Origin of the sequence: Burkholderia perseverans (genome assembly GCF_022870505.1) — a bacterium.
GTDB classification, from domain to species: Bacteria; Pseudomonadota; Gammaproteobacteria; order Burkholderiales; family Burkholderiaceae; genus Burkholderia; species Burkholderia plantarii.
The window spans coordinates 1,797,927-2,028,612 of record NZ_CP045093.1 but is presented as its reverse complement, the minus strand read 5'-3'; the positions used below and the strand labels follow the sequence as shown (position 1 = coordinate 2,028,612).

Sequence of the window (230,686 nt, the reverse complement as noted above, 5' to 3'; positions counted from 1 at the left end):
CTGGATGAACGGCAGCGCCAGACCCAGCCCGAGCGTGGCGACCGGGTTCTGCAGCACACGCTCGAGGCTGTCGCTCGAGATACCGAGGGAACCGGTCAGGGCGAAGGTGGGATAAAAACTGGTGCGGGCGATCTCGACGTTGGCGAGCGACTCTCGCAGCCGGATCTCTCCGGCATGCAGATCCGGCCTCCGGCCCAGCAGATCGGCAGGCAAGCCTGCCTGCACGTCGGGCAGCGGCCGGTCCGGCAGGCTTTTCGGTTCCGCAACTGCGCTTTGCGGTGGTCGGTCGAACAGGATCGCGAGCGCATTGCGGCTCTCGGTGCGCTGCTGGATCAGGCGGGTTTGCGCGGCACGCTGCGCCGACAGCGCCTGTGCAGACTGCGTGACGTCCAGCGCCGACACGGCACCGGCCGTGTAACGCGACCGGACCAGGGCCAGGGTCTGCTCGGCATAGCGAATATTGGCGTCGCCGAGTGCGATCTGCTGGTTCAGGTAGCCGGTCTGCCAGTAGAGCGAGGCGGTCGTGCCGATCAGCGTCAGCTCGGCCGACTGGCGATCGGCTTCGGTGGCTTGCGCCTCCCAGCGGGCCGCGCTGCGTTGAGCGGCGAGCTTGCCCCACAGATCCAGCTCGTAGGCGAGCGTGCCGTTCAGGTTGCCGCTTCGGTTCATCTGATGCGTATCGAGCATGCGCGAGACCTTGCTGCCGGCATCGAGCCCGAGCGCGGGTGTCAGATTGGTGGCGGCCAGCCCGGCCTGAAGCCGCGCGCGATAAACGCGTATTGCGGCGGCGGCGAGATCGTTGCTGGTGCGCAGCGCATCCTCGATCAAGCCGTCGAGCACGGGATCGCCGAAGCTGTGCCACCAGCGCGCCGGTGGCGCCGCGCTCGAGGGCGCAACGGGGGCGCTCCATTTCATCGGCAGGCTCACCAGCGGCAAGGCAGGTCCATCCGTGCTCGCGCAGGCGGACAGCACGACCGCCACGCAGACCAGCGCGAGGATGCCGCGCGAGGCTCGGTCAATCGTGCTCATCGGCATGTGCGAACTCTCAATCGCGCGCCAGCGCATCGATCGGATCGAGGCGTGAGGCGTTACGCGCCGGCATGAAGCCGAATACGATGCCGATCAGTGTCGAGCACAGGAAGGCCGAGACGATCGAGCCGGGCGAGAAGATCATTTTCCATTGAGTGACGCAGAGGGCGAACAGGAAACTCGTGCCGAACGACAACGCGATGCCGATCGCGCCACCCGTCAAGCAGACCAGCACGGCCTCCACCAGGAACTGCTGCATGATGTCGGCTTGGCGCGCGCCTACCGCCATGCGGATGCCAATCTCGCGGGTTCGCTCGGTGACCGACACCAGCATGATGTTCATTACACCGATTCCCCCGACGACCAGCGAGATCACGGCGATCAGCGAAAGCAGCAAGGTCAGTGATTCGCCCGTTTTCGCGGCGGTCTTCACTACACTGTCCATGTTGTAGGTAAAGAAATCCTTGCGGCCGTGCCGATGCTTCATCAGTTTGATGAGGCTCTGTTCGGCCAGCTTGCTCGGCTGACCGTGGCGAACCCGCACCGTGATGCTGTCCACGTAGCGCTGCCCGAACAGCCGGCCGCTCGCGGTCGTATAGGGTACCCATACGTTCAGGCTCTTGAGGTCGCCGAACGCGCTTTTCTTGTCGGCCACCACACCGATCACGACGCACGGCAGGTTGCCGATCAGGACCACTTCGCCAAGTGGATTCGCCTTGGCGCCGAACAGCTTGCGTCGCGTGTTCTGGTCGATCACGGCAACCTGGGCCTGGCGCCGGACCTCATCGGCGCCGAAGCGGGTGCCCTGTGCCATCTTCATGCCACGAACCTGAAAGAAGCTGCCGCCTACGCCGCTGATCATGGCGTCGACGTCGACGTCGCGGCGGCGTAGCAGCAGGCTGCGCGAGGTTTCCGGTGTCGCACTGTCGACGTAGAACTGTTCGCCGAGCGCGGCCACGTCGGCCGGCACCAGAGTCTGGATCGATTCGGCACGGCTGTCGCCCCAGTCGCTGCCGGGGTAGATATTGATCGTATTCGTGCCGATCGAGCTGATCTCGTCGAGCATGTAGTGCTTTGCGCCCTCGCCGATCGCGATGACAGACACCACCGAGGTGATGCCGATGATGATGCCGAGCATGGTCAGCAGCGTGCGCAGTCGGTGCGAGACGAGCGAGATCCAGGCCATCTTGAAGGCTTCCGCGAAGCGCCCGAAGCCGGCCGACAGACTCCGCGCGCGACGTGTACCCACGCCGCCGTTGTCAGTGGCTTGCGGCGCGACGTTCCGGTCTGGCTCGCGCGGGTTGAGGCGGTCGCTGACGATTTCGCCTTCGCTGATCTCGATGATGCGTCGCGCGTGCGCGGCCACCTGTTCGTCGTGCGTCACGATGATGACGGTATGGCCCAGCGCATTCAGCTCGCACAGCACGGCGATCACGTCCTGGCCGCTGCGCCTGTCGAGGGCACCGGTCGGCTCGTCGGCCAGGATCACCTCGCCGCCGTTGATCAGCGCGCGGGCGATGCTCACGCGCTGCCGTTGGCCGCCCGACAGCTGACTCGGTCGGTGCCCGGCATGATCGGCCAGCCCCAGGCGCGCAAGCAGTTGCGTGGCGCGCGCTCGCCGTTCGGCACGGACGTTGCCGGCGTAGACGGCCGGCATCTCCACATTGCCGGCGGCCGTCAGATGCGGCAGCAGGTGATAGCGCTGGAAGATGAAGCCGAAGTGCTCTCGGCGAAGCTGGGCAAGCTCGTCGCGGTCCAACTCAGCGGTCTCGCGTCCGCCGATACGGTAACTGCCTTCGCTGGGATGGTCGAGGCAGCCGAGGATGTTCATCAGTGTCGATTTCCCCGATCCGGAGGCGCCGATAATGGCGACGATCTCGCCAGCCTCGACGGCGAGATCGACGTCTCTCAGGGCCACCATGTCCTGGTCGCCGGCCGGAAAGCGGCGCGTGACCCCGGTCAGTTGCAGCAGGGGTTCCCGCATCGTCAGTTTCCTGCGACGGATGCGCAGACCGGCGTCTCGGCCGCGTCGGCGGCTTCGTTGATGATCACACGCTCGCCCTCCTTCAGGCCGTCGAGCACCTCGACCGAGACGTTGTTGTTGATCCCGGTGCGTACGCGGCGCATGTCGATTCGCGGGTGGCCCAGTTTATCGTTCGCGAGCACCCGAACCTGATAGCTGCCATTCCTGTACCTGGTGCCGAGCGCGGCCACCGGAATGGTCAGCGCATGGGCCGCAACGCCGAGCAGCACGTTGACTTGGGCCGTCATTGCGGTGCGCAGGCGATGACCGGGATTGGGCACTTCGAACAAGGCGTTGTAGAACACCGCCGCGTTTGCCTTCGACGCGCCGCCTAGGCTGTTCTGCGAGTAGAGGAAGTCCTGTGGTGCGGGCTCGATCGCGCGCAGCTTGCCGTAACGGCGCGCATCGGGTTCGCCGAGGATCGTGAAATAGGCGGTCTGGCCGGGAAAGACGTGAATTACATCTGCTTCGGATATCTGGGCTTTCACCATCATCGTGTCGAGATCGGCAAGCCTGAGGATCACCGGTGCCTGCTGTTGCGCAATCACGGTCTGCCCTTCCTGTGTGACGATCGCGACCACCTCGCCGTCCATCGGCGCGACGATACGCGTGTAGCCGAGATTGGCGCGAGCGGTCTCGATCTGGATCCGCGCGGTCTCAATCTGCGCCTGGAAGGAGGCAACGCTCGCGCGCTGCACGGCAAGATCGGCCTGTGCTCTCTCATAGTCCTGCCGCGAGGTGGCGTCGTCGCGCATCATCTGCTGCTGGCGCTGGAAGGCAAGTTCTGCCTGCCGCAGCTGGGCTGCCGCCGAACGCTGCTGCGCGGTCAAGTTCCGTTCGTTGGCCTGCGCCTCGCGCAGGGCGTTCCCGGAGATCACGGGATCGATCCGGGCGAGCCACTGCCCCTTTTTTACGGTATCGCCGAGCTTGACCTTGAGCGACTTCAATTGCCCTGACACCTGAGCGCCGACATCGACCTGCCGGAAGGCCTGCAGGGTGCCGCTGGCCAATACTGAGTTCTCGAGATTCGCACGGCCGACCCGAGCGGTGAGATATAGCGGGCTCTTGTCGCTGGAGAAAAAATGAAGGTAGAGCGCGACAAGAACGACCAACGCGACAGCACCGCCTCCCGTGCCGATCCGGAGGGTTCGGTTCTTCTTCATGGCAAATCAGGAAAACTCGCCAATATCAAGAACCGAATCTGCGCGATCGATGATGGCTTTTCGATGAGTGACGATGATCAGCAAGACCGATCGGGATTCGAGGAAGTCGATGATTCTGTCTTCGAGACATGCGTCGATGGAGGAGGTCGGCTCGTCGAGTACCAAGATTTTCTTGCCCCTCGCAAGTGCTCTGGCAATGACGATGCGCTGGCGTTCTCCTCCGGACAACTCACTTCCCATTATGCCGAGATCCGTGTCGAGCGTAATTATAGAATGACCGGTCTGGCCGAGGATGTTGGAAAGATCGAGTTGCTCAACTAGATTCTCCAGTTCTACCTCGGATACGTTGGAGGAAGCTCCGTAGCAGATGTTTTCACGAAGCGTGCCAGAGAATATAAATGGATGTTGTGGAACAAAGGCAAGCTCATCGAAGATACCGGTGGCGCCGAATTTCGCAACGGGCTCTCCTTGGAATTTGATGCTGCCTGATTCGAACCCGCGCATTCCGAGCATCATGGTAAGCAATGTGGTTTTTCCGATGCCGGAATGTCCTGAAATTACATGCGTTCCGCTGGATGGCACGATCCACGAAATTTTTTTACCGTACACTCCCGGCAGCGCAAGGTTTTCGATTTCGAAGGCTGGTTGCTGATTGGAAATTCGGGGTCCTTGAAAGAAAATTTCCTTGTCGGGCTCGGGAGGCATATCGAGATAGTGCAATCCACGCTCAAGTGAAATGAAATCCTTTTTCAAGTTGATAAGGGAGCTTGTCAGCATGCTGAAGGGCGAGGTTATCTGCATGATATAACCAATGACAACAAGAAAACTACTTGATGAAATTGAGCCGCCACGGATCTCGATTGCGACATATGTAGAGCAAATCGTCAAAACCATGCCAACGGCCAATGCCTGAATGCTCATCAGGGTTGCGGCTTTGATATTGGTTGAGGTGATGACTGTGACGTTTTCTTTTGCGTGTGCGAGGCCAAGCTGGGTTTCGTGATCGTAGGTGCGGTTAATTTTTATATTGAATAATGCATCGAGTCGCTCCGAAAGGTGTGCGAATAATTTATTTTCGGATGCGTAAATGGATTTGTGAATCACTCCGCTTTTTTCGGCAATAATATACGAAACAATAAATAATATTGAAATCATGATTATGAAAATTATCGCAAATTTTGCACTAATTAATTTTGCGACGACCAGGAATGCAATAAAAAGCTCGAACAAGATGGGTAGTATTGTCCAGAAAATGGACATGCTGATCCCACTAAAGCTATCTCGAACTCGTCGGATGTCCTGGATGATCGTGCTCTTGCTCAAACGCTGCTGATCCGCGAGAGGCAGGCGAATGACGTGCTGGAGCATGGCCAGATATATCGCGGCATCAGACCGAGTAAGTGCGGCGGCTGATGCCGCGCCCTTCAACCAGGAAAAAACTTGCGATATGGTCCAGACGATACCAAAGCCAAGTACCAGCAGCATTGCCCGATACGAGGTATCCAGTTGGTGGGTGAGTGCATCGTTCGCGCGAGCCAGCAAATAAGGCACGGCAGCATTGATTGCACCGAGTAAAAAGAAGAGTGCTGTGGTGATCGCGAACCGATATGTGAATCCACGATAAGAGGCTACAACGATGGCGAAGCCACGAAGATAAGGCCGGACCCATGCCTGGCGCAAGTGATTCATGCTAGATGCTCACAATAGGTGAAATTCTCTGGAACATGTCCGCTCGATCGCCAATTACCACGCCGTTAATGTCGATCCATGCATGAGAGAGAAAATTGTAATTTTGGACGCCGATATGGAAAGTTGGGTGGTAGCCTTTCCTGATTAATATTTTGAATAACGCGCATGAAAATTCGAGGCACTCGAAGCGAAATGGAAGAAAATGGGAGGCTCGCGTCAACGAATAGGCCAGTTGTTGAGGGTAAATCAAATCATCGCGTCGGGGAGGCGTTCGTTTCTTCGAGGTGCGCATCTGTGCGAGTATCCGGGGAAGCCCCAAAGAGGCAAGTCGTAGTTTGAGGCTGATTGCAACCGCCAATGCCTCAACGACATATCTGAATCTTACTGCTGTAATAAGGTGTTCCCGGCGATCCCATCGATAGTCGCCGATGCCGTACCCGGACATGGAGATAGTGCTGATATATTGTCGGGTGTCAGCAGAAATTAAAATCGATTCTTGAACCAAATGTTCGACAATCCCGGCCCGATCTTTCATGTCTTCAAATGACGACAATACTTCACGAGTGGTGTCCTCGGGAAGAACGAGAAATGTGTCATTTTTTTCATCAAATATTATCAATGAGTCATGCAGCAGGATATGTTGAATATTATCGTTAAATTTGAAAGGCATATTATGTAAATTGCAAGAGTGTTTTTTCAAATGATATGAGGCGAAGCAGGGCGGCTGAAATTCCATTGACGCCGGTTGCTGCATGATTCATGTGGCGTGCAACGGCATCTCTGTTGATGTATTCGAGTTTCGAAAGATACCCATTTTCAATCGTTGACTGAATTTCGGTCAGGTTTTTCAAAATGGACCTTTGATGAGCTGCAGTAATGTCGCCCTTTTCTGATCTGAATTGAATATCCGGGAAGCGAGCCTGAATCGAGGAGCGAAACGGAATTCGGCGTCTGGTGCCGTCGAAAAATTCATGATTCGGCCATGAACGTGCCGCATCAATCATTTTTCTTGATGTGAATGGAAAGTATATGTTTGATATTGGTAGATGGTTCGATTGGAAGCTATTTTGATAAATTGCTGACAAAATCCATCTCTCATGGATATCGTCAGATGGGGTGTTTCTCTTTTTTGATGTATTGGCTAGATTTTTAAGTTCGGTGGAAAATAACGACGAATCTTGAGGATGTAATGTTTTGCGTCTTGAGAGGATTCCTGAAAATACAAGCATCGGTGTTCCGATGTTTGTTAGTTTTGCTAAATGGTCGAGCTTGCGGAGCGCCGTGCGTGGACCATATTTCTTTAGAATTTGACGTAAAATTTCAGAAGGTGGGGGATCGAGAAAAAGATGATCACCCCCGTGACCGTCGAAAACGCCAACTGTGGAGCATTCGGTTTCTGCCAACATATCCAGAATGGTTCGCTCATAAAAATTATCGAACGCTGTTGCGGTGGATGGTAGTGGCCGAATGAAAGATGACGGAGTAAGAGAAACTAATTCGTCTGGAGCGATGGTTGAGACAACATGTCGAACTCCCAGGGCGTTGGTGATTGATTTCGCATGCTCGACATCATGAGGTGAGCTACTATTGGTTGCATGCCACGTGACGGCAACTATATTTTTAGGATCGCGAAATTCCATAAGGCCATACAGGATTGCACTTGAATCCGTTCCTCCAGAAAAATTAACCATTACAAGCTCGTGGCCATGACTATAATCTTGCAGGGTTTTCAAGAACGAATCCGCGATATCAATCCGGGTATTGCTTTCTCTCAGGCAGGGATATTCGAACTCAGGTTCGTTATTGGCATTATTCCTGATGCGGGAAATTTTTATGGTTCCTCCTGGTGGAAGCGAAAAAAGTCCTTTCCATATCGTGCGGAATGAATAATTTTCATCACCCATGAGGGAGGCCGCGACGGAATCGAGGTCGATTGTCCGGGGGCTCAAGCCATATATTTTTCTCAGATCGGTGGATAGATGCACCGATGCTGCATCTTCCGAAAGAAATATTGTGCTTTTATTGAAGGGATCGCTGGTAATGGATATGATCTGTGGATTCCCGGAAATGCAAGCTGCAATTTTCAGGGTTTCGTTGGAAAGTGATTTGATATTTACGTTGATGTTGATTTTTTGCAGATGTTTTCTCTCAATTAATCTGAATGATTCATTGGTGTCTATGATTTTGTAGTTGCCGATCATTTTTTTGCGTGCGATGTTTTTCCCGCACCCGTAGCCCAAGGTGCGGGGGATTATTGTGCAATCACCACCTCAACAGATATTGTCTGCCATTTGGTGAGTGGTCGTTTTCAAAATGGCACGAACGTGCCAAATGGAATGGGCCCCATATCGGCAAAGCTCCGGTAAACCGTATACCGACCTTCGATGTTGGGGCCGCCGCCTTGGCCTCTCGTGACCTTTGAGGCGCGAAGGAACACAATTCTTTCGAAGCATTTCAAATTGGACATGGTCATTTTTATCTCGGAAAGGTTATCGGATGAATGACTGAATGAAGATGCAAATCAGAATCATTCGTAGTTATCCTAACTTCGATGAAATTTTCAGTCAACAGCTCATCTCCAGTCGCTTAATGACGTTCGCCGAGGTTGAAGAGGGCGTGCATGTGCCAAGGCGTGAGGGCTGCGTAGTCGTAGTCGGTTGCTGCTCGCCGCAGTCGCTGATGAAATCGGGGCGTCAGCTGCGACAGTTTGCATCGAATCAAATCATCTACTGCGACAGTTTGCGTCGATTTGTGCGTGGTTATTTGATACGACTGATTCCAATGCCTAAATCGAACTCGGCGTCAGATGTAGTTACCCGGCAATCCAGTTTGAACGGTGCGTCTTGATGTGCTTACCGTTGATTACCGAGGCTGCTGCTCCGAGCGCCCTCACTCGTTGCTCGTCGGCGGCAAAGAGGATTCAGCTGGCCATTTTCTGCATGGGGCGGATCGCGCTGGGGATTGTGAGTCGCGCAGATTGCCCCGAGGTCGGCCGCTCGCCGATGCGTGTGCAGGCCAGATCGAGCGGCGCGATCGCCTGCGTTGAGCCCCGTGAGGCGGTGCCTGTTCGATCGTCGAGTGCCTGGTGTTCCGCATCTTTTCAGCGGCGATGTTGCCGTCGGGCTGCACGACGGTCCTGTCATCGGCGACGGTTTTGTTGCGTGCCTTGAGGATTGCGGCCAGCGCCGTCCGGCCGACGGCGCACTCGATTGCGGTCTGGATCTGGTCGTGCGGGTAAAGGGCGAGTTCGCGTTCACCCAGGCGGGCGGCAGCAAATCGCAGCGCGTCTTGCTGGGCAATTGGCGCCGATGTCAACCGGGACGGTGACGGCCGAGCAAGATCGACCAACCTCGGCATTTGTGAGGTTGCCGTGGACAAGGCGATTCCCTTGAGGCGTCTCGTTGCACGAGAGTCGGCACCACGCTGGAACGTTAGATACCAGTTGGCTGAACGAGATGTGATCTGGGTCGCAAGCGTGGCGCCGCGGCATCTTGACTGAATATGGCAGCAGTCAGCGTGGGTTCGGAGCCGACGCGCCGGATCAATCGTGTGATGCCGCACGCGGCGCCAGACGACGGCCGAACCGGGGGCTCGCCCATTGACGGCGCGTACGGCGCGCTGGGCTGGTTACGCTGTCAGCCAACACAATGCGAACGCATCGGGCAGATCTTCGATTGAGGCAATACGGTTGGCCGGCTTCGCCGGGCGATGTATCGCGATCGTGAGCGAGTCGAGCAATTGTTCCTGACGACACGGACGGCCTATAACCTCACTCGCATGCGTATGCTCGCCGCCAAAGTGATGTAGAGATGCAGATCGCCAAGGCGATGATCCAAGTTCCGCCTGCATTCCGAATGTTCGGCATCAAATCGACATGAACCCAGCTGGAGCGGCGGCCTTTGGGGAAGGCATGCCAACGCATCGGCGAGCTATATTTCACCAGCCCGCCCCTCACGCCACCACCTATCCCGGCGGCGTCACCGCGCTCACACCGTGGCGCCGACGCGGAAGAACGCCACCGCCTCGGTCAGATGCCGCCCCTGGCCTTCGAGCGACTTCGACGCCGCCGCCGCTTCCTCGACCAGCGCCGCGTTCTGCTGCGTGACGGAGTCCATCTGCGTGATGGCGAGGTTGACCTGCTCGATGCCACGGCTCTGCTCGTGCGACGCCGAGGCGATCTCGCCCATGATGTCGGTCACGCGCGCCACCGCCTGGGTCACCTCGGACATGGTCGCGCCGGCCGTGGTCGCGAGCGACGAGCCTTCCGCGATCTTGCGCACCGATTCGCCGATCAGCTCCTTGATCTCCTTGGCCGCGCTCGACGAGCGCTGCGCGAGCGAACGCACCTCGCTGGCCACCACCGCGAAGCCGCGTCCCTGCTCGCCGGCGCGCGCCGCTTCCACCGCCGCGTTCAGCGCCAGGATGTTGGTCTGGAACGCGATGCCCTCGATGATGCCGGTGATGTCGGCGATGCGCGTGGAACTGGCGCTGATGTCGCCCATCGTGCTGACCACCTGGCCGACCACCTGGCTGCCCTTCACGGCCACCGCCGAGGCGTTGGTCGAGAGCATGCTGGCCTGCTGCGAGTTCTCGGCGTTCTGGCGCACGGTGGACGTCAGCTGCTCCATGCTCGATGCGGTTTCCTGCAGCGAGGCGGCCTGCTGCTCGGTGCGCGCGGACAGGTCGACGTTGCCCGAGGCGATCTGGCTCGAACCGGTCGCGATGCCGTCGGCGGCCGAGCGCACCTGGCCGATCAGGTCGACGAGGCTGGCCTGCATCTGCGCCATCGAGGCCAGCACGCTGCCCTCGGGCGCCTGTTCGCCGCCCGCCACGCGGCTCAGGTCGCCGTCGGCCACGCGGCGCGCCACGGCGTTCAGGTCGTCCGGCTCGGCGCCGAGCGAGCGCATCAGGCCGCGCGTGATCAGCAGCCCCGCGATCACCGCCATTGCGATCGCCGCGAGGCAGGTCGACACCAGCAGGTTGCGCTGCAGCGCGTAGTGTTCCTCGGCCTCGCGCAGCATGCCGTCGGCGCGCTCGCGCGCGGACGCCTGATAGGTGTCGGTGGCCTTGACCAGCGCGGCCAGCAGCGGCCGGCACTCGTCGTTGATCTTGGTGATCGCGTCGTCGCGCTTGCCGGCCACGGCGAGATCGACGATCCCCTGGGCGACCGGAGTATAGGCGGTCTCGATCCGGTTGATCTCGGCCACCAGCGCGCGTGCCTTCTCGCTGGTGTCCGAGCCGTTCGCGATCATCGTATTGAGTTTCGAGAGGCTCGACTCGACGTCCTGCTGGGCCTGCGCCTCCACCTGCTTTTCCAGCTCGAAATCGGCGGGGCGCACGGCGAGTGCCATATTGCGCGCCGCGATGGCGCGCCGGTCCACGGCGTTGCGCACCTGCTGCGCCGTCAGCGCGCGCGCGTTGACGCCGGATACGAAACGCACGAAGCGATCGTTGGCGCTGCCAAGCATCGCCAGCGAGATCCCCGATACGATCGCGACCACGGCCGCCAGCACGGCGAACGCGCCGTAGAGTTTTGCCTTGACCGACATCTTCTTATTACTCATACCAATAGATTCCGGATAGCTTGTCCGAGACGTGAAGGAAATTCTCTCAATGCCGACGCGCTCGGTTTGTCGGTCGTGGCGATGAAGGCCATCTGATAAGCAATAACGGCGCGCGGCGATGCAGGTTTAGCCGCGCAAAGGTTTGCGTTTCGATTTGTCTTTATTTAACAATGTTACGGTTGCGCACGGGGCGCGTTGTCATCTTCGTGTGGACAGGAACGACCGTGAAAAAGCCGTGTGACGGCGGCGAATGCGGCTGGGGCGAGGCCGATTCGGCCAGTTTTGTCGAATGCGCCGCGCGGGATCGCCGGCCGCGCGGCGCGCGTCTCGTGCAGATGGCGTCCGCGCGCGCGTGGCCGCCGCCGTGTCAGGTGGCGCAACACGGTGAAATGCCGTGCAATGCCGTGCAATACGCCGTAACGTTGCGCGCCTGACGGACCTAACGCGCCTTCGTGCGGCGCGCTTTCTTCGGGGCGCCGGCCGTGGCGCGCGGCGCATCCTTCTGCGTCGAGGCCGCGTCGCCATGCAGGTCCTCGAGCCACGACAGCGCGTCGGCATAGGCGAGGAACTGCCGCAGATAGTCGGGCGACAGCTCGCGCATCAGCAGCAACGCGCGATGCACGAGGCTGCTCGAATTGAGCGGCCCGGCGTTCCTCGGCACGCGGTCGAGCGACTGCTGCACCTGCTGGTCGGCGCTCAGCTTCGACCAGACTTCACGGAAATAATCGAGCAGTTCGGCGGGCGGCGCGCGGCGTGCGGCGCGCGCGACGTCGTCATGCAGGGCCGCGAATGCATCACGCGGCGGCCGCGCTTCGGCGGGTGCGGCGGCCATGGGTTCGTGCGATGCCTCGCGTTCGACGATTGCCGCGTAGGCGGCGAGCAGGGCGTCGAGCCGCGCGTCCAGCACGCGCCGCGTCGCGCCCGCATGCGTGCTGGCGCGCCGTGCCAGCGCGTCGAGCGCGGCGAAACGCACGGGCGCGAGCCGGTCGGCGCCGTCCGCGCGCCACCCGGCGAGCCGGGCCTCGATCGCGGCGGAGCCGAGCGGCGCCGCGTCGGGCGCCGAGGCCTCGTCGTGTCCGGGCGGGAACGCGTCACTCATGCGTGTTGCCCGTCGCGGCGGTGGGCTGCGAAGCGGCCGAAGCAGGCGCGGCGGCCGCCACCGAACTCGTCGGGCGCGGCACCGCGGCGATCTCCACGCGGCGGTTCCGCGCGCGGCCCGCCTCGTCGGCGTTCGAGCTGACCGGCTGCTCGGAGCCGAACGCCGCCGCGAACACCGAGGCGGCGGGCACGCCGGCGTCGATGAACGCGCGCGTGACCGTCAGCGCGCGCTCGGCCGAGAGTTCCCAGTTGTCGGCGAAACGATGGTTGCCGGCGTGGACCTGCTGGTCGTCGGCGAAACCGCTGACCATCAGGATCTGGTCGCGATCGCGCAGATAGGCGCTCAGCGGCCCGGCGAGGCTGCGCAGCAGCTCGCTGCCCTGGGGCTGCAACTGGTCGGAATTCACGGCGAACAGCACGTTGCCGCTGATGCCGATGCGGCCGTCCACCAGCGTCACGCGGCCGGCCGCGAGCGGGCCGGCCAGCGCCTGTTCGAGCGTCTTGCGCCGCTGCGTTTCGAGCTGCCGCTGCTTCACCTCGTCGGCGAGCCGCGACGAGGCTTCGAGCTGCATCCCGATCACGCCGACCAGGATCAGCACGAACGCGCCGAGCAGTGCCGCCATCAGGTCGCCGAACGCGGCCCAGACGGGCGCGGTCGGCTCCACGCCGCCTTCGATCTCGTCGTTCATGCCGCGTTCGTCCCGCCGATGCGCTGCAGGTTGTCGACGATCTGCTTCTGCGAGAGCAGGCTCAGGTCGATCACGTCCTTGGCCTGCGCGACGTAGTAAGCGAGCTGCTCGTCACTGCGCGTGAGCGACTGGTCGAGCGCCGCTTCGATGCGCTGCAGCTGCGCCATCAACTGCTCGTTGGTCGCGCCGAACTGCTGCACGGCCTGGCCGAACGCGTCGGCCAGGCTGGCCATCTCGACCGCGCTGCCGGTGACTTGCGCGGCCACGCCGTCGAGCGCCTGCGCGCCGGCCGCGACCTGCTCGTCGAAGCGCGTGCCCACGCGCTCCATCAGGCCGGCAGAGGTCTGCACCAGCGCGTCGATCGCGTCGCGCTGCTCGGTGCTGGCATGGCTGACGGCGTCGAGCAGCGTGGCGACGGTCGAGAGCAGGCGCGAGCGTTCCTCGAGCATCGCGGTGTCCTGCACCATGCTCTCGGAGAGCTTGCGGCGCAGCTCGCCGACGATCTCCGCGGCGGCGCGCGGCGCGTCGGCGGCCGCGTCGGCCAGGCGTGCGATCTCGGCGATCGTGCCGTTCGCGTGCGTTTCGGTGTGGGCGGCGATGTCGGCGGCGGTTTTCGCGAGCGTGTCGCAGATGGTTTGCTGGCGGTCGGCCGCTTCGGTCGAAGCCGCCTTCCAAGCCGAGGCGTTGGCCTCGGCTGCGCGTGCGATTTCGGCGATGGTGCCGCTGGCGTGCGCTTCGGTTTGCGTGGCGATCTCGTCGGCCGTTTTCGCGAGCGCATCGCAGATGGCTTGCTGACGCTCGGTGGCTTCGGTCGATGCGGCTTTCCAAGCCGATGCATTGGCTTCCGCCGCACGCGCGATCTCGGCGATGGTGCCGCTCGCCTGCGCTTCGGTTTGCGTGGCGATCTCGCCGGCCGTTTTCGCGAGCGCATCGCAGATAGCTTGCTGACGCTCGGTGGCTTCGGTCGATGCGGCTTTCCATGCCGATGCGTTGGCTTCCGCCGCGCGCGCGATTTCGGCGATGGTGCCGCTTGCGTGTACTTCGGTATGCGCGGCGATCTCGCCGGCGGTCTTCGCGAGCGCATCGCAGATGGCTTGCTGACGCTCGGTGGCTTCGGTCGATGCCGCCTTCCAAGCCGACGCATTGGCCTCAGCCGCGCGCGCGATCTCGGCGATCGTGCCGCTCGCCTGCGCTTCGGTATGCGCGGCGATCTCGCCGGCGGTCTTCGCGAGCGCATCGCACACGGCTTCCTGACGCTCGGCCGCCTGCGTACTCGCCGCGAGCCACGCGGCCGACGCCGTGTCGGCCGCCCGCGTGATTTCGGCGAGGGTGCGCGCGGCCTGCGTCTCGGCCTGCGCCGCGATGCCGTGCGTGGTCCGTTCGAGCGCCTCGCCGAGCGCCTGCTGCCGCTCGGCGGCCTGCGCGCTCGCGGTCTGCCACGCGGCGGACGTGGTGGCGGCGGCGCGCGCGATTTCGGCGAGCGTGCGGCTGGTCTGCGTCTCGGCCTGCGCGACGAGGGTGCCGGCGGTCCGTTCGAGCGTCGCGCAGACGGCCTGCTGCTGCTGCGCCGCCTGCGCGTTGAGCGTATGCCATTCGCCGCGCAGCGCCGCGCCGAGCGCCGCGAGTTCGGCCGTCCAGGCCTTGAGGCGCGTGTCGTCACGCTCGGCGAGCCGCGCCTGCCAGTCGGCCTGCGCCGTGCCCAGCTCGTGCAGCAGCCCGGCCGCCTGCCGCTCGAAGGTGTCGGCCGCGGCCGCGAGTGCCTGCCGCTGGTCGCCGGCCAGCTTCTCGCCGGTCTGCTCCTGGCGCGCCAGCGCGGCCTGCCACGCCTGCGAGATGCCGTCCGCGGCCGTCGCCTGCTGCGTGCCGACCTCGCGCAGCAGGGCCGTCGAGCGCGCCTCGAAGCTGCGGTTGAAGCCATCCAGCGCGCCGCGCAGGTCGTGCGCGAGCGTGTCGCCCCAGCGGCGCTGCGCGTCGAGCGCCTCGGTCCAGATCCCGGCCACGCGCGTGGCGTTGGCCTCGAAGCCGGTGGTGAGGCCGTCGAGCTGGCGCTCCACGGCCTGCGTCAGCGAGCCGTGCAGGGCGGCGCTTTCGCGCGCGAGGCCGGCCATGGCAGCCTCCACCACCGGCGCGATCGCCGCGCCGGCGGCGCGCGCGCTGTGCTCGGCGCTGGCCGTCAGGGCCTCGCCGAGCGTGGCGGCCAGACGCGTGTAGCTGGCCTCGGCATTGGCGAGGAACGCTTGCTGGCCGGCCATCTGATGTTCGCCGAGCGTCGTGCTCTGGCGCTCGATGCCGGCGATCAGGGTTTCCAGGCGCGCGACCAGCGTGGGCAGCGCCTCGGCCTGCCGCTGCATCATCAGGAAGCCGGCCTCGCGCTGCTGCGCCTGCGTGAACGGGCGCAGCGTGGTGGCCAGCTGCGCGTCCAGGCGCTGGGCGACTTCGAGCCGCTCGCGGCGGCACAGCGCCGAGAGCAGCCCGAGCATCGCGGAACTCGCGACGCCGGCGATCGAGGTGCCGAACGCGAAGCCGAGCCCGCGGATCGGCGCATAGAGCGCGACGCGGATCGCGTCGAGGCCGGTGGCGCCGTCGAGCGCCGCGCTGGTGCCGCGCAGCGTCGCCACCATGCCGAGCAGCGTGCCGAGCATGCCGAGCAGCACCAGCAGGCCGACCAGATACGGCGTCAGCGCGGGGCCGGGCAGCGCGGCGCGCTCGCCGTCGAGGCGCGCACGCACGGCGCCGCGCAGGCTCGGGTGCAGCGTGTCGAGCCAGGCCCCGGACGAGGCCGGCGCGGCGGGCAGGGAAAGCGCGCGCGCGAGGTTCGCGGTGGCCTGCCGGTAGCGGTGCAGCTCGAACGCGCCGCCCGCGTAGCAGGCCGCGATCAGGGCCGTGACGGCCAGCGCCAGCGGATTGGTGGCGAGGTAGCCGGCGCCGATCCAGCACACCACGGCGAGGCCGGCGAGGAATACAACGAAATCGATACGAAGTCTGGACATAAGGTTTGCGTTAGCGGGTGTGCAGGGCCGCGAGCAGCCCCTCCACCGGTTGGAACCGAACCTCCAGTTCGGCGAGCAGGACGCTCTGCAGATCCTTGCGGAAGGTGTCGAGCCAGGCGAGCGGCGCGGGCGCGCCGGCCGACGCGGCCGGGCCGCCGGGGGCCGCATTGTCGGCACCGGACTGTCCGGCTGCCGGTGCCGGCTCGACCTGATCCGCTTGATCGCCTTTACCGCTTTGATCGCTTTGATCGGCTTGTTCAGTCTGGGCGGCCAGCGCCTCGCGGCGCAGGCGCTCGAAGCGCGCCGCGAGCCGGCCCGGCACGGCGCCGAACAGGCTGCGCTCGCGCGCGGCGAGCGAGCGCTCCATCGCCGCGTCGAGCACGGCGAGCCGCGCCATTGCCGGCGAACTCGCGGCGAGCCGGCCGCGCAGGAACGTGCGCAGGTCGCCGATATCGCTGTCCATCAGCTGTTGCAACGCGAGGTAGCTCTGGCGATAGACCGCGAAATCGGCGTCCGTGGCGGGGGTGTCCGGCGCCGGCCGGTGTTGCGCGCGCCGGGCGCCGAAGCCGGCCGCCGCGCCGCGCCGTACTGCCTGGGCGGGCGCCAGCACGGGGTCGCCGGCGATCGCCGCCGACAGCGTGGCGCGCAGCTTCCGGCAGCGCTGCGCCGCTTCGTCGTCGCGCGCGCGTGCGCCGCCGGCCGGGGCGGGCGCCGGCGCGCCGAGCACCGACGACAGCGCGACCGCGTCGGTCCAGCTCAGCCATTGGCTGAGCCGGTCGGCCAGCGGCTGCTGGGCGGCCTGGGCCGGGAGCGGCAGCCCGGTGTCGCCGAGACTGGCCAGCAGACGGACGAGGGCGGGCGCACCGGAAAGCGTGCGCGGCGGGAAAGGCGGCATGCGGCAGGAAACGAAAAAAGGCAGCAGTTTACACGTCGGCGCGCGTGAGCTTGCGGTTTTGCTGCATCGCATGCTGTCGCGAGGCGCCGGCGGCGCCTGCCGCGGGCGGCCCGGCATGGCTTCGCGGCCGTTGCCGGGCCGCCGGAAGGCTGCCGGGCCGGCGCCGCTTGCTGCTAGACTCGGCGGACAGAACCAGAAGATCGGGAGCACGATGAGACTTCGGCCGGTGGGGACCTTCGCGGGCGTCTGGGGCGTGACGCTGGTGGCGATCGGATTCAATTTCCGCTGGGCGCACGCGCGCGGTTTCTCGATCCTGCACGGCTGGCCGGTTTCGCTCTGGAAGATCGTGACGGTCTCGCTGGCCTGCTGCCTCGTGCTGCTCGCGCTGTCCGGCATCGCCCGCTACGCGCGCGTCGCCGCCCGGCTGCGCTGCGCCGAGCTGGCCGCGGCGGTGTTCTGCCTGCTCACCATCGTGGTCTGGGCGCAGACCGTGTCGATCACCGAATACATCGGCATCGGGCTCGGCCTGCCGTCGAACGCGGCCCTGCTGGTGCGGCTCGACCACGCGCTCGGCTTCGACTGGCCGCGCGCGTACCGCTGGGTCGGCGCGCATCCGCGGCTGGAGACGGTGCTGCGCTGGGCCTACTTCAGCGCCTATTTCCAGCTGTTGGCGATTCCGTTCGTGCTCGCCGTCGCGCGCCGCGTCGAGGCGATCGCCGAATTCCTGGTGGTGCTGGTCGCCGCGTCGATCCTGCTGATGCTGATCTCGATCCCGTTCCCGGCCGAGAGCGCGTTCCTCTACTACGGCGTGACCGATCCCGGCACCTCGTCCACCGTGAGCCATTACGCGCCGCTGCGGCTCGGCGGGCTGCGGGCCGTCGATCCGTTCGCCGTGCAGGGGCTCGTCTCGATGCCGTCGTTCCACACCATGCTGGCGATGTTCTTCGCCTGGGCGGTGCGCCAGGTGCGCGGCGTGTTCCCGTTCGCGCTGGCGCTGAACGCGCTGATGATCGTGGCGACGCTGACCGTGGGCGGCCACTATCTGGTGGACCTGATTGCCGGGCTGGCCTGCGGCGCGGCGGTGATCGTCGGCGTGAGCTGGCTGCGGCGGCCCGCGCCGCGCCGGGTCACCAGGTCTTTTTCATGAACAGGCGCGCGAAGCCGGGCGGGTAGCCGGGCAACTCGGCGAAGCAGGTGTCGCCGAGCCGCTCGTAGAACGGCCGCGCCTGGAATTCGAAAGTGTCGAGCCACGCGGCATGGCAGCCGCGCGCGAGCGCTTCCTGTTCGGCCAACTGCATCAGGCGCGTGCCCACCCCCATGCCGCGCGCGGCTTCCGGCACCACCAGCAGTTGCGTGAACAACCAGCCGCAGCCGCGCGTGCCCCACCGGCCGCCGACCACGTCCGCGGCGGCGTCGCGCAGCATCACGACGAGCAGCCGGTTTCCGCTCGGACCGGCGCGGCCGTCGTTGTAAGCGACGAGCGGCGCGGCGATCTGCTTGCGGATGTGCTCGTCGGCGGTGTCGGTCAGCGTGAAGGTGTAGGTCATCGGAAGCACGGCGCGAACGGACGGAGGAGGGCGCGGCGGCGTGGCCGCGCCTGCCTGCCGCCGGCCGGTGACGGCAGGCGGACTATCATCTATAACCAATCGCGGCGCCGCCGGCAATGGTGGCAATGGCAATGACCCCGCCGCGAACTTCGTTTTCCCGTCGTTCCCGATCTGCTCGTGGGGCGAGCCTATCGGGTCCGATATATGATGCGCGGATCGCAACCTTCCGCGCATCGACAGGGACGCATATGAACCGCAAGGACAAGGCTGCCCAGGCCGACCCGGCCACCCCGAGGCTCGGCGATTTCCTCTGCTTCGCCGTCTATTCGGCGAATCTGGCGTTCGGCAAGGCCTACAAGCCGTTGCTCGACGAACTGGGCCTGACCTATACGCAATACATCACGCTGGTGGCGGTGTCGGAGGAAGAGGCGCCCACCGTCGGCCGTCTCGGCGAGAAGCTGTTCCTCGAATCGAACACGCTCACGCCGATCCTGAAGAAGCTCGAGGCGCTCGGCTATCTGCAGCGGCAGCGCGCGGCGCACGACGAGCGCCAGGTGCTGATCACCTTGACGAAAAAGGGCTGGCGGCTGCGCGAGGAACTCGCGCAGGTGAGCCTCGCCGAGGCCTGCGGCCTGACGCCGGACCAGGTCGAGCAGACCCGGCAGGCGGTGGTCGCGCTGCGCGACAACCTGGTCCGGTCGGTGCGCGCGGGCGGCCGGGAATCGTAGGTTCAATTGTAGGTTCGTGTATCGGGCGGCTGGTCCGATACCTGCCGTTTCAAGAATGGCCCCGGCGGAAACACCGGAGATACGTGGCGGCGTTCAAATCACTCCATGGCAGACGAATCACGCAACACCGGTCTGCCAGCCACCTTTTTCCCCTGAACGTCGGAGTCCATCATGAAAACGCTGTCCACCGCTGTTGCCGCACTCGTCCTCGTCTCGTCCGCTTCGGTCTTCGCGAAGCCGGCGCCCGCCCCGCAACCCGCCGTGCAACCGGCCCAGGGCCAGCGTGTCGCGTCGGCCGATGCGCCGGGGCTCACGCGCCAGCAGGTTCGCGACGAACTGGTTGCCGCGCAGAAGAGCGGCGAACTCGACCGGCTGAACGATCTGTATCGCGGCAGTTGAGCTGGTGAAAGCCGTCGGGCCGGAGAGAGCGTGAATCCGCGATTTCGACGGCGATTATCGGCCTGATTCATCGCCCGAAAACGTTTTACCGGAACATGGCGCCATTCCCGATTATCACGGGTTGGCGCCATTTCTCATTGGGGCGTCCGGATTTCCGTTGCAGGACATTGTGGCCGAAACGTTAAAGTTTCCGGGCAGGCTACCGTAAGAGCAATAGAAGGCGTTCGCCATCCGCTATCATGCGGCCGCTGGCGTCCTGACCAGAACCGCGCCGGGGGCGACAGGCGGCATACCTGTCACGGAATGACACCAAGACCAATCAAGCATGAAATCAAGAATCGCGCTTTGCCTGCTGGGCATCACGCTGTCCACCTGGGTATATGCCGGCGAATCGCCGTCGGGCATTATGTCGATCATCAGCGATATTCCGACGATGTGTTTCGTTTGCGCCAATATCGGCCTCACGATTTATTTCGGCTATATCCGCTTCGATCGTTTTGCCGTGGTTCACGGTCCGGAAGTGCTGACCACGGTCGGCATTCTCGGCTGCTTTCTCAGCATTGCCCTGGCGCTTCTGCATTTCGACGCCACCGATGTGTCCGACAGCGTGCCGCATCTGCTGGAAGGGGTGAAGACGGCGTTCTGGGCGTCGGTGAGCGGCGTGGCCGGCTCGCTGGTGCTGCGCTACCGGCACTACACGCGCAAGACGCCGATTCCGCAGGCTGAAGGGGCGCCAAAATCGGCCACGCTCGACGACGTGGTGGCGGCCACCCAGGCGCTGCAGCGCAGCCTGTCGGGCAGCGAGGAAGGCAGCCTGCTGTCGCAGCTCAAGCTGATGCGTCAGGAGCAGGGCGACGAGTTGCGCGCGCTGCGCGGCTCGTTCGACACGTTCGCCCAACGCATGTCGCAGGACGGCTCGAAGGCGCTGATCGAGGCGCTGAAGGAAGTGATCCGCGATTTCAACGCGAAGATCAGCGAGCAGTTCGGCGAGAATTTCCGGCACCTGAACGCGGCCGTCGAGAAGCTGGTGGTCTGGCAGCAGCAGTACAAGGACGAGCTGGACAAGCTCCAGGCGCTGCAGAAGACCTCCGCCGACGATCTGCGTGACGCCGCGGCGGGCCTCGGCGTGTTCATCGACAAGGCGGCCGGCTTCGCGGGCACCGCCGCCGCGCTCGAAAACACGCTGCGCGCGCTGGCGCAGCAGCATCAGCAGATCGACGCCTCGCAGCGCTCGATGGCCGAGGTGCTGCTGCAGATGAAGGATGTCACGCCGCAGTTCTCGCGCAAGGTCGACGAGATGACCGACTCGATGAAGCAGGGCGTGGCGAAGGTGCAGGCCGACGTGTCCGAGGTGGTGAGGAACCTCGGCACGCAGATGCAGGCGTCGTCGTCGGACATGAAGCAGCTGCTCACCGAGACGCTGCGCAAGTCGCAGACCGACGTGAACGAGAGCCTGACGCGCTCGATGGAAGCCGTGCGGCAGAGCGTGGTGGCGCTCGACACGGGGCTGCAGGAGGAACTGAACAAGAGCCTCGAATCGCTCGGCAGGCAATTGGCGTCGCTGTCGGAGAAGTTCGTGGCCGACTACACGCCGCTCACGGACCGCCTGCGCGAAGTCGTGCGCATCGCCGGCACGGCCTGAGGTGAGGCATGGATTCCGAACAGGGCAACCAGTCGTACTGGATTCCGATGGCCGACCTGATGACCGGCCTGATGCTGGTCTTCATGCTGCTGACGGCCGCGTTCATGCTGCGCGTCGAGAAGACCACCACGCTCGTCGTCAAGGAATACGAGGCCACCAGGAAGGACCTGCAACTGGCCTTGCAGAAGGAGTTCGCGAAGGATCTCAAGCAGTGGAACGCGCAGATCCTCGGCGACATGACGATCCGCTTCAACGATCCCACCGTGCTGTTCGCGACCGGCTCGGCCGAGCTGCGCCCTCGTTTCAAGGACGTGCTGAGCCAGTTCTTCCCGCGCTACGTGGCGCTGCTGACGTCCGGGCAATACCGTGACGCGGTGAAGGAAATCCGCATCGAGGGCCACACGAGCGCCGCCTGGACCGGCACGACCGACGAGAAGACCGCCTACTTCCGCAACATGGAACTCTCGCAGGCGCGCACGCGCAGCACGCTCGAATATCTGCTGTCGCTGCAGGCCGTGCAGCCGAAGGACAAATGGCTGATCCAGCACGTGACCGCCAACGGCTTGTCGTCGTCGCACCCGATCTCGTTGGACGCGCATTCGGCCGCCGCGCAGCTGGCCAACCAGCGTGTCGAGTTCCGGATCGTCACGAACGCGAGCGACAAGATGGACCTGATCGCCGAGGGGCTGCGCGGCAAATGAGCATCAAGCTACCGGATTTCCTGGCGTGGCCGTCGCTGAACCGGCTGCGCGACCGCATGGGCGCGCCGCTCGTCGAGCGGTTCGGGGTGCAGCAGGCGAGTACGGAGATCGAAGCGCTGTTGAGGGAGCGACTGAAAAGCTCGGGCGTGGACGTAACGCTGGACCAGATCGAGGTGCTCGACGATGGCACGCTCGCCTACGGTAATCACCGGATCCTGCTCTACATTCGCGACGTCTCGACCAACCACACGCCGCGATACCACATTGCCGACTGCCGGACGCTTCAGGCTGCACGGGAGAATCAGCGTTTCGAACGGTATGTCGGCGCCAATCCGGATTCCGATTCGTTTCTCGTGAATTACACGAAAAGCGGCGCCGGGCCTCGGCACGAACGATTGAACGTATGCAAGAACTGCCTGGAACGGATCGATTGGGACGATTACCGTGGGGCCGCGTATGGCAGGCGCGATGCGATTTTCCGGCAGTTCACGCTTGCTGATTTCTTCACGCGGTACCCGCGCGATCTATTCTCGCGCCGGCCGAAGCATTCCGCGGAAACCGCGCCATCCAATGTCTATCCGCCCGATTGGCAAGAGATATCGAAGCGGGTCCGGCACGAGCGCGGCTACCGCTGCCAGAAGTGCAGCACGGTATTGGCAAATGCCGATTCCCATTTCCTGCATGTCCATCATCGCAACGGACTGAAGTACGACAACGCTCCACGCAATCTCGAGGCACTGTGCATCGGTTGTCACTCGGACAAACCCAAGCACGAGCATCTGAAACTTACCGACGACTATCGGGCGTTTCAGGCGCGCTATCGCGAGTCACCCTGAGGCTCGGCCCGGCATGAACGCGCGCCGGCGCGCGCCGCCGGCCCTGACCGCGCGCGCCGGAGCTCCCCTCAACGCACCGTCAGCGTGACGTCGATGTTGCCGCGCGTGGCCTTCGAATACGGGCAGGTCTGATGCGCCGCCTCGACGAGCGCCTGCGCGACGTCGTGATCGAGCCCCGGCAGGCTGACGTTCAGGCGCGCGGCGATGAAATATTGGCCGTCGGTCGTGCCGAGATCGATCTCGGCGTCGAGCGCGGCGTCCGCCGGCATCGTGACGCCGAGCCGGTGCGCCGCGAGCTGCATCGCCCCAATGAAGCAGGCCGACCAGCCGGCCGCGAGCAGTTGCTCCGGATTGGTGCCGGCGCCCGGGCTGCCCGGCGCGGACAGCCTGACGTCGAGCCGGCCGTCCGGGCTCACGGCCGCGCCGTCGCGGCCGCCGGTGGTGTGGGTCTTGCCGGTGTACAGAACGTTCTCGATCGTGCTCATTGCGTGCTCCTGGTGACATACGAAAGGTTCGGGATGCGTGACCGGCGCATGGCCGTCGCGTGCCGGCGGGTTCGCCCGTCGCCCGCACGGGATGCGAGGCCATCGCGCGTCCGCCGATGGCTGCCGTCCGGCGCGGCGCTCCACGGCTCCGGAGCGCGCCTCGTTCGGCATGACGGGATTGGAACAGCGGCGTTTGTATGGTTTGTTTCGGGCCGGCCGCGATTTGCATGGCCATGTATCGCTCGCGTGGTGCGATACAGAGCGATACAGAGCAGTCCAGCCATGCGGCGGCGGGGCCGTCCCGCCGCGTCCGTGCCTCGGCCGGGGCGTTCGCGGTCAGGCGGGGGTCCGCCGCCGGCCTGCGCTAGAATGACGCTTCATTACGATCTCATCGAGTGATGTCGTTCGACCCGGGAGCCGGCCCGACAGCCCGCGCGCGTCGCGGCCGGGCGCTCGGCGCCGCCGGTCCCGTCAGCCGCATCCGGTTCGCCCGATCCACCACCTTCCACGATGTCCACGAGCAAGGCACGACTCACCGACGCCATCCTCGCGCTGGCCTTTGTTGGCGATCTGAGCATGGGCCGCTCGACCGATCATTCCCGCCGCACCGCCTGTCTGGCCGGGTGGCTGGCTGCCGCGGCCGGCGCCGACGAGGCCGGCTGCAACCACGCGCGCGCGGCGGCGATGCTGCGCTGGTCCGGCTGCACCGCGAACGCGGGCGGCTTCGCCGAGCTGCTCGGCGACGACGTCGCGGCGCGCGAGGCGATGCTGGCGCAACGGCTGCCGCCGCTCGCGCCGCAGGCGCAGCCGCTGCTCCTGCCGCTCGCGCAGATCCACTGCGAGATTTCCGGCGACATCGCGGTCACGCTCGGCATGCCGGCCGAGGTGGTGGCGGCGCTGCGCGGGATCTTCGAGCGCTACGACGGCAACGGCGTGCCGCAGCGGCTCGCCGCCGACGCGATTCCGCAGGCGGTCTATCTCGTGAATCTGGCGAGCGACCTGGAGATCCTGGCCGGCGCGCACGGCCGCGAGCCCGCTCGCGACTACCTGCGCGCGCAGGCCGGCACGAAATACCCGGCCGCGCTGGCCGAGCTGACGCTCGCGCATGCCGACGCCTGGCTCGACGCACTCGACGAGGGCGACCCCGACACGTCCGGCTGGCACTTTGCCGACCATCAGGCCACGGCCCACGTCGAACTGAGCCTGCTGGCCGACGTCACCGAACTGAAGCTGCCCTGGCTGGCCGGTTACGCACGGCGCGTGGCGGGCCTCGCGTCGCGCACCGGCGAGCGGCTCGGGCTCGACGCCGATACCTGCGCGCAGCTCGAGGCGGCCGCGCTGCTGCACGGCATCGGCCGCGCGGCGCTGCCGAACCGGCTGTGGGAGACGCCCGGCCGGCTGTCGAGCGACCAGTGGGAGCAGATCCGGCTGGTGCCGTACTGGACCGCGCGTGCCGCCCAGCAGATCGCCGGCCTGCGCGAGGCGGCCGAACTGGCCTCGCATGCCTACGAGCGGCTCGATGGCAGCGGTTATTTCCGCGCCATGTCGGGCGCCGCGCTCGACCTGCCGCGGCGCGTGCTGGCCACCGCCGTCGCGTTCCAGGCGCTGCTGGAGGCGCGGCCGTGGCGGCCGGCCCACGCGCTCGACGCGGCGGCCGCGCTGCTGCATGGCGAGGCGGCCGCCGGGCGCTTCGATGCCGAGGTGGTGGCGGCCGTGGTCGCGACGGCGGGCGGCACGGTGCCGGCGCCGCGGCGCGGCCCGACGCTGCTTTCGCCGCGCGAGGTCGAGGTGCTGCGCCAGATCAGCGCCGGACTCAGCAACAAGGAGGCCGCGCGCATGCTCGACCTGAGCCCGAGCACGGTGCGCACGCACATCGAGAGCATCTTCCGCAAGCTCGAATGCTCGACGCGCGCGGCGGCCACGCTGAAGGCGCTGACCACCGGTCTGCTGTAGGCGGGAGAAGCCGCGCGACGCGGCGCGCGGCCGGAAGGGAAGCGGGACGGCGCAAGGCCGTCCGCGAACGATGGATGGAGCGACCGGCGAGCGGAGCGCGCGGCGCCGGCTCCTGCACCGGATGCCGCGCCGTGAACGGCGGCCCGCCACCGACACTCCAGCACCGCGAAGCCGACGCACCACGAAGCCGACGCACCACGAAGCCGACGCGCCGCGAAGCCGTCGAAGCAAGCCACCGTGCCGGTCCGGCACCCGCATGCAGCGGGCCGGACCGGCATCGGTCCAGACGTCAGGCCGCGGCGCGGCCCGCCTGCGAGCGGCTCGCCGGCGTCAGCGCCGAGACGATGAAGGTCGTCACGATGTTGATCACGAGCGCGATCAGGCCGATGTAGAACGTGTACGACGCGGCGCCGAAGTGCAGCGTGTACACCGGCTTGAGCCCGGTCGAGGTCGCGAGGCCGGTGCCCACCACGATCCCGATGAACCAGCCGACCAGCAGGCCCGTCGAGCTGAGGCGGCGCGTGTACATCGACAGCACCACGGCCGGCAGGATCTGCAGGATCCACACCCCGCCCAGCAGCTGCAGGTCGATCGCGTACTGCGTGGGCAGCACGACGATGAACACCAGCGCGCCGAACTTCACCACCAGCGAGACGATCTTCGCCGTCGAGGCCTCGCCCGCCGACGACTGGTTCGGCGCCACCAGCGGACGCCACAGGTTGCGCGTGAACAGGTTCGCGGCACCGATCGACATGATGGCGGCCGGCACCAGCGCGCTGATCGCGATCGCGGCGGCGGCGAAGCCGACGAACCACGACGGGAACAGCGTGCGGAACAGCGTCGGCACGACGTCGCTCGGCGAGCTCACGTGGACCCCGGCGGCGATCGCCATGTAGCCGAGCAGCGCGATCAGGCCGAGCAGCAGCGTGTAGATCGGCAGGAAGATCGCGTTCTTGCGCACCGTGTTGGCCGACGCCGACGAGAGCACCGCCGTCATGGTGTGCGGATACATGAAGCCGGCCAGCGCCGAGCCGAGCGCCAGCGTCGCGTAGGCCGTGAACTGGGTCGGCTTGAGCAGCAGGCCGGTCGGGCCGCCCTTGGCCGTGAAGTAGGTATCGGCCGCCTGGAACACGTGCGCGTAGCCGCCGAGCTTCACCGGAATCAGGCACACGGCCGCGATCACCACGATGTAGATCATGATGTCCTTCACGAACGCGATCATCGCCGGCGCGCGCAGGCCGCTCGTATAGGTGTAGAGCGCGAGGATCAGGAACGCGATCACGAGCGGCAGCTCGCCCGTCACGCCGAGCCCCTTGATCACCACCTGCATGCCCACCAGCTGCAGCGCGATGTAGGGCATCGTCGCGACGATGCCGGTGACCGCCACCGCGGCCGGCAGCCACTTGCCGCCGAACTCGCCATGCACGTAATCGGCCGCCGTGATGTGGCCTTTCGCGTGCGCGATCTTCCAGAGCCGCGGCATCACCAGGTACACGAACGGATAGACGATGATCGTGTAGGGCAGCGCGAAGAAGCCGTAGCCGCCCACCGCGTACACCAGCGCCGGCACCGCGATCACGGTATAGGCCGTGTAGAAGTCGCCGCCCACCAGGAACCACGAGATCACGACGCCGAACTGGCGCCCGCCGAGCCCCCACTCATGCAGCTGCGTGAGGTCGCCGCGCTTCCAGCGCGCCGCGAAGAAGCCGATCACCGTGACCAGCGCGAAGAAGGCCACGAAGATGGTCAGTGCCACCGGATCGATTGCGATGGTGCCGTTCATTTCTCCCCCCGATAGACGAGATAGAGCAGCACCGAGGTGATCGGCACCCACAGCAGCTGGTACCAGTAGAACATCGGCAGGCCGCCGAAGCTCGGCTCGCCGTGGTTGTAGAACGGCAGCCAGAGCAGTGCCACGTAGGGCACCAGCAGCGCGATCCAGATCCAGAGCGGCTTCTTCTTGCGTGGTTCGTTGTCCGGGCTGTCAGCCATGGGTCTCTCCTCCAGGTGGTTGCAAGTACATGTAGACGTCGTTTTTGGTTCCGGCCGTGCCCGTGCGGGCGCCCCCGGGCCGAAGCGCATCGATTGTGAGGCATTCCGTCACACATTGCAGCCGTTCGACGTCGCCGTTGCGTGAGTCAAACGTCGGCGATTCGTAAGAAATAGCGCTTCGCACGCGATGCGCGAGGCCTGGTTTTCGTATCGCCATGTCGCGAAACGGCGCCGATTTGATTCGCTCTGTGTCGTGCCGGCGAGCGGACACACTGCGATACAAAGCGTGCGGCGGGCTCCGCTATAAATGCGTCCGGACGCCTGATGCGCCGTGCGGGACACGGCGGCGGGGCGGTCGATCAAGGGGGCGCGCCGGGATCCGGCGCGGCTCGATCCGGATACGCGAAAACCAGGAGAACGGACCATGTCGGACCAAGTCAATCTGCGGCGCCGCCGCATTCTCGGCACCACGCTCGCCGGCTTCAGCCTCGTCGATCCGGGCTTCATCCGCCTGGCCGGCGCGCAGGAGCCCGAAACCGCCGCGCCGCGCGCCGGTGCAGCCGCGTTCACGTCGATCCAGCAGATCGACGCCGGCGCGCTGAACGTCGGCTATGTGGACCTCGGCCCGAAGACGGCGCCCGTCGTGATGCTGCTGCACGGCTGGCCCTACGACATCCAGGCCTATGCCGAGGTCGCGCCGCGGCTCGTCGCGGCCGGCTATCGCGTGATCGTGCCGTACCTGCGCGGCTACGGCGCCACGCGGTTCCGCTCCGACGACACGCCGCGCAACGGGCAGCAGGCCGTGGTGGCCTACGACATCGTCGCGCTGATGGACGCGCTGAAGATCGACCGCGCGATCCTCGGCGGCTACGACTGGGGCGCGCGCACCGCCAACATCATCGCCGCGCTGTGGCCCGAGCGCGTGGTCGCGCTGGTGTCGGTGAGCGGCTACCTGATCGGCAGCCAGGCCGGCAACCGGCAGCCGCTGCCGCCGCAGGCCGAATTCCAGTGGTGGTATCAGTTCTACTTCGCGACCGAGCGCGGCGCGCTCGGCTATGCGGCGAACCGCGACGCGTTCAACAAGCTGATCTGGCAGCTCGCCTCGCCGAAGTGGCGCTTCGACGACGCCACCTACGCACGCACCGCCGCCTCGTTCGGCAACCCCGACCACGTTGCCGTGGTGATCGACAACTATCGCTGGCGGCTCGGCCTCTCGCGCGGCGAGGCGAAGTACGACGCGACCGAGCAGCGCCTCGCCGCCGCGCCGGCGATCTCGGTGCCGACCATCACGCTGGAGGGCGACGCCAACGGCGCGCCGCATCCGGAGCCGGCCGCCTACGCGAAGAAGTTCACGGGCAAGTACCGACATCGCACGCTCGCTGGCGGGATCGGCCACAACCTGCCGCAGGAAGCGCCGGAGGCGTTCGCCGACGCGATCCTGCAGGTCGTGACGCTCTGATGCGCGGGGTGGATGCGATGCCGATCGTTTCTCTTTCCCGTTTTCCCGCGCGCCGGCTGGCGTCGATGTCGATGCGCCTGCGCGGCATGCGGTGGCCGACGCAGGCGGTGAGGGCGGCCCGGCCGGGCCGTCGGCTCGCGGCGGGTGCCTGCCTGCTGGCCGCGCTCGGCGCCGCGCCGGCGTTTGCCGGAGACGCTGCATCCACGGCGTCCGCGCCGCCGCCGGCCGCCTCGCCGATCTACGGCGTGACGATCCCGCCCGGCTATCGCAAGTGGGAGATGATCGCGCCGGCCGAGGAGCCCGCGCCGCTCGACGAATTGCGCGTCGTGCTCGGCAATCCGGTCGCGGTGGCCGCGCTCGAGAAGTCGACGCTGCCGTTCCCCGACGGCACGATCCTCGTCAAGCTCGCGTACCGGCGCCAGCCGTCCGCGGAGTCGCCCACGGCCGTGGTGGCGGGGCGCGCGACCACCGTGCAGGTGATGGTGAAGGACGCGAAGCGCTACGCCGCGACGGGCGGCTGGGGCTTCGGCCGCTTCGTGAACGGCGTGCCCGTGGACGCCGCGCAGCACGAGACCTGCTTCGCCTGCCATCAGGCGCTGGTCAGGAATCACGACTACGTGTTCACGCGCCTCGTGCCTTGACTTGAGCAGGCGTGGCTTTCGATTGCCTTCCGTTCAACGGGGTCGGATGTAACAACGCTGTCGCTTCGGTAACGAACGGCATCGGCCGTGGCCGCGCGCGGCGCCTCCGCGCACAATGAACCGGTTCGCGCCGGGCCGTTCCGGCCGGCGCGCGGTGATTCGAACAAGGAGCTCGATGATGAAACGCCTGTTGATTGCTGTCTCGTGTGTCGGCCTGCTGGCCGCGGCCAATGTCGCGAACGCGGCCGGCTGTTTGAAGGGCGCCGCCGTGGGCGGCGTGGCGGGCCATGTGGCCGGCCATCATGCCGTGCTGGGCGCGGCGGCCGGCTGCGCGATCGGCCACCATCACGCGGCCAAGAAGGCCAAGGAAGCGCGCGCCGCGAGCGAAGCGGGCGGCGCGCCGCGTTCGTGACCCTCACGCGGCGCTTTCTCGAGGACGAATCGTTCCGGCTCTATCGCCGGTGGGTGTGAGCGACGCGCGCCCGATGCACGGCGCGCGTGCGTCGTGCATCGGGGGCGTCGAATCCGGCGGAAGGATCGGGCGAGGCGGGCGCGACGGCCCGCCGTGCTTCAGCCGGCGAGCGGCGTGACCTGGATCGTGTGGGTGCCCGAGGCCACGCTCAGCTGCGTGCGCTTGAGCACCGGGTCGGCCGGCGCGCTGCCGTCGGCATTGAGCGGCTTGACCTTGGTATAGACCACCGAGAACGTATCGGCCGTGACGGTGGCCGATGCATAGCCCTGCGCATCGTGATCGGCGAACGTCAGGTCGGGGTTGAATGCCTGCAGCGTGGCGTCGAAGCTCGCCCCGTTGGTGACGCCGAGCAGCGGCAGCAGCGCCTGATACGGCGTGCCCGCGGTCTGCTGCACGATGTAGCTGTAGAACGACGAGCTGCTGATGCCCGCGGTGACGAAGTCGACCAGCACCGGCGTGCCGGTGGCCGGGTCCGGCACGTCGCGCACCACGCCGGCCTGGAACGCGTGCAGGTCGCCCGTGATGGCCACCACGTTCGACACGTTGGCCGTCTTCAGGAAGCCGAGCACGTCGGCCTTGTGGGTCGGGTAGCCGTCCCACGAATCGCAGTTCATCACGTAGTTGAACGCGGCCGAGCTCGGCACGCCCGGCACCGAGGTCAGGTCGATCCAGAGGCGGTTCAGCATCACCTCGTTGCCCCACACCTTCCAGGTCGCCTTGGAGCTGCTCATCTTCTCCTTGAACCAGAGCGTCTGGGTCGGGCCGAGAATCGACGGCGCGCGGCCGAGCGCGGCGGTGTCGAGCCCCTCGGCGGCCGTCAGCGCGTTCTGCGTCACGAAATAGCGCACGCCCACCGAGCTGGTGCTGCTCGCGTCGGGCAGGTTCAGCGCGCCCGCGGCCGGGCCGCCGATCTGCTCGCTCATCACGTGCTGGTCGCGGAACAGGCGCTCGTCGGTCATCACCAGGTCCATCAGGCCGCCGTAGCTGAAGCTGCGGAAGATGCTGATGTTGTCGTAGCCGCTGTTGCCCGGGTTGAACTGCACGTCGCTCCAGTCGATCGGCATGTATTCGGCCCAGGCCTGGCTCGCGCTGCGGCGGCGCGCGGTCTGCTGCGCGTTCGCGTCGGTGTAGGTCTGGTGATCCTGCCAGCAGTCGTCGGAGAACTCGTGATCGTCCCAGATCGGAATCATCGCGAAGCGCTGATGCACGGCCAGCAGGCGCGGGTCGGCGCGATAGGTGCGGTACAGCGTGCGGTAGTCGTTGAGGCTGTTCGCGTAGGTGCCCGCGCCGCCCGGCAGCGCGCCGCCGTCGGGCAGCTTGATCTGCGTGTGGGCCGGCTCGGCCGTGCCGGTCTGGAACGCCGCGCCCACCGTCTCGTAGATGTAGTCGCCGAGATGGACCACGAAGTCGAGATCGGTTTCGGCCGCGATCAGCGTGAGCGCCTGCCAGTGGTTGACTGTCCAGTCCTGGCAGGTGAACCAGGCGAAGCGGATCTTCGAGTTGGCGGCGCCGGCCGCCGGGGCCGTCTTCGCGGTGCCGGCCACGCTGTTGTCGGCGCCGGCCACGAAGCGGTAGTAGTAGGTGGACGCCGGGTTCAGGCCGGTTACCTTCGCGCGCACCGTGTAGTCGTAGTCGGCCAGCGCCTGCAGCGAGACGTTCGCCACGATCGCGGAGAAGTCCGCGGCGCTCGACACCTGCAGCTGCACCGACACCGGCGCGGCGGCGCCCGATGCCGCGATCGCGCGGGTCCAGAACACGATGCTGTCGCCGCGCGGGTCGCCGCTCGCGACGCCTTGCGGGAACTGGTAGGTGCCGGCGGCCGGCAGCGTGCCGGCGGCGGAGGCGGGCGGCGTGCCATTGTCGTCGTCGGAGCAGGCGGCGAGCGTGCCGGTGGCGGCGGCGATCGTGAAGAACGCGGAGGAACGGAGAAAGTGGCGGCGGTCCATTTGTTGATTTCCTGTTGTTGTCTGCTCCGCGACAGTAAAGGGTCAGTTTGACGGCAGAGTGACTGTCGGCATCGCCCGGCGGCGAAGGCCGTCGCATCGGCCGGGCAGGCGGCTTGACAGGGTTTTTCGGCGATGAGTCAGCCGCCGCGCCGGCGCTCGGCCGGCACGCCGAGCAGCTGCGGCAGCCGCGTGCCGAGGAAGTCGATGAAGGTGCGCAGCCGCGCCGACAGCTGGTTGCGTTCGAGGTAGACCGCGTAGATGTCGGCGTTCGGCAGCGTCCAGTCGGCCAGCAGCGGCACCAGCGTGCCGTCGCGCAGCCGCGCGTCCACCTCCCAGCGCGATCGGATCGCGATGCCGTGGCCGTCGAGCGCCCACTTCAGCACGGCCGCGCCGTCGTTGCTGCTGAGCGGCCCGCGCACCTTGACGGTCTCCTCCTGGCTGCCGCGCGTGAAATGCCAGCTGCCGTAGGCCGAATCGTTCTCGCGCAGGATCAGGCAGGCGTGCTGCGCGAGTTCGCGCGGCGTGCGCGGCGTGCCGTGCCGCGCGAGGTAGGCGGGCGCCGCGCACACCACGCGGCGGTTGCGCACGATGCGCCGCGCGTTGATGCGCGCCTCGGGCACGTCGCCGAACCGGATGCCGACGTCGAACGCCTGCTCCTGCAGGCTCAGCGGCCGGTCGGTCAGCTGCAGCTGGATTTCCATCGACGGATGCTTCGCGACGAACTCCGAGATCGCCGTGGCCACCCAGGTGCGGCCGAAGCCGAACGAGGCGTTCACGCGCAGCAGCCCGGCCGGCTCGGCGCGGCTGCGGCTCACCAGCTGTTCCAGCTCGGCCAGTTCCGAGAGGATGCGCGAGCCGTTGTTGAGGTAGAGCTCGCCCTCGGTCGTCACGCTGATCTGCCGCGTGGTGCGGTTCAGCAGCCGCACGCCGAGCCGCTGCTCGATCTGCTTGAGCCGCTTGCTGACCGACGGCGGCGTCACGCCCAGCTCGCGCGCGGCCGCCGTGAGGCTGCCCTGGCGCACCACCAGCTCGAACAGCGCGAGATCGGAGATCGCGTCCATTGTTTCTCTCAAGTTAATACCGGTTTGCTTTCGCCGATACCATGGCGTTCAAGGCAGCAATTAGACTACAAAAAACACGGAGGAAACATGTTCGACGACTTCGCCCCGGTCAGCGTGGAGACCGACGACGGCATCACGATCCGCGCGCTGCGCGGCGGCAGCGGACCGGCGTTGTTGCTGCTGCACGGCCATCCGCAGACGCGCGCGATCTGGCATCGCGTGGCGCCCGTGCTGGCGCGCGAGTTCACGGTGGTGGCCGCCGACCTGCGCGGCTACGGCGACAGCGACAAGCCCGCCGGGCTGCCCGATCACGCGAACTACGCGAAGCGCCGGATGGCGCGGGACCAGGTCGAGCTGATGCGCGCGCTCGGTTTCGAACGCTTCGACGTGCTGGCGCACGATCGCGGCGCGCGCGTGGCGGTGCGCATGGCACTCGACCACCGGGAAGCGGTGCGCCGGCTCGTCACGCTCGACATTGCACCGACGCTGGCGATGTACGAGCAGACCTCGTTCGCGTTCGCGCGCGCCTACTGGCACTGGTTCTTCCTGGTGCGCCCGGCGCCGTTCCCCGAGACGCTGATCGCGGCCGATCCCGATCTCTACCTGAAGCAGACGATCGGCGCGCGCAGCGCGGGCCTCAAGCCGTTCACGCCCGAGGCCTACGCCGAGTACCTGCGCTGCCTGTCGGATCCGGCCACCGCGCACGGCATCTGCGAGGACTACCGCGCCTCGATCACGATCGACCTCGACCACGACCGCGCCGATCTCGCGGCCGGCGTGCGGATCGCCTGCCCGATGCTGGCGCTGTGGGGCGGCGACGGCGTGATCGGCCAATGCTTCGACCCGCTCGCCGAATGGCGCCGCTGGGCCGGCACCGTGACGGGCCGCGCGCTGCCGTGCGGCCACTACATTCCCGAGGAGGCGCCCGAGGCGCTGCTCGACGCCGCGCTGCCGTTCCTGCGCGGCTGAACCCGGCGCGGCCGCCTTTTCCCCTGATTTCCCACCATCACACGACAACGAGGTACCGGGATGGCAATCCGGACGCTGTACCAGAAGCTCGTCGATTCGCACACGGTCGCGCCTCTCGACGCCGACAACGTGCTGCTCTACGTCGACCTGCATCTGATGAACGAATACACGAGCCCGCAGGCGTTCGCCGGGCTCGACGCGAAGGGCCGCGCGGTGCGTCGGCCGAAGCAGCAGGTGGCGGTGGTCAGCCACATCATTCCGACCCATGCCGAGCGCCCGCGCGTGATCGCGGACGCGGCCTCGGCCACCCAGGCCAGCAACCTCGCGCGCAACTGCGAGCGCGCCGGCATCCGGCTGTTCGGCACCCAGGATCCCGACCAGGGCATCGAGCACGTGGTGGCGCCCGAGCACGGCTTCGTGCGGCCCGGCATGGTGATCCTGTGCGGCGACAGCCATACCACCACCTACGGCGCGCTGGGCGCGCTCGGCTTCGGCATCGGCACCTCCGAGGTCGAGCACGTGCTGGCCACGCAGACGCTGGTCTACCGGCTCGCGAAGACCATGCGGATCGTGGTGGACGGCGCGCTGCCCTACGGCACCTCGGCCAAGGATCTGGTGATCTGGCTGGTGGCCAGGCTCGGCGCGCAGGGCGCGCGCGGCTACGCGGTGGAATACGCGGGCAGCACCTTCGATGCGCTGAGCGCCGAGGCGCGCATGACGGTCTGCAACATGACGGTGGAGGCCGGCGCGCGCGCCGCGCTGATCGCGCCCGACGCGACCACGCTCGACTACGTGCGTGCCCACGTCGATCTCGACGATGCGCAGTGGCGGGCCGCCTGCGCCGACTGGGCCGAGCTGCACAGCGACGCCGGCGCCGCGTTCGATGCCGAGCACCGCTTCGCGGCGAGCGAGGTCGCGCCGTTCGTGACCTGGGGCACCAGCCCCGACCAGGCGATCGCGATCGACGCGACAGTGCCGGCCGCCGAGGACGAAGCGAGCCCGGCCGCGAGCGAATCGACACGCCGCGCGCTCGACTACATCGGCCTCGCGCCGCGCGCGCCGATCGCCGGCACGCCGATCGACCGCGTGTTCATCGGCTCCTGCACCAACGGCCGCATCGAGGACCTGCGCACCGTGGCCGCGATCGTGCGCGGTCGGCGCGTGGCGCCCGGCATCCGCGCGATGGTGGTGCCGGGCTCGGGGCGCGTGCGCCGCCAGGCGGAAGCCGAGGGCATCGCGCGCGTGCTGGTCGAGGCCGGCTTCGAATGGCGCGAACCCGGCTGCTCGATGTGCCTCGCGATGAACGACGACGTGCTCGCCGACGGCGAACGCTGCGCCTCCACCACCAACCGCAATTTCGAAGGGCGCCAGGGCCGCGGCGGCCGCACCCACCTGATGAGCCCCGCGATGGCCGCCGCCGCCGCGCTGACCGGCCGCCTGACCGACGTCCGAACCCTGGAGCTGACATGAGCCTGCTGACCGCCATCGAGGGCCGCGCGCTGCCGCTGCCGATCGACAACCTCGACACCGACCAGATCATGCCGAAGCAGTTCCTGCGCGGCATCGACAAGGCCGGGCTCGCGCCGGGGCTGCTCCATGACCTGCGTTTCGATGCCGGCGGCGCGCCGCGCGCGGACTCGGTGCTGAACGACGCGCGCCACGCCGGCGCGCGGGTGCTGATCGGCGGCGCGAACTTCGGCTGCGGCTCGAGCCGCGAGCACGCCGTGTGGGGGCTGCTGCAATACGGCTTCGCCGCCGTGATCGCGCCGAGCTTCGCCGAGATCTTCTATTCGAACGCGATGAACAACCGGCTGCTGCTGGTCACGCTCGCGCGCGACGAGGTGGACGCGCTCGCGGCCGAGGCCGTCGCGAATCCGGACGGTGTGCTGCACATCGACATCGAGCGGCGGCAAGTGGCGTCGCCGGCCGGGCGCCGCTTCGACTTCGCGCTCGGTGCGCGCCACCAGCGGATGGTGATCGAGGGCGTCGACACGATCGACCTGACGCTCGCGATGGCCGACCGGATCGACGCGTTCGAGCAGCGCCACCGAGCCTTGCGGCCGTGGGCGCAGCTCGACGCGATGCGCGCGACGGGCTGAGCCGCGCGCCGCCGGCGCCGCGTTTGATGCGTTCGATGCGAAGGCGGTGCCCGGCTGAATGTTCCGATTCCACGTCACTCGACCTCCCGGTCACAGGGAGGCGGGACGACTCACGCCTATTTTCTGGAGGAGACATGGCGACTCGCACGACTTCCGTGCCGCTCTGGCGGCATCTTTATCTGCAGGTGCTGGTGGCGATCGCGCTCGGCGTCGCGCTCGGGCACTTTGCGCCCAACGCGGCCGTCGCGCTGAAGCCGCTCGGCGACCTGTTCGTCCGGCTGATCCGGATGGTGATCGCGCCCGTGGTGTTCTGCGCGGTGGTGGCCGGCATCGCCAGCATGCGCGACATGAAGGCCGTGGGCCGCGCCGGCGGCAAGGCGCTGCTTTATTTCGAGCTGGTGTCGAGCGTCGCGCTCGGCTTCGGCCTGCTGATGGGACACCTGCTGCACCCCGGCGCCGGCTTCAACGTGTCGGTCGCCTCGCTCGACGCGTCGGCCGTGTCGGGCTACGTCTCGCGCGCCGCGCACGGCGAGGGCGTGGCCGGCTTCCTGATGCACGTGATTCCCGAGACGTTCGTCGGCGCGTTCACGCACGACGAGATCCTGCCCGTGCTGCTGATCGCGATGCTGTGCGGCTCGGCGCTATCGGTGCTCGGCGAGCGCGTGCGGCCGGTGGTGGAGGTGGTGGAGGGCGTGGCCGCGATGATGTTCCGGATCGTCGGCTTCATCACGCGCGTGGCGCCGCTCGGCGCGTTCGGCGCGATCGCGTTCACCGTCGGCAAGTTCGGCGTGGGCTCGCTGCTGCCGATGTTCAAGCTGGTGGCCTGCTTCTACCTCAGCGCCGCGCTGTTCGTGTTCGTCGTGCTCGGCGCGGTGGCGCGGCTCGCCGGCTTCAGCATCGTGCGCTTCCTCGTGTTCATCCGCGAGGAGCTGCTGATCGTGCTCGGCACCTCGACCTCGGAAAGCGCGCTGCCGCAGCTGATGCACAAGCTCGAGCGGCTCGGCTGCCGGCGCGGCGTGGTAGGGCTCGTGGTGCCCACCGGCTATTCGTTCAACCTCGACGGCACGAGCCTCTACATGACGCTCGCCGTGCTGTTCCTCGCGCAGGCCACCAACACGCCGCTCACGCTCACCCAGCAGCTGACGCTGCTGGCCGTCACGATGCTGACCTCGAAAGGCTCGGCGGCCGTGGTCGGCGCCGGCTTCGTGACGCTCGCGGCGAGCCTGTCGGTGGTGCCGACCGTGCCGGTGGCCGCGATGGTGCTGGTGCTCGGCATCGACCGCTTCATGTCCGAATGCCGCTCGATCACGAACCTGATCGGCAACGGCGTGGCCACCATCGTCGTGTGCGCGTGGGAGGGCGCGCTCGATCGCGAGCGGATGCGGGCCGCGCTGCATGGCGAGTTGGGTGAGCAGGACGGCGAGGCGGAGGAGAACGGCGAGGCGGATCGGCGCGCCGGCCTCGCGCCGCGCCGGACGGTCGACGCGAGGGAACGCATCGGCGGCCTGCCCGGCGAGGTCGCGCGCGACAGCCGCTGATGTGCGGGCAGGCGCGGGCGGTGACGGCTGGCCACCAGCAAGTGATGAACGGCGCTCGTGCCGTGCTCCGAAGTGGCTCCGGGATTTCCTGAAGTGACCGACTTGTGAGTTGCCGTTGACGCGCGAGCATGAGCAAGCGCTGGCCGTGCCGCGCGCGAGATTCATTCGCACGCTGCTCGCGCCGCGTTTGGACCCGATCGCGAGCCTTCCGAAGCCGAATCGCGCCTAAGCCGCCGTCAGCGCCCGCGCGCGAGCAACCGCTCGCCGGCGTTGCGCGGCAGCAGCAGGCTGTCGACCACGGCCAGCGCCGCGATCAGCGCGATCAGGCCGAACGCGAGATGGAAATCGGCGCTGCCCGGGTTGCCCTGCGGCGAGCCGTGGATGATGCCGGCCACCGACAGCGCGAGCGCGCCGATCGCGATGCCCATCCCCGCGTTCATTTGCTGCAGCACCGAGAACAGCGTCGTGGCGTGGCTCATCTGCGGCTGCGGCACGTCGGCGAAGCCGATCGTGTTCAGCGCCGTGAACTGCATCGAGCGCGTCATGCCGGTGGCGAACAGCAGCGCGCAGACCAGCCAGTGCGGCGTGTCGGCCGTCAGCGTCATGCAGGCCGCGAAACCGAGCGCCACCAGCACGCCGTTGCCGACCAGCACGCGGCGAAAGCCGAACGCATGCATGATGCGCGTGGTGGCCGGCTTCATCGCCAGATTGCCGGCGAACAGCCACAGCAGCAGCGTGCCGGCCTCCACCGCGTCGTAGCCGAACGCGAGCTGGAACATCAGCGGCAGCAGGAACGGCGCCGTGCCGATCGCGGTGCGAAACAGCGAGCCGCCCACGGCCGTGACGCGGAACGTGTCGATCGCGAGCGGCTCGAGGCCGAACAGCGGATGCTCGGCGCGCGCCAGATAGCGCGCCGAGACCAGCAGCAGCAGCACGCCGGCCGCGAGCATCGCGAACGCGATCGCGCGCGCCACGTCGGCGCGGCTCGCCGCTTCGAGACCCGCCATGAACAGGCCGAAGCCGAGCCCGGTGAGGATGAAGCCCGGCACGTCGAACGGCGCGCGCTTCGCCTCGCCGTTGCGCACCAGCGCCAGCGCCGCGGCCAGCGCGATCGCGCCGAGCGGCAGGTTCAGCAGGAAGATCCAGTGCCAGCTCCAGTGCGTGCTGATCCAGCCGCCCACGGGCGGGCCGAGGATCGGCGAGACCAGCGCGGGCCAGGTGAGGATCGCGATCGCGCGCACGATCTGCTCCTTCGGCGTGTTGCGCAACACCACCAGCCGGCCGACCGGCACCATCATCGCGCCGCCCAGGCCCTGCAGCGTGCGCGCCGCCGTGAACGCGGCCAGGCTGCCGCTCGCCGCGCACAGCAGCGACGACAGCGTGAACACCACGATCGCCGTCGCGAACACGCGGCGCGCGCCGAACCGGTCGGCCATCCAGCCGCTGATCGGAATGAACACCGTGAGCGCGACCAGATAGGCCGACACGCCGATCGACAGATGCGCGGCCGCCGTGCCGAAGTCACGCGCCATGGCCGGCAGCGCCGTCGCGATCACGGTGGCGTCGAGGTTCTCCATGAAGAACACGGCGGCGACGAGCAGCGCGGTGGCGGTACGGCGGTCGAGGGTGAGGCGCATGTCGGCGTGATGAAGTGGAGAAATCGAGCGGCAATGCGGCGGACGAGGTGCGGCCCGCGATGCCGGCGCGATGTGGAGCGGCAAGTATAACGGCAGCGTGAATCAGGCGTGGCGGGGTGTCGCGGGGACGCGGAGTGTCGGTCGAAAGGTGCGTGAGGCCGCGTGGTTCGGATTGGCGATCGGGTACCGCTTGATCGATAAGGAAATCGTGCTGAATCAGGGGTTTTATTGAATTGCGGAAGCCGGTGGCGCCGTCGATGGCGCTCCCTCCGACAAGCTCGTTCCCGCTTGACAGACGCCGGGTCGCATTGACCCGAAAAATTCGCTCGTGCTATTAACGCGTCGCTGGCGGCAGGCCATCGTCAGTGATGTGAAAACTATTTCTAAAAACCATTTTCTCGGTGATATCGAGAAAAACCGCAGATCGATTCTATGAAAAAATCCACTCGCGCTTTCCAGTTCGTTTCCACCATATTCGCCATTGCGGTGCTTTCGGCGTGCGGCGGCGGCGACGATGCCGGTACGCCGGCTGCGGCATCGGCTGCTTCCACACCCGCGGTACCCGCGCCGGCATCGTCCACGCCGGCGGCTTCGACGCCGCCCGCCGCGCAGGCAGCATGCCGGCCCAGCGGCAACTTCACCTACTCGGGATCTGCCTCGCAGATCGCGGCGAACGACGGCCAACTCGCCGTGGTGGTCGTGCCGAGCCTGCCGCAAGCCTATTCGAAAGGCCGCAACATGACGGCGCCGAACGCGCCCGCATCGAGCCAGGTGCAGCAGCCGAGCGGCGCGTTCACGACGCTCGCCTCGTCGGCTGCGGCATCGGACTGCCTCGGGATGGACCACGGGGTGGTGTCGGAGATCCAGAGCGTCGGCACCGACGTGGCGATCGGCCGATGGAATCAGGCAATGGACACGGACGAAAATACCTACACCATGATGCAGGGCGTCCACTACGCGGTCGGTACGCCGCTGGCTCTGTCCGCGAAAAGCGGCACGCTCGCCTGCACGCAGCTGATCGCCGATACGGTGGCGAACGGCGCCGGCGGCGTCGCCGGCACGCTCGCCGCCAGCTCGGCCACGCTCGATCTTGGCGCGGGCACGCTCGACAACCTGAACCTGTCGATCAACCTCATGGACACGCCCTACACGTTCACGAGTACGCAGACGCCGTTGAACGGCGCTGCGACGAGCGGGAAACTGACGGTCCAGTCGGTGGTGGTAGGCCATGACGCGACGCAGCCGTTGATCGCCGTCGGCTATTCGGCCACGCTATCGAACACGCTGGAAATCGGCGGCGTCGTGGTGCTGTCGTGCAAGTGATCGAGCGCGACTGAGTTTGAATGGCCGGTGCAAGGTACTCCTTGACGGGCAGGACGCAACCGGCCGATAAGAACGACGCATCCCCGACGCAAAACCGGCGGCCTAATCGGTCGCCGGTTTCATGTCAAGCACCCACTACCGCGCCGCGGTCGCAGATCCCACGGATAATTCCGATAATTCGAATTGCAAACTAAAATTGCAGCCGGCATTCTCCCATTTATTCGATCCCGTGTTGTAGGCAACGCACCCGGTGCGCGTCGATCAGACGCGCGTGTAATTGCGATTGATTAGCAGGCCATCAAACAACCATCAATTAGCGAGCCAGGCTCCCCGGCATTTCTGTAATTTTTTGAGTTGATGAGTCAACCACAGGCGCAGGCCGCGCCGATGAAAAATGAACAGAAATGCATATCGCCGGGTTTATTCCCGGCTCAGGGGCATGGTGATGGCCGTTGCGGAAACGGCCACCGCCCGGGGGAAATCCGCGAGCGGCGAGACGCGCGCGGGCTGTCGCGCATCGCTGCATCTCGTGCTGGCCGTCGCAGCCGCGATCCCCGGCGGCGTCTACGCACAGATCAGCGGCGCCGGACCGCATGCACCGCAGGTGGTCCGGACACCGAACGGCCTGCCGCAGGTGAATATCAACCGACCCGGCGGCGCCGGCGTGTCGATCAACACCTATAACCGCTTCGACGTGCAGCGCGCCGGCGCGATCCTGAACAACTCGGCCACGATGGTCGAGACGCGTCAGGCCGGCTGGATCAACGGCAATCCGAACTTCGGGCCGAACGATGCGGCGCGCATCATCGTCAATCAGGTCAACAGTCCGAATCCCTCGCAACTGCGCGGCATGCTGGAAATCGCCGGCCCCAGGGCGGAGCTCGTGCTGGCGAATCCGTCCGGCATCTATCTCGACGGCGCTGGCTTCATCAATACCAGCCGTGCGACGCTGACCACCGGCGCGCCGTTCTATGGGCCGGACGGCTCGCTGGCCGGCTATCAGGTCGATCGCGGGCTCGTCACGGTGGCGGGCGCGGGCCTCAACGCCGCGACCGACACCGATCAGGTCGACCTCATCGCTCGCGCGGTCAAGGTCAACGCGGCGCTGTATGCCCGGCGGCTCGACGTGGTGGCGGGCGCGAACCGCGTCGAGCATGACACGCTCGCGGCGACGCCGACCAGGAGCAGCGGCGAGACGCCGGCGGTCGCGATCGACGTGGCGCAGCTGGGCGGCATGTATGCCGACCGGATGTTCCTGGTCGGTAATTCAGCCGGCGTCGGGGTGGCCAATGCCGGCACGATCGAGGCGCGGGCGGGCGATCTGCATCTGCAGTCCGACGGGCGGCTGGTGTTGACCGGCCGGACCAACGCGAGCGGCAGCATGATGCTGGCGGCCGCCGGCGGCGTTCAGAACGACGGCACCACCTATGCCAGACAGTCGGTGACGCTCGATACCGACGCGGATCTGAGCAACGACGGCAAGCTGGCCGCCTGGCAGGACGTGACGGTGAAGGCCGGCAGCGTGGCCTCGGCGGGCTCGCTTGGCGCGGGCCTGGACGATGCCGGTGCGGTGGTCAATGGCGGCGTGCTGAAGGTCACGGCGCAGGGCCGGCTGAATTCGACAGGCGTGGTCACGGCGGGCGGCGATGCGACCTTCAGCGGCGCCGATGCGAAGTTCGCCGGTCATACCGTGGCCGACGGTGCGCTGTCGCTCGCCGCGACGCGCGGCGACCTCGACCTGTCCGACGGCACCACCAGCGCGGGACGCACGCTGTCCGTGAACGCGGCGGGCACCGTGCGCAACGATCACGGCAGCCTGTCGAGCGGCGGTGCCGCGACGCTGGCCGGCGGCGCGCTTTCGAACCATGGCGGCAAGGTGTCGTCGCAGGGCGCGCTATCGCTGGAAACGACTGGCCGCCTCGACAATGACGACGGCGAACTGGCGTCGAAGCGGACCGTCGAGCTGCACGGCGCGGCGCTTACGAACCGGCGCGGCCTGGTGGAGGGGGCAGCCGGCACCACCGTCGCCGGCGCCTCGCTCGACAACACGGCGGGCCGGATCGCCTCGCTCAGCGGCGACGGCATGAAGGTGGCGATCGACGGCCGGCTCGTCAATGCCCCGGGGACGACCGCGGGCGGCGCGCCCGGCGGCGTGATCACCGGCAACGGCGACGTGAGCGTGCAGGGCGGCGAGTTCATCAATCGCGGCGCCGTGACCGCCGCAGGCGACCTCGATGTCACCGGCGGCTCGGCCGACAACGACGGCGGCAGCCTGAGGGCCGTGCGCAAGCTCACGCTCGATTCGGGTACCCACCTGAGCAACGCCGGCGGCTCGATCATCGGCCAGACGGCGCAGCTGAGCGGCGCGACGCTCGACAACAGCGGCGGCACGGTGCAGGCCGACCAGGTGGCGCTGGATACCGAACGGCTCGTCAACCACGGCGGCACGATCACGCAGACCGGCAGCGGTGCGACGCACATCGACGTGACCGGAAAGATCGACAACACCGACGGCGGCAAGCTGGAGACCAATAGCGCCGACTTGAAGCTCGGTGCACCTGAACTCGACAATTCCGGCGGCACCATCAAGCACGGCGGCGCCGGCACGCTGACGCTCGGCGCTCCCGACGGCACCGTCCGAAACGTCGGCGGCGAGGTGACGAGCGAGGGCCGCGTGCTTGCGCAGGCGGGCGACTTCGACAACTCGCGCGGCTTCGTGAGCGGCAAGAGCGGCTTGCAGGCCATGATCGGCGGCACGCTCGAGAATACCGCCGGCAAGCTGCTCTCGAACGGCGCGCTCGACATCGGCGCGGCAACGCTCACGAACGACGCCGATGGCCTGATCGATACGCTGGCCGGCAGCACGCTCCACGTCGACACGCTGCACAACAGCGGCCAGATCACCGCCGGACAGGCGGCCGAGATCCACGCGAGCTCGCTCGGCAACGACGGCGGCACGATCCAGGCCGCGCAACTCGATCTGAGCGCCGACGACTTGTCGAACCACGGTGGCATGATCACGCAGACCGGCACGGCGGCGATGCGCGTGGACGTGAGCGGCACGCTCGACAATTCGCGGCATGGGGAAATCCAGACGCGCGCGACTAACCTGAAGCTCGCCCCGGCGCAACTCGTCAATGACGGCGGCACACTGAAGCATCTGGGCGCCGGTACGCTCACGCTCGGCGACGGCACCGGCAAAATCAACAACGTGGACGGCGCGATCCTCAGCAACGGTGCGGTGGACGTGCGGGCGAGCGGCTTCGACAACACTGGAGGGGACGTGAGCGGCCATGGCGGGCTGACCGCCGCGATCGGCGGCCAGCTCGACAACAGCCAAGGCCAGTTGATGTCCGGTGCCGCGCTCGGCCTGACCAGCGTGTCGCTGAAGAACGATGGAGGCGTACTCGGCGCCAGCACGCGCATGACGCTGCGCAGCGACTCGTTGAGCAACCATGGCGGCACGATTTCAGCGCCGGATCTGGCGGCCACCGTCAAGGCACTGCTGGACAACGATGCGGGCAATCTCGAAGCCAACCAGCTCGTGCTCACGGCGCGGAACCTGAGCAACCGCGGCGGCACGATCTCGCAATGGCACGATGCGCCGATTTCGATCGACGTGAGCGGCCGGTTCGACAACTCGACCGGCGGCCGGCTTCAGACCAACAGCACCGATTTCACGCTGACCCCGGCTGAACTCGACAACGCCGGCGGCACCATCACGCACGGCGGCGCCGGCACGTTGACACTCACCCCGGGCGAGGGCGGCAGCACGCTGGACAACGCGTCGGGCACGATCGTGACGGCCGGACGCGCCGTGGTCCACGCCGGCGGCTGGAACAACGCGAGCGGTATCCTCTCGGCCGCGCGTGACATCGACGCCAAGCTTGCCGGCGACGTCGACAACACGAACGGTCTGCTGCGCTCGAACACCGGCTTGTCGTTCGTGAGTGAAGGCGCTTTGCTGAACCGCGGCGGCCGCCTCCAGGCCGGGCAAGTCGGCGGCGCGGACAGCACGCTTGACGTGCGGGCTGCATCGATCGACAACGCGAACGGCGCGATCGTCGGCCTTGGCACCGGCAAGACGAGCGTCCACGGCGGCAGCCGAATCGCCAACAGCCATGCCGGCGGCGTGGCCGACACCGGCGTCATTACCGGCAACGGCGACGTGACGGTGGAGGCCGCCGCGATCGACAACACCGAGGGTGGCCAGATCAGCGGTGCCGCGCTGCATGTGCGCGGCGACACGCTCGACAACCGCGGCGGCCATATCAGCAATATCACGACCGCGCATGGCGACACGGATGTGACCGTCGCCGGCGCGATCACCAACACCAATGGCCAGATCGGCTCGACGCACGACCTGACGCTCTCGGCCGCCGCGCTGCAAGGCGGTGGTCAGTACGGCGCGCAGCATGACGCGATGCTGCATCTGAGCGGCGACTACACGACCAGCGCCGATACCCACTTCGACGTCGGCCACGATCTCGGCTTCACGCTGCCCGGTACGTTCACGAATCGCTCCACGCTGCAGTCCGTGCATGACCTCGGTATCGAGGCCGGCAATGTCGTCAACGCGGGCGCTATCACGGCCGGTGGGCTGCTGCACACGAAGTCGTCCAACCTGACCAACAGCGGCGCGCTGGTGGGCGCGAGCGTCTCGCTCGAGGCCACCGACACGGTGTCGAACCTCGGTCCGACGGCGCTGATCGGCGGGTCCGAGCGCAACGGCGCGCTGGAGATCCTCGCGAAACATATCGAGAATCGCGACGACACCACCAGCGGCGACACGATGGCGCAAACGGCGATCTTCGGCATGGGCAAGGTCGTGCTGGCCGGTGGCAAGGATACGAGCGGCCATTACACGAATGCCGTCTTGATCAACAACGCGTCGGCGCTGATCCAGTCCGGCGGCGATATGGAATTGCACGCCGACCAGATCACGAATACGCGGCGGGTGATGCGGACGTCGACCACGCCGACTTCGGTCGATCCGGCCGTACTCGAGCGCTTGGGGATCAGCATGAGCGGCTGCGCCGCCAACTATGAGGTGGCGTGTCATGGCCAGAACGCCCCTCGAACCCTACTCACTCGCGATCCTAACAATCCTGATTACGACCCCGCTGTCGTCATCGCCAAGTTGAAAACCCACCCCGGCGGCATGTTCACCATTCCACCGAACGATGGGCAATGGAACAGCTACTACCAATACACGACGTATACCGGCACGGCAGTCGCCAATACGGTAACGGCGATGAGTCCCGCTGGGCAGATCGTGTCGGGCAGCGGAATCGACGTATCGTCGGTCAGCAAGCTGCAGAACCACTGGAGCCATATTGCGGCAGTTGGCGAGATCGCCATGCCGAAGCACTACGACAGTGATGGCTGGGCCGCTTCCGGTCAGTCGGCCCCCGTCGTGACCGTGACCTACTCCGGCCAATATCACTACAACAACTATGACGACACCGAGCATAACTGGCAGTTGCCGTTTGGAAATGCACCGTTTGTCGGCAAGAGGCCCGGAGGCTATGCGCAGGCCGCACCCGCCGATGTCAAAACGTACCGGCTGCCGGGCTACGAGGCGACGCTCGATGCGCGAGGCGAGCTTACCGGCACCGGCGTCGATATCCACAACACGGCCGCCAATGCAGCGCTGCCGTCACTCGGCCTGCTTCCCGGTCAGGCCGTGCCGGGCTTGACGAGCGGCCCCGTGTCGGGTTCGACGATCGGTAGCCGCACCGCTGAGGGAGCGGGGGCGATTTCCGGTGTGGTCGGCATGACCGGCGCGCAGTCTGTCACGGTGCGGGGCAAGTCGTTCGAGCCGGTTCCGTCGGCCATTGCCAGCGCGACGGCAGTGGACGTGCTCACTCACCTCTCCATCCCGCAGGGCGGCCTGTACCGGCCCACCACGGTGCCGGGCGCGAGCTACGTGATCGAAACGAATCCGGCGTTCACGAGCCGGCAGCGGTTTCTGTCGAGCGACTATTTCTTCGACCAGATCGGCGTGGATCTGACTCACATTCCCAAGCGCCTCGGCGACGGGTTCTACGAGCAGCAACTGGTTCGCAACGAGATCACCTCGCTGACCGGCAAGGCCGTGCTCGGGCCCTACACCGATATGCAGCAGATGTATCAAGGAATGATGCAGGCTGGCGCGAATCTGTCGAAGTCGCTCGATTTGCCGGTTGGCGCGAGCCTGTCGGCCGATCAGGTGTCGGAGCTGACCGGCAACGTCGTGATGATGGAAACGCGCGTGGTGGACGGGCAGTCGGTGCTGGTGCCGGTCGTGTATCTGGCCAAGGGGAGCCAGGCGAACTGGGATGGGCCGCTGATTCATGCGGGCAGCGTCGATCTGAAGGACACCAAGGCGTTCGAGAACAGCGGCACGATCCAGGCCGACGAGACGCTGGCGATTCAGGGCAGGCAGATCGACAACGCGTTCGGCGCGCTGCGAAGCGGTGGCCTGATGTCGCTGGAAACCGAGAACGATATCGACCTGAGCTCGGCGAACGTGAAGGCTGGCAGTCTGGCACTGGACGCCGGCAAGAACCTGATCCTCGATACCGCGACCCGGACCGAGCGGCGCGTGAGCCGCGATGGCGCGACGAGCGTGGTGACCACGCTCGGGCCAACCGCCAGCCTGGACGTGGCGGGCGACGCGGCGATCGTCACCGGAGGAGATTTCCAGCAGAACGCGGGCAATCTGAACGTGGGCGGCACGCTCGGCATGCAGGTGGGCGGCGATTGGGACCTGGGCGCGGTGCGTACCGGCGAACACAAGATCGTGCAGCGTGCCAACGGTGTATCCGATACCGACGTCAACGCGATGACGGGCAGCACGGTGTCGGTGGGCGGGGTTGCCGACATCGCGGTGGGCGGCGATCTGACGGCGCATGGAGCGCGGCTGGCGCTCGACCAGGGCGGCACCGTTGCCGCGAAGGGCAACCTGTCGCTCGATGTGGCCAGCGCGACCACGGAGGTCCAGAGCAACGGCTCAGGCGACGAAGGCAGGCGCAGCTACGCGTCGGACCAGCATACGGTCGATCAGACCTTGACGGGTACCTCGCTGGAGAGTGGCAACATCGTCAATCTCGTGTCGGGCAAGCAACTGGCGGTACGCGGCAGCACGATCCATCTCGACAAGGGCAATGCGAACCTGACCGCCGTTGATGGCGTGATGATCGATGCGGCGAGCAAGCGGCGCGAGGTGCATGGGCACGAAACGCATAGCCACGGCATGGTGGTGAGCAGCTCAAACGTGGCAAGCGGGATCGACGAGACGGCGACTTACAACCAGGGCAGCACGATTTCGGCCGACGGAGTGAGGATCACCAGCGGGCGCGACATCCATGTGGGCGGCAGCGACATCGTGGGCACCGACGGTGTCGCGATGAAGGCCGCGCGGCACATCGATATCACCACGTCGCAGGATACCGTGCAGTCGTCCACGTACTACGACAAGCGCGAGGCCGGGCTGCTTTCCAACGGCGGCCTGTCGTTTTCGATCGGCTCACGCTCGATGTCGGACCGGCAGCAGGCGGAGTCGGTCACGAATCACGGCAGTGCGATCGGCGCCTTGAACGGCAACCTGACCATCGAGGCCGGCGACACGGTGCATGCGACGGGCGCGATCCTGCACGCCGGGCGCGACACGCTGGTGACGGGCAGGAAGGTCACGCTCGATGCCGCGCAGGACACCGGGAATCAGGCTTCGCAGCAGCAATACCGGCAGTCGGGCATGACACTCGGGTTGACCAATCCGGTGGTGTCGATGGTGCAGACCGCCACGCAGATGGTGAACGCTGCGCAGAGCGTGGGTGGCGATCCTCGGCTTGTCGCGCTCGCGGCGGCAACCACGGGTCTGGCCGCAAAGAACACCTACGACGCACTGAAGTCGGTGGGCGGCGACCCGATGAAGGCGGCGACGAGCGTGGGGATCAACATCTCCGTGGGTGCGAGCAAGAGCGACAGCCAGATGCGGGGGCAGTCGAGCACGGCGCTCGTCACCGGCGTGTCGGCCGGGCGGAACCTGGTGATCAAGGCAACCGGCGCGGGCGAGGACAGCAATATCGACGCGATCGGCAGCACGATATCGGCGGGCAACGACACGACCTTGCACGCCGACGGGAAAGTGAATCTGCAGGCGGCCCAAGACACCAGCAGCCTCCATTCGAATGACAGCGGGGCGAGCGCGGGGCTGGGCGTAACGATCGGGGTGGGCTCGCAGAGCGGCATCGCGTTCACGGCCAGTGCATCGGGCAACCGCGGGCATGCCACGGGAGATTCCACGACCTGGACGAACACGCAGGTCGTGGCGGGCCATAAGTTCACGCTCGAATCGGGCGGCGATACCAATTTGAACGGCGCCGTGGTGTCGGGCCAGCAGGTGGTGGGGAAGATAGGCGGCAAGCTGAATATCGAGAGCTTGCAGGATCTGGATCATTACGATTCGAAGGAGCAGGGCGCGGGGTTCGGGGTGAGCATCTGCGTGCCGCCGATTTGTGGTGGCAACTCGAGCGTGACGGCGAGCCTCGAACAGATGAAGATGCGCAGCAACTATGCTGCAGTGGGCGAGCAATCGGGCATCCGGGCTGGCGATGGCGGCTTCCAGATCGACGTGAAGGGTGCGACGCATCTGAAAGGCGGGGTGATCGCAAGCAGCGACAAGGCTGTGCGGGACGGCGTGAACCGTCTGACGACAGCGGCGCTGACGCACGAAGACATCCAGAATCACGCGGCGTATGACGCATCGAAAGTGGCGCTGAGCGGCGGGTACAGCTTCGGCGGCGGTTCGCCTAGCAAGAACGACAACAAGGACAAGGGTGGGCAACCCAGCCGGACGAGCGGTATCGGGCGAGACCAGAAAGGCCGTGTCGATAACGTGAACCCGGTGCCGACCACGAGTGTGCCGAGCGAAGGTGGATTCGTGGCGGCGCCGCCAGTGATGCTGAGCGCGTCGGGCAATGCGGACACGACGACGAGAAGCGCGATCAGCGGCGGTGCCATCCAGATCACCGACGAGGCTGCGCAGCAGCAGTTGACGGGCCAGACGGGGACGGAGGCGGCGGCGAGTATCAGCCGCGATACGTCGGATACGGGTGGAGCGCTGGCGCCGATCTTCGACAAGGACAAGATCCAGGCCGGGTTCGATATTGCGGGGCAGTTCATCAATCAGGTTGGGACGTTTGTCGCAAACAAGACGAGCGAGATCGATGCGCTTCGCGAGAAAGCGGGCGATCCGCAGGCGAAGGATGCAGACGGTAATCCGCTGACGGAGGTGCAGCGTCAGCAGATGCTCGCGCAGGCCAACGATATCGAGCAGACGTGGGGGCCGGGAAAGCCGGGTCGTCAGATCGTGACGGCGTTGACGGCGGCGGCTGGCGGGAATGTGACGGGAGGCGCGGGCCAGTTTGCGGCGAATGCGACGATCGGGTATGTGCAGGGTCTTGCCGCGAACAAGGTCAAGGCGCTGGCGGCTTCGCTTGGACGTGGGACGCCGGAAGCGGAGTCGGCGCGGGCGGCGCTGCATGCGATCGCCGGATGCGCCGGGGCGGCGGCGGGTAGCCAGAGCTGTGGTGCGGGGGCGATGGGGGCGGCGGCGAGTTCGCTGATCGGCTCGGTGCTGGGATCGACGCAGGGGTTGACGGAGCAGGCGCGGCAGGCGCGGGTCGATCTGGTGAGCAGTGTGGTGGCGGGGATCGCGGCGTCGGGTGGGCTGGATGCGGCGGCGGCCGGGAATGCGGCGAAGATCGAAGGGGAGAATAATCAAGTAGCGCCGCTGCCGTTGCCGGGTGTGGGGATGGCGGGTGGGGCGTCACAGGATCTGCCGCCGGGGATCCCGGGGTATAAGGGGGAAGAGCGGCGCAAAGGCGATGGAGTAATCGCGGATCCGGCGACGGAGCTGGATCCGGGGGCGAAGGCGGGGGCGTTGGTGACGCCGTTGCCTGGACCGAGGGCGGTTGAGGCGTTGATAACGGCTTCGCCTCCGAGCAAAATCAAGCAGTTGGTGGAGTCCGTCGTCAACGCGATAGTTGGAGGCGGAGACAAATTTGAAACGCTTGCTGGTAAAAGTATCAGAGAACTCTCCGATGCAGCGAAACTTCCTGACGCATCTGATAAGTCGGGCGAGCTGAGTGCTGCTGGGCGTGCATTGCAAAAACACGGTGGGCGAGAGAGTAGCGCTTTTCCATCAGTCAAGGGAAACCCAGCAGCAATCAATGAGCAGGGGCAAAAGATCGTTGATGGAATTTTAAATGATCCAGGGCGTTCCATAGTGCAGCGAGAAACAGGGCGTTTTGGGAATGTGATTGACGTCATCGCATCTGATGGTCGTGGAGTTCGCTATAGTTACGATGGTAAATTTATTACTTTTTTGGAGCCAAAGGGAAAATGAGAAAACTGGAAGCAATGGTTACGAGTCCTCCGGACAGGCAAAATATTGTTTTCGAGATATGGTTTGATGATCGGGAGGTGGCTGAAATATCGAAAGAGCCGGGGCGAGGTTACGAAATAGAAATATATGCGAGAGCAGAGAATGGGGTTTGGTCTTTTGATTTGGATGAGTTTAAAAGTATATTGGAGCGTGGAGTTAAGGAGCTTTCCGATAATTTATGATTTTGTTTCGTTAATTGTAGTTAAGTTTGATGTGTGATGTGTGATGTGTGTGAGGGGCTTGAAATATATGGTGAGTGAGTGAGGGGTGATTATTCAATCATTATTGAGGCCAGAGCGAGCCGGGTTTGCTTTCGTGAGGTGGGTTGTCGTTCTTGATAGGCTCGTCAGTGATGCTGGATGCGTCGGGCAATGCCGACACGACGACGAGAAGCGCGATCAGCGGCGGCGCGATCCAGATTACTGACGAGGCTGCGCAGCAGCAGTTGACGGGCCAGACGGGTGCCGAGGCGGTGGCGAGTATCAGCCGCGATACGTCGGATACGAGTGGCTCGCTGGCGCCGATCTTCGACAAGGACAAGATCCAGGCCGGGTTCGATATTACGAGTCAGTTTGTAAGTCAGGTGGGGATCTTCGTTGGCAATCGCTTCAAAGAAGCGGACGCGGCCCAGGCCGCGGCCAAGAATCTGAATTTGACGCCCGAGCAGCGTCAGCAGGCACAGCAGAAGGCCGATCAATTGGCGAACGAATGGGGACCTGGAGGCACATATCGTCAAGTGCTGTCGGCGTTTACGGCGGCAGCCGGAGGCAATGTGACCGGCGGTGCTGGTCAATATGCCCAGGCCGGGCTAGTGAACTATCTGCAACAACAAGGCACGTCGTATATCGGCAAGCTGGTTGAAAACGGCACGGTGACGGAGGGCAGTCCGGTACATGCGGCGCTGCACGCGATTGTCGGATGTGCCGGTGCGGCAGCCAGCAGCCAGAGCTGTGGCGCGGGAGCGATGGGCGGAGCGGCGTCGAGCTTGCTGGCGCATCTGTTTGCGCCGCCAGGCCCGGACATGACGGAGAGAGAGAAAGAAGCCAAGCAAAATCTGATCTCGTCGATTGTGGCGGGCGTGGCGTCGGAGTCGGGTGTGGGCGGTGCCTCTGGTGCAGCTACGGCGACGACCAGTGCGACGGCGGCCGCACAGAATAATTGGTTGGCGACCGAGCAGCGTGTTCAGATGCATAAAGATTTGGTTGCCTGTAACGGCAATCTCGGATGCCAGTTGCAGACCAACGCCAAGTGGTTTGCTATCAGTGGGAAGCAGGATCTGCTCTCAGCAGACGGGGTATGGAAGGGGCTGAACGAGGCTGCGATGGTTGATACGGTCGGGCTCGTGCGTTTCGCAGCCGACCCCGTCGCTGGATTGAAAGGACTTCACGCGCTGATCGAGGATCCTCAGGTGCGTGCCGCACTCGGTGACGAGATTGTCGCGTCGTTGCAGACGCGAATAGCCAGCGTGAATCAGGCACTGACGGTCGGCGGTGACGCGAATGCGGAGCAACTCGGCCGCGATTTGGGCAATCTCGTATGGCAGACGGCCAGCGTTGTCATGGCGGCCAAGGGGGCGGTTGAAGCGAGTACGACGCTGGGTCGGGTGGGGCTGGACGTGACTGCCGGCGTGCTTGAGAACTTCGCACGTCGGGTACCGCCACTTGTGACTGGCGCGGCAGCAGACATTGCCGGCACCTATCGCTTCACGGCAGATCAGTTGCCTGCATTAACAAATATTTGGCGAAATGATGGGCAACTCGGGGAGCAGTTGTCATCTCAACTGATGAAGGAAGCGACCGGGCAGAATTTTGTACCGATCCAGAACGCATCCGGACATGGCATCGATTTGGTCTATATCGATAAGCAGACCAAGACTATTTACCATGTCGAGGTGAAAACTGTGACTGGTGATCGCATACCTATCACTCCCACTGACAATCTTACGGATCGCTTTAACAATTGGATTGCACAGGCTGCAAATGGAAAAATTGGTCCGCAAAATATTTCTATCGCATCTGCCGAACTCGCCCAGGAAATTCAGGTATATATGAATCCGAGCAGCGGCTATACGGTAAGTCACAATGTCATGCAAGTACGGATTCCTCGGCCGGGATCGGCAGGACCCGTTACTGCGGGTCTGTTACCGTGGCCTCCATCGCCATGAGGAAATTATGAAGCGTCTTGGAATTTACAATAGATGGGATTCTGAATCTAAGCTCTTGGCAAATGTAGAAAAAGATTGGGATCGTTATTTCAAAGAGGTTTGGTCCCCTAGGCGCAGAGCAATGGAAGCATACGCCGAGGGACGTGACCCATACCCGGTCCTGCCCGGCCTTGAATGTACGCCCGAATTTGTAGCCGCAAACGTTAGTCAATCGCTTACGTGCGCCGGCTATGAGTATGCCAAAGTGGAGAGAATTTTATTCTCTCATGCTGCCGATGCGACATGGGAACCCCTTTTAGGAAAATCTTGGTGCTATTACTACTGGCGGACGCGTATCAGTCACTATCATGAAATTGGTGCAGTTCGTAAAAATCGATCTATTTCATTCAATCAAGCAGTTGCGTCGCTTGTGGCGTGCCTGTGTGCCGGTTGGATAAAAGAAGCACGGATTTTAACTGAGGAAATAAAGATTCTCCATGAGCATCAGAGATTGTTTGGATTTTGTCAGCAACCACTTTACCGGTGGATGTTTCAGATGTGTTTGGATGATCTGGAGTTGTCATTGGATGAGGATTCTGATGATGAGATAAATTGTCGGATAAGCGAGCCAGTTCTGGATGAATTGCTTAAGCATTGGTGTGACCGTGATCTCTCGCCGATGCGGGATTATTTAATCTGGCTGTGCGATTATTACACACATCGGACTCGTAGAAGTGATTGGCATGAGTTTCAGGATGATCTGCTTCTAACACGATTTCCCGCGCTGATTCTTGCATGGCAGCGCCTTCGTGAAATCCGAGGGCTAGAGAATCCATTCATCGATCATCCACTGATGCAACCAGTTTATGCGCGTCTCCGGCCAGCGATGCCGTTCTATACAGATCCTGTGTTGGAGGCCACGCTCGCGCGGCTTCGGAGGGAGGGAACTCCGGATCTTGGGACTGTGCCTCAACTGTCTCCAACAGCCAATTCGGAGAAGCATGGCTTGATCGCCCGGTTGTTTGGACGAACCTGAATTCCAGGTAACAAAACGACAAGGATAAGAGCGGACAGAGTAGCCGGGCGAGCGGTATCGGGCGAGACCAGAAAGGCCGTGTCGATAACGTGAACCCGGTGCCGACCACGAGTGTGCCGAGCGAAGGTGGATTCGTGGCGGCGCCGCCAGTGATGCTGAGCGCGTCGGGCAATGCGGACACGACGACGAGAAGCGCGATCAGCGGCGGTGCCATCCAGATCACCGACGAGGCTGCGCAGCAGCAGTTGACGGGCCAGACGGGGACGGAGGCGGCGGCGAGTATCAGCCGCGATACGTCGGATACGGGTGGAGCGCTGGCGCCGATCTTCGACAAGGACAAGATCCAGGCCGGGTTCGATATTGCGGGGCAGTTCATCAATCAGGTTGGGACGTTTGCCGCAAACAAGACGAGCGAGATCGATGCGCTTCGCGAGAAAGCGGGCGATCCGCAGGCGAAGGATGCAGACGGTAATCCGCTGACGGAGGTGCAGCGTCAGCAGATGCTGGCGCAGGCCAACGATATCGAGCAGACGTGGGGGCCGGGAAAGCCGGGTCGTCAGATCGTGACGGCGTTGACGGCGGCGGCTGGCGGGAATGTGACGGGAGGCGCGGGCCAGTTTGCGGCGAATGCGACGATCGGGTATGTGCAGGGTCTTGCCGCGAACAAGGTCAAGGCGCTGGCGGATTCGCTTGGACGTGGGACGCCGGAAGCGGAGTCGGCGCGGGCGGCGCTGCATGCGATCGCCGGATGTGCCGGAGCGGCTGCGGGTAGCCAGAGCTGTGGCGCGGGAGCGATGGGGGCGGCGGCGAGTTCGCTGATCGGCTCGGTGTTGGGATCGACGCAGGGGTTGACGGAGCAGGAACGGCAGGCGCGGGTCGATCTGGTGAGCAGTGTGGTAGCGGGGATCGCGTCGTTGGGTGGTCTGGATGCGGCGGCGGCCGGGAATGCGGCGAAGATCGAAGGGGAGAATAATCAGGTCGTGCCACTGCCGTTGCCGGGTATGGGGATGGCGGGCGGGGCGTCAGAGGATCTGCCGCCGGGGATCCCGGGGTATAAGGGGGAAGAGCGGCGCAAGGGCGATGGGGTGATCGCGGATCCGGCGACGGAGCTGGATTCTACAATTAAGCCGAGTGGATCGTTGGTTTATCCGAAGCCGGATGCCAAGAAGATCCAGGAATTGGTCACAGAGCTTATTCCGGATCAGGTCAAGGATCTAGTCGATTACATTACTACAGCGAATGACGAAGATAAAGTAAAAGGGGATGTACCTCCTAATTTGTCTCCGGCAGGCGCAAGACGTCGAGGTGCTTTTAATGCAGCAAAGCGAGCTGTTGGAGTTCCGGTTGGCCAGCAACCAAGTGTGGTTCGCCCTAATATAGAAAAAAGAGGGAACCTGCAACCAGGTCTTCAGTATGAATTTAATGTCCGAGACTCAAAGGGAAGGATTAAAACTGTAGTTATCCGAGATGATGCCGCAGGCCATTATTATGGCGAGAGTGATCCGCAAAATCGTGGCCCTCATTTTAATGATCATCTGGGGAATCATTATGATTATTGATATAAGATCAAAGTTTGAAAAAGACATATTTCATGAAAATGATTTAATTTTTATGAATAAAAGTAAACCCCTGGAAGGGTTTTTTCTGTCTGCCGCAGAATGGACTTTGCCACGAGACGAGGGGCGAAATTTTTTAAAAATTCTGATGCATGTTTTTAATCTGATTCGGTCTCGCTTGGTTGGGTATGATCTTTGGTTGTTTGTCGGAGATGAGGCGTGGCAAGAGGATAATCGAATAGTGAGATATAGGAAGTGTTTTGACGCATTGAGATTGGAGGGGGTGGATTTTACGCCGATAACTGAGAAATTTGAGTTTTCTATTGAATGTGACAAGAGAGTAAAATTTTTTGGTGTTGTGAAATTGAATAACTCTCTGATATCTATCGTGCCTATGACGATGTCTCCTCGATCATGTACCTATATTGTGGCGACCAAGAAAGGTTGTGAATTTAAGTCCGCTATTTTATCAGGGTGGACTGGGCAATGGGATGGGGATGGCGCTCTTATTGCTTCGCTTGCGAAACAGGATGGATTTTTGTTGCGTAGGGTTGGCTATTTCGATGATCCTGATGTAGGGCTTGTGGCGGTGGGAAATGCATCCACGATTAATCGTCTTTTTTAATTTTTATTAAACTACCGCCGATAATGTGGTGGCAGACAAGAGCTAGTTCCTGATCGGCACGGTGCTGGAGTCAAGGAAAGAACCGATGGAGCAGGAATTGTAGGCATGCGTCGTTTTGACAACTGGAAATGTGGCGGTGCTTGCGGCATCAGGTGGTCTGAATGCGGCGACGGCTGGGAATGCGGCGAAGATCGAAGGGGAGAATAATCAGGTAGCGCCGCTGCCGTTGCCGGGTATGGGGATGGCGGGTGGGGCGTCACAGGATCTGCCGCCGGGGATCCCGGGGTATAAGGGGGAAGAGCGGCGCAAGGGCGATGGAGTGATCGCGGATCCGGCGACGGAGCTGGATCCGGGGGCGAAGGCGGGGGCGTTGGTGACGCCATTGCCTGGACCGAGGGCGGTTGAGGCGTTGATAACGGCTTCGCCGCCGAGCAAAATCAAGCAGCTGGTGGAAGCTGTTTTGAACGCGGTTGGGGGAGCCGGCGGCGGCAGTTCATTCTGGTCTTCTACAAAGAAGAAAACTTCAGTTGAGAATGCATACGAACACTCAATCAAACATGGGAGTGAGTTTCCTGAGAATGCGAATGCCGCGCAATATGTTCGAAGTGCTCAAGATTTTGTGAATAATCCGCCGCCGGGGACGCTGATTAAAAATAGGCCGAATGGAGACGTGCTTTATTACGATCCTTCAACAAATACTTTTGCTTCGAAAAATAAAGATGGTGCTCCCAAGACAATGTTTAAGCCGTCGGCAGGAATTGATTATTGGAGTCGGCAATGATTAAAGAGAAAACGGACATCTTTCATTGTCCATGTTGCGGTGATTTTATATTTGATCATTGCGGGGAATACGAGATTTGTGATATTTGTGGATGGGAAGATGATCCTGTTCAGTATAATGATCCTGATTTTTCAGGAGGTGCCAATCGATACAGCTTGAAGGAGGCCCGTGCTATTTGGCAGCGAAAAATTAAGAGGGGTGATGGCGATTTTTAAAGTGTAGGGATTTGCGGTGATTTTATGATGTTGCGCTAATTTGTGTGATGTGAATGGCGTGGATTGGAAACTTTCTTGCCAGAAGCTGATTTATATGCCTTGGTTACTGTTGAGGTTTGTGACGTTAGCTAATTTTCTGTCACAGATGGCGCGATGGATGGTTTGTGGTAAACGAAAATAATAGATATGTGATCGTGATTAATCTATATTAAGTATTTTATGTTTAACGGTTTACGATTGATTATCTAATCTATAATTAAATGATAATTGAAATATTTTGGTTTTCCCTGGTGGTGATGTTGAAGGTGGGGTGCGTGGAGCATTAAATTCATTGAATATCGAATGATTATCGCTGATAGATGAAAGTGCAACATCTGGATCGAGGTCTCGGAGGGTAGGGAGCAATTGTCTTCGTATTAGAACAAGCGCGAATCCGGCTTGCATTTACAAGGTCAAGGCGCTGGCGGCTTCGCTCGGACGTGGGACGCCGGAAGCGGAGTCGGCGCTGGCGGCGCTGCATGCGATAGCCGGATGTGCCGGGGCGGCTGCGGGTAGCCAGAGCTGTGGTGCGGGGGCGATGGGGGCGGCGGCGAGTTCGCTGATCGGCTCGGTGCTGGGATCGACGCAGGGGGTGACGGAGCAGGAACGGCAGGCGCGGGTCGATCTGGTGAGCAGCGTGGTGGCGGGGATCGCGTCGTTGGGTGGGCTGGATGCGGCGGCGGCCGGGAATGCGGCGAAGATCGAAGGGGAGAATAATCAGGTCGCGCCACTGCCGTTGCCGGGCATGGGGATGGTGGTTGGCGCGTCACAGGAGCGCAACCGACGAGCGTGGCGAGACGACGAGTGATCGCGGACGCGAAGCATTTGGAAGGCGGTCTGTCCGCCGACGCACAACACCGGCAGGTGTTGATTGCGTCACGGCATTAATCGTCCCCCTTTTGTTGTGACGTGTGACGACATTGCGCAGTGAATAGATTGTCAACACACTTTATCATGCCGACTAATCAGCCTGCCGATTGACGGTTCGGGATGTGAGGTTGGTCATGCTCATGAATATCTAACTGATCGATATCAATGATGAGCTTGGGTGGAGAAGTGCGCGGCATACCTATTTGCCGTAATGGCGCCGTCCCGGTTGATCGTCTTGCTTGAATATTTCCGTGGGTCGATTTTTAAAGAGATGTTTTCGGTTCCGTTTTAATAATCCGGGACGGTGGAAGTGCAAAATTCCGTCCATACAATGACCAACTGGCCGCAGTAGTCGTACCGAACTTCCCGGACGCAGTGTCGAGCCGGGTACAACAGCCCAGCGGCGTATTCATCACGCTTGCGTCATTGGGCGCTGCGCGGTGGCCTGTCATCCGCAGGTTCATGGACTCGCCGGCCACGTCCGCGATCACCGCGGCGTGAAGCCGGAAGCGAGTCGGCCCGGCAGCAACACACCGCATCAATCCATAGGCCAAGTCCGGCTCAAATCACAACTACGACTACCATGCACCGAGGAAACCAATCCGCCGCCGCGCTGCTTTTGTTGACCAGCGCGGCGGTCGCCGCACCAAATTTACCGGTTGCACCAATCGAGCCAGTCACACCCGCCACCGCCGTCACACCGGCTCCGCCTGCACTGCGTTCCTTCATCCCCGGCAACGAGCAACAATCCCGCCAACAAGAAGAAGCGCGCGAACGCGAACGCGCGATCTCCGCACCAGTCGTAAGATCACGCGCGACACCGCAAGTCGAATTTCCGGCATTGCCGACTGAATCTCCCTGCTTCCGTATCGATCGATTCGTACTCGAAGTGCCGCCGTCGCTGTCTGCCAGCGTCAAGGCGTTGGGCGCCTCCGCGCTGCCGCTGGACCGTTTTGCCTTCGCGCGTGAATGGCTCGAACATTACAAGGGCGCATGTGCCGGCCAGCGCGGCGTCGATATGCTGGTCAAGTCGCTCTCGCAGCGCATTCTGAGCCGTGGCTACATCACATCGCGCGTGCTGCTGCCCGAGCAGGATCTCTCGTCCGGCACGTTGAAGCTCGCGCTGATCCCGGGCCTGATCCGTCACATCCGCATGACCGACGCCAGCCTGCGCGGCACCTGGAAAACGGCCTTTCCCGCGCGCGACGGCGACCTGCTGAACCTGCGCGATCTCGAACAGGGCCTGGAGCAAATGAAGCGCGTGGCGAGCCAGGACGTTTCGATGCGAATCGTCCCGGGCGATGCCCCGGGCGAGAGCGATGTCCTGCTCGACGTGAAGCGCGGCAAGCCGTGGACGGTAGTGGCGTCGGTCGACAACTCGGGCACGCGCGCAACGGGCCGTCTGCAAGGCAATCTTTCGCTCGGCATCGACAACCCGCTCGGCCTGAACGACCTCTTCAACATCGGCGTGAGCCAGGATCTGGAGTTCGGCGATGCGCGCCTGGGCTCGCACGGCTGGAACGGCTTCTATTCGGTACCGTGGGGCGACTGGACGGCGACGCTGTCCGCCTACACCAACACCTACTACCAGCAGATCGCCGGCATCAACCAGACCTTCGTCGCGAGCGGCAACTCGAAGACGATCGATCTCAAGCTGGCCCGCGTGCTGGCGCGCGGTGCGAACGACGTGATGGGCGCGCAACTGCGGCTGTCGCGCCGCTTCGGCGAGAGCTTCATCGAGAGCATCGAGATCCCGCAGCAGCGCCGCAACAATACCTTCGTCGAATTCGGCCTGACGGATCGTCATTACTTCGGCGCCGCGCAATTCGACGGCGCGCTCGCCTATCGGCAAGGTGTAGGCTGGTTCGGCGCGCGTGGCGACGCGCTGGCCGACGGCGGCGGCCCGACCTATCGCTACCGGATGGCGGTGCTCGATGCGAACCTGTCGGTGCCGTTCACGATTGCCCGGCAGCCGTTTCGCTACGTCACGACGGTCCACGGCCAGTACACGGGCAACACGCTCTATTACCTCGACGACCTGACGATCGGCAGCCGCTATACGGTGCGCGGCTTTGACGGCGAGACGATGCTGGCGGCCGCGCGCGGCTTTTACTGGCGCAACGAATGGCAGATGTCCATCGGCCGGACCGGGCAGTCCGTTTATGCCGGCCTCGATTACGGGCACGTCTGGGGGGCGCAGCCGATCGAACTCGCCGGCACGCAGCTGGCGGGCGCGGTGGTCGGGGTGCGCGGCAGCATCGCGACGCGCCTGGGTGCGTATAGCTACGATCTGTTCGCCGGTACGCCGGTCTACAAACCAGCGAATTTTCCGACCGTGCGCGTGACGCTCGGTTTCCAGCTGATGGCGCAGTACTGAGTTACGAGAAACGGCACGAGAACCGCTACGCTCGTCCCCCAACGCAAAACCGGCGGCCTGATCGGCCGCCGGTTTCATATCCAGCACGCACTACCACGCCGCTTACTGCCCCGACGACGCCCCGCCGGCCGCGCGCTTTTCGGCGTTCTGCAGATCCTGCGGATAGTTCGGATCGTTCGCCGACGGCTTGTAGCCGTTGTCTTCCAGCTTCTTCAGCTCGGCGCTGTTCTTCGCGCGGGCGGCCTTGCGTTCGGCCTTGTGCTGCGCGCGGGCCTGCTTGCGTTTCTCGGCCTTGGTCGCCGCGCTGGCCGGGGCGGCCGCCGCGGCGCCTGGATCGGAGGCGGGCGTCTGGGCCAGGGCGACGCCGGACAGGCCGAGCGTCAGGGACAACGTGAGGGCGGCAAGAGACAGCTTGCGGATGGTACGCATGTCGACTTTCTCCTGAAGATTGCTGTTTTGGTGGAGCGCACAACGATCGTGCGCATCCGCGGGCACGCCGGCCGACGGATTCATGCAATGTAACAGGTCGATGACAATGGCGCAGGATCCGCGTCATGCGAGGCACGATCGCGCCAGGCGATGGAGCACACGGCCGGGCAGGCGCGCGTCGCGCTGCTAACGATATGCGATATCGATGGTTCGGCCGCCGCTCGCGCGACGCTATAGTCGCCGGGTTGTCCGTTCCGGAGTCCTGTTCATGTCGTGGTTCGTTTCCCGGCGGCGCATCGTCATGCGTGCCGCCGTTCGCAGTGTCATCGCGTTCGGCCTGGGCGTGGCCGTCGCATCTTTCGCGCCCGCGGCGGCGGCGCGCGACACGGTATCGATCGGCTATCAGCGCTCCTCGGCGCTGTTCATCCTGCTCAAGCGCAACGGCGAACTCGAGCACCGGCTCGGCGCGCTCGGCTACGACGTGCGCTGGCACGAGTTCTCCAGCGGACTGCTGGAGGCGATGAACACCAGCAGCGTCGACCTGAACGCCGACGTGGCCGACGCGTTCGCGCTGTTCACGCAGGCGGCCAACGCGCCGCTGACCTACTACGCCGAGGAAACCTCGGCGCCGTCCGCGCAGGCGATCATCGTGCCGTCGAACTCGCCGATCCGCAGCGTGGCCGACCTGCGCGGCAAGCGCGTGGCGGTGTCGAAGGGCTCGGGCTGCCATTACCTGCTGCTGGCCGCGTTGAAGCGCGCCGGCATCGCACCGGGCGAGGTCGACATCCGCTATCTGGAAGCGTCCGACGCGCTGGCCGCGTTTCGCGGCGGCAACGTCGACGCGTGGGTGATCTGGGATCCGTTCCTGGCCTCGGAGCAGCGCGACGACCACGTGCGCGTGCTGGCCGACGGGCGCGACGGGCTGGCCCAGTACAACCGCTTCTACACGGCGACCACGGCGTTCGTGACCCGCCATCCCGACGTGCTGCCGGTCGTGTTCGACCTGCTGAACCAGACCGGCAAGTGGGTCAAGGCGCACCCGGACGAGGCCGCGAAGATCCTGAGCCCCGTCTGGGGCAATTTGCCGGAAGCCACCGTGGCGCTCGCCAACAGCCGGCGCAGCTACGAGATCGTGCCGGTGCGGCGCGACCAGCTCGCCGAGCAGCAGCGCATCGCCGATACGTACCGCGCGGCGGGCATGATCCCGGCTCACGTCACCGCGACCGAGATCCGGATCTGGACGCCGCCGGCCGGCGCTGCGGGTACGGCAGCGGCGGGACACTGAGGCCGGCAAACCCGGGCCGCCGCGGCGCCAGCCGGCTCAAAACGGCTTGGTGGGCAGGTACTTGCCGTCCAGCGTGATTACCGCGCGCGAGCCGCCCTCGGGATCGTCCACCTTCTTCACGTCGAGCTTGAAGTTGATCGCGCTGATGATGCCGTCGCCGAACTGTTCGTGGATCAGCGCCTTCAGCGTCGAGCCGTACACCTGCACGATCTCGTAGAAGCGATAGATGGTCGGGTCGGTCGGCACGCCGCCGGGGATGCTGCCGCGCACGGGGATCGTCTGCAGCAGGCGCACGGCGTCCTCGTCGAGGTCGAGCCTGCCGGCCACCAGCCGGGCCGCCTCGGCCGGCAGCGGATGCTGGCCGAGCAGCGCGGCGGTGACGAACGCGACGCTCAGGCCGGTGCCTTCGTTGAGCTGTTCGAACGTCAGGTTCTTGCGGATCTTCGCGTCGATGATCGTGTCGGTCAGGGCTTGGCGGGCAGTCTGGCTGTGTTGCGATTGCGTCATGGTGAGGCTCCTTGGGGAAAGGGCGGGGAAAGCGAAGCAGGGCGGCTCAGGCCGCGAGGTCGAGTCGGGCCGGCGTGGCGCGCGCGTGCGGATGGTCGGCGAGCGGGACGAAGCGGTAGCTGGTGCCGTCGAGCGTGTCGATCGAGCCGGTCTCGATGTCGTACACCCAGCCGTGCAGCGCAAGGCGCCCCTGCTCGAGCGCGAGCCGCACGGACGGGTGGGTCTTGATGTTGGCCAGCTGGGCGATCACGTTCTCGCGCACCATCGAGTCGATCCGGGCGGCCTGGTCGCGATGCTCGCGCGCTTCGTTCACCACGCGCGCGGAATCGGCGTAGCGCAGCCAGTTGCGCACGGCGGGCATGTGGTCGAGGCACTGGCAGGTGGCGATCGCCGTCATCGCGCCGCAATCCGAATGGCCGCAGATCACCACGTCGGTCACACCGAGCGCGGCCACCGCGTATTCGACGGTGGCCGTCACGCCGCCCGGCTCGGGGCCGTAGCACGGCACGATGTTGCCGGCGTTGCGGATCACGAACAGGTCGCCCGGTTCGCGCTGCGTGACGAGTTCCGGCACCAGCCGGCTGTCCGAGCACGAAATGAACAGCGTGCGCGGCTGCTGGCGGGTGGCCAGGCGCCTGAACAGCTCGGTGCGCTGCGGGAATACGTCCTTCTGGAACCTCAGGAAACCGTCGATGACCTCTTGCATGATGCGCTCCGTCCTCCTTGGGGTCGACAACCGATGCGCAGAGAATGCGCCGGCGCGCCTATAGCGTCCAAGACCGGTTTATTATCGGAGCCATAGGCATCACCAATAGTTCAAGGACGCTCGATGCTGCTCCGGCATATTCGTTATTTCCTGGCGGTTGCCGAACACGGCAACTTCACGCGCGCGGCCGAGGCGCTGCACGTCTCGCAGCCGACGCTGTCGCAGCAGGTCCGGCAACTGGAGGACTCGCTCGGCGTGCCGCTGCTCGACCGCTCGGGCCGCGCGATCCGGCTGACCGACGCCGGCGTCGCGTATGCGCACTACGCGCGGCGCGCGCTGCAGGACCTGGAGGCGGGCCGGCGCGCGATCCACGACGTCAGCGAACTGAGCCGCGGCTCGCTGCGGATCGGCATGACGCCGACCTTCGCCACCTACCTGATCGGACCGCTGCTGGACCGCTATCACCGCCGCTATCCGAACATCGCGCTGAGCGTGCTGGAGATGCCGCAGGAGCGCATGGAGCCGCTGCTGAACGAGGATGCGCTCGACGTGGGGATCGCGTTCAGCGAAACCGGCTCACCGGACTTCGAGGTGCGCGCGCTGTTCGTCGAGGCGCTGGCGGTGGTGGTGGGCAAGTCGCATCCGTATGCGGGCCGGCGCGCGGCGCTGACGCTGCGCGAGTTCGCCGACGAGGCGCTGGTGCTGTTGAACGGCGAGTTCGCCACGCGTCACTACCTGGACCGCTATTGCCGGCGGAACGGCGTGGCGCCGCGCATCGCGATGGAGGTCAATTCGATCAGCGCGGCCGTGGAGGTGGTGCGGCGCGGGGCGCTGGCCACGCTGCTGCCGGCCGCGATCGCGCGCGAGAACGCCGAGTTGCGGCTGGTGGGCCTGAAGCCCGCGTTGCCGCGCCGGACCGTGGCGCTGCTGATGCGCCGCGATGCCTACCGCAGCGCGGCGCTGGAGGCGTTCGTGGCGATGGCGGAGGAAGAGGGCGCGCGCCGGCGCCGGCCCGAGCGGCGGGCGGCCGGCGCACAGCAGGGGCGTTCCACTGGCGCGCCGGTGGCACGGCAGAAGCGCCTCAGAGCGTCATGAGCATCTCGTGCCACGCCATGCCGCCGTGCCCGGAGATGGACGGCCTCACGTAGCGATAGCCGAGGCGCTCGTACAGCGCGACGTGCCGCTCCTTGCACATCAGGTGGATGGTGGACTTGCCGAGCGCCCGCATGTCCGCCACGAAGCGCGCCATCATGGCCGGCGCGTAGCCCTTGCCCTGATGCGCCGGGTCGATCACCACCGACATGATCACCACGTTCGGCGCGTCGGCGTCGTGGCCGACCAGTTCCTTGAACGCCTCGTCGGACATCACCACCTGATGGGCGCAGCCGCCGTTGATGAAGCCGATGGCCTCGCCGTCCAGTTCCATCACGAGAAATCCTTGCGGGTAGCGGGCGATCCGCGTCGCGATCTTCTCGCGCGTGGCGGCTTCGTCGCCTTCGTAGGCGGAGATTTCGATCGCGAAGCAACGATCGACGTCGGCGGGAACGGCTTGACGAAACGCGGGCATGGGCATCGGCGAAAGACGGCGCGGGAGGGAAAGAACAACAGCATAAAAGCGTTGCAGAATGCATGCACTGCAATCTTTTCATCAAGTCCCGAACTCCATGCATGACGTTCTCCGGCGCATCGACCTGAACCTGCTGCTGATGTCCGACGCGCTGTTCCGGCATCGCGCGGTGGCCGCGGCGGCCGACGAGCGCGCCGAGCAACTGGCGCCGCGATGCGCCTGATGCCCGCTGACATCAATGCCGGATGGCCTCGCCGGGCCATCGTCATCCCGCCGTTTCCACGAGCCCGCGCGCCAGCGCCGCCCGATACGGTTCGTCGAGCTTCACCGCCTCCTGGTAGAGCGTGCGCGTGGCCCAGCAGGTGTCGGCCGGCTCGGCGGCAGCCGGCGTGCGGATCGCGTTCAGGAAGCGCTGCCGGTCCTGCTGCGGCACCTGCTGCACGATCCGCTCGAGCGCGGCCGTGACGGTCGCGTGACTGGCGGCAATCACGGGGGCCTTGTCGAGCACGGCCCGGGCGGCCGCGAACGAGAAATCGAACCACTCGGCCGCGTCCTTCCGGTTCAGCCGGCCGATCGCGTCGTTGAGGATGCGCTGCTTGTCGGCCGCGTCGACGGTGGGCCGCGAGGTGGTCCGGCAGTCGGCGTCGGGCATCGACGCCACCACCTTCGACATCAGCACGAGGCGCTGTTCGAGCTGCGCGTCGGACAGTCTCGGCAAGCCGTCCTGGGTGAGCCCGAAGCCCTTGTCGTAGGCGTTCGCGGCCTGCGTGCCGTTGGCGATCGCCTTGAACTTCGGATCGGCGTCGAGCTTTTCCATGAACGCGTCGAACGCATCGTGCGCGGGCACGTTCTCGGGAAACGGGTTGTCGTCTTGCTCGTCGTCCTCGCTGGCCGCGGTGGCCGCCGTGGTGGTGACGGCGGTCGAGCCGTCCGGCTCGCCGCGCAGGTGTTGCACCACGCGCACCGCGATCACGCCGAGCAGCGCCGCGAGGAGATAGACGAGGAAGCGATTCTTGCGTGACGTCATCGATCCACCGTCGTGTCGGAAGGGAGGGGCGCGACGCGGCCGGCTGGCCGCATGGCGCGCCAGACACGACCTGCGGCGGGCCTGGCCGTCCGTAATATATCGGTGCCGCCGAGGCATGGCAACGATGCCGCGAAGCGTCGCCGGGCGAGGCGCCGCGGGGCTCGTCGTCAGTGTGTGAAGACCTGTTGCGTGGGCGCGTGCCGGATGCGTCAGCCGCGTGCCGCCACGGATGTCAGCCGCCCGCCACGGCGCGCCGGATGCCGCCCGCCGGGCTCGTCTCGCGCCGCTCGCGCGGCGCGTCGTCGGCCGGCAGCGGCAGCTTGACCGAACTGTTCCAGCCGCTCGCCCGCACCTCGCGAATCTCGCGCGCGGCCACCGCGGCCACGCACTGGCGGCCCGGCATCGGCAGGTCGATCACGCGCCAGATGCCGGCGTCGTGCGTATGCACGTGGTGCGCATGCGGGTCCGGGCCGGCTTCGACCTGAACCACGGCGGACACGTCGCCGCCGGCCTGCGGGTCGGGCGTGGCGAGCGCGTCGCCCGACGGCGCGCGCGCGGCGCTCGCCACGCTCGTGAGCCGAACGCGCTGCTGCGCGTCGTGGTCCACGGCGTCGCCGACCGAGAACGCGGTGGCAAGCCCGATCGGCTGCGCGCTCACGCCGATCAGGATCCAGATGCCGGCGTAGGCGATCGCGACGTCGAGCGCCCCGTCCGCCCGCGGCTCGGCCAGCGTGATGCGGCCGTTTTCGTGATCGACGAGTTCGAGCGCTTCGGGGCGGGTGCCCACGATGCCGCCGAGAATGCCGCGCAGCACCGCGCGTCCCACCGCGAAGCGCTTGCCGATGGCGGGCTGCGGAAAGCACTTGGCGCGCTTGCGCTCGTAGCGCGACAGCCGCGCGAACGCGTCCTCCTTCGACAGCAGTTGCCACTCGGGCCGCAGCAGCCACAGCCGCAGTTCGCCGTCACGCAGCGGCTGCGCGCAATAGGGCGGCTGCTCGGCGAGCGCGTGCGCGCTGAACGTCACGTCGGGTGCGAGGCGGATCGAGCGTTCGGGCAGGGAGTCGGGGAGCGGCGGCGCTGCTCGCGGGCGGGGCAGGGCGCCGTGGCCGGCGCGGGCACCGGCCCTCATGCGATCGGCTCCGGCGGGCGGCGGCCAGGCGCGACGCCGGGGGCGGACGATCGCACGGCGGCATGCGTTCGGATCTCGGCATGCATGATCGATCGGGTTCTCTCATTGTGATTTGACGTGCCGCTATATTCCGATAGTTCTCGAACTAATGCAAATGGTTCTCATTTGCGAAATATCAGCGGCGGAAGGTCGACGTGCCACGCGCCGGACTTCATCATGGCGGAGCGTGCATGGCGTCATTCACGCATGGTGATCGCGGCCGGTGAAAGCAGGATGAAAGCGATTTCCCCGCGTCCGCCTCTGCCTGCCCGTCGCGCACACGGAAACCGGCCCGCCGCGTTGTGAAGTGACTTGACAACACAGGGCGCGCCCGTCAGAGTACGCACCAAATGCCAATGATTCTCATTTGCGGGGCGGCAAGCTGTGCGCCGGGCCTGCATCGACGCCGAGTCGATGCGATGACCGGTTCGCTTCGCACGACGTACAGGGCCACGTCACACCATTGTGTGTAAATGAGATTCGTTTATTCAACTTTCACTGGCCGGCAAGCCGGTCGAACGGAGCAATCGATGAGCTGGGGCGACGAAAACACGACGTATCTGGTGGTGGTCAATCACGAGGAACAGTATTCGATCTGGCCGGAGTTCCGCGAGCTTCCGCCGGGCTGGACGGCCGCCGGCAAGTCGGGCACGAAAGAGGCCTGTCTCGAGTGGATCAAGGAAGTCTGGACCGACATGCGTCCGCTGAGCCTGCGCAAGGCCATGGCGGAGCAGGAAGCCAAGCGCTCGGCGAACTGATCGATGTCGGCGAGCGATCGCGCACCGGCGGCGCTGCCGCCCGTGCAACTGTTCTGTTTCGCGCATGCGGGCGGCGCGGCTTCGCTGTACCGGCGCTGGCAGCAGGCGCTGCCGCGCGGCGTGGCCGTGATCGCGCTCGATCTGCCGGGGCACGGCCTGCGCCGCGCGCTGCCGCCTCATACCGACTGGCCGTCGCTGATCGAGACGCTCTGCGCCGACTGGCGCGCGCGGCGCGACCCGTCGCTGCCGTTCGCCGTGTTCGGCCACAGCATGGGCTCGCTGGTCGCCCATGAGCTGCTCCATGCGCTGCGCGCGCGCGGCGAGGCGGCGCCGGTCTGGTTCGGCGCGTCGGCATCGGTCGCGCCGTCGCGGCGCGCGAGCGAGACGCACTGGCTCGGCTGCACGCACCAGCAGCTGGTCGACAAGCTGCGCTCGCTCGGCGGCACGCCCGAGGCGCTGCTGAACGACCACGACTTCATCGAGCTGCTGATGCCCACGTTCCGCGCGGATTTCCATCTGTGCGGCACCTATCCGTCGGTATTTCCCGACGAACCGCGGCGCACGCCGCTCGATTGCCCGCTGACGGTGTTCACCGGCAGCGACGACCCGGCCACCGCGCACACGGAGAAGCTCGCGCCGTGGCGTGACACCACCCGTGGCGAATGCGCATTCCACGCGTTTGCCGGTGGCCACTTCTATCTCGACACCGAACCCGAACCGGTACTCGCGCGCGTGGCCTCGTCGCTGGCGCACGCGCTCGCCGGCCCGGCACCGGCCGCGTTGCCGACGGAGGCAGGATGGATGCATTGACGACGGCGCACCCGGCGGTGGCGCTCGATATCCGCGAACTCGAACAGAACGGCACGCGCGTGGTGGTGGTGAGCCCGGCGGCGGGCGAGGCCCCCGCGCCGGCGCTCGACGCCGCGCTGGCCGACACACTCACCGCGCTGGTCGCGCGCGAGAAGACGCGCCACGGCGGCGTGCTGCTGCGCGGCTTCGCGCCGGCGGGCCCGGCCGGCTTCGAGCGCTTCACGGCGCGCTTTGGCGAGCCGATCCGCGATTACGAATTCGGTTCGACGCCGCGCAGCCGCGTCGACAACGGCGTGTTCTCGTCGACCGACTATCCGGCGAACCAGTGGATCGACCAGCACAACGAGCAGTCGTACACGCTGAAGTGGCCGGGCTCGATCGGCTTCTACTGCGAGATCGCGGCCGACGAGGGCGGCGCCACGCCGGTGGCCGACAGCCGGCTCGTGCATGCGCGCCTCGATCCGGCGCTGCGCCGGCGTTTCGCCGAGCACGGCGTGATGTACGTGCGCAATTACGGCAACGGCCTCGATCTGCCCTGGGAGCAGGTGTTCGGCACCGAGGATCGCGCCGAGGTCGAGCGCTACTGCGCGGCGAACCGGATCGCCTGGGAATGGCTCGACGACGGCGAGGCGCTGCGCACGCGCCAGGTCTGCCAGGCGGAGCTGCGCCATCCGCAGACGGGCGAGACGGTCTGGTTCAACCAGGCCCACCTGTTCCATGTCACCAACCTGCCGGAAGGCGTGCGCGAGGCGATGCTCGAAGTCGTCGAGCCGGACCGCCTGCCGCGCAACACGTATTTCGGCGACGGCACGCCGATCGACGACGCGATGCTCGACGAGATCCGCGCGGTCTATCGCGACACGATGCTGTCGTTCCCGTGGCAGGCGGCCGACCTGCTGCTGCTCGACAACCTGCTGATGTCGCACGGCCGCGCGCCGTTCGCGGGCAAGCGCCGCGTGCTGGTGGCGATGACGCGCTGACGCCGTGACGCAAGCCGGCGCCGTGCCCCGCCCGGGCGCGGCGCACCTCGGCCCGGCCGCCGGCACGACTGCCGGGCGGCCGCTTGCCGTTCCGAAAACGAACCTCGAAGAGTGAACCTGTGAGCGAAGTGTCGAACGATCTGCTGTCGATTTCGACGGCCTATGTCGCCCTCCCGCCGGAGAAGCGCGCCGTGTTTCGCGGCCGTCTGCGCGAGCGCGGCATCGACGCCGCGCGCCTGCCGATCGTGCCGTTCCCCGGCGCCGAGCGGCGTTTCCCGCTCTCGCATGCGCAGGAGCGGCTGTGGTTCCTGTGGCGCCTCGATCCCGCCAGCGCCGCCTACAACGTGACGGGCGCGGTGCGCCTGCGCGGCCGGCTCGATGCGCCGGCGCTGCGCGCCGCGCTCGATCGCGTGGTCGATGCGCACGAAAGCCTGCGGCAGCGCTTCGACGAAGTCGACGGCGTGCCGTACCAGAGCGCCGGGCCGCGCGATTACGGCTGGCAGACGCTGGCGCTCGACGCAGCAGGTGCCGACGATGGCGCGCTCGACGCGCTGCTCGCCGAACGCTCGGCCGCGCCGTTCGACCTGGAACACGGGCCGCTGCTGCGCGTCGCGCTGATCGCGCTCGCGCCCGACGATCACGTGCTGCACGTCGCGCTGCATCACATTGTGTCGGACGGGATGTCGGTCGGCGTGCTCGTCAACGAACTCGGCGCCGCCTATGCGGCCTGTCTCGGCGAGGATGGCGAGGCACCGGCAACCGGCGCGCAGGCCGCGTCGGCATCGACATCGGCATCGGCCCAAGCCGGTGTGCAGTACGGCGACTACGCGCAATGGCAGCGCGAATGGCTCGACGACGGCGCGCTGGCGCGCCAGCTCGACTACTGGCGCAACCGGCTCGGCACCGATCATCCGGTGCTGGAACTGCCGAGGACGCGCACCCGCACCGGCATGCGCAGCGGCGCGGGCGGGCGCGTGGTGCGCGTGCTGCCGCCGGCGCTGCACGCCGCGCTGCTGCGCGTGTCGAACGCCGCCGACGCCACGCCGTTCATGACGCTGCTGGCCGCCTACGACCTGCTGCTCGCGCGCTACAGCGGCCAGCGCGACATTCGCGTCGGCGTGCCGGCGGCCGGCCGCGACCGGCCCGAGGTCGCGCGCACCATCGGCTTCTTCGTCAACACGCTGGTGATCCGCAGCGAACTGGACGCCGTGCCGAGCTTCGCGGCGCTGCTCGCGCAGGTGCGCGAGCGCGTGCTCGAGGCCCACGCGCATGCGGACCTGCCGTTCACGAAGCTGGTCGATGCCCTGCAGCCGCAGCGCAGCTTCGGCAACACGCCGCTGTTCCAGGCGATGTTCAACTATCTCGGCAACGACGACGACACGATCCGGCTGCCGGGGCTCGACGTCTCGAATCACGAGATCGACATGCAGACGGCGCGCTTCGATCTCGTGCTCGACGCGCGCGAGCGCGCGAACGGTTTCGAGGTGGCGTTCACCTACGCCGAGGACCTGTTCGACGCGGCCACCATGGGCGCGATGCTCGATCACTTCGTGGCGCTGCTCGAGGCGGCGCTGAGCGCGCCGCAGCGCCCGCTGGCCGCGCTCGCGGCCGCCGAGCCGGCGCCAGCGCCGGTGCCCGTCAAGCCGTACCGCTCGGTGCCGTCGCGCTTCGCGGCCAGCGCCGCGCGCCACGCGACCTCGCTCGCTGCGCATTGCGAAGGGCAGCGCGCCACCTACGCGCAGCTCGATCGCCACGCCGAACGCGTGGCGCGGGCGCTCGCCGCCGCCGGCGTGGGCCACGACGCGCGCGTCGGGATCTGCATGACGCGCTCGCTCGGCATGGTGGCCGCGCTGCTCGGCACGCTGCGTTCGCCGGGCGCGTTCGTACCGCTCGATCCGGCCTATCCGGCCGAACGGCTCGCGATGATGATGGACGACGCCGGCGTCAAGGTCGTGCTGACCGACGCGGCCGCAAGGCGGCAGTGCGGCGAGCTGTTCGCCGGGCTCACCGCGATCGACGTCGACGCGCTGGAAGGCGAGGGCGAGGGCGCTGACGAGGCGAGCGCCATCGCTGTCGCCACGTTCGTACACGAGCCGCATCCGGACCAGCTGGCCTACGTGATCTACACGTCGGGCTCGACGGGCCGCCCGAAGGGCGTCGCGATCTCGCACGGCGCGTTCGCCGCGCACCTGGACGACTTCATCACCGCGCACGGCATCGGCGCCAACGACACGCAGCTGCAATCGTCGACCATCAACTTCGACGTGGCGCTGCACGAGATGCTGCCGGCGCTGCTGCAGGGCGGCCGGATCGAGATGCGCGGCGCCGAGCCGTGGGACATCGACACCACCAGCCGCCACCTGATCGACGCACGCGTGACGTTCTCGCGGCTGCCGACCGCCTACTGGCAGCAATGGCTGCGCACGCCGCCGCCGCCGGAAGCGCTGGCCGCGCTGCGGCAGATCACGGTGGGCGGCGAGGGGCTGCCCGGCGACGCGCTCGCGCAATGGCAGCGCGGCCCGCTCGGCCGGATCGGCCTCGCGAACCTGTACGGGCCGACCGAGACCACGGTGGCCTGCATGTACCGCGCGACCACGCCCGAGGATGCCGCGCAGTCGATCGTCTCGATCGGCGTGCCTTACGCGTCGCGCACCGCTCGCGTGCTCGACCGCGACGGCAACGAGGCGCCGGTCGGCGCGCTCGGCGAACTCTGCATCGGCGGCCACACGCTCGCGCGCGGCTACCTGGACCGCGCCGCGCAGACGGCCGAGCGCTTCGTGCCCGATCCGCTCGGCGCGCCGGGCTCGCGCCTTTATCGCACCGGCGACCTGTGCCGGCGCCGCGCCGACGGCGCGATCGACTTCCTCGGCCGTCTCGACCAGCAGATCAAGCTGCGCGGTTTTCGCATCGAGCCGGGCGAGATCGAGGCCGCGCTGCGGCGCCAGCCCGGCGTGGCCGAGGCGGTGGTGGTGCTCGCCACCGAGCGCGGCGTGGCGCGGCTGGTCGGCTACGTGGTGGGCGCCGCCGGCACGACGCTCGACGGCGCCGAGCTGCAGCGCTCGCTCGCGCAGCAGCTGCCGGCCCACATGGTGCCGGCCGCGCTCGCGGTGCTCGACCGCATGCCGCTGATGCAGAACGGCAAGGTCGATCGCGCGGCGCTGCCGGCCGTCGAGGTCGCCGCGGCCGACGGCCCGCGCGCCGAGCCGCGCAACGACGCCGAACGCGCGCTGCTGGCCTGGTGGGGCGCGGCGCTGAACCGCGACGATCTCGGCATCGACGACGACTTCTTCTCGTCGGGCGGCGATTCGATCCTGAGCCTGCAACTGATCGCGAAGGCGCGCGCGCAAGGCTGGCTGCTGACGCCGCGCCAGGTGTTCGAGCAGCCCACCGTGGCGCGGCTCGCGGCCGTGATGCGCCCGCTGGAGACGGCCGAGGCCGCCGCCGAGCTGCACGAGCCGCTGCCGCTCACGCCGATCCAGGCGTGGTTCCATTCACGCTATCCGGAAGGCCAGCCGCACTGGAACCAGTCGGTGCTGCTGCGCGTGCGCGGCCGGCTCGACGGCGCCGCGTTCGAACGCGCGCTCGGCGCCGTGATCGCGCGCCACGATGCGTTGCGGCTGCGCTTCGAGCGCGATCCGGCCGACGGCGCGTGGCGGCAGCGCGTGCTGGCCGAGGCGCCGGCGGTTGCCGTGGCCTCGATCGATCTGCGCGAGGCCGGCGAGCGCTGGCCGGCCGCGCTCGAGGACGCCGCCGAACGCGCCCAGCGCGCGCTCGATCCGGCCGCGGGCCGGCTGGTCCACGCCGTGGCGTGGCGCACGCCCGATCTGGCTGACGGCTCGCCCGACGGCCGGCTGCTGCTGGTGATCCATCACCTCGCCGTGGACGGCGTGTCGTGGCGGATCCTGCTCGCCGATCTCGCGGCCGCCTACGCGGCGGCCACCGAGGCGCGTGCGATCGCGCTCGACGCGGCGCTGCCGTGGAGCGTCTGGGCCGCCGCGCAACGCGATGCGGCTACGCCTGCCCGGCTCGCGGCGGCCTTGCCCGCGTGGCAGGCCGCGCTGGCCGGCGCGGTGGTGCCGCTCGACGCGCCGGCCGGCAGCGCCGCGACCAGCGACGTGGTGGACTGGAAGCTCGAACGCGAGCCCACCGACGCGCTGCGCCGCGCCGCGCCGCGTGCCTACCGGCTCGGCATCGATGAACTGCTGCTGGCCGCGCTCGCGCGCGCGGCGGCCGCGACGTTCGGCGGCGACGGCGCGCTGATCGCGCTCGAAGGCCATGGCCGTGATATCCACGATCGCCACGATCTCGATCCGAGCCGCACGGTCGGCTGGTTCACCACGCGCTATCCGGCCTGGCTGCCGGCGCCGGCCGACGACGCGGCCGCGCTGATCGACGCCAAGGCGCGGCTGCGCGCGCTGCCCGACGGCGGCGCCTCGTGGGGCTGGCTGCAAGCCTACGGCGACGCGGCCGCGCACGCGGCGCTGGCCGCGCTGCCCGCGCCGCGCATCAGCTTCAACTATCTCGGCCAGTTCGACGGCAGCCTCGCCGACGACGGCCCGTTCGGCTTCGCGACCGAGAAGTCGGGCGCGCAGCAGCCGGCCGACGAGGCGCTTGTCTATGCGGTCGACGTCAACGGCATGATCGTCGACGGGCGGCTGTCGTTCGCGTGGCGCTTCGATCCGGCGCTGGTCTCGCCCGAACGCCAGCACGCGCTGGTCGCCGCGTTCGGCCGCGAGGTCGCGCGCTTCGTCGCGCATTGCGAGCAGGCCGCGCCGCGCGCGACCGCCGCCGATTTCCCGCGCGCCGCGCTCGGCGAGGCCGATTTCGACGCGCTCGGCCTGGCCGCGGTCGCGCTCGACGATCTCTATCCGGCGACGCCGCTGCAACAGGGCCTGCTGTTCCACAGCCTGCTCGAACGCGGCGCCTACCTGAACCGCAAGCGGCTGACGCTGCGCGGCGAGGTGGACGTCGACGCGATGCGCCGCGCCTGGCAGACCGTGATCGCGCGTCATCCGGTGCTGCGCACGCGCTTCGTGCGCGCGCACGGCGGCACCATGCTGCAGGCCGTGCATGCCACGGTGCCGCTGCCGTTCGAGGTCCATGACTGGCGCGAGCGCGACGATTACGAGGCGGCGTTCGCGAGCTGGTTCGAGGCGGCGGCGCCGAAGCGCATCGACCTCGACGCGGCCTCGCTGATGCACGTCTCGCTGTTCCGCCGTCCCGACGGCGCGCACGATCTGGCCTGGTTCAACCATCATGCGCTGTCCGACGGCTGGAGCCAGTCGCAGCTGCTCGGCGAGCTGACGCGCGCCTACGTGGCCGCGCGCGCCGGCGGCGAGGCCGCGCTCGATCCGGTCGTGCCGTTCTCGCGCTATACCGACTGGCTCGCCGCGCAGCCCGATACCGGCGACTGGTGGCGCGCGCAGCTCGCACGCGTCGACCAGCCGGCGCTGCTGCTCGACGCGGCGCCGTCGCCGGCCGCATCCGCCGCGCAGGCCGAACGCGGCGGCGACACGTTCCGCCACCGCGCCGCGCTGCTCGGCACCGCGCTGTCGGCCGCGCTGGCCGACACGGCGCGGCGCCGCGGCGTCACGCTCAACACGTTGATTCAAGCCGCCTGGGCGCTCGTGCTCGCGCGCCACGGCGACCGCCGCCAGGCCGCGTTCGGCGTGACCGTGTCGGGTCGGCCGTCCGATCTGGCCGGCGCCGGCGCGATCCAGGGCGTGTTCATCAACAGCCTGCCGCTGTGGGTCGACGTGCCGGCCGACGCGCCGCTGCAGGACTGGCTGCTGGCTTTGCAGCACCGCAACGTCGAGTTGCGGCAGGTGGAGCACACGCCGCTGACCTCGATCCAGCAATCGGCCGGCGCGCAGGTCGGCACGCTGTTCGATTCGCTGCTGGTGTTCGAGAACTACCCGATCGATCCGGCGCTGAAGGACGGCTCGCTCGGCCTGACCGTCGAGGCGTCGGTGTCGTTCGAGCGCACGCACTATCCGCTCACGCTCGGCGTGTTGCCCGGCGAGCGGATCGGCCTGGAATGGAGCTGGGATGCATCGCGTCTGGACGAGGCGACGCTCGACGCACTGGCCGCCGCCTACGAGGCGATGCTCGCGCAGCTCGCGCGGCCTGATGCGACCACGCTGGCCGCGCTGCGCGAAAGCGGGCCGGCGGGCATGGTGGGCACGGCCGTGGCCGAGCCGCATCGGTATCGCCCGGTGACGGCGCGCTTCGAGGCCGCCGTGCGCGAGCATGGCGACGCGCTCGCGCTGCGCTGCGGCGACGCCTCGCTCGGCTACGCCGCGCTCGATCGCGCCGCGAACCGCATCGCGCGGCGCCTCGCCGACGCGGGCGTGCGCGCCGGCGCGCCGGTGGGCGTCTGCCTCGAACGCTCGCCGGCCCTGGTCGCCGCGCTGTTCGGCGTGCTGAAGGCGGGCGGCGCCTACGTGCCGCTCGATCCCGCCTATCCGCGCGAACGCCTGCGCGACATGTGCGGCGACGCCGGCATCGCGATCGTGCTGACCGATGCGGCGACGGCGGCTGAACATGCCGACTGGATCGCCACCGACGGCCGCGTCGCGTTGGACGCCGCCGAAGCGATCGAAGCGACGGAGGACGTCGCTGCTTCCGCCGAGGCCGCTCACGGCGTGCCTGCCGAGCCGCATCCCGAGCAACTCGCCTACCTGATCTACACGTCGGGCTCGACCGGCCGACCGAAGGGCGTCGCGCTCACGCACGGCGCGCTGAGCCGCCACCTCGACGACTTCATCGCCGACCACGGCCTGCGGGCCGACGATCACGTGCTGCAGTTCTCGACCGTCAACTTCGACGCGTCGGTCGAGCAGATCTTCGCGCCGCTCACGCTCGGCGCCTCGCTCGAAATGCGCGGCACCACGCTGTGGAGCGCCGACGAGTTCGACCGCGTGCTGGCCGAGCGCGCCGTGACGTTCGCCTATCTGCCCACCGGCTATTGGAAACAATGGGCGCGCCAGGCTCGCCCGCGGCCCGGCCTCGCGCTGCGGCGCATGCTGATCGGCGGCGAGGCGCTGCCGGGCACGGCGGTCGCGCAGTGGTTCGACTCGCCGCTGCGCGAGGTGCCGCTGTTCAACACCTACGGGCCGACCGAGATCGCCGTGACCTCGTCGGTGCAGCGCGTCGAGCCCGCCCAGGCGGCCTGCCTCGCCGCGCCGATCGGGCGGCCCTCGGCCTCGCGCGTCTACCGGATCCTCGATCGCGACGGCCTGCCGGTACCGGCGCACGGCGTCGGCGAACTCTGCATCGGCGGGACCACGCTCGCGCGCGCTTACGCGGGCCGGCCGGACCTGAGCGCCGAGCGCTTCGTGCCCGATCCGTTCGGCGCGCCGGGCGCGCGGCTCTATCGCACCGGCGACCGCTGCCGCTGGCTGCCGGACGGCAGCGTGGCCTACCTCGGGCGTCTCGACGAGCAGGTCAAGGTGCGCGGCTTCCGGATCGAACCCGGCGAGATCGAGGCCGCGCTGCTGGCACGGCCGGAGGTGGCCGAGGCGGTGGTGGTCGCACAGGGCGACGGCGACGCGCGGCGCGTGGTGGCCTACGTGGTCGGCAAGATCGGCGCGGCCGGCGCGACGCCCGACGCCGCCGCGCTGCGCGCCGCGCTGGCCGAACGCCTGCCGGCCTACATGGTGCCGGCCGCGATCGGCGTGCTCGACGCGCTGCCGACGCTGCCGAACGGCAAGCTCGACCGCCGCGCGCTGCCGGCGCTCGACGCCGGGAGCGCGACCGGTTACGTGGCGCCGGCCACGCCGCTCGAGACGACCGTCGCCGGGATCTGGCAGGCCGTGCTCGGCATCGAGCGGATCGGCGCGCGCGACGATTTCTTCGCGCTCGGCGGCCATTCGCTGCTGGCGCTGCAAGTGGCCGCGCGCCTGCAACGCGCGCTCGGCCGCGAGGTGCCGCTGCGCGCGCTGTTCGATCATCCGGAACTGGCCGCGCTGGCCGCCTGGCTCGAAGCCGGCGCCGCGCCCGGCGCGCGCGTGCTGCCGCCGGTGCGCGCCAGCGGCCGCCGCGAGGCGCCGCCGACGCACGGCCAGACGCGCCTCTGGTTCCTCTGGCGCCTCGCGCCCGACAACCCGGCCTATCACCTGTCGCTGGCGGTGCGCATCGACGGCGCGCTCGACGCGCCCCGGCTGCATGCGGCGCTCGACGCCGTGGTGGCGCGCCACCAGATGCTGCATTCGGGCTTCGACGAACGCGACGGCGCGCCGTGGCTGGTGGTCGACGAGACCTTGCGCGCCGGCTGGGACGAGGCCGCGTTCGCCTCGCCCGACGACGCGGCCTGCCTCGCCTGGCTGCGCGAGGGCGGCGCCCGGCCGTTCGACCTGCTGCGCGGCCCGCTGCTGCGCGCGCGGCTCGCGCGGGTCGGCGCGGACGCGCATCTGTTCCAGCTCACGCTGCATCACATCGCCACCGACGGCTGGTCGATGAACCTGCTGATCGACGAACTGGCCGCCGCCTACGAGGCGGCGCTGGCCGGCGACGCGCGGGCCTATGCGCCGGCGCTGCCGGTCCAGTACGTCGATTACGCGCTCTGGCAGCACGCGTCGCTCGACGCCGCCGCGCTCGACGCGCAGCTCGACTACTGGCGCGACACGCTCGGCGACGAGCAGCCCGTGCTCGAACTGCCCACCGACCGGCCGCGGCCGGCGGTGCGCGACGGCCAGGGCGCGCAGGTCGGCATGGAGCTGGACCGCGCGCTGGCCGACGCGCTGCAGACCTACGCGCGCCACCACGACGCGACGCTGTTCATGACGCTGCTGGCCGCGTTCCATGCGCTGCTGCATCGCTACGGCGGCCAGCGCGACGTGCGGATCGGCATTCCGCTCGGCGGGCGCGAGCGCATCGAGATCGAGCCGCTGATCGGCTTCTTCGTCAATACCGCCGTGATCCGCGCGGAGCTGTCCGGCGCGCTGCCGTTCGACGCGCTGCTCGCGCAGGTCCGGCAGCGCGTGCTCGACGCGCAGGCGAACCAGGACGTGCCGTTCGCGCGCCTGGTCGACGTGCTGCAGCCGGTGCGCGTGGCGAGCCACACGCCGCTGTTCCAGGCGATGTTCAACTACGACGTGCGGCAGGGCGCGAGCGAACGGCGGATCGGCGAGGCGCTGCGGCTGAGCCCGTTCGGCGCCGCACGCACGGCCGCGCAGTTCGACCTGACGCTCGGCGTGTCGGTGGGCGAGCGGATCGGGCTGTCGTTCGGCTATGCGACCGACCTGTTCGATCGCGACACGGTGGTGCGCCTGCTCGACGACTATCGCGCGCTGCTCGCGCAGATCGTTGGCGGCGCAGCGGCCGGTGCTTGGGTTGGCACGGGCGAAGCGACAGCCGCGCGCCCGGCGCCGCGCCTGCGCGACTTCAGGCTCGAGGCACGCGCGGTGGCGAGCCGCGGCGCGTTCGGCAGCCAGCCGTTCGTCGCCACCCACGAGCGGATCGCGGCGCAGGCGCGCCGCACGCCCGACGCGATCGCGGTGCGCTGCGACGGCGTCGTACACAGCTATCGCGAACTCGACGCGCGCGCCACGCGCGTGGCGCGGCAGCTGCTGGCGAGCGGGATCGGCGCCGAGGCGCGGGTGGGCGTCTGCACCGCGCGCTCCGGCGCGATGCTGGTGGCCGTGCTGGCGGCGCTGAAGGCGGGCGCCGCCTACGTGCCGCTCGATCCGGCCTATCCGGACGCGCATCTGGGCGGCATGATCGAGGATGCCGGGCTGGTCTGCACGCTGGCCGACGCGGCCGGGCGCGAGCGCCTCGGCACGCTCGGTGCATTCGGCGCGCTTGGCGACACGCACCGCCTCATCGATCTTGACGCCGCCGATCCTGCCGATGCTGCAGGCGACGCCGATCTGCCCGCCGTCGATGCGGCCCAGCTCGCCTACGTGATCTACACCTCGGGCTCGACCGGGCGGCCGAAGGGCGTCGGCGTCACGCACGGCGCGCTCGCGCGCTTCCTCGACAGCCTGCGCGCGCGGCTCGCGCCGACCCCCGACGACGTCTGGCTTGCCGTCACCACGCTGTCGTTCGACATCGCCGCGCTGGAGCTGTACCTGCCGCTCGCGGCCGGCGCGACGATCGAACTGGCCACGCGCGAGACGGTGGTGGACGGCACGAAGCTGGCCGCGCTGGCCGAGTCGTCCGGCGCGACGCTGATGCAGGCCACGCCGATGGGCTGGCGCGTGCTGCTGGACGGCGGCTGGCAGGGCCGGCGCGGGCGCTTCACGGCGCTGTGCGGCGGCGAGGCGCTGCCGCCCGACCTGGCCGACGCGCTGCAGGCGCGCGGCGTCGCGCTCTGGAACCTGTACGGTCCGACCGAGACGACGATCTGGTCGAGCGCCGCGCGGCTCGACGCCGGCGCGCGCATCACGCTCGGCGCGCCGCTCGAACACACCACGCTGCAGGTGCTGGACGAAAGCGGCCAGCCGGTGCCCGACAACGGCATCGGCGAGCTCTGCATCGGCGGCGCGAACCTCGCGCGCGGCTATCTGGGCCGCGCCGGCCAGACCGCCGAGCGCTTCATTCCCGACCCGCACGGCGCGCCGGGCGCACGGCTCTATCGCACCGGCGACCTGTGCCGCGTGCGCCGCGACGGCCGGCTCGAATACCTGGGCCGCGCGGACCAGCAGGTCAAGCTGCGCGGCTTCCGGATCGAACTCGGCGCGACCGAGGCGGCGCTACGCGCGCTCGACGGCGTGCACGACGCGGCCTGCCGGATCGTCGGCGAGGGCAGCGCGCGGCGGCTGGTGGCCTACGTGACGGGCGAGGCCGATCCGGCCGGCCTGCGCGCGCGGCTCGCCGAGCAGTTGCCGATGCAGCAGGTGCCCGCGCAGGTGGTGCGGTTGGACGCGCTGCCGCTGACTTCGAACGGCAAGCTGAACCGCAACGCGCTGCCCGAGGTCGCCGCGCATGACGACGAGCACTACGTCGCGCCGCAAACGCCGACCGAGGTCCACGTCTGCGAGACCTGGGCCGAAGTGCTCGGCATCGCGCGGGCCGGTATCGACGACGACTTCTTCGTGCTCGGCGGCCATTCGCTGGCCGCGGTGCGGGTGGCCGCGCGGCTTGGCGAACGGCTCGGCCGCAAGGTCGAACTGGCGCTGCTGTTCTCGCATCCGCGCGCGGCCGATCTGGCCGCGCGGCTCGACGGCGAGGCTGCCGGGCCCGGCGCGGGCGGCGGGGAGGGTGGCGGTTCGCTCGACGCGATGCAGGGCCTGCTGGACTCGCTGTAATCCGCGCCCGTGCGGGCGCCGCGCGGGAGACCGCCGGCGCCCGGCCCGCGCCGCGCGCGCGGGGGCGACGCAACGACAGACTGGAAACGAACAACGTGACGGACAACACACCTACCGCGCGCCCCGACGCGCTGCGGCTCGCGACGCAATATGCGGCGCTGCCCGAGGAAAAGCGCGCGCTGTTTCGCGCCCGCGCGCGCAGCCAGGGCATCGACACCTCGGCGCTGCCGGCCGTGCCGCTCGCGCCGCGCCCGGCGCGCTTCCCGCTGCTGCCGGCGCAGGAGCGGCTGTGGTTCCTCTGGTGCCTCGATCCGAACCATGCCGGCTATCACCTCGCGCAAACGCTGCGCCTGACCGGCCCGTTCGACGCCGCGGCGCTGCGGCGCGCGTTCGGCGCGCTGCTGGCGCGCCATGAATCGCTGCGGCTGCGCTTCGAGGCCGGCGACGGCGTGCCGATGCAGATCCCGGTGCCGGTTTCGCTGTTGGCCGAGGCCGATTTCACCACCCGTCAAGTCGGTGCCGATCCCGCCGCGCTCACGGCGGCGCTGCACGCGTTCGCCTGCGCGCCGTTCGATCTGACCGGCGGGCTGCCGGTCCGCGTCGGCGTGTTCGAGGTGGCGCCCGGCGAGCGCGTGCTGCAGATCGTGGTCCATCACATCGTCGCCGACGCGTGGTCGATGGAGCTGCTGTTGCGCGATCTGCTCGCGTTCTATCGCGGCGACACGCCAGCGCCGCTGCCGCTGCAGTTCGCCGACGTCGCGATGTGGCGCCGCGAATGGCTGGCCGCCGACGAACTCGACGCGCAGCTGGCGCACTGGCGCGCGACGCTCGACGGCGCGCCCGGCGCGATCACGCTGCCGCGCGATCTGCCGCCGCGCCAGCAGCGCTCGCACGACGGCGGCACGGTGCGCCGCACGCTCGACGCGCCGCTCGCCGGGCAACTGCGCGCGATCGCGCGCGAACACGGCACCACGCCGTTCACGCTGCTGCTGGCCGCCTATGGCGTGCTGCTCGGCCGCTACGCGGCGCAGCGCACGGTGGTGATCGGCGTGCCGTCGGCCGGGCGCGAGCGCCGCGAGACCGAGGCGCTGGTCGGCTTCTTCGTCAACACGCTGATCGTGCGCGCCGATCTCGACGGCGCGCAGCGTTTCGACGCGCTGCTGCGCGCGCTGCATGCGCGTGTGCTCGACGCGCAGGCGCATCGCGACGCGCCGCTCGCGCGGCTCGTCGATGCGCTCGCGGTGGAGCGCGATCTCGACAGCTCGCCGCTGTTCCAGGTGATGTTCGATCTGGCCGTCGACCAGCCGCGCGGGCCGATGACGCTGCCCGACGGGCTGCTGGCCGAGCCGGTCGGCGACACGGCCGTGACCGCGCGCTTCGATTTCGCGTTGAACGGGCGCGACCGCGGCGCGGGCGGCGGCGTCGAACTCGCGTTGACCTATGCGTGCGACCGCTTTGTCGAGGCCAGCGTGGCGCGTTTCCTCGACGACTACACGGCGCTGCTCGCGCAGATCGCGGCCGACCCGACGCGGCGCGTGGCCGATCTGGCCGCGCCTCGCCCGCGTGACGCGCATGACGCGGCGCGCGTCGAGATCGCGCGCGCGCCGTTCCAGCCCGCGCACCGGCGCATCGCCGAGCGCGCGGCGCGCTGCCCGACCCGCGTCGCGCTGCGCTGCGAGGGCGCCGAACTCGGCTATGCCCAACTCGACGGCTGGGCCGCGCGAATCGGCGCGGCGCTGCGCGACGACGGCCTCGTGCCCGGCGAGCGCGTCGGCCTGCTGCTGAACCGCTCGCTCGCGCTGCCGGCCGCGCTGCTCGGCGTCTGGCACGCGGGCGGCGCGTTCGTGCCGCTCGATCCCGAGTATCCGGAAGCGCGGCTGCGCGCGATGATCGCCGACGCCGGCGTGACGCGCGTGCTCGTCGACGACGGCACGCGCGCGCTGTGGCCCGAACTGCTCGCGCCGCTGCGCGCGATCGATGCCTGGTGGCTGCGCGGCGAGGCCGACGCGGGCTGGCCCGGCGACGCCGAAGATCCGGCCTCGCCGACCCGGCTGCATCCCGAGGCGCTGGCCTACGTGATCTACACCTCGGGCTCGACCGGCACGCCGAAGGGCGTGGCGATCTCGCACGGCGCGCTCGCGCTGCATCTCGACGATTTCCTGCACGACCATCGCATCGCCGAGACCGACGTCGTGCTGCAATCGTCCACCATCAATTTCGACGTGGCGCTGCACGAGCTGCTGCCCGCGCTGATCGCGGGCGGCCGCGTGGTGATGCGGGGCCCGCGCGCCTGGGAACTCGACACGCTGAACCGCACGCTGAGCGACGAACGCGTGACGTTCGCGCGGATTCCCACCGCGCTGTGGCAGCAGTGGCGCATTGCGCTGCCGGCGCCCGAGGCGCTGGTGCTGCGGCAGATCACGGTGGGCGGCGAGGGGCTGCCCGGCGACGCGCTCGCGAAGTGGCTCGAGGGGTCGCTCGCGCACGTCGCGATCGACAACCTCTACGGGCCGACCGAAACCACCGTGGCCGCGCTGCATCACCCGGTGGGGCCGGCCGACGCGGCCAGCGCGATCGTCGCGATCGGCCGCTGCTACCCGTCGCGGCATGCCTACGTGGCCGACCTCGACGGCAACCGCGCGCCCGACGGCGCGCTCGGCGAACTCTGCATCGGCGGCGCGACGCTGGCCCATGGCTATCTCGGCCGCCCCGAGCTGACCGCCGAGCGCTTCGTGCCCGATCCGACCGGCGCGCCCGGTTCGCGCGTCTATCGCAGCGGCGACCTGTGCCGCGCGCGCGCGGACGGCACCATCGACTTTCTCGGCCGGCTCGACCAGCAGATCAAGCTGCGCGGCCATCGCATCGAACTCGGCGAGATCGAGGCGGCGCTACGGCGCGCGGCCGGCGTGCGCGAAGGCGTGGTGGAACTGCGCGGCGAGGGCGAACGCAAGCGGCTGGTGGCCTACTTCACCGGTGCGGCCACGCCCGAGGCGGTGCGCGAGACGCTCGCGGCCAGCTTGCCGGCCTCGCACGTGCCTTCCGTCTGCGTCGCGCTGGCGGCGCTGCCCACGCTGCCGAACGGCAAGCTCGACCGCCGCGCGCTGCCCGAGCCCGACGACACCGTCGAGACCGGCGCGGTGCCGCCCGACGGCCCGCTCGAAACCACGCTGCTGGCGATCTGGCAGACCGTGCTGGGGCGCGCCGATTTCGGCGTGACCGATGCGTTCTTCGCGCTCGGCGGCGATTCGATCTCGAGCCTGCGCGTGATCGCGCAGGCGCGCGCGGCCGGCTGGATCGTCAGCGCGCGGCAGGTATTCGAGCATCCGAACGTGCGCGCGCTCGCGCGCGTCGCGCAGCGCGCCGACGCGGAGGGCGAGGGCGCGGCGGCCGATGCAAGCAATCTGGCCGACGGCCCGCTCGATGCGCCGCTCGTGCCGATGCAGCAGTGGTTCTTCGAACAGTTCCCCGATGCACCGTCGCGCTGGAACCAGTCGGTGCTGCTGACGAGCGCCGAGCCGCTTGACGTCGCCGCGCTGCGCGAGGCGTTCGCGGCGCTGCTGGCCACGCACGACGCGCTGCGCGCACGCTTCGCCCGCGATCCGGCTAGTGAGGTCTGGACACAGACGATCGTGCCGCCGTCGGCCGCGCTGGTCGACGCCGCGTTCAAATCGATCGACCTGCATGAAGCCTTGGCCGATGGCGGCGACTGGCGCGCCGCGCTGGCGCATCATGCCGACCGGCTGCACGGCGGCCTCGATCTCGCCGCCGGGCCGCTGATCCGCGCGGCGGCCGTGGCCACGCCCGACGGCGCGCGACTGCTGATCGTGGCGCATCACATCGTGATGGACGGCGTGTCGTGGCGGATCCTGCTCGACGATCTGCTGAGCGCCTACGACGCCGCGCGCGCCGCGCCGGCCGCGTCGGTCGATGCACGGCCCGCGCTGCCGCGCCCGGCGACGGGTTGGGCCGACTGGTCGCGCCGGCTCGCGGCCTACGCGACGCAGCCGGAGCTGCTGAGCGAGCTGGCCTGGTGGCAGGCGCGCCTCGGCACCGCGCACGAGGCGGCACCGCGCGCCGAGGGCGGCCAGCGGCATCGCGCCTGGGCGCTCGACGCCGCCGCCACGCAGCGTCTGACCGATGCCGGCTGGCGCATCGACGACGTGCTGCTCGCGGCGCTCGCGCATGCCTGCGCGCAGGTGCTGCCCGAGGTGCCGGTGATCGTCGAACTCGAAGGCCATGGCCGCGGCGAGCGCGTACCCGGCGTCGACCTGAGCCGCACGGTGGGCTGGTTCACGACGCAATACCCGCTGCGCGTCGAGGCGCGCGAGACACCGGATGCGACGCGGCGCGCGATCGCCGCGGCACGCGCCGAACTGCCGGCCGACGGGTTGCACTACAACCTGCTGCGCTACGCGGGCCTGGCCTCGTCGCGCGCGGCGCTGGCCGCGCTGCCGGCCACCACGGTCGGCTTCAACTACCTGGGCCGCTTCGACGAGCGGCTCGGCGCGGGCCGCTTCGGCTTCGCCGCCGAGGACAGCGGCGACGGCACGCTCGGCCGCGCCGCGAACGGGCCGCGCCACTGGCTCGATCTGAACGGCCTGATCGCCGACGGCCGCCTCAAGGTGGACTGGAGCGCGGCCGACCGTTCCGTGGACGAGGCGCGGCTCGACCGCCTGATTGCCGCGTTCGACGCGCAGGTGCGCTCGCTCGCCGACGCGGCGGCGCGTGCCGCATCCGTGGACGAAGCGGCACCGGCCGTCGCGCCGAGCGGGTTCGGCGCGCTGCCGGCCGGCGCCGTGACGGCTGCCGTGCCGGGCACCGGGTCGAACACGAACGCGGCGGTCGACGCCGCGTTCGCGGTCTGGCGCGAGCGCTTCTACACCGAGGCGCGGCTCGCGCCGTCGCCCGATCCGCTGCGCCAGCCGCTCAACGCGGCGCGCGCGCCCGTCACGCTGTTCTGCTGCTATCCCGGCTTCGGCCTGACCGGCGAATACCGGTTTCTCGCGGCGGCGCTGCAGGGCGTCGCCTCGGTGGTCGCGCTGCGCGCGCCCGGCTTCGCGCTCCCCGCCTCGACGCCGGCCGACTGGCCCGTCTCGTTCGACGCGCTCGCCGACGCCTGCACGCGCAGCGTGCTCGACGCGCAACCGAGCGGCCCGTACCGGCTGCTCGGCTGGTCGTTCGGCGGCCGGATCGCGTTCACGGTGGCGGCGCGGCTGCGCGCGCTCGGCCACGCGGTCGATTTCGTCGGGCTGCTCGACACGGCGGTCCGCACCGCCGACGCGCATGGCCCCGGGCACGACGGGGCGCAGGACGCCGATGCCGGCACGGCCGGCGCGCTCGACGCGCTGCCGGGCTGGCTCGACGCGCAGCCGGACGGCGCGCTGCTGCGGCCGCTGTTCGCGCGCGCGGCCGAGATCGACGCGCTGCATTACCGGCTGCGGCTCGAACACGCGCTGCCGCGCATCGACGTGCCGGTCACGTTCTGGCATGCCTCGCGAGATATCGTCGCGGGCCGGGAGCGCGACTGGCGGCCCCACACGAGCGCGGGTGTGACGGTGGTGGAGGCCGACGCGACGCATAGCGGGATCGTGCTGCATCCGGCCGTCCACGACGATCTCGCGCGCCGGCTGCGCGCGCTCGCCGGTCCCGGATCCGTGCCGGCACCCGATACGCGCCGTAACAGGGACGAGGCCGCCGCGACGGCGCAAATCGTTCGCGACGACGCGCAGCGCGGTTGAACTGTCGGATAATGCCAACCCGGCGGGTCGTGCCCGCCGCTCCCGCAAGACGATGCTGATGACGATGGAACTGAAGCCGTGACCACACCCGCCGGCGCTACGCCGCTCTACCGCCTGTCTGGCGTCGATTTCGCGATCGGCGACAAAACCCTGCTGCAGGACATTTCGCTCGACGTGCCGGCCGGGCAGGTCGTCGGCCTGATCGGCCACAACGGCTCCGGCAAGACCTCGCTGATGCGCCTGCTGGCGCGCCTGCACGCGCCCACGCGCGGCACCATCGCGTTCGACGGCGCGCCGCTCGAAAGCTGGCCGCATCGCCGCTTCGCGCAGCAGGTCGCGCACCTGCCGCAATACACGCCGCAGACTGACGGGCTGCTGGTGCGCGAGCTGGTGGCGCTCGGCCGCTACCCGTGGCACGGCGCGCTCGGCCGCTTCACGCGCGACGATCACGCGCACGTGGACGACGCGATGGCCTCCACCGACGTCGCGCACTACGCCGAGCGGCCGGTGGACAGCCTGTCGGGCGGCGAGCGCCAGCGCGTCTGGCTGGCGATGCTGATCGCGCAGAACAGCCGCTGCGTGCTGCTCGACGAGCCCACCTCGGCGCTCGACATCGGCCACCAGCTCGAGGTGCTGCAACTGATCCGCAAGCTGTGCGACGCGCGCGGCATGACGGCGGTGGTGGTGCTGCACGACGTGAACATGGCGACGCGCTTCTGCACGCAGCTGGTCTCGCTGCGCGGCGGGCGCGTGCTGATGCAGGCCGGCCCCGAGGAGATCATGCGCGAGGACAGCCTCGAGGCGATCTACGGCGTGCCGATGGGCGTGATGACCGATCCGGTCGGCGGCCACCGCATCGGTTATCCGCGATGAGCCGGCCGCTTTCCGTCCGGCGCGCGCGTCCCGCGCGGCGCCTCGATGCGCATCGCCGCCGCTGGCTCGCGCAGGGCGGCGCGCTCGGCCTGCTCGGCGCGCTGGCCTGGTCCGCGCCGCTGCGCGCGGCAACGCCGGCTGCTGCCGCATCGGCCGGTGCCGCGCCGGCGGCGGCGCCCGCCGCCATCCCCACGCGCGTCGTCTCGATGAACTGGGAACTGACCGAGACACTGCTCGCGCTCGGCGTGGTGCCGATCGGCGTCTCGCTGCCCGACTGGTATCGCAGCTCGATCGTCGAGCCGCCGCTGCCGCCGGGCGTGGCCGACATCGGCCTGCTGTACCAGCCGAACTTCGAGGTGCTGCTGGCGCTGAAGCCGGACCTGCTGGTGATCACGCCGGGCCACATGCCGGCGCTGCGCACGCTGCAGCGCATCGCGCCCACCATCACGCTGAGCCAGTACATGACGAGCGCGCAGCCGTACCACGACCTGTGCGGCGAGACGGTGACGCTCGGCGCGCGGCTCGGGCGCACCGGGCGCGCGGACCAGCTGGTGGCCGAGGCGGCCCGCACCACCGAGGCGGTGCGCGCGCGGCTCGCGACCCGGCCGGCGCTGCTGCGCCATCCGCTGATCGTGGCCGACCTGGTCGACGACCGCCATCTGCGCGTCTACGGCCGCGGCAGCCTGTTCGACGAAATGCTCGCGAAGCTCGGCGTGGCCAACGCGGCGCATCCGCGCGACGGCGGCGCGGCGTGGCCGACCCAGGCGGGCTACACGCTGGTGCCGCTGCAGCGGCTCGCCGAGGTGCCCGAGGCGAGCGTGCTGCTGGTTGGCCCGGTGAAGCCAGCCGCGAGCCGCGGGCTCGACGGCAATGCGATCTGGCAGGCGCTGCCGGCGGTGCGCGAACGGCGCATCGCGAAGCTGCCCGTGATCGCGCCTTATGGAGGATTGGTATCGATGCAACGATTCGCCGAGGCGATCGAGGCGGCGCTGACGACGATCGAGGCGGGAGGAGGCGGTGTTGCGTAATCCCATGACCTTGCCGCGTCAGGCCGCGCCGCGCGATTTCCGCTGGTGGCTGGTGGGCACGCTGCTCGCCGTCTCGCTGCTGCTCGCGGTGGTCGGCATCCGCACCGAACTCGACGGCGCGCCGTTCTGGCAGGCGCTGTTTTCGCCCGATCCGCGCGACCTGCACCAGATCCTGGTGCGCGACAGCATGCTGCCGCGCATCGCGATGACGCTGCTCTGCGGCGGCGCGCTCGCGCTGGCCGGCACGCTCGCGCAGCAGGTGCTGCGCAATCCGCTCGCCGAGCCGATGACGCTCGGCGTATTCCCCGGCGCCTACCTCGCGCTGATCCTCGCCGATCTGTGGGCGCCGTCATGGCTCGTGCTGGGCCGTCCCGCGATCGCGCTGGCGGGCGGCACCATCGCGATGCTGATCGTGTTCGCGCTGTCCGCGCGGCAGAAGATGGCGCCGCTCGCGGTGGTGCTGTCGGGCATGATCGTCAACCTCTACTGCGGGGCGATCTGCCTCGCGCTGTCGATGGCGCATTTCGAGCTGCTGCGCGGCCTGATGATCTGGGGCGGCGGCGCGCTCGACCAGACCGGCTGGCACGAGAGCCGGCTGCTCGCGCTGGCGGTGCTCGGCTGTGCGATCGTCACCGTGCTGCTGCGGCGTCCGCTCGGTGTGTTCGACGCCGGCGACGCGACGGTGCGCAGCCTCGGCGTGGGCCTGCATCGCACGCGCGCCGTGGCGCTGCTGATCTCGGTGGTGCTGACCGCGGCGGTGGTCTCCACGGTCGGCGTGATCGGCTTCGTCGGGCTGGCCGCGCCCACGCTCGCGCGGCTCGCCGGCGCGCGCCGCCTCGGCCAGCGCCTGATCTGGGCGCCGTGTCTCGGCGCCGCGCTGCTGTGGCTGACCGACGAGCTGGTGCGGGTGGCGTCGTCGGCCGAACTGTTCTCGGCGCACCTGATCCCGACCGGCACCGTCACCTCGCTGGTCGGCGTGCCGCTGCTGCTGCTGTTGCTGCCGCAACTGCGCGCGCAGCCCGACCTGCACGCGGCCGGCATCGCCGCCGCGCCGCCCGCGCGGCTCTCGCGCCGGCTGCCGGTCGCGCTCATTGCGCTGGTGCTGGTGATCGGGCTCAGCTTCGGCGTCACGCGCACGCTCGACGGCTGGCGCATCGGCGATCTCGAGCAGATCCGCGCGATCCTGTTCTGGCGCGCGCCGCACACCATCGCGGCGGCCGCGGCCGGCGTGCTGCTCGCGATCGGCGGTACGCTGATCCAGCGCATCACCGCCAACCCGATGGCGAGCCCGGACCTGCTCGGCGTCAGCTCGGGCGGCATGCTCGGCATCGTGGTGGTGCTGTTCGCCGGCGTGCTGCCGAGCCCGGGCGTGCTGTTCGCGAGCTGCCTCGGCGGCGTGATCGTCACGCTCGCGCTGCTGATGTGGCTCGGCTCGCGCGCCGCGTTCGCGCCGGAGCGGCTGCTGCTGATCGGCGTGGCGATCAGCGCGCTGCTGCAGGCGATCGTCAGCGCGATGATGTCGAGCGGCGATTCGCGCGTCGGGCTGGTGCTGAACTTCATCGTCGGCTCGACCTACTATGTGCAGGCGCCGATCGCCTACGGCGCCACCGTGATCGCGCTGCTCGGCCTGGTCTGCGCGCCGCTGCTGAGCCGCTGGGTCGAGGCGCTCGGGCTCGGCGCCGGCGTGGCGGGGGGCCTCGGCGTGCCGGTGGGGCGGGCTCGCGTGACGATCCTGCTGCTCGCCTCGGTGCTGACGGCCGCCTCGACGATGCTGGTCGGGCCGCTGTCGTTCGTCGGTCTGATCGCGCCGCACATCGCGCGCTTCTCCGGCGCGCGCCGGCCCGCCTCGCAGATCCTCGTCGCGGCCGTGATCGGCGCCTTGCTGATGGCGTTCGCCGAGTGGCTCGGCCGCCAGCTGGTGTTCCCGGAGGAGGTCGCCTCGGGGCTCGTCGCCACGCTGATCGGCGGCCCGTACCTGATCGCGCTGATGCTGCGCAAGACGGTGACGTCCACCTGAGCGGCCGCCGCCGCGCCATCGCCGCGTTTCTGCGCGGCGGCGGCGCGGAATCATTCCGGGTTATTGCCGGCTTTTATCCCGCCTTTTGTCCGGTTTTTCGCCGGATCCTATGCCCGCCATCTAGTTAGGACACTTGAGCAAGCGACCCGCGCGCGCGGCCGCCGCCTCGTTCGGACAGCCGAACGAAACCGTCGCGTAAGCCTTGCGCAGGGCGTTTTTACGTCCGGATCGACGCGATACCGGCGGTCTCTCGCGCCGTTCGACCGACGGCTCGCGCCATCGATTCCGGCTGCCCGATAGGCACGTTCGATAACGCCACAAGACACCGCTTTCCGTCTCGTAAATAAATTGCAAATGAGAATCGTTATCGGTAATATTCCCACTCGCGGTTTGGCCAAGGGGGTGTGTCAAGACCGGCCAAATGCGATCGCCGTACCTCAAAAATGTCGATGACGGACAGGTGCGAGGCACGGCGGCGATTCTTACAAGCGACCGCCGGAACGTGTTGATCCGGCTGCGGCGGGCGGAAGACCACATATGGAGCGCAACGAACAAAATGGGAATCTCGATGGACTTGTGGCGACGCGGTAAGCGCGTTTCGTATCGTTCGGCAGGCATGATCCGGCTCACGCCGATCGCCGTGGCGCTGTGCGCGACCTGGGCGGGTGCCGCCCACGCGCAGCAGGCCGCCGCCGCGCAGGGTGCGTCGGCCACCGCGCTACCGACCGTGAACGTCACCTCCGAGGCCGACGCGACCACGGAAGACAGCGGTTCGTACACCACGCGCAACGCCACCATCGGTGGCCGCACGCCGGTGGCGATCAAGGAGATTCCCGCTTCGGTGTCGGTGCTCACGCGCGAGCGCATGAACGACCAGAACATGACGACGATCCAGGACGCGCTGCGCTTCATGACCGGCGTCAGCGCGATCGAGTACGGCGACGGCACCGCGTATTTCCATTCGCGCGGCACCCAGCTCGGCATCGAGTTCGACGGCGTGTCGATCGTGAGCGGCCTCGAATACCTGCAGCAGTTCGACCTCGGCATCTATGACCGCGTCGAACTCGTGCGCGGCCCGAACGCCGTGCTCGACGGCAACGGCGAGCCGGGCGGCACCGTGAACCTGGTGCGCAAGCGCCCGCAGAAGGAATTCCATATCTCGACCGAAACCCAGGTCAGCTCGTTCGGCGGCGTGCGCCAGATGGTGGACGTGACCGGCGCGCTGAACAAGGACGGCACCCTGCGCGGCCGCGCCGTGCTGATCGGCAGCGACGAGCATCAGTCGATCGACCGCGCGCGCAAGAAGGACGTGACGGCTTACGGCGCGCTCGACTGGGATATCACGCCGCGCACCACGCTGTCGCTGTCGGCCGGCTATCAGGTCAACACCAACAACGGCTACGACTACGGCGCGCCGGGGCTCTACGCCACGCCGACCTCCGCGTCGCCGTTCGCGCGCGTGAACAGCTCGTATTCGCAGAACTTCTCGCCGGACTGGAACTACGGCTACACCTCGATGCGCGAGGCGAACGCCAATCTCGTTCATCGCTTCACGAACGGCTGGAAATCGCAGACCACGCTGTTCTATCGCCACGAATACGTGAGTTCCGACGAGGCCGATCCGGGCCCGGGCGCGCTCGCCCCGGGAATCGCGAAGTACACGGAGCGCCGCCAGCAGAACAGCTATGACTGGTTCGGCGCCGACACCAACGTGACCGGCCCGATCCAGGCGCTCGGCCGCACGCATACGCTGACGGTCGGCGCGAACTACTCGGTGATGTCGGAGACGGCGCTGAGCGGCAGCCAGGCGCTGGTGGGTCCCGGCCCGCTCGGCACCTTCAGCCTCTACAACCCGGACGCGATCGGCCAGGTCAACGTGCCGTTCAAGTTCGGCACCAACACCCGGCTCGTGCAGTACGGCTTCTATGCGCAGGCGCGCGTCAAGCTGCTCGATCCGGTCACGCTGGTGCTCGGCGGGCGCGAGGCGTTCTACGAGCAGCGCACGCAGTCGACGCTGCCGACGGTGGCCGACTGGCAAACCAACGTGAACCTGAACCACCGGTTCCTGCCGTCGGTCGGGCTGGTCTGGGACATCACGAAATCGACCACGGCCTACGTCAGCTATTCGAAGTTCCTGGCCGCGCAGGTGGCCAACGAAGCGGGCGGTGGCGTGGTGCCGCCGCGTACCGGCGAGCAGTATGAAATCGGCGTGAAGAACAGTTTCCTCGGCGGACGCCTGAACACCACCGCCGCGCTGTTCCGCATCAACGACAACAACCGCGCGGTGGCGGATCCGAACAATCCGACGTTCTCGATCCCGGCCGGCAAGGTGCGTGACCAGGGCTTCGAGTTCGAGGTGACGGGCCAGCCGACCGAGAACTGGAACATCTACGCGGGCTATACGTACCTGAACGCGCGCTACGACAACACCGTGGCGGATCTGTCGGAAGGCACCGATCCGAAGCACCTGTTCAAGCTGTGGACCAAGTACGCGTTCTCGCGCGGCACGCTGCGCGGCCTGTCGATCGGCGGCGGCATGCTGGCCCAGACGCAGACCACGCGCGGCGTGGAGCAGGGCGGCTACGCGATCTTCAATGCCGAGATCGCGTATCGCTTCAACAAGCATGTCGAGGCGTCCCTCGCGCTGAACAACATCTTCAATCGCGATTATTACCTGCGTCCGCCCGGCAGCTTCTACAGCGTGTTCGGCGATCGTCGCAACGTGATGCTGACGGTACGTTCGGACTTCTGACCGGATTCGGATTGATCGAGCTGGATTGATCGAAGCAACGCGGCGGGCCGGTCCCGCCGCCTCGAAGGCCCGGGCGTTCCGCGCGCCCGGGCCGCTTTACCCGGCCTGGCCGGGAGCATGTGTCGGCAGGGAAGCACACATGTGACAGCGGCGGTCACGTGGTGGTCGTGAAATTGCAACATAGAATGCGAATCATTCCAATTTGCATTGCTGGTCCATAACTAACCGGACACGACACGCTTCGGGCCGAAGCCGGGTCGTGCAGTTGACTCGCGTGGCGATGCCCTCATGCCAGGGCGCGCCGTGAACGGGCGATGGAGGGAACGATGAATGTCGCTGACCTGTGCATGACGATGTCGAACGCCGCGTGTCCCGCTCGCCCGGCCGCGCCGCGCCGGGCCGCCGGGACGAACCGTTCGCGCGGGCCGTCCCGGCGCCCGCTTCGATCCGCCCGCTGCCGCGCCTCCACGCGCGCGGCGCCCGTTGCCGGTGCGTCCGGCCTTTTCCCGCGCTCGCCGGCTCCCCGGCCGCTCCGCGCGCTCTCGTGATTTCTCCCCAAGGAACCTTCGCCATGACGCAAGCCATGCCTTTGCTCTTTGACTTTTCGCCGTTCGTCGGACAAAGCGAACGCCATGTCGAGCTGATCAAGCAGTTTTCCGCCGCCCACGCGTTTCGCAGCGCGCAGGTCAGCGAACTGCTGCTCGACGACGATTTCCACCGCCGGCCGCTGCGCCCCGAGGATTTCGAGTTCCTGAAGTTCCAGAAGCCGGTGCGCATGCACAACGTGAGCCGCCTGCCGGCGCTGGCCTCGGGCCGCACGCTGCTGTCGATCTACGAGCTTGGCGTGGCGCGCCTGCCGCGCAGCGCGGACGCCGACGAATGGCAGCACTTCAGCGGCTTCTACGGCGACGACGTGCAGGTGTTCGGCGCGCAGATCGTGCCGTTCCTCGAAGCCTACGCGTTCGAATACCTGGCGCAGGACCAGACCGTGGACGCCGAGGCGGGCGCCGCGGCCGCGCGCCTGAAGCGCATCATCGACGACGAGACGGCGTTCTGGACCGAGACCTTCGCGCGCCTGATGCGCAACGACTACCTGCAGGAAGGGCTGCGTTTCGTCATGGTGCAGCGCTGGGCGCAGCTGCCGTCCAAGCGCCGCGCGCTCGCGCGCGCCACGGCGAGCGGCTTCCTCGACATGCTGCCCGACGCGCTGCGTCCGACGCTGCACGGCGACCTGCCCGACGACGCGCTGCTCGAGAAGATCGCCGCCTCGGTGGGCGTGACGCGCCAGCAGCATGCGTACTGGCAGTTCTATCTGCCCACCAGCACCGCGAAGTGCAACCTGCTCTATGCGCTCGGCCGCCGTCCCGATCGCGCGTTCGCGTTCGCCGGCGCCGCGTTCGCGGCCGAAGCCGAATGGCTCGCGTTCGGCGCCGCGCTCGAGCGTGCCTGCGCGCACCTCACGCCGGCCGGCCGTCAGCCCGGCGATTTCGAGCGCCGTGCCGGCGCGCTCGTCACGCGTTTCGAGCAGGCCCTGCAAACGATTGCCGAACGCTTCGGCCAGCCCGCCTATGCGCAGGCCGTGCAGGGCACCGCCGCGCACGAGCGGCTGTGCGAGCGCGGCCGCTGGGATCTCGGCGAACAGCTGCTGTGGCTCTCGTCGATCCGCCATTACGTGCGTTTCGCGCATCGGATCAGCGACCGCATCGACGTCGAGTGCCCCGGCATCGACCGCGAGACCTTCGTCGAGCCGTTCGAGATGTGCTCGACCACCCACGTCCACAACGATCACCGCCTCGTGACGATCGAGGAGGGCGAGATGCTGTTCTGGGGCAACGTCGGCATGCAGCTGAAGATGAACGTCGGCGACAAGGTGCTGATTCCCGATGGCCGCCTGCACGGCTCCACGGTGCTCTCGGGCGAATGCACGTACCACCAGCCGATCATTCCGGACGACTGGGTCAAGGCGCTCGTCGCGGAACTCGAGGCCAACTCGAACGCATCCGCCTGAGTCCTGCCCGGCAGGCATCCGCTTTGAATGGTGGGCCGCGCATTCCGTGCGGCCCGGCACGCTCGCCCGCGCAGGCGACGAACGAGGATATGAAATGCGATCAACCGAGGACAAGGTCAACGTGATGCCGCAACCCGACGTGGCGACACCCGGCAGCGAGGGCTTCGATCCGGGCGACTGGAAGAGCCGCATCATCGCCGGACGCGCGCTCGGCGCCGCCGCAAACCCGCCGGCCTGGCTCGACGCGTCGTATGAGACGCTGCGCAAGCAGGTGATGCACCCCGAATATCCGTGCTTCTTCGGCACCATGGCCGAGAAGCGCGGCGAGATGTTCTACGCCTTCGTGAACGGCAAGGACATCTCGCAGCTGCCCGCCACGATGCAGACCTTCGCGGAACTGGCGCTGCGGCCCGAGTACCGCAAGAACAACATCGCGGTGTTCTTCGAGCCGGACCCGGAGCCGCTCTCGCACGACGCCTACCATCAGCACTTCTGGCAGATCCTGCAGCACCTGCACGACGTCGATCCCGATCCGAAGGCCGACGCGCAGCCCGATCCGTCCGACGGCGACTGGGAATTCTCGTTCGCGGGCGTGGAAACCTTCGTGGTCTGCGCGTGCCCGTCGTTCCGCTCGCGCCACAGCCGCAACCTCGGGCCGGGCATGGTGCTGCTGTTCCAGCCGCGCAGCGTGTTCGTCGACACCATCACCAACAAGGTGATCGGCCGCGAGGCGCGCAACCAGGTGCGCAAGCGCCTGGAAACCTGGGACGAGGTGGCGGCGCATCCGGACCTGGGTTTCTACGGCGACCCCGGCAACCTCGAATGGAAGCAGTACTTCCTCGATGACGCGAACCTGCCGGCCGACGACCGCTGCCCGTTCCTGAAACGTCAGAAACAGAACGCGGAGGCCGCCCGCGCCGCGTTTGGTCAGGCACCTGCCGTGGACGTGGTGATCGCCGCCGACTTCGCGCCGTCGCACGCGGGCGTGGTGCAGGCGCGGCCCGCCGCGGCCGACGAGGCCGGCGCGCGGCACTGGCAGCAGCACCGCATCGTGGCGCAGCAGGACCAGTACGGCGCGGTGTCGGCCTGGCAGGGCCAGGACCATCGCCACGGACCGCAGGCGCGCGAGCGTCACGAGTTCGGCGAGGAATGACGAGGGCCGGGCGCGCAGCGCGCCCGGATCGCCGCGCATGACGCGGCGCTGTGAGGAAGCAGGGCGAGAGGCAGGGCGAGGGACGAAATGGCAGAGAACATGATCGAGCGGTTGCGCTCGCTGGCCGTGCAGCGCGGGACCGACACCGCGCTGGTGACCGTCGACGCGCACGGCGACACGCGCTACGACTACGCGGCGCTCGAACGCCGCGCGATCGCGCTGGCCGCGCTGCTGCGCGAGCGCGGCGCCGGCGGGCAGGCGGCACGCGTGCTGCTCGCGATGGACAGCGGCATCGACTACGTCGCCGCGTTTTTCGGCTGTCTTTACGCGGGCGCGATCGCGGTGCCGGTCTATCCGCCCGAATCGCTGCGCGGCCAGCATCTCGCGCGGCTCGCCGCGATCGCGGCCGATGCCGACGCCGCGTTCGTGGTGACCACCGGCGCGCTGGCCGGGAAGCTCGGCGAGGCGTTCGCGCGGATCGCGCCGGGCGCGGCCTGCATCGAGATGGACGGGCTCGATCACGCCGGTGTCGACGCGCGGGCGTTCGTGCCATATGCCGCCGCGCCCGCCGACATCGCGTTCCTGCAGTACACCTCCGGCTCGACCTCGACGCCGAAGGGCGTGATGGTCACGCACGGCAGCCTGTGGGCCAACGAGATCGCGATCCGCGAGGGGCTCGGCGTGACGGCCGACGACGTGTTCGTCAGCTGGCTGCCGCTCTATCACGACATGGGCCTGATCGGCACGCTCTCGCAGCCCGTGTTCAGCGGGATTCCGCTGGTGCTGATGTCGCCGCAGTTCTTCCTCGAACGGCCGGTGCGCTGGCTCGAGGCGATCGCGCGCCATCGCGGCACGATTTCCGGCGGTCCCGACTTCGCCTATCGGCTCTGCGCCGACCGCATCGGCGACGAAGCGCGCGCCGCGCTCGACCTGTCGAGCTGGCGGCTCGCGTTCTCGGGTTCCGAACCGGTGCGCAAGGCGACGCTCGATGCGTTCGTCGAACGCTTCGTGCCGCAGCGCTTCGATCCCGCCGCGCTGTTCCCGTGCTACGGGCTCGCCGAGGCCACGCTTTACGTGTCCGGCGTCGGACGCGGGCGTGGCGCGCGCGCACCCGGTTTCGATCCGGCCGCGCTGGAAGCCGGGCGCGTGCTGGCCGACGCGGCCGGCACCGAGCTGGTGTCGTGCGGCACGCCACCGAGCGGCCACGAGATCGCGATCGTCGAACGCGAGAGCGGCGCGGTGCTGGCCGCCGGCGCGATCGGCGCGATCGGCGAGATCCTCGTGCGCGGCCCGAGCGTCGCGGCCGGCTACTGGCGGCGCGCCGATGCGACGGCTGCCAGCTTCGTCGAGCGCGACGGCGCCGTCTGGCTGCGCACCGGCGATCTCGGCTTCGTCCACGACGGCGAACTCTTCGTGGCCGGCCGCATCAAGGATCTGCTGATCGTGCGCGGCCGCAATCTTTATCCGCAGGACCTGGAGCTGGCGATCGAGCGCGACGTCGAACTCGTGCGGCGCGGGCGCGTGGCCGCGTTCGCCGTCGAGGTGCAGGGACAGGAAGGCATCGGCATCGCGGCCGAGGTGTCGCGCAACGTGCGCAAGATCGCGACGCCCGAGGCGATCGCGGCCGCGCTGACCGAGGCCGTCGCGATCGCCTGCGGCGAGCCGGCCGCCGTGGTCGTGCTGCTGAACCCGGGCGGCCTGCCGAAGACGTCGAGCGGCAAGGTGCAGCGCGCCGCCTGCGCGCGCGGCTGGCGCGATCGTTCGCTCGATGCCTATGCAACGCTCGTGCAGGGTCAGCGCATCGACGCCGCGGCGGATCCGGCACCGGCGAGCGGCGGCGCGCGCAATGCTGCCGCAAGCGCGGCAAGCGTCGGTATCGAATCGGAGCTGGCCGCGATCTGGCGCGAGCTGCTGCCGGCCGTGCCGGCGCAGCCGGCCGGCTCGGCGAGCTTCTTCGCGCTCGGCGGCAGCTCGCTCGCCGCCGTGCAGGTGGCCGCGGCCGTGCAGGCGCGCTGGGCGATCGACTACACGGCGCGCGACGTGTTCACTGCGCCGACCTTGCGGGCCGCGGCCGCGCGGATCGGCGAGCGTCTCGCGCTCGGCAAGGCAGCGCCGGCCGTCGCGTTCGCGCCGCTCGACGCCGAGGCGCGCCGCGTGGCGATCGCCGCCGATGCGCAGCGCAGCCTGTGGCTGACCTGGCTGCGCGATCCGTCCAGCGCCGCCTACAACATGAGCGGCGAGCTGCGGCTCGACGGCGTGCTCGACGCCGAGGCGCTGCGGCTCGCGCTCGGCGACGTGGTGCGCGAGCACGACGTGTTGCGCGCGCGTTTCGAACTCGGCGACGAGGGCGAGGCGCTGCAGATCGTCGAGGCCGAGCTTGCGATCGCGCTGCCGCTGAGCGTCTGCGAGTCGGCCGCCGAGCTCGACCGCGTCACGCGCGACGTCGCGCAGGCACCGTTCGATCTCGAAACCGGGCCGCTGCTGCGCGCGCATCTGGTGCGGACCGCGCCGGACTCGCATCGGCTGCTGATCGCGCTGCATCACATCGTGGCAGACGGCTGGTCCGTGAACGTGCTGCTCGACGCGCTCGCCCGGGCCTACTCGGCCCGCATGCGCGGGGCGGCTTCGGCTTCCGGTTCGACGCCGACGAATGCGCCGGCGTGGCAATACACCGACTATGTGGCCTGGGAGCGTGCCTCGCTCGGCGAGGCCGCGCTGCAACGGCAGCTCGACTACTGGCGCACGCAGCTTGCCGGCGACGGCGATCCGGCCGCCGCCGCGCGCCTGTTCGCACGGCCCGCGAGCGGGGGGAGCGGCGCGCAGCGCGGCATTGAATTCTCGCTGCCGCGCGAGGTGGCCGCGAAGCTGAGGCGCTTCGCGGCCGAGCGGCACGCGACGCCGTTCATGGCGATGCTGGCCGTGCTGAACGCGGTGCTGCACGACTTGAGCGGACGCGACGAGATCCGCGTCGGCGCGCCGGTTTCGCTGCGCAAGCGGCCCGAGGCGCAGGCACTGATCGGCTATTTCATCAACGTGCAGGTGCTGCGCACGCGCCTCGACCCGCAGCGCGGTTTCGCGGCGCTGCTCGATGCCGTGCGCGACACCGTGCTGGCCGCGCACGAGCATCAGGACGTGCCGTTCGACCGGCTGGTGGGCGCCTTGCTGCCGAACCGCGCGAACGGCGACGAGACGCTGTTCCAGGTCAAACTGACCGAGCAGCGGCCGTTCGATACGCGCCGTTTCGCGCCGCTCGACGCGCAGCTGCGCGTGCTGCTGAACGACGCGCCGCACTTCGATCTCGCACTCGATTTCACCGACAACGGCGCATCGATCGACTGCCTGCTCGCCTATGACGACGCGGTGTTCGACGCCGCGTTCGTGGCGCGCTTCGTGGCGCGTTTCGCGACGTTCGCGGCACGGCTCGTCGAGGCGCCGGCACTGCCGCTCGAACGCGCGGTGCCCGACGCCGTGGCGGCGGCCGATGCCGGCGGGGCGGATGCACCGGACGGGCGCGATGCCGACGACCTACTGACGCGGTGGGACGCCAACGTGGCGCGCGACGGCGCCCGGCTCGCGCTGCGCGACGGCGACCGCGGGTTGTCCTATGCCGAACTCGACGCGGCGGCCGACGCACTGGCCGCGCGGCTCGTCGCGCTCGGCATCGGCACGGAGGCGCGCGTCGCCGTGCTGGCCGAACGCTCGATCGAGCATGTGCTGGCGATGCTGGCCGCGCTGAAGGCCGGCGCGACCTGGCTGCCGCTTGATCCGCGCGCGCCCGCCGCGCGCCTGTCGGCGCAGCTGGCCGACAGCGGCGCGGCCGTGCTGCTGCACGCGGTGCCGCTGCCGGGCGGCGTGCAGACGGCCGCGGCCGTACCGCTCGCGTTCCATCACGAGACGCCGGCCGCCGCGCGCGCGCCGCACGTCTCGCCGGCGCTGCGCCATCCCGATCGCGCCGCCTACCTGATCTACACCTCGGGTTCGACCGGCGAGCCGAAGGGCGTGGTCGTCACGCATCGCGCGCTCGCAAACTACGTGCGCGGCATGCTTGCCACGCTCGACGCGCCGAACGATGCCTCGTTCGCGATGGTCTCGACGCCGGCCGCCGACCTCGGCCACACGACGCTGTTCGGCGCGCTCGCGTCGGGCCGCACGCTGCATCTGATCGCGCCGGACCTGGTGTTCCAGCCCGACGCGTTCGCGCGCTACATGGCCGCGCATCGCGTCGGCGTGCTGAAGATCGTGCCGAGCCATCTGGCTGCGCTGCTGTCGGCCGCGCAGCCGGAGCAGGTGCTGCCGGACGACGCGCTGATCGTCGGCGGCGAGCGCACGCCGGCCGCGCTGCTGGCACGGATCACCGCGCTCGCGCCGGCCTGCCGCGTGTTCAACCACTACGGCCCGACCGAAACCACGGTCGGCGTCGCGATGCACGCGTGGCCGGCCGATGCCGCGCCCACACGCGACCTGCCGCTCGGCCGCGCGCTGCCCGGCATGCGAATCCATCTGCTCGACGCGAACCTGGCGCGCGTCGCCGACGGCGAGGACGGCGAACTCTATGTCGGCGGCCCCGGCGTGGCGCGCGGCTATCACGGGCGCGCGGGGCTGACCGCCGAGCGCTTCGTGCCCGATCCGTTCCTGGCCGGCGAGCGGCTCTACCGCACCGGCGATCTCGGCCGGATCGGCGCCGACGGCCTGCTCGAATACCGTGGCCGCGCCGACGATCAGGTCAAGGTGCGCGGTTATCGCGTCGAGCCGGCCGAGGTCGAGCGCGCGCTCGCGGGTATCGACGGCGTGCGCGGCGCGGCCGTGCTGGCGCACGAGGCGCCGGGCGGCACGCGGCTCGCCGCGTTCGTGGTGGGTGGCACGCGCGGCACGGTGCTGCTGGACGCCGCCGCGCGCGTGCTGCCCGACTACATGGTGCCGGCCGACGCGATCGCGCTCGAGGCGCTGCCGCTGAACGCGAACGGCAAGCTCGATCGCGCGGCGTTGCGCGTGCAACTGGAAGCGCATCTTGCGAAGGCGTCGGACGCCGATCCGGCCGTGGCCGGGGCGGCGGCGCAGTCGCCCGACGCGCCGCAGGACGACACCGAGCGCATCATTGCGGCGATCTGGGCCGACGTGATCGAGATCGACGTCGGCCGTATCGGTCGCAGCCGGAATTTCTTCGAAGTGGGCGGCGATTCGCTGCTCGGGCTGAAGGTCGTGGCGCGCGCGCGCAAGGCCGGCATCACGATCACGCCGAAGCAGCTGTTCCAGCGGCTGACGCTCGCGGAGCTGGCCGGGAAGGCGATGGCGGCGAGCGCGGCGAAGGCGGCCGGCAGCGTCGTCAATAACGCGTCGGCTTCGGCAGCCGGTGCAGTCGATCCGGCTCGCGCGGCCACGGCTCCGGCCGGTTCGTCCGAACTCTCGGCGATTCCGCGCTTGCCGGCCGATGCGCGCTTGCGTGGCCCGGCGTCCTACGCGCAGCAGCGGCTCTGGTTCCTGTGGCAGCTGGCCCCCGCGAGCCGCGCGTATCACGTCTCGGGCGGCCTGTGGCTGACGGGCGAGGTCGATGCGGCGGCGCTGCGCGACGCGTTCGCGGCGATCGTCGCGCGACACGACGTGCTGCGCACGCGCTTCGTGGCGAACGCGTCCGGCGACGTCGATGCCTGGATCGACGAGCAGGTGTCGATCGACTGGCGCGACGAGACGGTGGCGGGCGGTGGCCTCGAAGCGGCGGCGCGCGCGCTGGCCGACGAGCCGTTCGACCTCGGCGCGGGGCCGCTGTTGCGCGCGGCGCTGTATCGCGAAGCGGCGGCGGGCGCCAGCCGCCAGTTGCTGGCTGTCTCGATGCACCACATCGTCTCGGACGGCTGGTCGGTGCAGGTGCTGCTGGAGGAACTGGTCGCGTTCTATCGCGCGCGAGTGCTGGGCGAAGCGGCGCCGCTGGCGGACCTGCCGATCCAGTATGCCGATTACGCGGCGTGGCAGCGCGACTGGCTCGATGCCGGCGAACGCGAGCGCCAGCTTGCCTACTGGAAGACCACGCTCGGCGATTCGCATCCGGTGCTGTCGCTGCCGATGGACGGCGTGCGAGGCGCGCAGGCCGGCTATACCGCCGGCCGCCACGCGCTGACGCTGCCTGCCTCGCTGGCGCAGGCGGTGAAGGCCTGCGCGCAGCGCCGCTCTGCCACGCCGTTCATGGTGCTGCTCGCGGCGTTCCAGGCGCTGTTGCATCGCTATGCCGGGCAGGACGACATCCGCGTCGGCGTGCCAGTGGCGAACCGCCACCGCGTCGAGACCGAGCGGCTGATCGGCTTCTTCGTCAATACGCAGGTGATGCGCGCGAGCTTCGACGGCGACGACACGCTCGGCAAACTGCTCGACAGCCTGCGTGACGCGACGACTGGCGCGCAGGCGCATCAGGATCTGCCGTTCGACGTGCTGGTCGAGGCGTTGCGCCCCGAGCGCAGCCTCAGCCACAGTCCGCTGTTCCAGGTGATGTTCAACCATCAGCGGCGCGACTGGCGCGTGCTCGACGGTTTGCCGGGTCTGACGATCGAGCCGTGCCGGCTGCCTGCGCCGATGGCGCAGTTCGAGCTGGTGCTCGACACGCGCGAGGATATGGATGGCACGCTGACGCTCGAATTCAGCTATGCACGTGAGCTGTTCGCCGAGGCGACGATCGCGCGTCTGGCTGCGCATTACCAGCGCTGCGTTGCCGCGATCGTGCAGGGTGATCCGAACGCGCGTATTGCTGATATCGCGCTGACCGACGATGCCGAGCGCGCGACGCTGGACGCGTGGAGCCGCAACGATACGAACTATGACGAAATCGAACCGGTGTTCCATGCGTTCGAGCGTCATGCGGTGGCGTATCCCGACGATGAAGCGCTCGCGTTTGGCGATGCGACGTTGACCTATGCCGAACTGAACGCACGCGCGAACCGTCTCGCGCATTGGCTGCGCATGCGTGGCGTCGGTGTGGAGTCGCGCGTCGGCATCTCAGCCGAACGCTCGCTGGAACTCGTGATCGCGCTCTACGCGATCATGAAGGCGGGCGCGGCTTACGTGCCGCTCGATCCGTCCTATCCGGCGGACCGGATCGCGGCGATGATCGACGACAGCGGCATCGGCTTGCTGCTCGCGCAACGCGATATCGATCTGCCGTCCCGTGATGGTGTCGAGCGCATCGATCTCGACACGCTCGATCTGTCCGATGCCTCACCGCTCCCGTCCAACAATCCGGACGTGAAGCTCGACGGCGCGAACCTCGCCTACGTCATCTTCACCTCAGGCTCGACCGGGCGCCCGAAGGGCGTCGGCAACCGCCATGATGGCCTGTCGAACCGCCTCGTCTGGATGCAGCGCGAATATGGATTGCAGCGCGGCGAGACGGTGCTGCAAAAGACGCCGTTCAGCTTCGACGTGTCGGTGTGGGAATTCTTCTGGCCGCTGATGGTGGGCGCGCGGCTCGCAATCGCGGCACCGGGCGCACATCGCGATCCGGCGGAACTGGCGAAGACGATCGTGGCGCATCGCGTGACGACGTTGCATTTCGTACCGTCGATGTTGCAGGCATTCGTGGCGAGCGAAGCAGAGGCAACCGCATGCGGCGCGACGCTGAAACGTATCGTGTGCAGCGGCGAAGCACTGCCGGCCGACCTGCGCGAACGCGTGGCGAACGTGTTGCCGAGCGTGGGCCTGTTCAACCTGTATGGCCCGACCGAAGCGGCAATCGACGTAACCGCATGGACCTGCGTTGATGAAGCGGGCCGAGCGGTGCCGATTGGCCGGCCGATCGCAGCGACGCAAACCTGGGTGCTCGATGCACGGCTGAACCCGGTGCCACCGGGCGTGCCGGGCGAGCTGTATCTTGGCGGCGCGGGCCTCGCACGCGGTTATCTGGGGCGTCCGGACCTGACGGCCGAGCGCTTCGTGCCGGACCCGTTCGCAACCGTACCTGGCGCACGGCTGTACCGCACCGGCGACCTCGCGCGCTGGCGCACGGACGGCGCGCTCGATTATCTGGGCCGCGTCGATCATCAGGTGAAGATTCGCGGGTTGCGGATCGAGCTTGGCGAAATCGAATCGGCGCTGACGGCACTGGTTTCGGTACGCGAAGCAGTGGTAATAGCACTCGACGGCAAGCTGATCGCCTACGTAACGAGCGAAGCATCCGAAACACTCGACCCGGCAGCGCTTCGCACCGCGCTATCCACGCGCCTGCCCGACTACATGGTGCCGTGGCGCATCGTGGTGCTCGATGCATTGCCGCTGAATCCGAACGGCAAGGTGGACCGGCGTGCACTACCAGCACCGGAAGCCGCAACCGACGACAGCACGAACCACGAACCCCCGCAAGCCGGCATCGAAACCGAACTCGCCGCGATCTGGGCCGAACTGCTCGGCACGACGCGCATCGGCCGCCACGACAGCTTCTTCGATCTCGGCGGGCATTCGCTGCTGGTCGTGCGCCTGAACGCGCGGATCGGCCTGGACCTGAACGCGAGCCTGCCGCTCGCCACGCTGTTCGACGCGCGCACGCTGGCCGTGCAAGCCGAGGCCATCGAACGCGTGCGTGCCGCGCAACCCGGCGACGACACGCTGCGTGACCTCGATCTCTTTATGGATTCGCTTTGAACGCACTCATGGACAAGACCACGGCCGCCCGCATCGCCGCGCGCTTCATCGAGCTGACGCCCGACAAGCGACGCCTGTTCTGGGAAAAGATGCAGGCGGACGGCGTGAGCCCCGCGCAGTTTCCGATCCTGCCGCGCGCGCGGCAGGCGGGGCCGGTGACGGTCTCGTATGCGCAGCGCCGTCAATGGGTGCTGGCGCAACTGTCGCCGGAGAATCGTGCGTATCACATCTCGGGCGGCCTGTGGCTGACGGGCGAGGTCGATGCGGCGGCGCTGCGCGACGCGTTCGCGGCGATCGTCGCGCGACACGACGCGCTGCGCACGCGCTTCGTCGAGAACGAGGCCGGTGAAGTCACGGCCCATGTCGACGCGCAGGTGACGATCGACTGGCGCGACGAGACGGTGGCGAGCGGTGGCCTCGAAGCGGCGGCGCGCGCGCTGGCCGACGAGCCGTTCGACCTCGGCGCGGGGCCGCTGTTGCGCGCGGCGCTGTATCGCGAAGCGGCGGCGGGCGCCAGCCGCCAGTTGCTGGCTGTCTCGATGCACCACATCGTCTCGGACGGCTGGTCGGTGCAGGTGCTGCTGGAGGAACTGGTCGCGTTCTATCGTGCGCGCGTGCTGGGCGAAGCGGCGCCGCTGGCGGACCTGCCGATCCAGTATGCCGATTACGCGGCGTGGCAGCGCGACTGGCTCGATGCCGGCGAACGCGAGCGCCAGCTCGCTTACTGGAAGACCACGCTCGGCGATTCGCACCCGGTGCTGTCGTTGCCGATGGACGGCGTGCGAGGCGCGCAGGCCGGCTATACCGCCGGCCGCCACGCGCTGACGCTGCCTGCCTCGCTGGCGCAGGCGGTGAAGGCCTGCGCGCAGCGCCGCTCGGCCACGCCGTTCATGGTGCTGCTCGCGGCGTTCCAGGCGCTGCTGCATCGCTATACGGGGCAGGACGATATACGCGTCGGCGTGCCCGTCGCGAACCGCCACCGCGTCGAAACCGAGCGGCTGGTCGGCTTCTTCGTCAATACGCAGGTGATGCGCGCGAGCTTCGACGGCGACGACACGCCGGACACGTTGCTCGAACGGCTGCGCCAGGAGACGGTCGGTGCGCAGGCCCATCAGGATCTGCCGTTCGACGCGCTGGTGGAGGCGCTGCGCCCCGAGCGCAGCCTCAGCCACAGCCCGCTGTTTCAAGTGATGTTCAACCAACAGCGACGCGACTGGCGTGTGCTCGACGGCTTGCCGGGCCTCACGATCGAGCCGCATCGCCTGCCGACCACGATGGCGCAGTTCGAGCTGATGCTGAACACGCACGAGGATGCGGACGGCACGCTGACGCTTGAATTCAGCTATGCACGCGAACTGTTCGCCGAGGCGACGATCGCGCGTCTGGCCGCGCATTACCAGCGCTGCGTTGCCGCGATTGCGCAAGGTGATCCGGATACGCGCATTGCCGATATCGCGCTAACCGATGATGCCGAGCGCGCGACGCTCGACGCATGGAGCCGCAACGATACGAACTATGACGAAATCGAACCGGTGTTCCATGCGTTCGAACGTCATGCGGTGGCGTATCCTGACGATGAAGCGCTCGCGTTCGGCGACATGACGTTGACCTATGCCGAACTGAACGCACGCGCGAATCGCCTCGCGCATTGGCTGCGCACGCGTGGCGTTGGTGTGGAGTCGCGCGTCGGCATTTCGGCCGAGCGCTCGCCGGAACTCGTGATTGCGCTCTACGCGATCATGAAGGCGGGCGCGGCTTACGTGCCGCTCGATCCATCGTATCCTGCCGACCGAATCGCGGCGATGATCGACGACAGCGGCATCGGCTTGCTGCTCGCGCAACGCGATATCGATCTGCCGTCCCGAGACGGCGTCGAGCGCATCGATCTCGACACGCTCGATCTGTCCGATGCCTCACCGCTCCCGTCCAACAATCCGGACGTGAAGCTCGACGGCGCGAACCTCGCCTACGTCATCTTCACCTCAGGCTCGACCGGGCGCCCGAAGGGCGTCGGCAACCGCCATGATGGCCTGTCGAACCGCCTCGTCTGGATGCAGCGCGAATATGGATTGCAGCGTGGCGAGGCGGTGTTGCAAAAGACGCCGTTCAGCTTCGACGTGTCGGTCTGGGAATTCTTCTGGCCGCTGATGGTGGGCGCGCGGCTCGCGATCGCGGCGCCGGGCGCACATCGCGATCCAGCGGAACTGGCGAAAACGATCGTGGCGCATCGCGTGACGACGTTGCACTTCGTGCCGTCGATGTTGCAGGTATTCGTGGCGAGCGAAGTGGAAGCCGCAGCGTGCGGCGCGACGCTGAAACGTATCGTGTGCAGCGGCGAAGCACTGCCGGCCGACCTGCGCGAACGTGTGGCGAGCGTGTTGCCGGGCGTGGGCCTGTTCAACCTCTACGGCCCGACCGAAGCCGCCATCGACGTGACCGCATGGACCTGCGTCGATGAAGCAGGCCGCGCGGTACCGATCGGCCGCCCGATCGCGGCGACGCAAACTTGGGTACTCGATGCACGACTGAACCCGGTGCCGCCGGGCGTGCCGGGCGAGTTGTACCTCGGCGGTGCGGGTCTCGCGCGTGGTTATCTGGGGCGTCCGGACCTGACGGCCGAGCGCTTCGTGCCGGACCCGTTCGCAACCGTACCCGGCGCGCGGCTCTATCGCACCGGCGATCTTGCGCGCTGGCGCACGGATGGCGTGCTCGATTATCTCGGCCGCATCGATCATCAGGTGAAGATCCGCGGGCTGCGGATCGAGCTTGGCGAGATCGAATCGGCGCTGACGGCGTTGCCCTCGGTACGCGAAGCGGTGGTGGTGGCGCTCGACGGACGGCTGATCGCCTACGTAACGGGAGACGCATCCGAAGCGCTCGACCCGGCAGCGCTACGCGCCGCGCTGTCCACACGCCTGCCCGACTACATGGTGCCGTGGCGCATCGTGGTGCTCGATGCGCTGCCGCTGAGTCCGAACGGCAAGGTGGACCGGCGCGCGCTGCCGGCGCCGGAAGCCGCAACCGACGACGGCACGAACCACGAACCCCCGCACGACGGCATCGAAACCGACCTCGCCGCGATCTGGGCCACGCTGCTGCGCGTGCCGCGCGTGGGCCGCCATGACGATTTCTTCGACCTCGGCGGCGATTCGATCCTCGCATTGCAGATCGTCGCGCGGGCGCGGCAGGCCGGCTATCGGCTCCACGCACGGCAGATCTTCGAGCAGTCGACGATCGTCGAACTCGCGGCGGTGGCCGAGCCGATCGGGCGCGCCGATGCCGGCACCGCCGACACGGCCGCCGAGGAAGCCGCCGCGCTCGCCGAAGGCGCCGCGGTGCCGCTCGTGCCGGTGCAGGCGTGGTTCCTGTCGAAGCCGCTCGCGAACCGCAATCACTGGAACCAGTCGGTCCTGCTGCATCTCGATGCGGCGCCCGACGCCGGGCATCTGGAGCAGGCGATACAGGCCGTGGTGGCCGCGCATCCGTCGCTGCGGCTGCGCTTCGCGCACGACGCCGCCACCGGCTGGCGCCAGTGCCTCGCCGCGCCGGACCGGGAGCAGGATCGGGCGCCGCTGGTCGCGACCGTGACCGGCGTACCGGCCACCGGCATCGATGCGGCTTGCGACACGATCCAGGGCGCGCTCGACATCGGCGCCGGCCCGCTGCTGCGCGCGCTCCTGATCGGCGTGGCGGACGGCAGCTGGCGTCTTGCGATCGCGATCCACCATCTGGCCGTCGACACCGTGTCGTGGCGCATCCTGCTCGACGATCTGCATCGCGCCTACCGCCAGCTGGAGGCGGGCGAGGCGCTGGCGCTGCCGGCACCCACGCTGTCGTATCCGCTGTTCGCGCGCCGTCTGCACGAGGCGGCACGGCGCCCCGAGATCACCGCGAGCCTCGACTACTGGCGCGCGCTCGCCGACGTCGACGGCACGCTGCCGTCGCGCGCCGCAGCCGAAGGGGCCGCACAGCCGCAAGCCGGCTCGGCGTCCGTCAGTCTCGATGCCGAGACCACGCGCCGCCTGCTGCAACCGGCCTGCGCCGCATACCGCACCACGATCGCGGACCTGCTGCTGGTGGCCACGGGCCGCGTGCTGTGCCGGTTCGCGGGCCGCGAGACGCTGCGCATCGACGTCGAGGGCCATGGCCGCGACGCGCCCGTCGGCGACGCGGACCTGAGCCGCACGGTCGGCTGGTTCACGAGCCTCTATCCGATGGCACTCGCGCCCACCGGCGAACTCGGCGCCGCGATCAAGCGCGTGAAGGAGGCGCGCCGCGAGGCGCCGCACGGCGGCACGAGCTTCGGCATGCTGCGCCACGCCGGCGACGCGCCGCAGCGCGCGGCGCTGACGTCGATCGGCGACGCGGACGTGCTGTTCAACTATCTCGGCCAGCTCGACGGCTCGCTCGGTACGGCCGACGCAAACGGCAACGAAGGAACGAACGCGCCACGCACCGGCACCTGGCGGCTCGCCGCCGAACCGGGCGGCCGGCCCGTGGCCGCGGCCAACGCGCCAACGCATGCGCTCGACATCGCCGCGCAGATCCGCGACGGCGAGCTGCTCGTGACGTTCCGCCATCCGGGCGGCGACCGCTACGACGCGGCCACGCTCGACACGCTGGCGGCCGGCCTGCGCGCCGAACTGGCCGCGCTGCTCGACCACTGCATGAGCGGCGCGGCCGGCCTCACGCCGTCCGACGTGCCGCTCGCGGCGATCGACCAGGGCCGCCTCGACGCGCTGCCGGTGGCGCCGGCCGATCTCGTCGATCTCTATCCGCTCGCGCCGATGCAGGCCGGCATCGTCTTCCACAGCCTGCTCGGCGCGCAGCAGGGCGCCTACGTCAACCAGTTGCGCGTGGACGTGGACGGGCTCGACGCGGCGCATTTCGAAGCGGCCTGGGCGGCTGTCGCGACGCGCCACGAGATCCTGCGCACCGGCTTCCTGTCGTTTGACGACATGCCGCGCCAATGGGTGACGCGCACCGTCGACACGCCGTTCCTGCTGGCCGACTGGCGCGACAGCGCGGCGGACAGCCTTGACGCGCGCCTCGACCGTTTCGCGGCCGACGATCTCGCGCGCGGCTTCGATCTGGCATGCCCGCCGCTCTGGCGCGTGGCGCTGCTGCGCACCGGGCCGGCGCGCCATCACGTCGTCTGGACCTTCCATCACGCGCTGCTCGACGGCTGGAGCGCCGCGCAGCTGCTGGCCGAGGTGCTGGCGACCTACGGCGGCACGCCGCCGGCCGGCACGCCGCCGCGCTATCGCCGCTTCATCGGCTGGCTCGCCGCGCAGCCGCGCGAGGCCAGCGACGCCTGGTGGCGCGAGCAGACCGCGCGCCTCGACGGCCCCACGCTGCTGGCCCGATCACTACCGGCGCCGGCCGCCGGCGCCGCGCCGGTGGCGCGCCACGGCATCGTGCGGCTGGTGTGCGACGCCGAGCGCAGCGCAAGGCTCGCCGCGTTCGCGAAGGCGCGGCGCGCCACGCTGAACACGCTGGTGCAGGCCGCCTGGCTGCTGCTGCTGCAACGCTACACGGGCCAGCGCAGCGTGAGCTGCGGCGCGACCGTCGCCGGCCGCCCCGACGCGCTGCCAGGCGCCGAACAGATGCTCGGCCTGTTCATCAACACGATTCCGGTGATCGGCGCGCCGCTGCCGTCGATGCGCGTGAGCGACTGGCTCGCGGCCGTGCAGCGCGACGGCGTGGCCGCCCGCGAGCATGAACACCTGCCGCTCGTGGAGATCCAGCGCCGCGCCGGCATCGACGGCGGCCAGCCGCTGTTCGACACGCTGGTGGTGTTCGAGAACTATCCGGTCGATGCGATGCTCGACGAGGCGTCGCCGCACGGCCTGCGCTTCTCGGGGCTGCGCAACGAGGACCGCACCAGCTATCCGCTGACGCTGTCGGTCACGCACGGCCGCCCGTCACGCGCGGCCACCGCCGGCCAGGCCGACCTGCTCGACATCGAGTTCGCCTACGCGAGCGACCTGTTCGCGCCGGCGCAGGTCGAGCGGCTGGCCGCCCAGCTGGGCGCGCTGCTCGACGCGTTCGCGGCCGATCCGGAGGCCCGGCTCGGCGCGCTCGATCCGCTGCCGGCCGCCGAGCGCGCGCAACTCGCGCAATGGGGGCGCGGCGCCGAGACCGGCGCGCTGCCGCCCGTGCATCGCCGGATCGCCGCGCAGGCCGCGCGCCGGCCCGAGGCGGTGGCGCTCGTCCACGACGGTGCTTCGCTCGACTACGGTACGCTCGAGGCGCGCGCGAACCGCGTCGCGCATGCGCTGCGCGCGGCCGGCGTCGGCCCCGACGTGCGCGTCGGCATCGCGATCGAGCGCTCGCTCGGCATGATCGTCGCGATCCTCGGCGTGCTGAAGGCGGGCGGCGCCTACGTGCCGCTCGATCCGTCGTATCCGGCCGAACGCCTGACGATGATGATCGAGGACAGCGGCATCGTGCTCGCGCTGACCGAAGGCGCGGGCGCCGCCGAGCGCGAACGGATGCCGGTGGCCACGCTCGACCTTGCCGAACTCGTCGCCGAAGCGGGCGGCTATGCCAGCTCCGTGCCGCCCGACGCGGTGGAGGCGGGCCATCTCGCCTACCTGATCTACACCTCGGGCTCCACCGGGCGGCCGAAGGGTGTCGGCATCACGCACGACGCGCTGGCGCGCCACACCGAAGTGTCGATCGCGATGTTCGGGATCGGCGAGACCGACCGCGTGCTGCAGTTCTCGACCTTCAACTTCGACGGCTTCGTCGAGCAGGTCTTCCCGACGCTCGCCGCCGGCGCCACGCTGATCGTGCGCGGGCCGGAGCTGTGGAGCACCGCGCGCTTCGCGGACGAGGTCGCGCGTGAGCGGATCACCGTGGCCGACCTGACCACGGCCTACTGGAACGCGCTGGCGCAGGATTTCGCGGCGCGGCCCGAGGCGCGCGCCAAGCTGGCCACGCTGCGCCGCGTCCACGCGGGCGGCGAGGCGATGCCGGCCGACGGCGTGCGCGCCTGGCGCGCGGCGGGGCTGGCCGGCGTGGCGCTCGCGAACACCTACGGGCCGAGCGAGGCGACCGTCACTGCCACGTTGTTCGATTGCGGCGCGCTGGCCGCTTCGGGTGCGGACGTGCCGGCGCAGATTCCGCTCGGCGGCCCGCTGCCGGGCCGCACGCTGGTGGTGCTCGATGCGCAGGGCAACCTCGCACCGCTCGGCGCGGCCGGCGAGCTGGGTATCGGCGGGCCGCTGCTCGCGCGCGGCTATCACGATCGCCCGGGGCTGACGGCCGAGCGCTTCGTGGCCGATCCGTTCGCGGCGCTGCCCGGCGCGCGGCTCTATCGCACCGGCGACATCGTCCGCTGGCACGAGGACGGCACGCTCGCCTACCTCGGCCGCGCCGATCATCAGGTGAAGATCCGCGGCTTCCGGATCGAACTCGGCGAAATCGAAGCGGTGCTGCTCGACGATCCGCGCGTGCGCGAGGCGGCCGTGATCACGCGCGACGGTCCGAGCGGGCTGCGCGTGCTGGCCTACGTGGCGCGGGCCGCGGGCGTGGCGGTAGAGGGCACTGCGCTGCGCGCGGCGCTGGCCGCGCGGCTGCCCGACTACATGGTGCCGGCCGCCGTGGTGGTGCTTGACGCGCTGCCGCTGAATCCGAACGGCAAGATCGACCGCGCCGCGCTGCCGGAGCCGGTGGCGCAGGCGAGTGACGAGACCGGTGGCGAGGCGCCCGCGCTGCCGCGCGGCGACACCGAGATCGCGCTGGCCGGCATCTGGTCGCGCGTGCTTGGCGTCGAGCCGGTGCGGCGCACCGATCGTTTCTTCGAACTCGGCGGCCATTCGCTCGCGGCGATGCAGGCGCAGTCGTCGATTCGCGCGAGCCTCGGCGTGGACGTCGCGCTGGTCGAGCTGATGCGCAATCCCTCGCTCGAAGCGCTGGCGGAGGCGGTCGATGCGCTGCGTGTGCCGGCCGCCGGGGATGCGTCGCTGGCTGCCGAGCTGAACGACATCCTCGCGGGTCTGTAGGTGCCCGCGCGGCACCGCCAATGAAAAACTCGCCCGATCGAATGAATGGGGCGAGTTTTTCGTCATGCCGCGATGCGGGAGTCAGCTATCCGTCACGAGGACGAACCGCCGAAGCCTCAGGCCGCGCGCTCGCCGTTCTGCAGCAGCCACTGGACCGAGACGGGCTGATCCGCGACTTCCTCGAACTGGCTGCCGATCACGTACTTGTACGCGGCCTTGCCGACCTTGCCCCACACGCTGTCGAGCGTGATCACCAGTTGCGTCACATGCGGCGCGCCCGGGATCGGCGGCACGGCCGCGCCTTGCAGCGCGTAGACCTGCTGGCCGTTGGCCAGGCCCAGCGAGTACACGGAACCGTAAAACGAGGATTCGATGTGCAGCGGCGGATTCGTCGCTTGCGTCAGCGTGCCGTAACCGGACGCGCGGTTGGTCGCTTGCGGCACCGAGAGAAACACTTGCAGGTGGCGGCCACCGGCGAGATTCGGCGTGCCGATCGAGAAAACACCCGAGTGATTGAACAGATGGAATTCCGACATGATGCGCCCCATATTAAGTGGTTGGAAATGGCTATCATTTTGTTTCGTCATCCTCTTTTTGATGAGGACGGCGAGAAAAATAACATGGCGCTTTTGTAAAATCCATTAATAATTTTAAGGGTGGGATGTTTTTAATTAAAAAGATGCATATCGGAAATAGTGATTTTAATTGATACGAAGCTGATATACCCGATTGCATATCTGGCTATGCATTTTTGTGACACTAATATGTTGCGTTGATGATATTAAGTAACTGCTGCGCTGTTCGATTTTCATTCGCCGCGCAGGGCAGCGTTGGTGGTGGAAAGTGGCAAGCCGTTTGCACGGCAAGGCTTGCCGGGTAAAGGTTTCCGTGGATGGCGGGATAGCAGGGGTTTCGTGGTTTGGGCGACAAGCAAGGATAGGCCCATATGAAAAACGATGATTACAGGGATGAGCGCGGTTTCTCGGTGCGATGCACCATAATCGAAGGCAAACTGGAAGATGTGGGTTGGTTGGCGAGATTCGTCTGAATATTGAATTCGATAACGAAATGAAGGGCGTGGATTTTTAGCGGATTGCCCGGCTTGTTTGTCGATTGCCGGCCGCAGCGGTTTGAATGCCGCTGCGGCGGAAATCACGATGCACCGGCTCAAGACCTCAGGACTTCACGCTTTCCACGCCCCCCATCGCCAGAATCCGCTCAGCCATCCGCACATTCGCGAAATCGACGAGCTTGCCGTCCAGCGACACGGCCGCGAGCCCGGCCGCCTGCGCCGCCTCGAGCGCGGCGATGGTGCGCCGCGCGTCGTCGAGTTCGGCCGGTGTCGGCGAGAACGCCTGGCGGGTCGGCTCGATCTGGTCGGGATGGATCACCTGCTTGCCGTCGTAGCCCATCGCGGCGGCCTTCAAGGCCCACGCGCGCGTCAGCACCGGATCGCGGAACGCGCCGCACGGCCCGTCGATCGCGCGCAGGCCGAACGCGCGCGCGGCCACCAGCAGACGCATCATCGGGTAGGTCCACAGATCGAGCGCGGTGGTGGTGTAGCTGCCGGCGTCGGTCTTCAGCGTCAGCGCGTAGCCCGGATGCGTGCCGCCGATCTCGACGTTGCGCGCGCCGATCGAGGCCGAGAAATCGCCGACGCCGAAGTGCAGCGCCGCCAGCGCGCCACCGGCCGCGGCGATCGCGTCCACGCTGACGATGCCGCGCGCCGTCTCGATCAGTGCCTCGACGGCCAGCGGCGCCCGCGCGCCGCGCTGCTCGCGCAGCAGCCGTTCCACCTCGTGCAGGGTGGCGACCGATTCGACCTTCGGCACCAGCAGCGCGTCGAGCCGGGCCGCCTCGCGCGCCAGCGTCGCGACTTCCTCGGCGGCCACGCCATGCTCGCCGGCGTTGATGCGCACCAGCAGCCGCTTGTCGCCCCAGTCGAGCGTGTCGATCGCCTGCACCGCGCAGGCCAGCGCGTCGCGCTTGCTGTCGGGCGGCACGGCATCTTCCAGATCGATGAACACGGCGTCGGCCGCGCTGGCCGCCGCCGATTGCAGCATCTTCATCCGGTGTCCCGGCACCGCGAGCACGGTGCGGGTGGCGCGTGTCCTGGTCATGCCTCGCTCCTCGGTTGGTCGACTTCGTTTTCGGTTTCGTCTTGCGTTTCGCTTCGAGCCCCAGCCGCGGCACCGGTTCCGGCGCGCCGGCCGGCCAGTTCCGCGAGGATCGCCTCGGTGTGCTGGCCCACGGCCGGCACCGGCCCCATCACGGGTTCCAGCCCGGCGATGCTGACGGCGGGCAGGAACATGTCCTGCGGCCCGCGCTCGGTCTGCACGCTGCGATAGCGGTGGCGCTCGACGATCTGCGGATGCGCGAGCAGCGCGTCCACGTCGTTCATCTTGCCGTTCGCGATGGCCGCGCGGTCGAGCCGCGCCAGCACCTCGTCGCCGCTCCAGGCCGCGAAGCGTTCGGTGATGGTGCGCTCCAGCGCGTCGCGATGCTCGAGGCGCAGCGAGTTGGTGGCGTAGCGCGGATCGTCGGCCAGGCCGGCGTCGTCGAGCACCACCGCGCAGAAGCTGCGCCATTCGCGCTCGTTCTGGATGCCGAAGAACACCGTCTGGCCGTCGCCGGCGGCGAACGGCCCGTAGGGCGCGATGGTCGCGTGGCGCGCGCCGCTGCGCGGCACCGGGGTGCCGCGTCCGCGCGTGTAGTAGGCGGGATAGCTCATCCATTCGGTCATCGCGTCGAACAGCGAGACCTCGAACGCCATCCCGCGTCCGGTGCGCGCGCGCTGGTGCAGGCCCATCAGGATGCCGTTCAGCGCGTACATGCCGGTGGCGATGTCGGCGATCGCGAGCCCGCATTTGGCCGGCGATTCAGGCGTGCCGTTGATCGACAGGAAGCCGCTCTCGCACTGCACCAGCAGGTCGTAGGCCTTCTTGTCGCTGTAGGGGCCGCCGCTGCCGTAGCCGGAGATGTCGCAGGCCACGAGCCGCGGGAACCGCGCCACCAGCGACGCCGCGTCGAGCCCCTGGCGCTGCGCCGCGCCCGGCGCGAGGTTCTGGATGAACACGTCGGCGTGTTCGAGCAGCGCCTCGAGCGTGGCGTGGCCCGCCTCGTCCTTGATGTCGAGCGCGAGGCTTTCCTTCGAGCGGTTGGTCCAGACGAACTGGCTCGACAGGCCGTCCATCGCGGTGTCGTAGCCGCGCGCGAAATCGCCGGCGCCGGGCCGCTCGATCTTGATCACGCGCGCGCCCCAGTCGGCGAGATGGCGGCTCGCGAGCGGCGCGGCGATCGCCTGTTCGATCGAGACCACGGTGATGTCGGCCAGCGGAAGCGGGGTGTCGTGCAGGTTCATGAAGCGGTAGGTCCTTGCCTGAAAGTCAACGAAGGCGCGAGCGGGCCGCTCAGGGCAGCATCCAGCCGAGCAGCGGCGTGGACTGCGCCCAGACCAGCAGGCTCAGCGCGGCGATCATCAAGAGCGTCCAGCCGGCCACGCGGCGGAACAGCAGCCCCTCGCGGCCGATCATGCCGACCGCCACCGCGCCCACCGCGAGGTTCTGCGGCGAGATCGCCTTGCCCACCACGCCGCCGGAGGTGTTGGCGGCGGCGAGCAGGACGGCCGGCAGGCCGGTGTGGTGGGCGGTGGTCAGCTGCAGCATGCCGAACAGCGCGTTGGCGGAGGTGTCCGAACCGGTCAGCGCGGTGGCGAACCAGCCGAGGATCGGCGAGACCGGCGCGAACGCGGGGCCGGCCCTGGCCGCCCAGATGCCGAGCGTGACGATCTGGCCGGAGAGGTTCATGACGTAGGCCACGCCCACCACGCAGCAGACGGTGAACACGGCCCAGCGCAGTTCGTGCAGGTTGCGCAGGTAGCTGCGCGCGGCCACGCGCGCGTCGAGCCGCAGCAGCGGCACCGACAGCGCGCCCGCGATCAGCACGATCGAGCCGGCGGACAGCAGCCATTCGAAGCGGGCGTTGACGGCCGCCACCGGCGCGCCGGCCGGGTCGACCACGTGCAGGCCGGGCCACGCGAACGACGAGGTGAAGAAGCCCATCGCGTGCGCAATCGCGCCGATCTGGGTGGCCGCGACCACCAGGATCACCACGGCATAGGGCGCCAGCGCGCGCAGTACCTCGGCGGCCGGATCGCGCGGTACGGCGGATGCGGAGGGCGGGGTTCCGACGCGGCCGGTAAGTTCGGCTGCGACTTCGGCACGGTGCGTAAACCCGCCGCCGCCCGTCATCGGCATGGCCAGCGCGGCACCGTGCGGGGCTGCGCCGGCGTGGGCCGGAGCCACGTGGGCGCCGGAAAGTCCGGCTCGGTCGCCGCGCGCCATGGTGGTGTCAGCGGCGTCGGGCGCGCCGAGGTCGGCGCGCAGGACGGCCGGCGACCACACGCGCAGGAACAGGATCGAGGCGCCGGCGCAGCCGAGCGCGGCGACGATGTCCACCAGCTCGACCGGCAGCAGCATCGAGCCCGCGCTCTGCGCGAACGCGAACGACACGCCCGCCACGGCCGCGAGCGGCCACATCTCGCGCACGCCGCGCCGGCCGTCGTGGATGAACACCAGCATCAGCGGGATCAGCAGCGACAGCAGCGGCGCCTGGCGGCCCACCATCACGCTGATCTCGTGGACCGGCAGCCGCGTGATCTTCGCCAGCACCGTGATCGGCAGGCCGAGCGCGCCGAACGCCACCGGGCTGGTGTCGGCCAGCAGGCAGATGGCGGCGGACTTGAGCGGATCGACGCCGAGCGAGATCAGCAGCACGGCGCAGATCGCCACCGGCGCGCCGCCGCCCGCCAGCGCCTCGAGCAGCGCGCCGAAGCAGAACGCGATCAGGATCGCCTGCACGCGCTGGTCGGTGCTGACGCCGGCCAGCGCGCGGCGCAGCACGTTGGCGTGGCCGCTTTCCTGGGTGAGCTTGAACAGCCAGATCGCGTTGATGCCGATCCAGATGATCGGGAAGAAGCCGATCGCCGCGCCTTCGAGCGCGCCGGCCAGCGCCTGGCCGCCGGGCATGCCGTAGACCAGCACGGCCACCGCCAGCGCCACCGCCAGCGCGGCGAGCGCGGCCCAGCGCGCCGGCAGGCGCAGCACGCCGAGCAGCACGAACAGCGTCAGCAGGGGGAGCGCCGCGAACGCGGCCGAGGCCGCGATCGAATGCGCGACCGGGTCGAAAACCTGGGTGTACATGTGTCTCCTTCGAATGCCTCGCGAGCATTTTTATCGTGTCGATGGAGACAATCTAACCGCCGGCCGCGGCACCCGGGAAATACCGATTGAGGCTACCGGGTATAGGTCGCGCCTATGGCCGGCCGCCCGCCGGGCTGCTCGCCGGACCGTTTTTCGGGCCGCTTTTCGGGTCGAGCACGCCGGTCCAGACGCCGCTGTCGACCAGCTCGCCCACCAGCCGCGCGACCAGCGCCTGGATCGCCAGCGAGGCCGCGCTGGCGGGTAGCGCGGTGGGCACGCAGAGCGCCACGGCGCGCGAGATGCCGGGCTCGACGATGCGATGCACGAGCGGCTGGTCGGCCGGGTCCGCGAACGCGTCGGACGAGACGATCGTGACGGCGTCGCGCTCGCGCGCGATGGCCAGCATGGTGGGCAGCGAATCGACGTCGGCCACCACGTCGGGTTCCACGCCCTCGCGCGCGAAGGCGCGCTCGATCAGCGTGCGCAGGCCGTTGGCGTTGCTCGGCAGCACCAGCGGAATGCCGGCCAGGCGGCGCAGCGGCACGGCCTGGCCGGCGCCGATCCCGGCGATCTCGCCGAACGCGTACAGGTTCTCCTCGAACAGCGGCCGCACCGACACGCCGCGCGTCTCGGCCTCGCGGAACAGGATCGCCATGTCGAGGCGGCCGTTGGCCATCAGTTCGGCGAGATGGCCGCTCATGCCCTCGACGATATGCAGGCGGATGCCGGGAAAGTGCCGCCGGACGTGGCGATAGAGCGGCATCGCGAACACCACGGCGACGCTGGTGGGCAGGCCGATCGCCACCTCGCCGGCCTCGGCGCCGCCCACCTGCACGGCGAGCGGGATCTGCGCGACCTGGCGCAGCACGTCGCGGGCGCGCAGGTAGAGCGCGCGGCCGGCCTCGGTGGGCTTGACGCCCTGGTGGCTGCGCAGCAGCAGTTGCGCCTTCAGTTCGGTTTCGAGGCCCGCCACCTGCTGGCTCAGCGAGGGCTGGGCCACGCAGAGCCGCTCGGCCGCCTTCGACAGGCTGCCGCAATCGACGATCGCGACGAAGTACTTGAGCTGGCGGATATCCATCGGCGTAGCTTATACGAGGGCGGTGGCCGCCGCCGTGGCCCCCGACCTCAAGCCACGCCGCCAGCCGCCTCGTAACCGGCCACCGCCTCGTCATACAGCGCACTCTGCGTGACGGCCGCCGCGATCGCCGCGTCGTCGTGCTCGCCCGTCAGCATGCCCCAGCGCCGGTACTGGTCGATGAACCAGCGGCCGTCGGCGGCGCGCGGCCGGTTCACCTCGCCGCCGTCGTGGAAGCGCACGGGCGCCGGCGGCCGCGCGAACGGCCCGCTGCCGTAGTCGCCGGCGAGCCGCGGCAGGATCCGTTCGGCCGGCACGTCGAGCGCCTCGGGCGCGGCGAGCCAGCCGGCCGCCAGCGCACGGTTGGCGGGCCGGTCGAGCCACGCGCAGGCGTCGAGCAGCGTGCGGATCAGCGCGCGCGCCGTGTTCGGATAGAGCGCCGCGAACTCGCGCCGGCAGGCCAGCGCCTTTTCCGGATGGTCGTGCCAGACCTCGCTGGTGGCGGCGACGGTGCGGCCCGCGCCCTGCGCCTCGGCCACCGCGTTCCACGGCTCGCCGACGCAGAAGCCATCCAGCTCGCCGCAGGCCAGCGCGTCGGCCATGCCCGGCGGCGGGATCACGATGCTGCGCACGTCGCGCAGCGGATCGACGCCGTGCGCGGCCAGCCACGCATAGAGCCACATCGCGTGGGTGCCGGTCGGGAAGGTCTGCGCGAACACCGGCTTGCGCCCGAGCGTGGCGAGCGCGGCGCGCAGGTCGCCGCCGGCCTGCCACGCGTCGGCGAGCCGGTTCGAGAACGTGATCGCCTGGCCGTTGCGGTTCAGCACCGACAGCACGGCGAGATCGGCGCGCGGGCCGCCGATGCCGAGCTGCACGCCGTAGACGAGCCCGTACAGCGCATGCGCGGCATCGATCTCGCCGGTCAGCAGCTTGTCGCGGATGCTGGCCCACGACGGCTGCCGTTCGAGCGTGAGCGCGAGGCCGTGCCGCGCGCCCAGTTGCAGGCGTTGCGCGACGACGAGCGGCGCGGCGTCGCTGAGCGCGACGAAGCCGAGCCGCAGTTCGCGGCGTTCGGGTGGCGGGAAGGTCGGATTGTTCATGCTTCACCATCGGGAATTCGGGACGCGGTGAGGATCTGCCGCGCGGCTTCGACGATCCGGATGCCCTGGTTCATCGCGCGGCGCCGCAGCGCCGCGTAGGCATCCTGCTCGGACAGCCGGCGCGCGTCCATCAGCAGCCGTTTCGCGCGGTCGATCAGCTTGCGGTCGGCCAGCTCGCTCTCGACCTCGGCGAGCCGCTGGCGCAGCGCCTCGTCGTGCGAGAAGCGCGCCAGCGCGACTTCCAGGATCGGCGCGAGCCGCTCAGCCGACAGGCCTTCGACGAGATAGGCGCTGACGCCGGCGCCCACCGCGGCGCGGATCAGCTGCTGGTCCGCGTCGGGGCTGAACATCAGCACCGGGCGCGGCGCGCGCGCATGCATCACCGCGAGTTGTTCGAGCGTGTCGCGCGACGGCGATTCGGTATCGATGATCACCACGTCGGGGCGCTCCTTCTCGACCACGGCGGGCAGGCGCGCCGGCGTGGCCACTTCGTCGAGCATTTCGTAGCGCAGCCGCGCGAGCGTGTCGCGCAGTTCGCCGATCGGCTTGTCCGTATCGGTGACGAGCAGCACGCGCAGCGGGCGGGCGGGTTCGGTCAGTCCCATGAGGCGAGCGGGGCGGAAGGCGATGACGGGGCGCGCGCGGGCCGGGCGCACGGCGGGCACGCGATGCATGCCGCGGCGCGGCGGGCGGCACGCACCTGAGCGATGGAGGGCGCGTGCGAGGCGAGGGCGGCGTGACGCTTACGCGGCATCGGACAGGCGCTCCCGATCCGGCATGGCGACGGCGGCCGGCGCGCGCGCCGCGTCGTCGCCGGCCGCGGTACCGGCGGTGCCGAGGGCCACGGGCGGCAGTATCGCGAGCGCCTCGCCGATCGCCGGGCCGACCAGGATCACGGCCGGGCTGCCGAGGCCGTCCGCGGCCGGCTCGTGGGCCAGCGCGGCGAGCGTGCCGGTCCAGCGCCGCGCGCGCGGCGTGCCGGCCCATTGCACCACGGCGGCCGGCGTGGCCGCGTCGAGCGCCGCGAGCAGGCCGGCGGCCACGCGCTCGATGCGGCTCATGCCCATGTAGACGACGAGCGTCGTGCCGGCCGCGCCGAGCGCGGCCCAGTCGGGCTCGCCGTGATCCTGCAGGTGCGCGGTGACGAACGTGACGCCCTGGCAGTGGCGCCGGTGCGTGAGCGAGACGCCCAGCTCGGCCGCGGCCGCGAAGCCCGACGAGATCCCGCTGACGATCGTCACCGGCACGCCGGCCGCGTGCAGCGCGGCCAGTTCCTCGCCGGCGCGGCCGAACAGCAGCGCGTCGCCGCCCTTGACGCGCACCACATGGTGGCCGCGCGCGGCGTAGCGGCACATCAGCTTCTCGATGAACGCCTGCGGGGTGGAGCGGCAGCCGCCGCGCTTGCCGACGCGCACGACACGCGCCTGCGGTGCCAGCGCGGCGATCGCCGGATCGACGAGGTCGTCGAGCAGCACGATGTCGGCGCTGGCCAGCACCTTCGCGGCGCGCAGCGTCAGCAGGTCGGCGGCGCCCGGGCCGGCGCCGAGCAGGGTGACCTTGCCGGTCGGGTCGGTGGGGGTCGTCATTGTCGTTCAGTTCCAGTGTGGCGCACGACGCGGCGCGCGCCGCCGGAACCGCACGGCGTCGCGCGCCGGCCGCGAGGCCGGGCGTTCGGGACGCCGTTGTCCGGGCGGGCCGCGTCTGGCGCGGCCCGAATCGTCGGGGGTGTGCTGCTGCATCGGATTGCCTGCGCCGACTTCGTTGCCGGCGCATCACGCATTACGCAATAAGCGCGCCAGCTTTGCTTTCGCAGCGCTTCCGTGCGCTTCCGGCCGATGCGGCAGCGCAGGCCGCGTGTCCAGGCGGGCGCGCCTCGGGGCCATCGCCCTGGTTATTGCCCGCAGCGCCGCGCTCGTCATCCGGCCGATCGGGCCGATCGGCGCGAGCCACCATGCGCCGTCGCTCGCACCAGACACCGCCGCACGCGCTTAGTGCTGCGCCGCACCACAATTGGGCGACGATGCGCCGTCGCACGCTGCCTCGCGGTGCCGCGCACGCGGCGCCGAATCGTGAGAACCGCCGCAAACCCGCGCCACACCGCATTTCACGTCGTCTGGCACGGCGCTTGCGAAGCGTTAGGCGAACGAGTCAACGGCGATTCGTTTGCAACACCGAATACTGAGCGGCCCGGCAACGGGCTTTCTGGGCAACGGCGTCCTGTGCATCCGGTCTTTCGACCGGGTTCTCAGGGCGCCGTTTTGTTTTGGTAGATCCTCATGTCGAACAAAGCCACCCGCATCGATCTGTTCAGCCTGCGCACCGTGCCGATGCGCGCGTTCCATCTCACCTGGATGGCGTTCTTCGTCTGCTTCTTCGCGTGGTTCGCCTGCGCGCCGCTGATGCCGCTGATCGCCAAACAGTTCCACCTCAGCGCCGGCCAGGTGGCCGACATCAACATCGCGGCGGTCGCGGCCACCATCCTGGTGCGGCTCGTGGTCGGCCCGCTCTGCGACCGCTTCGGCCCGCGCCGCGTCTACGCCGGCCTGCTGGTGGTGGGCGCGCTGCCGGTGATCGCGGTGGCCTTCAGCCACGACTACCTGAGCTTCCTGCTGTGCCGGCTCGGCATCGGCGCGGTGGGCGCGAGCTTCGTGATCACGCAGTACCACACCTCGGTGATGTTCGCGCCGAACGTGGTGGGCACCGCGAACGCCACCACGGCGGGCTGGGGCAACGCCGGCGCCGGCGCCGCGCAGGCGCTGGTGCCGATGCTGGTGGCCGTGGTGCTGATGCTCGGCGTGGGCGACGCGTCGGCCTGGCGCGTCGCGCTGGTGGTGCCCGGCATCGCGATGCTGGTGATGGCGGTGCTCTACTGGCGCTACACGCAGGACTGCCCGCAGGGCGATTTCATCACGCTGCGCGCGCGCGGCGAGACGGTGGAAAGCGGCAAGAAGGGCGGCTGGGCGAGCTTCTTCGTCGCATGCCGGAACTACCGCGTCTGGATGCTGGCCATCACTTATGGCGCCTGCTTCGGCGTGGAAGTGTTCATCCATAACATCGCTTCGCTGTACTACGTGAATCACTTCCAGCTGTCGTTGAAGGACGCGGGCCTCGCGGCCGGCATCTTCGGCCTGCTGGCGCTGTTCGCACGCGCGCTCGGCGGCTGGCTGTCGGATCGCGTCGCCGCGCGCCGCGGGCTCGGCGTGCGCTCGATGCTGCTGGCCGTGCTGATCGCGGGCGAGGGGCTCGGCCTGCTGGCGTTCTCGCATGCCGGGCAGGTCGGCATGGCGATCGTCGCGATGGTCGCGTTCGGCTTGTTCACGCACATGGCCTGCGGCGCGACCTACGCGCTGGTGCCGTTCATCGACCGCAAGGCGCTGGGCGGCGTGGCCGGCATCGTCGGCGCGGGCGGCAACGTGGGCGCCGTCGCGGCCGGCTTCCTGATGAAGGGCGTGGGCGACGTGCAGACCACGCTGACGCTGCTCGGCGGCTTCGTGCTGGTCACCTCGCTCTGTGCGATCGCCGTGCGCTTCAGCGCCGAGCACATGGCACGCGAGGCCGCGCTGCGCGCCAGCGCGCTCGCCAACGTGCCCGTCGCCCACTGAGCCGGCGCGGAGATATCGAGGAATAACAAAGAGGAAGGCAACATGAACATCGTCGTCATTGGTCACGGAATGGTCGGCCACAAGCTGCTGGAGAGCCTCGCCGGCCACGCGGGCTCGCTTCAGGTCACCGTGCTCTGCGAGGAGCCGCGCGCCGCCTACGATCGCGTCCACCTGTCGGAATTCTTCGCCGGCAAGACGGCCGAGGATCTCTCGCTCGTCGCGCCCGGCTTCTTCGAGTCGCATCCGGACTTCCGGCTGCGCCTCGGCACGGCCGCCGCGTCGGTCGATCGCGCCGCGCGCACCGTCACGCTCGCGAACGGCGAGACGATCGGCTACGACCGGCTGGTGTTCGCGACCGGCTCGACGCCGTTCGTGCCGCCCGTGCCGGGCCGCGACCGCGCCGACTGCTTCGTCTACCGCACCATCGAGGACCTGGTCGCGATGCAGGCCTGCGGCGCGCGCTCGCGCTCGGGCGTGGTGGTGGGTGGGGGGCTGCTCGGCCTCGAATGCGCGAAGGCGCTGCGCGACCTCGGGCTCGACACGCACGTGGTCGAATTCGCGCCGCGCCTGATGGCCGTGCAGGTCGACGACGGCGGCGGCAGCATGCTGCGCGGCCGCATCGAGGCGCTCGGCGTGCAGGTGCATACCGGCAAAAACACGCTCGAGATCGTCGACGGCGAGGCCACCACGCATCGCATGAATTTCGCCGACGGCACGCACCTCGAAGCCGACATGATCGTGTTCTCGGCCGGCATTCGCCCGCGCGACCAACTCGCGCGCGACTGCGGGCTCGAGATCGGGCCGCGCGGCGGCATCGCGATCGACGACCGCTGCCGCACCAGCGACGCGGCCATCTACGCGATCGGCGAGTGCGCGGCCTGGCGCGGCCAGACCTTCGGGCTCGTCGCGCCCGGCTACGAGATGGCGCGCGTGGTCGCGCAGCAGCTGGCGGGCGGCGACGCGGCGTTCGGCGGCGCGGACCTGAGCACCAAGCTCAAGCTGATGGGCGTGGACGTGGCCAGCATCGGCGACGCGCACGGCACGACGCCGGGCTGCCGCGTCGTGCAGTACGGCGACCAGCGCCGCGCGGTCTACAAGAAGCTGGTGGTGTCCGAGTGCGGCAAGCGCCTGCTCGGCGCGGTGCTGGTGGGCGACGCGGCCGAATACGGCACGCTGCTGCAGATGATGCTGAACGGCATCGAGCTGCCGGCCGAGCCGGAAATGCTGATCCTGCCGCAGTCCGACGGCGCCGCGAAGCCCGGCATCGGCGTCGAGGCGCTGCCGGCCGCCGCGCAGATCTGCTCGTGCAACAACGTGTCGAAGGCGCAGATCTGCGAGGCGGTGGCGGGCGGCGCCACCTCGATCGGCGCGCTGAAGGCCTGCACCGGCGCCGGCACCTCGTGCGGCGGCTGCGTGCCGCTCGTCACGCAGATCATGAAGGCCGAGATGAAGAAGCAGGGGCTGGCCGTCAACGACCACCTCTGCGAGCACTTCGCGCATTCGCGTCAGGAGCTGTACCACCTGATCCGCGTCGAGGGCATCCGCACCTTCGGCGAGCTGCTGCGCAAGCACGGCAAGGGGCTCGGCTGCGACGTCTGCAAGCCGACCGTGGCCTCGATCCTCGCCTCGTGCTGGAACGAGTTCGTGCTGAAGCGCGAGCATGCGAGCCTGCAGGATTCGAACGACTACTACCTCGCCAACATCCAGCGTGACGGCACCTATTCGGTGGTGCCGCGCATGCCGGGCGGCGAGGTCACGCCCGAGGGGCTGATCGCGGTCGGCCAGGTGGCGAAGAAATACGGCCTCTATACCAAGCTCACCGGCGGCCAGCGCGTGGACCTGTTCGGCGCGCGCGTCGAGCAGCTGCCGCTGATCTGGGAGGAACTGATCGCGGCCGGCTTCGAATCGGGCCATGCCTACGGCAAGTCGCTGCGCACCGTGAAGTCGTGCGTCGGCTCGACCTGGTGCCGCTATGGCGTGGGCGATTCGGTGGGCCTCGCGATCGAGCTGGAGAACCGCTACAAGGGCCTGCGCGCGCCGCACAAGATCAAGTTCGGCGTGTCCGGCTGCACGCGCGAATGCGCGGAGGCGCAGGGCAAGGACATCGGCGTGATCGCCACCGAGAAGGGCTGGAACCTCTACGTGTGCGGCAACGGCGGGATGAAGCCGCGCCACGCCGAGCTGCTGGCCGCCGACCTCGACCACGACACGCTGATCCGCTACATCGACCGCGTGCTGATGTTCTACATCCGCACCGCCGACCGCCTGCAGCGCACCAGCACCTGGCGCGACAACCTGGAGGGCGGCCTCGACTACCTGATCGACGTGGTGGTGCATGACCGGCTCGGCATCGGCGCGGAACTCGAGGCGCAGATGGCGCACGTGGTCGACACCTACGAGTGCGAATGGAAGAAGGCCGTCAACGATCCGGCCACGCGCCGCCGGTTCCGCCATTTCGTCAACAGCGACGCGCCCGACGCCACCATCGCGTTCGTCGAGGAGCGCGGCCAGATTCGTCCCGCGCTGCCCGGCGAGGCCGACGAAACATCCGACGCATCCGAGCCGGTGACCGCCTGACGGCGGCCCGCGTTCATCATCCGATCGAGGAGAAGCTCATGCATAGCGAACCGAAACTGGCGGCCGCCGCGCGCTGGACGCCCGTCTGCCAGCTCAACGACATCGTGCCGAACACGGGCGTCTGCGCGCTCGTCAACGGCGGCCAGGTGGCCGTGTTCCGCGTCGAGGCCGGCAACGGCGAAACCAACATCTACGCGATCGACAACATCGATCCGCTCTCGCGCGCGGCGGTGCTCTCGCGCGGGCTGGTGGGCAGCCTCGGCGAGCGCGTGGTGGTGGCCTCGCCGCTGTTCAAGCAGCACTTCGACCTGCGCACCGGCGAGTGCGTCGAGGCGCCGGAGAAGTCGGTCGGCGTCTATGCCTCGCGCGTCGAGGACGGCTTCGTCTGGGTCGAGGCGGCATGACGGGCGCCGCCGGCATGTTCGGCAAGAGCGGGCCGCGGCGGCCCGCCCGCTGATCGCAACGGAGCGGGAATGACGAACGCGAGCGTGAAAACGGTGTGCCCGTATTGCGGCGTCGGCTGCGGGATGGTGCTGCACGTCGACAACGGAGAGGTGGTCAAGGTGTCGGGCGACCCCGAGCATCCGGCCAACTTCGGCCGGCTCTGCACCAAGGGCTCGTCCGCGCACGTCGCGCTGCGCCATGCCGGGCGGCTCGAAAGCGCCTACCTGCGCGAGGCGCGCGAGCGCGATGCGGTGCCGCTGCCGGTGGACGACGCGATCCGCGAGACGGCGCGGCGGCTGTCCGCGATCCGCGACGCGCATGGTCCCGACGCGCTGTCGTTCTACGTGTCGGGCCAGATGTCGATCGAGGCGCAATACCTCGTCAACAAGCTCGCGAAGGGCTACCTGCGCACCTCGCACGTCGAATCGAACTCGCGTCTCTGCATGGCGAGCGCGGGCAGCGGCTACAAGCTCTCGCTCGGCGCCGACGGCCCGCCCGGCTCGTACCAGGATTTCGACCGCGCGAACCTGTTCTTCGTGATCGGCGCGAACATGGCGGACTGCCATCCGATCCTGTTCCTGCGCATGATGGATCGCGTGAAGGCCGGCGCGAAGCTGATCGTGGTCGATCCGCGCCGCACCACCACGGCCGACAAGGCCTCGCTGTTCCTGCCGATCCGGCCCGGCACCGATCTCGCGCTGCTCAACGGGCTGCTGCACCTGCTGCACGAGAACGGCCGCACCGACGCCGCGTTCATCGGCGCCCACACCGAGGGCTGGGACGCGATGCCGGCGTTCCTCGCCGACTACCCGCCCGAGCGGGTGGCCGCGATCACGGGGCTGGCCGAGGACCAGATCCGTCGCGCCGCGCAGATGATCGGCGAGGCGCGCGACTGGATGAGCTGCTGGACCATGGGCCTGAACCAGAGCACGCGCGGCACCTGGCACACCAACGCGATCTGCAACCTGCACCTGGCCACCGGCGCGATCTGCCGGCCCGGCAGCGGGCCGTTCTCGCTGACCGGCCAGCCGAACGCGATGGGCGGGCGCGAGATGGGCTACATGGGGCCGGGGCTGCCGGGCCAGCGCAGCCTGCTCGACGCGGGCGACCGCGCGTTCGTCGAAACGGTCTGGCAACTGCCGGCCGGCACGCTGCGCGCGGACGGCGGCGGTGGCGGCACGATCGACATGTTCGAGCGGATGGCGGCCGGCGAGATCAAGGCCTGCTGGATCATCTGCACGAACCCGGCGGCCACCGTCGCGAACCGCGCCAACGCGATCGCCGGCCTGCAGGCCGCCGAACTCGTGATCGCGCAGGACGCGTTCCTCGACACCGAGACCAACCGCTACGCCGACATCCTGCTGCCCGGCGCGCTGTGGGCCGAGGCCGAGGGCGTGATGATCAACTCGGAGCGCAACCTGACGCTGATGCAGCAGGCGATCGAGCCGCCCGGCGACGCGCGCGCCGACTGGGCGATCGTCGCGGCCGTGGCGCGCGAGATGGGCTACGGCGAGGCGTTCGACTACGCGAGCGCCGACGAGGTGTTCGCCGAGATCGTGCGCTTCTCGAACCCGAACACCGGCTACGACCTGCGCGGCGCGAGCCATCGCGCGCTGCGCGCCACGCCGCTGCAATGGCCGTGTCCGCCCGACGACGGGCAGGACCGGCACCCGCTGCGCTACCTGAACGACGGCGTGAGCCAGACGCGGCGCGTGGCCGACGACGGCAGCCTGCCCGCGCTCGCGTTTCCGACGCCCACCGGCCGCGCGCGCTTCTTCGCGAGGCCGCACGCCGACGCGGCCGAGATGCCGTGCGCCGAATACCCGATCGTGCTGAACACGGGCCGCCTGCAGCACCAGTGGCACACCATGACGAAGACCGGCAAGGTCGCGATGCTGAACAAGCTGAACCCGAAGCCGTTCGTCGAGCTGCATCCGGAGGACGCCGCGGCGCTCGGCATCGGCGCGAACGACAGCGTCGAGCTGCGTTCGCGGCGCGGCCGCGCGGTGCTGCCGGCCGTCGTCACCGATCGCGTGCAGCCCGGCGCCGCGTTCGCGCCGATGCACTGGAACGACGTGTACGGCGACGATCTCTGCATCAACGCGCTGACCCACGACGCCGTCGATCCGGTCTCGCTGCAACCCGAACTGAAATTCTGCGCCGTCGCGCTGACGCGCGTGGCGAGCGCCGCCGATGCCGCCGGCCAGGCCGGCGATGCCGCCGCCGCGCGCCAACCGTCGAACCCGCCTGCCGCGCCCGTCGAAGCCGGCGCGGCCTCGCATCAGGAATCCCCCATGTCCGCTGCTCTCGATACGTTCGCGGCCGCGCTCGGCCTGCAGGATCTCGCCGCGCCGCGCCTTTCCGATGCCGAACGCATTTATTTCGCCGGCTTCGTCGGCGGCCTGCGCGCCGCGCCCATGGGCGGCGTGCCGGTGCTGCCAGCCAACGCGCCCTGTGCGCCGGCCACGCGGCTCTGGCTCGACGGCATGCTGGCCGGGCTCTACAGCCGCGCGCCGCAGGGCGAGGCGCCGGCGCTGCCGGGGCCGGCCGACGCGCGCGAGGAACACGCGACGCAACCGGCCGCCGCCGGCGTGCGGATCGTGCATGCGCGGCCGAAGGTCGTGCTGCTGTGGGCCTCGCAGACCGGCAACATCGAATCGCTGACCGAGCTTTACGCGACCACGCTGATGAACGCCGGCTTCGAGATCCGCGTGGCCTGCATGGCCGACGCGACGCCGGCCGTGTTCGCGAATGCGCAATACGCGCTGCTGATGACGAGCACGTTCGGCGACGGCGACGCGCCCGACAACGGCGCCGCGTTCTCGGCCGCGCTGGCCACCGCCGACGCGCCGCGCCTCGACGGCCTGCGCTACGCCGTGCTCGGCTTCGGCGATCGCAACTACGACGCGTTCTGCGGCCACGGCCGCCGGCTCGACGCGCGGCTCGCCGAGCTGGGCGCCGTGCGGCTGACCGAGCGCGTCGATTGCGACGTCGAGTTCCAGCCTGCCGCCGACAGCTGGCTCGAGGCCACCATCGCGCGGATCAAGGCCGTGGACGCCGCGCTGCACGCGGTGCCCGACGGCGGCGCGATCCCGTCGCTGCTGCCCACCAAGGCGCGGCCGGCCGCCTCGCGGCTCGTCGCGAACCTGAAGCTGAACCGGCCGGGCGCCGCGAAGGACACGCGCTACCTGTCGCTGTCCACCGAAGGCACCGCGCTCGAATACGAAGCCGGCGACGCGCTCGGCATCTGGCCGACCAATTGCCCGTCGGTCGTCGATGAACTGCTGACGCTGACGCGGCTGTCGGCCGACACGCCGGTGAGCGTGGCCGGCGTGGGCGACCTGCGGCTCGGCGAGGCGCTCGGCCGCCATCTCGACATCACGCGCCCGCATCCGGACGCGCTCGCGCTGATCGCCGGACGCAGCCGCAACGGCGCGCTGAAGTCGCTGCTCGCCGACGAGCGCAAGGCCGACCTGAAGCACTGGCTCTGGGGGCAGCAACTGGCCGACGTGCTGCACGAGTTCCCGGTCGAGCTGTCGGCGGCGGAACTGGTCGCGATGCTCAAGCGGCTCCAGCCGCGGCTCTATTCGATCGCGTCGAGCCCGGCCGCGCATCGCGGCGAGGTGCATCTGACCGTCTCGGCGGTGCGCTACAGCAACGGCCGGCGCGAGCGCAAGGGCGTGGCCTCGACGTTCCTCGCCGATCGCGCGCAGGCGGGCGAGGGCGGCAGCGTGCCGGTGCCCGTGTTCGTGCAGAAGTCGGCGCATTTCCGGCCGCCCGCGAACGGCGACACGCCGATCGTGATGGTCGGGCCGGGCACCGGCATCGCGCCGTTCCGCGGCTTCCTGCACGAGCGGCGCGCGCGCGGCGCGAGCGGGCGCAACTGGCTGTTCTTCGGCGAGCAGCACGCGGCCACCGATTTCTACTATCGCGACGAATTGAGCGCGATGCGCGACGACGGTTTCCTCACGCATCTCGATCTCGCGTTCTCGCGCGACCAGGAAACCAAGGTCTACGTGCAGGACCGCATGCGCGAGCGCGGTGCGCTGCTGTGGGCGTGGCTCGAGGACGGCGCGCACTTCTACGTATGCGGGGATGCCGCGCGGATGGCGCGCGACGTCGATGCGGCGCTGAAGGCCGTGGTGGCAGAGCATGGCGGGATGGACGAGGCGCGCGCCGGCGAGTACGTCGCGCGCATGGCGAAGGAGCGGCGCTATCTGCGCGACGTCTATTGAGCAGCCGCGTCAGGTCGGGCGAATGCGGGCGTGGCTTGGTTTCCGCGCCTGCTTCACGGCAAAGATAGGAAGTTTGATCTGGCTCCCCGGGCGGCGAAGGCGGCTTGACTTGAGCGAAGATGAGCGCGCTATGCTGTCGGGCAAGGCGCCGGCCGATAGGAGAGGCCGGCGGAAACAGCCAAATATGCAGTGAAACGCGCCGGATAACCGCCGCCGGCAGGTCGAATCGGCAGCTTTTTTGTCTGAATAGCGCGCAAATCCGGCAAAAAAGTTTTGCAGCGCTGCCGATCTATGCGCGCGGCGGCCTCTGCGATACTGCGCGCGCTGCCCCCACCTGGCTCGCCGCCGCGAACCGTCGGGGCGCGCGCCGCTTCCGAGACACCTGCCGCGGCGCCTACGACGCGATATATAACTACCCGTTCGATCTCTCGCCATGCCCACTTCCCGAATCCTCGCCGAATCCCTGCGTTCCCTCGTCCGTACCGCCGATGAAGCGGCGGCCCTGATCGCGCCGAGCATGACCGTCGCGATGAGCGGCTTCACCGGCTCCGGCTATCCGAAGGCGGTGCCGGCCGCGCTCGCCACGCGCATCTCGGCCGCGCACGCGCGCGGCGAGGACTTCCGGATCAACGTGCTGACCGGCGCCTCGACGGCGCCCGAACTCGACGGCGCGCTCGCCAAGGCCGACGGCATCTCGATGCGCCTGCCGTACCAGTCCGATCCGATCCTGCGCGAGAAGATCAACGCGGGCGAGCTCGACTACCAGGACATCCACCTGAGCCACGTCGCGCAATATGCGTGGTTCGGCCTGTTCGGCGAACTCGACGTGGCGGTGGTGGAAGTGGCCGGCATTCGCGAGGACGGGCTGCTGATTCCGTCGGCCTCGGTCGGCAACAACAAGACGTGGCTGGACCAGGCCAAGAAGGTGATCCTCGAGGTCAACTCGCGGCAGCCGCTCGGTCTCGACGGCATGCACGACATCTATTACGGCACGGCGCTGCCGCCGCATCGCAAGCCGATTCCGCTGGTGTCCGCCGACGACCGCATCGGCGAGCCGTACCTGCGCTGCCCGGCCGACAAGATCATCGCGATCGTCGAGACCGACGCGCCCGACCGCAGCAACGCATTCTCGGCACCCGACGAAACCTCGAAGCAGATCGCCGGCCACCTGATCGAATTCCTGCGCCACGAGATCGGCCGCGGCCGGCTGCCCGCGAACCTGCTGCCGCTGCAGTCGGGTGTCGGCAACATCACCAACGCGGTGCTGGCCGGGCTCGGCGAAAGCGGCTTCACGAACCTGACCGCCTACACCGAGGTGATCCAGGACGGCATGCTCGACCTGCTCGTGAACGGCACGCTGAGCTTCGCCTCGGCCACGGCGCTGTCGCTGAGCCCGGACGCCGTCAAGCGCTTCGCCGACGATATCGCGCTGTTCCGCAAGAAGATCCTGCTGCGCCCGCAGGAGATCAGCAACCATCCGGAGCTGGTGCGCCGGCTCGGCTGCATCGCGATGAACGGCATGATCGAGGCCGACATCTACGGCAACGTCAACTCCACGCACGTGATGGGCACGAAGATCCAGAACGGCATCGGCGGTTCGGGCGACTTCGCGCGCAACGGCTACCTGTCGTGCTTCATGTCGGCGAGCACCGCGAAGGGCGGCACCATCTCGCGGATCGTGCCGATGGCGAGCCACGTCGATCACACCGAGCACGACGTCGGCGTGGTGGTGACCGAGCAGGGGCTTGCCGACCTGCGCGGGTTGTCGCCGCGCCAGCGCGCGCGCAAGATCATCGACACCTGCGCGCACCCCGACTACCGGCCGATGCTGGCCGACTACTTCGAGCGCGCGAGCCACGAGAGCTTCGGCAAGCAGACGCCGCATCTACTCGGCGAGGCGCTGTCGTGGCACGACCGCTACGTGCGCACGGGGTCGATGAAGCCGTAACGGAAAGGGGCAGGTCCGCTCCGGCCCGCCCGGGACGGACGAGGCCCGGGCGCCAGCCGCTGCCGCGTCGTGCGCGGGCCGGTTCTTTGGGCGAAGCGACGGCGGCCGGTTTGCTCAGGACGCCGGCGACGCCTGCGAGTCCGGCGCCGCGTCCTGCAAACTCTCGCGCAGCGCCTCCAGATTCGCGCCGGCCGCGCGCGTCGCGAGCCCCGCGAAGCCGCTGCCGGCCGTTTTCATCATGTCCTGCCATTGCTGCAGGAACAGGAAGGCGCCGAGCGTGAGGTCGTCCGCGTCGCGTGCCTTCGAGACCGCGAGCAGCCATTCCCTGAGCCCGGTGGCGCCATCGGCGGTGGCGGTCGTATTCAGGTCGTTCCAGGTCGAGGTGGTGTCGGTCTGCACGCTGTTGAGCGCGCGCAGCGCACGCGCCGCCGCATCGAGGCCGAGCATGTCGCGCTGGGCCTGCCAGACGGCGTTGAAGGCCGCGGTGCCCGTCTTCGTGCATTGGTTCGCGAAGTCGAGCGTGCGTGCCACCGCGGCCGGCCAGCCGGCACCGGTGCCCGGCGTAATGGCGGCGGCGAAGGCCTGCGTTCCGTAAGTGGCGATGCCGGCGCCGATCTGGGCGGCGGCGCGCATCAGGATCAAAGGGGTTTGCATCGGGTCGGTGTTCATGTTCGGCGATCTCGATAGCGGCGGCGCGTTCGTCGTCGAACGCGCCTGCCGGGTGAACAAAGCGGGACCGCGAACGCCGCGGCCCCGGGGACTCATTGGCGCGGATCGGAAAGACGGTTCACCATGCGCATCACGGCGGCGATCTGCGGGGCCTCGCGGCTGAAGAAATCCGGCTTCATCGGATCCTTGCTCGTATAACCCCAGAAATCCCAGCAGCCGAGCGGATTCTTCGCCGACGCGCCGGCCTGCGGGTAGAGCACGATGATCCGGTTGGTCTCGGCCAGTTCGTTGTAGCCCGTGCTGCTGGCATACCGTTCGCCGATTTTCTCGGCGCTCTGCAGGCAGCCGTGAAACGCCACGTGGATTCGGCAGGCGGCGCCGGCCTGCGTGCAGGCGGCCGGCACGTAGACGTAGCCGGTCTGCCCGAGCGAGGCGTCGCCATCGGGGTCGAACGGGCGCTGGTCGAAGCTCAGCAGGCGATCGGACGGCGCGCTGGCCGCGGGCGCCTTCAGGTCCCCGTAGATCCACCGCAGGATGTCGCGCGACTGCTCGAAGCCGCAGTTGTTGATGAACGGTGGCTGCGAGAGTGCGCAGGTCGTATCGGCCTTGTTGTCGGTGATCAGCGCGTGGCCGGCGGCGACGTTGTCGACGTAGCGGATCTGGCTGTCCGGGGTGCCGGCGAGCTGGTAGAAGCGCGGCACCTGCGCGACCACACGCGTCGTGACCGTGCGGTCCTGGCTGCCGCTGAACACGTAGACGCGTTGCGCGGCGAGGCCGCGCACCTCGTCGATGCGTTTTTCGTCGGCGAATGTCCGGGCGGCGCGCAGCGCGTCCTGCGCGCGCGGGCCAGTGTCGCCGAGCGGGTTCATGCAATGGGTCTGCGCGGCCGTGGCCGGGCTGACCAGCGGAAACAGACCCGCGCAATAGAACGGACCGCCCGCGACGATGCCGGCGCCGATCAGGTGAGTGGACCACGCGACGTCGAATTGCGCGGCCATGAACGCACCCGACGAGAGCCCCGATACCGACGTCTGCGCCGGATCGGCGCCGTAACCCTGCAGCGGTGCCGCGTGCAGCAGGCCCGCGGCGCCCGCGCCCGTGCCGATCAGCGCCGCGAGCGCGAGGCGCGCGCCCATGCGCCGCCATGTCAATCCCCATCCCTTCATTGTTTTCTCCTGGTCGATGCCGGCGGAAAATCCGTAGCGGCTGATCCTATTTTTTTACGATTCGACGCATCGCACCATTCGTCAAATGCGGTAGGCGCGACGGAACGATCGGAAACGGCGATCCAGCCGGAATCGAGCGCCTTGAAAATCAATTCACAGACGTTCCTGGCCTGCGCGCGACGCAGCATCTGCGGGCGATGCGTGCGTGCGGTCTGGTCGCTGATTTTCAGGCGTCGCGCGATTTGCTTGTCGCCGAAACCGTGCGCGAGCAGCGAAAGAATCTCGATCTGGCGCGGCGTGAGTGGCGCCATGGCCGCCGGAAGCTGATTCCTTGGCGAATTGGCCGCCAGCCTGAACCAGGCCATCACCAGCTCCGCCGATTTCCTGGCTTGAAATTTGATCAACAGGTTTTCGCGGTGTTTTCTGGCGGTTGAGGTGGCGATGCCCAGCCGCGCCGCGATTTCGCGATCGGTGTTGCCGAGCGCGATCAGTTCGAGCACGGCGCTTTCCCGCGAGGTGAGGGACATTCCGGTTTCCATGATGAGGACACAAGGCGCGCGCTTCATCGCGGCCGAACCGGCCGTTACGAGCAATGCGATGCCCGTTGGTTCGGATGGCGTGCGGTAACGCGAAACCCGGCGGAGGCGGCCTTGCTGATTGACGAAAACAGCGGTGTTGCCACTGCCCTGCGGGGCCGCGGGTATGACGCAGGTGTCGGCGCGGAACTCGCTACGCCAATCTTATGGATCGGGAAACACGGCATCCATGGCAAATGAAATGGAAAACCACGCCGGTTTGATTTTCTTGATGCGATTTTGCGGATCTGGATGCGATGGACATATCGAATCAACGGTGTTTCAGGTGATTCGGACGATTCGCTGATTCAGCGTGGAGTTTGGCGAATACCGCATTTGCCGTATGGAGGTAAATCGGCTCGATGTCGAGAATGGCCGGGCCGTCTGGATGCGTGATCCGGTCGTGTCGAACACGGTCGGCCGTGGGGCGGGCTGGATGGGCCGGAAGTTTTCGTTTTTATCGATTCGTTTTCCTTATTTCATTTCAATGGCCAACATGTTGATGCGTCCGGGCTCGTTTTCGGCGGCGATATCGGTGTGCGCTTCGCGGGGCGCGCCGGACGAGGTCGTCTCCGGGTTCGCGGCGTTGCGGTTTTGCGAGCCGCGACGGGCGTCGCGGCCCGGGCGGCGCACGCCGTACCGCGCGGCCATGCCGAGTCCGGACCAGCGCTTCGGGCAGTACCGGCCATGCACGCAGAGCCTGCGCTCGTTGCCGGCGGCGCCTGCCTGGCTCGACTCACCGGCCGAGCTTGCCGCGCATGCCGGCAAGTTGCACCGGCGCGTCGAGAGCCTCCTGTCCATTGGCGGCCCGCACCGACGGGGAAGATGCCATCCATGAAGTCGAATCCGGCGCTGTTCGCGCCTGTCGAGACCGCGCGTCTCGAGCGCGCGCGTGACGTGGCGGTCGCATGCACGCCGACGCTCGCCGCACAACTGCGCCACGAGTGCGAAGCGATGGCACGCCACGCGCTCCAGCACGGGCTGCACGTTGCACCGGAAACGATCGCCCGCCTGGTGGCGTTGTTGTCCAGCGACGAGCGACCCGTCGCCGACAGCGCCGGCGGTGCCGCGCGGACCCGCGACTTCGCGATGATCCACGCGAGGCTGGCGCAGGTGGTGGCGCCGGCGACGCCGCAGGGCGTCGCGCTGCTCGACCGGCACCGTCATTCGCCGCATGTGATCGGGCTGCTCGGCCCGGTGCCGCTGATCCGCGCGCTGACACTGGCGGCGATCGGTTTCCTCGGCGCCGTGATCCTGAGCGGGCTGTCCGCGGAGGTCACTTCCGAGAATCTCGAGCGCGGCATGCTGGCGTCGTCGGGCACGACGCTGCTCGTCAACATGCTGTTCCTGATGTGCTGCGCGGGACTCGGCGCCTCGTTCGCGACGCTGTTCCAGGCGCACCGCTACATCGCGAATTCCACCTACGACCCGAAGTTCGACGCCTCGTATGGCGCCCGCCTGATCCTCGGGCTCATCGCGGGACTGATCCTCGTCGAGATCTTGCCCGCGCATCTGTTCGCGAGCGGCAGCGCAAGCGGCTTCGGCAAGCCGGCAATGGCGATGCTGGGCGGTTTCTCGGCAAGCGCCGTGCATCGCCTGCTGCAGCGCGTGGTCGATTCGCTCGAAACCGTGGTGCGCGGCGACCCCTCGGCACAGGTCCATGCCGCGCTCGAAAGCCAGCGCGCCTACGCGACCTCGGAGCGCATGCATGTGCAGAACGAGCACACGCAACGGTTGCTGGCCCTGCAACGCACGCTCGACGCCGGCGCATCGCTCGACACCGTGCGGCAGCAACTCGCGATGCTGGCCCGGACGGCCTTGGCCGGTGCCGGCGGCCCCTATGTCGACGAAGGCGCGGAGCCGGCCGATGCCGCGCCGGCACCGGCCCTGTCCGGCACGACATCCGTATCCACCACCACAACGCCATAACCACCCGAGGAAACCACCCCATGCTGTTTCTGTACAACATGCCGACCCCGCTGATGGGAGCCCTCATCGTCGGCCTGACGCTCGTCATCGTCCTGGTCGGCTACGCCGTCGCGCGACGCCTCAACCTCCTGGAACTCGATGCGGAGCAGCGCGGCATGGCGCTTTCCATGGTGTCGGTCATCACGACCATCAATTCGCTGCTGGTCGCCTTCGCGGCGATCAACGTCTGGGACGACTACAACCGGGCCGACCTGACCGTGATGGACGAAGCTTCCTGCGCGAGAGAGCTGGCGCGCGATCTCGCGGCGTTCCGTTCGCCGCCCGCCGATCTCGCCAACCAGGCCCTGCGCGCGTATCTGGTGTCGGTCGTCCAGACCGAATGGCCGGCGATGCAGCAGCATGCGAGCGCGGCTGACGAGACCCAGCAGCGTTTCGACACGATGTTCGATGCCGCGAACCATATCCAGCCGCTCGACGCCCGTCAGACAGCGTTGCTCTCCGAAGTCCTGGCGCGGTCGAACGAGATGGTCAAGCACCGGCACCGTCGCCTCAGCGAACTGAAGGTGGTGATGCCGGCCACGCTCTGGGCCGTGATCCTGATCGTGAGCGCCATGTCGTTCGCGCTGATGTACGTGCTGCCGGCCACGCCGTTTCACGTCACGTTGATCGGCAGTTGGGCCGTCACGTTGGGACTCACGCTGTTTTTCGTGCTGGCGGTGGACCGGCCGTTCGTGGGCGAAGTCAGCGTGAGCGCCGAGCCATTCGTGGAAACGATCGCCTCGCTTGCGAAGAGCAACATCTGGCCGATCGCCAGCCCCAACTGACGGCGACGGTGGCCCGAGCCGGTGCGGCAGACCGGGCGGCCGGGGCGCGTCATCGTTTGCCATGGCATGGCCAGCGCCTCCGCGAGCCGGACGTTCCACGAACGACGTCCGCGAACTTTCCGGGCGGGATGGCCGGGCGGCCTGCTTGGCAGCCGGATGGCGAGCGAGCCATCGATGCCATGCCCCGTCGATTCCGCGGTTTCCGCCGGGAAGGCGCGACGCGTCAGCCCCGCCCCGAACGAACCCGCCGGCCAACGGCGCCGCCGGACGACCGCACGCAACGTATTCGATGCCGGGCCTGCGCGGCCGACAGCGACCTGACGAGCCGCGCGGCACGGTCCGGCGGCGGGCAGGCGGGGCCAATCACGGCGAGCAGCCAGGCTCGTGAAAACGGAAAGGGCAGCGCCGGAAAGTGTGGCGCGAGAAAGGGCAGCGCCGCCACCGATTCCGCCGCGTGGCCGGCCCTGCAAGGCGGTCCACCCACGGGCCGTGGCCCCGGCCGCCGTGTGCCGCGGCGGATCTCAGCGCGCCGCATGGCCGGCCAGATGCTCGCGGATCAGCGACAGATAATGATCGCCGACCGAGTGATCGATCGCGGCGCGCCGCACCGGCCGCTGGATCGAGAACGGCGGCCGCATCCCGAGATAACGGCAGATCGCCGAGACATAGGGCTTGCGTATCCGCCCGAGCTGGTGGATGGCGCGCGCGACGCGCTCATCGCCGACCTGGCTGCGCAGCCAGGCGAGGATCTGGCGGTCGGTGTCGTTGACAAGTCGAACCCGGTGTTCCATTGCTCACCTCGTACTGTTTATCAATACAGTACTGTAAATATATCCAGTATCTTGGGGGAACACAATCGACAACAAACGGGGGCAAATCGAATTGGCCAATTGGCCAGGGGAGAGGGGGCAGCGATGCGTCGGCGGACCGTGTCGTTCGTGTCCGGCATGGCCGCACGCCAGCAGAAGGTTGCGATTTCGTCCGGCTGGATCCGGACCCGGATCCGGCCGCCTGTCACGCGTCCGTCGCGGGCGTCGGTTGTCCGGAAAAGTCGACAGGCTGCCGAGAAGGGGGCGCCATGGCCTGCATCGGCTACCGCCCATGCCGCTTCCGCACGCTGTTTACCGGCGCCGTGCCAAACGGGAACCCAGCCATTGAACGACGTGCAGCGCGGCCCCGATACAGTCCCATAGCACACAGGTCATGACCATCAGCATCGCCGCCGAGGTGGAAGGCGGCGAATCGGGAATGACTTCGATGGCCCAGCCAAGGACGAGGCTGGTGACGACGGTCAGGGACAGGCACGCCGCCCAGATCAGCCGGCCGACACGCGGATCGGCGCCGTGATCCGGCCCGAACACGCGATAGATGCAATAAAGGATGCAGACGGCATAGGGTGCAAGGTAGAAATCCAGGTTCATGAACGGTGGTCCGGGATCGTGCCCGTTTCTCTCCGGGGTGGCAGCACGCTTCGTGCGGCACCGGATTCGAGCGCATGACATGTCGGGCGGTGGCCGGCTGGTGCGTGAGCGATGCAGGTGCGGGCCATGCATCCTCGCCGCGAGCGTAGCCGCGCTTTCCGTCACCCGCCAGTGCCGTTCCGCCGCTTGGGGATGGGCGTGGGATTCGCCGCCAGGCGGCCGTTCCCGCGCATCGGGCTCGAAACCGCCCGATTCCGGCCGGCTGCGCGGTTGCCATTTCAATGGCCAGCTAATATCATTCGCGAGTTGAAAATAAGAATCATTATCGCGTAGCTGCCCCGATCCCGGCCGTGCCGGGCGGCGGCGCGAGCGGTAAACGAGAGCGGCTCTCAAGGCCATCGCTCACGGATGGCGCGAGGGCCGGTGCCGGCCCGGCGCGATCGACGCACACACCACGAACTCGAGGAACTATCGGATGACTCGCGATGAGGGCGCAATGAACCGCGCGAACTACGGCGGCACCTTGCTGCAACTGCTGAGGCCATTCCTTCCGATCACGCTGATCGCGACGCTGCTCGGCATCGTCGGCGGCCTTTGCACCGCGTGGCTGCTGTCGGTGATCAATACCAGCCTGCACGCGCCGGGCGGCATCGGCATGAAGACGGCCGTGACCTTCATCGCGCTGTGCCTCGTCACGCTGCTCTGCAACGGCATCGCCGGGATCGGTAACAGCGTCACCGGCCAGCGCATCATCGCGGCGTTGCGCAAGGACATCTCGGCGCGCATCGTCTGCGCGCCCGTTGCCGCGCTCGAACGCTACAAGACGCACCGGCTGCTCTCGACGCTGAACAGCGACGTGGAAACGGTCAGCGCGTTCACCTTCAGCTTCCCGAACTTCGCGGTCGCGGCCGCCATCACGCTCGGCTGCGTGGCCTACATGCTGGTGCTGTCGCCCTCGCTGTTCCTGATCGCGCTGGTCGCGATCGTGGTGGGCGTGGCGATCAACCAGTACGCGAGCCTCAAGTGGGGCCATTACTACAAGGGCGTGCGTGGCGCGCAGGACGAACTGCAGAAGCAGTACCGCGCGATCACCGAGGGCGCGAAGGAGTTGCGGATCAACCGCGAGCGCCGCCAGCGCGTGTTCGGCGTGCGCCTGTCGGGCGCGGCCGACGACATCTCGAACCTCAAGATCAAGGCGATGCGCCTTTATTACGGCGCGAGTGCGTCGGGCACGACGCTGTTCTTCGTCGTGATCGGCGCGATCCTGCTGTTGCAGCAGCGGCTCGGCGTCTCGCCGGAAGTGGTCAGCGGCTTCGTGATCGTGCTGCTCTACGTGCGCGGGCCGGTGGAGACGCTCGCGAGCGGGCTGCCGGCGCTGATCCAGGCGCGCATCTCGTTCCAGCGCATCGCCGAGTTGACCGCGCAGTTCGCGAACCGCGAGGCGCGGCTGCTCGACGGCGAGCCCGCGGCCGATGCGGTCGAATTGCGCGAGATCGAGTTGCGCCACGCGTCGTGGACCTTCCCGCCCGTCGGCGACCAGTCGCCGTTCAAGCTCGGCCCGATCGACCTGAAGATCGAGCGCGGCGAAATGCTGTTCGTGATCGGCGAGAACGGCAGCGGCAAGACCACGCTGATCAAGCTGCTGCTCGGGCTCTACGAGGCGGGCCGCGGCGAACTGCTGCTGAACGGCGAGCCGGTCGAGGCCGGGCAGATGGATGCGTATCGCCAGCTCTATTCGGCCGTGTTCGCCGACTATCACCTGTTCGACGATCTGGTGGTGCGCGACCCGGCGCTGATCACACGCGCGCAGGCCTATCTGGAACAGCTCGAGATCGCGCACAAGGTGAAGATCGAGGACGGCGTGTTCTCGACGATCGATCTCTCGACCGGGCAGCGCAAGCGGCTCGCGCTGATCCACGCGATGCTGGAGCAGCGGCCCGTGATGATGTTCGACGAATGGGCCGCCGACCAGGATCCGACCTTCCGCCGCGTGTTCTACACGGTGTTCCTGCCGGAGCTGAAGCGCCAGGGCAAGACGCTGATCATCGTCTCGCACGACGACCGCTATTTCCATGTCGCCGATCGCGTGATCCGGATCGAGCGCGGCCAGATCATCGAGACCGCGAAGGGCGCCGAATTCACCTACGAGGATCGCGGGACCACGCAGATTGCCGGGCTCGCCGCCTCGAACGGCGCGAGCGTGCATTGAGGTGGCGCGGCCGCCGGTTTCATGATCGACCGGTGGTCGAACTGGCGGTCGATCCGATCGCCGGCCTGGTTGCCGACTTGAGCGCCGGCCCGACCGCGGCCGGCTTGATTCCAGGCTCGAGCGCCGCTCAGATCGCCGAGCGGCCGAGCCATTCGCGCACGTGATTCGCGCGCGGCGGGCGGGCCGGCGGTGCGTCCGTCGAGACCGGAGTGCCGACCATCAGGAAGCCGAGCAGCCGGTCGTGCGGCTCGAAGTCGAGCGCGGCGGCGAGCTTCGGATCGTAGCTGTCGGCCCCCGTGATCCAGAAGCCGCCGTAGCCGAGCGCGTGGATCGCGTTGAGCATGTTCATCGTCGCGGCGCCCGTTGAAAGCATCTGCTCGATCTCGGGGATGCCGTGCGCGTCGCGGATCGCGGCGGCCACCGCGATGATCAGCGGCGCTGCGTAGGCGGCCTGGCCGCGCGCCTCGCGCTGGTCGGGCGGCAGGTCCGGCTCGCGCGCGACGGCCAGTTCCACGAGCACCTCGGCCAGCTCCGCGCGCGCCTCGTCGCGAATCAGCGCGAAGCGCCACGGCCGCAGTTGCGCGTGATCGGGCGCGCGCAACGCGGTGTCGAGGATCAGGTCGAGCTCATGGTCGCGCGGCGCCGGCTCGGTCAGCTGCCAGTGCGACTGGCGCGACAGCAGGATCTCGACGAGCGCGCGGCCCGGCTTGGGCGCGACGCGATCGGCGGCGGCCGGCGTCGGGGCGGTGAAGTTGTGTTGCGTCATGGTTTCTCCGATCGACTGAGTCGCGACATGATGCGCAAGTCTTTTCATTTGTGCAAATGATTCTCATTCGTATTGTTGTGGGGTATGGTAACGCCTACGCGCGCGGCCGGCGCGGCGTGGCGCCGATGCATCGGGTGCGCGTCGTGAGGGCCGCGATTACCGATTACCCGTCCCGGCGGTCGCTGTCGAGCGGCCGGGTACTTGGGCCGAGGCGCGCGGCGGCAGGGCGGCGAGATCGATCGCGGCGGGCCGCCCGGGCCGGCCCGTCTTTTGTCGACTCGCCTATGCTGATGCCAGTTCATGAACAGTTGCAGGGAGCGGGGTTGCGCGCGACGTTGCCGCGCGTGAAGGTGCTGGAGTTCTTCGCGGCGGCGCGCCCGCGGCACGTCAGTGCCGAGGGCGTGTTTCGCCATCTGGTGGCCGAGAAGATCGACATCGGTCTCGCGACGGTTTACCGGGTGCTCTCGCAGTTCGTCGAAGCGGGCATCCTGACGAGCGGCACGCTCGATTCGAACCGCCACGTCTACGAACTCAACGACGGCAAGCGGCACGATCACATCATCTGCCTCGCTTGCGGCAAGGTGGACGAATTCTCCGATCCGTTGATCGACGGCCGCGAGAAAGCGGCCGCCGATTCGCTCGGTTATCTGCTGACGGGCCACCATCTCGTGCTGCACGGCTATTGCGCCGAATGCCGGCCGAAGGCGCGTGCCGACGAGCCGCGCCTGCCCCATGCGGGCGAGCGTGCCGATGGTTCCGACGGCGGCGCGCCATCCGGCGCCGATGGTGTCGACGGTGCCGACGGCGCCGATCCCGACAGCGCCTGACACATCCGAAGTCGCCCGGCTTGCTCCGGGCACGGCACGCTGCCGAGGGGAGGGTCTTCGCCAGCGCTGCCACCGCCTGCTCGAAGCAGGTCAAACGGCCAGCGCGCCAATCTTTCCCCATCCCCCCGGCGATTGCCCTCTACAATCTGCGGACCGAGCCGCCCGGGCGCGGCGCGAGTCTCGCGCGCCTCCGGCTGCCATTCCCCCGATTCGAACGAGAGGACTCGTCGTGAAGTTCATCCACGCGGCCGATATCCATCTGGACAGCCCCCTGCACGGCCTCAGCGCCTATCCCGACGCGCCCGCCGCGCAATTGCGCCATGCCTCGCGCGACGCGCTGCAACTGCTCGTGGATCGCGCGATCGACGAAGCGGTGGCGTTCGTCGTGATCGCCGGCGATCTCTACGACGGCGACTGGAAGGATCACAACACCGGCATCTTCTTCGGCCGGCAGATGGCCCGCCTGCGGCAGGCGGAGATCCCCGTGTTCGTGCTGTGGGGCAACCACGACGCCGAGAGCGAGATGAGCAAGAAGCTCGCGCTGCCGCCCAACGTCACGGTGTTCCCGTCGCGCAAGCCGGCCACCTGCCAGCTCGTTGCCAACGACGCCGAGGGCACGCGCGTCGCGCTGCACGGCCAGAGCTTCAAGGACAAATCGGTGGTCGACAACCTCGCGATCGGCTACCCCGATCCGGTGCCGGGCGCCTACAACATCGGCGTGCTGCACACGGCGCTCGAAGGCGGCACGATCCACGCGAACTACGCGCCGTGCTCGCGCGCCGAGCTGCATGCGAAGGGCTACGACTACTGGGCGCTCGGCCACGTCCACGAGTTCCAGCAATGGGACGAGGCCTCGACGATCGTGTTCCCCGGCAATCTGCAGGGGCGCCACATCCGCGAGACGGGCCGGCGCGGCGCGGTGCTGGTGACGGTGGAGGGCGGCCGCACGCAGGTGGAGCGGCTGTTCATCGACGTGCTGCGCTGGGAGGCGCTCGACGTCGAGGCGGGCGACTGCGAGACGATCGAGGCGCTCTCGCACAAGATCGGCGCCGCGCTGGAGGCGCTGCTCGCGACCGACGGCGAAGTGCCGCGCGCGGTGCGCGTGACCGTCACCGGCGCGACGCCGCTGCACGGCCAGTTGTTCGGCCGCGCGGCCGAGCTGCGCGCCGAGGTGCTGAACCAGATCGGCATGCTCGGCAACCAGCGGCTCTGGCTCGAGAAGGTCAAGCTGCGCACCGAACCGCTCGCCGAGCCGGCCGCGCATGGCGAGCCGCTCGAGGCGCTCGACGACCTGCGGTGCATCCTGGCCGAGGCGATCCACGATCGCGAGTTTCTCGCGAGTCTCGACCGCGAGCTGAAGCCGTTCGTCGGCAAGGTGCGCAGCGACGTGCGCGGCGAGGACGTGCCGCTGCTCGGCGCCGCGCGCGCGGGCGAACTGCCGGCGCTGGTCGAGCAGGTGGGCACGGCGCTGCTCGCGCGTCTGGCGCGGGGGGAGTGAGCGATGCGGATTCGTCAACTCGATCTGTTCAAGTACGGCAAGTTCACCGACGCCACGCTGCGGTTCCCGGCGGCGGCGCATGATTTCCACGTGATCGTCGGGCCGAACGAGGCCGGCAAGTCGACGGTGCGCACGGCCGTGTCGGAGCTGCTGTTCGGCATGAAGCTGAAGACGCCGCTCAATTTCGTCCACGACATCTCGGACCTGCGCCTGGGCGGCGTGCTCGATGTCGGGCGCGGCGGCGCGGACGGCGCCGCGCTCGCGTTCCACCGCGCGCGCGGCAACAAATCGCTGCGCACGCCCGACGACAATGACACCAAGCTGCCCGATGACTTCCTCGACGCGGCGCTCGACGGCGCGACGCGCGAGTTCTTCGAGCAGATGTTCGGCCTCGATCACGAGCGGCTGGTGGCGGGCGGGCGCAGCCTGCTCGACGCATCCGACAAGCTCGGGCAGGTGCTGTTCGAATCGGCGGCCGGCGTCGGCAGCCTCGGGCCGGTGCGCGAGGAACTGGAAACGCTGCGCGCCGCGCTATGGGCGCCGCGTAGCGGCAAGACCACGTTCGCCGTCGCCGAGGCGGCCTTCACCGATGCCACCACCGAGCTGCGTGCGTTCCAGGTCCGCACGCGCGACTGGGTCGAGCGACAGGAAGCGCTCGACAAGGTGCGCGGCGAGATCGAGCAGGCGCGCGCCGCGCAGCGCCGGCTCGACGCCGTGCGCTCGAAGCTCGAACGGGTGCGGCGTCTCGCGCCTTACCTCAACGCCGAAGCCGCGAAGGCCGCCGAACTCGCGGCGCTCGGCCCGGTGATCGACCTGCCGCCGAGCGCGACGGCCGACCTGCTCGACGCGCGCGCCACGCTCTCGGTGGTGCGCGCGAAGCTCGACCTGCATCGCGAGGAACTCGCGAAACGGCAGGCCGAGCGCGACGCGCTCGTCGCCGACGCCGACGCGATCGCCTTCGCCGCCGACATCGACGCGCTCGATGCTTTGCGCGTCGAGTGCGCGCGTCACGAGCAGGCGCGTCCGCTGGTCGAGGCCGACATCGCGCGCGAACTCGAGGCCGCGTTCGCGGCGGCGGCGCAGCTCGGCTGGCCGCGCGACGAGGCGGCCCTGCGCGCGGCGCTGCCGTCCGAACTCGCGCTGAAGACGGTGACCCACCTGTTGCATCGGCGCGGCGCGCTGGAGCAGGCGCTGGACGGCGCGCGCGACGCGCTCGCCGAACGCGAGCGGGAGCTGGCCCAGCTGAGCGCGCAGCGCGCGGCGATCGTCGCCGACGAGGTGCCTCACGCGCTGCGCGCCGCGTTGGCCGACGCGCAGGGCTTCCGGCAGGGCGAGGCGAAGGAGCGCGCGCTGGCGCAGGCGCTTGCCGAGAGCGACCACATGCTCGCCGACGCGCTCGACCAGCTCGGCCGCTGGCGCGCCCCGGTCGCGACGCTGAAGACGATGGATCTGCCGTCGGCCGCGCGGCTCGCCGCCTATCAGAAGGCCGACAGCGACGGCCTGAGCGCGGTCAGCACCGCGCGCGGCGCGCTGGCCGAGGCGCGTGGCGCGTTCGAGAAGCTCGCGCTGCAAGAGCAGCACGCGGTGCAGGGCCGGCAGATCGTGACGCAAGCCGAGGTGCGCGCGGAGCGGGTGCGCCGCGACGGCCTGTGGAGCGAGCTGAAACGCGGCGCGGTCGCGCTCGACGCCGGCGCGCCGGCGCTGGACGACGCGATCCTGCGCGCCGACCAGCTCGTGGACGCGCAGCTCGGCACGGTGCAGGCCGCCGCCGAGTTGCAGGCGCTGCGCCAGCAGCTCGAGGTCGAGCGCGCCCGGCTCGCGCGCAGGGAAACCGAATTCGCCGAGGCCGAGCAGGCGCTCGCGGTCACCCGGCGCGACTGGAGCGAGGCGGCCGGGGCCGCCGGCCTGCCGGGCATGGCGCTGGCCGACCTCGGCGACTGGCTCGGGCGGCGCGAAACGGCGCTCGCGGCCCAGCGCACGGTCGACCAGCAGACGCGCGAGCTGGACAGCCTGCGCGCCGAGCGCGCGGGCGCGCAACAGGCGCTGGCCGCCGCGCTGCTCGCGGCGGCGCCCGGCGCCGATGCCGATCTCGACGCCGACCGGCTGAGCCAGTGGCTCGGTGCGGCCGAGGCGTTCGTGCAGGCGGCCGAGCGCGCCGTGGCGCAGCGCGGCAACCTCGACGCGCGCGTGACCGAGGCCGAGCAGGCGCGCGCCACGGCGGCGGCCCGCGTCGAGCGCGCGCAACGCGATCACGACAAGTGGGACGAGCAGTGGCGCGCGGCGCTGGCCGAGGCACGGCTGGCCGAGCGCGCGAATTCGGAGGCGGCCGCGCAGGGTGCCGTCGATCTGGCCAACGAGGTGGCCGCGCGTCTCGCGGCGGCCGATGCGCCGGCGCGCCGGCTCGACGCGATGCAGGCCGATCTGGCCGCGCTCGCGCGGCAGGCCGCGGTGCTGGCCGATGCGCTCGATCCGGGCCTCCCCGCGACGCACGACGGCGCCGCGATCGCGCGCGCGCTGGCCGCGCGGCTGCTGGCGGCGCGCGAGAGCGCCGCCGCGATCGCGCGCGCCGACGAGGCGCTCGCTCAGGCGCGGCGCCAGCTCGACGAGGCGAACGCGGGCCTCGCCACCGAGCAGGCGCGCGTCGCGCCGCTGCTGGCGAGCGCGCAAGTCGATTCGATCGACGCGGCGCTGCCGCTCGCGGCGCGTTCGGACACGGCGCGCCGGCTGCGCGAGGAGATCGCGGCCGCGCGCGCCACGCTGATCCGCGACGGCGACGGGCTCGCGCCCGACGCGATCGCGGCCGAGATCGCCGAGCAGGATCTGGCCGAGGTGCCGGCGCGGCTCGAAGCGACGCGGCAGGACAGCGAGACGCTGGGCGCGACGCTGAGCCGGCTCGCGCAGGAGGAGGTGGTGGCGCAGCAGGCGCTCGACGCGATCGCCGGCCAGTCGAGCGCCGCGCTCGCCGAGGCCAAGCGCCAGGAGGCGCTCGCCGCGATGGGCGACACGGCCGAACAGTATCTGGAGGCCGCCACCGCGAGCCGCCTGCTGCGCTGGGCGATCGAGCGCTATCGCGAGCAGCGGCAGGGGCCGATGCTGGGCCGCGCGAGCGAGATCTTCGCGGCGCTCACGCTCGGCGATTTCTCGCGGCTGGTGGTCGATACCGAGCGCCAGCCGCCCGAGCTGTCCGCGCGGCGCGCGAACGGCAAGCCGGTGGCGGTGGGCGGCCTCAGCGAAGGCACGCGCGACCAGCTGTTCCTCGCGCTGCGGATCGCCGCGCTCGAATTGCAGCTCGAGAACAAGGCCGCGCTGCCGTTCGTGGCCGACGACCTGTTCATCAACTTCGACGACACGCGCTCGAAGGCCGGGCTCGCCGCGCTGCGCGAGCTGTCCACCCGCACGCAGGTGCTGTTCCTCACGCACCACGCGCATCTGCTGCCGCTGGTGACCGACGTGTTCGGCCCGCAGGTGAACGTGGTCGAACTGCAGCGCGAGGCCATGGCCTGAGCGCGCCGCCGCGCCGGCGGTGGTGGCGGTGGCCTCAGGCTTAGCCGGCGGCCTCATATCGATAGCTGAAATCGGTCGTACTCGCACGATCCGCCCGTTCCTATACTGTCTCGCGCGCGGCCGCGCCCGCTTCGGCGGCCGGCCGCGCGCCCGATGAACGACAGCACGAGGACGGACGGCATGAATGCCCCCCACACGATCGATTCCCGCTCACGCCTGGACGCGGCGCTGGCCGCACTGCCGGCGCTCGCCGCCGAAATCGGCAAGGACGCCGCGCGGCGCGAGGCCGATCGCGAGCTGCCGTTCGACGGTTTCGCGCTGTTTCGCGCCACCGAACTCGGCGCGCTGCGCGTCCCGGCCGCGCGCGGCGGGCTGGGCGGCTCGCTGGTCGACCTGTTCGAGGTGATCGCGACGCTCGCCGCCGCCGATTCGAATCTCGCGCACGCGCTGCGCATCCACTACGACGTGACCGAGGCGCTGCGGCTGTCGCCGCGCACGCTGTTCAACGATCTGCAGGTCGAGCGCGTGCTGTCGGGCGCGCTGTTCGGCGGCGCCTCGACCGAGCGCGGCACCTCGCGCCCCGGCGAGATCGCCACGCAGCTCGTGCGCGAGGGCGATCACTATCGCGTGACGGGCCGCAAATACTATTCGACCGGCACGCTGTTCTCGGACTACGCGCGCATCAACGTGCAGGGCGAAACGGCCACCGACCCGAGTCTCGCGATCGTGATTCCGGTCGATCGCGAGGGCCTGCGCATCGAGGACGACTGGGACGGCATGGGCCAGCGCATGACGGCGAGCGGCACGCTGGTGCTGGAGAACGTGCGCGTCGAGCCCGACGAGGTGATCGATCGCGGCAGCTCGACGCTGGCGGGCCGCCACGGCGGCGCGCTTCGGCAGCTGCATCTGGTGGCGGTGGCGGCCGGCATCGTGCGCAACGTGGCGGCCGACGCGCGCCGCTACGTGACCACCTTCGGCCGGCCGGTGCTGCACAGCCCGGCCGCCACGGCGCGCGACGATCACTTCATCCAGCAGGTGGTCGGCGACCTGAGCGCGCACAGCCACGCGATCGACGCGCTGGTGCGCGAGAACGCGCGCGTGCTCGACCGCTCCGCCGACGCGCTGCTCGCCGGCGCGGCCGATGCCGAGGCGCTGGTGCTGGACGGCGCGCTCGCCACCGCGCGGACCCAGCTGGTAGTCAGCAAGCTCGCGCTGCACGCGGGCGAGCGGCTGTTCGAGGTGGGCGGCGCCACGGCCACCTCGCGCAGCCACAACCTCGACCGCCACTGGCGCAACCTGCGCACGATCTTCAGCCACAACCCGCTGCTGCACAAGGCGCGCGTGGTCGGCGACTACGAACTGAACGGCGTCACCACGCACCTGACGGAAGGGCGCGTGTTCTGAGCGCGGGCGGCGTCCGCCGTCCGTCCATTTCCGGAGACGAACATGACTCGACCCCGCGGCGGCCAGCTGGCCCTCGGCGCGTTTCTCTATCCCACCGGGCATCACATCGCGGCCTGGCGCCATCCCGACGTGCCGGCCGATGCCGGCATCGACTTCCGCCATTACGCGCGACTCGCGCAGACGGCCGAGGCGGCCTGCTTCGATCTCGTGTTCCTCGCCGACGGCGTGGGTACGCGCGGCGACGACGTCGATTTCCTGAGCCGCACCGCGCACAGCTACAACGCGCAGTTCGAGCCGATCACGCTGCTCTCGGCGCTGGCGGCCGTGACCGGACGAATCGGCCTGGTCGGCACCGCCTCGACCAGCTTCAACGAGCCGTACCACCTGGCCCGCAAGTTCGCCTCGCTCGATCACCTGAGCGGCGGCCGCGCGGGCTGGAACCTGGTCACCTCGTCGAACCGCCACGAGGCGGAGAACTTCAACCGCGACGAGCATTTCCGCCACAACGAGCGCTACGAGCGCGCCGAGGAATTCGCCGACGTGGTGCGCGCGCTGTGGAACAGCTGGGACGACGGCGCGTTCGTGCGCGACAAGGCTGCCGGGCGCTTCTTCGATCCGGCCGGGCGCCACGTGCTCGCGCATCGCGGGCGCTTCTTCCAGGTGCGCGGGCCGCTGAACCTGCCGCGCACGCCGCAGGGGCGGCCGGTGGTCGTGCAGGCGGGCTCGTCGGAAGCCGGCAAGCGGCTCGCCGCGCGCACCGCCGAGGTGATCTTCACGGCGCAGCAGACGCTCGACGAGGCGGTGGCGTTCTATGCCGACGTGAAGGGGCGGATGGCCGAATGGGGCCGCGCGCCCGACGAACTGAAGATCATGCCGGGCGTGCTGCCGGTGGTGGGCCGCGACGAAAGCGAGGCGCGCGAGAAGTTCGCGGCGCTGCAACAGCTGATCGATCCGGCCGTGGGGCTCGCGCTGGTGTCGGGGCTCACGGGCGGCTTCGATCTGTCGGCCTATCCGTTCGACGGGCCGATCCCGGCACTGCCGGAAACCAACGCGAGCAAGAGCCGCCAGGCGCTGACGATCGAGCTGGCGCGCCGCGAGAACCTGACGATCCGCCAGCTCGCGCTGCGCGTCGCCGGCGCGCGCGGACACTGGCAACTGGTGGGCACGCCGCGGCAGATCGCCGACGAACTCGAGGCGCGTTTCATGCACCACGGCGCCGACGGCTTCAACATCATGGCGCCGACGCTGCCGGGCGGCCTCGACGATTTCATCGCGCTGGTGCTGCCGGAGCTGCGCCGGCGCGGCCTGTTCCGCGACGCGTACACGGGCACGACGCTGCGAGAGCATCTGGGCCTCGCGCGGCCGGCCGACCGGGCCACGGCCGCGCGGCGCGAGCAGGCCGCGACGACGGCATGAAATCGGCGTGCACGCAACATGCAGGGTGAACGCGCAGGACGGCACGGCGGGGCGGCCGTGCTCGCGCACTTGACGTGTCGAACTACCGAAGTCGAATCCCGCGGCGCCGATGGCCGCCGCGGCGATCTCAATGACGCAAGCCCGCGTCGCGCAACAGCGGCAGCACGCGCTGCCCGAACAGCGTCAGGTCGGGCCGGAAATCGTAGAAGCTCAGCTGCACGCCATCCACGCCGGCGCGATGCAGCCGCACGATCGCATCGGCGACTTCCTCGGGCGAGCCGGTGATCGACATGTTGCCGCCCAGCGCGCGATGCTCGGCCTGCGCGCGTTCGGCGGCGCCGCCGCGCCATGCATGCGCGTCGCTGTCGAAGCGCTGGAAGCTGCCCGAATCGGCATGCGCGACGATCGCGTCGCGGTAGTCGCGCGCCTCGGCCGCCGTCTCGCGGCAGATCACCATCGGGTTCAGCAGCGTGCGGATGCGCCGGCCGTGCGCGGCGGCGGCGGCCTTCACGCGCGCCGTGTGCGCGGGCAGCGTGCGCAGCGCGGCGTCGAGCGTCGGGCCGCCGGGGCTGGTCACGAACACCACGTCGGAGTAGCGCGCCGCGAACGCGATGCCGGCGTCGGAGCCGGTGGCGTTGATCAGCAGCGGGCGGCCGTAGCGCGGCTTCGGCGTGACGAACGCCTCGCCGAGCCGCCAGCTCGACCGCGCCGGCCGGTAGCTGAAATTGTCGGGCTGCGCCCACAGCTGCTGCACGGCGTCGAGGAACTCGGCGGCGAGCGCGTAGCGATGGTCGTGCTCGATGCGCGGCCAGCCGAACATCTCGTGCTCGAGCGCGCGATGGCCCGTCACGACGTTGATGCCCCAGCGGCCCTTCGAGATGTGATCGAGCGTGGCCGTGAACTTCGCGAAGTGGAGCGGGTGCCACGGCCCGTAGAGCACGTGGCTGGTCGCGGCCAGCACGATCCGCTCGGTGCGCGCGGTCAGCGCCGCGAGCGTCATGAACGAGTCGAGCGCCTGGCCGTCGAACACGCCGCCGTAGCCGCCCTTGGGCAGCCACTGCGAGAGCGCGAACACGAGATCGAAGCCGAGCGCCTCGGCCTGCTGCACCAGCGCGGCGTTGTAGTCGAACGACCAGTCGGTGGTGCGCGGCAGTGTCGAGGCGCTCCAGCCGCCGGCCTGGATCGGCAGGAACAGGCCCAGCATCAGCGGTTGCGCGAACACGCGCGAGACCGGGCTGTCGGCGAAATCGGCGGGCGAGGCCACCGGGACGAACGGCGTGGCGGCGGCTTCGGCCACGCCGGCCTCGCCGTCGCGCTCGCTCGCCTGGGTCGGGATCTCGGCGGACATCGGTGCGCCGTCAGTTCAGCGCGATCGCGGCGGCGGCGTCCACCGGCGTGCCCTCGAGCGCGACCGAGGCGCGGCCGTCCGGGCCCACCGGCACGTCGCCGACCAGCGTGGTGCGATACAACTGGCGGTCGAAGTCGAGATCGAAGATGTCGGACGGCGCCAGATGCGCGGTGGCGCGATTGTCCCAGAACGCGAGGCTGCGCGGCTCCCACTTGAAACGCACCGTGAATTCCGGGCGCGTGATGTGTTCCCACAGCAGTTCGAGCAAGCCCTGGCTCTCGCGCGGGGTCAGGCCGACGATCGACTTCAGGAACCCGGGGCTCACGTACAGCACGCGCTCGCCCGTCTCGGGGTGGACGCGCACCAGCGGATGCTCGGTCACCAGCGTGCGGCGCTCCACGGCGTCGGCGTAGTCGGCCGTCGCGTTGGCGCCGGGCGGCGGCGTGAAGCGGTGGATGCCGCGCAGCCCGTCGACGAACTCGCGCAGCGGCGCCGACAGTGTCTCGTAGGCGCGCGCGAGGTTGGTCCAGTGCGTGTCGCCGCCGTAGGGCGGAATCGTCACGCCGCGCAGGATCGAGGCCCACGGCGGATTGACGGCGGCCGTCACGTCGGTGTGCCAGCCGGTCCACGGGCGCAGCACGGGCTGGCCGTCGTAGCGCGTGGCCTTGCGGTACTTCGAGACCGAATAGATCTCGGGATGGCCTTCGAGGTGGCCGAACACCGGATGGCCCACGGTCAGCTCGCCGAACTGCGCCGAGAACGCGATGTGCTGCTCGTGCGTGAGGAACTGCTCGCGGAAGAACACCACGCGCCATTTCAGCAGCGCGCCGCGGATGGCGGCGACCTGCTCGGCGCTGAGCGGGCGGGTCAGGTCGACGCCGCGGATCTCGGCGCCGATGTGCGCGGACAAGGGAAGGACGTCGAGCGAGGGTGCGATGGCCTGGTTCATGTGCGGCTCCTGTCTGGAAGAATGGGCGTGGGACGGGCGCGGCCCGGCCTCACTGCAGCGTGGCGTTGCCGCCTTTCAGCACGACGCTGGCGCGGCCGTCCACGCCCACCGGCACGTCGCCGTGGACCGTCGCGCGGCGCACCACGCGGCGCGCGTCGCCGTAGTCGTTGATCGCGTAATGCTGGGTCGCGCGGTTGTCCCAGATCGCCACGTCGCCCTCGCGCCAGCTCCAGCGCACCGTGTTCTCGAGCCGCGTGACGTGCTCGTGCAGCACCTGCAGCAGATGCGCCGAGTCGCTCGCCGAGAGCCCCTGGATGCGCTGCACGAAGTGGCCCAGCACCAGCGTGCGCTCCTGCGTGACCGGGTGGACGCGCACCACCGGGTGCAGCGTTTCGTAGACGGTCGAGGTGAACACCTCGCGGTAGCGCTTCAGCTGGTCGGCGTCGGCGTTGACGTGCGAGGACGCGTAGTCGTAGGCGTTGGTATGCACGGCCCACAGCGTGTCGGCCAGCTCGCGCAGCGCGTCCGGCAGCTGCGCGTAGGCGGCCGCCGTGTTGGCCCAGACCGTGTCGCCGCCGGCCGGCGGGATCACCACCGCGCGCAGGATCGATACCTTCGGGTAGGCGTCGACGAAGGTCACGTCGGTGTGCCACGAGTTCGCGCGCGCGCCGTGCGCCGAGTCGAGTTCGAGCAGCGCGGTGCCGCCGACCGAAGGCACCGTCGGGTGCGCGACGGTCTCGCCGAAGCGGCGCGCGAACGCCTGCTGCGCGTCGTCGTCGAGATGGTGCTGGCCGCGGAAGAACAGCACCTTGTGCGTGTGCAGCGCGTCGAGGATCGCGTCGAAGCTGGCCGCGTCGATGTCGGCCGACAGGCGCAGGCCGGCGACTTCGGCGCCGATCCGGCCGGCCACGCGCCGCAGCGAGAGGGGCGAGTCCGGCGCGGACGCGGGCGAAGGAACGGCGGCGGCATGCGACAGCGGCGTGGCGATCTGGACGTCGGACATCGGAGTGTCTCCTGGCGTGGGGGGGAGGATGTTTTCGGACATTCAAGCAGCCCGCGCGGCAAAACTGAACTGACGATTCCTCGTATCGATAGTCCGATTTGCCGCGGTAGCGATGCGGGCCGGCCGGGCTTGCTACCAGGCCAGCCGCCAGCCGCCGGCCGGCCGTGGCGCGGCGGGCGGCGGGGCCGGTGGCGGGGCATTGCGCGCGGCCGCGTCGTCGTCGCCGAGATCGGCGAGGATCGTGTCGCGCAGCCGCGCGAACGCGGGCGCGGCGCGCTCGCGCGGGCGCGGCAGCCCGACCTCGACGATCCGCGCGATGCGGCCCGGGCGCGGCGCCATCGTGACGACGCGATCGCCGAGCCAGACCGCCTCGTCCACGTCGTGCGTGACGAGCAGCATCGTGATGCGCTCGCGCGCCCAGATCCGCTGCAGCTCGTGCTGCATGCGCGTGCGCGTCTGCGCGTCGAGCGCGCCGAACGGCTCGTCGAGCAGCAGCAGCTTCGGCCGGTTGACGAGCCCGCGCGCGATCGCGACGCGCTGCGCCATGCCGCCCGACAGCTGCGCCGGATAGGCCGCCTCGAAGCCGGCCAGCCCCACCAGCGCGATGTGCTCGGCCACCGCCTCGCGCCGGGCGCGCGCCGCGAGCGGTGAGTTGCGCAGCGCCGCGGCGACGTTCTGCTCGACCGTCAGCCACGGGAACAGCCGATGGTCCTGGAATACGATTCCGCGCTGCAGCGAGGTATCGCGCACGCGCTCGCCGCCGGCGCGGATCTCGCCGTCGTAATCGGTGTCGAGCCCGGCGATCAGGCGCAGCAGCGTGGATTTCCCGCAGCCGCTCGCGCCGACGATGCTGACGAACTCGCCGTCGCGCACCGCCAGCGAGATGTCGTCGAGTACCTCGAGCGCGGCGCCGCGCTGCGCGTAGCGCTTGCGGACCTGGTGGATCTCGAGCGCGACGGGCGAATCGATCGAAAGGGTGGTCACGGCGGTCCTGTGAAGTGAGAGAGGGAGAACGCGGCGGCGCCGTCAGGCGCGCCCGCGCCGCGCCAGCAGCCGCCGTTCGAGCTCGCGCGCGGCGGCATTGAGCGCCCAGCCCGTGGTGCCGACCACGAGGATGCCGAACAGCACGAGATCCATGCGGAACTGTTCGCTGCCGTCGATCAGCGTGTTGCCGATGCCGCTGCCGGCCACCAGCAGGTATTCGGCGCCGAGCGTGGCGAGCCACGAATAGATCAGGCCCAGATAGAGCCCGGTCGAGATCGACGGCAGCGCGGCGGGCAGGATCACGTGGCGCAGCAGCTGCGCGCGCGAGTAGCGCAGCGTGCGCGCCACCTCCACATAGGCGCGCGGCACCGCGTGGATGCCGTCGCAGGTGTGGGCCGCCACCGGCAGCAGCGCGGCCAGCGACAGGAACACCACCTTCGCGGTGTCGCCGAGGCCGAACCAGACCGAGATCAGCGGAATCCAGGCGAACAGCGAGATCTGCTTGAAGGTGTCGAAGCTCGGCCCGATCAGGCGCGCGGCCAGCCGCGAGAGCCCGAGCGCCGTGCCCAGCAGCAGGCCGAGCGCGGTGCCGATCGCGAAGCCGGCGAACTCGCGCGCGAGCGAGGCGGACAAGGCCCGGGCGAGCGCGCCGCTGGCGACCTGCTGCACCGCCGTATGCCAGACGGCGTCGGGGCCGACCAGCAGGCCTGCGTGGCCGCGATGCGCGGCGGCCACGGCCCACCAGACGAGCAGCGCGACCGCGGGCAGCACGAGCCCGCGCAGGTCGGGTCGGGGCAGGCGGCGCCGCGTGGTGGGCGCGTCTTGTACCGCCGGGGCGGGTGATGACGCGGACGATGACGCGGACGATGACATGCGGCGCGGCTCCCGGGAGGCCAACGATGGAAGGCGGGCGTCGCTCATGCGCGAAACGCCGAGGGCCGGCCGCGGCGCAGGCGCGCTTCGAGCGCGTCGAGCAGGCGGTTGATCGCGTAGCCGATCGCGCCGACGATCACCACGGCCGCCATCACGAGGTCGAGCTGGAACAGCTGGCGCCCGTAGACGATCAGGTAGCCGAGCCCCTCCGAGGAGGCGACCAGCTCGACCACCACGAGCGCGAGCCAGGCCTTCGTGAAGCCGAGCCGCAGGCCGGTGGCGAGCGTCGGCACGGCGGCCGGCAGCACCACGTGGGCGATGCGCTGCCGGCGCGTGTAGCCGAATCCGCGCGCCACCTCGTCGAGCGCGGCCGGCGCCTCGCGAAAGCCCTGCAACGTGCTCATCGCCACCGGCACCAGCGCCGCGTGCGCGATCAGGATGATCTTGAGCGGTTCGCCGACGCCCACGAGCAGCAGCAGGAACGGCAGCCAGCCCAGCACGGGGATCTGCACGATCGCGTTGAAGCCCGGCAGCACGTAGGCTTCGGCCGTGCGCGACAGGCCGAGCCAGGCGCCGATCGCGAAGCCGCCCAGCGTGCCGGCCGCGAAGCCGAGCAGCACGCGCTGCAGGCTGATCCAGGTGTTGCTGGCCAGGTCGCCGCTGCGCGCCAGCTCGACGAGCGTCTGCCAGACCGCCTCGGGCGGCGGCAGGATCTGCGGCGCGATCCAGCCGCGCGCGCAGCCGAGCGTCCAGAGCGCGAACAGCAGCGCGGGCAGCAGCCACGGCGCGAGCCACCAGCCGAGCGCGGCGGCGCGCCCGCGCAGCGTTCCGGCGCCGTGTGGCGGCGTGAAAGCGGGCGCTGCCGAGGCTGGGGCGGCGTGTACGGCGGCGCCGTCACGGCGACGCTCGGCACGCGGGATCGCGGTATCGCTCATGGCGGCGGCGTCCGTCACGATTGCGGCCGGCCCGATGCGTCGTAGCTCGGCCAGTCGAGTTCGAGGTGCTGCGCCTTCAGCGCGCGGTCGAGATAGACCGGCTCGATCCAGCCGTTGAGGTCCACCGGCCGGCGGATCAGCTTCAGCTTCAGCGCGTCCTGCGCCACGGCCTGATAGCGCGCGGCGAAGAACGGGTCGAGCAGCGGCGAGTTGCGCGACTTGAGCGTGCCGGCCGGGAATTCAGCCTGCCACGACGCCACCGGAATCCCGCTCGCCGCCCACTGCGTGAGCAGCGCGTTGCGGTTCGCCTCGTCGGAGGCCCAGCGCGAGGCGGCCACGAACACGTTGACGACACGCTGCACGAGGTCGGGATGCGCGCGCTCGAAATCGTCGAGGACCAGCAGGTGCGACTGGCGCGTGTATTGCGGGCCGTCGTTCTGCGATTCGTAGATGATCTTCGCGAGCCCCGAATCGACCAGCTTCGACAGGTGATAGTCGTTGACCGACGCGTCGATGCCCCGCGAGGCCAGCGCCGCGAGCGCGCCGGCGGTGTCGAGGTTGATCACGCGCAGGTCGCGCTCGTCGAGATGGTTCGCGGCCAGCACGTTGTCGATCACGAGCTGGAGGTTGGTGCCGCGGAAGATCGCGACGCGCTTGCCCTTCAGGTCGGCCACCGAACGGATGGGGGAGCCGGCCGGCACGCCGATCTTGATGCCGCTGCGCACGCCGACGGCCGCGATCAGGTGCGTGTTCAGGCCGTTGGCGCGCGCCAGCACGGCCGGCAGGTCGCCCTGCAGCGCGAAGTCGAGCGACTTGTCGGCGATCGCCTCGTTGACGGCCGGCCCGGCGCCCTTGAAGAACAGCCACTGCACGCGGATGCCGTCGCGCGCGAATTCCTTTTCGAGCAGCTTCTGCTGCTGCACCGTCGCGCCGGCGCTGCCGCCGAAGGTCGGCGGATCGCCCGCGCCCTGCTGGGCCACGCCGATGCGGATCGCCAGCGGCTCGGCGGCGCGGGCCATGCTCGCGCCGGTCGCGAGGCAGGCCGCGAGGCAGGCCGCGAGCGCGCCCAGCGCGAGCGCGGCGGCGAGACGGAAGCCACGGAGAAAACCGGCGGAGCGGGCGAACAGGGCGGAGCGGGACGGCTGTCGGGACGCGGGACGGATCGGCATGGGCGGCAGGTGGCGGTCGTGGAGAGCGGGCGTCATGACGAATACCGGTCCGGCCGTGATCGACTAGGATCACTAACGAAATGAACGGCGTTAGCGAACGGTGCGGCGCATGACGGCAGACGCAGGGACGATTCATTCTTGTCGAGCTCCCGAGCGATCGCAAACAAGCATTTGTGATTTGCATTCGTGCCCGCGCGCGTCGCGTGCCATGCTGATATGCATAGCAGAACCGATTCGTTGCCTCGCGCGCGCGATCGCCTATATAACGCTGCGATGACGCCGCCCGCCACCCCTTCGTTCCTGCCTTGCGCCGCCCGCCGGAGCGCCGGCGCGGCCGCCGTGCGGCGGGCCGGAGGCACCGCATGAGCGCGGCGCCGGTGCTCGAGGCGCGCGGCCTGGCGAAGCGTTTCGGCGCGACGCGCGCGCTCGACGGCGTGGACCTGACGATGCGCGCGGGAGAGGTGGTCGCGCTGATGGGCGCGAACGGCGCCGGCAAATCCACGCTCGTGAAGATCCTGAGCGGCGTGCTGCGCGCCGACGCCGGCACGATCCGCCTGCGCGGCCTGCCGTTCGCGCCGGCCGGCACGCAGCAGGCGAAGGCGGCCGGCGTCGCGACCATGCACCAGTCGGTGGCCGAGGCGATCGTGCCGACGCTGTCGATCGCCGAGAACCTGCTGCTGGACCGGACGAATCGCGGCGATGGCCGCTGGTTCGAAACGCCGGCGGCCCGCCGCCGCGCCGCGGCGGCGCTGGCCGCGCGCGTCGGGCTCGAGGTGGATCTGGCGGCGCCGGCCCACACGCAGCCGGTGGCGATCCGCCAGCTCGTGACGCTGGCGCGCGCGCTCGACACCGATCCCGCGCTGCTGATCCTCGACGAGCCCACCGCGAGCCTGTCGGCCGACGAGGCCGAGCGCCTGTTCGGCGCGCTCGACCGCCTGCGCGAGCGCGGCGTGGCGATTCTGCTGGTCTCGCACCGCTCCGGCGATCTGCGTCGCGTGGCCGATCGCGCGCTGGTGCTGCGCGACGGGCGCGAGGTGGCCGCGATCGCGGCGCCGTTCGACTACGACGCGGCCGTGACGGCGATGATCGGCCGGCCGCTGCCGCGCCAGGCGGCGCGGGGCGGGGCGAACCCTTCGATCCGGAGCGATCCGCCTGGCCCGGCTCGCCACGGCGCGCCGCCGCTGGCGGCCGGCTTCTCGGCGCGCGGCCTGAAGCTGTTCGACGACGCGCCGCCGCTCGATTTCGACGCGGCGCGCGGCGAGATCGTCGCGTTCGCGGGGCCGATCGGCGGCGGCAAGTCGCGCCTCGCGCGCACCGTGTTCGGCCTGGAGCGGTACGCGGCCGGCGCGATGACGCTGGACGGCCGGCCCTGGCGGCCGCGCGGCCCGGCCGAGGCGGTGGCCGCCGGCGTGGTGATGCTCGGCGAGGACCGCTGGGCCAGCTCGCTGTTCCCCGATTCGGTCCCGTTCGCGTCGGTGGCCGGCACGCTGAGCTTTCCGTTCCTTGCGCGCTGGTTCCCGCGTGGCCGCGTCGGCCGCCGCCTCGAACGCGAGCGCGCGGCCGCGCTGATCCGGCGCCTGACGATCCGCTGCACGGGGCCGGACGACCGCGTCGCGCGGCTGTCCGGCGGCAACCAGCAGAAGGTCGCGCTGGCGCGCGGCTTCGCCGAGCCGGCCGCGCTGCTGCTGCTCGACGAGCCGTTCCAGGGCGTGGACGTGGGCGCGCGCGCCGAGATCGTCGAGGTGCTGCGCCGCGGCGCGGCCGGCTACGCGACGCTGGTGTTCGTCAGCGATCCCGAGGAGGCGTTCGAACTCGCCGACCGGGTACTGGAATTCGACCGGCTGGGCATCGGCCGCAGCGACGACGTGATCAGGGAGACCGTGTGATGAAGACTCGGGTCGGCCGGCTGGCCGCAAGCATGGCGCCCGCGCGCGCCGAATCGGCGCCGGCACCGTCCGCGCCATCGACACCCTCCACGCGCCCGGTACGGCGCTTCGCCGGCTGGCTCGAACGCGGCGGGCTGCTGGCGCTGCTGGCCGCGCTGGTGGCCGGCTTCGCCTGGCGCGAGCGGGCCTTCATCGGCGTCGACAACCTGTTCAGCATCCTGCAGGCGGCCTCGATCGTCGCGCTGCTCGCGATCGGCGTGACGCTGTCGCTGGCGGTGGGCGGCTTCGACCTGTCGGTCGGCAGCACCGCCGCCACCGCGCAGATGGCGGCCAGCTACGTGCTGGTGGTCTGGCATGGCGGCGCCTGGGCGGCGCTTGGCGCGTGCCTCGTGCTGGGCGTGGCGACCGGGTTCGTGAACGGCCTGCTGATCACGCGCCTGAAGGTTCCGGACCAGCTCGCGACGCTCGGCACGCTGTTCCTGCTGGCCGGCCTGCAACTGATCCCGACCGGCGGGCGCTCGCTCGCCACCGGCACGATCCTGCCCGACGGCAGCGAGGCGAGCGGCGAATTCCCGGCCGCGTTCCTCGCGCTCGGCCGCGCGCGCTGGCTCGAGGTGGTGCCGCTGCCGGTGCTGGTGCTGGCCGCCGTGACCGTGCTGGCGGTGCTCGTCACCGAGTTCAGCCGCTGGGGCCGCGTGCTCTACGCCACCGGCGGCAACGAGACGGCCGCCCGGCTCGCCGGCGCGCCCACCGCGCGCTACCGGATCGCCGCCTACGTGGCGTCGGCCAGCATCGCCTCGCTCGGCGGCGCGCTGATCGCCGCGCGCGTCGGGCGCGGCGACGTGGGCGCCGGCCATTCGCTGCTGCTCGACGCGGTGGCCGCCGCGCTGATCGGCTACGCCGTGTGGGGCCTCAAGCGCCCGAACGTGATCGGCGCCGTGACGGGCGCGATCTTCGTGGACGTGCTGCTCAACGGCCTGACCATGCTCAATGCGCCGTACTACATGCAGGATTTCATCAAGGGCGCGCTGCTGGTGGGCGCGCTGGCGTTCACGTTCGGGATCGGCGCGCGGCGCGCGCGCTGAGCGGCGGCATGGCGGGTTTCGTCGTTTCGGCTCGTTGTCGCTTCGTCGCTTCGCCTCGTCAATGTCTCGCCGGGGCGGCGCCCGCGCGGCCGTCACGACCCACGCATCGACGGTTTTCACCCCAACGGCCGGCGCGCCTTCGCGAGCGCCGGCCCCGATTCACTCCTCATCCAGGTTCCCGCTCATGATCGATTCGTTCGTCCGCAAGTACGTGCTGCCGCTGCTGTTCGCCGCCGCGCTCCCGACCGCTTCCGCGCTTGCCGCGCCGGGGCTCGCGCACGCGCCCGCGCCGTTCGATCGCGGCGGCGTCAAGGTCGCGCTCGTCAACTACCTGTCGGCCGGCGATTTCTTCCAGGCCTACGAGGCTGGCGCGCAGAAGCAGGCGAAGGCGCTCGGCATCGACCTGCGCGTGTTCGAGGGCCGCCAGGACGCCGCGCAGCAGCGCGACCAGATCCAGCAGGCGATCGATCTGGGCGTGGCGGCGATCGTCGTCAATCACGGCCTGCCCGAATCGCTGAAGGACGTGGTGCAGCGCGCGCTCGACAAGGGCATCAAGGTGGTGGCGTTCGACGTCGATCTGGCCAATCCGAAGGTGCCGCAGATCGAGCAGAGCGACCGCGACCTCGCCACGCTGCTGCTCGGGCAGGCCGTGAAGGACAACGGCCCGGCGTTCGAGGCGGCCTACGTCTACGTGGCCGGCTTCGCGCCGCTCGACCGCCGCGACGCGGTCTGGCAGGCGTTCAAGGCCGCGCATCCGGGCGTGAAGGAAAGCGCGCGCTTCGGCACCGTCGACAATCCGATCGCGCAGTCGGTGGCGAACCAGGCGGCCGCCGCGTTCCGCGCGCATCCGGGCGTGCGCGTGGTGTTCGCCCCCTACGACGAATTCGCGCGCGGCGCGAAGCTGGCCGCCGACGAGAACGGCATCGCGGCGAAGCTGCGGATCTACAGCGCCGACATCTCGACCGCCGACATCCAGGCGATCCGCGCGCCGGACAGCCCGTGGGTGGCCACCGCCGCCACCAACCCGGCCGTGGTGGGCGCCGTGTCGGTGCGCGCCGCGGCGCTGCTGGTGGCCGGGCAGGACCCCGGGCACCGCATCGAGGTGAAGCCCACGCTGATCACGCGCGCCGACCTGCAGAAGCTCGACATCCACAACATCGCCGAACTTGGTGCGAAGTTTCCGGCGTTCCGCCGCGCCGACGCGGCGCGTGCCGCCTGGATCCCGGATGCGGACGAGTAAGGAGTAAGGCGGCGTGTGCCGCGAGGCCGGCGGCGCAGGAAGCGGGGGCAACGGGTGTAATGGGTGTAACGGGCGCAACGGGCGGGCGGCAGCCGGAGCCCGGCGGCCCGCCCGCGGTCGCGGTGGTGGTTGCGAGCGCCACGGCCGCCGCGGGCCGTCAGAACTTCACGCGAATCCCGCCGAACGCGGCCACCTGGCGGTTCGTCGACGACGCGGTGCCGACGTCGGCGATCGCCGCGATCGCGCGGTAGCCGCCGCCGGACGACGTGCTCGCGTCGCCGGCCGCGAGCTGGTAGACGCCCGACAGATACAGCTCGGTGCGCTTGGACAGCGCGTAGTCGATCCCGAGCGTGAACTGGTGCCAGCGCGGCTTCAGCGTGCCGCCGCCGGCGCCGGGCAGGCCGCTCGCGCGGCCGTCGGTGAACGCGTAGATGCCGACCAGCGTGGTGGCCGGGGTGAGCCGGTAGCGCGCGTTCAGGTCATAGTTGTTGAGCTTGCGCGCCGAGCCGTCCACGTAGTCCAGCTGCGTGTGGCTCCAGGCGAAGCCGACGATCGCGGCGCCCGCCGTGTAGTTCGCGCCGGCCACGGCGATCTGCTGCTTCGTCACGCCGCCGTCGAGTCCGTAGAAGAACGCGCCGCTGTAGTCGTCGCCGCTGGTGGGGCTGGCGCCGCCGATCGCGCCGCCGGTGTTGCCGGCCGCGTTCGGGTGGTTCAGCACCACGTAGCCGCCGCCCAGCGACAGCGGCCCGTTGGCGTAGGTCGCCGCGATCCCCCAGGCGCGGTTGTTGCCGAAGCCGGTGCCGCCGCCCGAGCCGGCCTGGTTGCTGAACGCGTAGAGCGCGTCGACGGTGAAGCCGGCGAACGTATCGCTGCGGAACTTCACGGCGTTGTTGATGCGAAACGTCTGGTTCAGGTTGTCGTTGTCGCCGACGTGGGTGGCGGGCGACCAGAAGCCCGGCCCCGCGTATTGCGCGACGAGGTCCGACAGCGGCTCGTACTGGCGGCCGAAGCTGAGCGTGCCGAGGCCGGCCCTGGCGAGCCCGACGAACGCCTGGCGGCCGAACTCGCGGCCGCCCTGGGCGAGCGTGCCGTCGTTGGGCCGGAAGCCGTTCTCGAGCGTGAACACGGCCGACAGGCCGCCGCCCAGATCCTCGGTGCCTTTCAGGCCCCAGCGGCTGCCCGACAGCTTGCCGCTGGTCTGCTGCAGGTTCGAGGCGCCTTTCTGGTTGTTCGTGTAGGCCACGCCGGCATCGACGATGCCGTACAGCGTGACCGAGCTTTGCGCGTGGGCGGCCAGCGACGCCGCGAAGGCGCCGCCGAGCGCCAGGGTTTGCTTCAGCATGGTTTTCCTCGTTGTTGTGTGTGTGCGAGTTGGGGGAAAGCCAGACGATGCTAGGCAGGCGGCGCGCGGCCCGGAAACGACGATGCGGGATTTGAAAAGCAGAAAATCATGGTTCGGGGCGGCCGTCGTCGCTCTTCCGTGCGCGACCGGACAATCTGTCGGAATGCTGACGAATTCCGTTGCGCGTACATCGAAATGAAAAGTGGCGCAGCCGCTTATGCGGTGCCGATGGAATCGTCAGGAAAACTTGATCGATGGGCCGGGCGCGAAGTGATGCCTGCGCGCGACACGGCGGGCGTCGCGCCGCCGACCGGCGGGCGGGCTGCCTCGCGCCGCCGGCACCCGATGCGCCAGGATGGGGCGCGACCCGGGGCAACCGCCGCGGATGACGCGGCCGGCGCCCGATCTCGCCCCCGCGCCAGCCAAAAATCCGGTTGACAGCGGGGCGCCCGGCGTGGTTTTATTGCGGCCATGCAAGCCGCCCAGATCCTTTTCTCGCTACGACTACTAGCCCCGCTATCCGGGCTAGGTCTGCGGCTGCGCGCGTTCTCCCTGCTTCGTTCCTGAAGCGCCAGCGTTTCCCCGCATCACACCTGGCCCCGGTTGTCGACCGGTGCCCGCATTGATTCTCCCCCCAGGTTCCCGTCGCACGACCCCCAAGGCCAGCCAGTATTTGCCGCTTTGCCGTTGTGCCGTTTCATCGTTGCGCGTGTTTGCCGATCCGTACCCCGGATTTCCGGCCCGCCGCGACGCTTACGAAAACCTGACCGAGGACCGATCATGATGCTCAAGAACCCCGCCACCAAGTACCGCCCGTTCACGCCCATCAACCTGACCGACCGCCAGTGGCCGTCGCGCACCATCACGCGCGCGCCGATCTGGATGAGCACCGACCTGCGCGACGGCAACCAGGCGCTGTTCGAGCCGATGGACGCGGCGCGCAAGATGCGCATGTTCAAGACGCTCGTCGCGATCGGCTTCAAGGAAATCGAGGTGGCGTTCCCGTCGGCCTCGGACACCGATTTCAATTTCGTGCGCGAGCTGATCGAGGGCGGCCACATTCCCGACGACGTGACGATCGAAGTGCTGACGCAGGCGCGCGACGACCTGATCGAGCGCACCTTCGCGTCGCTGCGCGGCGCCAGGCGCGCGATCGTCCATCTCTACAACGCGACCGCGCCCGAATTCCGCCGCATCGTGTTCGGCCTCGAGCGCGAAGGCGTGAAGCAGCTGGCGGTGAACGCGGCACGCACCATCAAGCGGCTGGCCGACGCGGCCACCGACACGCAGTTCACGCTGCAATACAGCCCGGAAACCTTCACGGCCACCGAACTCGATTTCGCCAAGGAAGTCTGCGACGCGGTGTTCGACGTGTGGCAGCCGACGCCCGAGCGCAAGTCGATCGTGAACCTGCCGGCCACCGTCGAGGTGGGCACGCCGAACTACTACGCCGACCAGATCGAGTGGATGCACCGCAATCTCGCGCGCCGCGATTCGCTGATCCTGTCGGTGCATCCGCACAACGACCGCGGCACCGCGGTGGCGGCGGCCGAACTGGCCGTGATGGCCGGCGCCGATCGCATCGAGGGCTGCCTGTTCGGCAACGGCGAGCGCACCGGCAACGTCGACCTGGTCACGCTCGCGCTGAACCTCTACACGCAGGGCGTCGATCCGGGTCTCGACTTCTCGCAGATCAACACCATCGCGCGCACCTCCGAGGAATGCACGCAGCTGCCGGTGCATCCGCGTCATCCGTATGTCGGCGATCTGGTCTTCACGGCGTTCTCGGGTTCGCACCAGGACGCGATCAAGAAGGGCTTCGCGGTGCAGCGTCCCGACACGGTCTGGGAAGTGCCGTACCTGCCGATCGATCCGAGCGATCTCGGCCGCGCCTACGATTCGATCATTCGCGTCAACAGCCAGTCGGGCAAGGGCGGCATCGCCTACCTGCTCGAACAGGGCTACGGCGTGGTGCTGCCGCGCCGCCTGCAGGTGGATTTCAGCGGCGCCGTGCAGCGCCTGACCGACGAGAGCGGCCAGGAAGTCTCGGCCGCGCAGATCTGGGCGCTGTTCGAATCCGAGTACGTCGCGAACCACACGCCGCTGCGCTACGTCGGCCACGAGCTGAGCGAGCGCGACGGCCGCGAGTCGATCGTGCTGAGCGCCGAGATCCACGGCGAGCGGCGCGAACTGCGCGGCGAGGGCAATGGCCCGCTCGACGCGCTGATGAACGCACTGCGCACGCCGCTGCGTATCCAGCACTACGAGGAACGCGCGCTGTCGCAGGGCGCCGACGCGAAGGCGGTGGCGATCGCGGAACTGGCGGGCGAGGGCGTGCCGGGCAGCGCGTTCGGCGTGGGCATCGACGCGAACCTGACCACCGCGTCGATCCGCGCCGTGATCAGCGGCATCAACCGCGCCTATGCGCGTGCCGACCAGGCGGCGCAGGCCGGCTTCTTCGCCGTGCAATCCGCGACCAGCGAAGTGGCCTGAGAGCCGTTTCGGGCATCCGGTCCGGCCGGGCCGGTGCCCGTGTCTTTGCCAAGCCACCCGGCGGCATGACTGCCGCCGGGTGGCGTGACGCATCCCGTGAAGGATGCGTCGCACGCTCACGGCAGCAGCCTCAGCATGGCCGCCTTGGCGGCGGCATGCGTCTTGTTCATCGCATCCAGTTTCATGACCGCGTTCTGCAAGTGAAACTTCACGGTACGTTCGGTAATCCCGACGATCCTGCCGATCTCATAGGCCGTCTTGCCGTCGGCCGTCCACGTCAGCACCTCACGTTCACGCAAGGTCAGCCCGCCGTCCGGCGGCCCGGCCGGTGCCGCCAGACGCGGCATCAGGTACGCATGCGCGGCCAGCGCGAGGCTCGCGCACGGCGCGTATAGCTGCGCGCTTTCCTCGGCATCGAGCGGCGCCGTATCGCGGGCCAGCGTCAGCACGCCCAGGTTGCCGGTGCGATCGAAGCAGCCGTGCGACCAGCCATATCGCAGGCCGTGGCGCGCCGCGTCGTCCCAGAACGCGGCGTCGCCACGTTCGTCGAGCGAATTCCAGACCACCGGCCGTGGATCGTTTGCGAGGCGCCGCATCACGGGGTCGCTCGCGACGTAGCCGAACTTCTCGTAACCGCGTTCCCATGCGGCCGGGTGATTGCCGACGAAGCGCACCTCGGGGCGCGCCAGCGGCAGCGTGCGGCGCAGCCCGTACAGGCAATGCGGGAAGCCGAGCGCGGCCGCGGCCGTGGTGATGGCATCGAGCGCGGTGTCCGCCGTCAGGGCGCGCTGCAGCGCCTCGAAGCACTCGTAAAGCGTCGTCAAATCCATGGGGAAAATCCTCGGGCATGTGGCGGGCATCGTGCATGGCGATCCGCTCATCCTGTTCAAAAGGGCAGTTTTAAAGCAGTTGCAAATACATGTTTAATGGCGGCGGCTCGCGTTCTGTCCTCGGCGAGCCGCGTGCCGGACGGCTTCAGCCGTTGCCGTGCTTTCTGATTTCACCTCCGGTAGATCCGATCATGACGAGCGTTTCCGACTTGCCCATTCGATCGCGCAGCACGCTCCACCCCAACGCGATGCACGCGTTTCCGGCGGGCGGCATTCGCGCGATCGCGACGCCGCGCGCGCCTGCCGCCGGTGCGGGGCTGCCGGTTGCGATCGAGTACGCGCCGCACGCGCACGAGTACGGGCAACTGCTGTTCACGACGCGCGGCGTGCTGGTGATCGACATCGACGGGCGGCGCTGGATCGTGCCGCCGCTGCGCGCGATCTGGATTCCGCCGCGCACCGTGCATGCGATCCGCGGGCTCGGAGACGTGCGGATCTGCGCGCTCTACGTGGGCGCCACGCTCGGCGCGCGGCTGCCCGCGCAACTGAGCGCGATGGCCGTCTCGCCGCTGCTGCGCGAACTGGCGAGCCGGGTCGATACGCCGCTCGACTGCGAGCGCGCGCACGACCCGGTCGCGCGCCTTTGCATCGACGAACTGCAGCAGCAGGCGCAGCTCCCGCTGTCGCTGCCGATGCCGCGCGACCGCCGCCTGCTGAAGCTGTGCGAGCGGCTGCAGCGCGAGCCGTATTGCGATCTGCCGCTCGACGCGCTGGCCAGCGACGTCGCGCTCAGCACGCGCCATCTGGCCCGGCTGTTCCGTCAGGCGACCGGCATGAGCGTCGCCGCGTGGCGCCAGCAGCTGCGGCTGTCGATGTCGCTCGCGCTGCTGGCCGACGGCATGCCGGTCACGCAGGTCGCGCACCAGGTCGGCTATCGCAGCCCGACCACCTACGCGGCCACCTTCAAGCGCGCGTTCGGCGTGGCACCGAGCCAGTACTTCGCGACCTCGGAGGACGCCGCGCGCTGAGCGCCGAGGACGCGCAGGCGCTCGCGCCTGCCGTCACGCCTGCGAATGCGTTCGCCGATCCCTGCGCGCCCGCGCATCGCGCCACCCTGACGCGACCAGCGGGACCGGTGCGTGCGCGCCGGCCATTCCGTTCGTAGCACGAAGCACTTCGTCGGCGCGGCTGCCGCATCGGCGCCATGGTTCCCATCGTGCGTTTCCGTCCCGCCGGCCACCGCGCCGCCACGCGTGCCTGGAACCGGTGGTTCACGCCGGTTTCTCCGTTTTTTCCCCACCCGCACGGCAAGCCGCGGCGGTCCCGATATCGCCAGGGACGGCCACGCCCGCTGAATTCGTTCAAATATTTATGGTGATTTTTGGCCTGGTTTTAATTGATTGAAAAGTCGAATCGTCAGTTTCATTTTTTTGGACGTCGACATCTATGCTATTCAGTCGGAGGCATTCGTGTCAAATCCCGGGGATTTGCCGTGAATTGGCTGAATTTCAAGTCTGGCGGGGCTCTGCGGGTGGTCCGTGGAAATCTGGTCCGGAAAGAATATGAGGATGTCCGATCCGGATAGGCGCGGTTTTGTACGGTTATTTAGTATCAGCGCTCGTTATTGTTGAACGCCCGGTGGCGAAGCCGCGAAACAGTGGTTGGCGACGCTGTTCGGAAAATCTGGTGTTACCTGATTGGACATCGAGAGGAGAGTGCCGTGAATCAAGTCGAAGCATTGGAACGGAAAATCAACGAGCAGCACGAGCGTCTCGCGCATCATCCGGTATTCGGATCGATCCGGACCATCGACGAGCTGCGTGTCTTCATGGAATGGCACGTGTTCGCGGTGTGGGATTTCATGTCGCTCGTCAAGCGGCTGCAGCTCGACCTGACCACCGTCACGCTGCCGTGGGTCGCGCCCGCGAATCCGAACGCCGCGCGGCTGATCAACGAGATCGTGCTTGGTGAGGAATCCGATGAAACGCCGAAAGGCCACATGAGCCATTACGACCTGTACCTGCATTCGATGCGCGAAGTCGGCGCCTCGACGGCACGCATCGAGGAGATGATCGCGCTGGTGCGTTCGGGCTTCTCGGTGTCGGCGGCGCTGAAGACGGTGGATGCGCCGGCGCCGGTGGCGCGTTTCGTCGAAGCCACGCTCAACGCCTGCACGGCCGGCGAGACGCACCAGGTGCTCGGCAACTTCTTCTACGGTCGCGAGAACGTGATCCCGGACATGTTCCGCACGCTGCTCGACGAATGGAAGATCGATCGCGAGTCGATCCCGCTCTTGGCCTATTACCTCGACCGCCATATCGAAGTGGATTCGGGCGAGCACGGCCCGGCCGCGCGCACCATGATCCGCGAAGCCGCGGGCGGCGATCCGGCGAAGTTCGAGGAAGCGCTGCAGGCCGGCCTGGACGCGATCGAGGAACGCCTGCGGCTGTGGGACGGCCTGCTCGCGCATCTCGGCGAGACGCGCAAGCTGGTGACGGCATGAAGCCCGCGCTGATCGAGAAGATCGTCGACTTCGGCGCGCTCGACTGGGAGCACCCGCCGCATTTCGACGAGGGCATCGACCAGGTGGTGCTCGTCGATACGCTCGACGAGCACGCGAAGCGCGGCATGCGCACGCGCATCGTGCGCTTCGCGCCGGGCCGCGGCACGCTGGTGCCGTTCGTGCACGACTACCACGAAGAGGTGTACCTGATCACCGGCGACCAGAGCCGCTACGACGTGGCGTCCCAGGCGCGCTTCGAGACCTACCAGCCGGGCAGCTATTTCGTGCGCCCGGCCGGCACGCCGCACGGCCCGCTCTGCAGCGACGCGGGCTGCCTGCTGCTGGAGATCCACTACTACGGCCACCGGGAGGACGCGCGATGACCGCCGCCACGCCCTACGTCAGCCACGCCGACCGCTGGGAGGCGCGCGCGACGGTGCGCTCGCGCCCGCGCCGCGTCGTGGAGGACGACGCGCTGCACTACTACCCGATCGAGCGCCAGCCGCTCTGCGCGCATCCCGCGATCGTCGACGCGGGCGACGCGGTGCGCGACTACGTGCTGCTGCAGAGCTTCTACAAGTACATCCAGGACGTGATCATCTTCGAGACGGAGATCGTCAACGCGACGGCGCTGCGGATCGCGCGCGGACGCTTCGCGCATCCGTTCCCGTTCGCCTGCCGCCAGGACGCGATGACGGTGGTGATCGACGAGGATTACCACGCCTACGTGGCGATGGACTATCTGCGGCAGGTGGAGGAGAGCACCGGCATCGCGCCGCTGCCGCCGAACCAGGAGATCGAGCTGTCGAGGGCGATTCCGCGCGCGATCGAGCGCGTCGGGCCGGCCCATCGCGACGGCATGGATCTGCTCTGCGTGGCGATTTCCGAGAACACCGTCACGGCCGAGGTGGCCGCGTTCGCGCGCGACGCCACGCTCAAGCGCTCGGTCAAGGGCGTGATGTCCGACCATCTGGCCGACGAGGGCCGCCATTCGAGCTTCTGGATCAGCCTCGTCAAGCTCTACTGGTCGCAGATCGACGAAAGCGCGCGGCTCGCGCTCGGCGAGGGGCTGCCGTGCTTCCTGCAGGAATACCTGAGCGCCGACCTGCAACTGCAGTTCGACCGCCGGCTGATCGAGTCGCTCGATCTGCCCGCCGAAACCCGAGCGCGGATCGCGGCCGACATGGTCGGCGCGTATCCGATCACGAGCCAGCATCCGATGATCGTCAACATCCGGCAGTTCTTCGAGATGAGCGGGCTGCTGGACCACGCGCCGACCCGCGCGGCGTTGTCCGATTACCTGTGAGCGGCGGCGATGAAAGCGATCAACATAGCGATCGGCGGGCAGACCCGCCTGGCGGCCCGGCTCGCCGCTGAACTCGAGGAAACCGGCCATCACGTCGGCATCGCGGACGGCCGCGACGGCCCGCTGCGCGAGGCGGCCGACGTGCTGCTGCTGCCGGCGCCGGCGCCCGGCCCGCTGCTCGACGCGGCCGAGTGGTGGATCGCCTGCGGCGAGCCGGACCCGGCGCTCGGCTGCGCGAACGCGCGGCCGCTGCGCTGCGAGATCACGGGCGACGCGTTCCCGCCGCGGCGCGCGCGCATCGCCTGGCTGACCGAGGTCACGCCCGGCGACGCGCGCGTGCTGGCCGAGGACACGCTGCTGCTCGACGCGGCGCGCAACGGCGCGGACCTGGCCGACACGCTGGTGAGCGCCGTGGTCGAGCTGCTGCACGAGGTGACGAGCCGGATCGCGCGCGACCTTTGCGAGCCGGCCGATGCGCCGCACGCGCTGCCGGCCGACGACCTGACGCTGGCGCTCGACCTGGACCGGCTGGCCGGCTGGCACGCGTCGAACCTGAACGCGGCGAGCTGGCCCGGCGAGCCGTCGCTGCCCGAACTGGTCTCGCGCGCGGCCGCGACGCGGCTCGAGACGATCGCGCTGGTCGCGCCCGACGGCGTGCTGACCTATCGCGCGCTGGTGGCGCGTGCCATGCGCTTCGCCACGCGGCTCGCGGCGCGTCGCGAGGCGCCGCGCGTCGTCGCGGTGCGGCTCGACAAGGGCGTGGCGCTGTATCCGGCGCTGGTCGGCGTGCTCGGCAGCGGGGCGACCTGCGTGCCGCTCGACCCGGCGTTCCCGGCCGAGCGCACCCGCACGATCCTGCGCGAGTCGGGCGCGGACGCGATCGTCGTCGATGCCGGCTTCGATCCCGCGCTGCTCGACGGCGCGGCGATCGAACTGATCCGCTATGACGCCAACGGCGAGGTCGGTGACGAAAACAGCGAAGGCAGCGAAGTCAACCACGACGCACACTGGCCGATCGAGGCCGACACCTCGCGCGCCGCGCGCTGCGCGGTCGCGATCTACACCTCGGGCTCGACCGGCGTGCCGAAGGGCGTGATGCTCTCGCATCGGAACATCGTGCATTTCTGCCATTGGTATCGCGACTACGTCTCGCTCGACGCGGCGTCGCGCGTGCTGCAGTTCTCGACGGTGGCGTTCGACGCGTCGCTGCTCGACATGTTCCCGACCTGGCTGGCCGGCGCGCTGCTGGTGGTGCCGGCCGAATCGCAGCGGCGCGAACTCGACGCGCTCGCGGCGCTCGTCGCCGAGACGCGCATCACCCACGCGTTCCTGCCGCCGGCGCTGCTGGCCGCGCTACCGCCGTGCGACTGGCCCGCGCTCGCGCATCTGGTGACGGGCGGCGACGTCTGCGATCCGGACACGATCGCGCGCTGGAGCGCCGGCCGGCGGCTGCACAACATCTACGGCCCGACCGAATGCACGGTGCTGGCCACCACCGGCGAGCTGCGCGCCGGCGACAGCAACCGCCGCATCGGCCTGCCGATCACGAACGCGCGCTGCTACGTGCTGGCGGCCGGCGACCGCCCGGCCCGCACCGGCGAGGAGGGCGAGCTTTGCATCGCCGGCGCCGGTGTCGGGCTCGGCTATCTCGGCCAGCCGGCGCTCAGCGCCGAGCGCTTCGTGGCCGACCCCTACGGCGAGACGCCGGCCGCCACGATGTACCGGACCGGCGACATCGCCTGCTGGGAACCCGACGGCACGCTGCGCTACGTGGGCCGGCGCGACACGCAGCTGAAGATTCGCGGCTTTCGCGTCGAGCCGGGCGAGATCGAGAACGCGGCGCTGGCGGTGGGCCTCTATCGCCAGTGCGCGGTGGTGCCCGACGAGCGCAAGCGGATCCGGCTGTTCGCGGCCAAGCCGGTCGACGCGAGCGCCACGCCCGAGGCGCTGCGCGACGCGCTCGCGGCCGCGCTGCCCGACTACATGGTGCCTTACGACGTGACGGCACTCGACGTGTTCCCGGCCACCGCCAACGGCAAGATCGACCGAGCGGCGCTGGCGCGGCTGCCGCTCTCGCGCGCCGGCACCGACGCGCACGAGCCGCCGCGCGGCCCGCTCGAGATCCGGCTCGCCGCGATGTGGGCGGCGCTGCTCGAACTCGCGCCCGGCGAGATCGGCCGTGACGATTCGTTCTTCGAGCTCGGCGGCCATTCGCTGCTGGTGTCGCGCCTGATGCTGGCCGTCAAGCGCGAGCTGGGCGGCAACGCCGCGCTCGCGCGCTTCATGGAACGGCCGACGGTGGCGGCGCTGGCCGCGCTGCTGACCGACGACACGCTTCAGCGCGGCGCCAACATCCCGCCGCGCGTACACGAGGATCGTCGTCTACCCGACGACGTGCGTCCCGCCGCCGACCAGGCAGCGGGCGAGGGGCCGGGCGCGCTGCTGCTGACGGGCGCGAACGGCTTTCTCGGTACCTTCCTGCTGAGCGAGCTCGTCAGCCGCACCAGCCAGGCTGTCTATTGCATCGTGCGCGGCGAGGACGATGCCACCGCACGCCGCCGGCTCGACGAGGCCGCGCTCGTCAACGGACTCGGCCACCTGTGCGGGCATCCGCGCGTGCGCGTGCTGCGCGGCGAACTCGGCGCGCCGCGCCTGGGCCTGGCCGACGACCAGTGGCGCCAGCTCGCGGCCGAGGTCGGCGTGATCCATCACAACGGCGCGCACGTCAACCACGTCTACGACTATCCGTTCCTGCACGCGGAGAACGTCGGCTCGACGCTCGAACTGCTGCGCCTCTGCTGCCTCGGGCGTCGCAAGTCGCTGCACTTCGTCTCGACGCTGTCGGCCGTGAGCACCATCGACGCGGCCGGCCGGCTGCCCGAGGCGAACCCGTCGGACAGCGGCCCCGCCTACGTCAACAACGGCTACAACCTGACGAAGTGGGTGTCCGAGCATCTGGTGGCCGAGGCCGCCGCGCGCGGCATCGACACCACCATCCTGCGGCCCGGCAACATCACCGGCCATGCGCAAAGCGGCCTGTGCCAGCCGGGACGCAACCGGATCCTGCTGCTGCTGAAGGGCTCGATCCAGCTCGGCCATGCGCCGCTCGCGAGCGAGGGCGGTCAGTTCGACCTGAGCCCGGTGGATTGCCTCGCGCGCGCGATCGTGGCCTGCACGCTCGATGCCGAGCGCAGCGAGCGCGTGTTCCATCTGCACAACCCGGCGCCGCTCGACTGGGCCGGCTATCTGCGCGCGCTGGCCGGGCGTGGCTACCGGCTCGAATTCGAGCCGCAGGACAGCTGGCGCGAGCGGCTGCTGTCGATCGACGAAACGAACGCGCTGTTCGACGTGGTGGCGTTCTATCTCGACGACCGGCAGGACGACATCGGCGACATGTCGGTGATCGACCACGCGCGCACCGGGGCCGTGCTGCGCCGGCTCGGCGTGACCTACCCGGACAAGGACGAACGGCTGCTGGCCGCGCATTTCGGCTATCTCGTCGAATGCGGGTTCCTGCCGCCGCCGCCCGAGCCCGCCGCGCCGCGCGAGGACGCCGCGCGGCGCGACCCCGAACCCGCCTGGTAAGCGGTCCGCTGGTCCCCTGAGGTTTTCATCATTCGCATCATTCAAGGAGGCATCATGCTGCAACGTACTGCACCGGACGTTCGCCCGTCCACCCTGGTCTACGCACCCGATACGCCGATCCTGTCCGGCACCGCCGATCTCGAGGTTCCCGCGCGCGACGCCTGGCGCGTGGTCGGCGACTTCGCCGGCTTCGCCCGCTTCATCACCGGCCTCGACCATACCGACATGATCGGCGAGGGCGTGCGCGCGCTGCGCGTCAAGCGCTTCGTCGACGGCAACTTCGTGGTCGAGCAGCTCAACACCCACGACGACGCGGCGATGGTCATGACCTGGAGCCTGATCCACACCTCGTTCGACATCGGCAACCTGTGGGCGCTGATGCGCGTCGAGCCGCGTGGCGAGCAGGCCTGCACCGTGACCTGGGACATCGCCGGCGAGCCGTCGCATGGCGGCGCGGCGCGCCAGCCCGAGTTCAACGCGTTCGTCACGGGGTTCCTCGAGATGGCGATGACGAACCTGCGCACGCTGTTCAAGGCGCAGTAACGGCGGCGCCCGGCGCGCCGTGTGCCGGCGCGCCGGGCGAGCTTCGTGCCTGTCGTTGGCTTCTTGTGTTGGCAGGGCATCGGCGGCACCGCGCCGTTCGATCGTCGCGGAACGGACAGACAGCGGCCCGATCGCCCGGCGCGCTCAGCGCTGTTCGAAGTACTCGCTCGGCGGCACGCCCAGCGCGCGCCGGAACATCGCCGAGAACGCGCTCGGGCTGTCGTAGCCGTGCTCGAGCGCGAGTTCGAGGATCGAGGTGCCGGCGGCCAGCCGCGGCAGGCTCAGCAGCAGCCGCGCGTGGCGGCACCAGGCGCCGTGCGTCATGCCGGTCTCGCGCTTGAACAGGCGCGCGAAGGTGCGCTCGTTCATGCGCGCGTCGGCGGCCCAGTCCGGCAGCGCGACGGTCGAGGACGGATCGTTGAGGAGCCGCGTGCAGAGCCGCGCGAGCACCGGCTGGTGCGGCATCGGCACATGCAGCGAGAGCGGCGGCGCGATCTCGATCTCGTCGAGGATCAGCGCGAGCACGCGCCCGCTGCGGCACGTCAGGTCGTAGTCGGCGGGCAGCCCGCAGGCGGTCACGATCAGCTCGCGCAGCAGCGTGCCGACGGCGATCACGCGGCATTCGCGCGGCAGCCCCGGCCGCACCTCGGGGCCCACGAACACGGTGCGCAGCTGCACCCCGCCGGCGGTGCGGATCTCGTGCTCGATGCCGCCCGGCACCCACACCGCGCGGCCGGTCGGCACCACCCAGCTGCCGGCTTCGGCATGCACGATGGTCACGCCCGAGATCGCGTGGATCAGCTGGTTGTGGCGGTGCGTGTGCGGCGGGTAGGCGACGCCGTCCGGCGAGTCCGACGCGAACGCGGCGATCTGCTTGTCCAGGTCGAGCCGTTCGAGGGCCGCGAAGAAGTTGTCCAATTGTCCTTTTCTCGACGACGAATGCGCGATGCGCGCGAGACTAACCATTGGTGCCGAAATTACCATAAGTCCACCGTTTTGTTCGATCCGCCGCTTGCCCGAGCCTCTTTCCCGATCTCCGATGCGCGACCCGTTCGTTTCGTCTTCCGCTTCCGCCCCGTCGCGCGCCATGCCGCGCCGGCCGCGGCCTGCCACCGTCGCCGGCGCGGCCGGCCTGCTGTTCGCCGCGGCGCTGCTGGCCGGCTGCTCGGTCGGCGAGCCGTACCGGCCGCCCGCGCCCGACGCGGCCCGCGGCGCGCCGTTCGATGCCGCCGGCGACGCGCGCGTGACGGCCGGCGGCGAGTTGCCCGACCAATGGTGGCGGCTCTATGACGATCCCGCGCTCGACGCGCTGGTAAGCGACGCGCTGGCCGGCAACCGCGACCTGGCGGTGGCGGCGGCGCGCGTCCAACGCGCGCGCGCCGTGCTCGACGAGGCCGGCGCCGCGCGGCTGCCCGATACCAAGGCCGGCTTCGGTGTCGACTACGGCAAGCACAACGCCGACCAGATCGAGGCCGCCGCCGACGGCACCAGCGCCCCGACGCGCTGGGGCTTCGCGCCGTCGTTCGCGTTCTCGTGGGAAGTCGACCTGTGGGGGCGCGTGCGCTACCTCGTCGATGCCGCGCGGGCCGACGCCCAGGCGGTGCAGGCCGCCTCCGACGCGATGCGCGTGGAGGTGGCGAGCGAGACCACCGCCGCCTACGTGCGGGCCTGCGCCTACGGCGAGCGGATCGACGTGGCCGAGCGCTCGATCGACATCGCCGACCGGCTGGCCGCGCTGACCGGCAAGCAGCGCGCCCACGGCCTCGTCTCGGACCTGGAGGTGGCGCGCTCGCGCGCGTTCGCCGACGACACGCGCACCGCGCTGCCGGCGCTGGCCGGCGCGCGGCGCGCCGCGCTCTACGAACTCGCGGTGCTGACCGGTCGCCCGCCCGGCGAGATCCCGGCCGCCGCCGCGGCCTGCCACGCCACGCCGGTGCTGGCCCGGCCGTTCCCGGTCGGCGACGGCGCCGCGCTACTGCGGCGCCGCCCCGACGTGCGCGAGAGCGAGCGCCGGCTGGCCGCCGCCAACGCGCGGATCGGCGTGGCCACCGCCGATCTCTATCCGTCGATCCAGCTCGGCGGCTCGGTGAACTGGCTCTCGACCACCGGTGATCCGTCCACGCTCGGCAACAAGTACGCGATCGCATGGGGCGTCGGCCCGCTCATCACCTGGCATTTCCCGAACCTCGCGGCCGATCGCGCCCAACTCGCCCAGGCGCATGCCGACGACGCGGCCGCGCGCGCTTCGTTCGACGCGCAGGTGCTGCGCGCGCTGAAAGAGACCGAGCAGGCGCTGACGCTGTACGGCGCCGCGTGGCGCCAGCACAGCGCGATCGAGACGGCGCGCGGCGAGCACGCGCGCGCCTACCGGCTCGCCGAGGCGAACTACAAGGCCGGCGCGCTCGATTTCCTCGGCGTGCTCGACGCGCAGCGCAGCCTGGTGGCGGCCGATTCGGCGCTGGCCGTCTCGACCCAGCAGGTGGCGCTGGACCAGGTGGCCGTCTTCAAGGCGCTGGGCGGCGGCTGGCAGCAGTAGCCGGGTCCCGCGCCGGCATTTCGTCTCCAACCCCTTCATCCCGACTCCGACCATGAGCACGACCGCCGTACCTGAGAAAACCGCCCGACTCACGAAGCGCCACTGGATCGTCGCCGGCGCCGTGATCGGCGCCGTCGCGCTGGCCCTGTTCGGCTGGCGCTGGTGGACGGTGGGCCGCTTCATCCAGAGCACCGACGACGCCTACGTGCGCGCCGACATCGTGACGGTCAGCCCGCGCGTGTCGGGCTACGTGACGCGGGTGGCCGTGGACGACGACCAGCCGGTGCATCGCGGCGACGTACTGGTGCAGCTCGACGACCGCGACTACCGCGCGAAGGTGGCCGACGCGCAGGCCGCGGTGGACGCCGCCGAGGCGACGCTCGCGGCCGAGCAGGCCGCGGCCGCGACGCTCGACGCGCAGGTCGGCCAGCAGCACAGCGTGATCGCGCAGGCGCGCGCCGACGTGGACGCCGCGCGCGTCGAGGCCACCCGGCGCGATACCGACGCCGCGCGCTACAAGGCGCTGCTGGCCGAATCGGCCGCCAGCGACCAGCGCTGGGAGCAGGCCCACGCCGAGGCGATGACGGCGCGCGCGCAACTGGCGCGCGCGAGCGCGGCGATGCAGGCGCAGACCGACCAGGAGACCGTGCTGCGCCGGCGCCGCGAGCAGAGCACGGCGGTGATCGGCCAGGCGCGCGCGCGTGTGGAGGCCGCCCGCGCGAAGCGCGAACTGGCCGGCCTCGACCTCGAGCACACGGTGATCCGCGCCACGCGCGACGGCTCGGTCGGGCAGCGCTCGGTGCGCGCCGGCCAGTACGTGGAGGCGGGCCTGCCGCTGCTGGCCGTGGTGCCGCTCGACGACGTCTACGTGGTCGCGAACTTCAAGGAGACCCAGCTCGGGGCGATGCGCGACGGCCAGCCCGTCGAGATCGACGTCGACACCTATTCGAGCCATACGCTGCACGGTCATGTACTCGGCCTGTCGCCGGGCTCCGGCGCCGAGTTCGCGCTGCTGCCGCCCGACAACGCGACCGGCAACTTCACGAAGATCGTGCAGCGCCTGCCGGTGAAGATCCGGCTCGACGCGCCGCCGGCCGACGTCGTGCTGCGGCCGGGCATGTCGGTGATCGCGCGCGTCGATACGCATCCGCGCCAGGGAGCCGGCTCGTGACGGCTGCCGCGGCGCCGGCCGCGCACGACGAAACCGTCTCGCTGCGCGCCTGGGTGGCGGTGCTCGGCGGCGTGTTCGGCTGCTTCATGGCCGGCATGAACGTCCACGTCACGAACGCGGCGCTACCCGACATCCGCGGCTCGCTCGGCGCGAGCTTCGAGGAGGGCTCGTGGATCACCACCGCCTACCTGGTGGCCGAGATCGTGGTGATCCCGCTCACCGGCTGGCTGGTCAAGGTGTTCTCGGCGCGCCGCGTGCTGCTGGTGGGCACCAGCGGGTTCCTGCTGTTCTCGCTGACCTGTTCGTTCGCGCCCACCATCTCCACCATGATCGCCTCGCGCGCGCTGCAGGGCGCGTTCGGCGGCGTGCTGATCCCGCTGTCGTTCCAGCTGATCGTCACCGAGCTGCCGCCGTCGCGGCATCCGCTCGGCATGGCGCTGTTCGCCGTCGCCAACAACGTCGCGCAGGCGGCCGGGCCGTCGATGGGCGGCTACCTGACCGACATGTATTCGTGGAACTGGATCTTCTATCTGCAGATCCCGCCCGCGCTCGCGCTGATCGGCGCGATCAGCTGGGCCATCAGGCCGGTGCCGATGCAGCTGGAGAAGCTGAAGCAGGCCGACTGGGCCGGCATCGCCACCATGGCGATCGGCCTCAGCGCGCTGCAGATCGTGCTGGAGGAGGGCGGGCGCAAGGACTGGTTCGCTTCCGACATGATCGTGCAGCTGTCGCTGGTGGCCGCGATCGGGCTGGTCGGGTTCGTCGTGATCGAACTGCGCCGTGCCGACCCGTTCATCAACCTCGGGCTGCTCGGCCGCTACAACTTCGGCATCGCCAGCCTGATGTATTTCCTGTTCGGCGCGGTGGTGTTCGGCGTGGTGTTCCTGGTGCCGAATTATTTCGCCGAGCTGCACGGCTACAGCGCGCGGCAGATCGGCCTGTCGATGATTCCGTACGGGCTCGTGCAGTTCGTGATGTCGTTCCTGACGCCGCCGATGATGCGGCGCGTCGGGGCGCGCACCACCATCGTGCTCGGCTTCCTGCTGGTGGCGGCCGGCTGCCTGATGAACATCCATCTCGACGCCGACGCGGCCTGGAACGTGATCGTGCCGTCGCTGATCGTGCGCGGCATCGGCCAGTCGCTGGTGGTGATCGCGCTGTCGGTGATGGCCGTGGACGGCATCGAGAAGGCGCAGCTGGGCTCGGCCTCGGGCGTGTTCAACATGGTCCGCAACGTCGGCGGCGCGATCGGCATCGCGGTGGCGAGCCAGATCGTGGTGGAGCGCCAGAAGCTGCACGCGATGCGCATCGGCGAGGCCGTCACGCCGTTCTCGGAGGCGTTCCAGCAGCGCATGGCGGTGCTGACGCGGCTGCTCTCGCGGCTGCACGCGCCGCTTGCCGACGCGCTGCCGGGCAGCGCGTTCGGCGGCCCCCACCAGACGGCGCTCGCGCTGATCAACCAGCGCGTGATGCGCGAGGCGCTGCTGATGGCTTATAGCGACACGTTCCTGCTGGCCGGGATCGCGATGCTCGGGTGCACGGCGGCGGCGTTCGCGCTGCGCGGCAAGCGGCCGGTGGTGGCGCCGGCACCGGCGGCCGCGGTCGAGCCGCCGCGTGTCGCGCCGGCCGGTGCCGCGGTGCCGGCGACGGCCGGGCGGGAGCAGGAGGCTTGACGGTTTCCCCGGCGTGGACCGGGACGCACTATTTGCGCGTTCCGGCCTGTTCGATCTGCTGAAGCGCGATCCGCACGGCCTTGCGGACTTCCGGATCGGCGTCGTCGTGCGCGGCGTGCAGCGCGTCGAGCGCGGCCGGGTCGCGCAACTCGCCGAGCGCGAGCGCTGCTTCCCGGCGCAGGTTGCTGATCGGATGCGTGAGCAGCGCGGCCACCGCCGGCGTGGCCGCGCGCGCGCCGATGCGGCCCAGCGCGCGCGTCGCGCGTAATCGTACCTGCCAGTAGGCGTCGTCGAGCGCTGCCGTGAGGGTTTCGATAGCTTGAGTTTCGCGCCGCTTGCCGAGCGTGGTGGCCGCTTCCTCGCGGACCTGCCACGCTTCATCCGCCAGCGCGGTCAGCAGGGCAGCGGCGACGGCTTCGTCCACTTCGTCTGAAATGTCCGCTTCGTCCTCGGGGACGAAGCCGAGCGCGCCGACCGCCGCGCGGCGCAGTTCCGGATGCGGATCACCCACCGCCAGCGCGGCCAGACGCGGCAGCGCGCGCCGTTCCTTGAGCCAGCCGAGCACGGCGATCGCCTCGAGCCGCAGTTCCGCATCGGCGGTATCGAGCGCGGCCAGCGCGGGCGCGTAGGCATCCGGGTGGCGCAGCTCGCGCAGGCCGCGCAGCACGGCGCGCGCGGCGAACGGCTCGCGATGGCCGGCCCAGCGCCGCAGCGTGTCGCCCGAGGCCGGATCCTTCAGTTCGGACAGGCTTTGCGCGGCGGCCTCGCGCACGCCGGGGCCGGTATCGAGCAGCGCCGCGCACAGCGCGTCGACGGCGTCGGGCTGCTCCCACGCGGCCAGCGCGAGCGCCGCCTCGCGGCGCACCTCGGCGGCCGGGTCGGCGGCCAGCAGCGCGACGAACGCCGGCACCAGCGCCGGATCCTCCAGATCGGCGAGTTCGAGCAGCGCGATGCGGCGCACGGCCGGATCGACGTCGGCCGCGCGGGCCAGCAGCGGCGCCGCGGCGGGATCGACCGCGTCGAGCGCGGCGAACGCGGCGGCGGGAAGGGTGGTCATCGATTGGGTTCTCGGTGTGGGGCGGTGGAATCGGGCTGGAATCGGGCGGGCAGGCGCGCGTCGATGCCGGGCCGCGTGATCGGGCGGCACCCTGCCGTTCGCGCCAGGCGCCGCGTATCGGGCGACATCGCCTCGAAGGCTCGCGACGCCGGCGCCGTCAGCGCAGCAGATACGGAATCGCCACCTTCACGGCGCCGGTCGGGCAGTCGCGCTCGCAGGGCAGGCAGTACCAGCATTCGTCGAACTGCATGTAGGCCTTGCCGGTGGTGGCGTCGATCGCGAGCAGGTCGAGCGGGCAGACGTCGACGCAGACGGTGCAGCCCTTGTCGGCGATGCAGAGCCCCGCGTCGATCGTGACGGGCGCGCTGCTGCGTTGCAGGATGTCGTGCGGCGTGGTGGGCATGGCGGGGTTCCTCAGTGGGCCGTGAGCGGATGGGGGGCCGTGGCGGGGGGCGTCGGGGTGCCCGCCGCGCCCGGCTCGCGGATGCGCAGTTGGGAATACGCGCCGAGTTCGTGGTCGGACACCGGCACCACGTAAGGCTCGATCGCGCGCTTCTCGCTGACCATGCGGCCGTCGGCATCGCGGCGCAGGTGCGTATGGCAGAACCATTCGCGGTCGTTGCGCTGCGGATGATCGACGCGATGGTGGTAGAGCCCCCAGCGGCTTTCGGTGCGAAACAGCGAGGCGCGCGCGGCCATCTCGGCGCAGTCGCGGATCGCGCCGACCTCGGCGGCACGCATCAGCTCGTGCGGATGGCTGGCCTTGAGCGCGCCGATGTCCTCGGCGATCTCGGCGAAGCGCTGCAGGCCGATCTCCATCTTGCGCGTGACCTTCGGCGGCTGCAGGTAGTCGTTCACCATGCGCCGCAGCTTGTATTCGACCTGCGCCGGCGCGAGTCCATGCTCGCGTTGCAGCGGCGCGAGCACGCGCTCGCGCTCGGCCGCCACCTGCGCTGCGTCGACGGGCGCCAGCTCGCGGCCCGCGATGTCGTCGGCCGCGTGCGCGCCCGCGAACCAGCCATAGGTGAACGCGCCCAGCATGTAGTTGTGCGGCACCGCCGCCATGTCGCCGGCCGCGTAGAGGCCCGGCACGGTGGTGCGCGCGTGTTCGTCCACGTACACGCCCGAGGCGCTGTGGCCGCTGCACAAGCCGATCTCGGAGATGTGCATCTCCACCATCCGGTGCCGGTAGTCGGTGCCGCGCCCTTCGTGGAAGCGGCCGCGGCTCGGCCGCTCGTTGGTGTGCAGGATCTGCTCGATGGTGCGGATGGTTTCCTCGGCGAGATGATCGAGCTTCAGGAACACCGGGCCGCGCCCGCTTTGCAGCTCCTGGTAGAACTCCCACATCATCTGGCCGCTCCAGTAGTCGCATTCGATGAAGCGCTCGCCGTTGCCGTTCGCGGTGAAGCCGCCGAGCGGCCCCGTCACGTAGGCGCAGGCCGGACCGTTGTAGTCCTTGATCAGCGGGTTGATCTGGAAGCATTCGAGGTTCGCGAGCGCGGCGCCGGCGTGATAGGCCATCGCGTAGCCGTCGCCGGCGTTGGTCGGGTTCTCGTAGGTGCCCATCAGGTAGCCCGAGGCCGGCAGCCCGAGCCGGCCGGCCGCGCCGCAGCAGAGGATCACCGCCTTGGCGCGGATCACGTGGAATTGCGCCGTGCGACAGTCGAAGCCCAGCACGCCGGCCGCGCGGCCCTGCGCGTCGGTCAGCACGCGCGTGGCGACGATCCGGTTGGTGATCGCGATGCGCGCGCGTTTCAGCTGGCGGTACAGGATCTTCTTGATGTCGTGGCCCTCCGGCATCGGCAGCACGTAGGCACCCATGTGGTGGACCTTCTTCACCGCGTAGTCGCCGTTGCCGTCCTTCTCGAACTTCACGCCCCAGCGGTCGAGCTGCTCGATGGTGGTGAAGCTGTGCTTCGCGTAGGCGTAGACGGCCGACTGATCGACGATGCCGTCGTTGGCGATGGTGATCTCGCGCGTGTACTGCTCGGGCGTGGCGTGGCCGGGGATGATCGCGTTGTTGAGGCCGTCCATGCCCATCGAGATCGCGCCGCTGCGCTTGACGTTGGCCTTCTCCAGCAGCAGCACGCGCAGCGCCGGGTTGCGCTCCTTCGCCTTGATCGCCGCCATCGGGCCGGCCGTGCCGCCGCCCACCACCACCAGGTCGTAATCGTGTACTTCGGTGTTCATCGCGAGTTCCTCTGATGTCCGCCAGGTTTGCGGCGATCGACGCGCAGCCGGTACTGGAACGCATCGCCGCGGAAATACAGGTGTTCGTAGTCCACCGGCCGGCCCGCCTCGTCGTGCGTGAGCCGTTCGATGCGCAGCACCGGGCTGCCGTCCTCCACGCGCAGCGCCGCGACGATGTCGTCGTCGGCGAGGATCGCGTCGATCGACAGGTCCGCATGGCCGAGCGGCACGCCGCAGTCGTTCTCGAGGATCAGGAAGATGTCGCGCGTGGCGAGATCCGCGTTCGCGAGCCGCTTGCCGAGCGCCTCGGGTACCCAGGTCACCTCCAGCGATACCGGCTCGCGGTTCAGCAGCCGCACGCGGTGGATCTCGGTCACGCTCGCGCCCTCGGGCAGGCCGAGCTTCGCGGCCACCTGACGGTCCGCCTTGACGGTCCGGAGGCTGCGCAGCTGGTTCACGATCTCGTAGCCCATCGACGACATCGCCTCGGCGAAACCCTGCAGCGACGCCACGTTCTGGAATGCCTTCGGCTTCGAGACGAAGGTGCCCTTGCCGTGCAGGCGGAACACCAGCCCCTCCTTCTGCAGGTCGCCGAGCGCCTGGCGCACGGTGATGCGGCTCACGCCGTACATCGCGCAGAGCTCGTGCTCGGACGGCATCCTGCTGTGCGGCACATAGCTGCCGTCGAGGATGCGCGCGCGCAGCGCGTCCTTGATCTGCTGGTAGAGCGGCTGCGGGTGCAGCGCGAGGAGTTGGGCTTTCGACATGGCAACTTGTCATGACAAGACATGACGAGTGTAGGGGGCGGCCGTTGTGCGCCAAACCAAGCGATTCTGCTAAGGATTTTCGGTTTGCGAGGGGTGGGGAGGTTGCGTCGAAAATGATGCTGGAACGGAGGTGCGCGCGGCGCTGCGGAGCTAGCGGTCACGCTGATGCAGCCGAGATGCCCGCTTCGTGAAGGCGATCGAGCGCGATTATGTTCCGTGTCCGGTGTTACCGGGACAGCCAACAGGCGAGCGTGAATCTCCGGTTGTGAATTTGCATTTTTTAAATATACTAAATACTTCTCTTGGACCTGGAGAGAGATAAAAAATGACAAGTCCGATTAATGCGTCTTACGACGCAGGCAGGCAACACCCCGGGGCCGCAGTATCAACCGCCTTGGGACTTTAATACCGTCGACACCAACACCGGCGTGGGTGGCGAATATATCTATATCGGTTATCAATACGGCGACAGTGATCCTGTCACGTCACTCAATTTCGTTGCGTACGATCATGCCCAATCCAATCCGCCGTCTGGCTGGAACTGGAGCTCGCAGGACCTGAAGGCGGGTGCGGGCGGAAAGTACATCTACATGACCTGGAAGAACGGTGAGGCGGGCAAAAAGCCGATCACCGCGATCATGCTGCTGGTGATTAACAGTTCTTCGCCGCCCCCGATCGAAGGTTATATCTCGATTCATCAGGATTTGAATCAAGGGGCTGGCGGCCCTTACATCTGGCCGTATTACAGTACCGTCGTGTCGATGAGTGCGAAGGAAGAGCAGGTAATCCGCAAGGGTTAACCGGTTGAACTCGACGGCTGAGTTCGATTATGCGGCAAACTGATGCTTGAGTTTGCCGCATTCGCCACTTCTCCGTTCTTATTTGCGCTTTACATCGAGGCCGGGGCTGGTCCGGCCGCTGTCGTCGCCAATTGGCGTGTGCAGGTCGCGCGCATCTGCCATGTCTTCCATGCGTTCGCCTGCTCCACTCAGCCGGATGTCGGACTGCCACGTGCCGCGCTACGCCAGAGCGGAGGGACGCTGCCGGTAGCCGGCGCCCGTATGCGTGGCCGGCAGCGTCGGCCCGGCGCCGAACAGCTTCTCGCGCAGCGTGCCCTCGGCGTATTCGGTCTTGTAGCGGCCGCGTGATTGCAGCTCCGGGATCACGAGATCGATGAAGTCCTCGTAGCTCTCGGGCGTGACGGTACGGGCGAGGTTGAAGCCATCGATGTCGGTGTCGTCGATCCAGCCGGTCAGCGCGTCGGCCACCTGCACGGGGTCGCCGACGATGGTCGCGTAGCGGCCGCCGAGCGCCATCTGGCCGAGCAGGTCGCGCACGGTCATGCCGCGCCGGCCGTCGGTCACGCGCTGCACCGACGATTCGATGCCGCGCGGCTTGCTGCCGTCGGCCGGCGTGATCTCGTCGTCGAGGTCGAAGGCCGCGTAGTCCACGCCGGTGCCGGCCGCGAAATGCGCGAGGCCGGCCTCGGGGCTCGCGTGGCGCGCGTACTCGGCATGCTTGTCGCGCGCCTCGGCCTCGGTGCGGCCGACGATCACCGTCACGCCCATGAAGATCTTCAGGCCAGCCGGGTCGCGGCCCGCCTCGGCGGCCTGCCGGCGCAGCGCGGCCACCAGCTGGCGCGTGCCCTCGCGGCTGCCGCTCGACACGAACACGCATTCGGCGTGACGCGCCGCGAACGTCTGGCCGCGCCCCGACGAGCCGGCCTGGAACAGCACCGGCGTGCGCTGCGGCGACGGCTCGGCCAGGTGGTAGCCGTCCATCTCGTAGAAGCGGCCGCGATGCGCGATGCGATGCACCTTGGCCGGATCGGCGAACACGCGCGCGGCCCGGTCGCGCCGCACGGCGCCGTCTTCCCAGCTGCCTTCCCAGAGCTTGTAGGCCACTTCGAGGTATTCGTCGGCGCGATCGTAGCGTTCGTCGTGGGCGATCTGGCCGGTCAGGCCCATCGCGCGCGCGGCGCTGTCGAGGTAGCCGGTCACGATGTTCCAGCCGATCCGGCCGCCGCTCAGGTGGTCGAGCGTCGAGAAGCGGCGCGCGAGCAGGTAGGGCGCCTCGTAGGTCAGGTTGACGGTGATGCCGAAGCCGAGATGGCGCGTGGTGGCGGCCATCGCCGAGACCAGCAGCATCGGATCGTTGACGGGCAGCTGGATCGACTCGCGCAGCGTGAGGTCGAGCGACTGGCCGTACACGTCGTAGACGCCGACGATGTCGGCGATGAACAGGCCGTCGAACAGCCCGCGTTCGAGCAGGCGCGCGAGATCGGTCCAGTAGGCGAGCGTGTGATAGTCGGCCGAGCGGTCGCGCGGGTGCGTCCAGAGGCCGTGATTGATGTGGCCGACGCAGTTCATGTTGAACGCGTTCAGGCGGATCGGCTTGCGGGTCGTCATCGTGGGGGCGGCGCGCCGGAGCGGGTGGTCGAAACCGGTCAGCGTGGCATGCGGGTGGAGCGGGCGGCAACGAAGGAATTGTGATTTGCTTTTGCACGAACCATCGATGCCGCCCGCCAGGGCGGCGGTGAATGCCGCTCAGCGCGTGTCGCGCTCGGGCGGATCGGTGCGCATCGGATCGTCGCGAAAGCGGGCGTAGATGTCGGAATCCCTGAATCGCTCCAGCCGGATCGTCGCATTGCCGAACAGCCCGGTGCTCGCCCAGTCCGCCAGCGCCAGTGGCGGGTAGCCCTTGACGCGATGCGACGGGTACGCGAAACCATCGGGCCGTTCGGCCGGCGGCACCATCAGCATCGCCTCGCGCAACTGCAAGCCGAACCATTGGCAGGCTTCGTGATGGCGTTCGGAGATGATGTCGTGGAAGCCGAGCCGGCTGCTGTGATCCTCGCCGAGATTCCAGAGCCGCAACGGCCGGGCGAACCGGATCGACTTATCACGCTGGCATCTTTCCTCAGGAAAATTCCTCGCTTAGTTTTCCCGCCCCCCGATGCTAACGTGGCGCGCCACCGGGTCGGCACGATCGGCTCGATCCTGGCCCGGCATGACCACCGCCTACGGAATCTCCAATGAAAAAGACTTTGCTCGCCGCCTCGCTCGCCTCGCTCGCCAGCTTCACCGCGCTGTTCCCCGCGCTCGCCCACGCCGATCGCCTCGACGACATCAAGAAGGCCGGCGTGCTGCGCGTGGCCACCTTCGACAGCAACCCGCCGTTCGGCTTCGTCGACCCGGCCACCAACCACACGGTGGGCCTCGACGTCGATTACGCGAAGGCGCTGGCCGACAAGCTCGGCGTCAAGCTCGAACTGCAGTCGACCAACCCGGCGAACCGGATTCCGTTCCTGACCTCGAAGAAGGTCGATCTCGTACTCGCGAACTTCACGATCACCGACGAGCGCGCCAAGCAGGTCGATTTCAGCATTCCGTATTTCTCGTCGGGCCAGCAGTTCCTCGCGAAGAAGGGCGTGCTGACCTCGAAGGACCAGCTCAACAGCTTCCGGATCGGCGCCGACAAGGGCACCACCAACGAGATCGCGGTGCGCGAGCAGTTCCCGAAGGCGACCATCGTGGCCTATGACGACACGCCGTTCGCGTTCGCCGCGCTGCGCGCCGGCAACGTGCAGGCGATCACGCAGGACGGCCCGAAGCTGGTCGGCCTGCTCGCCAACGTGCCCGACAAGCAGAAGTACGAGATCCCGCCGTTCACGATCACCAACGACTACATGGGCGTGGGCATTCCGAAGGGCGAGCCGCGCCTGGTGTCGTTCGTCAACGACACGCTGAAGGGGCTGGAGGCGAACGGCACGGCCACCACGATCTACAACCGCTGGTTCGGGCCGACCACCAAGACACCGCTCGCGCGGACCTTCAAGATCGGCGACAAGACCTGAGCGGCGCGCGCCATCGGCTGCACACGATGATCGACAGCTTCCTGGCGCCGAAATACCTGCTGTGGCTCTGGCAGGGTTTCGGCGTGACCATCGGGCTCACGCTCGCCGCGGCGGTGTCGTCGACGTTCGCGGGCGTCTCGCTCGCGCTCGCCGGCCGCTCGCGCTGGCGCGCGGCCCGCTTCCTGGTGCGTGCCTACATCGGCGCGTTTCGCAACACCCCGTTGCTCGTGCAACTATTCTTCTGGTACTTCGGCGCGGCCACGCTGCTGCCCGACGCGGCGATCGGCTGGCTCAACGCGCAACACGAACTGGCGACGCCGCTGGGCGCGCTGCGCTGGCCGTCGTTCGAATTCGTGGCGGGCTGGCTCGGCCTGACCTGCTATTCGGCCGCGTTCATCGCGGGCGAATTCGAAGCCGGCATCGCGGGCGTGCGCGAGGGCCAGTGGCAGGCCGGCGCCGCGCTCGGCCTCACGCGCCTGCAGGCGTTTCGCCATATCGTGCTGCCGCAGGCGGTGCGGATCGCGCTGCCGCCGCTGTTCGGCCAGTACATGAACCTCGTGAAGAATTCCTCGCTGACGATGGCGATCGGCCTGGCCGAGTTGTCCTATGCGTCGCGGCAGGTGGAGACCGAATCGTTCCGCACCTTCGAGGCGTTCGGCGTGGCCACGGTGCTCTACATCGCGGCGATCGCGGTGATCGAGGCGGCGCTGCATGCGATACGCCATGCCGGCGCGGCCGGCCAGGGAGCGCGCCGATGATGCCGTGGGACGTATTCACGGGCAACCTGCGCTATCTGCTGATCGGCGCGTTTCCGGACGGCCCGCTCGGCGGCGCGGCGCTGACGCTGGTGCTGGCGGTGGCCTCGGCGCTGGCCTCGGGCGTGATCGGCTTCGCGGCCGGCGTGGCGCTGGCGATGGCGGGCCGCGCCACGCGCGTGGCGCTGCTGGTGGTGATCGGCCTGTTCCGCGCGATTCCGGTGCTGATGCTGATCTTCTGGACGTACTTCCTGCTGCCGATCCTGTTCGACGTGGACGTGCCGGGGCTGGTGGCGGTGGTCTGCGCGCTGTCGCTGATCGGCGGCGCCTATCTCGCGCATTCGGTGCAGGCCGGCATCGCGGCGGTGGGCGACGCGCAGTGGCAGGCCGGGCTGTCGCTCGGGCTCACGCGCTGGCAGACGCTGCGCGAGGTGGTGCTGCCGCAGGCGGTGCGGATCATGGCGCCGTCGTTCGTCAACCAGTGGGTGTCGCTGGTGAAGGACACCTCGCTCGCCTATATCGTCGGCGTCAACGAACTCTCGTTCGTGGCCACCCAGGTCAACAACCGGCTGATGGTGTATCCGATCCCGGTGTTCCTGTTCGTCGCGCTGCTGTATCTGGTGCTGTGCTCGGCGCTGGACCGGATCGCGATGGCGTGGTTCGTGCGCCCGCGCAGCGCCGCGCCGGAAGCGGTGGACCGGCCGGCCGCCGCGGTCTGAGCACGGCGCCGCAGTCTGAGTACGCCGGCGCCGACGCCGCGTCAGGCGTCGGTCAGCAGGGCGCCGTCGGGGAACTGCGCGCAGACGAATTCGACGAACGCGCGCACCTTCGGGCTCGGCAGCCGGCGCGAGGTGTGCAGCACCCACAGCTCGACCTCGGCGCCGTGCGCGCCCCATTCCACGAGCTGCCCGGCGGCCAGCGCGGCGGCCACGATCGAGCGCGGCAGCAGCGCGACGCCGGCGCCGGCGATGGCCGCGTCGCGCACCATCAGCAGCGACGACAGCCGCAGCCGCGGCACCGGTTCGATCACGAGCCGGCCCGCGTCCAGGGGCCAGGTCTCGCCCTCGCGGGTGGCCATCACCACGGCCGGCACGGCCACCGGCGCGGCGCCGTGGCCGTCCGCCGCCGCCACGGGGCGGGCAACCGACGGCGCGGCCACCACCACCATCCGGTCGCGCACGAAGCAGCGGCCGACCAGGTTCGAATCGGCGCGCGGGTTCGGGCGGATCGCCACGTCGAAGCGCTCGTCGATCATGTCGACCACGCGGTCCTCGGCCACGGCCTCGATCCGCACCTCCGGGTAGGCGGCCGCGAAGCCGGCCGCGAGCCGCCCGAGCGCGATCTGCGAGAACAGCAGCGGCGCGGCGATCCGCAACAGCCCGCGCGGCGCGGCGAGCCCCTCGCGCGCGGCGGCCACGGCGTCGGCCACCTCGTGCATCGGCCCCTCGGTGCGCGAGGCCAGCAGCTCGCCGGCCTCGGTCAGTACCAGCCCCTGCGCGCCGCGTTCGAGCAGCCGCACGCCCATCGCGCGTTCGAGTTCCGCCACGCGGCGCGACAGCGTCGCCTTCGACCGGCCGCTCGCGCGGCTCGCCCGGCCGTAGCCGCCGTGCGCGGCCACCAGATTGAAATCGGCCAGCGCGTTCAGGTCCATTTCCGTTCCATTTTCGAGACAGGGCGTTCGAATTGTAGCGGCTGTGTTTCTGATTCGATACGGCCTATCGTGAGGGCTCCCCTGACATCGAAGGAGCAACCCCATGAATGCCAACCGTGCCCTCGTCCTGAACGGCTATGGCGACGCATCGAACACGCGGCTCGAAACCATCGCGAAGCCGGCGCCCGCGCCGGGCGAGGTGCTGGTGCGCGTCGCCGCGGCCGGCATCAACGGCCTCGACTGGAAGATCCGCGAAGGCCATGTGCGCGATGCGTTTCCGCTGGCGCTGCCGACCGTGCTCGGCATCGAACTGGCCGGCGTGGTGGAGGCGGTGGGCGAGGGCGTGACGCGCTTCGCGCCCGGCGATCGCGTGGCGGGCGGCCTGGGCCGCGTCGGCGCCTATGCGGACTACGTGGCGGTGGACGCGGCGAAGCTGGCGCGCGTGCCGGACGGGATCGACGAGGTGCAGGCCGCCGCGCTGCCGGTGGCGGCGATCTCGGCCTGGCAGAGCCTGCATGCGGCCGGGCCGCTCGTGCCGGGCGCGCGCGTGCTGATCCACGGCGCGGCGGGCGGGCTGGGCGGCTTCGCGGTGCAGTTCGCGAAAGAGGCCGGCGCGTTCGTGATCGCGACCGCGCGCGGGCGCTATGCGGACGAGGTGCGCGCGCTCGGCGCCGATCAGGTGATCGACTACGAGACGCAGCGTTTCGAGGCGGAAGTGGCCGACGTCGACCTGGTGCTCGACTACGTGGGCGGCGAGGTGCTGGAGCGTTCGTGGCAGGTGCTGGCGCCAGAGGGCTGCGTGGTCGGCACGACCTCGCCGGAGATCCTCGCGCGCACGCCGGCGGGGCGCCGCGGGCTCTGGTTCATGGTGACGCCCGATGCCGAGCGGCTCGAACGGATCCTCGCGGACGTCGCGCAAGGGCGGCTGGTGTCGCGCGTGACCGAGGTGGTGGCGCCGGACCAGCTGGCCGAGACGATCGAGCGCCACCGCGTCTCGGCGCACCGGGGCAAGCGCGTCGTCGATTTCCGGCGTTGAGCGCGGCGGGCGGCGCGTGAAGCGAGGCGGGCGCGGTGCCTCGCGCCGCCGCTCGAGCCGTCCACGGCCCGACGGGCGGCGCCGGCGCGTCAGCCCTCGACGTCGCGGATCACCTCGTTCGCGGCCTTCACGACCGCCTCCACGGTGATGCCGAACTTCTCGTAGACGTCCTGCACCTTGCCCGATTCGCCGAAGCCGTGCATGCCGACGAAGCGCCCCTGCGGCCCGAGATAGCGTTCCCAGCCGAGTTCGACGGCGGCCTCCACGGCCACGCGCGCCGGCGTGTCGCCGAGCACCGCGCGCCGGTAAGCGGCGTCCTGTTCCTCGAACAGCAGCCGGCACGGCATCGACACCACGGCGGTCGGCACGCCGTCCTGCTGCAGGCGTTCGCGCGCCTGCACGGCCAGATGCAGCTCCGAGCCGGTGGCCAGCAGCGTGAGCCGGCGCGGGCCGCCCTCGGCCTCGTGCAGCACGTAGGCGCCGCGCGCGGAGCGGTTCTCGGTGCCGCCTTCCTTGCGCAGCAGCGGCACCGGCTGGCGCGACAGCGCGATCAGCGCGGCGCGGCGCGGCTGGTCGAGGATCAGCTCCCAGCATTCGGCCGTCTCCACCGGGTCGCCGGGGCGATAGACGCCGAGGTGCGGGATCGCGCGCAGCGCGGCCAGATGCTCGACCGGCTGGTGCGTCGGGCCGTCCTCGCCGAGCCCGATCGAATCGTGCGTCATCACGAAGATGGTGCGGATCTGCATCATCGCCGCGAGCCGGATCGCCGGGCGGCAATAGTCGGAGAAGCAGAGGAAGGTGCCGCCGTAGGGGATCAGGCCGCCGTGCAGCGCGATGCCGTTCATGGCGGCGGCCATGCCGTGCTCGCGCACGCCGTAGTGGACGTAGGCGCCGTCGTAGTGACCGGGGCTGATCTCGGTCTGGTGCTTCGTCTTGGTGTTGTTCGAGGGCGTCAGGTCGGCCGAGCCGCCGAGCAGTTCGGGAATCGCGTCGAACAGGTGGTCGAGCACGGTGCCGCTGGCCTTGCGCGTGGCCATCTCGTCGCCGCTCGCCGTGAACGCGTCTCGCGCGGCGGCGATCGCGGCCTTCCAGTCGGGCGGCAGCCGGCCGTCATTGCGCCGCTCGAATTCCTCGCGCAGCGCATCGGGCGCCTGCTTCACGCGGTCGGCCCAGGCGAGCCGCGCCTCGCGCCCCTTCGCGCCGATCTCGCGCCATTCCTTCAGCAGCGGCGCGGGGATCTCGAACGGCGGCGAATGCCAGCCCAGCAGCTCGCGCGCGCCGGCGATTTCTTCTTCGCCGGGCGCGTCGCTGTGCGCCTTCTGGGTGCCGGCGCGGGTCGGGAAGCCGAAGCCGATGATGGTGCGGCAGGCGATCAGCGTCGGCTGGCCGCTCGATTCGCGCGCGGTGACGATCGCGCCGTGGATCGCGTCGGTGTCGTGGCCGTCGATCTCGAGCACGCGCCAGCCCGAGGCGCGAAAGCGCTCGATCTCGTTGTCGGAGACGGCCAGTTTGGTCGGGCCGTCGATCGAGATCGAATTGTTGTCCCAGAACGCGATCAGCTTGTCGAGCTTCAGGTGGCCGGCCAGCGAGATCGCCTCCTGGCTGATGCCTTCCATCAGGCAGCCGTCGCCGAGGAACACGTAAGTGAAATGGTCGACCAGCTCGTTGCCGAATCGCGCGTTCAGGATCCGCTCGGCGAGCGCCATGCCGACCGATTCGGCGATGCCCTGGCCGAGCGGCCCGGTGGTCAGCTCGATGCCGTCCGCGTGGCGGTACTCGGGGTGGCCCGGCGTCTTGCTGCCCACCTGCCGGAACTGCTTGAGCTGATCGAGCGTCATGTCGGCGTAGCCGGTCAGGTAGAGCAGGCTGTAGAGCAGCATCGAGCCATGGCCGTTCGACAGCACGAAGCGGTCGCGATCGATCCAGTGCGGATCGGCCGCGTCGAAGCGCATGAAATCGCGGAACAGGACGGTGGCGATGTCGGCCATGCCCATCGGCGCGCCGGGGTGGCCGCTGTTGGCTTTCTGGACCGCGTCCATCGACAGGAAGCGGATGCAGTTCGCCATCTCGCGCAGGTGCGGATCGCGCGGGGCGGGGACGCTCTTCGGGGTGGAAGTCATTCGATGGCCCTCATGGGATGGGTGGCGGGGGGCGCGGTGGCCTGAGGTCGGTCCACGCTATCACGGGCGGCGCGGCGGTGGGTCGAGGCCGGGCCGGTCGCGGCGTCGAGCAATGGCGCGTGAGGCGCCGCGCGCGCGGCCGACGCGGCCGTGCTCATGCGGATGTTCCGCAAGCGTCGTGCCCGGCGCGCGGTGCCCGCTGCCGCCCGGTCGAGCACCGGAGCACGATGGCCGCGAAGGGCTTCGCTGCATCCCGGCACGCCGCCCGCCGGCGGTGCCGCGCCGTGCAGCGCGCGGGCCGCGTTCGGGGTATCTCCGCGCTCGCCGCGCGGGCGATCCCGGTAGAATCGGAACGTCCTCCATCCCCGCCGGCCGCCGCCGGTTCCGCTCGTGACGACCACCCTTGAACAACTGAAAGCCGGCGAACTCGCGGGCGCCCGGCACCTGAAACTCGCCGGCGGCCTGACCGAATTCCCGCGCGAGATCTTCGAGCTGGCCGACACGCTGGAAGTGCTCGACCTGTCCGGCAACGCGCTCGGCACGCTGCCCGACGACCTGCCGCGGCTCGCGAAGCTGCGCGTGCTGTTCGCCTCGAACAACCCGTTTACCGAACTGCCGGCCGTGCTCGGCGAGTGCGAACAACTGAGCATGGTGGGCTTCAAGGCGAACCGGATTCGCGAGGTGCCGGGCGCCGCGCTGCCGCCGCGGCTGCGCTGGCTGATCCTGACCGACAACGAGATCGCGGCGCTGCCGCCCGAACTCGGCCGCTGCGCCGAGCTGCAGAAGCTGATGCTGGCCGGCAACCGCCTGAGCGCGCTACCCGACGAGATGGCGGCCTGCACGCGGCTCGAACTGGTGCGGCTGGCCGCGAACCGGTTCGAGGCGTTGCCCGAGTGGCTGCTGCGGCTGCCGCGCCTGGCCTGGCTCGCCTACGCGGGCAATCCGTGCGCCGCCGCGGCCGAGGCCGACGCGGCGGCCGACAGCGCGGTCGGCGAGATCGACTGGGCCACGCTCGCGCTGGGCCAGAAGCTCGGCGAGGGCGCCTCGGGCGTGATCTATCGCGCGATCCGGCTGTCGGCCGATCACCACCCGCAGCAGGCGGTGGCCGTGAAGCTGTTCAAGGGGGCGGTGACGAGCGACGGCCTGCCCGATCGCGAAATGGCCGCCTGCCTGCATGCGGGCGCGCAGCCGAACCTGATCGGCGCGCTCGGCAAGCTGAAGGGCCACCCGATCGGCGAGCAGGGGCTGGTGATGCCGCTGATCGAGCACGACTTCGAGGTGCTGGCGGCGCCGCCGAGCTTCGACAGCTGCACGCGCGACGTCTATCCGGACGACCGTCGCTTCGATCTGGGCGCGACGCTGCGGATCGCGCACGGCATCGCGTCGGCCGCCGCGCACCTGCACCGGCGCGGCATCCTGCATGGCGATCTCTACGCGCACAACATCCTGCACGACGGTGCCGGCCACGCGCTGCTCGGCGATTTCGGCGCCGCCTCGCTGGTCGGCTCGCATGACGCGGCGCTTGGCTTCGCGCTGCAGCGCATCGAGGTGCGTGCGTTCGGCTGCCTGCTGGAGGAACTGCTCGAGCGCACCGAGGCGCACCGCTCGGCCGCGCTCGACGCGCTGGCCGCGTTGACGGCGGCCTGCCTGAGCCCCGATCCCGGCAGCCGCCCCGGCTTCGAGGCGATCGTCGAACGGCTGGGCCCGCATCTGGCGCGATAGCGTGCCAAGGTGCGATAGCGCGCGCTACAGCTTGCCGGGGCCGCGCGGATCGGGCACGAAGCCGTCGCGGTTCGGCATCCTCACTTGCGGCAGCGTGGTCGCGTCGAGCGTCGCGCCGTCCGGCACGATGCCGTTGCGGTTGAGCAGGAACGCGCTGACGGCATAGACGTCGTCGGCGCTCAGCGAGCCCGGCGCGTTGTACGGCATCGCGCGGCGGATGTAGTCGAACAGCGTGGTCGCATAGGGCCAGTAGCTGCCCACCGTCTTCTTCGGCTTGTTGTCCGCGAGCGTGCCGATGCCGCCGACCAGCGCGTCGCCGGCGCCGCCTTCGCCCTTCGCGCCATGGCACATCGCGCATTTCTGCGCGTATACCTGGCCGCCGTGCGCGACGCTGCCCGAGCCCGGCGGCAGGCCCCGGCCGTCCGGCGCGACGTCGATGTTCCAGGCCGCCAGCGAAGCCTCCGTGACGGGCTGGCCGAGCCCGTATCGACGCGGCGCGGCCGGCGTGGCGGTGGTGGTGTCGGCGGCGGCATGAGCGGCGGCTGCGGCGGCGGACGTGCCGGCGGCGCCGTTCGTGCAGCCGAGATCGACTACCGCGGCGCAGGCCGCGAGCCCGGCGAGCACGGCGGCGAACCGCGGCCGCCTCCGGTCGCGGCTGGCCGCCTGCCGCGCGGGCGTGGATACGCGCTGGCCATCGTCATGGCCGCGTTCAGGTTCGATCCGTTCAGGCATTGCGCACCTCCCCGGTTGCGTCCACGCGCCAGTTCTGGATGCCGTTGTAGTGATATTCGGAATTCAAGCCGCGCGCGGCCACCAGCGCCTCGCGCGTGGGCTGCACGTAGCCGGTCTCGTCGATCGCGCGGCTCTGCAGGTTCGCCGGGCCGCCGTCCCAGGTCCAGTCGGCCTCGAAGCGCGTCAGCGCGCGATCGTGCGGCGCACCCGCCAGGCGCGCCTCGCGCCAGCTGCGGCCGCCGTCGGTGGAGACCTCGACGCGGCGGATCCGTCCGCGCCCCGACCACGCGTAGCCGCTCAGCGCGTAGTAGCCGCGCGCGGCCAGCTTGTGGCCCGCCGAGGGCCGCGTGATCACCGACTTCGCATCCATCTCGAACACGAACTGCCGCGCGCAGCCGTTCGGCAGCAGCGTGGTGTATTTCGAGGTTTCCTCGCGCGTCATCTCGGGCGCCGCGATCAGCTTCAGGCGCCGCAGCCACTTGACGTGGGTGTTGCCCTCGAAGCCGGGCACGATCAGCCGCAGCGGGTAGCCGTTCTCGGGGCGCAGCCGCTCGCCGTTCTGCGCGTAGACCACCAGCGCGCGTTCGAGGATCCGGTCGAGCGGCAGGCTGCGCGTCATCGCGGCGCCGTCCGCGCCTTCGGCCAGCAGCCAGTGCGCGGCCGGATCGACGCCGGACTGGTCGAGCAGCGTGGCGAGCCGCACGCCGGTCCACTCGCAGCACGACAGCAGGCCGTGCGTGTATTGCACCGGCTGGCCGCTCGGGCCGGCCCATTCGCTGCGCGTGTTGCCCGAGCATTCGAGGAAGTGGATGCGCGTCTCGGACGGGAAGCGCAGCAGGTCGTCCATCGTGTAGAGCCGCGCCTCGCGCACCAGGCCGTGGACCGCGAGCCGGTGCCGGTCGGGGTCGATCGCGGGCACGCCGGCGTGATGGCGCTCGTAGACGAGGCCGTTCGGCGTCAGCGTGCCGTGCAGTTCGGCGAGCGGCGTCATCGACGAGCCCGAGCCCGGCATCGCGGCCGGCCGCGCGCTGCGGCGGATCACGTCGGCCTCGTGCGGGCTCGGCTGGCCGTAGGGCGGCGAAAGCAATGCGGCGCCGGGCTCGCGGGTCCAGGGCGGGACCTCGAGCGGCGCGGCGGGGGCCAGCGTCGGCAGCAGCGTGGCGCCGACGCCGCCGGCCGCGTTGGCGGCGAGACGGCGCAGTGCGCCGCGGCGCGACGGCGAGGCGGGCGCCTGTGGGGGGCGTGAGTTTTCGATGGGCATGCGTCGCGTCTCCGGAGCGAGGCGGCGGCCGGCGCCGGTAGTCGCCGGCGCGACGGCCGGCTCGATGGCGAGTCCGGACCACGGGCGGCGACGGGCCAGCGCGGCAGCGGGATGGGGATCGGTGAATGTCGGGCTCGATTGTTGTTCAGCGGCGCGACGGCCGCAAACGAGGAATCGCGCTATGCAAACCGCGCCCGGTGCGAACGAAAAGACGGCGCAAGGCGCGCTGGTGTCCGTGGTCGATGGCGGGATCGCGCGCCGGTGGCGCGTGACGGCGCTGGAGGGGACCCGCGCGCCGGGGGCCGGGCGATCACGCGGGATGGGAGGCGGCGAATCGGTCGAGCAGTCGTCGTACCCGCCGCGTGTCGCGCATGCCGACGCCGCGGCCGCCGCCATGCTTCGACGCAAGACATGCCAACCGCCGGTAACGAACGAAAAGGGGCGGAAAGAAAATCGCTGGCGCGGGTCCGAGTGACCGAAGCCGCGCCGCGCGGCGCGCTTCGGGAAATCATGGATAGCCGAAGCGCGCATCAAGTTCGATGGTGGAAGCAGGTGGCCGGGCGATCGCAACGGGTCAGTGCCAGACTCGTCGTGCGCCGCGCGGGCCATGGATCACGGCGGTCCGGAACCATGACGGTCGGTCTCCGGCAGCCGGCAGGACACGCCAACGGGGGCGGGCGTCGCGGGGCCGGGAGCAAGGGCGGCAAGCATGCCGACTGCGCCGCGCGCATCTGCATCGATAACGACACGCTGTTCGCGAGAGACCGGGGGCCCTATGGTGAGCGCCCATGCCATGCCGGCCCGATCACGTGCCGATCGGGCCGTATCCGCTTTTGTCTTCGCCTGCGCCATGATCGCGCCGCGCGGATGCCGGTTGCCTCGCTTCGCACCGCCACGGTGCGGGTCATCGGCTGCGTCCCGCTCCGCATGCGCGGTGGCTGGGCGGCGCGCCGCCTCCGACCCCGAGCATGCCATCATGTTTCCCCGCTCCGATCATCGCGTGCCTGCCTCGTCCGGCCCCGTCGCGCGGCCTCGGAAACACGCGGCCCGCCATGCGGTCCGACAGGACGTCCAGGTCATGGCCACGCCCGCCGCGGCCCTTCCGCCCGCCGCCCCGCGTGATGCGCCGCGCCATGCCGTTTACCGGTCCGCCACTGCGCGCGCTTGTGGACTTTCGCGGCAATTTTCCACGATTTATCGTGCATGGCAGATTGCGCCGGGAATTGTTCGTTTCAGGAAATTCGGAAAAGTTTACAAGGTATTTCCCGGCACATCGAACATATACCTTTGGATATCTTTTCCGATCGTGAGGCTCACATATTATGAGCATTAAGAATGTTAAGCGAATCGACGGACGGCGGTAATAGTTGCAAAGGCAATTGCGGTTATTTTTTTATGGCAATTGCACGGCATTCCGGGTTTTCGTGATTCGGTGAATTATAAAATTCCCCTCGAGAGTCGGTTTTTTCTCGAATTCAAAGAACAGATGTCCGTGAGAGAGGGATCTGTGTCAATGAAGTTGTAACAGGCCGCGCCATGCGCATCGGCTGCCCATGCCATCGGCTGTTTCTTTCCTCGCTTGTCCCCCTGGAGCTATCCATGAATCGCGTTCAACACACCGGCATTCAGCATCCGACTCCGTTCTTCTCCGATACGGAGGGGTTGGAGCGGAAATCGAGAATCGACCGCTATCTCGACAAGAAGATGGAAGCCTGGCGCCAGTCGGTGCCATACGCCTCCCATATGAAAGACAAAACCATCAACATGAATTACTACCGGCGCACGCTGATCGAGCATGTCTGGCGGATTCGTCTTTCCCGAGTGAGCCAGTCGAAGGCGATCTATAAGATCGCCCAGATTTCGCCGGCCGCGGCACAGGAATACGCGCATTATCAGGCCGACGAGATGCTGCACGACAAGCTTTACATTCACGACTGCGAAGCCGCCGGCGTCTCGATGGAGGAGATCCTCAACACCGAGCCGTACCTCTCGACCAAGCTGTTCGAAGGCTATTTCTATTACACCCTCGAACACGAACACCCGATGGCGCCGGTGGTCTCGAACTACCTGGTCGAATACACGCAGGCCAAGCTGCAGCCGGACATCGTGAAGAACCTGAAGTCCACGCTCGGCCACGACCTGATCAAGGGCCAGGAGGCGCATCTGGTGGTGGACACCCGCGACGATCACTCGCTGGAGATGTGGAAGATCCTGAACCAGCTGATCCTCAGCGAGGACGACTACGAAGCAGTGTTCAAGTACATCGACGACGTGCAGGAGATCCTCGCGATGTTCTTCCGCGAGATCTACGAAGACACGGTGCTGAAGGCAACGGAGAAGACGGCGGCGTAAGCCGGTCCGGCCGGCCGGGCCACTGCCGGCTTTCGTGAGCGCGTGGCCGACCGCGAGCCTTGCCGCGGGCCGCGCCGGTGCCCGGAATGGATCCGCCATTCCGGCATTCCCTGTTTTTAATCCGATGGGAGAGGGTATGTATCTGCGTGTCGAACCGATCAAACAGTTGGGGCGGGATATGCGCGTTCCCGCCTCGAAGCCGGAAACGCAACGAGCGATTCTGGCCGCCACGCTCGCGGCGGGTACGTCGATCATCCATAACGATCTTCGCTGCCTCGAGACCGAAACCATGAAAACCGCGTGCCGCAAGCTCGGCGCGATCATCGAGGAGACCGACGCTTCGCTGGTGATCACCGGCGCGGGTGGCCGCTTCAGCACCGACATCCACGTGATCGACGCCAAGGGTTCCGGCCTGGTGTTCCGGACCATGATGGCGCTGAACTGCATGCGTGGCTTTCCCACCATCCTGACGGGCGATGCCACGCTGCGCCGCCGCGTGATGAAGCCGCTGTTCGATGCGCTGCATTCGCTGGGCGCGAGCTTCACGTTCCTCGGCGACGACGACAAGGCGCCCGTGATCAACTGGGGCAAGGCGCTCAAGGGCACGCGCTGCCAGCTGGCCGGCGACATCAGCTCGCAGTTCGTCACGGCGATCCTGATGGCCGCGCCGTTCGGCGAGCACAGCGTCGATATCGAAATGACCTCGCCGGTGCTGTCGAACTCGTACATCGCGCAGACGCTCGAGATCCTGCGCCTCGCCGGCATCGGCGTGGAGGCGAGCCCCGACTATTCCGCGTATCGTGTGCATCCCGGCGCCTACCAGCCGTTCGAGACCGAGATCAACGCCGACTTCACGTCGCTGTCGTATCTGCTGATGGCCTGCGTGCTGTTCCCGGGCCACTACCGGATCGCCGGCATCGACGCGGCCACGCTGCAGGGCGAGCAGTTGTTCGTGGAGATCGCCGAGGCGCTCGGCGCGACCATGCGCTACGAGGCCGGCCGCGTCCTGCACGTGGACAGCACCGCCGCCAGCCTGGACGGGCAGTTCGAATTCGACGTCAGCCACGGGCCGAACATCATCCCGACGCTGGTCGCGCTGAGCCTGTTCGTGAAGGGCAAGTTCACGGTGCGCGGCGGGGCGGTCACGCGCTTCCACAAGTCGTCTCGGATCGAGTCGATGGTGGCCGAGGTGCTGAAGCTCGGTGCGGACATCGAGATCCTGTACCACCCCGACGGCCACGTCGACGGCTTCGTCACGCGCGGCAGGGCGCGTTACGCCGGCGGCGTGTCGCTGAGCAGCCAGGGTGACCATCGCAACTTCATGTCGCTGTTCGTGGCGGCCCTGCGTTTCGACAAGGCCTGCAATCTCGACGGTTACAGCGACGTGACGTGCTCGTTTCCCGATTTTCTCGATCAGTTCCAAGCGCTTGGCGTCCAGAGTACGGCATCGGCGCATTACGTCGTCGAAGCCGCCGACGAATAAATCGGGCAGCCCATGTAGCCGCCCCGACGCTGGACGTGTTTCCGTTTGATCCACCTGGAGAGAGCAGTGGAAAAGCGATTCGAATTCGAGATGAATTGCGAGGGTGTCGTGCAGCACGACGACACTTCCCGATCGCGGCGCTCGCCGCAGCCGGCAGCGTCCACCGGGTTCAGGCCGACCCCGGGCCAGCGCAGCGAGTATCGGCAGGACGAGGCGGTGGAGCTGTCCAGCTACGACGTCCCCAAGCTGTCATCGCGACAGCAGCAGATTCTGGTCTGCATCATCCACGGCTACCAGAACAAGGCGATTGCCGATCTGCTCGGCATCGAGATCGTCACGGTCAAGATGCATATCGGCATCCTGTTCAAGAAGCTCGGCGTAACCAATCGAACCAGGGCCGCGGTACGGGGCATGGGGCTCATCACCAGCACGGCCGAGGTCGAGCCGGACTGGCTGGCCGTGAAGGAGGAGGCCTGACGCGCCACGCGTGCGCCGCCGGCGCACGCGCAAGCCGGCGCCGCGGGCCGTGCCGTTCGACGGCCCGCCATCGATCCCGGCCCGGCACCACGGGCCGCCCCGGCGGCTGCCGGCGGCCGGTCCCGGTGCTTCCATGTCCCCCATCCCCATGACAGCGAACCTCACGAGCGAACGCCCGGCCGCCTGCCTGCACGCGGCCGGGCGCTTGCTGCCCGAACTGCTGCCTGAACTGCTGCCTGAACGTCTCCCTGAACGTCTCCCTGAATTCCCACCTGGGTTTTTTTCCGAACGTCCCGTCTAATTTTTTAGTTTTTTGCCTGCCGTGATTCATCCGCCGTCGCGCCACGGGCCGCGTCTGCACCACGAGGCGGCGCGGCCCGTGCGCGTGATTCGAGCCGCGCGCCTCATTCGACTCGTCGCCTCACTGGACCCGGTAGCGCGCGACGGCCTCGGGATTCCAGTCGATGCCGTTGCCGGGCGTCTCGTTCGGGATCGCGTTGCCGTCGACGATGCGCATCGGCTCGCGCAGCACCAGGTCGGCATAGTCGTAGTACTGGAGCCAGTGCGCGGTGGGCGTGACGGCCATCAGGTGCGCGCTGATCTCCTGGTAGTTGTGGGTGCTGACCGACAGCGACGCGGCGTCGGCCAGCGCCGCGCCCTGCAGCCAGCGCGACACGCCGCCGATCTTCATCAGGTCGAACATCAGCAGGTCGGACGCGCCGGCGGCGATGCACTTGGCCAGCTCGTGGATGCCGAAGCAGTTCTCGCCCATCTGGATCGGCGTGGCGGCGGCGGCCGCCACGCGGGCGTGGCCGGCGTAGTCGTCCTGCCGGGTCGGCTCCTCGATCCAGCCCAGGCCGAGCTCGTCGAGCGCGCGGCAGCGGCGCACCGCCTCGTCCACCGTCAGGCCCTGGTTGTAGTCGATGCAGAGCATCGAGCGGTCGCCGAGCACCGCCTTCACGGCCCGCACCACCTCCAGGTCCTGCTCGAGCGTGATGTGGCCGATCTTGATCTTCATGGCGCGAAAGCCGCGCTCGACCGACTGCTCGGCCAGCCGGCAGCTGGCCTCGGCGCCGAGCATGCCGATGCTCGAGTAGGCCGGCACCGGCTGCGGCGTGCCGCCCAGCGCGCGCACCAGCGGGACGCCGAGCGCGCGCGCGTGCGCGTCCCACAGCGCCATCTCGATGCCGGCGATCGCCATGCTGACGAGCCCGGTGTTGCCGACCAGGTGGAACTGCGATTCGAGCGCGTCGCGCGTGTCGAGCGGCGCGAGCGGCTTGCCTTCGAGGCGCTCGCTGAGCTGCGTGATGAGCGTGGTCAGCGCCTTCAGCACCAGCGGCGTGAAGACGAACAGGTAGGCGTGGCCGCTCACGCCCTGGTCGGTATGCAGGTCGATCAGCACGAACGGCGCATCGGCGATCGTGCCGCTGGCGGTGCGGATCGGGTTCGACATCGGCAGGCGCACCGGGGTGGCCTTCAGCTCGCGAAACTTGAGGCTTGGCATCATCGATCATCTCCTGAGGGGGGCGGTAAGGCGTACCGCGACGGCGCGCGAGGGCGCGCGGCTACCACTGCGCGCAGACCACCACGAGCCCCGAGGTCACGAGCGCGATGCCCCAGCCCTCGATCGCCCCGAGCTTCTCGCGGAGGAAGCGGCGCGAAACCAGATAGCTGAACAGCACCTCGATCAGCCCCAGGGTGCGCACGTCGGTGGCGCCGTGCAGCGCCAGCGAGGTCAGCTCGCCGATGGTGGCGAGCGCGCCGACCGTGCCGACCATGGTCGAGAAGCGCCAGACGCGCAGGATCACGAGCAGCCCCGGACGATTGGTGGCGAGCAGGTAGCCGCCGAGCAGCACCGTCTGGATCGCCTGCGCCCACAGCACGCCCCAGGCACCGTTCAGCCAGGGCGTGACGTGCGGCTGGTGCAGCGCGGCGGCGCGATAGCCCACCGCCATCAGCGCGAACAGCGCGCCCGCGCCGAGCCCGTAGAGCGTCGAGCGGCCGAGCCAGCTGCCGGCCATGGCGGCGCGCTGCTCGCGGCGCGGAAACGTCAGCAGGGCCACGCCCGCCATCGCGATCAGCATGCCGAGGATCGAGTACTCGCCGGGCAGCTCGCCGAGGAACAGCAGCGAGAACAGCGCGACCTGCACCGGCTCGGTCTTCGAGTAGGTGACGGCCACCACGAAGTTGCAATGCCGGATCGCCATCAGCAGCAGCGCGGTGGCGCTCAGCTGCGCGACCGCGCCGAGCGTGAGCCAGCCGGCCCAGACCGGCGTCACGCCGGGCAGCGCGCCGCCGCCCAGGTGTTCGAGCAGCAGCAGCCAGACGAGCGCGCACGGCAGCCCGTAGAGGAATCGCACCAGCGTGGCGGGCAGCGTGCCGGCCTGTTCGGTCAGGCTGCGCTGCGCCGCATTGCGCACGGTGCGCCCGAAGGCGGCGCACAGCACGATGGGCACCCAGGCCCATTCCCACGGGGTCGATGAGAGCGTTGCCATGTCAGCTCGTCAGGGTGAGGGCGGCGCCGGCGGCGCGACGGGAGCGGAGGCGAGGCAAGACCGATGCCGCCCGCCCGGCGCGCGCCGCCGGAAACCGCGTCAATCCACTTTCTTCCAGACCGAGATCGGCACATCGCCGTTCGGACGGGCCACCACGCGATAACTCAATTCGTTACCGCGAATTTCGTAAGTCCGTTTCTGTGCCGCGCCTTCCCAATTCGGAAACGACGCATGCTGAATATGGAAAACCAGGGTATGCGCGGCCGGATCGATTTCGAGCGTGCCGAAATGCGTGCTCGAACCCATTACCGCGCCCTTGTATTCGGCGGCGGTGCCGGTCGCCTTGTCGCCGGTGCCGAAACGCTCGCGTTCCTGCTTGAAAATCTGCAGCGAATAACGGCCTTCGCCGTCGATCATCAGCAGCCCCGAGGGCGCCGCGCCATAATCGCGGCCGCGCGTGCCGTCGGGGTGTTCCACATCGGCCGCGACCAGCGTCCAGGTGCCGGCCAGCGCGGCCGTGGCGCCGTCGGCCATGGCGCGCAGCGGCATCGCGAGCGAGGCGCAGGCGAGCACGGCCAGCGCGCCGCGTGGCAACGACCATTCAGTTTTCTTGAGCATATGCGGGCTCCATAATGATTTCGGGTTCGGCATTATTCCGTTTCCATCACCAATCGATAAGCGCCGGCCGGTAAGGGCCGGTGGTGCGAATCGCAACCGGAATGGTAGCCAACCCGGCCCGTAAGAAATGCGATAATTCTTCATCGACTCTGTGGAAAAACTGAATCATGTCGCTGCCGAATCTCGATATGGATGTGATGCGCACATTACTGGTCGCGCATCAATTGGGCAGCCTGAATCGGGCGGCGGAACGGGTCGGGCGATCGCAATCGGCGATCAGCCAGCAGATCCGCAAGCTCGAGGAACAGGTCGGGCTGCCGCTGTTTCGCCGGCAGGGCCGCGGGCTCGTGCTGACCGAGGCGGGCGACGTGATTCTTTCCTACGCCAGGCGAATCCTCGACCTCAACGACGAGGCGATCCTCTCGGTGCGCGGCAGCGCGCTCGAAGGCAGCGTGCGCTTCGGGCTGCCCAGCGATTTCGCCGAAACCTGGCTGCCCGCCGTGCTCGGCGACTTCAAGAAAAGCCATCCGGCGGTGCGCGTGGAGATCGCCGTCGAGCCGAACCGGCTGCTGCTGGAGCGGCTCGACAAGGGCGAACTCGATCTCGCGCTCGCGATGGGCCATCCCACGCGCGCCGACGCGCAGCACATCGCCTCGCTGCCGATGGCCTGGATCGGGCCGAACCACGGCGCGGCGCCGCCGCGGCCCGACCGCCCGCTCGACCTCGCGCTCTACAACGCGCCGTGCCAGTTCCGCCGCGCCGGCGTGCAGGCGCTGGACGACGCCAAGATCCCGTGGCGCCTCGCCTACACCACGGCGAGCCTGCAGAGCCTGTGGGCCGGCGTGGAGGCGGGGCTCGGCATCACGCTGCGCACCGCCGCCGGGATTCCGCCCACGCTGCGCCGGCTCGGCGAGGCGGAGGGCCTGCCCGGGCTGCCGGCCGTCGAGCTGTGCCTGCACGACGGCCGGACCCGCATGTCGCCGGCGCTGGAGCAGCTGCGCCAGGTGGTGCTCGACAAGGCCCGCGTCCATCTGGCGGCCTGAACGGCGCGACACGCATCGCACGGCGGCGGCGCGAACAGAATCAACGCGAGGCGGCATCGCGGCAAGGCCCTCGCGTCAGGCGGCGCGAGCCGTGGGCGTGGCCGCCGCCGCGACGGCCGCGGCCACGGTCGGCATCACGCGTTCGTCGAAGATGTCCGGGACGATGCGTCCGGCCTCGAGCGCGGTGCCGTCCACGAGCCTGGCCAGCGCATGCGCGGCGGCCAGCTTCATCGCCTCCGAGAACTTCGCCGCGCCCACGTCCAGCACCCCGCGGAACAGGCCCGGGTAGGCCAGCCCGCCGTCGATCTGGTTGGGCAGGTCGCTGCGCCCGGTGGCCACGATCGCGTCGATGTCGTGCAGGTCGGCCGGCATGATTTCCGGCTGCGGGTTGGCGAGCGCGAAGATGATCGGGCGCCGCGCCATCAGCCGGATCTCGTCGGCCGTGACCACGCCCGGCCCCGACACGCCGAGGAACACGTCCGCGCCCGCCAGCACCTCGCGCAGCGAGCCGGTTTCCTGATCCGGGTTCGCGTGCCGGGCGAACCAGGCCTTCGCGTCGTTCAGGTCGGTGCGGCCGCGATGGATCGCGCCGGCGCGGTCACAGCCGATCAGCCGGCGCACGCCGAGGTTCAGGAACATCTTCGCGCAGCCGGTGCCGGCCGCGCCCGCGCCCACCATCACCACCTTGATGGTCTCGGCGCGCTTGCCCACCAGCTTCAGCGCGTTGACGAGCGCCGCGCCGGCCGAGATCGCGGTGGCGTGCTGGTCGTCGTGCATCACCGGGATCTCGAGCCGCTCGTGCAGGCGCGTCTCGATCTCGAAGCAGCGCGGCGCCGAGATGTCTTCCAGCATCACCGCGCCGAACGCCGGGGCGATCCGCTCGACGGTCTCGACGATCTGGTCGGGATCGGTGGTGGCCAGGCAGATCGGCACCGCGTTGAGGCCGGCGAAGCGGCGGAACACCAGCGCCTTGCCTTCCATCACCGGCAGCGCGGCGTGCGGGCCGACGTTGCCGATGCCCGACACGGCGGTGCCGTCGGTGACGATGGCGACCGTGTTCTGGCGGATGGTGTAGCGCCGGATCAGCGCCGGGTCGCGATGGATCGCGGCGGCCACGTGGGCGAAGCCGGGGGTATAGACGCGCGCGAGATCCTCGCGCGTGTCGATGCGAACCCGGCCGACGACTTCGAGCTTTCCGCCGAGATGGGCGTCGAAAGCCGGATGGGACAGATCTGCCATGAGCGTCTCCGACAAAGGGGAGCCAACCGCCGGACGGCCGCCGTCAGGCGGCGGCTGCCCGGACCGCCGGTACCGTCACTGGTACGTGATGTGAAAGCGTTCGTCCGATTCCTGCTCGATCGCCTCGACCGACTGCGCGAGCGAGGCGCGATCGACTTCCCAGAGCGCGTCCATCACGCAGATCGCGCGGTCCGAGTTCTCGAGCGTCGCGCCGGCCTTCACGTGCAGTTCGAGCACGTCGGGCGTGCGGCCGCCGGCGTCGTACTCGATCGAGGCCACCGTGCGGCCTTTCTGGCCGTACTTGCTGACGAACACCGTGGCGCGCTCGCCGTTCTCGGCGGCAGCGCGGCCCGCCTGCGCGACGCCGTCGACGAAGCCGTGGAAGCCGGCCAGCCCGGCCGCGTCGCGCAGCAGCAGCGAGCGCAGCCACAGTTCGAGCATCGACACGCCGGTGATCCGCTCGGTGCTGGCGTTGATCAGGCTGCCGCCCATGCGCGGATTGATCTCGATGATTTCCCAGCGGCGCCGCGCCTCCCAGTACTTCATCTCGACGTGATACGCGCCGTTGGTGAGCCCGATCCGGCTCAGGCACTCGGACACGAACGCGGCGCCTTCCCGCAGCGTGGCCTCGGGCAGGCTCACGGGCGGCGAGATCGACATGCTCTCCAGCGTGGTGCGCTGCAGGCGCTCGACGCGCGCCTTCTCGTGGACGCAGACCACGCGCGGGCGGTCCGCCGCCGCGATCTCGAAGCTGAACTCCGGCCCCTCGACGTACTCCTCGGCGAAGAAGCCGAACTTGCCCATGAAGATCGACGACAGCTTGCCGTCGTTGTGCATCTGCGCCTGCATCTCGGGCAGGTCGCGAAGGTCGTCGGGATGGGCCAGGATGAAGCAGCCGAACGAGGCCGCGCCGCGCACCGGCTTGACGAACCAGCGGCGCGACGGGTCCAGGTCGGGCACCGCCGCCCCGGTCTCGATCAGCTCGCAGGCCACCTCGCTGAGGCCCGCCTCGCGCAGGAAGGTGCGGCAGCGGAACTTGTCGAGCGCGAGCGCGAGCGATGCGGCGGATGCATCGCGCGCGCCGAGCGTGGCGTTCAGCTCGGCCATCAGCAGCCGGTAGCCCTCGAAGGTCGCGATGGCGGCGCGCAGCCGGTAGCCGGCCTGCTCGAAGTGCTGTGCCGCGGTCGTCACGTCGGCCGGCCGTAGCTCGGCCGAATCGGTCAGCTGCCAGCCGTCGAGGAACGCCTGGTTGCGCTCGAACACGGCCGTGTCGGCGGGCTTCGAACTGACCGCCACGAGCGCGAGATCGCGCGTGGCGAGCAGCGCCGCCAGCTCCTGCACGAACGAGTTGCCCTGATGCATCAGCAGGATCACGGCGTCTTTCATTGCGTCACCTCTTCGGCGTGCGGGGCGGCTTCCAGCGTCTTCTGGTAGGCCAGCAGCGCATCCACCAGCAGGCCGGCGCCGTCGCGGCACGGATCGACCACCGGCAGGCCGGTCTCGCGCGCCAGCGCGTCGGCCTGGGCGCGATACTCGGCGTCGCTGAGGCCCGCGCTGTTCACGCTGATCGCCACCACCTTGGCCGGCCGCTCGAACACCGTGAGCGCCTCGTTCAGATGGATCAGCTCGGGGATCGGCCGCAGCTTGGTGTCCCACACCTTGGTGCGTTCGAGGCCGAGCCGGTGGCAGAAGATCAGCGCATGCGGCAGCCCGCCGTGCAGCAGCGCCAGCGCGATGCCGCTCGCGCCGATGTGGTTCAGCGAGCCCTGGCCTTCGAGCACCACCCAGTCGTTGCCCTCGGCCGCGTCGAGCACCACCTTCTCGGCGGCGCCCGCCACGAAGTCGCTCGGGATGCAGTCCACCACGATGCCGGTGCCGGAGATCAGCATGCCGGTCTGGCCGGTGGCGGCGAAGCCGGTGCGGATGCCGCGCCGGTTCGCTTCCAGGCTGATTTCGAGCGCCGCGGTCTTCTTGCCGATGTTCGAATCGCTGCCGCAGGTGTGGGCCACGAAGCAGGGCAGCGCCAGCACGCGTGCCTTGTTCAGTTCGAGCGGCACCGGCTCCTTGGTTTCCCAGACCGTGATGCCGGCCTCGTCGATCGCGGCGGCCAGGTCCGGGTCCGAGCGCAGCCGGAAGTGGATGCAGTTGATGACGTGCAGGCCGCTGCGGATCGCGGTGAGCAGCGGCACCTTCCAGCCCGGCGGCAGCTGCGCCGAATGCAGCCCCTTGCCGATCAGCAGCACTTCGGGCTTGCCCGCGAGCGCTTCCTCGACGCTCGCGACCACCGGGATCTCGCCGCCGTAGCCGATCACGTCGCTCACGCGCTTGCCGGCCTGGGTGCTGTCGATCACGGCCAGCGCCGAGTCCGGCCGGTAGCGCAGGTAGGAAGCGGCCACCTTGCTGGTGAAGAGGCCGAAGCAGCCCTCGGCGAAGACGACGCATCGTTTGGCAAGCAGTTCGGCATGGGTAAGCGTTCGCATGGAAGTCTCCTGGTGAAAATCGACAGAGGCGGCTGAAACGGGAGTGGTGCTCAGTTCGTAGCGGGCGACGATCTCGCGGATCGAGGCGAGCACGTCGCGCTCGCTGGCGCCCTCGATCAGGAAGCGGCCGCCCTGCAGGTGCGTGTAGCCGCCGCCGGTATCGGTCAGCAGGTCGCCGGGCGCCGGGATCAGTTCGCGATAGAGGCCAGGCACGCGGCCCAGCAGCGAGCCCGCCGAGACCACCCGGCGCGGCAGCGGCGTGGGCCGCGGGATGGTCACCCAGCCGGCGCTGCGCGGCGGCGACACCACCGGCAGCGAGGGCGGCAGGTCGAGCGCGGCGTCCACCCACAGGCGGAACAGGTTGATGCCGAACGCGCGGTCGACCGTGTAGGGCACGTCGGCGCCGGGCACGCGCGCGCCGATCTCGAGGAACACCAGCTCGCCGTGGCGGCTGAACAGTTCGAGATGGAACGCCGAGCCGCGCAGGTCGAGCGCGCGCAGGCAGGCCAGCGCGAACGCGCGGCAGGCGCGGGCCAGCGGCGTGTCGGTCTGGATCACCGAGCCGAGCGGCACGCCGGCCTCGAAATCGAGGCAGGACGAGAGGTAGCGGCTCACGCTCAGGAACATGCAGCGGCCCGCGCGGTCGAGTACGCCGTCCACGTGCAGGATCTCGCCGTCGATGTATTCCTCGATCTCGTACTGATCGAGATCCAGCGTGGCGAGCGCGCCGCGCAGCGCGTCGATCGAGGCCAGCTTCTGCACGCCCTTGCTCGACGCGCCGCGAATCGGCTTGAGGATCAGCGGGAAGCCCAGCTCGCGCGCTTGCGCCTCGGTCTCGCCGGGCGTGGTGCAGGCGAACCAGCGCGGCACGCGCAGGTTGGCCGCCTGCAGGATCCGCTTCATCAGCGTCTTGTCGCGGAACCGGTCGACCTCGGCGCGGCTCTGGCCGGGAATGCCGAAGCGCTCGCGCATCGCCGCGGCCGGATCGAGCAGGTACTCCGAGAACGCCAGCAGGTGCGAGACCGGGCCGTGCTCGACGATCGCGCGCCTGACCTGCGCGGCGAGCGACTCGGTGTCGAGGAAATCGTCGACGCGATAGACGCGGGCCGGATCCTGGCCGAGCGGCAGCCCGCGGCTGCCTTCCTCGTCGCAGAGATAGCTGACCGCGTAGCGCGACGGGATGATTTCGTCATGCCGGCACAGCTCGTGATCCCACGGATGTCCGTTGCGGTATTGCGGCCAGCGATTCATCACGAGCAGGTGCGGTTTCATGGCGACCCCGTTACTGGTGGGTGGCGGGCTGGTGGGGCTGGGTGGCGTAGCCGCTCGACACCGTGTGCAGCGGCTGGTCGAGCGTGTGCTCACCCTGCTGCAGCGCGTAGAGCGAGTTGAACGCCTTCTCCGTGATCGGCATCGGCCAGGTGCCCGCCTCGCTCGTGACGAAGCGGCGCTGCTGCCCGCGCAGCAGATAGGTGCCGGCCTCGTTGTGCGCGGCGTGCGGGCCGTAGTAGATCGGCAGCGCGTCGGCGGCGCGGTAGGCCGGGATGAAGCAGCGGCGGTAGCGGTCCGAATGGTTCGGGTCGGAGCGGTGCAGCACGCGGCAGTGCAGGAACACGGCGCTGCCGGCGCGGCCCGCCGCGGTTTTTTCCACGCAGCCGGGCGGCAGCTTGTCGATGCCGACCTTGCCGCGGAAGAAGCCGTTCTCGGAGTGGTCGTAGATCTGCGCCTTGTGCGAACCGGCCAGCACGCGCAGGCAGCCGTTCGATTCGGACGCGTCGTCGAGGTAGACGAGGCAGGCGATCAGCTTCGAATTGGTGTGCGGGTAGTACGAGAAATCCTGGTGCCACTCCACCGGCGAGCCGACGCGCGGCCCCTTCATGTTGAGCTTGCTGTGGTGGAACACGATGTCGGGGCCGAGCAGCGACTCGAGATGATCGAGCAGGCGCGAGTTCTCCTGCACGGCACGGAACGCGGCGTGGCGCTTCGACGGTTGCCAGATGCGACGGATCACGGTGGGATCGCTCGGCTCGAGTTCGGCGACTTCGCGCAGATCGTTGGCCGAGGCGATGATCTCGTCGATGGCGGCCTGCATCGAGGCGACCGCCTCGGTGTCGAGCAGGTCGGGAATGACGAGGAATCCGTCGGCTTCGAACTGGGCGACCTGGGCGGGAGACAGGGGAAAGGACATGGCATTCTCGCTAAGTGGTTGAACACGGCGGTGGTCGGCTCGTGTGGTCCGGCGCTCCATGGAACCCATCGTATCGACCGCTATCGCGGGCGCACAGATAGACGAAGGTATGGCATGGGGCGAGGCGAGGGCGTGCGGAGGGAGGGGCGTCGCGAGCGGGAGGTCGCGGGGTGCTGCGATTCGTTTCGTCTCGATGCGTCTCGTGGAGACGGCGGAACGAATGCGGTTTTTATCGGCGCCTAGGCGCGATGCAAGCGGGAGTGTTGCCTGCGATGTTGCCCGATGTCGTGACGCAGGCGGTGCTGCGTGCCTCAGTCGGGCCGATCAGGCGAGCGGCGCGACGGCGTGGTGCCGTCGCGTTCGTGCGTGGAGGTCGAGCGCGCGGCGCATCAGGCACCGCGGCCTTGCGTCAGACGTTCGCGAACAGCGCGGCCAGCGCGATCGCGGCCGGCAGCGCCTGCACGAACAGGATGCGGCGGCTCGCGGTGGCCGCGCCGAACACGCCGGCCACGATCACGCAGATCAGGAAGAACAGCTTGAACGCGTGGCCGTGTTCGGCCGACACGAGCCCGGCGATCAGCCCCGCCGCGAGGAAGCCGTTGTAGAGCCCCTGGTTGGCGGCCAGCACGCGCGTCTGCTGCGCGAAGTCCGCCGTCAGGCCGAACACGCGGCGGCCCTTCGGCGTGGTCCACAGGAACATTTCGAGCACGACGATATAGACGTGGATGGCGGCGACGAGGCCGGTCAGCAGGTTGGCGATCATGGTTATCGGGTCTCGTGTTGTTCTGATGATTTTGATGGGTATCGGGATCGACGCGGCCGGCGATGCGGCGCGCCACGCAGCGTAACACGCCGGTCCGGCGCCGCCGCGCCGCTTGCGCACGTCCCGCGATAAGGATTCCCGGATCGCCTCGTTCGCGAACGCGCGTGCATTGCTTACACTCGGCGGCGACAGCCGCTCCGGCAGCGGCGCGCCGCCTTCGCCACGGCTTCGCGCCGCGACCCTGCGGAACCACCCAGCACGACGCAGGACCACCCATGACCCGACGCAGACAATTCCTCGCGCAACTCGGCACCTGGACCCTCACGGCGGCGGCGTGGCGCGACGGCTTCGCCGCTGCCGCCTCGCCATCGCAATCGCCATCACCTTCGCCCGACACGCCGCCGCCGGCCTTCGATTTCAGCCCCGCACAGCGCGGGCGGATTCGCGCGCCCGCCGATCCGGCCGCGCGGGCCGCGCTCGCCGCGTCCGGCTACCGGCTCGTCACGCCCGGCGCGCTGACGGTGGCCGTGTCGCCGTTCGCGCCGCCGATCGCCACCTATGCGAGCGACGCGCGCACGCTGGTCGGCTCGGACCCGGACCATGCGCACCTGCTCGCCGACGCGCTGGGCCTGACGCTCGCGCCGGTGGTGGTGGCGTGGCCCGACTGGCCGCTCGGGCTCGCGTCGGGCAAGTTCGACGCGGTGATCTCGAACGTCGGCGTGACCGAGCAGCGCAAGCGCAAGTTCGACTTCAGCACCTACCGGCTCGGCCTGCACGCGTTCTACGTGCCGAGCGCGAGCCCGATCACCGCGATCCGCGGGCCGCGCGACATCGCCGGGCTGCGCATCATCACCAGCTCCGGCACGATCCAGGAGCGCATCCTGCTGGCCTGGAGCGGCGAGAACGAGGCGCACGGGCTGAAGCCGGCCACGCTGCTGGTTTTCGACGATGCCGCCTCGGCGCTGCTTGCGCTCGGCTCGGGGCGTGCCGACGCGGTGCTGAACCCGCACGCGCCGCTCGCCTACGAGGCGGCCACGCAGCACACGATCCGCCTGGTCGGCACGGTGAACGCGGGCTGGCCCGAGCGCGCCGACGTGGCGATCGCCACGCGCAAGGGCGGCGGCCTCGCGTCGGTGCTGACGGCGGCCACCAACCGCCTGATCGCGGGCGGCCAGTATCGCGCGGCGCTGGCGCGCTGGGGGCTCGCGGACGAGGCGCTGCCGCGCTCGGAGACGAATCCGCCGGGGTATCGCGATGCCTAGCGTGACACCGCATGAGCACCGCATGACCACAACGCGGCCACGACGCGGCGCTCCGCGCGCGGCCTCACAGCAGCCTCCCCCGAGATGGGCGACAATCCTGTCCCGTTGGCATCGGCACGCGGCGCAGCACCCGCCGTCGTAAGCCAATCGAAAAACCGGTGCAAGCCGACCGGCGAATCAACCTGATGGAGGAGTGGAGAAATGGAATACGTGAAATTCGGGACCACGGGCCTGGAAGTGTCGAAGCTCGTGCTCGGCTGCATGACGTTCGGCGAACCGGCGCGCGGCACCCATCCGTGGACGCTGCCCGAGGAGCCGAGCCGCCCGATCATCCGCGCGGCGATCGAGGCCGGCATCAATTTCTTCGACACCGCGAACACCTATTCGGACGGCACCTCCGAGGAGATCGTCGGCCGCGCGCTGCGCGAATACGCGAAGCGCGACGACGTGGTGATCGCCACCAAGGTGTTCAACCGCATGCGGCCCGGCCCGAACGGCGGAGGCCTGTCGCGCAAGGCGATCTTCACCGAGATCGACCACAGCCTGAAGCGGCTCGGCACCGACTACGTCGACCTGTACCAGATCCATCGCTGGGATCCGGCCACGCCGATCGAGGAAACGCTCGAAGCGCTGCACGACGTGGTGAAGGCCGGCAAGGCGCGCTACATCGGCGCGTCGTCGATGGCAGCGTGGCAGTTCTCGAAGGCGCTCTACACCTCGCGCCTGAACGGCTGGACCGAGTTCGTCAGCATGCAGAACCACCTGAACCTGCTCTACCGCGAGGAAGAGCGCGAGATGCTGCCGCTGTGCGCCGAGCAGGGCGTGGCCGTGATTCCGTGGAGCCCGCTCGCGCGCGGCCGCCTGACCCGCAACTGGGACGAGACCTCCGAGCGCCAGCAAAGCGACAACTTCGGCACGCGCCTCTACGACGCCACTGCCGAGGCGGACAAGGCCGTGGTGGAAGCGGTGGCGAAGATCGCCGCCGCGCGCAACGTGCCGCGTGCGCAGGTCGCGCTGGCCTGGGTCGCGCAAAAGAGCCCGGTGACGGCGCCGATCGTCGGCATCTCGAAGCCGCATCACCTGACCGACGCGCTCGCCGCGCTCGAGCTGAAGCTCGGCGACGAGGAAATCGAGGCGCTCGAGGCACCCTACGTGCCGCATGCGGTGGCCGGCTTCACCGCCTGAGCCGCCCCTCGCTGCCTCGCCGCCCAAGCCGCGCCGCCCGGGCGGCGCGGCGGGTACGGCATAATGTGCGCCTTCATCCAACCGAAGAGCGCACCATGTCGAAGCGGGAAATGCTGCACACGGAAATCGAGGCCAACATCCGCGACAGCGGCAAGGTCAGCTTCGAGATCGGCGCGATTCCCATCACGCTGGATCTGTCCCACCGGCACGAACGCTATTACGCGGCGTCGCTGCTGCTCGACCTTCGCTACCCGCAGGGCGACGTGGACCGCGCGCTGTTCGAGCGCTTCGTGCAGCCCGGCGACCAGGTGCTCGACGCCGGCGCGAACATCGGCGTGACGGCGCTCGAACTGCTCGAAACCGGCGCGCGCCGCGTGATCGCGGCCGAGCCGATCCCCGAGCTGTTCGCGCGGCTCGCGACGCTGCCGGCCGGGCGCGTGGTGGCCGTCGACCAGGCGATCTCGGGCGAGATCGGCCAGGCCGCGATGACGATCTCGCTCGCGCACAACCAGGGATCGAGCCTGAAGGACGAGGTGCTCGCGCTGTTCCCGTACATCTTCGGCGACCAGCATCAGCGCATCGAGGTGGGTACCACCACGATCGACGCGCTGCGCGACGCCCACGGCGCGTTCGAGATCTGGAAGCTCGATATCGAGGGCGCCGAAGTGGACGCGCTCGCGGGCGCGCGCCGGACCCTGGCCGAGGCGCCGCCGCGCGCGATCATCGCCGAGCTGTTCGGCGATCTGCGGCACCCGTTCCAGGCCGGCGTGCAGGCGACCCATCCCCATGGCTACCGCGCGTTCCTGCGCAAGTCCGACTACGCGCTCGAACTGGTGGACATCGATACCGAGCCGGGCGACGCCTATCACCACACCAGCCCGATGTTCGTGTTCTGCCGCGAGCCGGCCGTGTAAGGTCGCGCGTTCTACGCGTGTGCGTTGAGGTTCGTATCGAGGCCGGCATCGCCGCCGGCCGGATCGAATCCACCGCGATCCCGCACGCGGCGCAAGCGCCCCGACAGGTTTTCCCGCGCCAGCGGCATCGTTCAATAGCGAAGTCGCCTCCCTTCGCCTTTCCGCTTCCCCTCGCAGTTCACCTTCGCACATCACCCCGTGCGCCATCGCGGTGCAGCATTTCCCGCACCGGCAAGACACCTCACCACGCCGCACGTTTTTCGTGCGCGACACGCGCCCCAGCTTGCAGCACGCGGCCGCCACCGATTTTTTTTCATTTTGTGCCAGCGTTTTTTTGATTGTGCATCATGCGTTGTGCATAGCACAACCGTACATCACGTACCGATGGAGATGTCCATGAGTCTCTCTACCTTTGCCGCTGCGCCTGCAGCGGGCGGGATCGATGCGATGCGCGCATCGGGTACGGACCGCCTCAGGGTCCAGCAGCTCAGTCATGCATTTCGGACTGCAGACGACGTGGAAGTGCCGATCTTCGAGCGGCTCGACTTCAGCGTGAAGCGCGGCGAGATCGTGTCGATCGTCGGGCGCAGCGGGGCCGGCAAGAGCACGCTGTTCAACCTCGTGTCCGGGCTGATCCGGCCGCAGTCGGGCCAGGTGAGCGTGGGCGCGCGCGAGGACGGCAGCGCGGGCCGCATCGCCTACATGCTGCAGAAGGACTTGCTGATGCCATGGCGCACGGTGTTGCAGAACGCCGTGCTCGGCATCGAGCTGTATCGCAAGGTCGGCCCGGCCGATCTCGAACGCGCGCGCCAGATGCTGTCGCGCTACGGGCTGGGCGCCGTGGCCGACGCCTATCCGCACGCGCTGTCGGGCGGCATGCGCCAGCGCGTGGCGCTGACCCGCACGCTGCTGGTCGATCCCACGCTGGTGCTGCTCGACGAGCCGTTCTCCGCGCTCGACTACGAAACCCGACTCGCGCTGGAGGACGACGTGATGATGCTGCGCGAGCAGAACGGCACGAGCGTCGTGCTCGTCACGCACGACATCGAGGAGGCGATCGCCGTCAGCGATCGCGTGATCCTGCTGGGCGGCCGCCCGGCGCGCATCGAGGACGACATCGAGGTGCGCCTCACCACGCACGGCCCGCGTACCGCGGTGTCGGCGCGCGAGGCGCCCGAGTTCCGCACCTTCCACTCGCGCGTCTGGAACGGACTGCGCAGCCACACCATCCAGCACTCGGGAGCCACGGCATGAGCGACGTAGCGATGTCTTCCAATTCTTCCAATTCAGCGCCGCGCCGGCGCGCGAAACCGCGCCGCATTGCGCGGCTCGGCACCACCGGCGCCGTCGCGCTGGTGGTGGTGGCGCTGATCGGCTTCTGGCAGCTGGCGGTCTCGGCGGGCTGGATCAACGGCAAGCTGCTCGGCTCGCCCACCGGCATCTGGCTGGCGCTGCAGCAGGGACTCGACGGCGGCACGCTGGCGAGCGACACGCTCGTCACGTTCTACGAGACCGTGCTCGGCCTCGTGATCGGCAGCGGCCTGGGCATCGCGGCCGGCCTGCTGCTGTGGTTCGTGCCGCGCGTCTCGGGCGTGGCCGAGGGCCTGTCGATCATCCTGAACAGCATCCCGAAGATCGCGCTCGGCCCGCTGATCGTGATCTGGTTCGGCTCGGACATGGCGTCGAAGGTGTGGCTGGCCGGCATTTCCACGTTCGCGGTGGCGATGATCTCGGCCTGCGCGGCCTCGCGCGAGATCGACCGCGATCTGCTCAACCTGTTCCGCTCGTTCAACGCGCGGCCCGCGCTGATCTTCACCAAGCTGATCGTGCCGGGCGCGCTGCCGTGGGTGTTCTCGACGCTGCGCGTGAACATCGGCTTCGCGCTGATCGGCGCGGTGGTGGGCGAGTACATCGCCTCGCAGGCCGGGCTCGGCCACGAGGTGTTCGTCGCGGGTTCGCTGTTCGACCTGAACACGGTGTGGCTCGGCATCATCGTGCTCACGCTGATGGCGACGCTGCTGAGCTGGATCGTTCAATTCACGGAAGCGAAGGTGATTTCATGGAAGGCAAGATGATGAAGCGAATCGACATGCGCATGGGAGCAATCGCGGCGGGCGTCGCGCTCGCGGCCGGGCTGGCGGGGCAGGCGACCGCGCAAGCGGCCGAGCCGGTCACGGTGTATCAGGCGTTCCAGTCGATCCAGTACCTGCCGCTCTACGTGGCGATCGACAAGGGCATCTTCGCGAAGAACGGGCTCGACGTGAAGAAGGTGACGGCCAGCAGCGGCGCGGCCGGCGTGGCGGCGGTGATCGGCGGTCATGCGGACTTCTCGCTGCAGGACCCGATGACGGCGGTGCTCGCGAACCTGAAGGGCGCCAACGTGATCAGCGTGGCCAACGTGGTGGCGGGCGTGCCGGTGTGGGTGATCGCGCCGCCCGAAGCCGGCCTGCATCAACCCGGCGACCTGTCGGGCAAGAGCGTGGCGGTGGCGCTGCCGCCGTCCACCAGCACCTATCTGCTGCAGCGGCTCGTGAAGGACCAGAAGATCGACAAGGTCGCGCTGAACACGGTGCAGATCGGCACCGAACTGGCGCCGGTGAGCGCGGGCCGCAGCCAGGCGGCGGCCGTCTACGAGCCGCAGGCCGACACCGGCATCGCGCAGGGCTACCAGATCGTGTATGGTTTTCCGAAGGCCTACCCGGGCGGCTACGCGTTCTCGACCATCGATACGCTGGCTTCCACCATCAAGGACAAGCCGAAGATGGTCGCCGCCTTCGTGAAGTCGATGGCCGAGGCCGAGGCGCTGATCCGCCAGTCGCCGCAGACCGCCAAGGACGTGGCAAAAGGCGAGTTTCCGACGCTCGACCCGAAGATCGTGGAAGCGGCCGTGGGCCGCCTGATCGACCAGAACATCTATGCGCCGACGCCCGCGATTTCCGAGCAGGCGTTCCGTAATGCGCTGGACCTGCAGGAGTCGATCGGCAACATCAAGCCCGGCAGCGTGACCTACGCCGGGTCGGTCGACAATTCGTTCGCCGCGGCGCTGGGCAAGTGAGCCGGCCGGTGAATCCCGCGCGGGCCCGCCCGCGCTTCGATCAACGCGTTCGCGGCCGGGGGCCGGCGAACGCCTCGCATGGAGCCGCAAGATGACCGAAACCGCCTCGTCGTTCGTGACCACGCTGATCTCGCAGCGCGGCGACCCCGCCGCGAGCCGCGCGCGGCTGGCCGCCAGCATCGCGCGCGCCGAGGCGCTCGAACCGGTGCTGCGCGCCTTCACGCATCGCCCGGACACCTATGCCGAGCCCGCTGCCGGCGCGCCGCTGGCGGGGCTGCCGGTAGGCGTGAAGGATCTGATCGATACGGCCGACATGCCGACCGCCTACGGTTCGCCGATCTATCGCGAGCATCGCCCGGCCGCCGACGCGGCCGTGGTGGCGAAGCTGCGCGAGTACGGCGCGACGGTGTTCGGCAAGACCGTGACCACCGAGTTCGCGTGGCGCCAGCCCGGCCCGACCGTCAACCCGTGGCGCACCACGCACACGCCGGGCGGCTCGTCGAGCGGCTCGGCGGCGGCGGTGGGCGCGGGCATCGTGCCGCTCGCGCTCGGCACCCAGACGGTGGGCTCGGTGATCCGGCCGGCCGCTTATTGCGGCGTGGTCGGCTACAAGCCGAGCCACGGCGGCGTGTCGCGCGAGGGCGTGCATCCGCTCGCGGCCTCGCTCGATCACGTCGGCTTCTTCGCGCAGTCGGTGGAGATGGCGGCGCTCGCGCACGCGCTGTTCGTGGCCGGGCAGCCGCAGGCGATCACCGACCTGGCGAGCTGGCAGGCCTGGTTCGCGCCGCTGGCCGCGCCGCCGCGCCTGGGCGTGGTGCGCACGCCGTTCGACGGGCGCATGCAGGAAGCGCAGAAGGACAACTTCGAGGCGTCGCTCGCGCGCCTGCGCGCGGCCGGCGCCGAGGTGGTGGAGATCGAATTCGGCGCGGACCTGGCGCGGATCGTCGACGCGCTGCAGGTGATCCTGCGCGTCGAGGCGTGGCAGGCGGTCGGGCCGGTGGATCGCGATCATCCGGGGCAGCTGAGCCATCACATGCGCGCGCTCGTCGATGAAGGCGCGGCGATGCCCGAGGCGCGCTATCGCGAGGCGCTGGACCTGCAGCGCGCGCTGCGCGCCGAATCGGCGGCGCTGCTGGCCGGCTGCGACGCGCTGGTCAGCGTGCCGGCCACCGGCGCGGCGCCCGAAGGGCTCGACGACACCGGCGATCCGGTGTTCTGCGCGCCGTGGAGCCTGATCGGCATGCCGGCCGTGACGGTGCCGTCGGGCTGGACCGCGCAGGGCCTGCCGCTCGGCTTCCAGGTGGTCGGCGCGTTCGGCGCGGATCCGGCGACGCTGCGCGTCGCGGCCTGGGTCGAGCGCGAGATCGGCGCGCGGCGCGATCTCGATCCCGGCGCGTTCGGCGCCGTGGCCTGATACGTCGGCATCGGCAGCCGCATCGGCATCGGAGGGGACATCATGGGCAAACCGTATCGCACGATTCAGGAATACGTACTCGGCACGCTGCGCGCGGAGATTCTGCAGGGCGTCTACGCGGCCGGCACGCGCCTGCGTCAGGAGGAGGTGGCCAAGCGGCTCGAGGTCAGCACGACGCCGGTGCGCGAGGCGTTTCGCGACCTGCGCGCGGAAGGGCTCGTCGCGATCGATCCGAACAAGGGCGTCGAGGTGCGCGGCCTGACGGCCGGCGACGTCAGCGAGATCTACGAGCTGCGCATGCTGCTCGAACCGATGCTCGCCGCGCGCGCCTGCGAGCATGCGAGCGAGGCCCAGCTCGATGCCGCCGCCGCGTGCCACGACGCGATAAGCGCGGCCGCGCCGAGTTCGGAGCAGTGGACTTTGCTCAACGAGGCGTTCCACCAGGCGCTGATGCAATGCGAGGCCGGCACGCGGCTGTTCGAGATGGTGCGCGGGCTGTCGCTGCTCGCGCGCCCCTACGTGTCGCTTTCGATGTATGTGCAACCAGACATCATGGCCAGCAACAACCACGATCACGCGCAGCTGCTGGCCGCCTGGCGCGCGGGCGACACCGCCGCGGTGCGTGAGCAGACGCGCCTGCACCTGCTCAACACGCGCGATGCGATCGTGGCCTGCGTCGACCGCTCCGCGCGCGCGCTGGCGGCCTGAGCGCGCCCGCGCGTCACGGGCCGGCTTCGCCCGGCCGCTCACTCTTTCCTGATCCGCATGTCCGACACCTTAACGGAATTGTCCGCCGTCGAGGCCCGCCGCCTGATCGGCGCGGGCCAGCTCTCGCCCGTCGAGCTGCTCGACGCCTGCCTCGCGCGCATCGAGGCCGTCGGGCCGGCGGTGAACGCGCTCGCGGCCACCGCGTTCGAACGCGCGCGCGACGAGGCCCGGCTCGCGCAGGAGGCCGTCGCGCGCGGCCGGCCGCTGGGCCTGCTGCACGGCCTGCCGATCGGCGTGAAGGATCTGGAGGAAACGGCCGGCCTGTTGACCACCTACGGCTCGGTGCCGCATCGCGACCATGTGCCGGCGGCCGACAACGCGTTCGTCGCGCGCCTGCGCGCGGCGGGCGCGATCGTCGCCGCCAAGACCAACACGCCCGAGATGGGCGCCGGTGCCAACACGCGCAACGCCGTGTGGGGCGCCACCGGCAATCCGTTCGATCCGGACCTGAACGCCGGCGGCTCGTCGGGCGGCTCGGCGGTGGCGCTCGCCACCGGCATGCTGCCGCTCGCGACCGGCTCGGACCTCGGCGGCTCGCTGCGGATTCCGGCGGCGCTGTGCGGCGTGGTCGGGTTTCGCGCGTCGCCGGGCCTGGTGCCGTCGGCGCAGCGGCTGCTGGGATGGGCGCCGAACTGGGTCAGCGGGCCGATGGGCCGCAGCGTGGCCGACGTGCGCCTGCAACTGGCCGCCGTGGCGGGCCACGCGCCCGACGATCCGCTCGGCTATCCCGCCTGGCTCGATCCGCAGGCCGGCGCGCGGCGCGATCCCGCCAGGCTGCGCATCGGCTATACCGAGGACTTCGGCGTCTGCGCGGTGGATGATTCGATTCGCGCGACGTTCCGCGCCAGGATCGCGCGCCTCGCCTCGCTGGTGCGCGTGTGCGAGCCGGTCGAGCTGGAACTGGCCGAGGCGCACGAGGTGTTCGACGTGGTGCGCGCGCAGGAATTCGTCGCCGCGATGCGCGAGACCTACGAGCGCGATCCGGCGCTGCTCGGGCCGAACACGCGCGCCAACTACGAGATGGGCAGCGCGCTCACGCTCGCCGACGCGGCGCGCGCCGAGACACGGCGCACCGCGATGTACCGGCGCTTCCAGGCGCTGTTCGCGCGCTACGACCTGATCGTCTCGCCGGTGTCGCCGGTCACGCCGTTCGCGTGGACCACGCCGCATTGCGACCGGATCGGCGACACCACGCTCGACACCTACTACCGCTGGGTCGCGCTGACTTACGTCGTCACGCTGCTGACCAACCCGGCGCTGTCGCTGCCGTGCGGCGTCGACCACCTGGGCATGCCGTTCGGCCTGCAGGTGATCGGCCCGATGCGCGGCGAGGCCGGCCTGCTCGACGCGGCGCAAGGGCTCGAAACCGCGTTCGCGAGCGATGCGGCGCTGGCGCGGCCGGTGCCGGATCTGCGCAAGCTGATCGCGTTGCGCGAGACGATGCCGGCGCGGCTGCATGCGATCGTCACGGATCCGCCGCTGCGGGAGCGGTTCTGAGGGGCGTTATCGTTACGTCGTCGCGTCGCAAGACGCAATAAATTCTCGCGATCGGCCGCGTTTTCGCGCCGGATTATCGGCGCGCGCGGCCTAACATGCAGCCCGGGCGCCTCCCGCGATCGGGCCGGGCCGGCGCCGTGCCACCGGAGCCTCGCGATGCCAACCCTGCCTTCCTCATCCACGCAGCCGCAACTGGACGGCGCGCTGCTGATCGAACAACTGCGCCGGCTCGGCGAGATCGGCGCCGATGCCGACGCGGGTGGCCGCACGCGCCTCGCGCTGACCGACGCCGAACGCGCCGGGCGCGAGCAACTGGTGGCCTGGATGCGCGAACTCGACCTGGTGGTGCGCGTTGACCGGATCGGCAACGTGTTCGGCACGCTGCCCGCCGCGCACGGCGGCACGGGCGGGAGCGATGGCGGCGATGACGGCCACGCGCGCGCGCTGATGATCGGCTCGCATATCGACACGGTGGCGAACGCCGGCGCGCTCGACGGCTGCTACGGCGTGCTGGCCGGCCTGGCCGTGGTGCGCGCGCTGCGCGAGGCCGGCATCGCGCCGGCGCGGCCGGTCACGGTGGCCGCCTTCACCAACGAGGAAGGCGTGCGCTACCAGCCCGACATGATGGGCTCGCTGGTCCACGCGGGCGGCCTGGACGTGGACGCGGCGCTCGACACGATCGGCATCGACGGCACGCGGCTCGGCGACGAACTCGCGCGGATCGGTTTCGCCGGCGAGCTGGCGCCCGGCTCGATCGTGCCGCATGCGTATCTGGAGCTGCATATCGAGCAGGGGCCGATCCTGGAGGCCGAGGGCGTGCGGATCGGCGTGGTGGAGAACCTGCAGGGCATCTCGTGGCAGCGCGTGCGCGTGCGCGGCAACGCCAACCACGCCGGCACCACGCCCACCCGCCTGCGCCACGACGCCGGCTTCGTGGCCGCCGCCACGGCGGTGTTCCTGCGCGAGCTGGCCGTGCAGGCCGGCACCACGCTCGCCACCGTCGGCATGCTGCGGCTGGAGCCGAACCTGATCAACGTGATTCCGCGCAGCGCCGAGTTCACGGTGGATCTGCGCGATCCCGACGAGGCGCGCCTGCAGCAGGCCGAACGACGGCTCGCGGTGTTTCTCGCCGAGCTCGCGCGGCGCGAGGGCGTGACGATCGACACCGAGCGGCTCGTGCGCTTCGAGCCCGTGAGGTTCGACGCGCAGCTGGCCGATACGATCGAGGCCACGGCCGAGCGGCTCGGCTTCACGCACCGGCGCATGACCTCGGGCGCCGGCCACGACGCGCAGATGATCGCGCGCATCGCGCCGGCCGCGATGATCTTCGTGCCGAGCCGCGGCGGCATCAGCCACAACCCGCGCGAGCATACGGACGAGGATCAGCTGATCGATGGCGCGCGCGTGCTGCTCGACGTGGTGCTGGCGCAGCTCGCGCGCGCCTGACGACGCACGCCGGCCCGGCACCGGGCCGGCTCACAGCCAGCCGTCGACAGCACGCCCGCCAAATCACCCACCCCGATATTCCTTCTTCACGCACGCTCATAACCTTCTGCCTATCCGTTATTGGATCGGCGCGCGGCCGCTTCTTATACTGGGCTTCGCTTGGCACTCGAACGATACGAGTGCCAATTTCACAGCAAACTTTCCAGAGAGGAACGCCGAGATGAGCCTTCGTCCGCTGCACGATCGCGTGATCGTGAAACGACTCGATCAGGAAACCAAGACGGCGTCGGGCATCGTGCTGCCCGACAGCGCCGCCGAGAAGCCGGACCAGGGCGAGGTGCTCGCGGTCGGCCCGGGCCGCCGTGACAACGACGGCAAGCGCATCGACCCCGACCTGAAGGTGGGCGACCGCGTGCTGTTCGGCAAGTACGCCGGCCAGACCGTGAAGCTCGACAACAACGAACTGCTGGTACTGCGCGAGGAAGACATCTTCGCGGTGGTCAACGTCTGATTTCGAGGGAGCAACCAACATGGCAGCCAAGGACATCGTATTCGGCGACGTGAACCGCGCCAAACTGATCGAGGGCGTGAACGTGCTGGCCGACGCCGTCAAGGTCACGCTCGGGCCGAAGGGCCGCAACGTGGTGCTCGAGCGCAGCTTCGGCGCGCCGGTCGTCACCAAGGACGGCGTGTCGGTCGCCAAGGAGATCGAGCTGGCCGACAAGCTGCAGAACATCGGCGCGCAACTCGTCAAGGAAGTGGCGTCGAAGACCAGCGACAGCGCCGGCGACGGCACCACCACCGCCACCGTGCTCGCGCAGGCGATCGTTCGTGAAGGGCAGAAGTACGTCGCGGCCGGGCTCAACCCGCTCGACCTGAAGCGCGGCATCGACCGCGCCGTGATCGCCGCCGTCGAGGAACTGAAGAAGATCAGCAAGCCGACCACCACCAGCAAGGAGATCGCGCAGGTGGCGACGATCTCGGCGAACGGCGAGGAATCGATCGGCCAGCGCATCGCCGAGGCGATCGACCGGGTCGGCAAGGAAGGCGTGATCACGGTGGAGGACGGCAAGTCGCTCGCCGACGAACTCGACGTGGTGGAGGGCCTGCAGTTCGATCGCGGCTATCTCTCGCCGTACTTCGTCAACAACCCCGACCGCCAGGTCGCGGTGCTCGACAGCCCGTACATCCTGCTGCACGACAAGAAGGTGTCGAACATCCGCGACCTGCTGCCGGTGCTCGAACAGGTCGCGAAGGCGGGCCGGCCGCTGCTGATCATCGCCGAGGACGTGGAAGGCGAGGCGCTCGCCACGCTGGTGGTCAACAACATTCGCGGCATCCTGAAGACGGTGGCCGTCAAGGCGCCCGGCTTCGGCGACCGCCGCAAGGCGCTGCTGGAGGACATCGCGATCCTCACCGGCGGCCAGGTGATCGCCGAGGAAACCGGCCTCACGCTCGAGAAGGCGACGCTCGCCGAGCTGGGCCAGGCCAAGCGCATCGAGGTGGGCAAGGAGAACACCACGGTGATCGACGGCGCCGGCGACAAGGCCAGCATCGAGGCGCGCGTCAAGCAGATCCGCGTGCAGATCGAGGACGCCACCTCCGACTACGACCGCGAGAAGCTGCAGGAGCGCGTGGCGAAGCTGGCGGGCGGCGTGGCCGTGATCAAGGTGGGCGGCGCGACCGAGATCGAGGTGAAGGAGAAGAAGGATCGCGTGGACGACGCGCTGCACGCCACGCGCGCGGCCGTCGAGGAGGGCATCGTGCCGGGCGGCGGCGTGGCGCTGATCCGCGTCAAGCAGGCGATCCGCGACGTGCAGGGCATCAACGCCGACCAGAACGCCGGCGTGAAGATCGTGCTGCGCGCGCTGGAGGAACCGCTGCGCCAGATCGTGACCAACGCCGGCGAGGAAGCGAGCGTGGTGGTGGCGAAGGTGGCCGAGGGCAGCGGCAACTTCGGCTACAACGCGGCCACCGGCGAATACGGCGATCTGGTGGAATCGGGCGTGCTCGATCCGACCAAGGTCACGCGCACGGCGCTGCAGAACGCGGCGTCGGTGGCGGGCCTGCTGCTGACCACCGACGCCACCGTCCACGAGGCGCCGAAGCCGGCCGCGCCGGCGGCACCGGGCGGCGCGCCGGGCGGTCCGGATCTCGGGTTCTGACGACGGCGCTTGAATGTCGACGCGCGCTTGATGCGCGCTTCAACGCAACGCGCGGCCCGCCGGTTTCGGCGGGCCGCGTGTTTTTGGCGAGTCGCCCGGATGCGAGAGACGCGCCGCGATCGCTCACGCGCCGCGGCGCGCCGGCATCACTTGGCGTTGTCGGGAATCGACCAGAGGAATTCCGTCTGCAGATGCTTCTGGAACACCGGGTCGGTGCGCGACAGGTACATGTCGGTCAGGTAGGCGAGCCGCTTGCTGCCGTCGAACGCCGCCGACGCCGTGCCGTGGCAGGCCATGCAGTTGGTCTGGACGCCGACCGTGGCCATGTAGGTCTTGCCCGTGGCCGGGTTGGTGATGCCCGGGTTGGCCGGCGTCGGCCCGAACGTGGCGGCGTTGAATCCCGACTCGAGATACGGGTTGTAGGCGATCACCGGCTCGCCCACGCTCTTGCCGCCGCTCACCGGCTGGTTCGGCGCGACCATCTGGTAGCCGATCGTCATCGCGTAGTGGGCGGCCGGCCCGGTCAGCTGGGCCGGCCGGTGCGAGGCCACCTCGGCGCTGCTCGGCAGCGGCGGGTTCGCCGGATCGGGCGTCCAGAAATAGCTCTGCCAGGTCCACTCGGTCATCTCGCGCGAGGTCACGTGCATGGCGACCAGGATCACGGTGTCGCCCAGCTCGATGTCGGTGAGGCGGCTCGTGCTCTTGATCTGGTCGATGTTGTCCTTCGTCACCGTGGCATGGATGAAGTCGCCGAGGCCATAGGTGCTGTTCGCCGTCGGTCCCTTGCAGGTCGGATCGACGCCGCTGGCCGTCGAGGTGCCGGTGTTCTGGTTGTCGACGTAGACGCAGCCGGGCCATGAGCTTTCGGGGAAGCCCTCGGACTTGATCTTGGGCGTGATGACCTCGGGCGTGCCGGGCCAGGCGGGCATCACGTAGAGGTTCTGGAACGAGTGGGCCTTGCTGACCACCTTGTACACCGGCTTGATGGTGACCGCCGTGTCGGGGAAGGCCGGGATCGACGCGTTGCCGGCCTTGTAGATGGCCCGCAGCGCGGCGAGCGAGAACAGGTTGTTCTGCTGCGCGAACGCGGCGGCGCTCGGATCGTAGCCGACCGTCTCGGTCACGTCGGTATCGCGCACGCTCATCGGCGTGGACGACGCGGCGCCCAGGAGCTTCCGGTGCTTGGCGGCATCCTTCTCCAGCTTCGCTTCCTTGTTCAGCTTGTCGATCAGCGATTTGCTGCGGAAGAACTGCGTCGGCAGGCCGAGCGTCAGCGCGCGCTGTACGTGGGCCAGCTTCATGGCGTTGGGCGCGGTGCCCGGCGGCAGCTTGGCGATTTCCTGCGGCGACAGCCAGGTCAGGTAGACCGGGACGTTCTGGATGCCGAATTCGGTCTGGCCGCTCGGCGCGGTCAGCGAGGCCCACAGGCCCCAGCCATGCAGGTCGATCGATTGCCGGTTGGCGGCCGTGGGCTGGTTGACCCAGCCGAGCAGCGTGGCTTCCGTTTCGGGAAAGTGATAACCGGGAATCTGCGGGTCGGGCAGCGGGACGGGATCGGCGTGTACGGACGCGGCGGCACCGGCGAGCAGCGCGGCGAGTGCCGCGGCCCGGTAATGGACGGTTTTCATGGCGAGGCCCCTGTTGGTCTGATTTCTTGTTGATACGACGGAACGGCTTCTGATTTTCCGGAATCACGGCTTCCGTTATTGCGTTCGAATTACCCCGCCATCCGATGTGGCTTGTATTGTGTGGAAACGGGGCGGGTCTTTTCCCGCGCTTCGTATCTTAGCCGCTCGTGCAGAAACTGCAATTGGTTTTTACGAAATGCCTGCGAGCCCCGGCCCGGGCGGTTTCTGGCATGGCGGCGCGGCCCGGCATGCTGCAATGCGATCGCGCCGGATGCGCGCCCGTCGTGCCGGGAATCAAGATTTCTTGAAATTGCCGATATTATCCGGCTTCGTTAGGTGCGGCGATCATGGATTATCTCGCCGGCCGGTGTCGCGATTATCGAGGCGAAAGCGCGCGCCACCGCGCCGTCGTTCGATAATCGCGATCTGCGCCTCGGGAGCGCGCCGGTTTCAACCCGGCTGCGCGATCAGTTTCGCGATTTCCGCTTCGGTCTTCTCGTAATCGCCTTCACCGAATTGCCGGTAGGCGATGTTCCCCGACTTGTCGATCAGATAGAACGCCGGCCAGTACTGGTTGCCGTAGGCGCGCCAGGTGGCGTAGTCGTTGTCCTGCGCGACCGGGTAGGTCAGGCCGAAGCGCCGGACCGCGTCGCGCACGTTGGCCGTGCTGCGTTCGAACGGGTATTCGGGCGTATGCACGCCGATCACGGCCAGCCCCTGTGCGCGGTATTTCTCGTGCCAGCGCTCGACGTAGGGCAGCGTGTGGATGCAGTTGATGCAGGTATAGGTCCAGAAATCGACGAGCACCACCTTGCCGCGCAGTTGCGCGAGCGACTGCGGCGGCCCGTTCAGCCAGTGGTCGATGCCGGTGAAGTCGGGCGCAGCGCCAGTGGCGGGCGGCTCGACGCCGCGCGTGACGGTGGACGCAAGGGCGGCTGGCCGGGCGGCGGCAAGCACGACGAGGCTGGCGGTGGCGACGATCGCGGCGGTACACAGACGATAAAGCGGACGCATGATGGGGCTCCTGGATGGCTTCGACGAGGGCGGCGCGACGGTGGTGATGCCTCGCGCGCCGCGGCGGTGGAAGCATTGGAGCGCGCCCGCGTATCGCCGATGTTTCGGCCGGCCCGGGGCTGTGCAATGTTGTGTATCGAGGGTGATTTCAGATACATTGCGACACAAATCGACGGCCGCCATCAGCTATAAAACCGTCATTGCTCAATGACAGAAGGAGGCTGGCACGATGAACGCCGACACTTTTCACGGTTCCTGCCACTGCGGGGCCGTTCGCTTCGAGGTGCGCACGCCGCTCGCGCCGGCCACGCGCTGCAACTGCAGCCTGTGCCGCCGCAAGGGCGCGCTGATGTCGCCGCCGTTCACGCGCGACGCGCTGACCATCCTCGCCGGCGAGGACGCGCTGGCCGAATATCGCTTCAACAGCCGCGCGGCGCGCCACTTCTTCTGCCGCCATTGCGGGATCTATCCGTTCCACCAGACGCGCGTGGACCCCACGCGCTGGCGCGCCAACCTCGGTTGCCTCGAGGGCGTGGACCCCTACGCGCAGCAGGCCAACCTCAACGACGGCGCGAGCCTGTCGGTGGTGGAGGACGCATGAGCCACGCCCTGCGGGCACCGCTTGCGCCGCGGCGCCATCCGCTGCTGCGGTTCGTCGCGATCGTCGCGTTCGCGGCGGGCGGTTTCGCCACCGAACTCGCGCATCCGCTCGTCTGCACCACGCTCGCCGCGCGCGGCCCGGCGGCGGTGCGCCGGCGCGATCGCGATCGCGATGGCGAGGGTGACGTCAACGGAGAGGCGCGCGCATGATGAACGAGCGCCCCGATCACGTGCTGGTGGTCGACGACGATCGCGGCATCCGCGAGCTGGTCGGCCAGTACCTG

At 69.0% G+C, this 230,686-nt stretch carries 164 protein-coding genes and 2 pseudogenes (2 of these 166 only partly in view); 96 read left to right on the top strand and 70 right to left on the bottom strand.

Annotated elements, in window-relative coordinates; genetic code table 11:
* The 6 genes in view from BpN12_RS08350 to BpN12_RS08325 are tightly spaced (at most 10 nt apart) and all read right to left on the bottom strand, a layout consistent with a single transcriptional unit that may run on beyond the window.
* Positions 1-1,035: the 5' portion of an efflux transporter outer membrane subunit gene (locus BpN12_RS08350; RefSeq protein WP_425306254.1), read on the bottom strand. Its footprint begins 351 nt before the window's first position; 1,035 of the gene's 1,386 nt are visible here — the first part of the coding sequence; the start codon lies at positions 1,033-1,035; its stop codon lies off the left edge, out of view.
* A gap of 10 nt (positions 1,036-1,045) precedes the next feature.
* On the bottom strand, positions 1,046-3,013 hold the full coding sequence (locus BpN12_RS08345) for a MacB family efflux pump subunit (protein WP_246791969.1): 1,968 nt from the start codon (positions 3,011-3,013) through the stop codon (positions 1,046-1,048).
* A 2-nt stretch (positions 3,014-3,015) separates the two neighbouring features.
* The gene (gene macA, locus BpN12_RS08340) at positions 3,016-4,215 is read right to left on the bottom strand and encodes a macrolide transporter subunit MacA (RefSeq protein WP_246791968.1); all 1,200 of its coding nucleotides are present in this window, start codon (positions 4,213-4,215) and stop codon (positions 3,016-3,018) included.
* A 6-nt stretch (positions 4,216-4,221) separates the two neighbouring features.
* Positions 4,222-5,904: an ATP-binding cassette domain-containing protein gene (locus BpN12_RS08335; protein WP_246791967.1), complete on the bottom strand. Its 1,683-nt coding sequence runs from the start codon at positions 5,902-5,904 to the stop codon at positions 4,222-4,224.
* 1 nt (position 5,905) lies between these two features.
* Positions 5,906-6,574: a lasso peptide biosynthesis B2 protein gene (locus BpN12_RS08330; protein ID WP_246791966.1), complete on the bottom strand. Its 669-nt coding sequence runs from the start codon at positions 6,572-6,574 to the stop codon at positions 5,906-5,908.
* A 1-nt stretch (position 6,575) separates the two neighbouring features.
* Positions 6,576-8,105, bottom strand: a complete 1,530-nt coding sequence (locus BpN12_RS08325) for an asparagine synthase-related protein (protein ID WP_246791965.1) — start codon at positions 8,103-8,105, stop codon at positions 6,576-6,578.
* Positions 8,106-8,412: 307 nt separating this feature from the next.
* On the opposite strand from BpN12_RS08325, the gene BpN12_RS08320 reads away from it, so the two are divergent.
* The 3 genes and pseudogenes from BpN12_RS08320 to BpN12_RS08310 form a co-directional block, all read left to right on the top strand.
* Positions 8,413-8,751, top strand: a complete 339-nt coding sequence (locus tag BpN12_RS08320; RefSeq protein ID WP_246791964.1) for a hypothetical protein — start codon at positions 8,413-8,415, stop codon at positions 8,749-8,751.
* A 231-nt stretch (positions 8,752-8,982) separates the two neighbouring features.
* Positions 8,983-9,231 carry a hypothetical protein gene (locus BpN12_RS08315; protein WP_246791963.1) on the top strand — a complete coding sequence of 83 codons (249 nt, stop codon included), beginning with the start codon at positions 8,983-8,985 and terminating at the stop codon, positions 9,229-9,231.
* Positions 9,232-9,441: 210 nt separating this feature from the next.
* A pseudogene (locus BpN12_RS08310) lies at positions 9,442-9,711 on the top strand (IS5/IS1182 family transposase); the annotation flags it as partial.
* Between the two features lie 179 nt (positions 9,712-9,890).
* Here BpN12_RS08310 and BpN12_RS08305 read toward each other — a convergent pair.
* The 5 genes from BpN12_RS08305 to BpN12_RS08285 form a co-directional block, all read right to left on the bottom strand.
* Positions 9,891-11,468 (bottom strand): methyl-accepting chemotaxis protein, encoded by a 1,578-nt coding sequence (locus BpN12_RS08305; protein WP_246791962.1) that lies wholly within the window; start codon positions 11,466-11,468, stop codon positions 9,891-9,893.
* A gap of 439 nt (positions 11,469-11,907) precedes the next feature.
* Complete coding sequence (locus tag BpN12_RS08300) at positions 11,908-12,567, bottom strand: DUF2894 domain-containing protein (protein WP_246791961.1); 660 nt, start codon at positions 12,565-12,567, stop codon at positions 11,908-11,910.
* A complete protein-coding gene (locus tag BpN12_RS08295) occupies positions 12,560-13,255 on the bottom strand; it encodes an OmpA family protein (RefSeq protein WP_246791960.1) in 696 nt (231 codons plus the stop codon). The genes BpN12_RS08300 and BpN12_RS08295 overlap by 8 nt, the downstream gene beginning before the upstream one ends.
* Positions 13,252-16,245 (bottom strand): DUF802 domain-containing protein, encoded by a 2,994-nt coding sequence (locus BpN12_RS08290; protein WP_246791959.1) that lies wholly within the window; start codon positions 16,243-16,245, stop codon positions 13,252-13,254. The genes BpN12_RS08295 and BpN12_RS08290 overlap by 4 nt, the downstream gene beginning before the upstream one ends.
* Positions 16,246-16,255: 10 nt before the next feature.
* Complete coding sequence (locus BpN12_RS08285; protein ID WP_425306305.1) at positions 16,256-17,257, bottom strand: DUF3348 domain-containing protein; 1,002 nt, start codon at positions 17,255-17,257, stop codon at positions 16,256-16,258.
* Between the two features lie 94 nt (positions 17,258-17,351).
* On the opposite strand from BpN12_RS08285, the gene BpN12_RS08280 reads away from it, so the two are divergent.
* A complete protein-coding gene (locus tag BpN12_RS08280) occupies positions 17,352-18,287 on the top strand; it encodes a phosphatase PAP2 family protein (RefSeq protein WP_246791958.1) in 936 nt (311 codons plus the stop codon).
* On the opposite strand, the gene BpN12_RS08275 is transcribed toward BpN12_RS08280, so the two are convergent.
* Positions 18,268-18,687, bottom strand: coding sequence for a GNAT family N-acetyltransferase (locus BpN12_RS08275; protein ID WP_246791957.1), 420 nt, complete (start codon positions 18,685-18,687; stop codon positions 18,268-18,270). The genes BpN12_RS08280 and BpN12_RS08275 overlap by 20 nt on opposite strands.
* A 248-nt stretch (positions 18,688-18,935) precedes the next feature.
* On the opposite strand from BpN12_RS08275, the gene BpN12_RS08270 reads away from it, so the two are divergent.
* The 5 genes from BpN12_RS08270 to BpN12_RS08250 all read left to right on the top strand — a co-directional run bounded on the left by BpN12_RS08270 (position 18,936) and on the right by BpN12_RS08250 (position 22,993).
* Positions 18,936-19,415 (top strand): MarR family winged helix-turn-helix transcriptional regulator, encoded by a 480-nt coding sequence (locus tag BpN12_RS08270; protein WP_246791956.1) that lies wholly within the window; start codon positions 18,936-18,938, stop codon positions 19,413-19,415.
* 171 nt (positions 19,416-19,586) lie between these two features.
* On the top strand, positions 19,587-19,814 hold the full coding sequence (locus BpN12_RS08265; RefSeq protein WP_246791955.1) for a DUF4148 domain-containing protein: 228 nt from the start codon (positions 19,587-19,589) through the stop codon (positions 19,812-19,814).
* A gap of 325 nt (positions 19,815-20,139) precedes the next feature.
* On the top strand, positions 20,140-21,456 hold the full coding sequence (locus tag BpN12_RS08260; RefSeq protein WP_246791954.1) for a hypothetical protein: 1,317 nt from the start codon (positions 20,140-20,142) through the stop codon (positions 21,454-21,456).
* A gap of 8 nt (positions 21,457-21,464) precedes the next feature.
* Positions 21,465-22,157, top strand: a complete 693-nt coding sequence (locus BpN12_RS08255) for an OmpA/MotB family protein (RefSeq protein ID WP_246791953.1) — start codon at positions 21,465-21,467, stop codon at positions 22,155-22,157.
* Positions 22,154-22,993 carry an HNH endonuclease gene (locus tag BpN12_RS08250; RefSeq protein ID WP_246791952.1) on the top strand — a complete coding sequence of 280 codons (840 nt, stop codon included), beginning with the start codon at positions 22,154-22,156 and terminating at the stop codon, positions 22,991-22,993. Before BpN12_RS08255 ends, BpN12_RS08250 begins: the two co-directional genes overlap by 4 nt.
* Before the next feature lie 68 nt (positions 22,994-23,061).
* On the opposite strand, the gene BpN12_RS08245 is transcribed toward BpN12_RS08250, so the two are convergent.
* Positions 23,062-23,478 carry an organic hydroperoxide resistance protein gene (locus BpN12_RS08245; RefSeq protein ID WP_246791951.1) on the bottom strand — a complete coding sequence of 139 codons (417 nt, stop codon included), beginning with the start codon at positions 23,476-23,478 and terminating at the stop codon, positions 23,062-23,064.
* A gap of 510 nt (positions 23,479-23,988) precedes the next feature.
* Between BpN12_RS08245 and BpN12_RS08240 the strand changes: the two genes are divergently transcribed.
* Positions 23,989-25,431 carry an HD domain-containing phosphohydrolase gene (locus BpN12_RS08240; protein WP_246791950.1) on the top strand — a complete coding sequence of 481 codons (1,443 nt, stop codon included), beginning with the start codon at positions 23,989-23,991 and terminating at the stop codon, positions 25,429-25,431.
* 289 nt (positions 25,432-25,720) lie between these two features.
* Here BpN12_RS08240 and mctP read toward each other — a convergent pair whose 3' ends face one another.
* Both mctP and BpN12_RS08230 read right to left on the bottom strand, forming a co-directional pair.
* Positions 25,721-27,214, bottom strand: a complete 1,494-nt coding sequence (gene mctP, locus BpN12_RS08235) for a monocarboxylate uptake permease MctP (RefSeq protein ID WP_246791949.1) — start codon at positions 27,212-27,214, stop codon at positions 25,721-25,723.
* Positions 27,211-27,423 (bottom strand): DUF3311 domain-containing protein, encoded by a 213-nt coding sequence (locus BpN12_RS08230; RefSeq protein WP_246791948.1) that lies wholly within the window; start codon positions 27,421-27,423, stop codon positions 27,211-27,213. The genes mctP and BpN12_RS08230 overlap by 4 nt, the downstream gene beginning before the upstream one ends.
* A gap of 424 nt (positions 27,424-27,847) precedes the next feature.
* On the opposite strand from BpN12_RS08230, the gene BpN12_RS08225 reads away from it, so the two are divergent.
* From BpN12_RS08225 to BpN12_RS08215, 3 genes are all read left to right on the top strand, one after another.
* Positions 27,848-28,882, top strand: coding sequence for an alpha/beta fold hydrolase (locus BpN12_RS08225; protein WP_246791947.1), 1,035 nt, complete (start codon positions 27,848-27,850; stop codon positions 28,880-28,882).
* A gap of 86 nt (positions 28,883-28,968) precedes the next feature.
* Complete coding sequence (locus BpN12_RS08220) at positions 28,969-29,523, top strand: cytochrome P460 family protein (RefSeq protein WP_246794664.1); 555 nt, start codon at positions 28,969-28,971, stop codon at positions 29,521-29,523.
* 178 nt (positions 29,524-29,701) lie between these two features.
* Positions 29,702-29,935, top strand: a complete 234-nt coding sequence (locus tag BpN12_RS08215; RefSeq protein WP_246794663.1) for a hypothetical protein — start codon at positions 29,702-29,704, stop codon at positions 29,933-29,935.
* A gap of 158 nt (positions 29,936-30,093) precedes the next feature.
* On the opposite strand, the gene BpN12_RS08210 is transcribed toward BpN12_RS08215, so the two are convergent.
* Both BpN12_RS08210 and BpN12_RS08205 read right to left on the bottom strand, forming a co-directional pair.
* Positions 30,094-31,941, bottom strand: a complete 1,848-nt coding sequence (locus tag BpN12_RS08210; protein WP_246791946.1) for an alkaline phosphatase D family protein — start codon at positions 31,939-31,941, stop codon at positions 30,094-30,096.
* Positions 31,942-32,078: 137 nt separating this feature from the next.
* A complete protein-coding gene (locus BpN12_RS08205; RefSeq protein WP_246791945.1) occupies positions 32,079-33,002 on the bottom strand; it encodes a LysR family transcriptional regulator in 924 nt (307 codons plus the stop codon).
* Between the two features lie 87 nt (positions 33,003-33,089).
* On the opposite strand from BpN12_RS08205, the gene BpN12_RS08200 reads away from it, so the two are divergent.
* The 4 genes from BpN12_RS08200 (at position 33,090) to BpN12_RS08185 (ending at position 37,608) form a co-directional block, all read left to right on the top strand.
* Entirely contained in the window at positions 33,090-33,971 is an 882-nt protein-coding gene (locus BpN12_RS08200) for an alpha/beta fold hydrolase (RefSeq protein WP_246791944.1), read from the top strand.
* Positions 33,972-34,031: 60 nt separating this feature from the next.
* Positions 34,032-35,441 carry a 3-isopropylmalate dehydratase large subunit gene (gene leuC / locus BpN12_RS08195; RefSeq protein WP_246791943.1) on the top strand — a complete coding sequence of 470 codons (1,410 nt, stop codon included), beginning with the start codon at positions 34,032-34,034 and terminating at the stop codon, positions 35,439-35,441.
* Positions 35,438-36,070, top strand: a complete 633-nt coding sequence (leuD, locus tag BpN12_RS08190) for a 3-isopropylmalate dehydratase small subunit (protein WP_246791942.1) — start codon at positions 35,438-35,440, stop codon at positions 36,068-36,070. The genes leuC and leuD overlap by 4 nt, the downstream gene beginning before the upstream one ends.
* Positions 36,071-36,204: 134 nt before the next feature.
* Positions 36,205-37,608 carry a dicarboxylate/amino acid:cation symporter gene (locus tag BpN12_RS08185; RefSeq protein WP_246791941.1) on the top strand — a complete coding sequence of 468 codons (1,404 nt, stop codon included), beginning with the start codon at positions 36,205-36,207 and terminating at the stop codon, positions 37,606-37,608.
* Positions 37,609-37,844: 236 nt separating this feature from the next.
* Here the strand turns inward: BpN12_RS08185 and BpN12_RS08180 are convergent, their stop codons facing one another.
* Entirely contained in the window at positions 37,845-39,245 is a 1,401-nt protein-coding gene (locus tag BpN12_RS08180) for a DHA2 family efflux MFS transporter permease subunit (protein WP_246791940.1), read from the bottom strand.
* Between the two features lie 432 nt (positions 39,246-39,677).
* On the opposite strand from BpN12_RS08180, the gene BpN12_RS08170 reads away from it, so the two are divergent.
* The 11 genes from BpN12_RS08170 (at position 39,678) to BpN12_RS08120 (ending at position 60,642) form a co-directional block, all read left to right on the top strand.
* Complete coding sequence (locus BpN12_RS08170) at positions 39,678-40,568, top strand: hypothetical protein (RefSeq protein WP_425306253.1); 891 nt, start codon at positions 39,678-39,680, stop codon at positions 40,566-40,568.
* Between the two features lie 394 nt (positions 40,569-40,962).
* A complete protein-coding gene (locus BpN12_RS08165) occupies positions 40,963-50,961 on the top strand; it encodes a hemagglutinin repeat-containing protein (RefSeq protein ID WP_280529105.1) in 9,999 nt (3,332 codons plus the stop codon).
* The gene (locus BpN12_RS08160; RefSeq protein ID WP_246791936.1) at positions 50,958-51,182 is read left to right on the top strand and encodes a hypothetical protein; all 225 of its coding nucleotides are present in this window, start codon (positions 50,958-50,960) and stop codon (positions 51,180-51,182) included. Before BpN12_RS08165 ends, BpN12_RS08160 begins: the two co-directional genes overlap by 4 nt.
* 170 nt (positions 51,183-51,352) lie before the next feature.
* Positions 51,353-53,164: a DUF637 domain-containing protein gene (locus tag BpN12_RS08155; RefSeq protein ID WP_246791935.1), complete on the top strand. Its 1,812-nt coding sequence runs from the start codon at positions 51,353-51,355 to the stop codon at positions 53,162-53,164.
* 121 nt (positions 53,165-53,285) lie between these two features.
* Positions 53,286-54,179 (top strand): hypothetical protein, encoded by an 894-nt coding sequence (locus BpN12_RS08150; RefSeq protein WP_246791934.1) that lies wholly within the window; start codon positions 53,286-53,288, stop codon positions 54,177-54,179.
* 98 nt (positions 54,180-54,277) lie between these two features.
* Positions 54,278-55,738, top strand: coding sequence for an HNH/endonuclease VII fold putative polymorphic toxin (locus tag BpN12_RS08145; protein ID WP_246791933.1), 1,461 nt, complete (start codon positions 54,278-54,280; stop codon positions 55,736-55,738).
* A complete protein-coding gene (locus tag BpN12_RS08140) occupies positions 55,692-56,360 on the top strand; it encodes a hypothetical protein (protein ID WP_246791932.1) in 669 nt (222 codons plus the stop codon). The genes BpN12_RS08145 and BpN12_RS08140 overlap by 47 nt, the downstream gene beginning before the upstream one ends.
* 115 nt (positions 56,361-56,475) lie before the next feature.
* A complete protein-coding gene (locus BpN12_RS08135; protein ID WP_246791931.1) occupies positions 56,476-57,141 on the top strand; it encodes a hypothetical protein in 666 nt (221 codons plus the stop codon).
* Positions 57,138-57,356 (top strand): CPCC family cysteine-rich protein, encoded by a 219-nt coding sequence (locus tag BpN12_RS08130; protein ID WP_246791930.1) that lies wholly within the window; start codon positions 57,138-57,140, stop codon positions 57,354-57,356. The genes BpN12_RS08135 and BpN12_RS08130 overlap by 4 nt, the downstream gene beginning before the upstream one ends.
* 577 nt (positions 57,357-57,933) lie before the next feature.
* Positions 57,934-58,203 carry a hypothetical protein gene (locus BpN12_RS08125; protein ID WP_246791929.1) on the top strand — a complete coding sequence of 90 codons (270 nt, stop codon included), beginning with the start codon at positions 57,934-57,936 and terminating at the stop codon, positions 58,201-58,203.
* 645 nt (positions 58,204-58,848) lie between these two features.
* A complete protein-coding gene (locus BpN12_RS08120) occupies positions 58,849-60,642 on the top strand; it encodes a ShlB/FhaC/HecB family hemolysin secretion/activation protein (RefSeq protein ID WP_246791928.1) in 1,794 nt (597 codons plus the stop codon).
* Positions 60,643-60,744: 102 nt separating this feature from the next.
* On the opposite strand, the gene BpN12_RS08115 is transcribed toward BpN12_RS08120, so the two are convergent.
* Positions 60,745-61,071 (bottom strand): DUF4148 domain-containing protein, encoded by a 327-nt coding sequence (locus BpN12_RS08115; protein WP_246791927.1) that lies wholly within the window; start codon positions 61,069-61,071, stop codon positions 60,745-60,747.
* A 301-nt stretch (positions 61,072-61,372) separates the two neighbouring features.
* Here BpN12_RS08115 and BpN12_RS08110 point away from each other — a divergent pair, with 301 nt between their 5' ends.
* Positions 61,373-62,356: an aliphatic sulfonate ABC transporter substrate-binding protein gene (locus BpN12_RS08110; protein WP_246791926.1), complete on the top strand. Its 984-nt coding sequence runs from the start codon at positions 61,373-61,375 to the stop codon at positions 62,354-62,356.
* Positions 62,357-62,392: 36 nt separating this feature from the next.
* Here the strand turns inward: BpN12_RS08110 and cynS are convergent, their stop codons facing one another.
* Together cynS and BpN12_RS08100 are read right to left on the bottom strand one after the other, a co-directional pair.
* Positions 62,393-62,863: a cyanase gene (gene cynS, locus BpN12_RS08105; protein ID WP_246791925.1), complete on the bottom strand. Its 471-nt coding sequence runs from the start codon at positions 62,861-62,863 to the stop codon at positions 62,393-62,395.
* 46 nt (positions 62,864-62,909) lie between these two features.
* The gene (locus BpN12_RS08100) at positions 62,910-63,569 is read right to left on the bottom strand and encodes a carbonic anhydrase (protein ID WP_246791924.1); all 660 of its coding nucleotides are present in this window, start codon (positions 63,567-63,569) and stop codon (positions 62,910-62,912) included.
* Positions 63,570-63,692: 123 nt separating this feature from the next.
* Here BpN12_RS08100 and cynR point away from each other — a divergent pair, with 123 nt between their 5' ends.
* Entirely contained in the window at positions 63,693-64,664 is a 972-nt protein-coding gene (gene cynR, locus BpN12_RS08095; RefSeq protein ID WP_246791923.1) for a transcriptional regulator CynR, read from the top strand.
* Here cynR and BpN12_RS08090 read toward each other — a convergent pair.
* Positions 64,651-65,142: a GNAT family N-acetyltransferase gene (locus BpN12_RS08090; RefSeq protein WP_246791922.1), complete on the bottom strand. Its 492-nt coding sequence runs from the start codon at positions 65,140-65,142 to the stop codon at positions 64,651-64,653. The two genes, cynR and BpN12_RS08090, sit on opposite strands and share 14 nt — an antisense overlap.
* Positions 65,143-65,194: 52 nt before the next feature.
* Between BpN12_RS08090 and BpN12_RS08085 the strand changes: the two are divergent.
* Positions 65,195-65,332, top strand: a pseudogene (locus tag BpN12_RS08085) (LysR family transcriptional regulator); the annotation flags it as partial.
* Between the two features lie 69 nt (positions 65,333-65,401).
* Here BpN12_RS08085 and BpN12_RS08080 read toward each other — a convergent pair.
* Positions 65,402-66,163, bottom strand: a complete 762-nt coding sequence (locus BpN12_RS08080) for a hypothetical protein (RefSeq protein WP_246791921.1) — start codon at positions 66,161-66,163, stop codon at positions 65,402-65,404.
* A 232-nt stretch (positions 66,164-66,395) separates the two neighbouring features.
* Entirely contained in the window at positions 66,396-67,292 is an 897-nt protein-coding gene (locus tag BpN12_RS08075) for a 4'-phosphopantetheinyl transferase family protein (RefSeq protein ID WP_246791920.1), read from the bottom strand.
* A gap of 569 nt (positions 67,293-67,861) precedes the next feature.
* Here BpN12_RS08075 and BpN12_RS08070 point away from each other — a divergent pair.
* From BpN12_RS08070 to BpN12_RS08010, 13 genes are all read left to right on the top strand, one after another.
* On the top strand, positions 67,862-68,089 hold the full coding sequence (locus BpN12_RS08070; protein ID WP_198253081.1) for an MbtH family protein: 228 nt from the start codon (positions 67,862-67,864) through the stop codon (positions 68,087-68,089).
* Positions 68,090-68,092: 3 nt separating this feature from the next.
* Complete coding sequence (locus BpN12_RS08065; RefSeq protein ID WP_246791919.1) at positions 68,093-68,899, top strand: thioesterase II family protein; 807 nt, start codon at positions 68,093-68,095, stop codon at positions 68,897-68,899.
* Positions 68,887-69,879 carry a TauD/TfdA family dioxygenase gene (locus tag BpN12_RS08060; protein ID WP_246791918.1) on the top strand — a complete coding sequence of 331 codons (993 nt, stop codon included), beginning with the start codon at positions 68,887-68,889 and terminating at the stop codon, positions 69,877-69,879. Before BpN12_RS08065 ends, BpN12_RS08060 begins: the two co-directional genes overlap by 13 nt.
* A 119-nt stretch (positions 69,880-69,998) precedes the next feature.
* Positions 69,999-81,128 (top strand): non-ribosomal peptide synthetase, encoded by an 11,130-nt coding sequence (locus tag BpN12_RS08055; RefSeq protein WP_246791917.1) that lies wholly within the window; start codon positions 69,999-70,001, stop codon positions 81,126-81,128.
* A gap of 95 nt (positions 81,129-81,223) precedes the next feature.
* A complete protein-coding gene (locus BpN12_RS08050) occupies positions 81,224-86,866 on the top strand; it encodes a non-ribosomal peptide synthetase (RefSeq protein ID WP_246791916.1) in 5,643 nt (1,880 codons plus the stop codon).
* A 78-nt stretch (positions 86,867-86,944) separates the two neighbouring features.
* A complete protein-coding gene (locus BpN12_RS08045; protein ID WP_246791915.1) occupies positions 86,945-87,739 on the top strand; it encodes an ABC transporter ATP-binding protein in 795 nt (264 codons plus the stop codon).
* The gene (locus tag BpN12_RS08040) at positions 87,736-88,767 is read left to right on the top strand and encodes an ABC transporter substrate-binding protein (protein WP_246791914.1); all 1,032 of its coding nucleotides are present in this window, start codon (positions 87,736-87,738) and stop codon (positions 88,765-88,767) included. The genes BpN12_RS08045 and BpN12_RS08040 overlap by 4 nt, the downstream gene beginning before the upstream one ends.
* Before the next feature lie 4 nt (positions 88,768-88,771).
* Entirely contained in the window at positions 88,772-90,784 is a 2,013-nt protein-coding gene (gene fhuB / locus BpN12_RS08035) for a Fe(3+)-hydroxamate ABC transporter permease FhuB (RefSeq protein ID WP_246791913.1), read from the top strand.
* Between the two features lie 616 nt (positions 90,785-91,400).
* On the top strand, positions 91,401-93,536 hold the full coding sequence (locus BpN12_RS08030; RefSeq protein ID WP_246791912.1) for a TonB-dependent siderophore receptor: 2,136 nt from the start codon (positions 91,401-91,403) through the stop codon (positions 93,534-93,536).
* A gap of 571 nt (positions 93,537-94,107) precedes the next feature.
* Entirely contained in the window at positions 94,108-95,544 is a 1,437-nt protein-coding gene (locus BpN12_RS08025) for a cupin domain-containing protein (protein ID WP_246791911.1), read from the top strand.
* A 94-nt stretch (positions 95,545-95,638) separates the two neighbouring features.
* Positions 95,639-96,697 (top strand): YqcI/YcgG family protein, encoded by a 1,059-nt coding sequence (locus BpN12_RS08020; protein ID WP_246791910.1) that lies wholly within the window; start codon positions 95,639-95,641, stop codon positions 96,695-96,697.
* 87 nt (positions 96,698-96,784) lie between these two features.
* Positions 96,785-105,316 (top strand): non-ribosomal peptide synthetase, encoded by an 8,532-nt coding sequence (locus tag BpN12_RS08015; protein WP_246791909.1) that lies wholly within the window; start codon positions 96,785-96,787, stop codon positions 105,314-105,316.
* 8 nt (positions 105,317-105,324) lie between these two features.
* Positions 105,325-113,325, top strand: a complete 8,001-nt coding sequence (locus BpN12_RS08010; protein WP_246791908.1) for a non-ribosomal peptide synthetase — start codon at positions 105,325-105,327, stop codon at positions 113,323-113,325.
* 116 nt (positions 113,326-113,441) lie between these two features.
* Here BpN12_RS08010 and BpN12_RS08005 read toward each other — a convergent pair whose 3' ends face one another.
* The 9 genes from BpN12_RS08005 to cobA form a co-directional block, all read right to left on the bottom strand.
* Entirely contained in the window at positions 113,442-113,861 is a 420-nt protein-coding gene (locus tag BpN12_RS08005) for a DUF1842 domain-containing protein (RefSeq protein WP_246791907.1), read from the bottom strand.
* A gap of 272 nt (positions 113,862-114,133) precedes the next feature.
* Positions 114,134-114,481, bottom strand: coding sequence for a hypothetical protein (locus tag BpN12_RS08000; RefSeq protein WP_246791906.1), 348 nt, complete (start codon positions 114,479-114,481; stop codon positions 114,134-114,136).
* A 19-nt stretch (positions 114,482-114,500) separates the two neighbouring features.
* The gene (locus BpN12_RS07995) at positions 114,501-115,445 is read right to left on the bottom strand and encodes an HpcH/HpaI aldolase/citrate lyase family protein (RefSeq protein WP_246791905.1); all 945 of its coding nucleotides are present in this window, start codon (positions 115,443-115,445) and stop codon (positions 114,501-114,503) included.
* Positions 115,442-116,686 (bottom strand): CaiB/BaiF CoA transferase family protein, encoded by a 1,245-nt coding sequence (locus BpN12_RS07990; protein WP_246791904.1) that lies wholly within the window; start codon positions 116,684-116,686, stop codon positions 115,442-115,444. The genes BpN12_RS07995 and BpN12_RS07990 overlap by 4 nt, the downstream gene beginning before the upstream one ends.
* 49 nt (positions 116,687-116,735) lie before the next feature.
* A complete protein-coding gene (locus BpN12_RS07985; protein WP_246791903.1) occupies positions 116,736-118,526 on the bottom strand; it encodes an L-lactate permease in 1,791 nt (596 codons plus the stop codon).
* 112 nt (positions 118,527-118,638) lie between these two features.
* Positions 118,639-119,604, bottom strand: a complete 966-nt coding sequence (locus BpN12_RS07980; RefSeq protein WP_246791902.1) for a LysR substrate-binding domain-containing protein — start codon at positions 119,602-119,604, stop codon at positions 118,639-118,641.
* A 47-nt stretch (positions 119,605-119,651) separates the two neighbouring features.
* On the bottom strand, positions 119,652-120,701 hold the full coding sequence (locus BpN12_RS07975; protein ID WP_246791901.1) for a CmpA/NrtA family ABC transporter substrate-binding protein: 1,050 nt from the start codon (positions 120,699-120,701) through the stop codon (positions 119,652-119,654).
* On the bottom strand, positions 120,698-121,306 hold the full coding sequence (locus BpN12_RS07970; RefSeq protein ID WP_042629475.1) for an ANTAR domain-containing response regulator: 609 nt from the start codon (positions 121,304-121,306) through the stop codon (positions 120,698-120,700). Before BpN12_RS07970 ends, BpN12_RS07975 begins: the two co-directional genes overlap by 4 nt.
* Positions 121,307-121,444: 138 nt before the next feature.
* A complete protein-coding gene (gene cobA / locus BpN12_RS07965) occupies positions 121,445-122,287 on the bottom strand; it encodes a uroporphyrinogen-III C-methyltransferase (protein WP_246791900.1) in 843 nt (280 codons plus the stop codon).
* Positions 122,288-122,977: 690 nt separating this feature from the next.
* Here cobA and BpN12_RS07960 point away from each other — a divergent pair.
* The 5 genes from BpN12_RS07960 (at position 122,978) to BpN12_RS07940 (ending at position 133,507) form a co-directional block, all read left to right on the top strand.
* Positions 122,978-124,303 (top strand): MFS transporter, encoded by a 1,326-nt coding sequence (locus tag BpN12_RS07960; RefSeq protein WP_246791899.1) that lies wholly within the window; start codon positions 122,978-122,980, stop codon positions 124,301-124,303.
* 42 nt (positions 124,304-124,345) lie between these two features.
* Positions 124,346-126,880, top strand: a complete 2,535-nt coding sequence (gene nirB, locus BpN12_RS07955; protein WP_246791898.1) for a nitrite reductase large subunit NirB — start codon at positions 124,346-124,348, stop codon at positions 126,878-126,880.
* Between the two features lie 38 nt (positions 126,881-126,918).
* Complete coding sequence (gene nirD, locus BpN12_RS07950; protein ID WP_246791897.1) at positions 126,919-127,284, top strand: nitrite reductase small subunit NirD; 366 nt, start codon at positions 126,919-126,921, stop codon at positions 127,282-127,284.
* A 69-nt stretch (positions 127,285-127,353) separates the two neighbouring features.
* Positions 127,354-131,559: a bifunctional nitrate reductase/sulfite reductase flavoprotein subunit alpha gene (locus BpN12_RS07945; protein ID WP_246791896.1), complete on the top strand. Its 4,206-nt coding sequence runs from the start codon at positions 127,354-127,356 to the stop codon at positions 131,557-131,559.
* Between the two features lie 433 nt (positions 131,560-131,992).
* Positions 131,993-133,507, top strand: a complete 1,515-nt coding sequence (locus tag BpN12_RS07940) for a succinyl-CoA:acetate CoA-transferase ScpC (RefSeq protein WP_246791895.1) — start codon at positions 131,993-131,995, stop codon at positions 133,505-133,507.
* Positions 133,508-133,621: 114 nt separating this feature from the next.
* On the opposite strand, the gene BpN12_RS07935 is transcribed toward BpN12_RS07940, so the two are convergent.
* From BpN12_RS07935 to BpN12_RS07920, 4 genes are all read right to left on the bottom strand, one after another.
* Entirely contained in the window at positions 133,622-134,161 is a 540-nt protein-coding gene (locus tag BpN12_RS07935) for a hypothetical protein (protein ID WP_246791894.1), read from the bottom strand.
* Between the two features lie 107 nt (positions 134,162-134,268).
* Positions 134,269-135,342 (bottom strand): extracellular catalytic domain type 2 short-chain-length polyhydroxyalkanoate depolymerase, encoded by a 1,074-nt coding sequence (locus BpN12_RS07930; RefSeq protein WP_246791893.1) that lies wholly within the window; start codon positions 135,340-135,342, stop codon positions 134,269-134,271.
* A complete protein-coding gene (locus BpN12_RS07925) occupies positions 135,339-135,869 on the bottom strand; it encodes a response regulator transcription factor (RefSeq protein ID WP_246791892.1) in 531 nt (176 codons plus the stop codon). Before BpN12_RS07925 ends, BpN12_RS07930 begins: the two co-directional genes overlap by 4 nt.
* Before the next feature lie 522 nt (positions 135,870-136,391).
* The gene (locus BpN12_RS07920) at positions 136,392-136,568 is read right to left on the bottom strand and encodes a hypothetical protein (protein ID WP_246791891.1); all 177 of its coding nucleotides are present in this window, start codon (positions 136,566-136,568) and stop codon (positions 136,392-136,394) included.
* A gap of 183 nt (positions 136,569-136,751) precedes the next feature.
* On the opposite strand from BpN12_RS07920, the gene BpN12_RS07915 reads away from it, so the two are divergent.
* Positions 136,752-137,846, top strand: coding sequence for a hypothetical protein (locus tag BpN12_RS07915; RefSeq protein WP_246794662.1), 1,095 nt, complete (start codon positions 136,752-136,754; stop codon positions 137,844-137,846).
* A 38-nt stretch (positions 137,847-137,884) separates the two neighbouring features.
* Entirely contained in the window at positions 137,885-138,670 is a 786-nt protein-coding gene (locus tag BpN12_RS07910; RefSeq protein ID WP_246791890.1) for a bestrophin-like domain, read from the top strand.
* Positions 138,671-139,191: 521 nt separating this feature from the next.
* On the opposite strand, the gene BpN12_RS07905 is transcribed toward BpN12_RS07910, so the two are convergent.
* Positions 139,192-139,461, bottom strand: coding sequence for a CppA family protein (locus tag BpN12_RS07905; protein ID WP_246791889.1), 270 nt, complete (start codon positions 139,459-139,461; stop codon positions 139,192-139,194).
* Positions 139,462-139,791: 330 nt separating this feature from the next.
* Positions 139,792-140,091: a hypothetical protein gene (locus BpN12_RS07900; protein WP_246791888.1), complete on the bottom strand. Its 300-nt coding sequence runs from the start codon at positions 140,089-140,091 to the stop codon at positions 139,792-139,794.
* A gap of 475 nt (positions 140,092-140,566) precedes the next feature.
* On the opposite strand from BpN12_RS07900, the gene BpN12_RS07895 reads away from it, so the two are divergent.
* Entirely contained in the window at positions 140,567-142,300 is a 1,734-nt protein-coding gene (locus BpN12_RS07895; RefSeq protein ID WP_246791887.1) for a cyclic peptide export ABC transporter, read from the top strand.
* Between the two features lie 127 nt (positions 142,301-142,427).
* Here the strand turns inward: BpN12_RS07895 and BpN12_RS07890 are convergent, their stop codons facing one another.
* Positions 142,428-143,066: a nitroreductase family protein gene (locus BpN12_RS07890; RefSeq protein WP_246791886.1), complete on the bottom strand. Its 639-nt coding sequence runs from the start codon at positions 143,064-143,066 to the stop codon at positions 142,428-142,430.
* A gap of 284 nt (positions 143,067-143,350) precedes the next feature.
* Between BpN12_RS07890 and BpN12_RS07885 the strand changes: the two genes are divergently transcribed.
* From BpN12_RS07885 to BpN12_RS07865, 5 genes are all read left to right on the top strand, one after another.
* Entirely contained in the window at positions 143,351-143,893 is a 543-nt protein-coding gene (locus BpN12_RS07885; RefSeq protein ID WP_246794661.1) for a Fur family transcriptional regulator, read from the top strand.
* A 229-nt stretch (positions 143,894-144,122) separates the two neighbouring features.
* The gene (locus BpN12_RS07880) at positions 144,123-145,391 is read left to right on the top strand and encodes a metallophosphoesterase family protein (RefSeq protein ID WP_246791885.1); all 1,269 of its coding nucleotides are present in this window, start codon (positions 144,123-144,125) and stop codon (positions 145,389-145,391) included.
* Between the two features lie 3 nt (positions 145,392-145,394).
* Positions 145,395-148,895, top strand: coding sequence for a YhaN family protein (locus tag BpN12_RS07875; RefSeq protein ID WP_246791884.1), 3,501 nt, complete (start codon positions 145,395-145,397; stop codon positions 148,893-148,895).
* A gap of 180 nt (positions 148,896-149,075) precedes the next feature.
* Positions 149,076-150,299, top strand: coding sequence for an acyl-CoA dehydrogenase family protein (locus BpN12_RS07870; RefSeq protein WP_246791883.1), 1,224 nt, complete (start codon positions 149,076-149,078; stop codon positions 150,297-150,299).
* 42 nt (positions 150,300-150,341) lie between these two features.
* A complete protein-coding gene (locus BpN12_RS07865) occupies positions 150,342-151,715 on the top strand; it encodes an LLM class flavin-dependent oxidoreductase (RefSeq protein WP_246791882.1) in 1,374 nt (457 codons plus the stop codon).
* 127 nt (positions 151,716-151,842) lie between these two features.
* On the opposite strand, the gene BpN12_RS07860 is transcribed toward BpN12_RS07865, so the two are convergent.
* From BpN12_RS07860 to BpN12_RS07830, 7 genes are all read right to left on the bottom strand, one after another.
* Positions 151,843-153,063 (bottom strand): LLM class flavin-dependent oxidoreductase, encoded by a 1,221-nt coding sequence (locus BpN12_RS07860; protein ID WP_246791881.1) that lies wholly within the window; start codon positions 153,061-153,063, stop codon positions 151,843-151,845.
* Positions 153,064-153,073: 10 nt separating this feature from the next.
* The gene (locus tag BpN12_RS07855) at positions 153,074-154,012 is read right to left on the bottom strand and encodes a TauD/TfdA dioxygenase family protein (RefSeq protein WP_246791880.1); all 939 of its coding nucleotides are present in this window, start codon (positions 154,010-154,012) and stop codon (positions 153,074-153,076) included.
* A gap of 49 nt (positions 154,013-154,061) precedes the next feature.
* Positions 154,062-155,015 (bottom strand): TauD/TfdA dioxygenase family protein, encoded by a 954-nt coding sequence (locus BpN12_RS07850; RefSeq protein WP_246791879.1) that lies wholly within the window; start codon positions 155,013-155,015, stop codon positions 154,062-154,064.
* A gap of 132 nt (positions 155,016-155,147) precedes the next feature.
* The gene (locus tag BpN12_RS07845) at positions 155,148-155,999 is read right to left on the bottom strand and encodes an ABC transporter ATP-binding protein (protein ID WP_246791878.1); all 852 of its coding nucleotides are present in this window, start codon (positions 155,997-155,999) and stop codon (positions 155,148-155,150) included.
* A gap of 42 nt (positions 156,000-156,041) precedes the next feature.
* Positions 156,042-156,872: an ABC transporter permease gene (locus tag BpN12_RS07840; RefSeq protein WP_246791877.1), complete on the bottom strand. Its 831-nt coding sequence runs from the start codon at positions 156,870-156,872 to the stop codon at positions 156,042-156,044.
* Between the two features lie 44 nt (positions 156,873-156,916).
* Positions 156,917-157,807 carry an ABC transporter permease gene (locus BpN12_RS07835; protein ID WP_246791876.1) on the bottom strand — a complete coding sequence of 297 codons (891 nt, stop codon included), beginning with the start codon at positions 157,805-157,807 and terminating at the stop codon, positions 156,917-156,919.
* 14 nt (positions 157,808-157,821) lie between these two features.
* Positions 157,822-158,826, bottom strand: coding sequence for an ABC transporter substrate-binding protein (locus BpN12_RS07830; protein WP_246794660.1), 1,005 nt, complete (start codon positions 158,824-158,826; stop codon positions 157,822-157,824).
* A gap of 512 nt (positions 158,827-159,338) precedes the next feature.
* On the opposite strand from BpN12_RS07830, the gene BpN12_RS07825 reads away from it, so the two are divergent.
* The 3 genes from BpN12_RS07825 to BpN12_RS07815 all read left to right on the top strand — a co-directional run bounded on the left by BpN12_RS07825 (position 159,339) and on the right by BpN12_RS07815 (position 163,187).
* Positions 159,339-160,862 (top strand): sugar ABC transporter ATP-binding protein, encoded by a 1,524-nt coding sequence (locus BpN12_RS07825; RefSeq protein ID WP_246791875.1) that lies wholly within the window; start codon positions 159,339-159,341, stop codon positions 160,860-160,862.
* Positions 160,862-161,947: an ABC transporter permease gene (locus BpN12_RS07820; protein WP_246791874.1), complete on the top strand. Its 1,086-nt coding sequence runs from the start codon at positions 160,862-160,864 to the stop codon at positions 161,945-161,947. The genes BpN12_RS07825 and BpN12_RS07820 overlap by 1 nt, the downstream gene beginning before the upstream one ends.
* A gap of 184 nt (positions 161,948-162,131) precedes the next feature.
* On the top strand, positions 162,132-163,187 hold the full coding sequence (locus tag BpN12_RS07815; RefSeq protein ID WP_246791873.1) for a substrate-binding domain-containing protein: 1,056 nt from the start codon (positions 162,132-162,134) through the stop codon (positions 163,185-163,187).
* Positions 163,188-163,344: 157 nt separating this feature from the next.
* Here the strand turns inward: BpN12_RS07815 and BpN12_RS07810 are convergent, their stop codons facing one another.
* The gene (locus BpN12_RS07810) at positions 163,345-164,529 is read right to left on the bottom strand and encodes a porin (RefSeq protein WP_246791872.1); all 1,185 of its coding nucleotides are present in this window, start codon (positions 164,527-164,529) and stop codon (positions 163,345-163,347) included.
* 783 nt (positions 164,530-165,312) lie between these two features.
* Here BpN12_RS07810 and leuA point away from each other — a divergent pair.
* Positions 165,313-167,022 carry a 2-isopropylmalate synthase gene (gene leuA / locus BpN12_RS07805; RefSeq protein WP_246794659.1) on the top strand — a complete coding sequence of 570 codons (1,710 nt, stop codon included), beginning with the start codon at positions 165,313-165,315 and terminating at the stop codon, positions 167,020-167,022.
* A gap of 116 nt (positions 167,023-167,138) precedes the next feature.
* Here the strand turns inward: leuA and BpN12_RS07800 are convergent, their stop codons facing one another.
* Positions 167,139-167,852: a helix-turn-helix transcriptional regulator gene (locus BpN12_RS07800; protein WP_246791871.1), complete on the bottom strand. Its 714-nt coding sequence runs from the start codon at positions 167,850-167,852 to the stop codon at positions 167,139-167,141.
* Between the two features lie 209 nt (positions 167,853-168,061).
* On the opposite strand from BpN12_RS07800, the gene BpN12_RS07795 reads away from it, so the two are divergent.
* The 6 genes from BpN12_RS07795 (at position 168,062) to BpN12_RS07770 (ending at position 175,789) form a co-directional block, all read left to right on the top strand.
* Positions 168,062-168,880 carry an AraC family transcriptional regulator gene (locus BpN12_RS07795; RefSeq protein ID WP_246791870.1) on the top strand — a complete coding sequence of 273 codons (819 nt, stop codon included), beginning with the start codon at positions 168,062-168,064 and terminating at the stop codon, positions 168,878-168,880.
* Between the two features lie 692 nt (positions 168,881-169,572).
* A complete protein-coding gene (locus BpN12_RS07790; protein ID WP_198253172.1) occupies positions 169,573-170,355 on the top strand; it encodes a DUF3050 domain-containing protein in 783 nt (260 codons plus the stop codon).
* Complete coding sequence (locus BpN12_RS07785) at positions 170,352-170,738, top strand: cupin domain-containing protein (protein ID WP_246791869.1); 387 nt, start codon at positions 170,352-170,354, stop codon at positions 170,736-170,738. Before BpN12_RS07790 ends, BpN12_RS07785 begins: the two co-directional genes overlap by 4 nt.
* Entirely contained in the window at positions 170,735-171,661 is a 927-nt protein-coding gene (locus BpN12_RS07780; RefSeq protein WP_246791868.1) for a diiron oxygenase, read from the top strand. Before BpN12_RS07785 ends, BpN12_RS07780 begins: the two co-directional genes overlap by 4 nt.
* Before the next feature lie 9 nt (positions 171,662-171,670).
* Positions 171,671-175,246 carry an amino acid adenylation domain-containing protein gene (locus tag BpN12_RS07775; protein ID WP_246791867.1) on the top strand — a complete coding sequence of 1,192 codons (3,576 nt, stop codon included), beginning with the start codon at positions 171,671-171,673 and terminating at the stop codon, positions 175,244-175,246.
* Positions 175,247-175,300: 54 nt separating this feature from the next.
* Positions 175,301-175,789, top strand: coding sequence for an SRPBCC family protein (locus BpN12_RS07770; RefSeq protein WP_246791866.1), 489 nt, complete (start codon positions 175,301-175,303; stop codon positions 175,787-175,789).
* Between the two features lie 144 nt (positions 175,790-175,933).
* On the opposite strand, the gene BpN12_RS07765 is transcribed toward BpN12_RS07770, so the two are convergent.
* Positions 175,934-176,707, bottom strand: coding sequence for an AraC family transcriptional regulator (locus BpN12_RS07765; RefSeq protein WP_246791865.1), 774 nt, complete (start codon positions 176,705-176,707; stop codon positions 175,934-175,936).
* A 121-nt stretch (positions 176,708-176,828) separates the two neighbouring features.
* On the opposite strand from BpN12_RS07765, the gene BpN12_RS07760 reads away from it, so the two are divergent.
* From BpN12_RS07760 to BpN12_RS07750, 3 genes are read left to right on the top strand one after another with little or no spacing between them, the layout of a single operon-like run.
* Positions 176,829-178,325 carry an efflux transporter outer membrane subunit gene (locus BpN12_RS07760; RefSeq protein ID WP_246791864.1) on the top strand — a complete coding sequence of 499 codons (1,497 nt, stop codon included), beginning with the start codon at positions 176,829-176,831 and terminating at the stop codon, positions 178,323-178,325.
* 52 nt (positions 178,326-178,377) lie between these two features.
* Positions 178,378-179,496, top strand: coding sequence for an HlyD family secretion protein (locus tag BpN12_RS07755; RefSeq protein WP_246791863.1), 1,119 nt, complete (start codon positions 178,378-178,380; stop codon positions 179,494-179,496).
* Positions 179,493-181,169, top strand: a complete 1,677-nt coding sequence (locus BpN12_RS07750; protein WP_246791862.1) for a DHA2 family efflux MFS transporter permease subunit — start codon at positions 179,493-179,495, stop codon at positions 181,167-181,169. The genes BpN12_RS07755 and BpN12_RS07750 overlap by 4 nt, the downstream gene beginning before the upstream one ends.
* A 28-nt stretch (positions 181,170-181,197) precedes the next feature.
* Here BpN12_RS07750 and BpN12_RS07745 read toward each other — a convergent pair whose 3' ends face one another.
* The 4 genes from BpN12_RS07745 to BpN12_RS07730 form a co-directional block, all read right to left on the bottom strand.
* Positions 181,198-182,226 (bottom strand): HEAT repeat domain-containing protein, encoded by a 1,029-nt coding sequence (locus tag BpN12_RS07745; protein ID WP_246791861.1) that lies wholly within the window; start codon positions 182,224-182,226, stop codon positions 181,198-181,200.
* Between the two features lie 157 nt (positions 182,227-182,383).
* Positions 182,384-182,629, bottom strand: a complete 246-nt coding sequence (locus tag BpN12_RS07740; RefSeq protein WP_042628099.1) for a 4Fe-4S dicluster domain-containing protein — start codon at positions 182,627-182,629, stop codon at positions 182,384-182,386.
* Between the two features lie 11 nt (positions 182,630-182,640).
* On the bottom strand, positions 182,641-184,416 hold the full coding sequence (locus tag BpN12_RS07735) for a fumarate reductase/succinate dehydrogenase flavoprotein subunit (protein WP_246791860.1): 1,776 nt from the start codon (positions 184,414-184,416) through the stop codon (positions 182,641-182,643).
* The gene (locus tag BpN12_RS07730) at positions 184,413-185,183 is read right to left on the bottom strand and encodes a GntR family transcriptional regulator (RefSeq protein ID WP_246791859.1); all 771 of its coding nucleotides are present in this window, start codon (positions 185,181-185,183) and stop codon (positions 184,413-184,415) included. The genes BpN12_RS07735 and BpN12_RS07730 overlap by 4 nt, the downstream gene beginning before the upstream one ends.
* Before the next feature lie 341 nt (positions 185,184-185,524).
* Here BpN12_RS07730 and BpN12_RS07725 point away from each other — a divergent pair, with 341 nt between their 5' ends.
* Positions 185,525-185,983: a hypothetical protein gene (locus BpN12_RS07725; protein ID WP_246791858.1), complete on the top strand. Its 459-nt coding sequence runs from the start codon at positions 185,525-185,527 to the stop codon at positions 185,981-185,983.
* 219 nt (positions 185,984-186,202) lie between these two features.
* Here BpN12_RS07725 and BpN12_RS07720 read toward each other — a convergent pair whose 3' ends face one another.
* Positions 186,203-187,591 (bottom strand): LLM class flavin-dependent oxidoreductase, encoded by a 1,389-nt coding sequence (locus BpN12_RS07720; protein WP_246791857.1) that lies wholly within the window; start codon positions 187,589-187,591, stop codon positions 186,203-186,205.
* Between the two features lie 138 nt (positions 187,592-187,729).
* Positions 187,730-188,059 (bottom strand): hypothetical protein, encoded by a 330-nt coding sequence (locus BpN12_RS07715; RefSeq protein ID WP_246791856.1) that lies wholly within the window; start codon positions 188,057-188,059, stop codon positions 187,730-187,732.
* A gap of 158 nt (positions 188,060-188,217) precedes the next feature.
* Between BpN12_RS07715 and BpN12_RS07710 the strand changes: the two genes are divergently transcribed.
* The 3 genes from BpN12_RS07710 to BpN12_RS07700 are packed head-to-tail and all read left to right on the top strand — an operon-like array spanning position 188,218 to position 190,513.
* Positions 188,218-189,039 carry an ABC transporter substrate-binding protein gene (locus BpN12_RS07710; RefSeq protein ID WP_246791855.1) on the top strand — a complete coding sequence of 274 codons (822 nt, stop codon included), beginning with the start codon at positions 188,218-188,220 and terminating at the stop codon, positions 189,037-189,039.
* A gap of 29 nt (positions 189,040-189,068) precedes the next feature.
* Complete coding sequence (locus tag BpN12_RS07705; RefSeq protein WP_425306304.1) at positions 189,069-189,797, top strand: amino acid ABC transporter permease; 729 nt, start codon at positions 189,069-189,071, stop codon at positions 189,795-189,797.
* On the top strand, positions 189,797-190,513 hold the full coding sequence (locus BpN12_RS07700; RefSeq protein WP_246794658.1) for an amino acid ABC transporter permease: 717 nt from the start codon (positions 189,797-189,799) through the stop codon (positions 190,511-190,513). The genes BpN12_RS07705 and BpN12_RS07700 overlap by 1 nt, the downstream gene beginning before the upstream one ends.
* Positions 190,514-190,554: 41 nt before the next feature.
* On the opposite strand, the gene BpN12_RS07695 is transcribed toward BpN12_RS07700, so the two are convergent.
* Positions 190,555-191,445, bottom strand: coding sequence for a LysR family transcriptional regulator (locus BpN12_RS07695; RefSeq protein WP_246791853.1), 891 nt, complete (start codon positions 191,443-191,445; stop codon positions 190,555-190,557).
* 103 nt (positions 191,446-191,548) lie between these two features.
* On the opposite strand from BpN12_RS07695, the gene BpN12_RS07690 reads away from it, so the two are divergent.
* Positions 191,549-192,481, top strand: coding sequence for an NADP-dependent oxidoreductase (locus BpN12_RS07690; protein WP_246791852.1), 933 nt, complete (start codon positions 191,549-191,551; stop codon positions 192,479-192,481).
* 89 nt (positions 192,482-192,570) lie between these two features.
* On the opposite strand, the gene tkt is transcribed toward BpN12_RS07690, so the two are convergent.
* Complete coding sequence (gene tkt, locus BpN12_RS07685) at positions 192,571-194,601, bottom strand: transketolase (protein ID WP_246791851.1); 2,031 nt, start codon at positions 194,599-194,601, stop codon at positions 192,571-192,573.
* A gap of 390 nt (positions 194,602-194,991) precedes the next feature.
* On the opposite strand from tkt, the gene BpN12_RS07680 reads away from it, so the two are divergent.
* Entirely contained in the window at positions 194,992-196,323 is a 1,332-nt protein-coding gene (locus BpN12_RS07680; RefSeq protein ID WP_246791850.1) for a leucine-rich repeat-containing protein kinase family protein, read from the top strand.
* Positions 196,324-196,347: 24 nt separating this feature from the next.
* On the opposite strand, the gene BpN12_RS07675 is transcribed toward BpN12_RS07680, so the two are convergent.
* Together BpN12_RS07675 and soxC are read right to left on the bottom strand one after the other, a co-directional pair.
* Positions 196,348-197,055, bottom strand: coding sequence for a c-type cytochrome (locus BpN12_RS07675; protein WP_425306252.1), 708 nt, complete (start codon positions 197,053-197,055; stop codon positions 196,348-196,350).
* Positions 197,048-198,316 (bottom strand): sulfite dehydrogenase, encoded by a 1,269-nt coding sequence (soxC, locus tag BpN12_RS07670; RefSeq protein ID WP_246791849.1) that lies wholly within the window; start codon positions 198,314-198,316, stop codon positions 197,048-197,050. The genes BpN12_RS07675 and soxC overlap by 8 nt, the downstream gene beginning before the upstream one ends.
* 181 nt (positions 198,317-198,497) lie before the next feature.
* Here soxC and BpN12_RS07665 point away from each other — a divergent pair, with 181 nt between their 5' ends.
* The 4 genes from BpN12_RS07665 (at position 198,498) to BpN12_RS07650 (ending at position 202,628) form a co-directional block, all read left to right on the top strand.
* The gene (locus BpN12_RS07665) at positions 198,498-198,791 is read left to right on the top strand and encodes a hypothetical protein (protein WP_246791848.1); all 294 of its coding nucleotides are present in this window, start codon (positions 198,498-198,500) and stop codon (positions 198,789-198,791) included.
* 1,124 nt (positions 198,792-199,915) lie between these two features.
* Entirely contained in the window at positions 199,916-200,668 is a 753-nt protein-coding gene (locus tag BpN12_RS07660) for a hypothetical protein (protein WP_246791847.1), read from the top strand.
* Positions 200,669-200,804: 136 nt separating this feature from the next.
* A complete protein-coding gene (locus BpN12_RS07655) occupies positions 200,805-202,151 on the top strand; it encodes a 3-phosphoshikimate 1-carboxyvinyltransferase (RefSeq protein WP_246791846.1) in 1,347 nt (448 codons plus the stop codon).
* A gap of 66 nt (positions 202,152-202,217) precedes the next feature.
* Positions 202,218-202,628 carry a helix-turn-helix domain-containing protein gene (locus BpN12_RS07650; protein WP_246791845.1) on the top strand — a complete coding sequence of 137 codons (411 nt, stop codon included), beginning with the start codon at positions 202,218-202,220 and terminating at the stop codon, positions 202,626-202,628.
* Between the two features lie 421 nt (positions 202,629-203,049).
* On the opposite strand, the gene BpN12_RS07645 is transcribed toward BpN12_RS07650, so the two are convergent.
* From BpN12_RS07645 to BpN12_RS07635, 3 genes are all read right to left on the bottom strand, one after another.
* Complete coding sequence (locus tag BpN12_RS07645; RefSeq protein WP_246791844.1) at positions 203,050-204,135, bottom strand: enolase C-terminal domain-like protein; 1,086 nt, start codon at positions 204,133-204,135, stop codon at positions 203,050-203,052.
* A 58-nt stretch (positions 204,136-204,193) separates the two neighbouring features.
* Positions 204,194-205,123 (bottom strand): DMT family transporter, encoded by a 930-nt coding sequence (locus tag BpN12_RS07640; RefSeq protein ID WP_246791843.1) that lies wholly within the window; start codon positions 205,121-205,123, stop codon positions 204,194-204,196.
* 99 nt (positions 205,124-205,222) lie between these two features.
* The gene (locus BpN12_RS07635; RefSeq protein WP_246794656.1) at positions 205,223-205,672 is read right to left on the bottom strand and encodes a lipocalin-like domain-containing protein; all 450 of its coding nucleotides are present in this window, start codon (positions 205,670-205,672) and stop codon (positions 205,223-205,225) included.
* A 236-nt stretch (positions 205,673-205,908) separates the two neighbouring features.
* On the opposite strand from BpN12_RS07635, the gene BpN12_RS07630 reads away from it, so the two are divergent.
* Positions 205,909-206,784 (top strand): LysR substrate-binding domain-containing protein, encoded by an 876-nt coding sequence (locus tag BpN12_RS07630; protein WP_246791842.1) that lies wholly within the window; start codon positions 205,909-205,911, stop codon positions 206,782-206,784.
* Between the two features lie 75 nt (positions 206,785-206,859).
* Here the strand turns inward: BpN12_RS07630 and BpN12_RS07625 are convergent, their stop codons facing one another.
* From BpN12_RS07625 to BpN12_RS07605, 5 genes are all read right to left on the bottom strand, one after another.
* Entirely contained in the window at positions 206,860-208,023 is a 1,164-nt protein-coding gene (locus BpN12_RS07625) for an NAD(P)-dependent malic enzyme (protein WP_246791841.1), read from the bottom strand.
* 75 nt (positions 208,024-208,098) lie between these two features.
* The gene (locus BpN12_RS07620) at positions 208,099-209,409 is read right to left on the bottom strand and encodes an ATP-grasp domain-containing protein (protein WP_246791840.1); all 1,311 of its coding nucleotides are present in this window, start codon (positions 209,407-209,409) and stop codon (positions 208,099-208,101) included.
* Positions 209,406-211,775 carry a DUF1611 domain-containing protein gene (locus BpN12_RS07615; RefSeq protein ID WP_246791839.1) on the bottom strand — a complete coding sequence of 790 codons (2,370 nt, stop codon included), beginning with the start codon at positions 211,773-211,775 and terminating at the stop codon, positions 209,406-209,408. Before BpN12_RS07615 ends, BpN12_RS07620 begins: the two co-directional genes overlap by 4 nt.
* A 10-nt stretch (positions 211,776-211,785) precedes the next feature.
* Positions 211,786-212,691: a phytanoyl-CoA dioxygenase family protein gene (locus tag BpN12_RS07610; RefSeq protein ID WP_246791838.1), complete on the bottom strand. Its 906-nt coding sequence runs from the start codon at positions 212,689-212,691 to the stop codon at positions 211,786-211,788.
* Positions 212,692-213,100: 409 nt separating this feature from the next.
* Positions 213,101-213,454, bottom strand: a complete 354-nt coding sequence (locus tag BpN12_RS07605; protein WP_171907257.1) for a DUF1304 domain-containing protein — start codon at positions 213,452-213,454, stop codon at positions 213,101-213,103.
* A gap of 275 nt (positions 213,455-213,729) precedes the next feature.
* Here BpN12_RS07605 and BpN12_RS07600 point away from each other — a divergent pair, with 275 nt between their 5' ends.
* From BpN12_RS07600 to groL, 12 genes are all read left to right on the top strand, one after another.
* Positions 213,730-214,716 carry an ABC transporter substrate-binding protein gene (locus BpN12_RS07600; RefSeq protein WP_246791837.1) on the top strand — a complete coding sequence of 329 codons (987 nt, stop codon included), beginning with the start codon at positions 213,730-213,732 and terminating at the stop codon, positions 214,714-214,716.
* 201 nt (positions 214,717-214,917) lie between these two features.
* Entirely contained in the window at positions 214,918-215,901 is a 984-nt protein-coding gene (locus BpN12_RS07595; protein WP_246791836.1) for an aldo/keto reductase, read from the top strand.
* Between the two features lie 95 nt (positions 215,902-215,996).
* Positions 215,997-216,815: an FkbM family methyltransferase gene (locus tag BpN12_RS07590; RefSeq protein ID WP_246791835.1), complete on the top strand. Its 819-nt coding sequence runs from the start codon at positions 215,997-215,999 to the stop codon at positions 216,813-216,815.
* A 516-nt stretch (positions 216,816-217,331) separates the two neighbouring features.
* Positions 217,332-218,069 carry an ABC transporter ATP-binding protein gene (locus tag BpN12_RS07585; protein ID WP_246791834.1) on the top strand — a complete coding sequence of 246 codons (738 nt, stop codon included), beginning with the start codon at positions 217,332-217,334 and terminating at the stop codon, positions 218,067-218,069.
* 11 nt (positions 218,070-218,080) lie between these two features.
* A complete protein-coding gene (locus BpN12_RS07580) occupies positions 218,081-218,890 on the top strand; it encodes an ABC transporter permease (RefSeq protein ID WP_246791833.1) in 810 nt (269 codons plus the stop codon).
* Positions 218,887-219,870, top strand: coding sequence for an ABC transporter substrate-binding protein (locus tag BpN12_RS07575; RefSeq protein WP_342346183.1), 984 nt, complete (start codon positions 218,887-218,889; stop codon positions 219,868-219,870). The genes BpN12_RS07580 and BpN12_RS07575 overlap by 4 nt, the downstream gene beginning before the upstream one ends.
* A 91-nt stretch (positions 219,871-219,961) precedes the next feature.
* Complete coding sequence (locus BpN12_RS07570; protein WP_246791832.1) at positions 219,962-221,284, top strand: amidase; 1,323 nt, start codon at positions 219,962-219,964, stop codon at positions 221,282-221,284.
* Positions 221,285-221,326: 42 nt separating this feature from the next.
* Complete coding sequence (locus tag BpN12_RS07565) at positions 221,327-221,992, top strand: GntR family transcriptional regulator (RefSeq protein WP_246791831.1); 666 nt, start codon at positions 221,327-221,329, stop codon at positions 221,990-221,992.
* A 57-nt stretch (positions 221,993-222,049) separates the two neighbouring features.
* Entirely contained in the window at positions 222,050-223,549 is a 1,500-nt protein-coding gene (locus tag BpN12_RS07560) for an amidase (RefSeq protein ID WP_246791830.1), read from the top strand.
* Positions 223,550-223,705: 156 nt separating this feature from the next.
* Positions 223,706-224,995, top strand: coding sequence for a Zn-dependent hydrolase (locus BpN12_RS07555; protein ID WP_246791829.1), 1,290 nt, complete (start codon positions 223,706-223,708; stop codon positions 224,993-224,995).
* 220 nt (positions 224,996-225,215) lie between these two features.
* Complete coding sequence (locus tag BpN12_RS07550) at positions 225,216-225,506, top strand: co-chaperone GroES (RefSeq protein ID WP_246791828.1); 291 nt, start codon at positions 225,216-225,218, stop codon at positions 225,504-225,506.
* A 19-nt stretch (positions 225,507-225,525) separates the two neighbouring features.
* The gene (groL, locus tag BpN12_RS07545; protein ID WP_246791827.1) at positions 225,526-227,160 is read left to right on the top strand and encodes a chaperonin GroEL; all 1,635 of its coding nucleotides are present in this window, start codon (positions 225,526-225,528) and stop codon (positions 227,158-227,160) included.
* 146 nt (positions 227,161-227,306) lie between these two features.
* Here groL and BpN12_RS07540 read toward each other — a convergent pair whose 3' ends face one another.
* The gene (locus BpN12_RS07540) at positions 227,307-228,788 is read right to left on the bottom strand and encodes a hypothetical protein (RefSeq protein WP_246791826.1); all 1,482 of its coding nucleotides are present in this window, start codon (positions 228,786-228,788) and stop codon (positions 227,307-227,309) included.
* A 450-nt stretch (positions 228,789-229,238) separates the two neighbouring features.
* A complete protein-coding gene (locus BpN12_RS07535; RefSeq protein WP_246791825.1) occupies positions 229,239-229,802 on the bottom strand; it encodes a thioredoxin family protein in 564 nt (187 codons plus the stop codon).
* A gap of 229 nt (positions 229,803-230,031) precedes the next feature.
* Here BpN12_RS07535 and BpN12_RS07530 point away from each other — a divergent pair, with 229 nt between their 5' ends.
* The 3 genes in view from BpN12_RS07530 to BpN12_RS07520 are tightly spaced (each overlapping or abutting the next) and all read left to right on the top strand, a layout consistent with a single transcriptional unit that may run on beyond the window.
* Entirely contained in the window at positions 230,032-230,403 is a 372-nt protein-coding gene (locus BpN12_RS07530) for a GFA family protein (RefSeq protein WP_246791824.1), read from the top strand.
* Positions 230,400-230,612: a hypothetical protein gene (locus BpN12_RS07525; protein WP_246794744.1), complete on the top strand. Its 213-nt coding sequence runs from the start codon at positions 230,400-230,402 to the stop codon at positions 230,610-230,612. The genes BpN12_RS07530 and BpN12_RS07525 overlap by 4 nt, the downstream gene beginning before the upstream one ends.
* Positions 230,609-230,686 carry the 5' end (the start) of a response regulator gene (locus BpN12_RS07520; protein WP_280529104.1) on the top strand. The gene runs 669 nt beyond the window's last position, so 78 of the gene's 747 nt are visible here — the first part of the coding sequence; its start codon is at positions 230,609-230,611; the stop codon falls past the right edge of the window. Before BpN12_RS07525 ends, BpN12_RS07520 begins: the two co-directional genes overlap by 4 nt.

Bases quoted from the DNA above. Each gene is read 5' to 3' on its own strand.
- leuD (WP_246791942.1), top strand. From the start codon at position 35,438: ATGAGCCTGCTGACCGCCATCGAGGGCCGCGCGCTGCCGCTGCCGATC.
- BpN12_RS07575 (WP_342346183.1), top strand. From the start codon at position 218,887: ATGATGAAGCGAATCGACATGCGCATGGGAGCAATCGCGGCGGGCGTC.
- macA (WP_246791968.1), bottom strand. From the start codon at position 4,215: ATGAAGAAGAACCGAACCCTCCGGATCGGCACGGGAGGCGGTGCTGTC.
- BpN12_RS08130 (WP_246791930.1), top strand. From the start codon at position 57,138: ATGATTAAAGAGAAAACGGACATCTTTCATTGTCCATGTTGCGGTGAT.
- BpN12_RS07570 (WP_246791832.1), top strand. From the start codon at position 219,962: ATGACCGAAACCGCCTCGTCGTTCGTGACCACGCTGATCTCGCAGCGC.
- BpN12_RS08255 (WP_246791953.1), top strand. From the start codon at position 21,465: ATGGATTCCGAACAGGGCAACCAGTCGTACTGGATTCCGATGGCCGAC.
- BpN12_RS07535 (WP_246791825.1), bottom strand. From the start codon at position 229,802: ATGCGTCCGCTTTATCGTCTGTGTACCGCCGCGATCGTCGCCACCGCC.
- BpN12_RS07775 (WP_246791867.1), top strand. From the start codon at position 171,671: ATGAAAGCGATCAACATAGCGATCGGCGGGCAGACCCGCCTGGCGGCC.
- BpN12_RS07835 (WP_246791876.1), bottom strand. From the start codon at position 157,807: ATGAGCGATACCGCGATCCCGCGTGCCGAGCGTCGCCGTGACGGCGCC.
- BpN12_RS07840 (WP_246791877.1), bottom strand. From the start codon at position 156,872: ATGTCATCGTCCGCGTCATCGTCCGCGTCATCACCCGCCCCGGCGGTA.
- soxC (WP_246791849.1), bottom strand. From the start codon at position 198,316: ATGCCCATCGAAAACTCACGCCCCCCACAGGCGCCCGCCTCGCCGTCG.
- BpN12_RS08115 (WP_246791927.1), bottom strand. From the start codon at position 61,071: ATGCGTACCATCCGCAAGCTGTCTCTTGCCGCCCTCACGTTGTCCCTG.
- BpN12_RS08240 (WP_246791950.1), top strand. From the start codon at position 23,989: ATGTCCACGAGCAAGGCACGACTCACCGACGCCATCCTCGCGCTGGCC.
- BpN12_RS08185 (WP_246791941.1), top strand. From the start codon at position 36,205: ATGGCGACTCGCACGACTTCCGTGCCGCTCTGGCGGCATCTTTATCTG.
- BpN12_RS08110 (WP_246791926.1), top strand. From the start codon at position 61,373: ATGCGTGCCGCCGTTCGCAGTGTCATCGCGTTCGGCCTGGGCGTGGCC.
- BpN12_RS07920 (WP_246791891.1), bottom strand. From the start codon at position 136,568: ATGGCCGCGCGGTACGGCGTGCGCCGCCCGGGCCGCGACGCCCGTCGC.
- BpN12_RS08020 (WP_246791910.1), top strand. From the start codon at position 95,639: ATGCGATCAACCGAGGACAAGGTCAACGTGATGCCGCAACCCGACGTG.
- BpN12_RS07700 (WP_246794658.1), top strand. From the start codon at position 189,797: ATGCCGTGGGACGTATTCACGGGCAACCTGCGCTATCTGCTGATCGGC.
- groL (WP_246791827.1), top strand. From the start codon at position 225,526: ATGGCAGCCAAGGACATCGTATTCGGCGACGTGAACCGCGCCAAACTG.
- BpN12_RS08270 (WP_246791956.1), top strand. From the start codon at position 18,936: ATGAACCGCAAGGACAAGGCTGCCCAGGCCGACCCGGCCACCCCGAGG.
- BpN12_RS08025 (WP_246791911.1), top strand. From the start codon at position 94,108: ATGACGCAAGCCATGCCTTTGCTCTTTGACTTTTCGCCGTTCGTCGGA.
- BpN12_RS07780 (WP_246791868.1), top strand. From the start codon at position 170,735: ATGACCGCCGCCACGCCCTACGTCAGCCACGCCGACCGCTGGGAGGCG.
- BpN12_RS07850 (WP_246791879.1), bottom strand. From the start codon at position 155,015: ATGTCCGACGTCCAGATCGCCACGCCGCTGTCGCATGCCGCCGCCGTT.
- BpN12_RS07675 (WP_425306252.1), bottom strand. From the start codon at position 197,055: ATGCCTGAACGGATCGAACCTGAACGCGGCCATGACGATGGCCAGCGC.
- BpN12_RS08060 (WP_246791918.1), top strand. From the start codon at position 68,887: ATGGATGCATTGACGACGGCGCACCCGGCGGTGGCGCTCGATATCCGC.
- BpN12_RS08210 (WP_246791946.1), bottom strand. From the start codon at position 31,941: ATGGACCGCCGCCACTTTCTCCGTTCCTCCGCGTTCTTCACGATCGCC.
- BpN12_RS07980 (WP_246791902.1), bottom strand. From the start codon at position 119,604: ATGGATATCCGCCAGCTCAAGTACTTCGTCGCGATCGTCGATTGCGGC.
- BpN12_RS07825 (WP_246791875.1), top strand. From the start codon at position 159,339: ATGAGCGCGGCGCCGGTGCTCGAGGCGCGCGGCCTGGCGAAGCGTTTC.
- BpN12_RS08295 (WP_246791960.1), bottom strand. From the start codon at position 13,255: ATGAACGACGAGATCGAAGGCGGCGTGGAGCCGACCGCGCCCGTCTGG.
- BpN12_RS07695 (WP_246791853.1), bottom strand. From the start codon at position 191,445: ATGGACCTGAACGCGCTGGCCGATTTCAATCTGGTGGCCGCGCACGGC.
- BpN12_RS08280 (WP_246791958.1), top strand. From the start codon at position 17,352: ATGAGACTTCGGCCGGTGGGGACCTTCGCGGGCGTCTGGGGCGTGACG.
- BpN12_RS07560 (WP_246791830.1), top strand. From the start codon at position 222,050: ATGTCCGACACCTTAACGGAATTGTCCGCCGTCGAGGCCCGCCGCCTG.
- BpN12_RS08155 (WP_246791935.1), top strand. From the start codon at position 51,353: ATGCTGGATGCGTCGGGCAATGCCGACACGACGACGAGAAGCGCGATC.
- BpN12_RS08205 (WP_246791945.1), bottom strand. From the start codon at position 33,002: ATGGACGCGATCTCCGATCTCGCGCTGTTCGAGCTGGTGGTGCGCCAG.
- BpN12_RS07970 (WP_042629475.1), bottom strand. From the start codon at position 121,306: ATGGGACTGACCGAACCCGCCCGCCCGCTGCGCGTGCTGCTCGTCACC.
- BpN12_RS07580 (WP_246791833.1), top strand. From the start codon at position 218,081: ATGTCTTCCAATTCTTCCAATTCAGCGCCGCGCCGGCGCGCGAAACCG.
- BpN12_RS08245 (WP_246791951.1), bottom strand. From the start codon at position 23,478: ATGAGCACGATCGAGAACGTTCTGTACACCGGCAAGACCCACACCACC.
- BpN12_RS08165 (WP_280529105.1), top strand. From the start codon at position 40,963: ATGAACAGAAATGCATATCGCCGGGTTTATTCCCGGCTCAGGGGCATG.
- BpN12_RS07610 (WP_246791838.1), bottom strand. From the start codon at position 212,691: ATGTCCTTTCCCCTGTCTCCCGCCCAGGTCGCCCAGTTCGAAGCCGAC.
- BpN12_RS08335 (WP_246791967.1), bottom strand. From the start codon at position 5,904: ATGAATCACTTGCGCCAGGCATGGGTCCGGCCTTATCTTCGTGGCTTC.
- BpN12_RS07890 (WP_246791886.1), bottom strand. From the start codon at position 143,066: ATGACGCAACACAACTTCACCGCCCCGACGCCGGCCGCCGCCGATCGC.
- BpN12_RS07720 (WP_246791857.1), bottom strand. From the start codon at position 187,591: ATGACGACCCGCAAGCCGATCCGCCTGAACGCGTTCAACATGAACTGC.
- BpN12_RS07925 (WP_246791892.1), bottom strand. From the start codon at position 135,869: ATGTCCCTCACCTCGCGGGAAAGCGCCGTGCTCGAACTGATCGCGCTC.
- BpN12_RS07875 (WP_246791884.1), top strand. From the start codon at position 145,395: ATGCGGATTCGTCAACTCGATCTGTTCAAGTACGGCAAGTTCACCGAC.
- BpN12_RS07540 (WP_246791826.1), bottom strand. From the start codon at position 228,788: ATGAAAACCGTCCATTACCGGGCCGCGGCACTCGCCGCGCTGCTCGCC.
- BpN12_RS08215 (WP_246794663.1), top strand. From the start codon at position 29,702: ATGAAACGCCTGTTGATTGCTGTCTCGTGTGTCGGCCTGCTGGCCGCG.
- BpN12_RS08320 (WP_246791964.1), top strand. From the start codon at position 8,413: ATGAAGATGCAAATCAGAATCATTCGTAGTTATCCTAACTTCGATGAA.
- BpN12_RS07960 (WP_246791899.1), top strand. From the start codon at position 122,978: ATGTCGAACAAAGCCACCCGCATCGATCTGTTCAGCCTGCGCACCGTG.
- BpN12_RS08170 (WP_425306253.1), top strand. From the start codon at position 39,678: ATGAAAAAATCCACTCGCGCTTTCCAGTTCGTTTCCACCATATTCGCC.
- BpN12_RS07945 (WP_246791896.1), top strand. From the start codon at position 127,354: ATGACGAACGCGAGCGTGAAAACGGTGTGCCCGTATTGCGGCGTCGGC.
- tkt (WP_246791851.1), bottom strand. From the start codon at position 194,601: ATGACTTCCACCCCGAAGAGCGTCCCCGCCCCGCGCGATCCGCACCTG.
- BpN12_RS07640 (WP_246791843.1), bottom strand. From the start codon at position 205,123: ATGGCAACGCTCTCATCGACCCCGTGGGAATGGGCCTGGGTGCCCATC.
- BpN12_RS07565 (WP_246791831.1), top strand. From the start codon at position 221,327: ATGGGCAAACCGTATCGCACGATTCAGGAATACGTACTCGGCACGCTG.
- BpN12_RS07990 (WP_246791904.1), bottom strand. From the start codon at position 116,686: ATGAACCTGCACGACACCCCGCTTCCGCTGGCCGACATCACCGTGGTC.
- BpN12_RS07800 (WP_246791871.1), bottom strand. From the start codon at position 167,852: ATGGATTTGACGACGCTTTACGAGTGCTTCGAGGCGCTGCAGCGCGCC.
- BpN12_RS07630 (WP_246791842.1), top strand. From the start codon at position 205,909: ATGTCGCTGCCGAATCTCGATATGGATGTGATGCGCACATTACTGGTC.
- BpN12_RS07655 (WP_246791846.1), top strand. From the start codon at position 200,805: ATGTATCTGCGTGTCGAACCGATCAAACAGTTGGGGCGGGATATGCGC.
- cobA (WP_246791900.1), bottom strand. From the start codon at position 122,287: ATGACGACCCCCACCGACCCGACCGGCAAGGTCACCCTGCTCGGCGCC.
- BpN12_RS07615 (WP_246791839.1), bottom strand. From the start codon at position 211,775: ATGAAACCGCACCTGCTCGTGATGAATCGCTGGCCGCAATACCGCAAC.
- BpN12_RS08080 (WP_246791921.1), bottom strand. From the start codon at position 66,163: ATGACGTCACGCAAGAATCGCTTCCTCGTCTATCTCCTCGCGGCGCTG.
- BpN12_RS07985 (WP_246791903.1), bottom strand. From the start codon at position 118,526: ATGTACACCCAGGTTTTCGACCCGGTCGCGCATTCGATCGCGGCCTCG.
- BpN12_RS07995 (WP_246791905.1), bottom strand. From the start codon at position 115,445: ATGACCAGGACACGCGCCACCCGCACCGTGCTCGCGGTGCCGGGACAC.
- BpN12_RS08220 (WP_246794664.1), top strand. From the start codon at position 28,969: ATGCGGTGGCCGACGCAGGCGGTGAGGGCGGCCCGGCCGGGCCGTCGG.
- BpN12_RS07860 (WP_246791881.1), bottom strand. From the start codon at position 153,063: ATGTCCGCCGAGATCCCGACCCAGGCGAGCGAGCGCGACGGCGAGGCC.
- BpN12_RS07525 (WP_246794744.1), top strand. From the start codon at position 230,400: ATGAGCCACGCCCTGCGGGCACCGCTTGCGCCGCGGCGCCATCCGCTG.
- BpN12_RS07625 (WP_246791841.1), bottom strand. From the start codon at position 208,023: ATGGCAGATCTGTCCCATCCGGCTTTCGACGCCCATCTCGGCGGAAAG.
- BpN12_RS08285 (WP_425306305.1), bottom strand. From the start codon at position 17,257: ATGCCGGGCCGCCCGCGGCAGGCGCCGCCGGCGCCTCGCGACAGCATG.
- leuA (WP_246794659.1), top strand. From the start codon at position 165,313: ATGCTCAAGAACCCCGCCACCAAGTACCGCCCGTTCACGCCCATCAAC.
- BpN12_RS07530 (WP_246791824.1), top strand. From the start codon at position 230,032: ATGAACGCCGACACTTTTCACGGTTCCTGCCACTGCGGGGCCGTTCGC.
- BpN12_RS08290 (WP_246791959.1), bottom strand. From the start codon at position 16,245: ATGTCCAGACTTCGTATCGATTTCGTTGTATTCCTCGCCGGCCTCGCC.
- BpN12_RS07900 (WP_246791888.1), bottom strand. From the start codon at position 140,091: ATGAACCTGGATTTCTACCTTGCACCCTATGCCGTCTGCATCCTTTAT.
- BpN12_RS07710 (WP_246791855.1), top strand. From the start codon at position 188,218: ATGAAAAAGACTTTGCTCGCCGCCTCGCTCGCCTCGCTCGCCAGCTTC.
- BpN12_RS08010 (WP_246791908.1), top strand. From the start codon at position 105,325: ATGGACAAGACCACGGCCGCCCGCATCGCCGCGCGCTTCATCGAGCTG.
- BpN12_RS08120 (WP_246791928.1), top strand. From the start codon at position 58,849: ATGCACCGAGGAAACCAATCCGCCGCCGCGCTGCTTTTGTTGACCAGC.
- BpN12_RS07910 (WP_246791890.1), top strand. From the start codon at position 137,885: ATGCCGACCCCGCTGATGGGAGCCCTCATCGTCGGCCTGACGCTCGTC.
- BpN12_RS08225 (WP_246791947.1), top strand. From the start codon at position 27,848: ATGTCGGACCAAGTCAATCTGCGGCGCCGCCGCATTCTCGGCACCACG.
- BpN12_RS07905 (WP_246791889.1), bottom strand. From the start codon at position 139,461: ATGGAACACCGGGTTCGACTTGTCAACGACACCGACCGCCAGATCCTC.
- BpN12_RS08325 (WP_246791965.1), bottom strand. From the start codon at position 8,105: ATGATCGGCAACTACAAAATCATAGACACCAATGAATCATTCAGATTA.
- BpN12_RS07755 (WP_246791863.1), top strand. From the start codon at position 178,378: ATGAGCACGACCGCCGTACCTGAGAAAACCGCCCGACTCACGAAGCGC.
- BpN12_RS08160 (WP_246791936.1), top strand. From the start codon at position 50,958: ATGAGAAAACTGGAAGCAATGGTTACGAGTCCTCCGGACAGGCAAAAT.
- mctP (WP_246791949.1), bottom strand. From the start codon at position 27,214: ATGAACGGCACCATCGCAATCGATCCGGTGGCACTGACCATCTTCGTG.
- BpN12_RS07865 (WP_246791882.1), top strand. From the start codon at position 150,342: ATGACTCGACCCCGCGGCGGCCAGCTGGCCCTCGGCGCGTTTCTCTAT.
- BpN12_RS07915 (WP_246794662.1), top strand. From the start codon at position 136,752: ATGAAGTCGAATCCGGCGCTGTTCGCGCCTGTCGAGACCGCGCGTCTC.
- BpN12_RS08005 (WP_246791907.1), bottom strand. From the start codon at position 113,861: ATGTCGGAATTCCATCTGTTCAATCACTCGGGTGTTTTCTCGATCGGC.
- BpN12_RS08300 (WP_246791961.1), bottom strand. From the start codon at position 12,567: ATGAGTGACGCGTTCCCGCCCGGACACGACGAGGCCTCGGCGCCCGAC.
- BpN12_RS07725 (WP_246791858.1), top strand. From the start codon at position 185,525: ATGCGTCTTACGACGCAGGCAGGCAACACCCCGGGGCCGCAGTATCAA.
- BpN12_RS08330 (WP_246791966.1), bottom strand. From the start codon at position 6,574: ATGCCTTTCAAATTTAACGATAATATTCAACATATCCTGCTGCATGAC.
- BpN12_RS07590 (WP_246791835.1), top strand. From the start codon at position 215,997: ATGTCGAAGCGGGAAATGCTGCACACGGAAATCGAGGCCAACATCCGC.
- BpN12_RS08075 (WP_246791920.1), bottom strand. From the start codon at position 67,292: ATGAGGGCCGGTGCCCGCGCCGGCCACGGCGCCCTGCCCCGCCCGCGA.
- BpN12_RS07930 (WP_246791893.1), bottom strand. From the start codon at position 135,342: ATGAAGGGATGGGGATTGACATGGCGGCGCATGGGCGCGCGCCTCGCG.
- BpN12_RS08180 (WP_246791940.1), bottom strand. From the start codon at position 39,245: ATGCGCCTCACCCTCGACCGCCGTACCGCCACCGCGCTGCTCGTCGCC.
- leuC (WP_246791943.1), top strand. From the start codon at position 34,032: ATGGCAATCCGGACGCTGTACCAGAAGCTCGTCGATTCGCACACGGTC.
- cynR (WP_246791923.1), top strand. From the start codon at position 63,693: ATGCTGCTCCGGCATATTCGTTATTTCCTGGCGGTTGCCGAACACGGC.
- BpN12_RS07760 (WP_246791864.1), top strand. From the start codon at position 176,829: ATGCGCGACCCGTTCGTTTCGTCTTCCGCTTCCGCCCCGTCGCGCGCC.
- BpN12_RS07550 (WP_246791828.1), top strand. From the start codon at position 225,216: ATGAGCCTTCGTCCGCTGCACGATCGCGTGATCGTGAAACGACTCGAT.
- BpN12_RS07645 (WP_246791844.1), bottom strand. From the start codon at position 204,135: ATGATGCCAAGCCTCAAGTTTCGCGAGCTGAAGGCCACCCCGGTGCGC.
- nirB (WP_246791898.1), top strand. From the start codon at position 124,346: ATGAACATCGTCGTCATTGGTCACGGAATGGTCGGCCACAAGCTGCTG.
- BpN12_RS08030 (WP_246791912.1), top strand. From the start codon at position 91,401: ATGATCCGGCTCACGCCGATCGCCGTGGCGCTGTGCGCGACCTGGGCG.
- BpN12_RS07660 (WP_246791847.1), top strand. From the start codon at position 199,916: ATGAATCGCGTTCAACACACCGGCATTCAGCATCCGACTCCGTTCTTC.
- BpN12_RS07555 (WP_246791829.1), top strand. From the start codon at position 223,706: ATGCCAACCCTGCCTTCCTCATCCACGCAGCCGCAACTGGACGGCGCG.
- BpN12_RS07785 (WP_246791869.1), top strand. From the start codon at position 170,352: ATGAAGCCCGCGCTGATCGAGAAGATCGTCGACTTCGGCGCGCTCGAC.
- nirD (WP_246791897.1), top strand. From the start codon at position 126,919: ATGCATAGCGAACCGAAACTGGCGGCCGCCGCGCGCTGGACGCCCGTC.
- BpN12_RS08150 (WP_246791934.1), top strand. From the start codon at position 53,286: ATGGAAGCATACGCCGAGGGACGTGACCCATACCCGGTCCTGCCCGGC.
- BpN12_RS08230 (WP_246791948.1), bottom strand. From the start codon at position 27,423: ATGGCTGACAGCCCGGACAACGAACCACGCAAGAAGAAGCCGCTCTGG.
- BpN12_RS07885 (WP_246794661.1), top strand. From the start codon at position 143,351: ATGCTGATGCCAGTTCATGAACAGTTGCAGGGAGCGGGGTTGCGCGCG.
- BpN12_RS07740 (WP_042628099.1), bottom strand. From the start codon at position 182,629: ATGCCCACCACGCCGCACGACATCCTGCAACGCAGCAGCGCGCCCGTC.
- BpN12_RS07820 (WP_246791874.1), top strand. From the start codon at position 160,862: ATGAAGACTCGGGTCGGCCGGCTGGCCGCAAGCATGGCGCCCGCGCGC.
- BpN12_RS07730 (WP_246791859.1), bottom strand. From the start codon at position 185,183: ATGTCGAAAGCCCAACTCCTCGCGCTGCACCCGCAGCCGCTCTACCAG.
- BpN12_RS08265 (WP_246791955.1), top strand. From the start codon at position 19,587: ATGAAAACGCTGTCCACCGCTGTTGCCGCACTCGTCCTCGTCTCGTCC.
- BpN12_RS08305 (WP_246791962.1), bottom strand. From the start codon at position 11,468: ATGAGTAATAAGAAGATGTCGGTCAAGGCAAAACTCTACGGCGCGTTC.
- BpN12_RS07940 (WP_246791895.1), top strand. From the start codon at position 131,993: ATGCCCACTTCCCGAATCCTCGCCGAATCCCTGCGTTCCCTCGTCCGT.
- BpN12_RS07975 (WP_246791901.1), bottom strand. From the start codon at position 120,701: ATGAACAATCCGACCTTCCCGCCACCCGAACGCCGCGAACTGCGGCTC.
- BpN12_RS07605 (WP_171907257.1), bottom strand. From the start codon at position 213,454: ATGATCGCCAACCTGCTGACCGGCCTCGTCGCCGCCATCCACGTCTAT.
- BpN12_RS07895 (WP_246791887.1), top strand. From the start codon at position 140,567: ATGACTCGCGATGAGGGCGCAATGAACCGCGCGAACTACGGCGGCACC.
- BpN12_RS08090 (WP_246791922.1), bottom strand. From the start codon at position 65,142: ATGCCCATGCCCGCGTTTCGTCAAGCCGTTCCCGCCGACGTCGATCGT.
- BpN12_RS07770 (WP_246791866.1), top strand. From the start codon at position 175,301: ATGCTGCAACGTACTGCACCGGACGTTCGCCCGTCCACCCTGGTCTAC.
- BpN12_RS07595 (WP_246791836.1), top strand. From the start codon at position 214,918: ATGGAATACGTGAAATTCGGGACCACGGGCCTGGAAGTGTCGAAGCTC.
- BpN12_RS08040 (WP_246791914.1), top strand. From the start codon at position 87,736: ATGAGCCGGCCGCTTTCCGTCCGGCGCGCGCGTCCCGCGCGGCGCCTC.
- BpN12_RS07935 (WP_246791894.1), bottom strand. From the start codon at position 134,161: ATGCAAACCCCTTTGATCCTGATGCGCGCCGCCGCCCAGATCGGCGCC.
- BpN12_RS07690 (WP_246791852.1), top strand. From the start codon at position 191,549: ATGAATGCCAACCGTGCCCTCGTCCTGAACGGCTATGGCGACGCATCG.
- BpN12_RS07665 (WP_246791848.1), top strand. From the start codon at position 198,498: ATGCAAACCGCGCCCGGTGCGAACGAAAAGACGGCGCAAGGCGCGCTG.
- fhuB (WP_246791913.1), top strand. From the start codon at position 88,772: ATGACCTTGCCGCGTCAGGCCGCGCCGCGCGATTTCCGCTGGTGGCTG.
- BpN12_RS07600 (WP_246791837.1), top strand. From the start codon at position 213,730: ATGACCCGACGCAGACAATTCCTCGCGCAACTCGGCACCTGGACCCTC.
- BpN12_RS07735 (WP_246791860.1), bottom strand. From the start codon at position 184,416: ATGAACACCGAAGTACACGATTACGACCTGGTGGTGGTGGGCGGCGGC.
- BpN12_RS08100 (WP_246791924.1), bottom strand. From the start codon at position 63,569: ATGCAAGAGGTCATCGACGGTTTCCTGAGGTTCCAGAAGGACGTATTC.
- BpN12_RS07745 (WP_246791861.1), bottom strand. From the start codon at position 182,226: ATGACCACCCTTCCCGCCGCCGCGTTCGCCGCGCTCGACGCGGTCGAT.
- BpN12_RS08260 (WP_246791954.1), top strand. From the start codon at position 20,140: ATGAAATCAAGAATCGCGCTTTGCCTGCTGGGCATCACGCTGTCCACC.
- BpN12_RS08345 (WP_246791969.1), bottom strand. From the start codon at position 3,013: ATGCGGGAACCCCTGCTGCAACTGACCGGGGTCACGCGCCGCTTTCCG.
- BpN12_RS07870 (WP_246791883.1), top strand. From the start codon at position 149,076: ATGAATGCCCCCCACACGATCGATTCCCGCTCACGCCTGGACGCGGCG.
- BpN12_RS08125 (WP_246791929.1), top strand. From the start codon at position 57,934: ATGGGGGCGGCGGCGAGTTCGCTGATCGGCTCGGTGCTGGGATCGACG.
- BpN12_RS07830 (WP_246794660.1), bottom strand. From the start codon at position 158,826: ATGGCCCGCGCCGCCGAGCCGCTGGCGATCCGCATCGGCGTGGCCCAG.
- BpN12_RS08250 (WP_246791952.1), top strand. From the start codon at position 22,154: ATGAGCATCAAGCTACCGGATTTCCTGGCGTGGCCGTCGCTGAACCGG.
- BpN12_RS08015 (WP_246791909.1), top strand. From the start codon at position 96,785: ATGGCAGAGAACATGATCGAGCGGTTGCGCTCGCTGGCCGTGCAGCGC.
- BpN12_RS08070 (WP_198253081.1), top strand. From the start codon at position 67,862: ATGAGCTGGGGCGACGAAAACACGACGTATCTGGTGGTGGTCAATCAC.
- BpN12_RS07635 (WP_246794656.1), bottom strand. From the start codon at position 205,672: ATGCCGCTGCGCGCCATGGCCGACGGCGCCACGGCCGCGCTGGCCGGC.
- BpN12_RS08200 (WP_246791944.1), top strand. From the start codon at position 33,090: ATGTTCGACGACTTCGCCCCGGTCAGCGTGGAGACCGACGACGGCATC.
- cynS (WP_246791925.1), bottom strand. From the start codon at position 62,863: ATGACGCAATCGCAACACAGCCAGACTGCCCGCCAAGCCCTGACCGAC.
- BpN12_RS08065 (WP_246791919.1), top strand. From the start codon at position 68,093: ATGTCGGCGAGCGATCGCGCACCGGCGGCGCTGCCGCCCGTGCAACTG.
- BpN12_RS07815 (WP_246791873.1), top strand. From the start codon at position 162,132: ATGATCGATTCGTTCGTCCGCAAGTACGTGCTGCCGCTGCTGTTCGCC.
- BpN12_RS07855 (WP_246791880.1), bottom strand. From the start codon at position 154,012: ATGAACCAGGCCATCGCACCCTCGCTCGACGTCCTTCCCTTGTCCGCG.
- BpN12_RS07810 (WP_246791872.1), bottom strand. From the start codon at position 164,529: ATGCTGAAGCAAACCCTGGCGCTCGGCGGCGCCTTCGCGGCGTCGCTG.
- BpN12_RS08275 (WP_246791957.1), bottom strand. From the start codon at position 18,687: ATGACCTACACCTTCACGCTGACCGACACCGCCGACGAGCACATCCGC.
- BpN12_RS07620 (WP_246791840.1), bottom strand. From the start codon at position 209,409: ATGAAAGACGCCGTGATCCTGCTGATGCATCAGGGCAACTCGTTCGTG.